This window comes from Pseudomonas sp. p99-361 (assembly GCF_003935475.1).
GTDB lineage: Bacteria > Pseudomonadota > Gammaproteobacteria > Pseudomonadales > Pseudomonadaceae > Aquipseudomonas > Aquipseudomonas juntendi.
The window spans coordinates 1-179,738 of the sequence record NZ_RHQO01000002.1 but is presented as its reverse complement, the minus strand read 5'-3'; the positions used below and the strand labels follow the sequence as shown (position 1 = coordinate 179,738).

At 63.3% G+C, this 179,738-nt stretch carries 165 protein-coding genes and 8 pseudogenes; 79 read left to right on the top strand and 94 right to left on the bottom strand.

Annotated elements, in window-relative coordinates; all coding sequences use genetic code 11:
- The first annotated feature begins 206 nt into the window (after nt 1-206).
- Nucleotides 207-587: a hypothetical protein gene (locus EGJ22_RS02170; RefSeq protein WP_064314497.1), complete on the top strand. Its 381-nt coding sequence runs from the start codon at nt 207-209 to the stop codon at nt 585-587.
- Between the two features lie 40 nt (nt 588-627).
- Here the strand turns inward: EGJ22_RS02170 and EGJ22_RS02165 are convergent, their stop codons facing one another.
- Nucleotides 628-861, bottom strand: coding sequence for a hypothetical protein (locus EGJ22_RS02165; RefSeq protein ID WP_009682142.1), 234 nt, complete (start codon nt 859-861; stop codon nt 628-630).
- Between the two features lie 258 nt (nt 862-1,119).
- On the opposite strand from EGJ22_RS02165, the gene EGJ22_RS02160 reads away from it, so the two are divergent.
- Complete coding sequence (locus tag EGJ22_RS02160; protein ID WP_029887711.1) at nt 1,120-2,346, top strand: MFS transporter; 1,227 nt, start codon at nt 1,120-1,122, stop codon at nt 2,344-2,346.
- A 57-nt stretch (nt 2,347-2,403) separates the two neighbouring features.
- On the opposite strand, the gene EGJ22_RS02155 is transcribed toward EGJ22_RS02160, so the two are convergent.
- The 3 genes from EGJ22_RS02155 to EGJ22_RS02145 form a co-directional block, all read right to left on the bottom strand.
- Nucleotides 2,404-3,375, bottom strand: a complete 972-nt coding sequence (locus EGJ22_RS02155; protein WP_029887710.1) for a biotin-dependent carboxyltransferase family protein — start codon at nt 3,373-3,375, stop codon at nt 2,404-2,406.
- Nucleotides 3,372-4,259, bottom strand: a complete 888-nt coding sequence (locus EGJ22_RS02150) for an allophanate hydrolase subunit 1 (protein ID WP_029887709.1) — start codon at nt 4,257-4,259, stop codon at nt 3,372-3,374. The genes EGJ22_RS02155 and EGJ22_RS02150 overlap by 4 nt, the downstream gene beginning before the upstream one ends.
- Nucleotides 4,260-4,345: 86 nt before the next feature.
- Complete coding sequence (locus tag EGJ22_RS02145; RefSeq protein WP_029887708.1) at nt 4,346-5,104, bottom strand: 5-oxoprolinase subunit PxpA; 759 nt, start codon at nt 5,102-5,104, stop codon at nt 4,346-4,348.
- A gap of 121 nt (nt 5,105-5,225) precedes the next feature.
- Here EGJ22_RS02145 and EGJ22_RS02140 point away from each other — a divergent pair, with 121 nt between their 5' ends.
- The 4 genes from EGJ22_RS02140 (at nt 5,226) to EGJ22_RS02125 (ending at nt 9,782) form a co-directional block, all read left to right on the top strand.
- Nucleotides 5,226-6,143 carry a LysR family transcriptional regulator gene (locus EGJ22_RS02140; protein ID WP_009682147.1) on the top strand — a complete coding sequence of 306 codons (918 nt, stop codon included), beginning with the start codon at nt 5,226-5,228 and terminating at the stop codon, nt 6,141-6,143.
- 106 nt (nt 6,144-6,249) lie between these two features.
- Nucleotides 6,250-8,316 (top strand): maltose alpha-D-glucosyltransferase, encoded by a 2,067-nt coding sequence (gene treS / locus EGJ22_RS02135; RefSeq protein WP_029887707.1) that lies wholly within the window; start codon nt 6,250-6,252, stop codon nt 8,314-8,316.
- Between the two features lie 125 nt (nt 8,317-8,441).
- Nucleotides 8,442-9,071 carry a riboflavin synthase gene (locus tag EGJ22_RS02130; RefSeq protein WP_029887706.1) on the top strand — a complete coding sequence of 210 codons (630 nt, stop codon included), beginning with the start codon at nt 8,442-8,444 and terminating at the stop codon, nt 9,069-9,071.
- Between the two features lie 9 nt (nt 9,072-9,080).
- The gene (locus tag EGJ22_RS02125; RefSeq protein WP_029887705.1) at nt 9,081-9,782 is read left to right on the top strand and encodes a YoaK family protein; all 702 of its coding nucleotides are present in this window, start codon (nt 9,081-9,083) and stop codon (nt 9,780-9,782) included.
- On the opposite strand, the gene proP is transcribed toward EGJ22_RS02125, so the two are convergent.
- From proP to EGJ22_RS02110, 3 genes are all read right to left on the bottom strand, one after another.
- Nucleotides 9,783-11,285: a glycine betaine/L-proline transporter ProP gene (gene proP / locus EGJ22_RS02120; RefSeq protein WP_029887704.1), complete on the bottom strand. Its 1,503-nt coding sequence runs from the start codon at nt 11,283-11,285 to the stop codon at nt 9,783-9,785.
- A gap of 140 nt (nt 11,286-11,425) precedes the next feature.
- Nucleotides 11,426-12,400 carry a porphobilinogen synthase gene (gene hemB, locus EGJ22_RS02115; RefSeq protein ID WP_029887703.1) on the bottom strand — a complete coding sequence of 325 codons (975 nt, stop codon included), beginning with the start codon at nt 12,398-12,400 and terminating at the stop codon, nt 11,426-11,428.
- Nucleotides 12,401-12,574: 174 nt separating this feature from the next.
- Nucleotides 12,575-13,468: a PA4780 family RIO1-like protein kinase gene (locus EGJ22_RS02110; RefSeq protein ID WP_029887702.1), complete on the bottom strand. Its 894-nt coding sequence runs from the start codon at nt 13,466-13,468 to the stop codon at nt 12,575-12,577.
- 181 nt (nt 13,469-13,649) lie between these two features.
- Here EGJ22_RS02110 and EGJ22_RS02105 point away from each other — a divergent pair, with 181 nt between their 5' ends.
- Both EGJ22_RS02105 and EGJ22_RS02100 read left to right on the top strand, forming a co-directional pair.
- The gene (locus EGJ22_RS02105; protein ID WP_003248078.1) at nt 13,650-14,330 is read left to right on the top strand and encodes a response regulator transcription factor; all 681 of its coding nucleotides are present in this window, start codon (nt 13,650-13,652) and stop codon (nt 14,328-14,330) included.
- Entirely contained in the window at nt 14,308-15,699 is a 1,392-nt protein-coding gene (locus EGJ22_RS02100) for a HAMP domain-containing sensor histidine kinase (RefSeq protein WP_029887701.1), read from the top strand. Before EGJ22_RS02105 ends, EGJ22_RS02100 begins: the two co-directional genes overlap by 23 nt.
- Nucleotides 15,700-15,953: 254 nt before the next feature.
- Here EGJ22_RS02100 and cysS read toward each other — a convergent pair whose 3' ends face one another.
- Both cysS and EGJ22_RS02085 read right to left on the bottom strand, forming a co-directional pair.
- Nucleotides 15,954-17,336 (bottom strand): cysteine--tRNA ligase, encoded by a 1,383-nt coding sequence (gene cysS / locus EGJ22_RS02090; protein WP_009682157.1) that lies wholly within the window; start codon nt 17,334-17,336, stop codon nt 15,954-15,956.
- Nucleotides 17,337-17,345: 9 nt separating this feature from the next.
- On the bottom strand, nt 17,346-19,049 hold the full coding sequence (locus EGJ22_RS02085) for a glutamine--tRNA ligase/YqeY domain fusion protein (protein WP_009682158.1): 1,704 nt from the start codon (nt 19,047-19,049) through the stop codon (nt 17,346-17,348).
- 248 nt (nt 19,050-19,297) lie between these two features.
- Here EGJ22_RS02085 and EGJ22_RS02080 point away from each other — a divergent pair, with 248 nt between their 5' ends.
- Together EGJ22_RS02080 and EGJ22_RS02075 are read left to right on the top strand one after the other, a co-directional pair.
- Nucleotides 19,298-19,798, top strand: coding sequence for a peptidylprolyl isomerase (locus EGJ22_RS02080; protein ID WP_009682159.1), 501 nt, complete (start codon nt 19,298-19,300; stop codon nt 19,796-19,798).
- Nucleotides 19,795-20,517, top strand: a complete 723-nt coding sequence (locus tag EGJ22_RS02075; protein ID WP_029887700.1) for a UDP-2,3-diacylglucosamine diphosphatase — start codon at nt 19,795-19,797, stop codon at nt 20,515-20,517. The genes EGJ22_RS02080 and EGJ22_RS02075 overlap by 4 nt, the downstream gene beginning before the upstream one ends.
- Nucleotides 20,518-20,617: 100 nt before the next feature.
- Here EGJ22_RS02075 and EGJ22_RS02070 read toward each other — a convergent pair whose 3' ends face one another.
- Nucleotides 20,618-22,927, bottom strand: a complete 2,310-nt coding sequence (locus tag EGJ22_RS02070; RefSeq protein ID WP_064314496.1) for an acylase — start codon at nt 22,925-22,927, stop codon at nt 20,618-20,620.
- Nucleotides 22,928-23,123: 196 nt separating this feature from the next.
- Here EGJ22_RS02070 and EGJ22_RS02065 point away from each other — a divergent pair, with 196 nt between their 5' ends.
- Nucleotides 23,124-23,498 (top strand): hypothetical protein, encoded by a 375-nt coding sequence (locus EGJ22_RS02065; RefSeq protein WP_009682163.1) that lies wholly within the window; start codon nt 23,124-23,126, stop codon nt 23,496-23,498.
- Nucleotides 23,499-23,534: 36 nt separating this feature from the next.
- Here the strand turns inward: EGJ22_RS02065 and EGJ22_RS02060 are convergent, their stop codons facing one another.
- Nucleotides 23,535-23,723 (bottom strand): hypothetical protein, encoded by a 189-nt coding sequence (locus tag EGJ22_RS02060; RefSeq protein ID WP_003248064.1) that lies wholly within the window; start codon nt 23,721-23,723, stop codon nt 23,535-23,537.
- Nucleotides 23,724-23,874: 151 nt separating this feature from the next.
- Between EGJ22_RS02060 and EGJ22_RS02055 the strand changes: the two genes are divergently transcribed.
- The 4 genes from EGJ22_RS02055 to EGJ22_RS02040 all read left to right on the top strand — a co-directional run bounded on the left by EGJ22_RS02055 (nt 23,875) and on the right by EGJ22_RS02040 (nt 26,369).
- Nucleotides 23,875-24,333, top strand: coding sequence for a hypothetical protein (locus tag EGJ22_RS02055; protein WP_029884846.1), 459 nt, complete (start codon nt 23,875-23,877; stop codon nt 24,331-24,333).
- 249 nt (nt 24,334-24,582) lie between these two features.
- Nucleotides 24,583-24,963 (top strand): Mor transcription activator family protein, encoded by a 381-nt coding sequence (locus tag EGJ22_RS02050; protein ID WP_029884845.1) that lies wholly within the window; start codon nt 24,583-24,585, stop codon nt 24,961-24,963.
- A 59-nt stretch (nt 24,964-25,022) separates the two neighbouring features.
- Entirely contained in the window at nt 25,023-25,730 is a 708-nt protein-coding gene (locus EGJ22_RS02045; RefSeq protein ID WP_029884844.1) for a DUF2589 domain-containing protein, read from the top strand.
- Nucleotides 25,731-25,814: 84 nt separating this feature from the next.
- Complete coding sequence (locus EGJ22_RS02040) at nt 25,815-26,369, top strand: DUF2589 domain-containing protein (RefSeq protein ID WP_029884843.1); 555 nt, start codon at nt 25,815-25,817, stop codon at nt 26,367-26,369.
- Between the two features lie 19 nt (nt 26,370-26,388).
- Here EGJ22_RS02040 and EGJ22_RS02035 read toward each other — a convergent pair whose 3' ends face one another.
- The 3 genes from EGJ22_RS02035 to EGJ22_RS02025 are packed head-to-tail and all read right to left on the bottom strand — an operon-like array spanning nt 26,389 to nt 32,505.
- Nucleotides 26,389-30,063: a translocation/assembly module TamB domain-containing protein gene (locus EGJ22_RS02035; protein WP_029884842.1), complete on the bottom strand. Its 3,675-nt coding sequence runs from the start codon at nt 30,061-30,063 to the stop codon at nt 26,389-26,391.
- Nucleotides 30,060-31,802 carry an autotransporter assembly complex family protein gene (locus EGJ22_RS02030; protein ID WP_029884841.1) on the bottom strand — a complete coding sequence of 581 codons (1,743 nt, stop codon included), beginning with the start codon at nt 31,800-31,802 and terminating at the stop codon, nt 30,060-30,062. The genes EGJ22_RS02035 and EGJ22_RS02030 overlap by 4 nt, the downstream gene beginning before the upstream one ends.
- A gap of 52 nt (nt 31,803-31,854) precedes the next feature.
- Entirely contained in the window at nt 31,855-32,505 is a 651-nt protein-coding gene (locus tag EGJ22_RS02025) for an N-acetyltransferase (RefSeq protein WP_029884840.1), read from the bottom strand.
- Between the two features lie 162 nt (nt 32,506-32,667).
- On the opposite strand from EGJ22_RS02025, the gene xthA reads away from it, so the two are divergent.
- Nucleotides 32,668-33,480, top strand: coding sequence for an exodeoxyribonuclease III (xthA, locus tag EGJ22_RS02020; RefSeq protein ID WP_029884839.1), 813 nt, complete (start codon nt 32,668-32,670; stop codon nt 33,478-33,480).
- A gap of 69 nt (nt 33,481-33,549) precedes the next feature.
- On the opposite strand, the gene EGJ22_RS02015 is transcribed toward xthA, so the two are convergent.
- Together EGJ22_RS02015 and EGJ22_RS02010 are read right to left on the bottom strand one after the other, a co-directional pair.
- A complete protein-coding gene (locus EGJ22_RS02015; protein ID WP_029884838.1) occupies nt 33,550-34,302 on the bottom strand; it encodes an anti-sigma factor in 753 nt (250 codons plus the stop codon).
- Nucleotides 34,299-34,820: a sigma-70 family RNA polymerase sigma factor gene (locus EGJ22_RS02010; protein WP_029884837.1), complete on the bottom strand. Its 522-nt coding sequence runs from the start codon at nt 34,818-34,820 to the stop codon at nt 34,299-34,301. Before EGJ22_RS02010 ends, EGJ22_RS02015 begins: the two co-directional genes overlap by 4 nt.
- Before the next feature lie 128 nt (nt 34,821-34,948).
- Here EGJ22_RS02010 and EGJ22_RS02005 point away from each other — a divergent pair, with 128 nt between their 5' ends.
- From EGJ22_RS02005 to EGJ22_RS01985, 5 genes are all read left to right on the top strand, one after another.
- Entirely contained in the window at nt 34,949-35,995 is a 1,047-nt protein-coding gene (locus tag EGJ22_RS02005) for a catalase family peroxidase (protein ID WP_029884836.1), read from the top strand.
- The gene (locus tag EGJ22_RS02000; RefSeq protein WP_009685430.1) at nt 35,992-36,525 is read left to right on the top strand and encodes a cytochrome b; all 534 of its coding nucleotides are present in this window, start codon (nt 35,992-35,994) and stop codon (nt 36,523-36,525) included. Before EGJ22_RS02005 ends, EGJ22_RS02000 begins: the two co-directional genes overlap by 4 nt.
- A gap of 72 nt (nt 36,526-36,597) precedes the next feature.
- Nucleotides 36,598-37,839: an MFS transporter gene (locus EGJ22_RS01995; protein WP_050492163.1), complete on the top strand. Its 1,242-nt coding sequence runs from the start codon at nt 36,598-36,600 to the stop codon at nt 37,837-37,839.
- 45 nt (nt 37,840-37,884) lie between these two features.
- A complete protein-coding gene (locus EGJ22_RS01990) occupies nt 37,885-38,430 on the top strand; it encodes a cupin domain-containing protein (RefSeq protein WP_003248033.1) in 546 nt (181 codons plus the stop codon).
- Nucleotides 38,431-38,434: 4 nt separating this feature from the next.
- On the top strand, nt 38,435-38,752 hold the full coding sequence (locus tag EGJ22_RS01985) for a hypothetical protein (protein WP_080709147.1): 318 nt from the start codon (nt 38,435-38,437) through the stop codon (nt 38,750-38,752).
- Here the strand turns inward: EGJ22_RS01985 and EGJ22_RS01980 are convergent.
- A complete protein-coding gene (locus tag EGJ22_RS01980) occupies nt 38,689-39,303 on the bottom strand; it encodes a 2-hydroxychromene-2-carboxylate isomerase (protein WP_029884834.1) in 615 nt (204 codons plus the stop codon). The genes EGJ22_RS01985 and EGJ22_RS01980 overlap by 64 nt on opposite strands.
- Nucleotides 39,304-39,329: 26 nt before the next feature.
- Entirely contained in the window at nt 39,330-40,061 is a 732-nt protein-coding gene (locus tag EGJ22_RS01975) for an SDR family NAD(P)-dependent oxidoreductase (RefSeq protein WP_029884833.1), read from the bottom strand.
- Nucleotides 40,062-40,150: 89 nt separating this feature from the next.
- Between EGJ22_RS01975 and EGJ22_RS01970 the strand changes: the two genes are divergently transcribed.
- Nucleotides 40,151-40,711 carry a TetR/AcrR family transcriptional regulator gene (locus EGJ22_RS01970; protein WP_029884832.1) on the top strand — a complete coding sequence of 187 codons (561 nt, stop codon included), beginning with the start codon at nt 40,151-40,153 and terminating at the stop codon, nt 40,709-40,711.
- Here EGJ22_RS01970 and EGJ22_RS01965 read toward each other — a convergent pair whose 3' ends face one another.
- Nucleotides 40,712-41,746, bottom strand: a complete 1,035-nt coding sequence (locus EGJ22_RS01965) for a bile acid:sodium symporter family protein (RefSeq protein WP_033744160.1) — start codon at nt 41,744-41,746, stop codon at nt 40,712-40,714. It abuts the gene before it with no gap.
- A gap of 119 nt (nt 41,747-41,865) precedes the next feature.
- Here EGJ22_RS01965 and ampC point away from each other — a divergent pair, with 119 nt between their 5' ends.
- Both ampC and EGJ22_RS01955 read left to right on the top strand, forming a co-directional pair.
- Nucleotides 41,866-43,008 (top strand): class C beta-lactamase, encoded by a 1,143-nt coding sequence (gene ampC, locus EGJ22_RS01960; protein WP_029884830.1) that lies wholly within the window; start codon nt 41,866-41,868, stop codon nt 43,006-43,008.
- 300 nt (nt 43,009-43,308) lie between these two features.
- Entirely contained in the window at nt 43,309-43,641 is a 333-nt protein-coding gene (locus EGJ22_RS01955) for a hypothetical protein (protein WP_029884829.1), read from the top strand.
- 46 nt (nt 43,642-43,687) lie between these two features.
- Here EGJ22_RS01955 and EGJ22_RS01950 read toward each other — a convergent pair whose 3' ends face one another.
- From EGJ22_RS01950 to EGJ22_RS01930, 5 genes are all read right to left on the bottom strand, one after another.
- Nucleotides 43,688-43,999 (bottom strand): hypothetical protein, encoded by a 312-nt coding sequence (locus EGJ22_RS01950; RefSeq protein WP_009685438.1) that lies wholly within the window; start codon nt 43,997-43,999, stop codon nt 43,688-43,690.
- Between the two features lie 129 nt (nt 44,000-44,128).
- Entirely contained in the window at nt 44,129-44,317 is a 189-nt protein-coding gene (locus tag EGJ22_RS01945; protein ID WP_003253897.1) for a hypothetical protein, read from the bottom strand.
- Nucleotides 44,318-44,454: 137 nt separating this feature from the next.
- Complete coding sequence (locus EGJ22_RS01940) at nt 44,455-44,775, bottom strand: YbjQ family protein (protein ID WP_009685439.1); 321 nt, start codon at nt 44,773-44,775, stop codon at nt 44,455-44,457.
- A 131-nt stretch (nt 44,776-44,906) separates the two neighbouring features.
- Nucleotides 44,907-45,791 (bottom strand): EamA family transporter, encoded by an 885-nt coding sequence (locus EGJ22_RS01935; RefSeq protein WP_029884828.1) that lies wholly within the window; start codon nt 45,789-45,791, stop codon nt 44,907-44,909.
- Between the two features lie 252 nt (nt 45,792-46,043).
- A complete protein-coding gene (locus EGJ22_RS01930; RefSeq protein ID WP_029884827.1) occupies nt 46,044-46,655 on the bottom strand; it encodes an FMN-dependent NADH-azoreductase in 612 nt (203 codons plus the stop codon).
- Nucleotides 46,656-46,788: 133 nt separating this feature from the next.
- Between EGJ22_RS01930 and EGJ22_RS01920 the strand changes: the two genes are divergently transcribed.
- A complete protein-coding gene (locus EGJ22_RS01920; protein ID WP_009685443.1) occupies nt 46,789-47,691 on the top strand; it encodes a LysR substrate-binding domain-containing protein in 903 nt (300 codons plus the stop codon).
- A gap of 8 nt (nt 47,692-47,699) precedes the next feature.
- Nucleotides 47,700-48,044 (top strand): MmcQ/YjbR family DNA-binding protein, encoded by a 345-nt coding sequence (locus EGJ22_RS01915; protein ID WP_029884826.1) that lies wholly within the window; start codon nt 47,700-47,702, stop codon nt 48,042-48,044.
- 36 nt (nt 48,045-48,080) lie between these two features.
- On the opposite strand, the gene EGJ22_RS01910 is transcribed toward EGJ22_RS01915, so the two are convergent.
- Nucleotides 48,081-48,494: a DUF1294 domain-containing protein gene (locus EGJ22_RS01910; protein WP_009685445.1), complete on the bottom strand. Its 414-nt coding sequence runs from the start codon at nt 48,492-48,494 to the stop codon at nt 48,081-48,083.
- On the bottom strand, nt 48,487-49,317 hold the full coding sequence (locus EGJ22_RS01905) for an undecaprenyl-diphosphate phosphatase (RefSeq protein ID WP_029884825.1): 831 nt from the start codon (nt 49,315-49,317) through the stop codon (nt 48,487-48,489). The genes EGJ22_RS01910 and EGJ22_RS01905 overlap by 8 nt, the downstream gene beginning before the upstream one ends.
- Nucleotides 49,318-49,615: 298 nt before the next feature.
- Here EGJ22_RS01905 and mcpP point away from each other — a divergent pair, with 298 nt between their 5' ends.
- From mcpP to EGJ22_RS01855, 10 genes are all read left to right on the top strand, one after another.
- Nucleotides 49,616-51,250, top strand: coding sequence for a methyl-accepting chemotaxis protein McpP (gene mcpP / locus EGJ22_RS01900; protein WP_029884824.1), 1,635 nt, complete (start codon nt 49,616-49,618; stop codon nt 51,248-51,250).
- An 86-nt stretch (nt 51,251-51,336) separates the two neighbouring features.
- The gene (gene pnuC, locus EGJ22_RS01895; protein ID WP_029884823.1) at nt 51,337-51,903 is read left to right on the top strand and encodes a nicotinamide riboside transporter PnuC; all 567 of its coding nucleotides are present in this window, start codon (nt 51,337-51,339) and stop codon (nt 51,901-51,903) included.
- A complete protein-coding gene (locus EGJ22_RS01890) occupies nt 51,900-52,469 on the top strand; it encodes an AAA family ATPase (RefSeq protein ID WP_009685449.1) in 570 nt (189 codons plus the stop codon). The genes pnuC and EGJ22_RS01890 overlap by 4 nt, the downstream gene beginning before the upstream one ends.
- A gap of 338 nt (nt 52,470-52,807) precedes the next feature.
- A complete protein-coding gene (locus tag EGJ22_RS01885; protein WP_104148483.1) occupies nt 52,808-53,209 on the top strand; it encodes a hypothetical protein in 402 nt (133 codons plus the stop codon).
- A gap of 1 nt (nt 53,210) precedes the next feature.
- Entirely contained in the window at nt 53,211-53,789 is a 579-nt protein-coding gene (locus tag EGJ22_RS01880; RefSeq protein ID WP_009685451.1) for a hypothetical protein, read from the top strand.
- Nucleotides 53,790-53,839: 50 nt separating this feature from the next.
- Complete coding sequence (locus EGJ22_RS01875; RefSeq protein ID WP_029884822.1) at nt 53,840-55,288, top strand: hypothetical protein; 1,449 nt, start codon at nt 53,840-53,842, stop codon at nt 55,286-55,288.
- Between the two features lie 61 nt (nt 55,289-55,349).
- Nucleotides 55,350-56,030 carry a C39 family peptidase gene (locus EGJ22_RS01870; protein WP_009685453.1) on the top strand — a complete coding sequence of 227 codons (681 nt, stop codon included), beginning with the start codon at nt 55,350-55,352 and terminating at the stop codon, nt 56,028-56,030.
- 45 nt (nt 56,031-56,075) lie between these two features.
- Nucleotides 56,076-56,828 (top strand): hypothetical protein, encoded by a 753-nt coding sequence (locus tag EGJ22_RS01865; RefSeq protein ID WP_029884821.1) that lies wholly within the window; start codon nt 56,076-56,078, stop codon nt 56,826-56,828.
- A gap of 46 nt (nt 56,829-56,874) precedes the next feature.
- The gene (locus tag EGJ22_RS01860; protein WP_029884820.1) at nt 56,875-58,155 is read left to right on the top strand and encodes a hypothetical protein; all 1,281 of its coding nucleotides are present in this window, start codon (nt 56,875-56,877) and stop codon (nt 58,153-58,155) included.
- Nucleotides 58,156-58,291: 136 nt separating this feature from the next.
- Nucleotides 58,292-60,493, top strand: coding sequence for an LTA synthase family protein (locus EGJ22_RS01855; RefSeq protein ID WP_029884819.1), 2,202 nt, complete (start codon nt 58,292-58,294; stop codon nt 60,491-60,493).
- Nucleotides 60,494-60,547: 54 nt separating this feature from the next.
- Here the strand turns inward: EGJ22_RS01855 and ureG are convergent, their stop codons facing one another.
- The 14 genes from ureG to EGJ22_RS01785 form a co-directional block, all read right to left on the bottom strand.
- Nucleotides 60,548-61,171, bottom strand: coding sequence for an urease accessory protein UreG (gene ureG, locus EGJ22_RS01850; protein ID WP_009685457.1), 624 nt, complete (start codon nt 61,169-61,171; stop codon nt 60,548-60,550).
- Between the two features lie 11 nt (nt 61,172-61,182).
- Nucleotides 61,183-61,857, bottom strand: coding sequence for an urease accessory protein UreF (locus EGJ22_RS01845; protein ID WP_029884818.1), 675 nt, complete (start codon nt 61,855-61,857; stop codon nt 61,183-61,185).
- Nucleotides 61,857-62,402 (bottom strand): HupE/UreJ family protein, encoded by a 546-nt coding sequence (locus EGJ22_RS01840; RefSeq protein WP_029884817.1) that lies wholly within the window; start codon nt 62,400-62,402, stop codon nt 61,857-61,859. The genes EGJ22_RS01845 and EGJ22_RS01840 overlap by 1 nt, the downstream gene beginning before the upstream one ends.
- 18 nt (nt 62,403-62,420) lie before the next feature.
- Complete coding sequence (ureE, locus tag EGJ22_RS01835) at nt 62,421-62,918, bottom strand: urease accessory protein UreE (protein ID WP_029884816.1); 498 nt, start codon at nt 62,916-62,918, stop codon at nt 62,421-62,423.
- A gap of 10 nt (nt 62,919-62,928) precedes the next feature.
- Nucleotides 62,929-64,632, bottom strand: coding sequence for an urease subunit alpha (gene ureC / locus EGJ22_RS01830; protein WP_009685461.1), 1,704 nt, complete (start codon nt 64,630-64,632; stop codon nt 62,929-62,931).
- Nucleotides 64,629-64,946 (bottom strand): urease subunit beta, encoded by a 318-nt coding sequence (locus EGJ22_RS01825; RefSeq protein ID WP_009685462.1) that lies wholly within the window; start codon nt 64,944-64,946, stop codon nt 64,629-64,631. Before EGJ22_RS01825 ends, ureC begins: the two co-directional genes overlap by 4 nt.
- A gap of 19 nt (nt 64,947-64,965) precedes the next feature.
- Complete coding sequence (locus tag EGJ22_RS01820; protein WP_009685463.1) at nt 64,966-65,268, bottom strand: urease subunit gamma; 303 nt, start codon at nt 65,266-65,268, stop codon at nt 64,966-64,968.
- Between the two features lie 9 nt (nt 65,269-65,277).
- Nucleotides 65,278-66,111 (bottom strand): urease accessory protein UreD, encoded by an 834-nt coding sequence (locus EGJ22_RS01815; protein WP_009685464.1) that lies wholly within the window; start codon nt 66,109-66,111, stop codon nt 65,278-65,280.
- A gap of 255 nt (nt 66,112-66,366) precedes the next feature.
- On the bottom strand, nt 66,367-67,281 hold the full coding sequence (xerC, locus tag EGJ22_RS01810; RefSeq protein ID WP_029884815.1) for a tyrosine recombinase XerC: 915 nt from the start codon (nt 67,279-67,281) through the stop codon (nt 66,367-66,369).
- A 242-nt stretch (nt 67,282-67,523) separates the two neighbouring features.
- Complete coding sequence (locus EGJ22_RS01805; protein ID WP_029884814.1) at nt 67,524-69,791, bottom strand: ATP-dependent DNA helicase; 2,268 nt, start codon at nt 69,789-69,791, stop codon at nt 67,524-67,526.
- Entirely contained in the window at nt 69,788-71,437 is a 1,650-nt protein-coding gene (locus EGJ22_RS01800) for a VRR-NUC domain-containing protein (protein WP_029884813.1), read from the bottom strand. Before EGJ22_RS01800 ends, EGJ22_RS01805 begins: the two co-directional genes overlap by 4 nt.
- A 125-nt stretch (nt 71,438-71,562) precedes the next feature.
- Entirely contained in the window at nt 71,563-72,924 is a 1,362-nt protein-coding gene (locus EGJ22_RS01795) for an aminotransferase class I/II-fold pyridoxal phosphate-dependent enzyme (RefSeq protein ID WP_029884812.1), read from the bottom strand.
- The gene (locus tag EGJ22_RS01790) at nt 72,924-74,312 is read right to left on the bottom strand and encodes a hypothetical protein (protein WP_029884811.1); all 1,389 of its coding nucleotides are present in this window, start codon (nt 74,310-74,312) and stop codon (nt 72,924-72,926) included. Before EGJ22_RS01790 ends, EGJ22_RS01795 begins: the two co-directional genes overlap by 1 nt.
- A gap of 483 nt (nt 74,313-74,795) precedes the next feature.
- The gene (locus EGJ22_RS01785) at nt 74,796-75,818 is read right to left on the bottom strand and encodes a zinc-dependent alcohol dehydrogenase family protein (RefSeq protein WP_029884810.1); all 1,023 of its coding nucleotides are present in this window, start codon (nt 75,816-75,818) and stop codon (nt 74,796-74,798) included.
- 206 nt (nt 75,819-76,024) lie between these two features.
- Here EGJ22_RS01785 and EGJ22_RS01780 point away from each other — a divergent pair, with 206 nt between their 5' ends.
- From EGJ22_RS01780 to EGJ22_RS01765, 3 genes and pseudogenes are all read left to right on the top strand, one after another.
- Complete coding sequence (locus EGJ22_RS01780) at nt 76,025-76,939, top strand: LysR family transcriptional regulator (RefSeq protein WP_029884809.1); 915 nt, start codon at nt 76,025-76,027, stop codon at nt 76,937-76,939.
- Between the two features lie 337 nt (nt 76,940-77,276).
- Nucleotides 77,277-77,527: pseudogene (locus EGJ22_RS01775) on the top strand (transposase); the annotation flags it as partial.
- Between the two features lie 836 nt (nt 77,528-78,363).
- Nucleotides 78,364-78,801, top strand: a complete 438-nt coding sequence (locus tag EGJ22_RS01765; RefSeq protein ID WP_029884807.1) for an acetyltransferase — start codon at nt 78,364-78,366, stop codon at nt 78,799-78,801.
- A gap of 54 nt (nt 78,802-78,855) precedes the next feature.
- Here EGJ22_RS01765 and EGJ22_RS01760 read toward each other — a convergent pair.
- The 3 genes and pseudogenes from EGJ22_RS01760 to EGJ22_RS26365 form a co-directional block, all read right to left on the bottom strand.
- A pseudogene (locus EGJ22_RS01760) lies at nt 78,856-79,074 on the bottom strand (transposase domain-containing protein); the annotation flags it as partial.
- Nucleotides 79,075-79,124: 50 nt separating this feature from the next.
- Nucleotides 79,125-80,255 (bottom strand): hypothetical protein, encoded by a 1,131-nt coding sequence (locus tag EGJ22_RS01755; RefSeq protein ID WP_104148375.1) that lies wholly within the window; start codon nt 80,253-80,255, stop codon nt 79,125-79,127.
- Between the two features lie 263 nt (nt 80,256-80,518).
- Entirely contained in the window at nt 80,519-81,571 is a 1,053-nt protein-coding gene (locus tag EGJ22_RS26365) for a hypothetical protein (RefSeq protein ID WP_256671582.1), read from the bottom strand.
- A gap of 443 nt (nt 81,572-82,014) precedes the next feature.
- Here EGJ22_RS26365 and EGJ22_RS01745 point away from each other — a divergent pair, with 443 nt between their 5' ends.
- The gene (locus EGJ22_RS01745; protein ID WP_029884804.1) at nt 82,015-82,671 is read left to right on the top strand and encodes a hypothetical protein; all 657 of its coding nucleotides are present in this window, start codon (nt 82,015-82,017) and stop codon (nt 82,669-82,671) included.
- On the top strand, nt 82,668-83,882 hold the full coding sequence (locus EGJ22_RS01740; protein ID WP_029884803.1) for an XRE family transcriptional regulator: 1,215 nt from the start codon (nt 82,668-82,670) through the stop codon (nt 83,880-83,882). The genes EGJ22_RS01745 and EGJ22_RS01740 overlap by 4 nt, the downstream gene beginning before the upstream one ends.
- A gap of 430 nt (nt 83,883-84,312) precedes the next feature.
- Here EGJ22_RS01740 and EGJ22_RS01735 read toward each other — a convergent pair.
- Nucleotides 84,313-84,567, bottom strand: a pseudogene (locus EGJ22_RS01735) (transposase); the annotation flags it as partial.
- A gap of 355 nt (nt 84,568-84,922) precedes the next feature.
- On the opposite strand from EGJ22_RS01735, the gene EGJ22_RS01730 reads away from it, so the two are divergent.
- Both EGJ22_RS01730 and EGJ22_RS01725 read left to right on the top strand, forming a co-directional pair.
- Nucleotides 84,923-85,240: a type II toxin-antitoxin system PrlF family antitoxin gene (locus EGJ22_RS01730; RefSeq protein WP_029884801.1), complete on the top strand. Its 318-nt coding sequence runs from the start codon at nt 84,923-84,925 to the stop codon at nt 85,238-85,240.
- Nucleotides 85,240-85,701 carry a type II toxin-antitoxin system YhaV family toxin gene (locus tag EGJ22_RS01725; protein WP_029884800.1) on the top strand — a complete coding sequence of 154 codons (462 nt, stop codon included), beginning with the start codon at nt 85,240-85,242 and terminating at the stop codon, nt 85,699-85,701. Before EGJ22_RS01730 ends, EGJ22_RS01725 begins: the two co-directional genes overlap by 1 nt.
- A 520-nt stretch (nt 85,702-86,221) precedes the next feature.
- Here the strand turns inward: EGJ22_RS01725 and EGJ22_RS01720 are convergent.
- The 9 genes from EGJ22_RS01720 to EGJ22_RS01680 form a co-directional block, all read right to left on the bottom strand.
- Nucleotides 86,222-86,806, bottom strand: coding sequence for a TetR/AcrR family transcriptional regulator (locus tag EGJ22_RS01720; protein WP_029884799.1), 585 nt, complete (start codon nt 86,804-86,806; stop codon nt 86,222-86,224).
- Between the two features lie 106 nt (nt 86,807-86,912).
- Nucleotides 86,913-87,923, bottom strand: a complete 1,011-nt coding sequence (locus tag EGJ22_RS01715) for an alpha/beta fold hydrolase (RefSeq protein ID WP_029884798.1) — start codon at nt 87,921-87,923, stop codon at nt 86,913-86,915.
- A 69-nt stretch (nt 87,924-87,992) separates the two neighbouring features.
- Nucleotides 87,993-90,332, bottom strand: coding sequence for a membrane-bound PQQ-dependent dehydrogenase, glucose/quinate/shikimate family (locus tag EGJ22_RS01710; protein WP_029884797.1), 2,340 nt, complete (start codon nt 90,330-90,332; stop codon nt 87,993-87,995).
- A 130-nt stretch (nt 90,333-90,462) separates the two neighbouring features.
- Complete coding sequence (locus EGJ22_RS01705; protein WP_033744156.1) at nt 90,463-91,677, bottom strand: MFS transporter; 1,215 nt, start codon at nt 91,675-91,677, stop codon at nt 90,463-90,465.
- 188 nt (nt 91,678-91,865) lie between these two features.
- On the bottom strand, nt 91,866-92,585 hold the full coding sequence (locus EGJ22_RS01700; protein WP_029884795.1) for a 4'-phosphopantetheinyl transferase: 720 nt from the start codon (nt 92,583-92,585) through the stop codon (nt 91,866-91,868).
- Nucleotides 92,585-94,279: an aldehyde dehydrogenase family protein gene (locus EGJ22_RS01695; protein WP_029884794.1), complete on the bottom strand. Its 1,695-nt coding sequence runs from the start codon at nt 94,277-94,279 to the stop codon at nt 92,585-92,587. Before EGJ22_RS01695 ends, EGJ22_RS01700 begins: the two co-directional genes overlap by 1 nt.
- A complete protein-coding gene (locus EGJ22_RS01690) occupies nt 94,276-95,157 on the bottom strand; it encodes an SDR family NAD(P)-dependent oxidoreductase (RefSeq protein ID WP_033744153.1) in 882 nt (293 codons plus the stop codon). Before EGJ22_RS01690 ends, EGJ22_RS01695 begins: the two co-directional genes overlap by 4 nt.
- Nucleotides 95,158-95,184: 27 nt before the next feature.
- Complete coding sequence (locus EGJ22_RS01685; RefSeq protein WP_029884792.1) at nt 95,185-96,360, bottom strand: FAD-dependent monooxygenase; 1,176 nt, start codon at nt 96,358-96,360, stop codon at nt 95,185-95,187.
- Nucleotides 96,357-103,526 (bottom strand): non-ribosomal peptide synthetase, encoded by a 7,170-nt coding sequence (locus EGJ22_RS01680; protein ID WP_125920110.1) that lies wholly within the window; start codon nt 103,524-103,526, stop codon nt 96,357-96,359. Before EGJ22_RS01680 ends, EGJ22_RS01685 begins: the two co-directional genes overlap by 4 nt.
- A gap of 248 nt (nt 103,527-103,774) precedes the next feature.
- On the opposite strand from EGJ22_RS01680, the gene EGJ22_RS01675 reads away from it, so the two are divergent.
- From EGJ22_RS01675 to EGJ22_RS26045, 4 genes and pseudogenes are all read left to right on the top strand, one after another.
- Nucleotides 103,775-104,512 (top strand): TetR family transcriptional regulator, encoded by a 738-nt coding sequence (locus EGJ22_RS01675; RefSeq protein WP_080709189.1) that lies wholly within the window; start codon nt 103,775-103,777, stop codon nt 104,510-104,512.
- Nucleotides 104,513-105,201: 689 nt separating this feature from the next.
- Nucleotides 105,202-105,387, top strand: a pseudogene (locus tag EGJ22_RS01670) (AbrB family transcriptional regulator); the annotation flags it as partial.
- A gap of 184 nt (nt 105,388-105,571) precedes the next feature.
- Nucleotides 105,572-106,150, top strand: a pseudogene (locus EGJ22_RS26050) (N-acetyltransferase family protein); the annotation flags it as partial.
- 27 nt (nt 106,151-106,177) lie between these two features.
- The gene (locus tag EGJ22_RS26045; RefSeq protein WP_050492186.1) at nt 106,178-106,537 is read left to right on the top strand and encodes a cupin domain-containing protein; all 360 of its coding nucleotides are present in this window, start codon (nt 106,178-106,180) and stop codon (nt 106,535-106,537) included.
- Between the two features lie 31 nt (nt 106,538-106,568).
- Here EGJ22_RS26045 and EGJ22_RS01660 read toward each other — a convergent pair whose 3' ends face one another.
- The 3 genes and pseudogenes from EGJ22_RS01660 to EGJ22_RS01650 all read right to left on the bottom strand — a co-directional run.
- The gene (locus EGJ22_RS01660; protein WP_009685506.1) at nt 106,569-106,985 is read right to left on the bottom strand and encodes a DUF6691 family protein; all 417 of its coding nucleotides are present in this window, start codon (nt 106,983-106,985) and stop codon (nt 106,569-106,571) included.
- Nucleotide 106,986: 1 nt separating this feature from the next.
- Nucleotides 106,987-107,412, bottom strand: a complete 426-nt coding sequence (locus tag EGJ22_RS01655; protein WP_029885617.1) for a YeeE/YedE family protein — start codon at nt 107,410-107,412, stop codon at nt 106,987-106,989.
- Between the two features lie 147 nt (nt 107,413-107,559).
- Nucleotides 107,560-108,036: pseudogene (locus EGJ22_RS01650) on the bottom strand (universal stress protein); the annotation flags it as partial.
- A gap of 309 nt (nt 108,037-108,345) precedes the next feature.
- Between EGJ22_RS01650 and EGJ22_RS01640 the strand changes: the two are divergent.
- Nucleotides 108,346-108,582: a hypothetical protein gene (locus EGJ22_RS01640; protein ID WP_009685509.1), complete on the top strand. Its 237-nt coding sequence runs from the start codon at nt 108,346-108,348 to the stop codon at nt 108,580-108,582.
- 338 nt (nt 108,583-108,920) lie between these two features.
- On the opposite strand, the gene EGJ22_RS01635 is transcribed toward EGJ22_RS01640, so the two are convergent.
- The gene (locus tag EGJ22_RS01635) at nt 108,921-110,468 is read right to left on the bottom strand and encodes a sensor histidine kinase (protein ID WP_029885619.1); all 1,548 of its coding nucleotides are present in this window, start codon (nt 110,466-110,468) and stop codon (nt 108,921-108,923) included.
- 248 nt (nt 110,469-110,716) lie between these two features.
- The gene (locus tag EGJ22_RS01630; protein WP_009685512.1) at nt 110,717-110,899 is read right to left on the bottom strand and encodes a hypothetical protein; all 183 of its coding nucleotides are present in this window, start codon (nt 110,897-110,899) and stop codon (nt 110,717-110,719) included.
- A gap of 368 nt (nt 110,900-111,267) precedes the next feature.
- On the opposite strand from EGJ22_RS01630, the gene EGJ22_RS01625 reads away from it, so the two are divergent.
- Both EGJ22_RS01625 and EGJ22_RS01620 read left to right on the top strand, forming a co-directional pair.
- Nucleotides 111,268-112,275, top strand: coding sequence for a zinc-binding alcohol dehydrogenase family protein (locus EGJ22_RS01625; RefSeq protein WP_009685513.1), 1,008 nt, complete (start codon nt 111,268-111,270; stop codon nt 112,273-112,275).
- Between the two features lie 139 nt (nt 112,276-112,414).
- Nucleotides 112,415-113,272: an SDR family oxidoreductase gene (locus EGJ22_RS01620; protein WP_009685514.1), complete on the top strand. Its 858-nt coding sequence runs from the start codon at nt 112,415-112,417 to the stop codon at nt 113,270-113,272.
- Between the two features lie 28 nt (nt 113,273-113,300).
- On the opposite strand, the gene EGJ22_RS01615 is transcribed toward EGJ22_RS01620, so the two are convergent.
- Together EGJ22_RS01615 and EGJ22_RS01610 are read right to left on the bottom strand one after the other, a co-directional pair.
- Complete coding sequence (locus tag EGJ22_RS01615) at nt 113,301-115,373, bottom strand: PAS domain-containing sensor histidine kinase (protein WP_033744429.1); 2,073 nt, start codon at nt 115,371-115,373, stop codon at nt 113,301-113,303.
- A gap of 206 nt (nt 115,374-115,579) precedes the next feature.
- On the bottom strand, nt 115,580-117,178 hold the full coding sequence (locus EGJ22_RS01610; RefSeq protein ID WP_029885621.1) for a histidine kinase famiy protein: 1,599 nt from the start codon (nt 117,176-117,178) through the stop codon (nt 115,580-115,582).
- 212 nt (nt 117,179-117,390) lie between these two features.
- Here EGJ22_RS01610 and EGJ22_RS01605 point away from each other — a divergent pair, with 212 nt between their 5' ends.
- Entirely contained in the window at nt 117,391-118,614 is a 1,224-nt protein-coding gene (locus EGJ22_RS01605) for a zinc-dependent alcohol dehydrogenase (protein ID WP_029885622.1), read from the top strand.
- A gap of 27 nt (nt 118,615-118,641) precedes the next feature.
- Here the strand turns inward: EGJ22_RS01605 and EGJ22_RS01600 are convergent, their stop codons facing one another.
- The 3 genes from EGJ22_RS01600 to EGJ22_RS01595 form a co-directional block, all read right to left on the bottom strand.
- Nucleotides 118,642-119,166 carry a hypothetical protein gene (locus EGJ22_RS01600; RefSeq protein ID WP_029885623.1) on the bottom strand — a complete coding sequence of 175 codons (525 nt, stop codon included), beginning with the start codon at nt 119,164-119,166 and terminating at the stop codon, nt 118,642-118,644.
- 59 nt (nt 119,167-119,225) lie between these two features.
- Nucleotides 119,226-119,384, bottom strand: coding sequence for a hypothetical protein (locus EGJ22_RS26040; protein ID WP_009685520.1), 159 nt, complete (start codon nt 119,382-119,384; stop codon nt 119,226-119,228).
- A 119-nt stretch (nt 119,385-119,503) separates the two neighbouring features.
- Nucleotides 119,504-119,800 (bottom strand): DUF6555 family protein, encoded by a 297-nt coding sequence (locus tag EGJ22_RS01595; RefSeq protein ID WP_009685521.1) that lies wholly within the window; start codon nt 119,798-119,800, stop codon nt 119,504-119,506.
- A gap of 188 nt (nt 119,801-119,988) precedes the next feature.
- On the opposite strand from EGJ22_RS01595, the gene EGJ22_RS01590 reads away from it, so the two are divergent.
- Nucleotides 119,989-120,453: a hemerythrin domain-containing protein gene (locus EGJ22_RS01590; protein ID WP_009685522.1), complete on the top strand. Its 465-nt coding sequence runs from the start codon at nt 119,989-119,991 to the stop codon at nt 120,451-120,453.
- A 41-nt stretch (nt 120,454-120,494) separates the two neighbouring features.
- On the opposite strand, the gene EGJ22_RS01585 is transcribed toward EGJ22_RS01590, so the two are convergent.
- Together EGJ22_RS01585 and EGJ22_RS01580 are read right to left on the bottom strand one after the other, a co-directional pair.
- Nucleotides 120,495-121,604: a Gfo/Idh/MocA family protein gene (locus EGJ22_RS01585; protein ID WP_029885624.1), complete on the bottom strand. Its 1,110-nt coding sequence runs from the start codon at nt 121,602-121,604 to the stop codon at nt 120,495-120,497.
- Between the two features lie 138 nt (nt 121,605-121,742).
- A complete protein-coding gene (locus EGJ22_RS01580) occupies nt 121,743-121,967 on the bottom strand; it encodes a hypothetical protein (protein WP_029885625.1) in 225 nt (74 codons plus the stop codon).
- 193 nt (nt 121,968-122,160) lie between these two features.
- On the opposite strand from EGJ22_RS01580, the gene EGJ22_RS25935 reads away from it, so the two are divergent.
- From EGJ22_RS25935 to EGJ22_RS01570, 3 genes are all read left to right on the top strand, one after another.
- Nucleotides 122,161-122,304: a hypothetical protein gene (locus tag EGJ22_RS25935; protein ID WP_155273742.1), complete on the top strand. Its 144-nt coding sequence runs from the start codon at nt 122,161-122,163 to the stop codon at nt 122,302-122,304.
- Between the two features lie 91 nt (nt 122,305-122,395).
- Entirely contained in the window at nt 122,396-122,737 is a 342-nt protein-coding gene (locus EGJ22_RS01575) for a hypothetical protein (RefSeq protein ID WP_064314493.1), read from the top strand.
- Nucleotides 122,738-122,853: 116 nt separating this feature from the next.
- Entirely contained in the window at nt 122,854-124,641 is a 1,788-nt protein-coding gene (locus EGJ22_RS01570) for a thiamine pyrophosphate-requiring protein (RefSeq protein WP_064314492.1), read from the top strand.
- Nucleotides 124,642-124,719: 78 nt separating this feature from the next.
- Here EGJ22_RS01570 and xth read toward each other — a convergent pair whose 3' ends face one another.
- From xth to EGJ22_RS01555, 3 genes are all read right to left on the bottom strand, one after another.
- Entirely contained in the window at nt 124,720-125,514 is a 795-nt protein-coding gene (gene xth, locus EGJ22_RS01565; protein WP_029887154.1) for an exodeoxyribonuclease III, read from the bottom strand.
- Nucleotides 125,511-125,753 (bottom strand): hypothetical protein, encoded by a 243-nt coding sequence (locus EGJ22_RS01560; protein ID WP_009685528.1) that lies wholly within the window; start codon nt 125,751-125,753, stop codon nt 125,511-125,513. Before EGJ22_RS01560 ends, xth begins: the two co-directional genes overlap by 4 nt.
- A 177-nt stretch (nt 125,754-125,930) precedes the next feature.
- Nucleotides 125,931-126,203, bottom strand: coding sequence for a PepSY domain-containing protein (locus EGJ22_RS01555; RefSeq protein WP_029887153.1), 273 nt, complete (start codon nt 126,201-126,203; stop codon nt 125,931-125,933).
- A gap of 178 nt (nt 126,204-126,381) precedes the next feature.
- Here EGJ22_RS01555 and EGJ22_RS01550 point away from each other — a divergent pair, with 178 nt between their 5' ends.
- On the top strand, nt 126,382-126,921 hold the full coding sequence (locus EGJ22_RS01550; RefSeq protein ID WP_029887152.1) for a type 1 glutamine amidotransferase domain-containing protein: 540 nt from the start codon (nt 126,382-126,384) through the stop codon (nt 126,919-126,921).
- 73 nt (nt 126,922-126,994) lie between these two features.
- On the opposite strand, the gene EGJ22_RS01545 is transcribed toward EGJ22_RS01550, so the two are convergent.
- The gene (locus EGJ22_RS01545) at nt 126,995-127,882 is read right to left on the bottom strand and encodes a MerR family transcriptional regulator (RefSeq protein WP_029887151.1); all 888 of its coding nucleotides are present in this window, start codon (nt 127,880-127,882) and stop codon (nt 126,995-126,997) included.
- Nucleotides 127,883-128,035: 153 nt separating this feature from the next.
- Here EGJ22_RS01545 and EGJ22_RS01540 point away from each other — a divergent pair, with 153 nt between their 5' ends.
- The 7 genes from EGJ22_RS01540 to EGJ22_RS01510 all read left to right on the top strand — a co-directional run bounded on the left by EGJ22_RS01540 (nt 128,036) and on the right by EGJ22_RS01510 (nt 133,536).
- Nucleotides 128,036-128,482 carry a PAS sensor domain-containing protein gene (locus EGJ22_RS01540; protein WP_029887150.1) on the top strand — a complete coding sequence of 149 codons (447 nt, stop codon included), beginning with the start codon at nt 128,036-128,038 and terminating at the stop codon, nt 128,480-128,482.
- A 100-nt stretch (nt 128,483-128,582) separates the two neighbouring features.
- The gene (locus EGJ22_RS01535) at nt 128,583-129,005 is read left to right on the top strand and encodes a nuclear transport factor 2 family protein (RefSeq protein ID WP_029887149.1); all 423 of its coding nucleotides are present in this window, start codon (nt 128,583-128,585) and stop codon (nt 129,003-129,005) included.
- Nucleotides 129,002-129,754 (top strand): SDR family NAD(P)-dependent oxidoreductase, encoded by a 753-nt coding sequence (locus tag EGJ22_RS01530; RefSeq protein WP_009685534.1) that lies wholly within the window; start codon nt 129,002-129,004, stop codon nt 129,752-129,754. The genes EGJ22_RS01535 and EGJ22_RS01530 overlap by 4 nt, the downstream gene beginning before the upstream one ends.
- Before the next feature lie 3 nt (nt 129,755-129,757).
- Entirely contained in the window at nt 129,758-131,005 is a 1,248-nt protein-coding gene (locus tag EGJ22_RS01525) for an NAD(P)/FAD-dependent oxidoreductase (protein WP_029887148.1), read from the top strand.
- The gene (locus EGJ22_RS01520; protein ID WP_029887147.1) at nt 131,002-131,811 is read left to right on the top strand and encodes a DUF1365 domain-containing protein; all 810 of its coding nucleotides are present in this window, start codon (nt 131,002-131,004) and stop codon (nt 131,809-131,811) included. Before EGJ22_RS01525 ends, EGJ22_RS01520 begins: the two co-directional genes overlap by 4 nt.
- On the top strand, nt 131,786-133,048 hold the full coding sequence (locus EGJ22_RS01515; protein WP_029887146.1) for a cyclopropane-fatty-acyl-phospholipid synthase family protein: 1,263 nt from the start codon (nt 131,786-131,788) through the stop codon (nt 133,046-133,048). Before EGJ22_RS01520 ends, EGJ22_RS01515 begins: the two co-directional genes overlap by 26 nt.
- On the top strand, nt 133,048-133,536 hold the full coding sequence (locus EGJ22_RS01510; RefSeq protein ID WP_029887145.1) for a DUF2878 domain-containing protein: 489 nt from the start codon (nt 133,048-133,050) through the stop codon (nt 133,534-133,536). The genes EGJ22_RS01515 and EGJ22_RS01510 overlap by 1 nt, the downstream gene beginning before the upstream one ends.
- Here EGJ22_RS01510 and EGJ22_RS01505 read toward each other — a convergent pair.
- The 12 genes from EGJ22_RS01505 to EGJ22_RS01450 all read right to left on the bottom strand — a co-directional run bounded on the left by EGJ22_RS01505 (nt 133,477) and on the right by EGJ22_RS01450 (nt 142,924).
- Nucleotides 133,477-133,656 carry a DUF2256 domain-containing protein gene (locus EGJ22_RS01505; RefSeq protein ID WP_080709259.1) on the bottom strand — a complete coding sequence of 60 codons (180 nt, stop codon included), beginning with the start codon at nt 133,654-133,656 and terminating at the stop codon, nt 133,477-133,479. The genes EGJ22_RS01510 and EGJ22_RS01505 overlap by 60 nt on opposite strands.
- Complete coding sequence (locus EGJ22_RS01500; RefSeq protein WP_064314498.1) at nt 133,653-135,179, bottom strand: cryptochrome/photolyase family protein; 1,527 nt, start codon at nt 135,177-135,179, stop codon at nt 133,653-133,655. Before EGJ22_RS01500 ends, EGJ22_RS01505 begins: the two co-directional genes overlap by 4 nt.
- A gap of 8 nt (nt 135,180-135,187) precedes the next feature.
- Entirely contained in the window at nt 135,188-135,493 is a 306-nt protein-coding gene (locus EGJ22_RS01495) for a DUF6482 family protein (RefSeq protein ID WP_009685542.1), read from the bottom strand.
- Nucleotides 135,490-136,032, bottom strand: coding sequence for a DUF3833 domain-containing protein (locus EGJ22_RS01490; RefSeq protein WP_125920109.1), 543 nt, complete (start codon nt 136,030-136,032; stop codon nt 135,490-135,492). Before EGJ22_RS01490 ends, EGJ22_RS01495 begins: the two co-directional genes overlap by 4 nt.
- A 1-nt stretch (nt 136,033) precedes the next feature.
- Nucleotides 136,034-136,576 (bottom strand): chalcone isomerase family protein, encoded by a 543-nt coding sequence (locus tag EGJ22_RS01485; RefSeq protein ID WP_029887142.1) that lies wholly within the window; start codon nt 136,574-136,576, stop codon nt 136,034-136,036.
- A gap of 83 nt (nt 136,577-136,659) precedes the next feature.
- A complete protein-coding gene (locus EGJ22_RS01480; protein ID WP_029887141.1) occupies nt 136,660-138,024 on the bottom strand; it encodes a sensor histidine kinase in 1,365 nt (454 codons plus the stop codon).
- Complete coding sequence (locus EGJ22_RS01475; RefSeq protein WP_009685546.1) at nt 138,021-138,683, bottom strand: response regulator; 663 nt, start codon at nt 138,681-138,683, stop codon at nt 138,021-138,023. Before EGJ22_RS01475 ends, EGJ22_RS01480 begins: the two co-directional genes overlap by 4 nt.
- A gap of 2 nt (nt 138,684-138,685) precedes the next feature.
- Entirely contained in the window at nt 138,686-139,327 is a 642-nt protein-coding gene (locus tag EGJ22_RS01470) for a hypothetical protein (RefSeq protein ID WP_029887140.1), read from the bottom strand.
- Nucleotides 139,324-140,130: an SDR family oxidoreductase gene (locus EGJ22_RS01465; RefSeq protein WP_029887139.1), complete on the bottom strand. Its 807-nt coding sequence runs from the start codon at nt 140,128-140,130 to the stop codon at nt 139,324-139,326. Before EGJ22_RS01465 ends, EGJ22_RS01470 begins: the two co-directional genes overlap by 4 nt.
- A complete protein-coding gene (locus EGJ22_RS01460) occupies nt 140,117-140,797 on the bottom strand; it encodes a TenA family transcriptional regulator (protein WP_029887138.1) in 681 nt (226 codons plus the stop codon). Before EGJ22_RS01460 ends, EGJ22_RS01465 begins: the two co-directional genes overlap by 14 nt.
- An 8-nt stretch (nt 140,798-140,805) precedes the next feature.
- On the bottom strand, nt 140,806-142,257 hold the full coding sequence (locus tag EGJ22_RS01455; protein WP_029887137.1) for an AMP-binding protein: 1,452 nt from the start codon (nt 142,255-142,257) through the stop codon (nt 140,806-140,808).
- The gene (locus EGJ22_RS01450) at nt 142,247-142,924 is read right to left on the bottom strand and encodes a thermostable hemolysin (RefSeq protein WP_029887136.1); all 678 of its coding nucleotides are present in this window, start codon (nt 142,922-142,924) and stop codon (nt 142,247-142,249) included. The genes EGJ22_RS01455 and EGJ22_RS01450 overlap by 11 nt, the downstream gene beginning before the upstream one ends.
- 168 nt (nt 142,925-143,092) lie before the next feature.
- On the opposite strand from EGJ22_RS01450, the gene EGJ22_RS01445 reads away from it, so the two are divergent.
- Both EGJ22_RS01445 and EGJ22_RS01440 read left to right on the top strand, forming a co-directional pair.
- Nucleotides 143,093-144,148, top strand: a complete 1,056-nt coding sequence (locus tag EGJ22_RS01445; RefSeq protein ID WP_029887135.1) for a HEAT repeat domain-containing protein — start codon at nt 143,093-143,095, stop codon at nt 144,146-144,148.
- A 78-nt stretch (nt 144,149-144,226) separates the two neighbouring features.
- Complete coding sequence (locus EGJ22_RS01440; RefSeq protein ID WP_029887134.1) at nt 144,227-145,843, top strand: ATP-binding protein; 1,617 nt, start codon at nt 144,227-144,229, stop codon at nt 145,841-145,843.
- Nucleotides 145,844-145,848: 5 nt separating this feature from the next.
- On the opposite strand, the gene EGJ22_RS01435 is transcribed toward EGJ22_RS01440, so the two are convergent.
- Nucleotides 145,849-147,921, bottom strand: a complete 2,073-nt coding sequence (locus EGJ22_RS01435; protein WP_050492237.1) for a PAS domain-containing sensor histidine kinase — start codon at nt 147,919-147,921, stop codon at nt 145,849-145,851.
- A gap of 240 nt (nt 147,922-148,161) precedes the next feature.
- On the opposite strand from EGJ22_RS01435, the gene EGJ22_RS01430 reads away from it, so the two are divergent.
- A complete protein-coding gene (locus EGJ22_RS01430; protein WP_029887132.1) occupies nt 148,162-148,968 on the top strand; it encodes a CSS-motif domain-containing protein in 807 nt (268 codons plus the stop codon).
- A 22-nt stretch (nt 148,969-148,990) separates the two neighbouring features.
- Here the strand turns inward: EGJ22_RS01430 and hppD are convergent, their stop codons facing one another.
- Nucleotides 148,991-150,067 (bottom strand): 4-hydroxyphenylpyruvate dioxygenase, encoded by a 1,077-nt coding sequence (gene hppD, locus EGJ22_RS01425; protein ID WP_029887131.1) that lies wholly within the window; start codon nt 150,065-150,067, stop codon nt 148,991-148,993.
- 310 nt (nt 150,068-150,377) lie between these two features.
- Here hppD and EGJ22_RS01420 point away from each other — a divergent pair, with 310 nt between their 5' ends.
- Nucleotides 150,378-151,964: an EAL domain-containing protein gene (locus EGJ22_RS01420; RefSeq protein ID WP_029887130.1), complete on the top strand. Its 1,587-nt coding sequence runs from the start codon at nt 150,378-150,380 to the stop codon at nt 151,962-151,964.
- 33 nt (nt 151,965-151,997) lie between these two features.
- On the top strand, nt 151,998-152,885 hold the full coding sequence (rarD, locus tag EGJ22_RS01415; protein ID WP_029887129.1) for an EamA family transporter RarD: 888 nt from the start codon (nt 151,998-152,000) through the stop codon (nt 152,883-152,885).
- Here rarD and EGJ22_RS01410 read toward each other — a convergent pair.
- Complete coding sequence (locus EGJ22_RS01410) at nt 152,848-154,419, bottom strand: TerC family protein (RefSeq protein WP_029887128.1); 1,572 nt, start codon at nt 154,417-154,419, stop codon at nt 152,848-152,850. The two genes, rarD and EGJ22_RS01410, sit on opposite strands and share 38 nt — an antisense overlap.
- 309 nt (nt 154,420-154,728) lie before the next feature.
- Here EGJ22_RS01410 and EGJ22_RS01405 point away from each other — a divergent pair, with 309 nt between their 5' ends.
- Nucleotides 154,729-155,310, top strand: a complete 582-nt coding sequence (locus EGJ22_RS01405; protein WP_029887127.1) for a LysE family translocator — start codon at nt 154,729-154,731, stop codon at nt 155,308-155,310.
- A gap of 63 nt (nt 155,311-155,373) precedes the next feature.
- On the opposite strand, the pseudogene EGJ22_RS01400 reads toward EGJ22_RS01405, so the two are convergent.
- The 3 genes and pseudogenes from EGJ22_RS01400 to EGJ22_RS01390 all read right to left on the bottom strand — a co-directional run.
- Nucleotides 155,374-156,147, bottom strand: a pseudogene (locus tag EGJ22_RS01400) (AraC family transcriptional regulator); the annotation flags it as partial.
- A gap of 38 nt (nt 156,148-156,185) precedes the next feature.
- The gene (locus EGJ22_RS01395) at nt 156,186-157,304 is read right to left on the bottom strand and encodes a glycosyltransferase 61 family protein (RefSeq protein WP_029887125.1); all 1,119 of its coding nucleotides are present in this window, start codon (nt 157,302-157,304) and stop codon (nt 156,186-156,188) included.
- A 71-nt stretch (nt 157,305-157,375) separates the two neighbouring features.
- On the bottom strand, nt 157,376-158,530 hold the full coding sequence (locus EGJ22_RS01390) for a hypothetical protein (protein ID WP_009685564.1): 1,155 nt from the start codon (nt 158,528-158,530) through the stop codon (nt 157,376-157,378).
- A 323-nt stretch (nt 158,531-158,853) separates the two neighbouring features.
- Between EGJ22_RS01390 and EGJ22_RS26840 the strand changes: the two are divergent.
- The 5 genes and pseudogenes from EGJ22_RS26840 to EGJ22_RS01370 form a co-directional block, all read left to right on the top strand.
- Nucleotides 158,854-159,243 (top strand): annotated as a pseudogene (locus tag EGJ22_RS26840) (leucine-rich repeat domain-containing protein); the annotation flags it as partial.
- Between the two features lie 22 nt (nt 159,244-159,265).
- Nucleotides 159,266-160,009 (top strand): leucine-rich repeat domain-containing protein, encoded by a 744-nt coding sequence (locus tag EGJ22_RS25930; RefSeq protein ID WP_155273754.1) that lies wholly within the window; start codon nt 159,266-159,268, stop codon nt 160,007-160,009.
- A 144-nt stretch (nt 160,010-160,153) separates the two neighbouring features.
- Complete coding sequence (locus EGJ22_RS01380) at nt 160,154-161,773, top strand: NADP-dependent glyceraldehyde-3-phosphate dehydrogenase (RefSeq protein WP_029887123.1); 1,620 nt, start codon at nt 160,154-160,156, stop codon at nt 161,771-161,773.
- Between the two features lie 214 nt (nt 161,774-161,987).
- Nucleotides 161,988-163,169 (top strand): hypothetical protein, encoded by a 1,182-nt coding sequence (locus tag EGJ22_RS01375; protein WP_064314490.1) that lies wholly within the window; start codon nt 161,988-161,990, stop codon nt 163,167-163,169.
- A gap of 99 nt (nt 163,170-163,268) precedes the next feature.
- Nucleotides 163,269-166,037: an amino acid adenylation domain-containing protein gene (locus EGJ22_RS01370; RefSeq protein WP_029885542.1), complete on the top strand. Its 2,769-nt coding sequence runs from the start codon at nt 163,269-163,271 to the stop codon at nt 166,035-166,037.
- Here the strand turns inward: EGJ22_RS01370 and EGJ22_RS01365 are convergent.
- The gene (locus tag EGJ22_RS01365; protein WP_009685570.1) at nt 166,034-166,513 is read right to left on the bottom strand and encodes an isochorismatase family protein; all 480 of its coding nucleotides are present in this window, start codon (nt 166,511-166,513) and stop codon (nt 166,034-166,036) included. The two genes, EGJ22_RS01370 and EGJ22_RS01365, sit on opposite strands and share 4 nt — an antisense overlap.
- A 178-nt stretch (nt 166,514-166,691) precedes the next feature.
- Here EGJ22_RS01365 and EGJ22_RS01360 point away from each other — a divergent pair, with 178 nt between their 5' ends.
- Together EGJ22_RS01360 and EGJ22_RS01355 are read left to right on the top strand one after the other, a co-directional pair.
- On the top strand, nt 166,692-167,555 hold the full coding sequence (locus EGJ22_RS01360) for a sensor domain-containing diguanylate cyclase (RefSeq protein ID WP_029885541.1): 864 nt from the start codon (nt 166,692-166,694) through the stop codon (nt 167,553-167,555).
- Between the two features lie 6 nt (nt 167,556-167,561).
- Entirely contained in the window at nt 167,562-168,236 is a 675-nt protein-coding gene (locus EGJ22_RS01355; RefSeq protein WP_029885540.1) for a bifunctional 2-polyprenyl-6-hydroxyphenol methylase/3-demethylubiquinol 3-O-methyltransferase UbiG, read from the top strand.
- A 63-nt stretch (nt 168,237-168,299) separates the two neighbouring features.
- On the opposite strand, the gene quiC is transcribed toward EGJ22_RS01355, so the two are convergent.
- The gene (gene quiC, locus EGJ22_RS01350) at nt 168,300-170,207 is read right to left on the bottom strand and encodes a 3-dehydroshikimate dehydratase QuiC (protein WP_029885539.1); all 1,908 of its coding nucleotides are present in this window, start codon (nt 170,205-170,207) and stop codon (nt 168,300-168,302) included.
- Nucleotides 170,208-170,498: 291 nt separating this feature from the next.
- On the opposite strand from quiC, the gene EGJ22_RS01340 reads away from it, so the two are divergent.
- A complete protein-coding gene (locus EGJ22_RS01340; protein WP_029885538.1) occupies nt 170,499-171,872 on the top strand; it encodes an MFS transporter in 1,374 nt (457 codons plus the stop codon).
- 33 nt (nt 171,873-171,905) lie between these two features.
- On the opposite strand, the gene EGJ22_RS01335 is transcribed toward EGJ22_RS01340, so the two are convergent.
- The 4 genes from EGJ22_RS01335 to tam form a co-directional block, all read right to left on the bottom strand.
- A complete protein-coding gene (locus EGJ22_RS01335) occupies nt 171,906-173,318 on the bottom strand; it encodes a DOPA decarboxylase (RefSeq protein ID WP_029885537.1) in 1,413 nt (470 codons plus the stop codon).
- A gap of 164 nt (nt 173,319-173,482) precedes the next feature.
- The gene (locus EGJ22_RS01330; protein ID WP_029885536.1) at nt 173,483-174,427 is read right to left on the bottom strand and encodes a LysR family transcriptional regulator; all 945 of its coding nucleotides are present in this window, start codon (nt 174,425-174,427) and stop codon (nt 173,483-173,485) included.
- A 115-nt stretch (nt 174,428-174,542) separates the two neighbouring features.
- A complete protein-coding gene (locus EGJ22_RS01325) occupies nt 174,543-175,253 on the bottom strand; it encodes a YebC/PmpR family DNA-binding transcriptional regulator (RefSeq protein ID WP_009685578.1) in 711 nt (236 codons plus the stop codon).
- A gap of 153 nt (nt 175,254-175,406) precedes the next feature.
- The gene (gene tam / locus EGJ22_RS01320; RefSeq protein ID WP_029885535.1) at nt 175,407-176,183 is read right to left on the bottom strand and encodes a trans-aconitate 2-methyltransferase; all 777 of its coding nucleotides are present in this window, start codon (nt 176,181-176,183) and stop codon (nt 175,407-175,409) included.
- Between the two features lie 111 nt (nt 176,184-176,294).
- On the opposite strand from tam, the gene EGJ22_RS01315 reads away from it, so the two are divergent.
- On the top strand, nt 176,295-176,474 hold the full coding sequence (locus tag EGJ22_RS01315; protein ID WP_029885534.1) for a hypothetical protein: 180 nt from the start codon (nt 176,295-176,297) through the stop codon (nt 176,472-176,474).
- Between the two features lie 3 nt (nt 176,475-176,477).
- On the opposite strand, the gene EGJ22_RS01310 is transcribed toward EGJ22_RS01315, so the two are convergent.
- Nucleotides 176,478-177,890: an amino acid permease gene (locus EGJ22_RS01310; RefSeq protein WP_009685581.1), complete on the bottom strand. Its 1,413-nt coding sequence runs from the start codon at nt 177,888-177,890 to the stop codon at nt 176,478-176,480.
- Nucleotides 177,891-178,215: 325 nt separating this feature from the next.
- Here EGJ22_RS01310 and EGJ22_RS01305 point away from each other — a divergent pair, with 325 nt between their 5' ends.
- A complete protein-coding gene (locus EGJ22_RS01305) occupies nt 178,216-179,640 on the top strand; it encodes a PLP-dependent aminotransferase family protein (RefSeq protein WP_029888035.1) in 1,425 nt (474 codons plus the stop codon).
- Nucleotides 179,641-179,738: the final 98 nt, after the last annotated feature.

Sequence of the window (179,738 nt, the reverse complement as noted above, 5' to 3'; positions counted from 1 at the left end):
GCGAGCGCAGCTCGCGATGCGCCGCGCGGGCGGCGCTCGATCTCACAGGCGCTGAAGATACTGCGGCTACCCTTGCCCGAAACCAGAGAATCTCCCACAGGGGCTGTTGTCGTCGATGCGCCCCCGCGGTGCCGCTCGTCCAGTGACCGGCACTCTCTGGCGGGGAGCGTTTCCACCGTTCAGGTACAACTGCAGGAGTGAACACCATGCCACGCGGCGACAAAGGCAAGTACACCGAAAAACAGAAGCGCAAGGCCGAGCACATCGAGCACGCCTATGAGGATAAAGGCCTGGCCAAAGAGGAAGCCGAAGCGCGCGCCTGGGCCACGGTCAACAAGCAATCCGGCGGCGGTGAAAAGCAAGGCGGCTCGGGGAGCAGCACCTCTGCCAGCGAGAAGAAAACCGCCCGCGCCGATTCGGCTAGGCGGGCAGCACACACCCGCCACGGGCACGCGCGCGCATCCGGCAGCTCACTGGAAAGCCAGACAAAGGAAAGCCTGCTGAAGGAAGCCCGCAGCAAAGCCATAAAAGGCCGCTCCAGCATGACCAAGGCCGAACTGGTCGCCGCCCTGCGCAAGCACGGCTGATCGCTACCCTCACCCCTTGGTGAGGGCCCACCGTACGTGACTAGACCATGCCGGCGATCTCCGCAGCGTCGGCATCCGGGCAGCGGTTGCGACAGTCACACTCGAATTCCGCCTGGGCTCGGGTGGCAAAGTTCAGGCTCAAACGCACCTTGTCTTGCGTATCGTAGAGGTCGTAACCCTCGCCCAATGCAGCGGGAAAGCCAAGCCGCCGAGGCTGAACCTCTTTTTTCAGCGGCACTGCGGGAACCACAACGAAGCGTGTTTGCATGATCATCCCTCTGCGGCCGTGATTTAGTATTAGTACCGCTAGGTGAAACCATCAAGAAGGCTCATGCAATATTTTGGGTCAGCGGTCTGCACGCCGAGGCGTCATTCGCCAGCAACCGCTCTGCACCCGGCGTTTCATCGATGGCACTGATGTTCACTATCACGCCGTTCGCCTGTCGGCCGCCCACACCCACCCCTATAATCCCCGGCCAATCCCCCCTCCCGCGCCTGCTACAGGCGTCATCCCTCCTTGGAAGTCACCACCATGCCAAGTGCCAGCCAGGCCTCACGGGGCCGTCCTGAACATAATCAACAGAGCGTGACCCAGCAGTGGCTGGCGATCCTCTCGGTCGCCATTGGCGCCTTCGCCCTGGTCACCAGCGAATTTCTGCCAGTGGGCGTTCTCAACGATGTCGCCAGCGACCTGGGTATCAGTGCAGGCTTCGCCGGCCTGATGGTCACCCTGCCCGGCATCATGGCCGCGCTGGCCGCGCCGGCCATTTCCGTGGGCGTTGGCGCGCTGGACCGGCGCTACCTGCTGATCGGCCTGACGCTGATCATGATCATCGCCAACAGCATCGTCGCCTATGCGGGCGACTTCAGCCTGCTACTGCTCGGCCGGGTGCTGCTGGGTGTCAGCATCGGCGGCTTCTGGGCCACTGCCATCGCCCTCAGCGGGCGCCTGGCCCCTGAGGGCGTTGGCGTGGCCAAGGCCAACTCGATCATCATGGCCGGGGTGACCCTGGCGACGGTGGTGGGCGTGCCGGTAGGCACTTGGCTAAGTGGCCTGATGGGCTGGCGAATGACCTTCCTGGTGACTGCATTGGTGGGCGTGCCTGTGCTCCTGGCGCAGGTGTTGCTGCTGCCGCGGCTGTTGCCCGAAAAAGCCATTGGTGTGCGCGACCTGCCGGCGCTGTTCATCAACCCGCAAGCGCGTGTTGGCCTGATCGCCGTGCTGTTGATTGGCCTGGCGCATTTTGCCGCCTACACCTATGTAGCGCCGTTCTTCAAACAGAACGCCGGCTTCGACGGCCCGACCATCGGCTCGTTGTTGCTGCTGTATGGCGTGGCCGGGTTCATGGGCAATATCTTCGCCGGCTTCGCCGCCAACCGCAGTGTGCGCCATTCGCTGATGCTGGTGGCACTGCTGATCGCCGCCAGCACAGCGCTGTTTCCGTACTTCGCCACCGGCCTGACCGGCGCGGCGATGCTGATTGCGCTGTGGGGATTCGCCTTCGGCGCGTTCCCGGCCTGCGCCAATATCTGGATGTTCGTGGTCGCGCCCAAGGATGTCGAGCGGGGCATGCCGCTGTTCGTGGCCTTGTTCCAGGTGATCATTGCCGTAGGCTCGTTCTTTGGCGGCCAAGTGGTGGACCACATGGGCACCGCAGTGCTCTTGAGCCTGGCCACGGCCCTGGTGGGCTGTGGCTTCGTCACCGTGCTGGTGCTGGGGCGCAACGTCAGTAACGGTTTGGCCCAGCAACCCGCGTAAATGGCCGGGCGGGGTTGGCGACCCTTGCCCCCCCCGCATCGGCAAGTTGTCCTCCGTTCAGCTGAACAACCGGGCCAGGCACGCCAGCTTCTTCTTGTAAGAGCGGCGTGCCTCCAGTGCCTGCTCCAGGCTGACTTTCAGAAAGCGTGCCTGCTGATTCGGCTGCATCTGCCCGATAAGGTCGAGGTCGGCGCTGATCACAGTGCCAATCATGGCGTAGCCGCCGCCCGATACGGCATCCCGGTGCAGGATGATAGGCTCCAGCCCGGCCGGTACCTGGATCGAGCCGATGGGGTAGCAGCTGTCGACGATGTTGGAAGGGTCAGAACCAGCACCGAACGGTTGCTCCCGTGGCTGGAAACTCAAGGCACTGCCGCCTTTGTAGCGGTAACCGATGCGATCCGCCTCGGAGCCTACCGTCCAGGCTTCGGTGAAGAAGCTTTGCGCAGCAGCTTCGGTCAGCCGGTGAAAATACAACCCCGGCACCACCCGCAGCACCACTTCGCCGCCCAGGGCCTGGCGCAGTGCCATCGGCAGGCTTGCGCCGGCGCGGCCGGTGCCGGTGGGCGTGCCGACCGGCAACAGGTCACCGGCCAACAATTTGCGCCCCTGGAAGCCACCCAAGGCCCCAAGCGCGTAGGTCGATCGGCTACCCAGCACCTCGGCCACATCAATACCCCCCGCCACTGCCAGGTAGGCCCGCGCCCCCGCCGTCGGGAAGCTGAAACGCAGCACCTGCCCGGCGCGCACGGCAAATGCCGTGTCGGGCCGCTGCTCGCGGCCATCGAGCAAGGCGGGCATCTGCGCACCACACACTGCCACCAGCGCATCTGCCTGAAACTCAAGTTCAGGGCCGACCAGCGCATATTCCAGGCCGGCAGCGCCCGGCGGGTTGCCCACCAGGTAATTGGCTGCGCTCAGGGCATACTGGTCGAGCGCGCCAGATGGCGGAATGCCCAGGTGGTAATAGCCTTCGCGGCCCAGGTCCTGCACGGAGGTCGCCAGGCCCGGTTTGAGTACCTTGATCATGCCAGCACCTCCTGCAGCGATTTGGGGTAGCCGACCGGGTCGGCAAGGAATGCGTCCAGGGAAAACACCACCGGGCGAATGCGCAGGTCGAAACGGCCCTCCTCCACCTCAGCCACTGCCTGGTCATACGCGCGGCGGTCGATGGGTTTGAATTGCACGATGTCACCTGGGCGGAAGAACACCATGTGCTCCTTCAGGTAGCTCAAGGTCTGTTGCGGGTCGTAGATCGGTGCCGGGGTGACGCCGAACATCTGATAACCGCCCGCGCCGCGCACCGAATAGATGCAACCGAAACAACCGCCATGGCCCAGGGTCAGGCGGGGCGTGTCGGTACGCGGCCGCAGGTACTTGGGCACCTGCAACTGGCGCTGGCGCTCGACCATCTGGAACATGAACGGCAGGCCGGCGACGAAGCCGACCATGGAAACGAACCACGGTGCACCGCTGTGCGCGGCAATGAACGCGTCGACATCGGCCAGGCCATTGATGCGGGCCGCGTACTCCAGGTCGGTGCTGGCCGGGTCCTGGTGGCGGTCCCGGAAGCGCATCAAGGTTTCGTGGGTCCAGGGGTCGTTGTACAGCACCGGAATCTCGATGATGCGGGTATGCAACGAACGCTCGGCCACCGCCTGCGCTTCGGCACCGCGCACCGCTGCCAGCAGGGCATCGGGGGCGATGCGGTCGGGGTCGAAACGCACCTGGAACGACGCATTGGCCAGGCACACATCCAGCACCCCGTCCAGCGCCAGGCGCTCTATCGCACGGGTGACGGCCATACCTTTGAAGAAGGCTTCCAGCGACATGCTCTCGCTGACCTCGGCAAACAGGTGCTCGTCGGCGCCGAAGCTGTAGCGGATAGGCGTTGTAGCAAGCGATTCGGCCATGACTGTTCCTTTTCTTGAAATCTTTATAGAAAGGCAGGCGAAAACAACATGATCAGGCTCCGGCCTGTGGCTGCCGGATGCCAGCGTCAGCGCGGTGCACGCACCACGATGCCAGCCTGGTCCAGCGCATTGCGCGTGGCCTCGACCAGGTCGAGGGCGCCCGGCGTGTCACTGTGCAGGCAAATGGAATCGAACTCGATGGCCAGGTCCTGGCCCTCGACGGTGCGCACCACACCTTGCCGGCAAGCCCGCAGTACACGCTCGGCGACCGCCAAAGGCTGGTAGCCCCTTACGTTACGGGTGAACACGATCGAGCCGCTCAGGTCGTACTCGCGGTCGGCATAGAACTCGCGCACCACCGGCTGGCCAAGCTCCTGGGCAATGCGGCAGATCACCGAGCCGGGCATGCAGAACAGCAATAACTGGGGTTCGATCAGCCGCAGGTTTTCCACCAGCAAGCGTGCAGCTTGCTCGTCACGGGCCAGGTGCATGTAAAGCGCCCCGTGGGGTTTGATGTGCTGCAGGCTCACGCCCTGGGCCCGGGCGATTTCACGCAGCGCCCCGAGCTGGTAAAGCATGTCGTCGACCAGTTCCTGCGCCGATGCGTTGATGTGCCGGCGACCGAAACCGACCAGGTCGCGGAACCCCGGGTGTGCCCCCACGGCAACCCCCAGGGCCTTGGCCCGCTCCACCGTACGGCGCATGGTGCCGGGGTCGCCGGCATGAAAACCGGTGGCGATATTGGCGCTGCTGATGTAACCCATCAGCTCGTTATCCACGCCGTCGCCAATGGTCCACGGGCCAAAGCCCTCGCCCATGTCCGAGTTGAAATCCACTGCTTGCATGACCGTATCTCCCTGGCGCTTGTGGCTGCATGCAAGCCACGTTAGATTCTCCCCTACCCCTTGGGAAGATCTATAAACAGAATGGGTGTCTTCGGAAAAAAAGATACCCCTGGAGCCTGCCGTGTCACTTACCTTGCGCCAGGTGCGCTACTTTGTCGCCACTGCCGAAATCGGCCAGATCTCCCAGGCCGCCATCCACCTCAATATTTCCCAGTCGGCGGTCACCACGGCAATCAAAGAGCTGGAGGCCATGCTCGGCGTGCTGCTGTTCCAGCGCTCCGCCCAGGGCATGAACCTGACCGAAGCCGGCCGGCACTTCCTCAACCGCGCCTACGTCATCCTGCGCAGCGTCGACGATGCGCTGAACAGCCCGTTGCCGGACATACGCGCCAGCGGCCTGTTGCGCCTGGCAGCCAGCTACACGGTAATCGGCTACTTCCTGCCGCACCACTTGCAGCGCCTCGAGCACTGGCACCCCGACGTGACCCTGGAACTTTACGAACAGGAGCGCAGTGCCATCGAGCAAGGGCTGCTGGAGGGGCGCTTCGACATGGCGGTGGTGCTGACCGCCAACCTGACCCACCCGGCTATCGTTTCAGAAACGCTGTTCAACTCCGAGCGCCGCCTATGGCTGCCCGCGCACCACCCCCTGTGCGAACGCTCGGCCGTGAGCCTGGCCGATGTCGCCACAGAGCCGTTCATTTTGTTGACCGTGGACGAAGCCGAGCAAAGCGCCATGCGCTATTGGCAGCAGGCCGGGCAACGGCCCAGCGTGCGCGTGCGCACCAGTTCGGTGGAGGCGGTGCGCAGCATGGTCGCCAATGGCAGTGGCGTAGCGATCTTGTCAGACCTGGTGCACCGGCCATGGTCGCTGGAGGGCAAGCGCATCGAAACAGTGACCATCAGCGACCCGGTAGCGCCCATGAGCGTGGGGCTGGCCTGGCACCGCGAGCGGGCGTTCAGCCCGGCGATGCAGGCTTTGCGCAATTACTTCCACGGCGCCTTCCTGGCACCGCAGCAGTGGGCTGCACGGCGCTGAGCACGCTGTGCCAGGCATTTCGTGCAGGCCCTGGCTCCCAGCCGAACGATCCGACCGCTCTGCCGTCATAACCTGAGCCGGTGCCGACACGCAAAGAGGACGCGAAATGACCCAGCCCGACCCTGCATACGTGAAATGGCTCGAAGCGCGCGCCATGCTCAAGGCTTCCCAGGAGCGCGCCAGCCTGTACTCAGGCCAGTCGCGCCTGTGGCAACAACCCTACGCCGAGGCACAGCCCCGCCGGGCCACGGAAATCGCCTCGGTCTGGCTGACCGTTTACCCCGATGCCATCATCGCCCCACAGGGCTGCTCGGTGCTCGGTGCCCTGGCCCATGAAGCCTTGTGGAAGCGCCTGTCGGAAATCGGCATTCAAGGCCTGCACACCGGGCCGATCAAGCTGTCTGGCGGTATTCGCGACCGCGAGCTCACGCCCAGCGTAGACGGCAACTTCGACCGCATCAGCTTCGATATCGACCCGCTCTATGGCAGCGAGCCGGAGCTGATCCAGATGAGCCGCATGGCCGCCGCGCACAATGCGGTGACCATCGACGACCTGATTCCTTCGCACACCGGCAAGGGCGCCGACTTCCGCCTGGCGGAAATGGCCTACGGCGCCTACCCGGGCCTGTACCATATGGTGGAGATACGCGAGGAAGACTGGCACTTGCTGCCCGAGGTGCCACCCGGACGTGACTCGGCCAACCTGCTGCCCGCACAGTGCGACGAGCTCAAGGCACGCCATTACATCGTCGGGCAGTTGCAGCGGGTAATTTTCTTCGAGCCGGGGGTCAAGGAAACCGACTGGAGCGCCACCCCACCGGTCACCGGTGTCGACGGCAAGACCCGGCGTTGGGTTTACCTGCACTACTTCAAGGAAGGCCAGCCGTCGCTGAACTGGCTGGACCCCACCTTTGCCGCCCAGCAGATGATCATCGGCGACGCCCTGCATGCCCTGGATTGCCTGGGTGCCCGTGGCCTGCGCCTGGATGCCAACGGTTTTCTCGGGGTGGAAACCCGTGCCAGCGGCACCGCCTGGTCGGAAAGCCACCCGCTGTCGCTGGTCGGCAACCAATTGATCGGTGGCATGATCCGCAAGGCCGGCGGTTTCAGTTTCCAGGAGCTGAACCTGACCCTCGATGACATTGCGCAAATGTCCAAGGGCGGTGCCGACCTGTCCTACGACTTCATCACCCGGCCCGCCTACCAACATGCCTTGCTGACCGGCGACACCGAGTTCCTGCGCCTGATGCTCAAGGAAATGCACGCCTTCGGCATCGACCCGGCCTCGTTGATCCATGCCCTGCAGAACCACGACGAACTGACCGTGGAGCTGGTGCACTTCTGGACCCTGCATGCCCATGACATGTACCTGTACAAGGGCCAGACATTACCCGGCAACATCTTGCGCGAGCACATCCGCGAAGAAATCTATGAACGGCTGTCGGGCGAGCATGCGCCCTACAACCTGCGCTTCGTCACCAATGGCATCGCCTGCACCACCGCCAGCCTCATCACTGCGGCACTGGGCATCCGCGACCTCGACCAGATAGGCCCGGCGGACATCGAGCAGATACAGAAACTGCACCTGCTGCTGGTCATGTACAACGCCATGCAGCCAGGTGTGGTGGCGCTGTCGGGCTGGGACATGGTCGGCGCCCTGCCCTTGCCAGGCGAAGCCGTGGCCGAGCGCATGCTCGACGGCGATACCCGCTGGATTCACCGCGGCGGCTACGACCTGGCCGGGCTCGACCCGCAAGCGGACACGTCAGTGCGCGGCATGCCGCGGGCGCGGGCGCTGTATGGCAGCCTCGACAGCCAACTGGACAACCCTGACTCGTTCGCCTGCAAGGTGAAAAAACTGCTCGCGGTGCGCCAGGCCTACGGCATTGCCACCAGCCGCCAGGTGCTGGTGCCGGAGGTCAGCAGCCCTGGGTTGCTGGTCATGGTGCATGAGCTACCGGCGGGGCGCGGCATCCAGATCAGTGCGTTGAACTTCAGCCAGGAGGTGATCGCCGAGGAGCTACTGCTCACGGGCTTCACACCAGGGCCGGTGGTGGACATGATCAACGAAACGGTAGAAGGCGACCTGACCGAGGATGGCCGTTTGCTGGTGAACCTGGACCCGTACGAAGCGCTGTGCCTGCGGATCGTCAACAGCACCGGGCATGTGTGAGCCGGCCAGCGCCCTGGGTGTGCCCGGCCGCATGCCTGGGCAGCACCAGGGCGCTGGCGCCTTGCTTTTGAGGCCGTACAGGCATAGCGTTCGGGTGTTTTCTTTTCGCGCCCAGGAGCAACACCATGTACACCGGCATCGTCCAGGCCGTCCGCCCACTGCTTGATGTGACCAGCTACCCGGGCCACAACCAGTTCACCATCGACCTCACCCCGGAACTGCTCGATGAGTTGAAGATCGGCGCCAGCGTCAGCGTCGAGGGCACGTGCTTGTCTGTCACCGAGATCGACGGCAGCCACGTCAGGTTCGATGCAATGACCGCCACCCTGGAACGCACCAACCTGCGCAATTTCAGGGCCGGCCAAGGGGTCAACATCGAGCGTTCGGCGAAGATGAACGCCGAAGTCGGCGGCCACCTCATGGCTGGCCACATTGCCACGACCGCGGAAATAGTCGAACTGTCGATCGAGCAGACCGGCGCCTTCATCCGTTTCCGCATGCCGCCGCCATGGGGCAAGTACGTGTTCCCGCGGGGCTTCATCGGGGTCAACGGCTGCAGCCTGACCGTGGCCGACGTGGAAGACAACCTGGTCACCATCAACCTGATCCCGGAAACCCTGCGCCAGACCACGTTCGCCAGCTACGCTGCCGGCGATTTGCTGAACATCGAGGTCGATCACCAGACCATGGTGCTGGTGGATGTGGTCGAGCGCACCATCAAAGGCACCCTTGCCCGCGAAAACCTGTTGCCCTGAGGCCTGCCCGTGCTACCCCATCCCCTTACCACCCGTACGGCCAGGCGCTTGCGCCTGCAGGTGCTGCGTGGCCGCGTCGGCCTTGGCCTGGTGGCCGGGCTGTCGGTGCTGGCAGGCATGACCGACGCCATTGGCCTGCTGGCCCTGGGCGACTTCGTATCGTTCATGAGCGGTAATACCACGCGCCTGGCGGTGGCGATCAGCCAGGCTGACCTGGCCCTGGTGCTGCGCCTGAGCGGCGCTTTGCTGGGCTTTGTCGCGGGTAACACGTTGGGGGTAGTGCTGGCGCGCGGCTTCCGTCGCCGGGCCTGGCCCGTGCTGGTGGTCGTGGCGGCGTTGCTGGCCTGCGCTGCAGCGTGGCCACGGGCGGCCACCTTCCCGGCATTGCTGGCCGCGACCCTGGCCATGGGCATGATCAACGCAGTCGTCGAGCAAGTGAACGGCCTGCCCATCGGCCTGACCTACGTCACCGGTGCACTGTCACGCTTCGGCCGTGGCCTTGGGCGCTGGTTGCTGGGCGAGCGGCGCCACGGCTGGCGGGTGCAACTGGTGCCGTGGGCAGGGATGCTGCTGGGCGCCGCGCTGGGCGCCTGGCTGCAACACCACCTGGGCCTGCAGGCACTGGCCGGCAGTTGCGTGCTGGCGTGCCTGCTGGCCCTGGTGTCGCGGTTCATTCCCCGTGCCTGGCAGCGTGGCTACATGCCGCGCTGATCAATCGATGCGCGGGTGCTGCTGGACCAACAACTTGCGCTTGGCCTCGAGCTCGGCGATCTGCTCGTCGATGTCCTCGATCTTCTGCTCGATGTTGTCGTGGTGTTCCTGCAGCAGCTCGCGCGCCTCGTCGATGTCCGATGCCGCCGGTGCGGCACCGCGCAGCGGTTTGTTGGCGGTTTCCTTCATGGTCAGGCCGGTCACCAGGCCCACCGCGGCGATCACCATCAGGTAGTAGGCGGGCATATACAGGTTGCCGCTGCTTTCCACCAGCCAGGCGGCAATGGTGGGGGTCAGGCCGGCGATCAGCACGGAAATGTTGAAGGCACTGGCCAGTGCGCTGTAGCGGATGTGAGTGGGGAACATCGCCGGCAACGTCGAAGCCATCACACCGATGAAGAAGTTCAGCAGCACGGCAATGATCAGCAGCCCCGAGAAGATCAACCCCAGCACACCACTGTTGATCAGCATGAATGCCGGAATGGCCAGGGCGAACAGCCCGACACTGCCGACCACGATAAACGGGCGACGGCCGAACTTGTCGCTCAGCAGGCCGATGATGGGCTGCACGAACAGCATGCCGACCATGATCGCGATGATGATCAGTACGCCATGGTCCTCGCTGTAGTGCAGGTTGTGCGAGAGGTAGCTGGGCATGTAGGTCAACAGCATGTAGTAGGTGACGTTGGTGGCGATCACCACGCCAATGCAGGTCACCAGGCTACGCCAGTGCTTGGTCGCCACTTCCTTGAACGACACCTTGGGCCCCGACGCCAGGCCCTCGCGGTCACCCTGCTCCATCTTGTCGACGTGCTGCTGGAACGCGGGGGTTTCCTCCAGGGCGTTACGCAGGTAGAGGCCGATGATGCCCAGCGGCAAGGCCAGGAAGAACGGCAGGCGCCAGCCCCACTCAAGGAACCTTTCTTCACCAAGCACCGTGGAAATCAGCACCACTACCCCGGCGCCCAGCACGAAGCCGGCGATCGAGCCGAAGTCCAGCCAGCTGCCAAGGAAGCCGCGCTTGCGGTCAGGCGCATACTCGGCCACGAAGATCGACGCGCCGGTGTACTCGCCGCCCACCGAGAAGCCCTGGGCCATTTTCGCCAGCAACAGCAGTATCGGCGCCCATATGCCGATACTGGCATAGGACGGTATCAAGCCAATGGCAAAGGTGCTGAGGGACATGATGACGATGGTGGCGGCAAGGATTTTCTGCCGGCCGAACTTGTCGCCGAGGGCGCCGAAGAACAGCCCGCCCAGGGGGCGAATGAGGAATGGCACCGAAAAGGTGGCCAACGCCGCGATCATTTGCACACTGGGGTCGGCGTTGGGGAAGAACACCTTGCCCAATGCATAGGCGACGAAGCCATAGACCCCGAAGTCGAACCACTCCATGGCGTTACCCAGTGCAGCGGCGGTGATCGCCTTCTTCATCTTGGCATCGTCGACGATCGTGATGTCCTTGAGGCCAATAGGTTTGACGCTTTTCCTGCGAGATTTCATGCCTGTATCCCTGTCGATCAATGCTCTATGGCATCTGATACAACGGGACACAAAATAATTCAGCGCTTAATGAATTTTTGTAGGGAATTGCGCTGGGGGCGGGTAAGCCCGCCCCCAGGCCAGGGGAGCTGCTTTGCTGCTCAAATGCCTTCGCGGGCCAGGTCCATGGCGAAGTAGGTCAGGATCAGGTCGGCACCTGCGCGCTTGATAGCGCCAATGCTTTCGCGCACCACGCGGCCTTCGTCGATGGCACCGGCCAGGCCACCGAACTTGATCATCGCGTACTCACCGCTGACCTGGTACGCCGCCAGCGGCAGGCGCGAGGCCGCACGAATGTCGGCGATCACGTCAAGGTAGGCACCGGCCGGCTTGACCATCAGCACGTCTGCACCTTCCTGCTCGTCAAGCAGCGATTCACGCACGGCCTCGCGGCGGTTCATCGGGTTCATCTGGTAGCTCTTGCGGTCACCTTTGAGCGCAGTGCCGCCTGCTTCGCGGAACGGGCCGTACAGCGACGAGGCGAACTTGGTCGAATAGGCCATGATCGCAGTGTCGTGGAAGCCTGCACCGTCCAGCGCGCTACGAATGGCCTGGACCTGGCCGTCCATCGCCGCCGAAGGTGCGATGAAGTCGGCACCGGCAGCGGCGGCGATCACCGCCTGCTTGCCCAGGTTGACCAAGGTGGCGTCGTTGTCCACGCCGTGGTCATGCAGTACGCCGCAGTGCCCGTGGCTGGTGTATTCGCAGAAACAGGTATCCGACATCACCACCATTTCCGGCACGGTGTCCTTGCAGATACGCGACATGCGCGCCACCAGGCCGTTTTCGTTCCAGGTGTCGCTGCCAACGGCATCCAGGTGGTGAGACACACCGAAGGTCATCACCGATTTGATACCGGCGCGGGCATAGCGCTCGATTTCCTGGGCCAGCCGCTTCTCAGGGATGCGGTTCACGCCGGGCATGCTGCTGATGGGCACGAAGTCGTCGATGCCTTCTTCCACGAAGATCGGCAGGATCAGGTCTTCAAGGCGGAATTCGGTTTCCTGGAATACGGTGCGCAGGGACTCGTTCTGGCGCAGGCGGCGAGGACGAACAGAGGGGAATTGGTTGGACATGACTGCTCCAGGGAATTTGAACGGCGTATACCTTATGCCTGTCAGGGGCCAGTGAAAAGGCCGGATGACGAGATATTGTCCTGCATCAAAGGTAATGGCCGCGCAGGGCACTGGCTGAGCCGGTGTTGCCCGCTTCGGAGGGGAACCTGCGAAGCGGGCTGCACCAGCAGCACATCATTGCAGCCAGGGCGGTGTCGGCTCCTCGGCCTTCGCCGGGCCGTTTTCCGCCTCGGCACGCGCTGCCCGGCGCCGGGCCTCGTCCAAGCGGGCGGCGTCGATTTCCCGCATCACCCCGCCAACGTCGGCCTCATGCTCGTCGTCCTGGAATACCCCGGTCAACACGGTATCAGGCAGCAACTTGCCAGCCTCGTACAACGCCCACATTTCCTGGGCATAGCGCGTGCTCTTCAGCTCTGGGGCAAAGCGCCCGAAGTAGTGGGCCATGTTGTCCACGTCACGCTGCAGCATGCTGAATGCGTGGTTGTTGGCGGCGGCGTCCACTGCCTGCGGCAGGTCGATGATCACCGGCCCGTCCGGGCCGAGCAGCACATTGAATTCGGACAGGTCGCCATGGACCAGGCCGGCACACAGCATCAGCACGATCTGGCGAATGACGAAGGCATGGAACACCCGCGCCTCCTCGGCCTCCAGGTGCACGTCGTTGAGCCGGGGTGCGGCATCGCCATCGGCGTCGGTCACCAGCTCCATCAGCAACACGCCGTCCTGGAAGTCATAGGGCTTGGGCACCCGGACCCCGGCGCCGGCCAGGCGGAACAGTGCCGCCACTTCGGCGTTCTGCCAGGCGTCCTCGGCCTCTTTGCGGCCGTACTTGCTGCCCTTGGCCATGGCCCGGGCCTGGCGGCTATTGCGCACCTTGCGGCCTTCCTGGTATTCGGCGGCCTGGCGGAAACTGCGCTTGTTGGCTTCTTTATAGACCTTGGCGCAGCGCACCTGGCTACCGCAACGCACCACGTACACGGCGGCTTCCTTGCCACTCATCAACGGCCGCAGTACTTCGTCGACGAGGCCGTCTTCGATCAGGGGTTCGATTCTTTTGGGTGTCTTCATCAGGCTGCGTTCGGGGTCCTGGCTGTGTTGACGGACATCCTCTCACAGCCTGCTGCGACATGCTCGTCTGTCTTCACAATGGGTGAACCCAGGTGGGTTGTGGCAAGATGAATTTTTCTTAAATCGCCGGTTGTCTATTCTTTGGCACAATCGAGTCTCCATTAGATGCCCAGGAACCAGCATGCCTCGCGTACTGACCATCGAAGACGACGCCGTCACCGGCCAGGAAATCGTCGCCGAACTTACCAGCCATGGCCTTGAGGTGGACTGGGCCGACAATGGTCGTGAAGGCCTGGCCAAGGCCATTGCCGGCGGTTATGACCTGATCACCCTGGACCGCATGCTGCCCGAGGTCGATGGCCTGACCATCGTCACGACCCTGCGCAACCTCAAGATCGCCACGCCGATCCTGATGATCAGCGCCCTCTCCGACGTCGATGAGCGGGTGCGCGGCCTGCGCGCCGGCGGTGACGACTACCTGACCAAGCCGTTCGCCTCCGACGAAATGGCCGCCCGGGTCGAAGTGCTGCTGCGCCGCAACAGCGTGCCGATGACCCAGACCCGCTTGCAGGTCGCCGACCTGCAACTGGACCTGATCAGCCACGAAGCGCGCCGCGGCGACAACACCCTTAACCTGCTGCCCACCGAGTACAAACTGCTGGAGTACCTGATGCGCCACAGCGGCCAGGTCATTACGCGGATGATGATTTTCGAGGAAGTGTGGGGCTACCACTTCGACCCGGGCACCAACCTGATCGACGTGCATATCGGCCGCCTGCGCAAGAAAATCGACTCACCCGGCCAGTCGCCGCTGATCCGTACGGTGCGGGGCTCCGGCTATGCCATTGCTGAACCCGTCTAAAGGCTGGAGTTCGTCCACCAGCCGGCTGCTGGCACTGTACAGTTTTCTGTTCGTAGCCTGGAGCAGCATCCTCATGGGGGTGCTGTACTTCGAGGTTTCCAGCTACCTGAACAAGCTCACCCGCCATTCCATGCTGCAGCGTCAGCACCTGTTCGCGCACATGAGCGGCAAGCAGCTGGACGACGCCCTGATTGCCAGCCAGGCTTTCGAGGAACGCAGCTTCGATGCCTATGGCCTGTTCGATGCACAACTCAACCCGCTGGGCGGCAGTGTTCGTGCCCTGCCCCCTGGGCTGCGGCTGGACGGCAAGATCCATGAGCTGAAGCGTTGCCTGGACGCCGATGATCCGCGCATGCCCCGCGACAGCTGCGATGCCGTGGCCATCAAGGTGCAGGATGGGCGCTGGCTGGTGCTGTTCCGCGATAACGGCTCATTGTTCGTCGTAACACGGATCATTCTCGATGCCTTGCTCTGGGGTATCTCCTTCACCCTGATCCCCGGGTTCGCCGGCTGGTACCTGCTGCGCCGCCGCCCCCTGAAACGCATCCGGGCCATTCAGGCCCAGGCCGAGCTGATTGTCGCCGGCGACCTCACGCACCGCCTGCCGCTGTCGGCCCGGCGCGACGAACTGGACATGCTGGCCGCCATCGTCAATGCCATGCTTGACCGCATCGAGCGGCTGATGCACGAGGTCAAGGGCGTGTGCGACAACATTGCCCACGACCTGCGCACCCCACTGACCCGCCTGCGCGCCCAGCTGTACCGCATACGCCAGCAAAGCGACAACGATTCCGCGCAAGCCGAGGCACTGGACCAGGCCATCGGCGAAACCGACACCCTCATGGCGCGTTTTCGTGGGTTGCTGCGCATCAGCGAACTGGAAGACCGCCAACGCCGGGCCGGCTTCGTGCAGCTTGACCCGCATGATTTGCTGGTAGAGCTGCACGACTTCTACCTGCCGTTGGCCGAAGATGGCGGCATTCACCTGGAGCTGCACCAACCTGGGCACTTGCCGGCACTGCACGGCGACCGCGAGCTGTTGTTCGAGGCGCTGGCCAACCTGGTAGGTAACGCGATCAAGTTCACCCCGGAAGGTGGGCAGGTGCGCGTGGCCGCCACCCAGGACGACGCTGGCGTGCACGTGGCCATTGAAGACAGCGGGCCGGGTATTCCGGAAGAAGAACGCACGGCCGTACTGAAGCGGTTCTACCGCAGTGATGAAGGCCACCGCCACGCCGGGTTCGGCCTGGGGCTGTCGATCGTTGCGGCGATCGTCGACCTGCATGGGTTCGGCCTGGAAATTGGCGAGAGCCCTTTGGGTGGGGCCAAGCTGGTACTGCATTGCCCATTGGCCGGGCTGGCCAAATAACCATCGGGGCTGCTTTGCAGCCCATCGCGACACAAGGCCGCGCTGTAAGAGCAACTGTCTTTCTCAAAAATTTGAAAAGCCTGCGCGATTCACCTGTGGGAGCGGGCATGCCCGCGAAGCAGGCGACGCGGTGTATGGCACCGGCTTTGCCGGTGTTCGCGGGCATGCCCGCTCCCACAGAACCGTGTGATCTTCGAGTTCTGCATTGCGGCCTTGTGTCGCAATGGGCCGCAGAGCGGCCCCAGTTGCACCGATCAGTCAGCCAGACGCCAGGTAGTGGCACCCTTGCTGTCTTCCAACACCACGCCCATGGCGGTCAGCTGGTCGCGAATGCGGTCGGACTCGGCCCAGTTCTTGTCTGCCCGCGCCTGCAGGCGCGCCTGGATCAAGCCCTCGACCTCGGCCGCATCGACCTTGCCTTCGGCGCCCGCACGCAGGAAGTCATCGGCGTCCAGCTGCAGCACACCCAGCACATCACCCAGCTCCCGCAAGCGACCGGCCAGGCCGGCAGCAGCGTCTACATCACTGTCGCGCAGGCGGTTGATCTCACGCACCAGGTCGAACAGCACAGCGCAGGCCTCGGGGGTGCCAAAGTCGTCATTCATCGCCACGCTGAAGCGCTCGACAAAGGCCTCGCCGCCCTTGGCCGCCACGCGCGGCAGGCCGCGCAAGGCGTGGTAGAAGCGCTCCAGGGCACCCTTGGCGTCGCGCAGGCTGTCTTCCGAGTAGTTGATGGCACTGCGGTAGTGGCTGGCCACCAGCAGGTAGCGAACCACCTCCGGGTGGTACTTTTCGAGCACATCACGGATGGTGAAGAAGTTGTTCAACGACTTCGACATCTTCTCGCCATTGATACGGATCATGCCGCAGTGCATCCAGGCGTTGGCGTACTGCTTGCCGGTGGCCGCCTCGCTCTGGGCAATCTCGTTCTCGTGGTGCGGGAACTCCAGGTCGCTGCCGCCACCATGAATGTCGAAGCTCTCACCCAGGCAGCAGGTGGACATCACCGAGCACTCGATGTGCCAGCCCGGACGGCCCGGGCCCCATGGCGACTCCCAGCTTGGCTCGCCCGGCTTGACGCCCTTCCACAGCACGAAATCGAGCGGGTCTTGCTTGGCCTCGTCGACCTCGATGCGGGCGCCGATGCGCAGGTCTTCGATCTTCTTGCGCGACAGCTTGCCGTAGCCCACGAACTTGCCGACGCGGTAGTACACGTCGCCATTGCCCGGCGCGTAGGCATACCCCTTGTCGATCAGGGTCTGGATCATCGCGTGCATGCCGGCGATATGGTCGGTGGCACGCGGTTCCTGGTCTGGCGGCAGGATGTTCAGGCGGCGCTCGTCTTCGTGCATCGCGTCGATCATGCGCGCCGTGAGGGCGTCGAAGCTTTCGCCGTTCTCGTTGGCCCGGTTGATGATCTTGTCATCGATGTCGGTGATATTGCGCACGTAGGTCAGCTCGTAACCGCTCTTGCGCAGCCAGCGGGTGACCAGGTCGAACGCCACCATGCTGCGGCCGTGGCCCAGGTGGCAGTAGTCGTACACGGTCATGCCGCAAACGTACATGCGCACCTTGTTGCCATCCAACGGCTTGAAGGTTTCCTTGGCTTTGGTCAGGGTGTTGTAGATGGTTAGCACGGCGGTTCCTCAGCTGCCCCAGGAGTCACGCAGGGTGACGGTGCGGTTGAACACCGGACGGCCCGGCTGGCTGTCTTTCAGGTCGGCGCAGAAGTAGCCTTCGCGCTCGAACTGGAAGCGGTCCTCGGGCTGCGCCTGGGCCAACGACGGCTCGGCACGGCAACCGCTGAGCACTTGCAGCGAGTCGGGGTTGATGTTGTCGAGGAAGCTGCCGCCCTCTTCGGTCTTTTCCGGGTTGGCCGAGCGGAACAGGCGATCGTACAGGCGCACTTCGCACTCGACGCTGCCTTCGGCCGGCACCCAGTGGATCACGCCTTTGACCTTGCGGCCTTCCGGGTTCTTGCCCAGGGTGTCCGGGTCGTACGAGCAATGCAGTTCGACGATGTTGCCGTCGGCGTCCTTGATGGCTTCGTCGGCACGGATCACGTAGCTGCCCCGCAGGCGCACCTCACCGGCTGGCTCGAGGCGCTTGTAGCCCTTGGGCGGGGTTTCCATGAAGTCGTCGCGGTCGATGTACAGCTCGCGGGAGAACGGCAGCACACGCACGCCCATGTCTTCCTTCGGGTGGCGTGGCAGCTCCAGTTGCTCGACCTGGCCCTGCGGGTAGTTGGTAATGACCACCTTCAGCGGGCGCAGCACGCACATGGCACGCGGTGCGGTGCGGTCCAGGTCGTCACGGATGCTGAACTCGAGCATCGACATGTCGACCACGCCATCGGACCGGTTGGTGCCGATCATTTCGCAGAAGTTGCGGATCGAGGCCGGGGTGTAGCCACGGCGGCGGAAGCCGGACAAGGTCGACATGCGCGGGTCGTCCCAGGCGTCGACGTGCTTTTCGTCCACCAACTGCTTGAGCTTGCGCTTGGAGGTGATGGTGTAGTTGAGGTTCAGCCGGCTGAACTCGTACTGGCGCGGGTGTGCCGGCACGGGCAGGTTATCGAGGAACCAGTCGTACAGCGGGCGGTGGCCTTCGAATTCCAGGGTGCAAATCGAGTGGGTGATGCCCTCGATGGCGTCCGACTGGCCATGGGTGAAATCGTAGTTGGGGTAGATGCACCACTTGTCACCGGTCTGGTGGTGGTGGGCATGGCGGATGCGGTACAGGATCGGGTCGCGCAGGTTCATGTTCGGCGAGGCCATGTCGATCTTGGCCCGCAGCACGCGCTCGCCGTCCTGGAATTCACCGGCTTTCATACGGGCGAACAGGTCGAGGTTTTCTTCCACGCTGCGGTCGCGGAACGGGCTGTTCTTGCCTGGCTCCTTGAGGTTGCCGCGGTATTCCTTGGCCTGCTCGGGGGTGAGGTCGCAGACATAGGCCTTGCCCCGCTTGATCAGCTCGACCGCCCAGTCGTGCAACTGGTCGAAGTAGTCGGAGGCATAGCGCACATCACCGGCCCAGTCGAAACCCAGCCATTTCACGTCGCGCTGGATGGCGTCGATGTACTCCTGGTCTTCCTTGGCCGGGTTGGTGTCGTCGAAACGCAAGTGACAGGCGCCACCGAATTCCTTGGCCAGGCCAAAGTTGACGCAGATCGACTTAGCGTGACCGATGTGCAGGTAGCCATTGGGCTCCGGCGGGAAGCGGGTGACGATGCTGCTGTGCTTGCCCGAATCCAGGTCGGCCTGGATGATCGGCCGCAGGAAGTTCGCAGGGACAGCGGGGGCGCCTTTGGCAGCGGCGTTGGGCGCGTTGTCGGCAGTGGGCTTGCTCATAGGATCCTTGAATGCACGTGTCCGGCCTGGGTAGGCCGATTGAATCAAAGGGCCTATCATAGCCGAAGCAGTCAAGCTGCCGACAGTCGGGCCCGGATAAACTGGCGTGATTTATCACGGCTTTTTGCCGCGGCGTGGCAAAATGGCCAATGCGCGCCATGTGTCGCGAGCGCCCGAGCCTGCGTCAGGTGTAAGCACGCGCCCTGCGCGCCCTCATTCCCGTATGCCTTGAAAGAGCGAATTTCAGCATGTCCAAAGTCAAACTGAGCACCAACCACGGCGATATCGTCCTGCAACTGAACGCCGAAAAAGCTCCGCAAACTGTTGAGAACTTCGTTCAATACGTCAAAGACGGCCATTTCGACAACACCGTGTTCCACCGTGTGATCAAAGGTTTCATGATCCAGGGCGGTGGCTTCGAGCCTGGCATGAGCCAGAAGAAAACCCGCGCCAGCATCCAGAACGAAGCTGACAACGGCCTGAAGAACACCAAGTACAGCATCGCCATGGCCCGTACCATGGAGCCGCACTCTGCCTCGGCCCAGTTCTTCATCAACGCCGCCGACAACGACTTCCTCAACCACAGCGGCAAGAACGTGCAGGGCTGGGGCTACGCGGTGTTCGGTGAAGTGATCGAAGGCCGTGAAGTGGTCGATGCCATCGAGAAAGTCGCCACCGGTTCCAAAGCCGGCCACCAGGACGTGCCGAAAGACGACGTGGTCATCGAGAAAGCCGAGATCATTGAGTGATTCTGCTGATCTCTGATCTGCACCTGCAAGAAGAACGCCCGGACATTACCCGGGCGTTTCTTGATCTGCTCGATGGCCGCGCGCGCCACGCCCAGGCGCTGTACATTCTTGGCGATTTCTTCGAGGCCTGGATAGGCGACGATGCCATGACGCCGTTCCAGCAGTCGATCTGCCGTGCCCTGCGGCAGGTGGGCGACAGCGGCACGGCCATCTACCTGATGCATGGCAACCGTGACTTCCTGCTTGGCCAGCGCTTCTGCGAGGCGGCCGGCTGCACGTTGCTCGACGACCCCTGCGTGATCGAGCTGGGCGGTGAGCAGGTATTGCTGATGCACGGCGACACCTTGTGCACCCGCGACGTGGGCTACATGAAAATGCGCCGCCTGCTGCGCAACCCGCTGAGCCTGTGGGTTCTGCGCCACCTGCCGCTGTCGGCTCGCTACAGACTGGCACGCAAGCTGCGCAGCGAAAGCCGCAACCAGGGGCGGATGAAATCCACTGAAATCGTCGACGTCACGCCAGAAGAAGTGCCCAAGGTAATGGCGGCGCATGGCGTGCGTACCCTGGTGCATGGCCATACCCATCGGCCAGCGATTCACAAGCTGGTCGTGGACGGCCAACCGGCCCGGCGCATCGTGCTGGGCGACTGGGACCGCCGGGGCTGGGCCTTGCAGGTTGACGAGCAAGGGTTTCAGCTGGCGCCGTTCGACTTTTCCTGAAGGCAACGTCGCCGGCAAGCCGGCCCCCAATTCCCACCAGGCCTTCAATACGGTGGGGAGCTTGTGGGCGCTGGCTCGCCGGCGATCGGGCCAAACGCCCTTAATGCTGTGCCACTGCGCCCTTGTCGGCTTCACTGATCACCACTTCGCGGTACTGCGGGTCAGCCTTGATCTGCGCCTCGGTAAAGGGAATTACCGCCAGCTGCTTGGCCGCAAAGGCCTTGGTCTGGTCACTGGCGTGTGCCGATGCCGACTCGCTGGACTGCGAAAACGCCAGTAACCCGCGGGCCTCTGGCCCCTTGTCGGTGAAACTGACCAGTTGCAGATAGCTGGTACCACTGACCACCAGGCGCTTGCCCTGCCCGTGCGGCACACTGTACATCGCGTTGTACACCCCCAGGGCCTGCGGGCCGCCCGGCACCGGTGTGCCATCGACTGCCTGCTGCACCTGCCCCCACTTCACCTGTGGCGCCATACCGCTCTCGGCCACCTGCTGCAGTGAGGCCAGTGCCGCCTCGTGCACCCGCTTGCGCACGGCCGCCTGCTCCACGGCCAGCCCGCGCGGGGTGTGTTGCGGGTCGGCCGGGTCGAACGCAACCCGCCAGCTGTCCGGGTGCTCAGCCAAGGCGGTGAGCAGGTTGTGGAAATGCACCAGGCCCACGCCGCTCTCGAGGTCGGCCTTGCCATCCCAGTTCGCCAGGCTGGTGCATAGGGCCTGCACGTCTGCACTGGCGCCCTGGCACCATTGCAGCAAGTCGGGCAGCACCAGGCTGGCCAGGTAGACTTCGTCGTCGGTGACCATACGCTGCAGGTCATCGACGCCCAACCGCGCTTTGCCCTGCAAGCGCTGCAGGGCAAAGCGGCCGCGCATGCCCAACGGCTGGTCACTGCGGCTGACCAGCGGCGAAAACCCGGTCAGGGGCTGCGCCGGGTTAGCCAGCCAGGCCGGGTCGTTGGAGTTTTGCACGTAATCGTCGCGCTCGAGGCTTGGCAGCAGCCTTGCCGGGAAAATACCCGGTTGTGCCGCCTGCGCATCGACCTTCCACTGGCAGGCGCTGCGTGAGCCGTCCAGCACCACCAGGCTGCCCGGCGCTTGCGGATTGCTGCAAGTGTCGAGCATCTGCTGGTCCACATAAGGCACCACTGACTGGTTCAGGTACAAGGCCCTGCCCGCCTGGTCCACCGCAATGGTGTTGACCCACGGGATACCCTGCAATTGCTCGACCGAGCCGCGCAGGGCCGCCAGGCTTTCAGCGCGGTTGATCTGGTTCCACTGCTGCAGCACGCGGGTATTGTCCAGGTTGGCGTCACGCAGGCTGTAGGCCGCATGCGTGTCCCAGTCCAGGCGGCCAGGCCATTGCACCACCGGACCGAACTGCGAGCTGTACACCTCACGCTGTACCTGGCTCAGTCGCCCATCCTCACCTTTGACTGCCACGCTGACGGTTTGCCGGGCCAGCGGCAATGACTTGCCGTCGAGCAGGTAACGGGTCGGGTCCTTGGGATCGAGCTGCAGGCGATAGAGGGTGAAGTGCGTGGAGGTATCGACGGTATGGGTCCACGCCAGGTGCTGGTTGAAACCGATATTGATCAGCGGCAGGCCTGGCAGCGCCGCGCCCATGACATTCAGCTGGCCGGGGATGGTCAAGTGCATCTGGTAGAAGCGCATGCCACCCATCCACGGGAAATGCGGGTTGGCCAGCAACAGGCCATGGCCATTGGCCGAGCGCTGGGCACCCACCGCCACGGCATTGCTGCCACGCTCCGTGGCAAACCGCGCCTGCCGGGCCAGGGCGGTGGCATAGCCAGCGGCCGCGAGCTGGCTGCCGGCCCCTGGCGGTTGCGCCCCCGCCAGTGCCTCCACGAACTGCCCAACCCCGCCTTCGGCCAGCAAGCGGCGGGTCAGCTTGACCAGGTCCTGGCTGCTGATCGGCCGCACCCACTCACCCGTTCCGCACTCGGCAGGCAAGCCCTGGCGGCGGCGCTCGGCCAGCGCGCGGTTGTAGCCACTGGCATAACCGGCCAGCAGTGCCTGTACCGGCGCCGGCTGCGCCTGGAGGAACGCGTCGACAGCGGCCTGGCTGTTGAGCCAGGTGAAGAACAGGTCGCTGCTGAGGTTGTCGCGTTGCTCCAAGGTCTTGCCCGTGGCGCCGAAGTGCCGGGAGCGCTCGCCATTGACGGTCAACACTTCGTTGGCCAGCAGGCACAAGTTGTCCTGGGCATAGGCATAGCCGACACCGTAGCCCAGGCCGCGCTCGTCCCTGGCCACGATGTGCGGCACGCCGAAGCTGGTGCGGCGGATCTGGGCGCTGGCGTCGGCTGCAGCAGGTTGCGCCAGCGCAGTGGCACTCCAGGCCACCAGGGCGGCCGCCAGGCTGGCGCAGGTCATGGGACGGGACAGTGAAAACACGGGCATTCCTCGGGTTCGCGGGTTATCCCGTTCAGACGAATGGCCAGATGAAAATTTTACGTTTTACAGGGCGATGGAACGTCTTGATGAAAAACAGCCATTTTTTTAACGCGTGCGTTGCAGTTTTTGCGATCTCATTCGTCCTAGTAAGTGAGGCAACCACATTTCGGGTTCGTCCACGAAAAGGAGCATTCACATGTACAACCCGCAACCCTCATTACTGGCTGGGCGCGCCCCAGGCAAGGCGCCCAAGGGACAGGACGCATTTGCTGACGAGCGCACCGGCAACGAGCAGATCCGCGAATTGCTGCGCACCTTCGGCCTGCGCACCAGCCTGATCCGCCTGAAGGTGATCGACGCCCTGCACGCCGCCGACCGCAATGGCCGCAGCATTGGCGTGCGTGGCGTGCACGCGCAACTGGAGCAACTGGATATTCCGCTGTCGTTCCTCAGCGTGCGCGAAGTGCTCAAGCGCCTGTGCAGCGAGGGGGTGATCCAGCTGGGCAGCGACAAGTGCTACAGCCTTGCCCCCCAGGCGCGCGCCATACTGGAACAAGCGCCCGCGCGCTGAGTGCCTGGCCGGCCAGGCTTGGCCGGCCCGCGCAGGTCAAGGCTTGACCTTGCGCCGCAGGATGCCATTGATCACCACCACCACCACGGCAATGGCGATGGCCAGCATCTGGAACGTCTGTTCACTGATAGTGCCCTGCTTCTGCAGGTGGGACAGGCCCAGCATCAGGCCCAGTACGACCAGTATGATCAGAAGTGAATATTTGAGGCGCTGCACGTGTGTCATCGAAGGTTCCTTGCAACATCAGGGGCAAATGGCTCGCAATGAGCCGCGGCAATGATACAACGGGCACCGGCCCCGGCGCTGCATTTCCTGCTGGGTCAGGCGGTGACAGCCTGAAAGCATGAAACCTCCAAGCACCCATGCCGGAGGCACCGTGTACAAACCCTTGCTCCTCACTTCGCTGTTTTTTTCCCCCGTCTACGTTCACGCCCTGGATACCCAGCAGGTACCCGCCGAGCACCTGCTGGAGCTGGGCCGCGAGCTGGCGACCCACGCCGGCACCAGCCAGTGGCAGCAACTGTGGCAACGGGTACGCCAGGCCGGCTACCTGGGCGGGGACAACAGGCCGCTGAACTTCACCGTGCCCACCACCCGCCTCCCCCACCTGGCCCGGGAAACCCTGGCCCAGGCCGACCAGGTGCAAGCCGTACGCCAGACCCAGGCCCTGTACCGGCGCAGCTTTGACGGGCAGGTGATCGGCCAGCGCGATGGGCAGCCACTGTACACCCTGTGCCTGCTGGTGGATTGGCGAACGTTGCCTGCAAGCATGCGAACGGCGCCCCAAGCCTACCTGCACAGCGCCAGCTTGCTGAGCAGTTTCCCCTGCGACTAAGGGTTCAGCACCCTTTCGTTGAGAACGGCAGTGAGCGAGCGGGAAATCACCCTATGCAGCCTACCAGCAACGCCATTTCCTACATGCGCGGATATTGCTGCCTGCAAAACCTGTTCACCGAAGCTACAGCCGCCAACCCATATGCCGCCTAGCGACACGCCTCGGCTGTCGAACAGAATTTGCTCACACCCTCCGACATAACGCCACGGGTGATCGGGTCGCAAATCCCTTATCCCGAAGGAGCGCCACATGCAAACGCCAGACTTGAGCCAGATCGATATCAGCCAATTGCCCCACTCGTTGCAGGCACTGATCACCTGCATCGGCATCGACAACGCCTACCAGCTGACCTGCGCGTTCGGCGGCAGGCCCAAATACATCCCCAAGCACCGCGAGCGCACCAAGCTCGCCGACGTCCTCCCGCCCGAAGCGCTCGATGCGCTGATCAAGCGCTTTGCCGGGGTAGCCCTGGAGATCCCCAAGGCGGACCACTTCCTGCGCCAACTGCGTAACCAGCAAATCCAGAAAGAAAGCGCCAATGGCCTGTCCCGCAGCCTGCTGGCCAACAAGTACGGCCTGAGCCTGCGCCAAATCGGCAACATCCGCCGCCAGGAGGCGTGCGCCCGCTGACCCCCCTGCCGCCCAGAGCACCCTCGGCGGCCCCAACCCACTAGAAAGAGCATCCCACTATGTCGATAGACAACAGCCTCATTGGCTCGGTCATCAATGCCCTGCCCATGGATCGCATGATCGCCGGCCCCCTGCAAGCCATGGTCCAGGCGCAGGTTACCGCGAGTAAATCGTACGCCGACTTCCTGATGCAGGTCTGCATCCAGAACGGCAAGGCCGTAGCCATCCAGTTCGACTATGACGAAACCATCGTCGACGAACAGGGCGAATACAAAGGTGTGGTCAGCAAGACCATGAAGGTGCCGCTGCTGGCGGCCATTACCCACCCAAACATTACCATCGAGGAGGGTAATGTCGAGTTCGAGCTGGTCATCAACCAGATGTCGGAGGACGTGACCAGCAAGGACATGAACGCCACCGCCAGCGGCTCGCTCGGCTGGGGGCCGTTCAAGCTCAACGTCAGGGGCAGCGTCAGCCACAAATCCACGCAAACCCGCAAGACCGATACCCGCGCCCGCTATGCATTCAATACCACACTCAAACGCCAGGAGCCGCCGGAAGCGGTCATGCGCTTGATCGAGTTCCTCACCGACGCTGCGACCAAACCTACGGTGGTCAAAAACGCCGCCCTGGAAAGCCCCGACCAGATCTCGCAGCGCGATACCCTCAAGAACCCGGCAGCCGACACACCGGGGCTCAAGATGGAAAACGACAAAGCACCCGGCGCTGCAAACAAACCCACGGACAAAGCTGACAAAAAAGGTTGAACCAAACCTTGATGTTTTTCGCTCACTTCCGCCTGGCCCCTTGATGAGCAACAAGGGGCCATTCTGGCCTGAGGAACCCACGCAATGGACAAGGCCCCCGCGCCCATGACTTCAATCGACTTGCGCGAGATCACTCGCGGCCTGCAAGAAGCCGCCAGTGCCACCAACAGCCTGATCGCGCAGCAGTACATCAACCTGTTCGACCAGTTCTTCGAGTGTGACAGCGAAGCGTTGGGCGGCCCCATGAAAGCCAAGATGGTGGAAGTGGCCATGGACGGCCAGCACATCATGCGTGTACCGCTGTTCGCCCTGGTGTCGCCCAAAGGCCTGGCGCTGGAGCGCATGCAGGTTGACCTGTCGGTGCGTGTCAAAGGCACCGAGGCACAGCCGGCTTTACTACCCACCAGCGAGAACAAGGCTGCCAGCTTCAAGGTCACCATCGGTGGCCAGGGTCGCCAAGGCGACAGCCGAGACCCTGACGAAGTGCAGATCCGCATGCAGTTCCAGGCCAGTGAGCCGCCTGAAGCGCTGAACCGGCTGATCGAGGAGTACACCAGCCTGATCACCCCGGTACGCGCCCCCACCCCGCCACCCTCACCCGACAGCAATGAGTTCATCGACGCGGCCACCGTCCGTTGACGGCGCCGCCGCGTTCAACCTAGAAGTCGCGCTTGTAGAAGATATCCAGGGAGCTGGCCAAACCGCTGGCCGCCTCCAGGTAGACCTTCTTGCTCAACTTGTAACGCAAAGCGATGGTGTTCGCTGGCTCGAACACCCCTACCCCGTAACGAAGGCTCAGCTTCTCGGTGAGGTTGCCACTGGCGACCACGCTGGTGGTATTGCCCGAGCCTTCGGTATCCAGCTGGAAGTCGTCGATGCCCAGGCTGGAGGCCAGGCTACCGGTGATACCGGCGCTGCCTGCCAGGCCGAGGCCCAGTGCCGCTTCGGCGAGCATGTTGTTGTCCTCGCCGGAGGTGCCCAATGGCCGCCCCAGCACCAGATAGGACAAGGCCTGCTCCTGGCTCATGGCCGGCTCCGAAAACACCTGGCTGGTCGGCTGTTCGGCACTGCCACTCAAGCGAATACCGGCAATCACATCGTCTACCTTGCGGATGGCTTCGATGTCCAGGTAAGGCTGGTCGATCGGCCCGGCGAACAGCAGGCGCGCGCGGCGGATGGTCAGGCGCTGGCCGTAGGCGCGGTAGCGACCGTCTGCCAGGCTCAACTCACCGCGGGTGTCGAGGTTGTCACCGATGTGCACATGGCCAAGCAGGTTGGCGGTAAGGCCAAAGCCGGTGAACGACAGCTTGTCCTGGCCCACTTCGACGTCAATGTCCATGGCCATCGCCATGGGTGGCTTGCCCTCCTCGGTCTGGCGGCCAACGATGACCGTATCGTCCGAGACCTTGACGGTAGAAGGCGGTAATTCGCGCACAGTGATCTTGCCTTTGGGCACCAGTACTTTGCCGGTGACCGCCAGTTTGTCGTCGATCAGGCGCAAGGTCAGGTCCGGGGCGACCTCCAGCGTGGCGTAGGGCTCCACCGTGATCGGCAGTTGCTGGCCTTGCAAGCGCACGTCCATGCCCAGCGCCTGGCCCCAGGTGAGGTTGCCGCTCAACTGCCCGCGCCCTGCTTCGCCACTGCGCCAATTGCCTTCCAGGCGCACCTGCTCACCGGCGATCTGCGCCTGCACAGACAGTGCCTGCAGGCTGGCTGGCAGCTCCGCGCCGCTGACTTCGCCGCCACTGAGCGCCAGGTTGCCGTTGACCTGCGGTGCCAGCAAGGTACCCGAGAGCTGGCCGCTGCCGTTGAGCTGGCCGGCCAACCGCTCGACCATCGGCACGAAGGGCCGGGCCACCGAGAGGTCCAGGCCCGACAGGCGGAAATCACCCGACAGCGGCTTGTTCTTGCCCAGCGGGTCGAGCCGGGTGTTGACGTTCAGCTCACCCAGCCGCTCGCCACGGAATACCAGGCGCGTGTCGATACGCCGCGGTGCCAGGGTACTGTCCAGGCGCAGGGCCTGATACGGGAAGTCGATCCAGCGGCCTTTGTCGCGCACGCGCAGGGTGCCGCCACTGGCATCGACCACCACGCTACCCTTGGGGCCACTGGCCGGTATATCCAGGCTGATGTCGGCGTTGAGCAGCCCCTGCCAGGCGAAGTCCTTGGGCAGCCACTGCGCCAGGCTGCCCAGCGGGAACTGCTTGAGGTGGTAGCGCAAGCGTGGCTCCGGCGCCAGGCGTTGGTCATCGCCACACAGGCTGGCCTGGCCAGAGCGCCAGCAGTGGGCACCGAAATCGAGCTGGCCGTTGGCCAGCCGCTGCAACCGCGCCGGGGCCTGCAACTGCCAGTCCTGGCCACCGGCCTGGACTCGCCCGCTGGCCAGTCGCCCGCGCCAGTCGCCCTTGTTCAACTGGCCATCCAGACCCAGGTCGAGCTTGAGCTGCGGGCCGTTCAGGGCCAGGTTCAGGGCCTGCTGGCGAATGTCACCCTTGCCGCTGGCCTGCAACGTGCCCAGTGCCGTGTCACCCAGGTGAATGCCGGTGGCCTTGAGCTCGACCACCCCACGCTGGGCGCTGTCGAGCTTGGCATCCAGGTTCAGTTGTTGCAGGCGGTTCTCAGCCTGCGCCAGGCGCTGGCCCTGCAACGTCAGGGTGCCTTGCGGCGCCTGCAGCGTGCCGGCGACATCCACGCGCCCCTTGACCTGGCCTTGCAGCCGAGGCCACAGCTGGCCCAGGCGGGGCAAGTCGAGGTCGATGCGCCCGGCCAGGCGCTGCTGCAGGCTGCCACTGCCATTGATCCGGTTGTCCCCCAGCTGGATCGCCAGCGCACCCAGTGTCCAGCGCTGCCCGGCCCCTTGTGCCTCGGCCTTGAACACAGCCGGCTGGCCGCGCAAGCGCCCCTTGAGGTCAAGCTGGGCATCCAGGCTCAACACGTCATCCTTCAGCTCGCCTTTGGTACGCAATGGCCCCGCCAGGGTGCCAGGCAGCTCGGCCAGCCAGTAGGCCGGGTCGAGTGCAGACAGTTGCAAGTCGACATCCCACGCCAGGGTATCGGCAAAGCGCACTGCAACACTGCCGGCAGCCTTGCCCTGGCCGGCGGTGAGCGCCAGTTGTGGCAGCCTGACCTGATCCAGGTCGCCTTCGAAAGGGCCGGCCAGGGTGAACGCCCCCGCCGGGCCGTCAAGATCACCGGCGAAGGTCCCCTGATACTTGCCATCACGGTAATGCACACGGGTATTGAAGCGCTTGAGGGTAACCTGTGGCGGCGTTTCCAGCGGATACAGGCGCAGCCAGGGAAAATCCTGCCAGTCCAGCTGAGCATCGGCGGTCAGGCCTTGCTGCCAGTCTGCCGTGGCTTGCAGCTTGACGCGCTGGGTGTCGCTGGCGGTAAGGTCGAGGGCATCGAGCCTGGCCCCCTTGCTGTCGACCAGGCCGGACAACGCCAGGGCGATCGGCGTTTGTTCTGCGGGCAGGTTGGCGGTACCCGACAGCTGGTAGCCCTTGAGCAGGTCGCCCTTGGCTGCCAGGTCGAGCTGGTTCAACTGCAAGGTGTCAGGCAAGGAAGCGGTCGGCTTGAACGCTTCGGAACGGATCTGCAGCGTCGCAGGCAGGTGCTCGGCCAGGGCCTGCAGCGTGCCGCTCAACGTGGCGTCCAGGTAGCCGCTGCTGGCTCCCGTGAGGTTCAAGGTCTTTTGCAGTTCACCCTCGGCGTTCAGCGCCAGCTGCCAAGGTTTGCCCCCTACAGCCGGCAGCTGCAGTTGCGCCTGCAGCGTTGTCGGCCAGTCGCCTTCGGGCTGGATATGGCCTTGCAGGTTCAGCAGCAGGTCGTCGCGCTGCAGGTGCAGGCTGTCGATCTGCATCCCGCCGCGGGTCCAGTGCGCTGCAAGCTGCACGTCGCCCAGCAGGTCACTGCCGTCCAGGCGCAGCTGCCCGACCTTCACCTCGCCCAGTTCGATGGCCACCGGCAGGCGCAGTGCCGGCAATTGCAGTGGGCCGCTGTCGGCCGGCTCGGTGCCTGGGGCAAAGGCCATGTCGATGCGCTGGGCCTGCAAGCGGTCGATGCACAAGGTGGCGCGCAGCAGGCAGGCAGGCGACCAGGCCAACTGCGGGGCCTGCAGCTCGACCTTGCTGCCGGCGTCGGCCCAGCTTAACCGGCTTGCTTGCCAGCTGCCCCCCAGGCGGCCCTGGAAGTCGGTGACCTGCAAACCGGGAACCTTGCTCAGCGCCCAGCGGCTGCCGGCCTCGGTACCCAGCAGCAAGCCGAGGGCCAGGCCCAGACCCGCCAGCAGTCCAGCCAGACCCAGCAGGGTATATCTGATTACGCGTTTCACAACTCGGGCCCCATGGAAAAGTGCAGGCGAATGCCACCGTCGTCATCCAGCGCCTTGGCCAGGTCCAGGCGCAGCGGCCCGACCGGCGACACCCAGCGCACACCAAAACCGACCCCGGTTTTCAGGCTGGGCAATTCCAGGTCGTTGAACGAGTTGCCTTGGTCGACGAATGTGGCAAGCCGCCACTTCTCGGTCAGCGAGTACTGGTACTCGACACTGCCGGCCACCAGGTAACGCCCGCCAATACGGTCACCGTCACTGTTTTCGGGCGACAGGGTCTGGTAGTCGTAACCGCGCACGCTCTGGTCGCCGCCGGCGAAGAAGCGCAGCGACGGCGGGATATTGTTCTTGAAACCGTTGGTTGCGCTGCCGCCGAACTGCACGCGGCCAAGCAAGCGGTGGTTGTGGCCCAGGGTGGTCAGGCCCTTGAGCAGCACGTTGCCGTGCAGCAGGTTGGTGTCCGACACCAGCCCTTCCTTGGCCACCTGCACATCGAATTGCAGGCGGTAGCCATTGTGCGGGTCGATGCGGTTGTCACTGCGCAGGAACGAGTAGCTAACGCCGGGCATCAGCAGATTACTCAACCCGCTGTCGTCGCCCAGGCGGTACTCTTCGCGTTGGTATTTCAGCGAGATCACCCGTTGCCAACCGCTGGGCAGCTTGCTGTGCCACTCGGGGCCCACCGTCAGCAGCTTGCTGAGGGTGTCGGTACCGGCAAGCTCTTCATTCTGATAGCCGCCGGCAAAGCGCAATTTGTCGGTCAACGGCGGATCGAGGGGAATGTCGTACCACAACCCCACGTTCTGCCGCGGCGCCGACAGCTCGGTTTCCCAGCCATAGCTGTGGCCTTGGGGGTTGACCCAGTGGCGGGTCCAGTTGGCCTTGCCGCGCGGCCCGACGTCGGTGGAGTAACCCAGGCCCAGCCCCATGGTGCGGGGTTTGCGGGTTTCCAGGCGCACGTCCACCGGTATGTCTTCACCCACCGCGGCGGTGGGCGCCGCATCCACCCGTACCCCTTCGAAATAACCGCTCGACTGCAGGTCGTTGTTCAGTTCGGCGATCAGCTCCGAGTCGTACGGGGTACCTGGCTTGAACGGCACCATGCGCTGCAGCAGGTCTTCGTCCAGCGGCGTGTCGCCGCCAAAGGTGACTGCGCCAAGGCGGTAGCGCGGGCCACTCTGGTAGACCAGTTCGATATCGGCCACCCCGGCCTGCGGGTCCACCGCCAGGCGCTGGCGGCTGAAGCGCCCGCTGAAGAAGCCGTAACGCGACGCCTGGTTCTGGATCAGGCGCTTGGCATCCTCGTAGGTACCGTGGTTGAGCTGTTCACCCGGGCGCAGCGCCCGGCTGTCGGGTACCCGAAAGGCCTTCATGTCACTGGCCGGGCCCTCGATGCGCACCGTGACGTTGCGCAGCCGAATCGGCTCGCCCGGGTTGATGCTGAGGATCAACTGCGGGGAATGGTCGGCATCGCTGGCAGGCTTGACCTCGCTGTCGATCTGCGCCTGATAGTAGCCAAGTGCCTGCGCGGCTTTGCGCGCCTGCTCCTCTGCACCACGACTGAAGCGCAACAGTGCTTCTTCATCGCGGTCACCCAGTGAGCCTATATAGCCTTCGACATTGGCCTTGAGCGCCTTGTTGGCCGGTTTCACCTGCACCAGCAACTCGCTCTGGCCCCATGCTGCAAAACTGGCGGCCCAGATAACCAAGCCCCAGGTCAATCTTCCTGAATACGTCATGCGGCGAATGCTACCAGACCCGAACGCTCAAGGGAGCCGCCTTGCGGCCTGTTCAGGCCAAAGCGGATGTCGAAGCCACCGGGTTTGGGTGAAAGAATACCCGTTCCCGGATCGGCCCTATGGCCACCTCACCGATTTCCTCGTAGCCCTGGCGCTGGTAAAACGCCAGATAGTGCTCATTGCCCGTGTCCAGCACCACGCCTTGGGTGCCGGGGTCTTCGGCGCACCAGTCATGCACAGCTTGTAACAATTGTTCGCCGTACTGCTTGCCTTGAAACTGCGGGTGCACCCCCAGCAGTGGCAGCACATGCACCTGATCACTGGGCAGGCAGGTCGACAAAGCGGCCTGGTAGTCCATGTAGCGCCGCGTGCAGCGCAGGCCGGTGCCGAGCATCATGCGCAGGCGCCAGGCCCAACTGTCCGCCACACCCAAGCGGCGCAGCGGCGGCACGATCAGGGCCACGGCCACCAGGCGATCGTCCACCAGCAAGCCGATCGCAGGCAGTTGCAGGTAGAAGTGCTGGCGTACCCATTCACGCACCATCACCCGCAGGCGCCGTTCATAGCCTGGGCGCTGGGCTTCGAAGATATAGGCAAAAGTGGGTTCGTGCCGGTAGGCGTTGTACAGCAGGGAACGTACCTCGCGGCTGTAACCATCATCGAGCAGGCAGACACGGGCCGGAGCGGCTATGGTTTCGGGCATTGCGGGCAGACCTCCTGGAATGGGCGTTCAGAGCCTTGGAGGTTGCGCTCCGCGCTTCGTTCCACCCTTACAGCACGTTAGCAGCAGGCCTTTGGCCCCGCCACGCTGGTGATCGCCGGCGATGTCCGCTAGCATCGCGGCTTTTACCGGGATTGTCTTTCCATGAAGATCGTCTGTTTCAACATCAACGGCCTTCGAGCCCGCCCGCACCAGCTGGCAGCGCTGATCGAAAAGCACCAACCAGACGTGATCGGCCTGCAGGAAACCAAGGTCAGCGACGAGCAGTTCCCGTTGGCCGACGTACAGGCGCTGGGTTACCACGTGCACTACCACGGGCAGAAGGGCCACTACGGCGTCGCCCTGCTCTCGCGCCAGGCGCCGCTCAGCCTGCACAAAGGCTTTGCCGGCGATGAAGAAGACGCCCAGCGCCGCTTCATCTGGGGCACCTTCGCCGACGCCCAGGGCAACCCGATCACCATCATGAACGGCTACTTCCCCCAAGGCGAAAGCCGCGACCACCCCACCAAGTTCCCGGCCAAGCAGCGCTTCTACAGCGACCTGCAGGCACTGCTGGAAAGCCAGTTCCGCAACGACCAGCCAGTGCTGGTGATGGGCGACATGAACATCTCGCCGCAGGACTGCGACATCGGCATTGGCCCGGACAATGCCAAGCGCTGGCTGAAGACCGGCAAGTGCAGTTTCCTGCCGGAAGAGCGCGAATGGATGGAGCGTTTGAAAGGCTGGGGCCTGGTAGACAGTTTCCGCCACCTGTACCCGGACGTGAACGACCGCTTCAGCTGGTTCGACTACCGCAGCCGCGGCTTTGAAGACGAGCCCAAGCGCGGCCTGCGCATCGACCTGATCATGGCCTCGCACGCGCTGGTGCCGCGGATCAAGGCAGCAGGCGTGGATTATGAACTGCGCGGGATGGAAAAGCCGTCCGATCATGCACCGATCTGGCTTGAGTTGAGCTGACCGTGTGAGCGCAACATGCCTGCCGGGGCGGCTCGATCGCGACACAAGGGCGCGCCGGCAAAGCCTGGGTTACAAGCCCAGGCGCAGCACCTCGCCTACCCCCGCCCCACGCACATCGTCCGCCGCGCTGACCAAGGCAAAGTTGTACGCCCCATGCGACCAGTACCGCGCCTCCAGCTGGCCATCGACCCGTTGCCCGTTCGGCATGCGCCGAAAGCCTTCGCTGGGGGAACGCATGAACAGGCTGATACGCTGGCCCTTGCCGTCCTCGAACACCAACAAGGCTGCGGGCCCTTGCTCGTTGCTGAGCAACCGCGCCCCCACCGGCCTGAAGCCATAGCCCGCCAGGTCTGGCAACTGCCCGACACGGTTGAAGTGCCGGCCCAGCCAATCGCGCAACTGGGCCGGGTCGCTGGCCTGAATATCCAGCGCCTGGCTGGCGGCGAACAACTTGTGCGCCTGCACGGCATCGGCCATCGGCAGCTCGGCATTGGCCAGGGTGGCATCGCGGGCCTGCCAGCCGCCCAAGCCCCCTACACCCAGGGCCAGCACCATGGCCGCTGCCACCGCCCAGCGCCGCTGCCGGCGTTGGCGCAGTTGCCGCCGCAGCTGGCCCAGCTCAAGCGCGGGGCCACCGGCTGGCTCGCCAAGCCCGGCCAGCGCCGTGCGCAGCCGCCGGGCATCGGCGCGCCAGCCTTCCACACGTGCCGCCGCCTGCGGGTTGGCCGCCAGCCAGGCCTGCACCTCGGCGCGCCGCGCCGGCTCCAGGCGCTCGTCGACGTAAGCGTGCAGTTCATCTTCGGTCGGGATAAGGCGCGTCATTTCAATCTCCGCAAGGCCGGTGGCTGGGGTGAGCCTTCGGTCAGTTCACGCAAGGTATTGCGCGCCCGCGACAGGCGCGACATTACCGTGCCGATAGGAATGCCCAAGGCCTGGGCGGCCTCCTTGTAGCTCAGGCCCTCGACGCTGACCAGCAGCAGCAAGGCACGCTGCTCGGCACTCAGCCGGGAAAACGCTTGCAAGTCGGCCTGGGCCAGGATGATCGCTTCAAGGTTGTCACCAACGGGTTCGTCATCGCGCTCGGCACGGCCGAACCAGGACAGCCAGCGCGCATGCAGGCGCTCGCGGCGTTTACCGTCCAGGTACAAGCGATAAAGGATGGTGAACAGCCAGGCACGCAGCGCCTGCGCGTCGCGTTGCTGGTCTCGTCGGCTCAGCGCGCGCTCGACGGTAGCCTGCACCAGGTCGTCGGCGCTGCCCGGTTCACGGGTCAGCCATACGGCAAAGCGGCGCAAGCGGGCGAGCAGTTCGCGCCACTGCTGGTTGTCCAGGTCGTGCATGGTCAGGTCCGGCCTATGGGGCAGTCAGTGTAAGGGGCAGACGCGTGCAGGCCTATTTTATTCCCCCGTGGGAATAAATAGCGCGCTACCCCGTCGTACTGGCACCTTCACTGAACCGGACGCACACCATGAACTCACCTTTGCACGGCCCGGCCAAGGCCCTGCGCCTGGCCGCCATCGGCGCCGTGATGCTGGCCGCAGGTGCCGGCTTCGCGTATGCCGCTGGCTGGCTGGGCCAACCGCAGTTGACCCCGCAACGCATCATCGACACCTTCGAAGCCCAAGCCGGGCACTACCCCGGCTACCGCAAGAACCACGCCAAGGGGCTTTGCGTCAGTGGTTACTTCCAGCCCAGCGGCCAGGCAGCCAGCCTGTCCACGGCACGCGCATTCAGCCAGCCACGGGTGCCGGTCATTGGCCGTTTCGCCATCGGCGGGGCCAACCCGTTCGCCCCGGACACCAGCATACCGGTCCGCAGCCTGGCAATTGAGTTGAGCACCGATGACGGCCAGGTCTGGCGCACCGGCATGAACAACCCGCCGGTGCTTGCCGTCAGCAACCCCCAAGGGTTCTACGAGCAGGTGCTGGCCAGCGCACCGGTCAAGGCCACCGGCAAACCCGACCCGGCCAAGCTGCAGGCGTTCTTCGCCGCACACCCGGAAAGCGCAGCGTTTCGTCAATGGGCCGCCAGTTACAAACCCAGTGACAGCTTCGCCAGCACGCAGTACCACAGCATCAATGCCTTCCGCCTGATCGACGCAGCCGGCGCGGCCCACCCGGTACGCTGGCAGCTGGAGCCACAGGCGCCGTTCGCCGCGTTGCCTGGGCAGGTCGACGACAAGTTGTTCCTCCAGCACGATTTGCAGCAGCGCCTGGCCCAAGGCCCGTTGCGCTGGACCCTGCGCCTGGTGCTGGCGGAACCGGGCGATGCGGTGGATGACCCGGCCCGCCCCTGGCCTTTCGAGCGGCGCAGCGTAGACGCCGGCACCTTGGTGCTGGAGCAGGTCGATGGGCCCGAACAAGGGGCCTGCCGCGACATCAACTTCGACCCCCTGATCCTGCCGCAAGGTATCGAAGCCTCCAACGACCCGATCCTCGCCGCCCGTTCCGCCGCCTATTCGGAATCTTTCAACCGCCGCAGCCGTGAATCGCTCGGCACCGGAGCCCGCCCATGAAGCCCGAAGCCTTCCACCCCCTTGCCCGCGCGCTGCATTGGTTGATGGCCGTGCTGATCCTGGCCATGCTGTTCATCGGCGTGACCATGGTTGCCGACCTGTCGTTGCGCCACCCTGTACTGATCAGCCTGCACAAGGCCACCGGCCTGGCGTTGCTGGTGCTGGTCGTGCTGCGTATTGGCGTGCGCCTGGCCGTACCCCACCCGCCGCTGCCTGCAGACCTGCCAACCGTGCAGCGCTGGGCTGCCGGCGCATCGCACCTGGCGCTTTATGGCCTGATGCTGGCGATGCCGCTGCTGGGCTGGGCCATGCTGTCTGCCGGCGACTACCCGCGCCCGCTGGGCCTGCCCGCGATCGCGCCGCACAACCTGCAGCTGTATGCCGTGCTGCGCCAGGCCCATGGTTGGGCGGGCTACTTGCTGTTCGCCACCGTATTGGTGCATGTCGGTGCGGCGCTGATGCATGCCTGGGTGCGCCGCGACGGCGTGTTGCGTAGCATGTGGCCTGGCCCCCTGCGCCGCAATCAATGACCTGAGGCAGCCCAGGGCGGTCGACCTCCATCAATGACCGGCTGTCACCGGCCCTACTGCCCTGGAAACCCCATGACCCTCGCAAAGGATCCTGCAACGCTCAGCCCAGCCAGCACCCTCGATCTACGCCCGCTGCTGCTGGCCAACATGGCCTGTACGATGTCGATGATGGCCTTCGTCGCCTTGATCGGCCCGATCGCCCGCCAGTTGGGCATGGCCACCTGGCAAGCCGGCGCCGCCATTACCGTGGCCGGCGTGGTCTGGGTATTGCTGGCCCGCCCTTGGGGCCGCGCAGCTGACCGCCTTGGCCGTCGGCGCGTATTGCTGCTGGGTAGCGCGGGTTTCACCTTGGCCTACTGGCTGTTGTGCCTGTTTGTAGAAGGTGCACTGCGCTGGATGCCAGGTGCAACAATGGGCTTCATCGGCCTGATGGTCGCCCGCGGTTGCATCGGTGCCTTCTATGCCGCCATTCCGGTCGGCTGCAACGCCCTGATCGCCGACCATGTCGGGCCGCAGCAGCGGGCACGTGCCATGGCTTCGCTGGGGGCGGCCAACGCCGTGGGCCTGGTGGTCGGCCCAGCCCTGGCAGCGCTGCTGGCGCGGCATAGCCTGAGCCTGCCGTTTCTGGTCATGTCGCTGCTCCCTGCCAGTGCCTTCGTGGTGCTGCTGTTGGCCCTGAAGCCACAGGCGCTTGCACACAGCCACGCGCCCACCCCGGTCAGGCTCAACGACCCCCGCCTGCGCCGGCCGTTGCTGGTGGCATTCAGCGCCATGCTGAGTGTGACCGTGTCGCAGATCACCGTCGGCTTCTTCGCCCTTGACCGCCTGCACCTGGGGCCAGCCCAGGCCGCCCAGGCTGCCGGCATTGCCCTCACCACCGTGGGTGTGGCGCTGATGCTGGCCCAGGTCCTGCTGCGCCAGCTGCAGTGGCCACCGCTGAAGATGATCCGGGTCGGTGCCACGGTTTCGGCGCTGGGCTTTGCCAGCGGCGCGCTGGCGACCACGGCCCCTTGGCTATGCGCCTGCTACTTTGTGGCGGCGGCGGGCATGGGTTTTGTATTCCCGGCGTTTTCGGCCCTGGCCGCCAATGCCATGCAGGCCGGCGAGCAAGGCGCCACGGCCGGCTCCATAGGTGCAGCCCAGGGCATGGGCGCGGTCATCGGCCCGCTGGCCGGGACCTTGGTCTATGCCGTGGACCCGCGCTTGCCATTCCTGGCCGTGGCAACGCTGTTGTTGCTGGTCGGGCTGTGGCCAATCCCGCGTGAACAAAGGCGTGGAGAAGCACAGCGCGCAACGCGGCAGAGTATGTTTTAATGCGCATCGCTCGTTATTTTAAACACCTCTGATTACAAGGCGGCTATGGACACGGGGACGCGACTCAAACTGGTGCGGGAACGCAACAACCTCTCCCAACGGGAATTGGCCCGTCGTAGCGGGCTGACCAACTCGACGATCTCGCAGATCGAACAGAACCGCGTGAGCCCTTCGGTCAGCTCCTTGAAAAAGCTCCTCGAAGGCATTCCCATGAGCCTGGCGGAGTTTTTCAGCTTCGACGAGCCGGTACGTGAAGAGCGCTATGTGTTCCGCGGCGGCGAACAGCCAGACCTGGGCCGTAACGGCCTGCGCATGCTGTTGGTCGGTGCCAGTGTCGAAGGCCGGCAGATGCGCATGTTGCGTGAGCTGTACGCGCCGGGCGCAGACTCCGGCGAACCGATCGTGCATGCCGAAGGCGAAGAATGCGGGCTGGTCACGCGGGGGACCGTGGAGCTGTGGGTCGACGGCCAGGTCAGCGTGCTCAACTCGGGTGATGGCTACTACATCCCCACCACCCTGCCGCACAGCTTCAAGAACATCGGCCCGGACGAGGCCGAGATCATCAGCGCCAATACCCCGGCGAACTTCTGACGGCATGAACAGCCGGGTGGTCTATCAACGCCTGCGTGACGCAGCGCTCGGTGTCCATACCCTGTCGATAGCCCAGCGCCATGACCACGCCCTGGTGGACGTGATCATCGACGGCTGGCAACTGACCCTCGCGCTGGACAGCGAGGGCCTTGCCCAGTGCATCCACTGCACGGCCCCGTGCGGGGCGCAGGCCGGGCTCGATGCCTGGCAACGGTATGGCAGCAACCCCTGCGATCTGCTCAGCCAGTGGGAACGCACTCAGCTGGAAAGGCTGCTCGCCCCCTGCTGCAGCGCTGCCTCAACGAAGTCCAGGCGGTCCTGACCGAAGAACATGTCTTCGCCGACAAAGCACGTCGGCGCACCAAATACCCCCCGCTGCACCGCCACCTCGGTCGCCTGCCGCAGTGCTGCCTTGATTTCGTCATCTGCTGCCAGTGCGTGAAACGCGTGTGGGTCAAAGCCGCCTTCAGCCAGGGTGGCGTCCAGTACCGCCACATCGCTCAGGTTGTGCTGCTGGGCAAACAAACCCTTGAACAACACCGCCAGCAGCCCCTCGAAACGCTCCGGCGCGCGTAACTGCGTACCCATGACGCCTCGCATCAAGTGCAGCGTATTGACCGGAAAAGCCGGCGGCAGCCCAAACGGCACCCCGTAGCGGGCGGCAAAGCGCGCCAGGTCGTTGAACATATAGCGCCCTTTGGCGGGGATCATCGCTGGCGAAGCGTTGCCCGTGGCCTGGAATACGCCGCCCAGGAGCATTGGCCGGTAGTGCAGCGTTGCCCCGTGGCAGGCGCATAGCGCCGGCAGCTGGGTCCAGGCCAGGTAACTGGCTGGGCTACCCAGGTCAAAGTAGAAATCGACGTGCTTGTGCATGGTCATGTCCTTGCAGGGAAAAGGGTTTACCAGCCTTCCATCCAGGGCCGCAGGTCCAGCTCGAAGGTCCACGCGTCGCGGGGCTGGGCGTGCAGGAACCAATAGCTGTCGGCGATGTGTGCAGGGTTCAGGATGCCACCCTCACCCTTGAGGGCGTAGCGCTCGGGGAAGCTGTCGCGAATGAAGGCAGTGTCGATGGCCCCGTCCACCACCACATGGGCGACATGAATATTGCGCGGCCCCAACTCGCGGGCCATGCTCTGGGCCAATGCGCGCAAGCCATGCTTGGCGCCGGCGAAGGCGGCAAAACCGGCCGCACCACGGGTTGCGGCGGTGGCGCCAGTGAACAGCAGCGTGCCGCGCTCGCGCCGGACCATGCGCCGCGCTACCGCTTGGGCAGTCAGAAAGCCGGCGAAGCAAGCCATTTCCCAGATCTTGAAATACTTGCGTGGGGTTTCGTCCAGAATGCTGCATGGCACATTGGCGCCAATGTTGAACACAAAGGCTTCGATCGGGCCGATATCGCGCTCGATGGTTTCGACCAGTTCCGCCACGTCGTCTTCCTTGCGTGCATCGGAGCCGAACCCGTAGGCCTGGCCACCGGCAGCGCGTATTTCTTCCAGCAACGGCTGCAGCTTGTCAGCCTGGCGCCGGGTGACACAGGCGATATAGCCCTCGCGGGCAAAACGCTTGGCAATCTCGCCGCCGGTGGCATCCCCCGCACCAATCACCAGCACGACTTTTTGTTGTTCCGACATGCCTGCACCCATTGGTAAATGATCGTTTAGTAAACGAACGCTATGCTACGATGCCGGCTTTCGTCAAGCCGGCTTGCAGAGGCACGCCCATGCGCTACTCCAACGAACACAAGCAGCAAACCCGTGAACGCTTGCTCGCCAGCAGCGGTGCGCTGGCCAAGCGCGGGGGCTTTGCCAGCACGGGCGTTGCCGGCTTGATGAAAGCCATTGGCCTGACCGGGGGGGCGTTCTACAACCACTTTCCGTCCAAGGATGACCTGTTCACCGAGGTGGTCCGGCAGGAACTCTGCAACAGCCCACTCGCCCGGCTGGCCAACCAAGGTGCCAGCCGCGAGCGCCTGGCCCGCTGCCTGCAGCAATACCTTAGCCTGGCGCACCTGCACAATGCCGAGCAGGGTTGCCCGTTGCCGCCGCTAGGGGTGGAGATAGCCCGCGCTGACGCCCCTGTGCGGGAAGTGGCCGAGCACTGGTTACTGCAGCTGCACCAGGCCTGGAGCGCCACCCTGGAGGATGAGCAGTTGGCCTGGGTATTGATCAGTCAGTGCGTGGGCGCGCTGCTGGTTGGCCGCATGCTGGTCAGCGAAAGCGTGCAAGGCCAGGTGCTTGGCGCCAGCCGCGCGTTTGTCGAACGCGCGCTGGAGGTCGACTGATCACGGGTTGGCTGGGGGTTGGCGAGTGCCCGCCGCAGCACGTTCAGCGCCTGCCAGAGCCTCTGGCAAACCCTGCTCACGGCTGGCGTATCGCTGCGCCAGCACCGCGCACACCATCAACTGGATCTGGTGGAACAGCATCAGCGGCAGGATCATCGCGCCAATGCCACTGCCCACGAACAGCACCTGCGCCATGGGTACACCGGTGGCCAGGCTTTTCTTCGAGCCGGCGAACAGGATGGTGATACGGTCCTCGAGGTCGAAGCCCAGCGCCTTGCCCAACAAGCGGGTAGCGAACAACACCACCGCCAGCAGAATGCCGCATACCGCGAACAACCCGGCCAGGTGCTGCGACGAAACCGTGTGCCACAGGCCGGTCACCACTGCCTCGCTGAAGGCGGTATACACCACCAGCAGAATCGACCCCTGGTCGACCACCTTGAGCCAGCGGGCATTGCGCTTGACCCAGGCGCCAATCCAGCGCCGCGCGATCTGCCCGGCCACGAATGGCACCAGCAGTTGCAAGGTGATCTTGAGGACCGCATCCAGGCCGGAGCCAGTATCGCCACTGGCGCCCAGCAACATCACCACCAGCAATGGGGTGAGGAAGATACCCAGCAGGCTGGACGCCGCCGCACTGCAGATGGCCGCCGGCACGTTGCCGCGGGCCAGCGAAGTGAAGGCGATGGCCGACTGCACGGTTGCGGGCAAGGCGCACAGGTACAGCACACCCAGGTACAGCTCATTGCCTACAAGTGGCACGAACAGCGGCTTGAACGCCAACCCCAGCAGCGGGAACAGCACGAACGTGCAGGAGAACACCAGCAGGTGCAGGCGCCAATGCCCGGCGCCTGCGATGATCGCCTCACGCGACAGCTTGGCACCGTGCAGGAAGAACAGCAGGCCGATGGCAAGGTTGGTCAGCCAGCCGAAGTACACCGCGCCGTCCCCCGAACAAGGCAATACGGTGGCAATGCAGACCACCCCGAGCAAGGCCAGGGTGAAATTGTCGAACAGCATGCGCAAATACTTCATCACGGCTCCCGTCTTGTCATTGTGCAAGGGCAGACGATAAGGTTTCCGGCTTTTCAGCGCTAACGCCGGAACCCCCTGGGGTATCGCTCAACGGACACCATGCATACAAGGAACCGCCCATGCCGCGCTTGCGCAAGGCTTTGATTGCCACCACCATCACGCTTGCCTTGGGCCATACCACCGCCCAGGCTCACGACCCGTTGCAGGCCAAGGTCGACCAGGTCGTCCGCCCGCTGATGCAGGAGCAAGGCATCAGCGGCATGGCGGTGGCCATTTATGCCCACGGCCATGCGCACTATTTCAGTTACGGCGTGGCCAGCAAGGCCGACAACGTGCCGGTAAGCCGCGACACGCTGTTCGAAATCGGCTCGTTGAGCAAGACCTATACCGCCACCTTGGCCGCGCTGGCCAGCGCGCAGGGCAAGCTGGACCTGTCGGCGCCGGCCAAGCGTTACCACCCGGCGTTGGCAGGCGCCCCTATTGGCGAGGCGTCCGTTCGCGACCTCGGTGCCTACAGCGCGGACTGCCTGCCGCTGCAGTTCCCGGATGACGTCCAGACGCCGCAGCAGGTCGTCGATTTCTTCCGGCACTGGCAACCACGCGCCAAACCCGGCACCCAGCGCTGCTACTCCAACCCTAGCCTGGGCCTGTTCGGCGACCTGGCCGCCCGCGCACAACAGCAATCGTTTTCGACACTGATGAGCGAAGGGCTGTTGGCACCGATGGGCCTGCGCGCCACCTATCTGCAGGTGCCCGCCAGCGCCCAAGGCCTGTACGCACAAGGTTACGATGCCGCCGACAAGCCGGTACGCGTCGGCCCCGGCCCCTATGCCGACGAAGCCTACGGGATCAAGACCAGCGCCCGCGACCTGCTGCGCTACGTGCGCCTGCACCTGCAACCGCAGGGCCTGCCACCAACGCTGCAGCAAGCCTTGAGCATTACCCGCCAAGGCTACTTTCAGGTCGGCGCCATGACCCAGGGCCTGGGTTGGGAGCGCTACCCCTACCCGGTCGCACTGGACACGCTGGTCGATGGCAACAGCCCAAGGCTGATCCGTGAACCACAGCCAGTCACGCGCTTGCAGCCAGCCCAGCCGGCGCTGCCTGCGGCCTGGTACAACAAGACCGGCTCCACCAATGGCTTTGGTGCCTACGCTGCGTTCGTGCCCGCCGAACAGCTGGCGGTGGTGTTGCTGGCCAACCGCAATTACCCCAATGAGGCCCGGGTCCGTGCCGCCTTTGCGATCCTTTCCGGCCTGTAGAAAAGCTGCGGATTGTCGAACAAATCGACACCATGTAGTGAAAAAAAATATTCACTACAAAATGGTTGACGCCGTTCATCGCCCTTGTGCATGATGAAGCCGTCCCCCTGATCGGGGGCGGTGGCAAGGGTATTCCAGACGGTCTGCGCGGTAACGCGGGCCGTTCGTGGAGCGGGAAACTGTCCAAAAGGCAGCGTGAGAAAGCCCCTGTTGCGATGCTGCTGTAGCAGCGTTGGTAGTGCGCTACACCGTGGTAGCGCCAACTGTGAAAATCACCTACGAATGGGTAATGGGGGCTTTATGATGAACTTGAACAACAATCCGACCATCGACCAATTGGCCCAGCTGTTCGCCGGCCGCAAAGACAGCCTCGACGACCACCTGCTGTGGGTCAGCCAAACCGGTGAAGTGCGCCTCGATCGCCTGCCACCGAATACCGTCGAAGCTGAATTTGAAGAGCACCTGCCCAGCATGCGTGCCCGCTTCAAGGTCTACCGTCGTGGCCAAGGCTACGTTGGCAAGAAGGCCGCCGCCGACACCGAGTTCGTTGGCCGTGTGCTGCAGACCCTGCAACAGGAATGGCCCGCTGCCCGTGAGCAGCAGGCAGTCAAGGTGATCGAACCGCTCAATTGAGGTTGCCACCGTTAGCAAAGCCCGGCCTGAACAGGCCGGGCTTTTTTCATGCCTGGCGCCGCTGGCGGCGGGCTGGCGGCAACGGCAATGCCCCTGTCGCCATGGCCCTGGCGCGGTCGACACCCCAAACCATGGCACGGGTCATGGTCTCGCCCGGCCGCGCGGGGTAGTACTCTTCCACCAGCGCCCGCCCATCCCCGGCATACAACCCCAGGAACAATTGCGTTGCGCCCAGGCGCGACAAGCGCACCTGCACATCCAGTGTGGTGCCATCGCTGAGCGCTTCGTCGTGGCTGCGGCTGTGTAGTTGGGCGTCCGCCCAGTGCCAATAAGTCTCTTCCCTGACGCGCATGTGCATCCAGTCCTCCGTTGCTCGAATGTGGCGTCAGCAAAGCACAGGCTTGGCGATCCGGCGAGTGTTACCCAATCATTTCATGAGGCGGGTCAACGAATGACCATAAAAAGTCCGCCGTCGGACAGTGTGGGGTTACTTCTTCAGCGGCACCCGCGGCATGAAGCGGCCCTTTTTGCTGCGCTGCAGATGGGCAGGCTGAAGCTGCTCGGAATCATCCAGGGTCATGTGGGCGAACCCCAGCCGGAATGCCGCCTGGCCGCAACGCACCTGGCTGTTGATCGGAAACGCATCGTTAAGGTCTTCGAAAAAAGATTCGCTCATGCCCTGTCTCCCTCAGCGGCAACGCGCCGGCAACCAGAAAAGTTGCCAAGTGACGCGGCCTGTAAAAGTGAGACTAGCCGGTCATTTACAGACCAGTCGGGCAAAACCCAGGCAGCCGACCAGTGGCAAACCGGCCTTCAGCGCAGGCGCACTGCGGTGCCGGTGACAAACACGACGACCATGCCGCCTTGTACCGAAGGCATGCTGATCTCGTAATCCACACCGACTACCGCGTCGGCTCGCAACTGCTGGGCGCGCGCCTTCAGCTCTTCGGTGGCCTGCTCGCGGGCCTCGCGCAGTGCGCTTTCCAGGGTCTGCGAGCGACCACCCAGCACGTCGCGAACACGGGTAAAGAAATCGCGGACGAAATTGATGCCCTGGACCGATTCGGCGCTGACCACGCCGAGGTATTCGGCAATCGGGCGGCCTTCAAGTTGACTGGTAGTGGAAATGATCATGCAAACGCTCCGTTGGCCTGGTCTCGAACAATGAGGCCGAGTCTAACAGAGCCGCACCTGAGCAACCGGCAATGGGGCCTTACCACCCGGTCAACGCTTCAGCCGTCACCACGCCCCCCACTAACCTCCTGTCAGGCGCTGGCCGCACGCAAGCGCTGGCCGATCCGCGCGCCGAATACGTTCACCAGCAGCCCGGCCATCACCAACACGGCGCCCCAGCCCTGAATTGCGGTCAGTCGTTCGCCCAGCAGCAATGCCGACGAACTCAAGCCGATCACCGGCACCAGCAGCGAAAAAGGCGCGACCTTACCGGCCGGGTGTCGCGACAACAGCTTGCTCCACAGGCTGTAGCCGATCATGGTGGCGACAAAAGCCAGGTACGCCAGCGCCAGCACCGAGCTGAGGCTGATGTTGGCAAGCGCATGGCCAATACGCTCTGGGCCTTCCAGCCACCAGGACAACGCCAGGAACGGCAACGGCGGGATCAACCCACCCCAGATCACCAGCGCCACCAGGTCAACCGAGCCAAAGCGCCGGGTAATAATGTTGCCCAGCCCCCACATGGCCCCGCCACACAATGTCAGCAGCAGCGCCACCATCGGCACGTGGCCACCGTCTTCGCTGCCGATCAGGGCCAGGCCACTGGCCGCCACCAGTAGCCCCAGCACACTGGCCAGGCGCAGCCGTTCACCGAGGAACAGCGCGGCGAAGCCGAGCGTGAAGAATGCCTGCGATTGCAGAACCAGCGAAGCCAGCCCTGGTGGCATGCCGCTGTACATGGCCTGGAAGAGAAAGGCGAACTGGCCCAGAGAAATGGTTGCGCCGTAGGCGATGAGCCAGCGCCAGGGCAATTTGGGGCGCCTGACCAGCAACACCGCGGGAAACGCCACCAGCAAAAAGCGCAGTGCCCCCAACAGCATCGGCGGCAAGCCGTCGAGGCCAACCTTGATGACTACAAAGTTGACTCCCCAGGCAACAATCACCACCAGGGCGATGAGTAGGTCCTTGAGCGGCACGGCAGCTTCCTTCTTCAGGCGTTCTAGACATATTTCGTTACAGCATAAGGCTATAACTCTGAAGAGGACCAGCACAGTTGTGGCCTAGGCTGGCGCAACAGTCCGACTGTTGCGTCAACCTGTAACGTTGATGCATAACGCAGAAAACCCGCGAACACTGCGTATTCGCGGGTTTCCAGTGCCCTTGAGCAGGGCACGATCAGCAGCGCGGACTTGCCGGCACCTGAGCCTTGCAAGCCTTATCGCTGTGCATCAAGCCGCTGCAAACAGCTCATTGGCGATCTGCGCCTGCGCGGCATCAAGCGCCTGTGTACGTTGCTCCGGGCCGTAGGCCAAGCCGTGAGCGCGCACGATTTCCAGGTCCGTGACACCAATGAAGCCCAGGAACACCTTGAGGAAGTCTTCATGCCCAGCACCCGTTGGCTGGCCAGCGTGCAGACCACCCGCGGTGGAAACCAGCACTACCTTCTTGTTACCGCAAAGCCCCTCGGGGCCCGCCTCGGTGTAGCGGAAGGTCTTGCCGGCCACGGCAACGCGGTCGATCCAGGCCTTGAGCTGGGTCGGCACGCTGAAGTTGTACATCGGCGCGCCTATCACCACGGCATCGGCGGCCAGGAATTCCTCCAGGGTCTCGGCACTGAGCTTGGCCTCGAATGCCTGGGCGGCGTCGCGTACGTCTTCCGGGGTGCCAGCGGCTACCAGCGTGGCAGCAGAGAAGTGTGCAATGGCATCGGCAGCCAGGTCGCGGTACACCACTTCAACGCTCGGGTCTGCGGCTTCCCAGGCTTCGACCACCTCGCGGCTCAACTGGCGGGATGCGGAATTGTCACCCAGGATGCTCGAATCGATGTGCAACAGTTTCATGGGACTCTCCTGTGAATGAAGACCGCATCTCTTGGCGATCACGATGGGCAGAATCCTACCGGAGTGATTAATGACTGATAAGCCGCAGAAAATGCGTTAGTTTGTCTCATGAGTGGAACAATGAGACCTGTTCATGCAAGACCTCAATGACCTTTTCTATTTCGCCCGCGTAGTGGAAGCCGGCGGTTTTGCTGCAGCGGGGCGCCAGCTGGGCATTCCCAAGTCACGCTTGTCCCGGCGCATCGCCGAGCTCGAAGAGCGCCTGGGCACCCGCCTGCTGCAGCGCACCACCCGGCAGTTGAAACTCACCGCAGTGGGCGAGCGCTACCTGCATCACTGCCAGGCCATGCTGCTGGAGGCGGAAGCCGCCGATGAAACGGTGGCCAGCATGAGCAGCGAACCACGCGGGCGCTTGCGTGTGTCCTGCCCCGTGGCGCTGGCCCACGCGTTTCTGCCGCAGGTGATCAGCCGCTTTCTCGAGCAGTATCCGCTGGTGCAGTTGGACATGGTACTGCTCAACCGCCGGGTGGACCTGATTTCCGAAGGTATCGACGTTGCCCTGCGCGTGCGCGACCTGGGCGATGAAGACCCGGCCTTGGTCACCCGCCGCCTGCGCCAGGCGCAAATGCAGCTGGTTGCCGCCCCAGGCTTCGCCGACCACATCCGCGACCCTGCCGAACTGGCGACGTTGCCGGTACTGGGCGCCGCCGAGGCAGACCGGCTGGTGCACTTTCGCCTGCTGGGCCCCAACGGCAAGCAACAGGACCTGGCCCTGGAGCCACGCCTGGCGATCGACGATTTCGTAGTACGTAATGCCGCTGTACGGGCTGGCTTGGGCTTTACTGCATTACCCAGCATGTTTTGCGAGGCGGAGCTGGAACGCGGCGAGCTGGTACGCCTGCTGCCTGAGTGGTCGCTGCCAGGTGGCTACCTGCAGGCGGTGTACCCGCACCGGCGCGGCCTGTTGCCGGCTGTACGGGTGTGGATCGACCATCTGGCGGCATCATTCGAGGCGTGTGGGGAGCGATACGTATGAACGCGAACATGAGCGAAGCCGAAGTAGCGGCATTCTGCCTGGAGCTGCCGGGTGCCCAGGAAGACTACAAGTGGGGCGGTATCCGGGTTTTCTCGGTGGCCGGCAACAAGATGTTCGCGGTACTCGACCTGGCCGGCGCAGGGCTGTCGTTCAAGGTGGCCGACGATTTGTTTCTCGTCTATTGCGACCGCCCTGGAGTGCGACCTGCGCCTTACCTGGCACGGGCACGCTGGATCAGCATGGCGCCGCCCTACCCCATGGGCCGGGACGAATTGCGTGACTTGCTGCAGCGTTCGCACCAGCTGGTGGTGCGACGGTTACCGAAGCGGTTACAGGTGGGTTTGCTGCTGTAATACCGCCTGCCCCCCCCCCCGCTTCGGGACCGCACTTCACCCTAAAGGCAGAAAGCGCCCACCGAAAAACAGCCAGTCGGCCCAGAACACCTGGTGCAACAGCACAATCGCCCAGAACAGCAGCTGGTACGAAAGCTTGCGCGTCTTATGCCGGAACAGCTGCTGCGCCAGCAACGCACCCGGCCAGCCACCCAGCAGCTCGCTGGCATGCAGCACTTTCTCGGGCGTGCGCCAGGCCTGCTGACGTGCCTGGTGTTTGTCCTGCCAGTACAGCATGACGCTGACCAGGCTCATCGCCGGGTACAGCGCCAATGGCCACCACGCCTGGTCGAGCCAGGCCATGCGAGCCGCGCCCAGCCCTGGCAGCACGCACAACACGGCCAGAACCAGCAGTTTCAGGCGCAGGTTGCGTACCCCGTCCAGCGGCGCGGCACGCCGTAGCTCAGCCATGAACCGAGGTCCAGTTGACCCAGCCGAACTGCCAGGTAGCCAGGATGAACAGGCCGAACACGATGCGATACCAGGCAAACGCGGCATAGCTGTGGTTGGCAATGAACTTGAGCAGCGCACGCACGGCGATCATGGCGAAAATGAACGACGTGACGAAACCGATGGCGAACACCGGCAAGTCATCCGGTTGGAACAGGTGGCGGTACTTGTAGCCCGAATACACGGCCGCGCCGATCATGGTCGGCATGGCGAGAAAGAACGAGAACTCGGTGGCCGCTTTGCGCGACAGACCGAACAGCAGCCCGCCGATGATGGTCGAGCCCGAACGCGATGTGCCGGGGATCATCGCCAGGCACTGCACGAAGCCTATTTTCAGCGCATGGCTCCAACGCATGTCGTCGACATGGTCAACTTCTACCCGATGCGTGCGCCGCTCGGCCCACAACATGATCACCCCACCCACCACCAGCGCTGCCGCCACGGTGACCGGGTTGAACAGGTACTCGTGGATCAGGTCGGCGAACAGTACGCCCAGTACGACCGCAGGCAGGAATGCCAACAACAGGTTACCGGTAAAGCGCCGTGCCTTGGGTTGGCTGCGCAAGCCGAAAACCACTTCGCAGATCCTGCTGCGAAACTCCCACATCACGGCCAGGATCGCAGCCAGCTGGATGATGATGTTGAAAGCCATGGCCCGTTCACCGCCAAAACCGATCACGTCGGCGACGATGATCTGGTGGCCGGTACTGGAAATCGGCAGAAACTCCGTCAGCCCCTCTACTACGCCCAAGATGATTGCCTGGAAGGCAGTCCAAAAATCCATCATTCCCCCGGTGGAGCGCTGCTCGCAGCAGGCTCCTTGTTCTTGATCTATTGACGATTGCCGCACGCGGACCGGCTTTTTACAGCGACTGTTGGGACCAGCGCCAGTGGAAAAGTTCACGGCGGCTAAAGGTTTCATCTTGCACGGCCGAAATCCTGTCAGAGCACCTTTGCAAATCAGTTACGCAACCTTCTGCAGACTGTGACAAAGATAGCACTTAGCCATTAGTCGAGTGGGGCATGGCTGCAAACCGTGCTTGGATGCAGCTGAATAAAAAGAACAATGGGGGAGCGGCTGGATGAACACTTTGAGATCAATGTCGATCAGCCAACGCCTGTGGCTGATCCTGGTGGTGGCGGTGGCCATGCTGGTGGTGCTGGGGCTGCTGATGCTGCGCCAGATCCACGGCGACCTGTACCAGGCCAAGGCCGAAAAGACCCGCCATGTGGTGGAAACCGCTGCAGGGGTACTGGCCTATTACCAAGGGCTGGAGGCAGCCGGCACGCTCAGCCGTGAAGCCGCCCAGCAGCAAGCGCTGCAAGTTGTCCGGGGGCTGCGCTACGACCACGACGATTATTTCTGGATCAACGACTTGGGGCCGAAGATGATCATGCATCCGACCAACCCCAAGCTCGACGGCCAGGACCTGTCAGCCATCCGCGACCCCGACGGCTTTGCCGTGTTCAATGAGATGGTCGCCCTGGCGCGCCAGCACGACGCGGGCCCGGTCAACTACCGCTGGCCCAAGCCCGGGGCGAGCGAGCCGGTGGCCAAGACCTCCTACATACAGCTGTTCAAACCATGGGGCTGGATCATCGGGTCGGGCGTGTACGTCGATGACGTGCAGGCCGAATTCGCCCGCCAGTTGCGCGATGCCTCGCTGGTTGGCCTGGGCATTGCCCTGCTGATGGCGCTGGTGGTGATGCTGATCGCCCGCAGCATTGCCCGCCCCCTTCAGGAAGCGGTGCAGGCCATGGGCAACATCGCCAGTGGCGAAAGTGACCTGACCCGGCGCCTGGACACCCATGGTCGCGACGAAATCACCCGCCTTGGTGAACACTTCAACCGCTTCAATGGCAAGCTGCAGGGCGTGGTCGGCCAATTGCAAGGGGCCGCCCATGCGCTGGCCCAGTCGGCCGGGCATGTGGGTGACAATGCCGGGGCCGCCGAGCAGCGCAGTGCCCAGCAGTCGTTGCAGATGGACCAGGTGGCTACCGCCGTGAACGAAGTGACCTACGCCGTGCAGGACGTGGCCAAGACGGCCGAACAGGCTGCCGGGGAAATGCACAGCGCCCAACTGCAGGTCACGCAGGGCCAGCAAGCCATCCACGGCAGCCTGGCGCAGATCGACCGGCTGTCGCTGACCATCGACCAGGCTGTGCAAGTGATCCGCGACCTGGCCGGGCACAGCACGCGCATCGGCGGCGTGCTCGACGTGATCCGTTCGATTGCCGAGCAAACCAACCTGCTGGCGCTGAACGCCGCCATCGAGGCGGCCCGGGCCGGGGAGCAAGGCCGCGGCTTTGCCGTGGTCGCCGACGAGGTGCGCCTGCTGGCACAGCGCACCGCGCAGTCCACGGCCGAGATCCATACCATGATCGAGCACCTGCAAAGCCAGTCGGACGCCGCTGTGCGGGCAATCGACACCAGCAGCGAGGCCTCGCGCCAGACCGTCGAACAGGCCCGCGAGGCCGGCGCCAGCCTGGACGCCATCAACCAGGCGCTGAACAACCTCACCGCCTTGAATGCGTCCATTGCCAGTGCCACCCTGCAGCAGGCGCATGTGGTCGAAGAGATCAACCGCAACGTACTGGACACTGCTGGGCTGTCCCAGCAAACCGCCGATGCGGCGCGCCAGTCCAGCGATGCGGGGGTGGCCTTGGGCCAGTTGAGCGAAGAACTGGAGCAGTTACTGCGCCAGTTCCGCGTGTAGTACGGGCTGCCGGCGGGCGCGGCTACACCTTCGCCCGCCGAACAGCTACAATCGCGCCCCTTCCCCGCAGCCTCCAAGGATCGCCGATGTCCGGCCTTGAACTCATCGCCGCCGTCCTCGGCGTCATCGCTGTCTGGCTCACGGTCAAGCAGAACGCCTGGTGCTGGCCGATCGGCCTGGTCATGGTGCTGATCTATGGCTGGCTGTTCTATGAGGTGAAGCTGTATTCGGGCATGTTGCTGCAACTGGCCTACGCCCTCCTGCAACTGTACGGCTGGTGGCAATGGCAACGCCCCGACCGCGCTGAAGACGCCCGCCAGGTCTCGCGCTTGCAAGGCCCGGCGCTATTTGCCGGCCTGGCCGTCGGGGTGCTGCTGAGTGCCGCCCTGGGCGCGGCCATGGCCCACTGGACCGACGCCGCCATGCCGTGGCTGGACGCGACCCTGACCGGCTTCAGCCTGGTGGCACAACTGTGGATGGCGCAAAAGCGCCTGCAATGCTGGGCCCTCTGGGTTGTGGTCGACACCCTGTATGTCGGCCTGTACCTGCACCAGCAGCTGTATTTCACGGCAGGCTTGTTCGCCGTTTTGACCCTCATAGCCGTACGCGGCTGGCTGGAATGGCGGCGAGACCCGGCATTGGTGCAGCCATGAGCACGGTGCAGGCGACGAAAGTACTGGTGCTGTGCGGCCCCGAGTCCAGCGGCAAAAGCTGGCTCAGCGGGGTGATCCAGGCGCATTTTGGCGGTTTGGTGGTGGCCGAATACGTGCGTCACTTCATCGAGCAGGAGCGCCGCGATACCTGCTACGCCGATATCCCCAGCATTGCCCGTGGCCAACTGGCATGGGAAGACCAGGCCCGCGAGCAGGCGCCCCCCTTGCTGATCCTCGACACCCACCTGCTCAGCAACATGCTCTGGAGCCATGCCCTGTTCGGCGACTGCCCGGCCTGGCTGGAACAGGCCCTGCTCGCCCGGCATTACGACCTGCATCTTTTGCTAAGCCCACAAGGCGTGGAATGGGTCGCCGACGGCCAGCGCAGCCAGCCGGACGTGCGCGATCGGCAACGCTTTTTCGAAGACAGCCGGGCCTGGTTGCAGCAGCATGGCCAGCCCCACCAGATAATTGAAGGGAGTTGGCCACAGCGCCAGTTGTTGGCCCTGGAAGCGGTGGCTAGGCTCCTTGATAGCGATAAGCCAGCCTACCCTGCCGAGTGTTAAGCCACTGACACAGCCCCCTGCGGTACAACCCCCGAAACCAGGCGGCTGCTCCCACTAGCAGGGTGAGTGTCAAGCGGGTGAAACACCGCTGCGAAATCTCCCTTCAGGCGACGCCACAGCAGGCCCGCCCGGCCATGCCGGTGTGCAACTGTTTCACGGCTGACACACCACACACCACCTGCGTCTTAGCTGTCATCGCCAAGCGCCTGATTTTCATACCAATTCAAAAAGCGGCACACCTTCTGCTCTGTCCTTCGCATCGCTGATCAGGCCCAGCGCTCAAAGAAGGAAGTGCCGTCGTGAGGAAAACAGCCAACCACCTTTATCACGCCTTGCTGATGGGCTGCGTACTGGGGTCACTGAGCCTGACGGCGCAGGCCGACAAGGGGATCATCACCATCACCCGCGACGTGCAGGTGCGCAACGCAACCGTTCCCCCCCTGCGGCCCGATCCCAATCCGACCACGGTCAACGCCAACCCCTCTGCCTATGTGCTCAAGCAGACCAACGAGCTGAGCGACGGCGACTTCGCCGCCATCAGCAGCGGCGCTGGCATCAGCAACATGATCACCCAGCAGACCAACAACCTGGGCGGCAACCTCGGCAACCAGAACCAGTTGCCCAACCTGGCCGGCGGCCGCGGTACCGGTGGTTCCGGTAACGGCATCGCCAACATGGTCAACTCCAGCGTGCAACGTGGCCTGGCGCCGCTGCAAATCCTGACCGGCGGGGGCAAGTGAGATGAAGTACATGCTGCTGATGCTGGCTGCGGTGTGCAGTGCGCCCGCCTTCGCCCAGTCCCCCGTTCCGGTCATCAACAACGCTGACATCGACAGTTCCGGCAGCCGCTACCAAGGCAACCTCAGCGTCAACCAGGCCGCCGGGGACCAGCAGCAGCAGGCCAATGCCCGCGCCATCGCCGTTGGCCCCGAGGCCAACGCCAGTACCCAGATCCGCCAACAGCTCAACACCCCCGCCGACCCGAGGATGGACGCCCGCGCGACCATTCAGGGCAACGCGTTCAGTAACGGCAGCGGCGCCCTGGGGGTGAACCAGAGTGCAGGCGCCAACACCCAGCAAGCCAATGCCATGCGCATCAGCATTGGCGCACAACCGCAAAGCATCGACGACAGCGTCCTCATGCAACAGAACGTGACGCTGCACAACAACTCCGGAGCAACGGATATCCCAGCCGGCTATCGCCAGGTCACCACCAGTGACCAGGCCTTCACCGGTAGCCGTGGGGTGATCCAGTTGAACCAGAGTGCCGGGGTGGGAAACCGCATGGCCAACACCTTGAGCATCCGGGTCGCGGACTGACCCTTTCAGTTAAGAACGACACTTAACCTACTAGAGTACGGAGAATCACCATGAAACCCTCGATGGCAATCAAGCCTCTGGTTTTCGCAATTGCTGCGGTCATGGCTGTTGCTGTACAAGCTGGGCAAAACGACCGGCGCGGTGACTACCATAATGGCAACAACAATGGCCAGCACACGCCTCCTGCCACCAAGATCCCGGTGTATGCAACCGCCAATGCCTGGGACACTCAAACCAGTACCAACAACCGCATCACCAACCAAGGCACCATCAACGAAGCCGAGATGAGCGACTCGGGCACCGGCTCCAGCGGCAACGTCGGCATCAACGTCGCGGCCGGTAACGGCAACCAGCAGGACAACGCTGCAGCCATCGCCAACGCCGGCTCCGAATCGAGCCTGGACAACAGCTTCGTGTTCGGCATGGCCAACGCCACGGCCGACGTGGTGCAAACCAGCCGCAGCAACCGGGTAGACAACTACTCGACGCAATCGTCGGCGCTGATGAGCGGCTCGGCCAGCGGGGCTGAAGGCAACATCGGCATCAACGTGGCCGGTGGCGACCTCAACCAGCAGAAAAACACCATGGCCATCGCCAACACCGGCGCCCCATTGGGCAACGCCACGGCGACCGCCTCCGCCAACCAGTCCGGCCCAGGCCTGACGGTGAACAACAGCGCCGACCGCACCTACCGGGTAGACACGCTGACCTTCACCACTTCGGCCAGCGGCTCGAGCTCGCGTGACGGCACCTTCAACTCGAGCGATGACCGCAGCGCGTCGTCGAGCTTCAGCGTGGCCGGCTCGCAAAGCGCCAGCAACAGCGGCTCCAGCGGCTGGAACTCCAGCGGTTCGAGCAGCGCCAACGCCAGTGGCTCCAACAGTGCCAGCGCCAGCGGTTCCAACAGCTGGGGCATGAACGGTTCGGCCAGCGGTTCCAACAGCTCGTCCAGCAGTGCCAGCCTGAACGCCAGCCTGGCTGCAGCAGCCGACGCGACCCGCACGGTCACCACCGACGACGGCCGCCGCGAACGCTCGCGCACCAGCAGCTTCGATGGTTCGCTGAACGCCTCGCTGAACGCCTCGATCGACAAGTCGCACGAAAGTGCCTATGACTCGTCCTTCGAGAAGGCATTCGACTCGAACTACGACAAGTCGCACCAGTCCTCCTACGACAAGTCGCGCGATTCTTCGTACACCAAGTCTCATGAGTCCTCGTACGAAAACGCTTCCGCCTCTGACTTCTCCAAGTCTGGCGAGCAATCGCATCAGTCCTCCAACGACGTCGCCAAGAGCTACAGCGAAAGCAGTGCTTACGACTTGAGCAATACCGTGTCCTTCCAAGTGCTGACCCCGACCGGCTGGGCCAACCCTGTTACCAACACTGCAACCCTTAGCGGTTCGGTCAACGGTGGCAGCGGCAACCTGGGCGTGAACGTGGCCGCCGGTGTAGGCAACCAGCAGAGCAACTCGCTGGCCATCTCCAACACCTCGTTCTAACGCTGCAATCAAGGCCCCCTTCGGGGGGCCTTTCTTCAACAGAACAAGAAGGCATCCGATCATGCGCATTATCGCCTTGGCGTTTTTACTGTGCCTGGCCAGCGTGAGCGAAGCTGCACAAATGCCGCTGGCGGTATTGCCGGGCGGCGCCGTGGTGTTCAAACCCCTGCAAAGCGTGCGCGAGCGCAAGTTCGCCGACCTGGTGCAACAGAAAACCGACTTCAGCTGCGGTGCTGCTGCCCTGGCGACCATCCTGCGCCAGGCCTACTGGCTGGATGTGGACGAACACCAGATCATCGAAGGCATGCTGGCCCACGCCGACCAGGACCTGGTGCGCACCCAGGGCTTTTCGATGCTCGACATGAAGCGCTACGTGGAAAGCCTGGGCATGCGTGCCCGCGGCTACCGTGTAGCGCCCGATACCCTGCACAGCGTGCGCATTCCGGTGGTGGTGTTGATGGATGTGCGTGGCTACAAGCACTTCGTGGTCATGCAGAAAGTCGACAAGGGCTGGGTGTATGTCGGTGACCCAGTGCTGGGCCACAGGCGCTACAAGGTAGACGACTTCCTCAAGGGCTGGAACGGCATCATCTTCGCCGTGATCGGCCAGGGTTATGACAAGAACAATGTCTTGCTCGACCCGCCTCTGCCGCTGACCGCCAAGGGTCGAGTGAACAACTTCACCCCGGTGCAGGACGCAGAGCTGCTGGACTTTGGCTTCATCAAAAGCGACTTCTTCTAACGATACGTCCAATGATAAGGAGCATGACGCTCCCGGGAGCCCGCCATGAACAACCCCTTCCTGCTGGCATTGGCCTGCCTGGCTGCCAGCCTGCCGGTTCATGCAGAAACGTTCAAACCCATCGAACTGAAGGACCAGGAACTGGCAACTTTGCGTGGTCGCTACGTGATGCCGGGGCGCATCGTGAGCTTCGGCATCGTCATGAGCAGCACCTGGCAAAATGCCAAAGGCGACGTGATTGGCGCCAGCAGCAGCCTGCAGGTGCAAGCGTCGACAATCAAGCCACAATTCTACGTGTCGACGATCAATGAAAAAGGCACCGGCAGCGCGGCTGGGGCGGCCGCTGCGTCCGGGACCGGCAGCGTGACCGGCGGTGCCGGGCTGGCCACCAGCGAGGGCGTCACCCAGGTAGTGCGCGCCGCCGGTGATAACAACGGCGCATACAACAACGTCGACATCAACGTCACCAAGGCCAACCAGGCACCGGTGGTGCAACAGCAGGGCCAGGCGCTGGCCGCAGGCCAGACCCTGAACGCAGAAAACGGCGCCGGTTCGCTGAGCGTATCGGCCAGCGGCGTGGGCGTGCAGCTGAACATCAACGCCAGCAACAACCAGGGCAGCAGCATGCAACGCCTGGCCCAGGGCGGCCTGATGCAGAACACCACGCTGCTGGGCAACGGCAACCTGGTCAGCAATGTCACCTCCCTCAATGTGGTCATGCGCGAGAGCGTGCCGACAGCGGCTTCGCTCAATGGCAGCCTCGATCAGCTCAAAGGCCTTCGCACTTTCGGATACTGATCTACGCTCAGTCTCATCAAAAGTAGTTGGAAGGGACGGCAACTCCATGCACCGATCTTTTACGCTCAAGGCTTTTGTTTGTCTGACTACCCTGGCTCCGGCCACATTGCTGTATGCCGCTGCCGACCCGCAGGTCGAGGCACTGAAGCAGGAACTGACCGAACTCAAGCGCCGGTATGAGGCCCAGCAGCAAGCGTTGATGGTGCTGGAACAACGCGTGCGCCAGGTTGAAGAAGCCCCGGCGGCGGCCCCACCCAAACGCCTGGTCAAGTCGCCTGCCGAAGGCGTGAAGGGTGGCCAGACGGTAGCGTCCGGCGCCCCTGGCACCACCGGCAGTTCCTATGGCCAGGCCCTGGCTGCCGACTCGGAGCCGGCGCAGAGCGTGTCCAACCTGTATGACGAGGCCAGCGGCTTCTTCGGTGGCGGCAAGTTCAGCTTCGAGACCGGCCTGACCTATACCCACTACGACACCCGTGCACTGACCCTCAACGGGTTCCTGGCGCTGGACTCGATTTTCCTGGGCAGCATCAACCTCGACCGCATCAAGGCCGACAACTGGACCTTGGACATGACCGCGCGCTACAACCTGGCGCAACGTTGGCAGTTCGACATCAACGTGCCGGTGGTGTACCGCGAATCCACCTACTCGTCCGGCGGTGCTGGCGGCTCGGGCGCGGCCACCTCCGATGCCACCGTCACGCGTGACCCGGAAATCGGCGATATCAACGTTGGCGTGGCCTACAAGTTCCTCGACGAAGACGAAACCTGGCCAGATGCCGTGGCCACCCTGCGGGTCAAGGCGCCGACCGGCAAGGACCCCTATGGCATCAAGCTGCGCGAGGTGGACGGCAACAACAACCTGGCGGTACCGGACAGCCTGCCGACGGGCAACGGCGTGTGGTCGATCACCCCAGGCATCTCGCTGGTCAAGACCTTTGACCCGGCCGTGCTGTTCGGCAGCCTGTCCTACACCTACAACATGCAGGACTCGTTCAGCGACATCAGCCCGCAGGTCAACAGCAAGGTGCCGGGCGACGTCAAGCTTGGCGACTCCTGGCAAATCGGCGGGGGCATCGCGTTCGCGCTCAACGAGAAGATGAGCATGTCGTTCTCGGTGTCGGACCAGTTTGCCCGCAAGAGCAAGATCAAACCGGATGGCGGTGACTGGCAGTCGATTTCCAACAGTGACTACAACGCCGCCAACTTCAACATCGGCCTGACCTTCGCCGCCAGCAACAACCTGACCATCGTGCCCAACTTGTCCATTGGACTCACCGACGACGCCCCGGACTTTTCCTTCAGCCTGAAATTCCCCTACTACTTCTGAACCTCGCCATCCGCCGGGCCCGCGACTACGGGCCCGGCTTTTGGTAACCACCCTTGTAGCGCCCGCCTTCCCGCCCGCCCGCCTGTTATCATTCAGCACAGTTTCATGACGATTCAATGGCAAAAAGGAAGTTTTTGTGAAGAACCTGTCCGACCACCCACAGGCCCGGCTTGCCGCTCTGGCAGGCCTGCTGTTGGTGATCCCACTGGGTGCGCGCGCCATGCTGGGTTGGTCCAACCCACTGGGCTACCTGTCAGACCTCGCCCTTGGCAGCCTGCTGCTGTTACTGCTGCAGCGCCGCCCGTGGTGGCTGGCGCTGCCGGTGTTGCTGGCCTGGGCGGCCCTGTGGGTCGCCTCGGCCGAACTGGTCAGCGCGGTGGGCCGCTTGCCCACCAGCGCCGACCTGGCCTACCTGGCCGACCCGCAGTTCATGGAAAACTCCACCGGCGGCGGCCTGGCCCATGCCTGGCTGCCCTGGCTGATGGGCGGCGGCCTGCTGGCCTGGCTGGTTCTCGCCTGGCGCAGCCGTGCACAGCGCGGCCGGGCGCTGCCGCGCAAGGCCTGGGCCATCCCGGTCGTGCTGTTCGGCGCCCACTGGGGCAGCCAGCAACTGGCCCCTTCCGATGCCGACCAATGGCGGCAATACAACCTGGGCCATCAGTTGCTGTCTGCCGGGGTGGGCCAGGTACAGCGCCAGGCCGATGAGTGGCTGGGCACTTCCATGCCCTTCACCCCCCTGCCCAGCACCGGCCTGACGCAATCCGACCTGCACGGGCAACGCCTGCTGGACGGCCCGGGCCGTGCGCGCAATTTGCTGGTGATCACCCTGGAAGGCATCCCCGGCGCTTACCTGCGGCCCAACCGTCAGGCGTTGAACAGCCCCTTCGACGAAGAGCTCATGCCCAAGCTCAGCAGGTGGGCCGAGCGCGGCATGAATACCCCGGACTACGTACTGCACACCCACCAGACCATTCGTGGGCTGTACGCCATGCTGTGTGGCGACTACGACAAGCTGGCCAACGGCACCCCCAAGGGGGTTGAGCTGCTGACCCAGAACGAACGTAACCAGGCCTGCCTGCCGGCGCAGTTGCGCCAGGCCGGGTTCACCACCCATTACCTCCAAGGTGCGGGCCTGCGCTTCATGGCCAAGGACCGCATCATGCCGCATGTCGGTTTCGAGGCTGTACATGGCCTGGAGTGGTTTGCCAACAAGAACTACCTGGACTTCCCCTGGGGCAAGGACGACCGCGCGTTCTTCGAGGGCGCATTGAGCTACGTGGGCCATTTGCAGCAGCAGGACAAACCCTGGATGCTTACGTTGCTGACCGTCGGTACCCACCAGCCCTATTCCGCGCCGGCGGAGTACCTCGAACGGTTCGACACGCCGAAACAGGCGGCAGTGGCCTACCTGGACGACGCGGTTGCGGCGTTCCTCGACAGCCTCGAACGCCAGGGGGTACTCAAGGACACGCTGGTGGTGCTGACCTCCGACGAGTCGCATGGTATCGACGGTGTGCGCCTGGCGTCCTCCTGGGGCTTCAACCTGACCCTGGCCCCGGAGCAGGCCCAATTGCCACGGCTCAAGCAAGGGACTTATGGCCACATCGACCTTGCCGCTTCACTGCTCGACTACTTCTCGCTGCCGATCCCCATGGCCCTGGGCGGTCGCTCGCTGTACCGCGACTACGACACCGGCCGCGAAATGATCGCCTACACCAACGGCATGCTGCGCTACCACAACGGCCAAGGGGTGTTTACCGAGTGCGATTTTCAACAACGGTGCCGGCGTTACGCCAGTGAGGGCTTCATCGCCGGGCAGGCCCGCTACCTTGGCAGCGGTGATAACCTGCTCGGGCAGCAGATCGGTGCCCTGGCCGGCGTGCTCGACCAGTCGCTGCTGCAGACGCCGCTGAACCTGCGCTACCAGTTTGGCGGCCCTGCGCCGATCAGGCTGCGCAAGCACATTCAGGATGATTGGGCCGACAACCTGATCGGTGCCCAGTACCTGGAAATGCCAGGGGGCTCGCGTACCCGGGTACGCATCAAGGTCCGCTCGCTGGACCCAAGGCACGTGGCCTATATCCAGCTCAAGGCCAAGCAACTGGAACAGGACGTACCGCTGGGTCTGCCTGCCGAGGTGCAAGTCACCACCGATCAGCCACTGGAGATGGACTTCCGCTTTGACAACCCGACCGATCGCAAGGCGTTTTCCTTCCACTTGCTGGGTTATGGCGGCGGGCAGGTGGAAGTCAGCGACTTCAGCGTGATAACCGCGCTTCCTGGCGATGAAGAGGCAGCCGAGGAACTGGGTGACGAGCCTATCGCCCATTCTGGCTGAACAGGCGACAGCTCTGCGGTGCGTGGCACCGCCTACGCCGGTGTGCGCGGCGGTTTAACCGCGCACACCCAGCATTCCGCGTTCGACAATGAAATCGATCACTGCCTGCAGCCCCTCACCTTTCTTCAGGTTGCTGAAGGTCCATGGGCGCTGTGGGCGCATGCGCTGGGTATCGCGCTCCATCACCTCCAGCGAAGCCCCCACATACGGTGCCAGGTCGGTCTTGTTGATCACCAGGAAGTCGGACTTGGTGATGCCCGGGCCACCCTTGCGCGGAATCTTCTCGCCCTCGGCTACGTCGATCACGTAGATGGTCAGGTCGGCCAGCTCCGGGCTGAATGTGGCGCTGAGGTTGTCACCGCCACTTTCCACGAAAATGACTTCGAGGTTGCCGAACTTGCGCGCCAGCGCCTCGACCGCCGCCAGGTTCATGGAGGCGTCTTCGCGAATCGCCGTGTGCGGGCAGCCGCCGGTTTCCACCCCGACGATGCGCTCCGGCTCCAGCGCGCCGGCTTCGGTGAGGATGCGCTGGTCTTCCTTGGTGTAGATGTCGTTGGTGACCACGGCAATCTGGTAGTGATCGCGCATGGCTTTGCACAGGGCTTCGAGCAGTGCGGTCTTGCCGGAGCCGACCGGGCCGCCGACACCGACGCGCAGGGGTTGTTGATAGCTATGCATGCAGGCAGTCCTCAGGAACGGAACAAACGGGTGTATTGGGTTTCGTGACGCGATGAGGCAATGGCCAGCAACGGCAGGCCACCGCCGAGCTGGTCGTCGCCCAGGGTCAGGGCCTGGTCGATGGCTGCGGGCAAATCGGTGGCCAGGTCACGCAGCAGGGTCTGGGCCGCCTGCTGGCCGAACGGCACCAACTTGACGCCGGCCATGACCGCGCCCTCCAGCCAGGCAAAGCCATGCCCCAGGGCCAGTTGGCGCAAGGGGATGGCCCAGTGCACAGCCAACCAGGCCATGCCGCCCAACTGGGTCAGCTCGAGGCTGGTACGCCACGCCGGCGCCTGGCCCAGCTGCCAGCCGTCGAGTAGCCGTGCCAGGGCCGCCCCGCGCTGCTGTTCTTCCAGGCGCAACTCGGCGGTTTCACGGTTGGCCAGCAAAAAGCGGCTCCAATGAGCGAAGGTCTGCGCATCCTCGGCCTGGCAGGCCTGGTACAAGCGGGCGAGCACCGGCCAGTCCAGGCCGACCAGGGTGTCGTGCAACTGCTCACGCTGCCACGCAGTGAACCCGTGCACATCCCTTACCCAGCCCGCCTCCACGGCCCACTCCAGGCCCTGTGAATAGGTGAAGCCACCTACCGGCAGGCCTGGGCTGGCCAGTTGCAGCAGGCGCAGCAACGCCAGATCGCTGTTCATCAGCCGGCCAGTACCAGCACGGCGCCGGCCAGCAGGCCACCGCCGAAAGCTTTTTGCAGGCCAGCATGGCGGCGCAGCAGGCAACCGACCGCAAAGCCGGCGGCCAGCAACAGCCCGCTGACCGTGACAAAGCCGGCGCTGAACTGCCAGAACGCGCTTGGCGTGGCCTCGACGCCATGCGCCCAGCCATGGAACAGCGCGAACACCGGCATCGCCAAGGCCAGCAGCTGTTGCCGGCCAGGCAGCAGCACGGCACCCGCGGCCACCAGCAGCGACACAGCGATCAGCGTTTCCATGCCCAGCACGTCCCCGAACAGATGCCCACATACCGCCCCGCCGAACATCGCGGCCAGGGTCGCCAGTGGCAAGGTCAGGTTGCGCCGGGTCAGCGCCGCCAGTACGCCGGTGCCCAGCAGCATCAGCAGGTGGTCGAGCCCGGTCAGCGGGTGCAGAAGGCCGTCATGCAAGGGGTTGCTGTCATGCCCGGGGTGGGCGAAAGCCGGCACGGCCAGCATCAGCAGAAACAGGGCGAAAGTCTTTTTCATCGGTTGCTCCAGGGCAGTTCAGGAATGGGCAGGCAAGCGCACGAACGGGTGATCGTGGCCGTGAGCGTGGCTGTGGCTGTGTGGCGCACTTTGGTAAGCGCCCGCTTCGGGCTCGAACGGGGCCTGCTCGGCCTCGACAGTCAGGCCCAGGCCACGCAGCATCTCGTCCAGCACATGGTCGTGCTGGAAGCGCAACAGGCCGGGCTCGATCTGCAGCGGGACATGGCGGTTGCCCAGGTGGTAGGCCGCGCGCGCCAGCAGGTGCGGGTCGGCACAGCGCACGGTGGACACCGCCTCGGGCGCTGCCAGCACGCGGATCAGCTGGGTGCCCTCGGCATCAGCCAACAGCTCGCCGCCACGCAGCAGGTGGCCACGCTCCAGCATCAGGCCGGCTTCGCGACCATCGTCCAGCGTCACCCGCAGGCGGCTCTTGATGCGGCTGTCCACATCGAGGGTGACGGTACCCGTGACAGCACGTGCGCCGGGTTCGGTAATCCGCTGGGTCAAGACAATCATCGGTGCTCCTTCAGAACAGGAAATAGCGCTGGGCCAGCGGCAGTTCACTGGCCGGTTCGCAGACCAGCAGCTCGCCATCGGCACGCACCTGGTAGGTTTGCGCGTCGACCTCGATCAGCGGTTGCAGGGTGTTGTGGACCATGTCCGGCTTGCGCACCCGGCGGCACCCGTCCACCACGCCGATCAGGCTGCGCAGGTTCAATTGCTCGACCAGGCCACGGTCCATGGCGGCCTTGGGCAGGAAGGTCATGCGCGTGGCATGGCGGGCTGCGCCCAACGCGCCGAACATCGGGCGGTAATGCACCGGCTGGGGCGTAGGGATGGACCCGTTGATATCGCCCATGGGCGCGGTGACGATCATGCCGCCCTTCAGTACCAAGGCGGGCTTGACCGCGAAAAATGCCGGCGACCACAGCACCAGGTCTGCCAGCTTGCCCACTTCGACCGAGCCCACCTCGTGGCCGATGCCATGGGTGAGCGCCGGGTTGATGGTGTATTTGGCGATGTAGCGCTTGACCCGGAAGTTGTCGCTGTAGTGGGTATCCGGTGCCAGTGGGCCACGGCGCAGCTTCATCTGGTGCGCCACCTGCCAGGTGCGCAGCACCACCTCGCCCACCCGGCCCATGGCCTGGGAGTCGGACGAGGTCATGGCGAAAGCGCCCATGTCGTGGAGGATGTCCTCGGCAGCGATGGTCTCACGGCGGATGCGCGACTCGGCAAACGCCACGTCCTCGGCAATGCTTGGGTCCAGGTGGTGGCAGACCATGAGCATGTCCAGGTGCTCGTCCACCGTGTTGATGGTGTACGGCAGTGTCGGGTTGGTCGAGGACGGCAGCACGTTTGCCTGCCCGGCCGCACGGATGATGTCGGGGGCATGGCCGCCACCGGCACCTTCGGTGTGGAAGGTGTGGATGGTGCGGTCACCGATCGCCGCCAGCGTGTCTTCGATACAGCCCGATTCGTTGAGTGTGTCGGTATGGATCGCCACCTGGATATCCATTTCTTCGGCTACGCCCAGGCAACAGTCGATGGCCGCCGGTGTCGAGCCCCAGTCCTCGTGCAGCTTGAGCCCGACCGCCCCGGCAGCGATCTGCTCGCGCAACGCTTCAGGGCGCGAGGCGTTGCCCTTGCCCAGCAAACCGATGTTGATCGGCAGGCTGTCGGCAGCCTGCAGCATGCGCGCCAGGTACCACGGGCCCGGGGTGCAGGTGGTGGCGTTGGTTCCGGTAGCCGGGCCAGTGCCGCCACCGATGAAGGTGGTTACACCGCTGTTGAGCGCCTCGTCCACCTGCTGCGGGCAGATGAAATGGATGTGCGAGTCGACCCCCCCGGCAGTGACGATCTTGCCCTCGGCGGCGATCACTTCGGTCCCTGGCCCTACGGGTATGTTGACGCCTGGTTGCACGTCGGGGTTGCCGGCCTTGCCGATCACGGCAATACGCCCGTGCTTGATGCCGATATCGGCCTTGACGATACCCCAGTGGTCGATGATCAACGCGTTGGTCAACACCAGGTCCATGGCCTCGGCGGCCAGCATCTGGCCCTGCCCCATGCCATCGCGGATGACCTTGCCGCCGCCGAACTTCACTTCTTCGCCGTAAACGGTGTAGTCCTTCTCTACTTCGACCCACAATGCCGTGTCGGCCAAGCGCACACGGTCACCCACGGTAGGACCGAACATGTCGGCATAGGCTTGGCGGGAAATTCGGCTCATGCCCTGCCCTCCAGTGCGCCCATGACCTTGCCCTGAAAGCCGTAGACTTCGCGCTTGCCAGCGTAGGCCACCAGTTGCACCGTACGGGCCTGGCCCGGCTCGAAGCGCACGGCAGTGCCGGCCGGGATATCCAGGCGAAAGCCCAGGGTTGGCCCGCGCTCGAACACCAGCGCCTCGTTGACTTCGTAGAAGTGGTAATGCGAGCCGACCTGCACCGGGCGGTCGCCATGGTTGGCTACGCTGACACTGACCGTGGCGCGGCCACTGTTCAATTCGATGTCGCCAGCGGCGACCTGGATTTCACCTGGGATCATGCGGCGTTCCTCGGCAGGTTCAGACGATCGGGTCATGCACGGTCACCAACTTGGTGCCATCCGGAAAGGTCGCTTCGACCTGTACGTCGTGAAGCATCTCGGCGATGCCAGGCATGACCTGGTCACGGCTCAACACCTCGCGGCCCATGCTCATCAGCTCAGCGACGGTGCGCCCATCACGGGCCCCTTCCAGCACGGCGGCGCTGATCAGCGCTACGGCCTCCGGGTAGTTGAGTTTCAGGCCACGGGCCAGGCGCCGTTCTGCCAACAAGGCGGCAGTGAACAGCAGCAATTTGTCTTTCTCTCTTGGGGTCAGCTCCATGGCGCTCTCTCAGGTGGCCCAGATACGTGGCGGGCAGGCAGGCAGGCCGAGAACGGCCGGGCGCAGCACATGCCACAGGCGTTGCAGGGTGCGTTGCAATTGTTGGTTGTCATGGTCGAGCAGGCGGATCACCAGCAGCGAACCGAGCAGCGTCGCGCCGGCAGGGGTGCCCAGCTCATCGAGCATGGGCCTTACCTGCTCCAGCAATGCCTGATCGGCCGGCGCGGCACAGAAGGTGGCTAGCAGTGGGTGGCCACCGAGCTTGCCCAGCTGGCCGCCTTCGATACGCAGGCGCTCATGCAGGCCCGTTTCGCCGGCCAGGGTGATGTGCAACAGGCTGTCGAGTGCACCCTGGTCGAACCGTTCGAGCATCACCGGGCGGCCCAGGCACAGCGTTTCCCAGGCCAGCAACCGGGCGCCGGGCTCAAGGGTGAAGTGGCTGGCGAGCCGGGCACGGGCACCGGAGAAGAAAATGCTGTCTTGGGGCAACCATTCCAGGGTGCTGCCAGCGGCCAGGTGGAAGCGCTGGGTCAGCCGTGCGGTCGGGCCGATGCTGCGGTAAAACTTGCTGGCACCGGGCATGGTCAGCAGGGCGTGGCTGCCAGCTTCCAGCTGAATGTCGAGCTCCAGACGATCGCCGGCAACGATGCCACCCGGCGGGTGCAGTACATACACATGGCAGGGTGCACCTTCCGGATAGAACGGGCGCTGCACCAAAAGAGGTCCGAAATGTTTCCATGCACCAAGGCGGGTCGTGCCCGCACGCTGGACAAAGCGCAATTGCAGGTGGGCGCTCCAGCCTGCATCGTCTTGGTGGTGTTCGATCTGCTCCGCGAGCGACATCCTGCGGCCCCTGAAATTCGTGGCCTGCTGGCCGGTAAGAGGGTCAGCGGCGGGCGCCGGTTAGTGCGCACGGCCTGACCACTCGATCAAATTCGCAGGCTGGATATAGCAGGTTGCGGGCCAACTCCGCAGGTGAAGGCAGATGAATTATTTTTACCGCTCGCTCCGCCATCGGGCACCGCCGCGGGAGCCGCACAAAGCAGGGGCGTACCCAGGCCCTGTTTCGGTGCTGGCGAAGCCTACGCTGGTCGGCGCTCAGTAGTCGAAACGGTCTACCGCACGGCGGCGTTCGTTGTCGTCACGCCGGTCGTAGACGGCCGTGGTCTGGATGTTGGCATGGTGTGCCAGCTTCTGTGCAATCGACAGGTCGTGCTCCTCGATCACCCGGGTGATGAAAGCGCGGCGGAAGTCGTGCGGCATGATCTTGACCCCCACCTGCGCGCCGCGCTGGCGGGCGATGTAGTAGATGGCATGCTTGGTGATACGCGCCCGGGTGATGTGGTTGCCGCGGCGGATGCGGTTGAACAGGAACGGGTCATCTTCGGCACCGGCCGGCAGGGCCTGGCGACGCAGGTCGAGCCACGCCTGCAGCTTCTCGAACGCCCAGGGCGGCGCGTACTTGATCAACTGGTGGTTGCCCTTGCCCACCACTTGCAGGCTGCGCGCGGCGAAGTCAACCTGGGCAAGGTCGATGTCGACCGATTCCGACTTGCGCATGCCTGTGCCATACAGCAAGGCAATGATCGCCGCGTCGCGCACCCCTTGCGGCCGCGGGTCGGCAGCGCACACGTCCATCAGTTCGCGAATCAGGCTACGCCGCAGGTTGCGCCCGGGCGGCAGGCGGGTGCCGGTTGCCGGCTTGACCTCGCGGATGCGTAGCAACTGCTCGTGGTCGATCAGGCCCTGGCGCCAGGCCTCGTTCATCACCCCACGGATGGCGTTGACGTACAGCGAAGAGCTGTTGGGCGCGTAACCATCGGCCCGCAGGGCGGCCACCAGAGCGATCACATGGCCGGGCTCGAGCCGATGCCAGGGAACGTCGACGATATTGCAGTCGACGAACCCCAAGCGGTCGGCGGCGTCCTGAAGGATGTAGCGCATGGTTTGCTGGCTGGATGGGGCCAGGCGGGCCATGTACTGCAGCAGCGGATTTTTCGAGAGGTCGGACAAAACGTGAATCCTGTAGCGGGGCGTTGGCCGGCAGCACAGCGGGCCGACGCTGGAGCAGATCAAAACGGCATGCCGGCGAGTCTGCATGACAAACTAACGGTCGGGCCATTCTGGCCCAAGACAGTGCCATCACATTGATATACAAGGACTTTGCATCAGGCATGGAAGGTGATCTTACCCCAATCGAGCCCCCTGAACGACCTTGGGCCTGCCTGCGCAGTGCCAGGTGCTCAACGCAGCGGTCAGGTACACTGCTCGCCTTGCGGCCACCAGCCCGGGAACATCTGCTGCACCCTCGGCTCGGCGAAACGCTCATCGATCAATACCAGTACGCCACGGTCCTGGTCCCCCCGGATCACCCTCCCCGCTGCCTGGATCACTTTGCGCACCCCGGGGTAGAGATAGGCATAATCGAAACCCGCGCCAAATTGCCGACCCAGGCGCTGCTTGAACTGCTCGTTGACCGGGTTGACCTGGGGCAGCCCGAGCGTGGCGACGAAGGCGCCGATCAGGCGGGTGCCCGGCAAGTCCACCCCTTCACCGAACGCACCACCCAGCACGGCAAAGCCGATGCCTTGGCCGTCGGCGACAAAGCGGTCGAGGAACGCCTGCCGCGCCGCTTCGTCCATGCCCGGGGCCTGGGCCCACAATGGGATCTGCGCGTAGCGCTCGGCCAGCAGCCCGGCGACCTGCTGCAGGTACTCGAAACTGCTGAAGAACGCCAGGTAATTACCCGGCTGGCGCTCATACTGCCGGGCAATCAACTCTACGATCGGTGCCAGCGAAGCCTGGCGCTGCTGGTACCGGGTAGACACCTGGCTGGCAATGCGCACCTGCAGTTGTTCGGCACGAAACGGCGCTGCCACTTCCAGCCACGCCGTATCGGCCGGCATGCCCAGCAGGTCGCTGTAGAACTGCCGCGGGCTCAGCGTGGCAGAGAACAGGGTGACACTGCGCGCCGCGCGCATGCGCGGTGCCAGCAGCCGTGCCGGGGTGACATTGCGCAGGCACAAGGTCGCCAGCCGGCGCTTGCGCTGCCCTTGGCGCTGGCTGATATCGAACAGGAAATGCTCGTCGAACAGTTCGGCTACCCGGCTGAACTGCAAGGCCTGGTAGAAGAACTGCAGCACCTGCGGGTCGATGTGCGTGGGCGCCTGGTTCATCTGCTCCTGGATCAGCCCGATACACTGCTGCAGGGCGCGCAACAGGTCATGCGGCAGCGCTTCGCTGGCCTGGTACGGTGCCCGTTGCTCTTTGTACAGGGCGTTCCACTGGCGGTTCAGGCGGTCCAGCGCACTGCCCAGCCCATGGGGTTTGCTTTGGCGCAACGCCAGCAACTGCCCCTGATCGAGGCTGGCGCTGTACATGCCCCGCCCGCGCTCGACCAGGTTGTGAGCCTCGTCGACCAGAACCGCGACCCGCCACTGGTTGAGCTGTGTCAGCCCGAACAGCAAGGCGTGGGCGTCGAAGTAATAGTTGTAATCGGCAACCAGAACGTCGGCCCAGCGGGCCATCTCCTGGCCCAGGTAGTACGGGCACACCTGATGCGCCAAGGCCACTTCGCGCAGCTGGGTACGGTCCAGCATCGGCACGGCCGCAGCGGCCGTGCGCGCGGCCGGCAAGCGGTCGTAGAAGCCGGCCGCCAGCGGGCAGGACTCGCCATGGCAGGCTTTGTCCGGGTACTCGCAGGCTTTGTCGCGAGCGATCAGTTCCAGGGTGCGTAGCCCGGGCTGATTATCGCCCGTGGTGATCTGCCGCATGGCATCCAGGGCCAGCGCCCGGCCCGGGGTCTTGGCCGTGAGGAAGAACAGTTTGTCCAGTTGCTGGGGCACCATGGCTTTGAGCAACGGAAACAAGGTGCCCAGGGTCTTGCCGATGCCGGTGCTGGCCTGGGCCATCAGGCAACGGCCAGTGCTCACCGCCTTGTACAGGGTTTCTGCCAGTTGCCGTTGGCCTTGGCGGAACGCTGGGTAGGGAAAGCGCAGCGCCTGAAGGCCGTGATCACGTTCGGAAAGGCGCTGCTGCTGGAACTGGGCCCAGCCCAGAAAGCGCTGGCACTGAACCTGGAAGAATGCCTGCAACTCAGCGGCCGTGCAGTGCTCACTGAACAGGGTCTGACTATCGCTGTCGACGTCCAGGTACACCAAAGCCACCTCGATGCTCGCCAGTTGCCGGGCCTGGCACATCAGCCAGCCGTAGACCTTGGCCTGCGCCCAGTGCAGTTGGCGGTGGTTGGCCGGTTGCCGGACCAGGTCGCCACGGTGGGTCTTGATCTCTTCCAGCCGGTTGCAGGCAGGGTCGTAACCGTCAGCACGCCCCCGCACCCGAAGGCCTTCGAACTGGCCCTCCAGGGTAATTTCCGACTCGTAGCCGGCCGCACGCCGGGCCACTACCCGCTGGTGGCCCTCGATGCCCTCCTGGGCGGTGGGCGACGGCGTGAAGCGCAGGTCGAGGTCGCCGACCTTGGCACTGAACTCGCACAAGGCACGCACCGCCACGCTATAGCTCAAGCGGCGTCACTCCAGCGCACATGGCAGACCGCGACGGGCAGGCCGTGCTCCTGGCAGAACGCCAGCCAGCGCAACTGGTTGTCCTGCAGGCGGTCACCGGGGCCTTTGACCTCGACCATGCGATAACGCCCCTGCTCGGGCCAGAACTGGATAAGGTCGGGCATGCCCGCACGGTTGCTGCGAATGTCCTGCAGCAGGCGCACGAAGCAGTGCTTCAACTGCGCAGCCGGCAGGCAGGCCAGGGCCTGCTGCAGCAGCGCCTCGCTGAGCATCGACCAGAACACGAACGGTGACTGCAGCCCGTGTTTGGCTGCATAGCAATCCAGGATCGCCTGGTGGTGGCTACCATCGTCGAGCCGCGCCAGGCATTGCTCGAACAGGGCACTACGGCGCTGCTGGAAGTCGCTGTCGTGCAGGTCCTGCGGCGCGGCCTGGAACGGGTTGAAGAACGCGCCAGGCACAGGGGCGAAGATCGCCTCCCAGCACAGCAGGCCAAACAGGCTGTTGAACAGCGTGTTCTCCACATAATGGGCTTGCCCGCCCTCGGCGGCCAGGTGCTGGCGCACGGCCTCTTCAACGCCTAGCGCGGCGTGCTCACGGGGCAATTCCAGTTCGATCAGTGCCAGCGGCGCCACGCGCTGGCGGCGCTGTGGCGGGCCACCGAGCTTGCGCGCCAGGCGTGGCAACATACGCTCCAGCGCCTGGACCTCCAGTGCATTGGCCGGTGCCGCTGCCAGTTGCAACGCCAGGGCATGGGCCTGCGGCCAACGTTCGCTGCGCTCCAGCACCCGCACCTGGCGAATACGCGCCTGGACATGGCTGCACTGCGCATAAACCGCCATGGCCTGGTCCCAGTCACCCAGGCGCTCGCATTGCTGGCCCAGGGCGAACTGCAACCGCGCACGGCGCCGGGCCAGCCAAGGGTTGTCGCAGTGCAGGTGCTGTATTGCCGTGATTACCGACTGAGGGTGTTCGCCCTGCTCCAGGCGCTCGGCACACTCATGCAGCACCATGGCCAGGTCGATATCGGCGCGTTGCTGCAGGGCACGCGAATCGGCGCTGAAGGGCACCTGCTCGTAGCGCAGCAGCCCCAGGTCGGCAAGCACGAACTCTGACCAGTCCTGGTAGAGGTTGCCGAAGAACAGCAGCCGCATGCGGTCGCAGAGCGGTTGCAGGCACCACTGCAAGATGCGCAACTCACTGCCCGGGTACCACTCGGCCAAAGACCGGGCGGCCAGTTGCAGCGGCTGCAGCTGGGCCAGCAAGTCATGCTTGGCGGCACGCGGGCGGCTCAATTGGGCGGCGAAACAGCACGCCAGTTCGTCTTTGCGCAGCAAGGCGAACAGTTGCTCCAAGTGCAGTTGCTCGGGCTCGCGGACCCAGCCAAGGGCCTTGAGTGGCTGCAGGGCGAGTTCGGTGTCGCCTATTTCCTCATAGACGAGGCGGTCGCTGCGAAACAGTTCGCCCTTGCGCATCACCATGCGCACCATCAAGGCCTGGGCTGGCGCGCTCAGTTGGCCGAAGGCATGGATGAACGCCAGTTCCTGTTCATCGAGCAGGTCCTGGTAGCGCTGTTCGACCCACAGCAGTACCTGGCGGAAGTTGTGCAGGTAATAGAACGGGTCGTCGACGGAGTGGGCAATCACGGGCTGGGTCAGGTAGCGGGAACAAGGCACTGGTTATACATACAGACCCAGGGGCCTGGCAAGTGCCGTGGGTCAGCTCGCCCCTGCAAGAACGGCCGCCAACGCACCCTTGGGCATGCAGTGCCCTATGATTCAGCGGGGAACCGCCGCACCCGCCTGCGACGAAGTTCCAGGGCCTGGGCCAGGCGCTGCACGGCTTGTTGCAGGTCGCCTGGGCAGTCGCCCAGCCACATCAGCGCCAGGTGCTGCCGGTAGCGGCCGTGCAAGCTGAACTGTTCCCCCGGCAATGCATGCAATGCGCAACCTGCCAAGGCCGTGGCAATGGCATCCCAGGCCAGCGGCTGCTCGAAGCGCACCCACAGCATGCGCCCGCCTTGCGGGGGCTCCAGCACCACCCGCTGGGCAAACTGCGCGGTCAGCGCACAGGCGAGGTTTTGCGTGCGCTGCTGCAGGTTGCTGCGCAACGCCACCAGTTGCGCTTCGATATCGCCCTTGGCCAACAGGTGGGCCAGCGCCAGCAGCCGCAGCGGCGCAAGGCGGAACGCCCGCTCGCAGAACGCCTTGGCCAGGGCGGTATCCACGCTCAGTACGTAGGCATACGGCGCTTCGGGCCCTACTGCAGCCTCGAACGCCCCCATGATCATCAACCTGCGCGGATCGACCCAATCGCGCAGGCGGGTCGCGGGTGGGCCGCTGTAGCAAAGCTCGCTGTCCAGGTCGTTCTCCAGTAGCCACACGCTGTGCTGGCTCAACAGCAGGCCAAGCTGCTGCTGGTAATGCAGGGAGACCAGCCGCCCTTGCGGCAGGCCAAGGCAGGACGGCATCACCAGCAGGCGGACCGGCTCGCAGCCCAACAGCCTGGCCACGGCCTGCAGGTCCGGGTTGCCACGTGAATCGGGTGGCACCTCCAACACCCGCATGCCAGCGCGCGCCAAAGCACGCAGCACGTGCCCGCAACAGGGCGACTGTACCAGCACCGTGGTGCCCCTTTGCAGGGCCAGCGCTGCAAGCAGCGTTTCCAGCAACGCCGGCACATCCGGGGCCAACTGAACGTCATCGGCCCGCCAGTACTGGCGCGAGCAACGGGTGTAACGCTCCGCCAGCGCGTCACGCAGGCGCGCACTGCCCTGCACTTCCCAAGGGCCAGCGCCGCGCTCGCGCTGGCGGGCCAGGCGCCGCTCGTGGGTGAACAAGGCGCGCTCCAGCAACGGTTGTGCGGGCAGGGGCGCCTGCCGCGGCATGCCACCTTGCGGCAGGTCAGCCAGGCGAACGTAATAGCCGGAGCGTGGCAGGCAGTGCACGCGGCCCTCCTCCTCCAGCAGGCTGTAAGCGCTCTGCACCGTTGCCAGCGATACCCGCAGCCGCCGCGACAGCTCACGCAAGGACGGCAGCCGGTTCGGACCACCAGCCGTCGCCTGGCCAATCAACGCTTCCAGGTAGCGGTAGACCCGCCGATAAGCGAACTCGCCGGCCGCTGTTCGCGCCATCAAGGTTGCCTCGCGGGGCTGTGCCGCCGTTCAGCGGCGTGGCGCGGTAACAGCCGCAAGTGCGCGTCGCGGCGCGCCAACGCACTGAGCAGGCGCCACGCAGGTAGCGGCATCTTACCGCCGTAGACTGCCCGCAGTTGCGCCAGTGATAGCCCACTGGTGTTCACCAGCCAGGCTTTGACCGCCGCGGGGCAAGGTTTGCCTTGCATGGCCCGGTGCAGGTAAGGCAACGCCACCAGCATGTCGGCATGGCGAGCGCGCAGAAAACGCTCGAGGTTCTTGCCCTGCCTGGCGAACGGCTTGCAGAGCAGGCATTCCAGTTGGGCCTGGCTGAGGCCATAGGCCTTGCCAAACTGCAGCACAGGTTCGTCGACAGGCTTGCTGTCGCCCGGCGCCCCCGCCAGCCTCAAGGGCGGCCGGGTGGCTTGAGGCTCCAGGCTGCGGGCCCGCAGTTCCTGCAACTGGGCCAAGGCCAATGGGTCGACGAACGCGGCCAACGGCGAGCAGGCCGTCTCGGCCGCCGCGAAGTGCCAGCCCAGCATGGCATCCAACTGCTGCCCGCCCAGCAACGGCGGCAGCAGGTCATCAATGGCTATCAACCGCACCGGCCCCCCCTTGAGCGCGGCCCCCGCAGGCTGATCCGCCGGGTTGCCGGGCGCCAGCCCCGTGGCCCCTTGCAAGCGCGCCAGGCCCTCGGCCAGCGTCGACAGGCAATGGTGCGCCAGGTAAGGGCCACGTTGCCCCGCCAGGCGCTGGCTACGCAGCGCCCACGCCAGGTAGCGGCGGCGCTGCCCTGCGGGCAAGGCGGTGACCATTGCGTCGGCGGGCGCCTGAGCCTGCAGCGCGAAGCTTACAGCCGCCGCCAGTTCCAGGTGCAGGCGGCTACCCAGCAACGCTTCTGGCCTGGCATCGATCAGGTGGCCAAACATCAGCAGCGCTTCCCTGGTCGGCAACCAGCGCTCGGACGCCACACGGGGGCGGCAACTGAACGGCACCACTTCGCGCCCCTCGATCATTTGCAGTTGCACCCGCGGGTCATCCTGCATGAACAGCGCACTGAAGCCTTGATCGAGCCCTTGCAGCGTAGGGCTGCCGGCCACCGGCAAGCTCACCACCAGCACGCGCAGTTGAAAAGTAACCGGTGCACGCATGGCGATGCTCAGCTGCGCAGCACGCAACATCGCCAGCAGCCGCGCACCCTGGCGGTCACTGCCTTGCAATACCTGCAGGCGAAAGGTGCCGATATATTCAGGCCCGCCTGCGGCTACCAATAAACGTTGTATCAACAACTGCAAGGAGGCCCGTTGCGCCTGTGACATATGGGCGAGCAAGCGTTCGAGTACTTGCTGGTAGATATAATGCATTGCCTGGTCGTGAATAGCAGTCACGGATCACCTCACCACTTCAAATCGCCGGCGCACGCCCAAGCAAGTTGTTCAGGCTTACACTGCGCCAGGCTTTTACAGAAGAAACTTCCTACAATTGAATAAAGTGACGTGAGCCTTCACTGTCGCCAGGCCATGGAGAAGAATTCACCCCTGCAATGCTCTGATTCAGGCCTAGCCGTACGCATCCCTTACTCCTTGCACAAAGTATCATTGCGCCATTATCGAGTGATGCGAAGCGAATTGAAGATACAGATCACGGTAAAAAAACCATTCAGCAAAGCGCCAAATTCACCTTGACCCTCTAACCACGCACATGCAACCGCAAATGATTGGCGGCATGTTTCCATTGGCATTTAATTAATGAATTATATGTAGTCCGCTTCGTCTTTTATTGTAGGAATATTCCCACTTTAACGATGACGTTACTTTATTCCGCGCACAAAAAACCCGGGGCTGGCCCGGGTTCACGGTGAACTGCAGTGGTCAATGCTGCGCCATATCCAACACCACGCGCCCACCACAGGGGCACTGGTCCATGTAGCGATGCGCCTCCACCACCTGCTCGAACGGGTACACCTTGATGATCTGCGGGGTCAGCAACTGGTCGGCGGTGAACTGGTTGATGTCACGCAAGGCACGCTGCAGCGCCACCTGGTCCTGGCTGATACCCAGTTCCGGCTTGCCAGTGAAGTTACCGATGCAGTGCACGTAGAACTGGATGTTCTTCTGGAAGGCCGCGCAGGCTGGGAACGGCGTCTGGTTGCCGCCTTGCAGGCCATACAGTACCAGGCTGCCCCGCGGTGCCAGCACATCGCCCAGCAACGACATCTGCGGCCCGCCCATGCCGTCCAGAACCATGTCAACGCCGCGCCCATCGGTGTACTTGCCGACCTGCATCAACAGGTCCTGCTCTTCGGTGACGATCACCTTGTCGGCGCCCAGGCCCAGCAGGTAGTCAAGCTGCTCGGCATCCTTGGTGGCGGCGAACACTTTAAGCCCCAGCGCCTTGCCCAGCTGCACGAAAGCGGGGCCGGCGCAGTGGCTGGCGTCGGTAACCAGGGCAGTCTGCCCGGCCTTGGCCCGTGCCAGGTCCACGTAGGCGAAATAGGCAATCAGCAGCGGCGTATAGTGCACGCTGGCCTCGATCGGGGTAAGCACCTGCGGATAGCGTGTGATCGCGGTCCGTGGCAGCACGATGACATCCCCGTATACCGGGTGGTCATTGGCGCTGGTAGCGGGAAAACTGGCGACCCGGTCACCCACGGTAATGTCTTCGATCCCTTCACCGACCGCCGTCACCACACCGGCCATCTCATGGCCGATACCGGCCGGCAGGCGTGCCTGCGAGGGCGCCAGGTTCTGCCGCCAGAGCACGTCATACCAGCTGACGCCAACCGCCTCGACGCGAATTTGCACTTCGTCGGCAGCGGGAGACGGTTCGGCCTGCTCCTCGCAACGGAGCACATCGGCAGCGCCGAACTTGTGGAAACGGATCATGCGGGACATCGCAAACCTCGCCTTTGTGAACCTCTAATTACCACTGACTCTATCCGGGCTTTTGCTGTTAGACCACCAGTGGTCATTAATAGTCGACATGCCTGTCATCGATTGGGCACCTGACATTCCCTGCAATTGGCTCCCGTAAAGCCGTGCAGGGTAACAGCCTTTGGCCTTAAGATTCACCCCTGCCCCCCTTCAGGCGAAGCGCACCGATGAATCGAAACGACCTGCGTCGTGTAGACCTCAACTTGCTGATTGTGTTCGAAACGCTGATGCACGAGCGCAGCGTGACCCGTGCAGCGGAAAAACTTTTCCTCGGCCAGCCGGCCATCAGCGCGGCCTTGTCGCGCCTGCGCAACCTGTTCGACGACCCGTTGTTCGTACGCACTGGCCGCAGCATGGAGCCCTCGGCACGGGCTCACGAGATCTTCGCGCTGTTGTCGCCCGCACTGGATTCGATTTCCACCGCGGTCAGCCGCGCAGCCGAATTCGACCCTGCCACCAGCAATGCCGTATTCCGCATCGGCCTGTCGGACGACGCCGAATTCGCCCTGCTGCCGCAACTGCTCAAGCGCATTCGCGCCGAGGCCCCTGGCATCGTGCTGGTGGTGCGCCGGGTGAACTACCTGCTGATGCCGACCCTGCTGGCCTCAGGGGAAATCTCGGTGGGCGTCAGCTACACCAGCGAACTGCCCGCCAACGCCAAGCGCAAGGTGCTGCGCCGCAGCGCGCCGAAACTGCTGCGCGCCGACAGCGTGCCTGGCAGCATCACCCTGGACGACTTCTGCGCGCGGCCACATGCATTGGTGTCGTTTGCCGGGGACTTGTCTGGCTTTATCGACGAGGCGCTTGACGAGCTGGGTCGCAAGCGCCATGTCGTGCTGGCGGTACCGCAATTCAACGGGTTGGGGAGCTTGCTGGCGGGGACCGATATCGTGGCGACGGTACCGGACTACACCGCCGATGCGCTGACGGCTGCCGGCGGGTTGCGGGCGGAGGACTTGCCGATACCGGTACGTAGTTTCGAGCTGCACATGGCCTGGCGTGGCGCGCAGGATAACGACCCGGCGGAGCGCTGGCTGCGGTCACGGATACAGATGTTCTTCGGCGACCCTGACAGTCTTTAGGGGCTTCGCGCATGCTTGATTAGTTGATCATTTCTGCCTTTTTCTAGCCTCGAATAGCCATTTGCTTCCAGTTAATTGCTAAATTTGGGGCATATTTGAGGGCATGCTTTGGATGGTTTGAAAAGGATGCCCCCAACCGAAAACGCTCAGCGCTCTCGGTAATCTGCCGACCACGCTGTTCTCTTGGGTGCCAAAACTGTCTTCGCGGTGATTTTTCGCTTTCCAGAGTGCTCCCGAGAGTAAGACCGCCGCTTAAGCTCACCACCTTCGAAAACCAAGCTGCTCCAACAGACGTGGCACGGAGGATTATGGGCACTGACCAACGGCTAGAGGTTACCGCGCCATGAAACGCAAGCCGAAACCCGGCCTCCCACGGCTATTGGACAAACCAAGTACCGGGAGCGGGATGTCATCGAGCGTCTATTTGGCTGGCTGAAAGAGCACCGCCGGCTGGCCACGCGTTACTGCAAGCTCACAATAAGTTATCTCACCATGGTCACGTTGGCCTGCTGCCGGATCTCTCTTCGTACAGTGCCTAGAAAAAAGCTACAACAGTATCGATGGCGCTCGTTCGCTTGGACTGGTTGAGTCAACCTTGCGCTGGGTGGTCACCCAGCTCAAGGGCGTCACGTTCCGGTACAAGCGCCGCCCTACCCCGTCAGCGTGGAAGCGACAGTTGATTAGACAAAGAAGACCCCGCCCTTCAAGATCTCATCGGACGCTTCCTGCGTGCTGTTCCGCTGAAGTATCCGAACTTGCCAGAGATAGAATGACCGAACCACTTGGCCTTCAGAGGCAGGGACTTCGCGGTAGGCCGTTCCGCGCGACACTAAGGCTGCACCACAGGCCCCACTCAGCTGCGTCGGCCGCACCGGCCCCCAGCCCGAGTTCCAATGGGAATAATCCGCCACCACTTGTTCACCCTCTAGGACCTCAAGCATACCGCCTTCTTGGCGCACCTCGATTTGATCAGTATGCACGAGAGTAGGCACAAATAATCTAGATGGATAGAGGTGCAGCTTTGGATGGTTTGAAAATGATGCCCCCAATATAAGGTCCAACTGTAAAGGGCCGGCGCCATATCCACGGGAATACGCGCAGACGCGCAATCTTGGAATGCCCGGCGTAAGCGTCAGGGTAAGCCACCGTAAGCTCCTGACATCATCCGGTACTAGCGTCCGGCGTGAGATCCCTACCGGCCCGGCCACCATTTGTCAGGTATGCTTCCACCATTCCCTTGCGTAATTTTTTATTGACACCCCCGAAGCCTCTCAGTATCGTCCTCCCTCCCTCCTTTCCGGCTACCTCTGCCGTGAACCGCCCAGGCGTTAACTCGCGAAGCGGTCATACAAGTTGCCGACACTTATACGGTCGCTATCCACTAGCGCGCCTCATTTCCGATATCAAGTGTAAAGGATGATTCTATGATCATTCGTCAGGCTACTAACGCCGACCATCCGCAACTGCTCAACATTTGGCTGCGCTCCGTTCGCGCCACACATCACTTCCTGCAAGAATCCGATATCGAGGCATTGCTTCCTCAGCTCCACGATATTTACCTACCCGCTGTTGGATTATGGGTTGCGGTAGATGCCGAGGACTGCCCGCTAGGGTTCATCGGGCTCAATGAAAACCACGTAGAGATGCTCTTCATCGAACCAGATCTGCGAGGGAAAGGGATTGGCCGCGCACTGCTGGATCATGCCCGCAGTTCGCGCAGTCAGATGAGTGTTGATGTGAATGAACAGAACCCTGAAGCGGTAGGGTTCTATTTACATTACGGGTTTGTTCAAACAGGTCGTTCTCCGCTAGATGGCGAGGGCCGCCCCTTCCCCTTGTTGCACCTGAGTCTGCCCGGCTAGGGTTGTAATCGTGAATCGCTCCTAAGCTTCTGCTTCGGGGCGACTCATTATTCATCAGGCCGGCATCCATTGATTGGGTAGCAATTGCCCGATATCACTGGCTCGCTGCGTCGGCAGCCGGGTCAGCACATCTCTGATATAGGCATACGGATCATGCCCATTCATACGCGCCGATTGGATCAGGCTCATGATTGCAGCCGCCCGTTTACCACTGCGCAGCGACCCGGCAGACAGCCAGTTCGAGCGCCCGAGTGCCCATGGCCGTATCTGCGATCATGGCAGTGACTACTCTAAACTGTTCGACCACTCTAGAATGAGTACACCTATGTCTGCTTCGAAGGCATCCGCTTAACCATCTTGCTGTTCATCGTCAAACAGGCTCCCGACTCGGAAGCCCATCTAGACAGATCTGTGCCCTCTAAAGATTTTGGGCACAGCAACGTAACACCACCCAAAGTAAAAAGCACAAGCCCTTCTACTACCGGATAATTCCTTTTCGTAACAACCTTCCCCCAGCTCCTATCAAAATCTTCTGCAGCATAGGTTTCCTTCAACATATAAGGAAACACCCGCACATCCTTAATACCTGCTAGAACTGCCGCCTGATCGACCGCAGCGGGCACAGCTGACGGCACAATAACGAGCGTACCAATTATCAGAGCCACAACACCAAAAAATGCGTTGCGCACCCGAACAAAGGTCTCACCCCTTGACACATAGAATGCGATAGCGGGAACAAAACCAAGGATGGTAATAAATATCGAAATAAAAACAGCCTTACTCACACCGCCTTGACTGTAAAACAACGAAGGCGTGCTCAAAACAGCTAGCATTGGAAAAGTGGCAGCGATCGCTGCTACCCAGGTAGCCATAGCCAAAGCAGACATGTGCTTCAGGTGGATAACCCCAAAGCAATGGACAGCCTTATCACCTGAAATAGCCTTATCGAGCAGAACAGTGAACTTGGGAATGAAAAACAATACAAGCATACCTATCACCACCCATACAGCGGAGTCGACAAACACAGGGACTACACTTGTATTATGAGTCAGCAAGGTCGAGCAAACTGTCGCGACAACGCCAGCAAGCGTGGGGAGAAGCAGATAGCCCGCCATTGCACGCTGGACGTCCGGTGTTTTTTTGAACAGATTGACGGCAACTGCGTATGAAGCCGTAGTTAAGAGAAGAAGCAGCAGATAAAAAATCAGCAACAGACTTGACACAACGACCCAAGGCCATACCTCCGAAGGTGCCGCCAAAGCCTTACCTATCAATTCGGGCGATCCAATTTCATGCAAATAGGCAAAAATAACGACGAAAGCTGCAAGCGCCCCCACAGCTGTCACTGTAGCGCTTGCTGACACCAGACTCCCCAACGCCCTCCAAACATTAATACCTTGAAGACTCGCGGGAACTCCGCTTTTTAAATCCGACATTACTAAATTCACCTCCATTCAATTAATTTCCACCACGCGCCCAAAAAATCAATGAAAACCATCTCTCACAAGTTCATTGGGCGCACGGTAAAGAGACCGATCCGATACGACGGATTGACATGGGTAGCTACGCCCTATCCCTTAGATGGAAATAACTTTGTAACAGTCCGAACACAAATGTACTCCTCACTGCTAGCCAACTGCGACGCTCACAAATTCTCGATATTCCCCGAACCGCTCAAGACCTGCACACCACGCTAGAATGAGATCGCTTCCCCACCTCACGTGGTGATGAGTACCCGTTCGCCCTGCACCGTGACTAACCCCACCTCCGTGCGGATATCAAGATACTCATAGATCGCACGGACTTTGCTCACGAAAGCTGCGTCGCCACTGAGCCGAACATTGGTGAATATCGCCGTAGACGCATGCGCCGCATCGGTGATTGACGCGATGTGACGGTTTTCCTTGTCTAGCCGGCTATCAGGGTTGTACCCAATGACGTTGAGGACGTTATAGATGCTAGTCACTTTATCGAACCGGTAGAGCTCGCGACCATGGATCGGACTGGCTGAAATGCCGAGGAAGTTTTCGATCGTGAACCCTCTGTCCTTGTAGCCGTCAAGGTTCTGGTAACGTGCCCAGATTTTCTTGATGACATTGGGCGCTTCAATGTTGTTCAGTTGCACGGGCCCCGCCCCAACTGCTTCACGGTACCCCTGGATACCAGATTTCGCACCCGATTCATCGATGTGCTTGGTCATCTCCTGCGCCGACAGTTGCGTGGCCTTTTCGTACGCCCTCTGGGTGATCTCAATATACTGATCGGCTGCAGCGACCAGTTCCGGATGTGTGTCCGCCAAGGCTGCCGCTCCGTCAGCGACCATCTTCATCAACCCTTTGAATGCCTCCGTTTGTTCGGCGGCGATGTCCTCAAAACTGTTGTCTTGGCGTCCACCGAACATCTTCAGAGTGGTCTGATGAGCTGAGGCAAGCATCTGATCGAAGAATGGTGCAGTAGCGACGTACTGCTCAAAGGCAGCCACGGGAGGCGTTGAGGCGAGAAACATCTGCCCTGTCGGCTGGAACGCGCTATCAACGTCATGCTTGAGGATCATGGCATTGAACCTGGACAGAACCTCCAAGAACTTGTCAGGCTGCCGACTGCGTTTTATCTCCCGCAGGGTATGGTCGGAATATACGATCTGAAAGTCTTTGGAGAACTGGGTGAAAAACGCCGGATCTCTCTGCTTAACGGCCAGATCGATTACATTTTGATCAAAGTAGACCGTGGGTCTACCTTTGTACATAGGCCATTCTTGCTGCTCATCCATACCCTTACCCCTCATCCTTTATTAGCGCGTCTGCCGCGCAACCCTAGCCGTAGACCTCATTGGGAGGAAGACCAAGCCTTCCAGTCAGTCATTCATATCATGAAAAACCGTCGTGGTTATGGATGACGCGGAGGGTCGTTAGACACCTCATAAATAAAGCGATTGCAAATGGTCACCGGCAAGCCGCACAGCGGGCCAGCGCACAAAGCCCAGCGCACGTCCTTCATAACCCACCCGCAAACCACTCGACGAGCGCTCAATTTCGCATCAGCAACATACCCACAATGACGATTGTGGACGCGACAACGCTAAAACTACTGCCCCACGCCCTTTCTTGGAGCTCTGAATCAGCCTCTAAAATTCACAAATATCGATTCCTCACTGTTCAAGCGAAATTTTTTAGAGGTATAATCCCGTAATTCGAAACCCGAGAACCTCCATTCATGACCAAAACCTGCCAACCCACCATTCCCGAGCTGTTGATTCACCATGTCCCTCGCAACCTTGCCATGGGTATCGAGGACGCATTTGAAGCAGGTGCGCTCCGCGCGTACCTGGATACGAAAGACATGGACGACAACCACCGGAAGAATGCGCTGGGACAGATGCGGGCCTTCCGCATGAACGAGTCCTTTGAAGAGACGTTGCGTGCCGCCGACGCAGTCCATACGCCCCTCAAGGGTAACGGAGTCGTCTTGGGCCACGCCGGCATCTTCAAGTTCGGTCGGGTGAACATGTGCTCCACGTTGTGGAACAACATCCGACGGGGTGCTATCCGACGGCAGCTTGCAGAGGCAAACCAGGCCATGACACAGCTGGTTCAGCCATCACTTTTTGCGCCGGAACCTATCACCTCCGGTACGTTCTTTTTTGTAGCGTGCTTCAGCGGCTCACTGACCCAACTGCCCGAAGCGCCTCTGGAAATTCACATCGCGGTGCCAGATGCGAAAATGAAGGGTTGGCTTTTCCGAGAGCCTTTGAGTAAGTTCCTCGCTCGTTACGATGAAGCATCTGAGCAAATCGACAAGGCGAAGCCGAAACTCAAAACAGGCGTGCTCGAAACGGGCCTACCCGAAACAGGAAAACATACAGAATCATGAGTCGTGGAATCACAGGGTTTGAGTCGGGGCGGCTGGTACAAGCTCTCGCGGCTCGCGGCCTTTCTCAAGTCGCACTTGCAAGCATGGTGGGGGTCTCCCCTGCCACGATTAGCAAGTGGAAAAGCGGGCAGCAGTGTCCCGAGGCCGAAGCCTTGGCCAATCTCTCCAAAGTCATCAATGTTACCCCGGAGTGGTTCACCCGCCCTTTACCTGAGAAGTGCTCCCTTCCTTTGTTCCGAAGCAATGCCTCGGCGCATGCCAGCGCACGAACAATGCTTGAAGCACGCCTTGAATGGGCGCAGGACATCGCAATTGCGCTGGGTGAGTTCGTGGACTTTCCCGATGTGAACCTGCCCAAGCGTACCTTCAAGGATCCTGAGCAGATCACCAATGCCGATATCGAAGAAGCTGCCGATGAATGTCGCGAGCTTTGGGGCCTGGGTCGACGTGCAATACCTGACCTGGCAATGGCGGTTGAAGGCGCCGGCGTTATCTTGGTGCGCGAGGAAACCGGCGTTGCAACCATCGAGGGGCTGTCGGCATGGAGTGAGGTGTTGAACCGCCCACTCGTGCTGCTTTCCGCTGACAAGCAAAACGGCTTCCGCAGTCGCTTCGACTTAGCTCATGAGCTCGGCCATCTGATCTTGCACAAAGGAATTGAGCGGTCGACTGACCCTGTTCGTCACAAAATGATGGAAGACCAGGCGCACCGTTTTGCGGGTGCTTTCCTGCTGCCTGCAGAGACGTTCGCCGCCGAAGTCAGGAGCCCAGTTACCCTCGACAGCCTATTGTTGCTCAAGCAACGCTGGGGCGTTTCTGTGGCTGCCATGGTCATGCGCCTCTGGGCATTGAAGGTGATCGATGATAATGCAAAGGGTCTGCTTTTCAAGCGTCGCTCAGCTCGCTGGGGCGTCAAAGCGGAACCAGGTGATGAAGGTCGCGCACCTGAACAACCTCGCCTCCTCAAACGCACCATCGAGCTGCTGGCCTCCTCAGGCGTTTTGCCTGTGAACGGCGTCGCTGCCTACATCGGGTTAGCAGCAACGGATATCGAGATGCTGACAGGCTTGCCCAACCGCTACCTCAGTGGCATTGCTGAAGTGGTGCACTTGGCCAAGCTTAAGAGTAACAGTACCTCCGTGACTCCCGTGACTGTTGTTCACAACGCACCAGACGCAGGGATAGTGGTTCCGTTCAATCGCGGCAAATGATTGCTCACGGAGGCCAGTCTTGGCCTCCGCTGTTCAACCCCCTCAGGCGCTGATGTGGCATGTAGCTTGGCAAATACTGCCCAAGCGCCGCTGGCCTCATCTCATGCACTCCTGCCGGTCTGACTAACCCAGAGCCATCTGTTCGGCTTGGCATATCATCCCCTAGCCCCAAGCCAATGCCGCGATTATCCAGAACCTCGTAACCTACATTGATCAGATAGGGTAAACAGAAATGGGACGCAAGTGGCTCACTCAAGTGCGACGGACTAGATAACAGCATCTCTTCTTTGCGAGAAAATGGAGGGCTGCTGCTGGTGGACTGGCCTGTGATCCCATCCAGCACAGCGATCTAACTTCATTCTACGCCTCCATCGGTCGCCGCATTTCTCAGTCCGGCCTATGCAGCCCACATGGGGGTTGCGATAACCTCCAAAGTGATCTCGTACAGCGCCTCTTCCATGGCTGGGTCGCTCAACGAGAACCAGCTTTGCAGCAGGTAGATGCACAGCACGATTTCCAGTGGATACGGCTTGCGACCACCGCCGGCCTTTGGGTAATGCGGCTCGATCAATGCCAGCAAACCGCTCCACGGTACCACCTGCTCCATCTCGGCCAGGAAACGCTCGCGACGGGTTTGCTTGCGCTGACCGGCGTACTCGCAATCGGAAAAGCTCATCTGACTCATGGGATGGGGAGCTTGTAGAGGGCTGTTGGACGGAGGGCTATTTCAGCACAGGTCAGACGGCCTGTGCTGACCTGATCGGAGAATCCCTTGCGGGAGAACAGGTGAGCCCATCCAGTTCATGTCCTTCAAGTTCCCTGAACCTTATCACCTGGGACTTCTCTTGGTTGCGCTACAGCGCAATACTGCTGGCCATCTGTCTTGAGCCAATGGAAGCATCGTGTCCCTGGAAGTGGTGTAACTCATCTTGCGGCGCTATTGAGCGTCCTCCCCGCCTATGCTTGATCAGCAGAAAACCAAGATTGACCGAGTAAGGATTATTCCTTACCATCCGATCAATACATCCGGGAGAACACTCATGCCTGCCATCCACGAAATCGCCACGTTGACCTCGAAGGGGCAGGTCACACTGCCCAAATCCATTCGCCAGCTACTAGGCATTGACACGGGTGGCAAAATTGCATTCGACGTACGCGGCGGTGAAATCGTGGTCAGCCGCGTAGAAATCACCCACGAAGACCCTGCCATCGGTGCATTCCTGGGTTTGCTGGAAGCTGATATTCGAAACGGCCGCAACCTCACCACTCTGCCGGAAGACTTGGCGCAAACCATGCTCGCCAACGCAAACCACTGCGTAAACCTGGACGAAGATATCGATGGTGAGGTCGCGATCTGATGCTGCAACATGGCTGGACACTGTTGTTCCATGAAGGTGTGACGTTACAGCTACGCAAATTGCAAGAAGCCGCCGCCCGGGCCGAGCAGAACGACCCGCAAGGTTTTGAAAGCAATGCCAACGTCAAGCTGTTTCGGGCGCTGAGCCATCTGATCATGGAGGCTGTGCCTACCGATCCGGGCCGTGATGAGTTCCGACAAGGCAATACGCTGGGCACCGCCTACCGCCATTGGCGGCGGGCGAAAATCGGCAGGCGATTTCGGCTGTTCTTTCGCTACGACTCAAGGTCCAAGGTCATCGTCTATGCATGGGTCAACGACGAAAATACCTTACGGTCTGTAGGCAGCAAATCTGATCCCTACGCCGTATTTGAGAAGATGCTGGGCCGCGGCAACCCGCCTGATGACTGGGATGCGCTGACTGCTGCGACGCGTAGCGACTGGGACGAGCCCAAAGCATAATTACGCGAGTGGGTGAGGGATTGCACCTTTGAAACCGATCCCTCCTTGTTACGTCCACTGCAACCCACTCGTAGCTGCTGTTGAAAGGGGTACATCTGCGGGTACAAATCCAATTTCCCATTCATAACCATTGGATTTATATAAATGTCCAAACGTTATTTGGGGATCCCAATAGTTTGGGAATGGCTTCCACTGAGATCCAGAAATTACAATAAATTCATTAGCTTAACTTAAAATCAAGCCCAATGCCGCCCGTCGTATTCCGCCCATTTCCAACGCGTCTGCGGGTTTTTGGGTACTTTTTCTGTTTCGAAAAAAAGTACCTGCACATGACGACTTCCCTCCTACGCCCGGACTGCGGCGAAAACTCAGCGATGCTTTCCTGCGCGCCATTGCCGAACCCGGCAAGTACGCTGATGGCGGGGGCGCTGTCGACTGGCCACTAGGTACCACAGAACAAAAAACGATTGCAGCCCGGAACAAAGATGGGGATGTCTACCTGGCCGTAGCTTTGAACGAGTCACCTTACCAGCAAGCCATCCAGTAACAAATTCAACGCCACTCCACCCTCGGCCAGGCGTGCCTGGCCCTCTTCGGCCTCGGCGATCCAAAACGCAGCCTCGGCCAGGCTGCCGTAGATCAGTGACGCCAGGGCATGCGGGTTGACAGGCACGACAATGCCCTGCTCTATCAGGTTGGCGATCAGGTGTTGCAGCGAGTCCACGCAATGGCGTTGCGCATCCGGCGACGCACCGCCCAGCACCGCCCGGGCGTCACGCAGGACGATGCGCTGGATCGGTGGTTCGACGGCCATTTCGAGGTAGGCGTGGCAGCGCCGGCAGAAACCCTCCCAGGCATCTTCGGCGCTGTCGGTGATCGCTCGCAAGCGTGCGTCCATTTCAGCGTCGAGTTCCGCCACCACGGCCGCCAGCAAGCCTTGCTTGTCGCCAAAGTGGTGATAGAGCGCCCCCCGCGTGAGCTGAACCTGGGCAGTCAGGTCATCCATCGAGGTCTGCGCATAGCCGCGCTCGCCGAACAGCTGGCGCGCGGTGGCCAGCAAGGTGGCACGGGTTGCTTCCATTTCGGCACGGGTACGGCGAGCCATCCGGCGGTTTCCTTGTTCTGCGGCATGACGGGAGCATCGTCGTCGATGCGATCCCGGCATTCTCACGGCCTGCTGGCGCCGTGACAAGCGCGCCAGCACCGCGGGCTCAACGTGCGAGCAGCTCGCTGATCGCGCGCTCGATCACCTGGGTATCGGCATCGTTCAGGCCCTCACCGGCCACATGGCCCCAGTCGGACTCAAGCACGCGCAACTCGGCACGGGCGATGCCGCGAGCCTCCTGCTCGGCATCCAGCACCGGGAAATACAGGTCGCTGGACGACGGCATGATCACCGTGTCGGCCTTGATCGCCGCCAGTGCCTGGTCGATGTTGCCGCGATAGCGCGGGTTGGCACTGATGTCCGCATGCTGCCCCATCCACAGCTGGGCGAGCAGGTCGTTGGCATCACGCTTAAGGAACCAGCCCTCCCAGAAGTCGATCAGGAAGTCCTCGAGCGAGGCATAACCCAGCACCCGCTGGTCCAGGCGTTCACGGTAGAACGCCTGGGAGAAGCCCCAGCCGGCATAGATACGCGCCGCGACCCGCAGGCCACGGTGCGGCGGCTGGTCATAGAAGCCCTGGTCGAAGGCCGGGTCGAGTTCGATCGCGGCCCGCACGCTGTCGAAGAATACCTGGAAGTGCCGCGACGTCCGTGCAGCGCTCTGGAAGGTGAACAGCCGTTCGACCTGGTCAGGATAGGCCGCCGCCCACTCGAACGCCTGGGAACCGCCCAGCGACCAACCGATGGCCAGGCGGATCTTGCCGATGCCGAAGCGTTCGCTCAGCAAGCGCTGCTGCTGGATCACGTTGTCATGCACGGTGATGCGCGGGAAGCGATTGCCGTTGTGCGGCGCCGGCGTGTTGCTGGGGGAACTGGACACACCATTGCCGAACGCGTCAGGCACGACGATGAAGTACTTGTTCGGGTCCAGAGCCCGGCCTTCGCCGATCAGCCACGCGGTGTCGTCATGGGTGGCGGCGAACGACGTCGGGTAGACGATGACATTGTCCTTTGCGGCATTGAGTTCACCGTAGGTCTGGTAGGCCAGCCTGGCTTGGCGCAGGCACCGGCCGGACTGCAGCTGGATGTCACCCAGTTCGAAAATTTCTGCGTTCATGAATCGCGCTCCCTCGGCCAGGCCGAGTGCAAGGGTCGAATGGGGCCGACTGCCGGCCCCGGTTATCGGTCAGGGCAGGCGGTAGGCGATGACGTAGTCGCCACGCGCCTTGCCGGGGCCTTGGGCGCCGCCAGCGGTCACCACCACATACTGGCGCCCGCTGCGGTTGCCCTGGTAGCTGATCGGGGTAGCCTGGCTGCCGACGGGCAGTCGGCCCTTCCACAACACATGACCGGTGCGGCTGTCCATGGCCCGCAGGTAGTGGTCCATGGAGCCTGAGAAGAACACCAGCCCCCCCTGGGTGACCAGCGGCCCGCCCATGGTGGGCATGCCGATGGGCATCGCCAGCCCCGGCAGCCCTCCAGGAAGCGGCGTATCCTCGGTGCTGCCCATGGGCACCTGCCAAGCGATCTGCCCTGAGTTCAGGTCGATCGCGGTCAGGGTCCCGTAGGGCGGGGCGATGCAAGGCACGCCCAACGGCGAGGTGAACATGCCGTGGATGACGCCATAGGGTGCGCCGCGCTGCTCGGCATAGTTGCCCGATGCGCCGGTGGGGTTGTAGCCGGCCGCCAGGGCCTTCTCGTGTTCGATGAACTGTGCCCAATGGGCGATGCGGATGTCATTGACCAGCAACAGGCCAGAGGCTTCGTCGACCGCGCCACCGCTCCAGTTGATGCCACCGTAGTAGCCGGGGTACATCAGGCTCTTGCGGGTGCTCAGCGGGGTAAAGTCACCGACGTAGTGCATCCGCTTGAACTGGATGCGGCAGTACAACTGGTCGAGGGCGGTCATGCCCCACATGCGTTGTTCGGTCAGGGGCGCATATCCCAGCGACACACTAGAGTACGGCTGTTGTGGCGCCGGCCGCTGGCCAGCGGGCGCGCCCTCGGCACTGACCGTGCGCGACTCGACCGGGAAGACTGGCCGGCCATCGCGCCGGTCGAGCACGAAGACCTGGCCGGTCTTGGTCAGCACGATGACAACGGGGGTGGTATCGCCATTGCCGGTGGGCAAGTCGTGGAGGATGGGCTGAGCGGCCACGTCGTAGTCGTGCAGGTCATGATTAACCGTCCTGAAGTGCCAGCGGTCGATCCCGGTGCGCACGTCGATAGCGACCACCGAGGCATTGTAGGTTTCGGCCGCCAGGGAACGGTCCGCGCCCCAGAAGTCAGGGGTCTGGTTACCCGTAGGCACATAGATCAGGCCGAGCGCCGGGTCGTAGGACGCAGTCCCCCAGAAGTTGGGCGTCTCATCCGGGTAGACTTGCCCCGCCGGCAGCGGTTTCCCGCGCTTCGGTGCGGCGGGGTCCCAGGCCCAGACCAGCTTGCCTGTGCGCACATCCCAGCCGCGCACCACACCTGAAGGTTCACCACGAGCGGCCCAGTCCTGCATACGTGCGCCGGTGACGATCACGTCGCCTGCCACTAGGGGTGCCGATGTCGGGTAATAGGAAGCCTTGGCCCGTTCGCTCAGCCCCGTGAGCAGGTTGACCTGGCCATTCTCGCCAAACCCAGGGCACACCGCGCCGCTGTGTGCGTCCAGCGTGATCAAGCGGGCGTCGAGGGTGGTCAGCACGATGCGCGTGCGGCACAGGGCCTCGCTTTTTTCCACCTCGCCGGCGGGCGCTTGCCAGGACGCCAGGCCACGGCAACGCTGCCATTCCTTCGACTGGGCCTGGGGGTCGTAGGCCCATTTCTGCTCACCGCTCTCGGCGTCGACCGCTACCACCTTGCTGTAGGGCGTGCAGACATACAGCAGCTCGCCGAGCTTGATCGGCGTACCCTGGAACGCGGCCTCGCCAACGGGCAGGTCACCGGTGCGGTATTGCCAGGCCACTTCCAGGCCGGCGACGTTCGAGGTATCGATCTCGCTCAGCGCGGAATAGCGGCTGCCACGCGTGTTCTGGCCGTATTGTGGCCAGTCGGGGTCGCCCGCCTCAAGGGAGGGTTCGCCCGGCGCCGCCTGCGCCACTTCCACGCCAGGCAGCGCAGCGCTCCCCGGATGCGGCTGGAAAGCGCCCAGCCCACCGACCAGCAGCACACCGAGCAACACCGGCAGCAGCCGGTTGCGCACGGCGCGCGCCCCAGCCAAGCCTGCGGTGTCGCGAAGTTGCGGGTAACAGGCGGTGACGATGCACGCCACCACCAGGAACATCGCCACCCGCGGCACCCATTGCCAGTAATCGAGGCCTACTTCCCACCAGGCCCATGCCACGCTTACGGCCAGCAGCGCCAGGCTGACACCCAGCGCGTAGCGGCGCTGCCGCCACAGCCCCAGGGCGACGGCGCCCAGCATCAGCCCAGCCAAGGCATAGAACCCGCTGCCGCCCAGCATCAGCAACCATACGCCGCCAACCAGCAGCGTCACGCCGATCAGCGCCACGCCGCCCGACAGTGTGCGGGTGAACATCCGTGTACCCCTCATGCCCTCTCCCCAATTCTGTAAAGACCTTCCAGGCGCGAGCACGCCTCTCCTGCGACGGGAGACGTGCACGTACATGGTGTGGAACGCCCGGGCGTGACGCCGCCCGGGCCGTGCGTCATTTTGCGGCGTTGGCCCGGGCGGCCAGCGCTTCGGGCTTGTGCCCGCCCATGCCCAGCGCCAGCAGCAACCCCAGTGCGGCCAGGCCGGCCGCCAGCCACAGGTTGGTGGTCAGGCCCAGGCCATCGACGGTCTGCCCGCCTGCCCAGGACCCCAGCGAAATGCCGACGTTGAATACGCCGACGTACAGTGCCGTGGCAATTTCCACCGCGGCGGGCGCCGCCTTCATCATCCAGGTCATCAGACCCACCGACACCCCGCCGTAGGCAAGCCCCCAGGCCAACAGCACCAGGCTGCCACCGAACTGACTGGCACCGATGCCGAGAAACAGCAGCGGGGTCAGCAGCAGCCCAACGGCGATGGCCACCAGGGTGAGCGTGGTGCGTCGCGCAGCGATGATGCCGGCCAGGAAATTGCCGATGATGCCGGCGATGCCATAGGCGAACAGCAAGGCGCCGATCCACTGCGGGTCGAAACCAGATACCGAGAGCAGTAATGGGCGCACGAACGTGAACGCCATGAAGTGCCCGGCCACCAGCAACAGGGTCAGTGCCAGGCCCGCCTGAAGCTTGCGATTGCCCAGTTGCTCGGCGAACTGGCGCAGTGTCACCGAGCCGTGCACCGGCAATGACGGGATGACCGCCAGGTGAATCAGCAACACCAGGGCACTGAGTATCGCCATGCTGCCGAACGCCCAACGCCAGCCGGCGAAGTCACCGATCAGCGCCCCCAGCGGCACGCCCAGCACCGAGGCGGCCGCCACCCCACCGAAAATGATCGAAGTGGCCAGGCCGATCGATTGCCCAGGTACCAGGCGTGCGGCCAAGCCGCCGGCAATGGCCCAGATCCCGCCCATGCAGAACCCGACCAGCACCCGCGCGGCCAACATCCAGGCCATGCTCGACGCCAACGCCGAGGCGACATTGGCGACCACCAGCAAGCCCAGCAGGCCGCAGAGAATCCAGCGGCGGTCCAGATTGCCCGCGGCCATCACCACCAGCGGTGCGAAGAAGGCCGCCAGCAAGGCTGGCAAGGTGATCATCAGGCCAGCGGTGCCCGTCGTGGTACCCAGCGTTTCGGCGATGGTGGTCAGCAGGCCGACCGGCAGCATTTCAGTGGTGACCACGGAGAACGTGGCGAGCCCGACGGCCGCGACCGCCAGCCAGGGGTGGCGGACGTTCGGTGCACTGGCGGTGTTTGCAGATGCGCTCATGATTGCAGATCCCTTGAATGAAAATCAGGCGTCGCCGATGACACGAGGCCCGGTGGCGCCCACGGATGATTCGAACTTCCCTGCGACAAGGCGTAGGTGCCCTGCCGGCACCATACATACAGAATGTATGTAAAAAGACACTACCACGCCTCCCAGGCCCCTACAACAGCCCACCCGTCGAGCGTTGCTCAGCCGGCGCGCGGTCGCGTCGACGCCGCGTGGTCGATGGTCAGCAGCACGTACAGCGTCTCGCCCTGCACGGCCCAGCTACCGTGAAACACATGGCCATCGGAAAACCTTTCGCCCAGGCGCTGCGAACGCAGCGCCAGCTCGAAACGCCCTTGGTCGTCCCAGTCGGTCAATTGCGCTTCGTCCATTTCCAGCTCCACGTGGCAAAGCGGAAATACTGCCTTGTAGAAGGCTTCCTTGGCACTGAAGCACAGGTAGAAGAACCGCAGCGCCTCGTCACCCCGCATCCGCTGGAAACGCTCGCGTTCCTCCGGGTGCATGGCATGCTCGGCCATCTCGGACAATTCCGGGTAGCCGACCATGTCCTCGATATCGATGCCCAGGCCAAGACACAGCCCGGCATCGGCCACGCACGCCAGCGCCAGCTTCCGGGTGTGCGATATCGACCCCACGGTGCCCAGCGGAAAACGCGCGTAACGATAAGGCCGGGCAATCGGCAACCAACCCTGCTCATGGCCCAGCGCCCCCAGCGCCGCCGCCGCACACACCCTGCCACCGGCGAACTCGCGCCGACGGGGCGCCAGTGCCGGGCCCAGCCAGCGAGCGTCATGCAACACCGCGTCACACGGCGTGCGGTAGCCCTCCAGGTCCAGGGCGAACAGCGCCAGCCCCGCCGGGGGCGGCCCCCGGAATGGCCAGACCGGCTGCGCCTCACGCATCACAACAGCTTCCTCTGCTCGGTCATGCGCAATCGGGCGTGGTAGTAGCCCGGCGCGCCATAGGTGACATTGGCCGCGGCCCCTGTGCCGCCACCATGGATATCGGTGAACACTGCGCACTGGCTGATGTAGAAGTTCTTGCAGAAGTTGATCGACAGCAACGCCCCCATCTCCTGCGAAACCTGGCGCAGCGCATGCTCCACCCCGGCATCGACGGTATACAGGCCAAGGCCCAATGCGCCATGGTGCTGACCAATGACGCGCAGTTCCGCAAGCAGGGCCCGCAGGTCAGGCGGCTGGACCAGGAACGACACCGGCCCGCGGATTTCCCGGCCATAGTGTTCGACGCTGCTGGCAAAGCCGTGGCGCACGGCAATCAGTGAAGGCGTGACGATGCAGGCGTGTGGGTAATCGGGGTCCTGTACAGCTTCGGCGCGGCGCAGCACACGGGCGAAACGGGCGCCTTCACAGGTGCGGATCTCGGCCAGGCTCTGCGCGTCCAGCAATGCCCCGAGCAGCTCGCGGGCACTGGGGAAGCGCGCCAGCACCTGCTCCACCCGCTCGACCAGGTCATGTTCGAACTGCGCCACCGACACCACGCCGTCCGCCAGGCGTATGCCTTCAGGCAGCACGTACAAGGTCTGTGGCGAGGTGCACAGCTGCGCCGAAAACGAGCACAAGCCAAAGGCCAGATTCTCGAGCATGCCGTCGTAGTCGTGGGTCGAATGCAGGAACACCGGCGTCTGGGCGCTTTGCTGGGTCATCACCCGCGCCTGCCAGGCATGCTGGCGCAGCCAGCTGCCGAACTCCGCCGCGCCCATGTAGTCGATCAGTCGCACGTCGGGGTGCAGCGCCGCCTGCCGATAGGCGGCCGGGTCGTCGCTGTGGAACAGGTTGACGATGTCATGGGGCACACCGACCTGCGCACAGGCCGCCTTCAGTGCCTTGACCGTCAGGGCCATCGGCAACACCGCCTGGTCATGGCCGACGACCACCACCGGGCAACCCGCCGCGAGCGAAGCGAACAACCCGGGATAAGCGCCCCAGGTCGGCACCACCCGTCCGGCGTAGACCAGCGACAGGCCCACCGGCATGGTCGCGAACTGGCGTGACAGGCGTTGGCTGGCGCCCTGCCCCACCACCAGCTCTGCCTCGAACCCGCCACTCAGTTCGCGAGCAGCCGCCAGCACCTGGGCCACCGACTCCAGCGCACGTGCCTGGGCGTGCACCGCATTGGCGTGAAACCCCATGAACAGGCCATGCCCACTGGTGTGCATGCCAACATGGGCAAACAGGAAGGTATCCTCGTGCAGGCGGGTGATGACCTCGCACAGCAAGGCACAACGCAGGCCGATATCGAGCTGCTGCCACTTGCGCTTGGCCGCCTCGGCCCGGCACGCCAGCAGCGGGAATGCTTCGACCCGGTAGCGGATACCCAGCTCGAAGCCGTAGGGCGAGCGTTCGCCACCTGCCCAGCGCGGGTCCACGTCGGCCGGCACCTGCGGGGTGACGTGGAACGGCGCGTCGAGCAGGCGCCTGAAACGGCTCTCGCCTTGCTCTATCTGTGCACTGTCGTAGTCGCCCAGCTCATCGGAAAACGGGCTGAACGGCTGCCGTGTGCGCACGGCCTCGATGGCCGCCTCCAGCAGTGGCCCATGTTGCGCCTGCCAGGCCTTGAGCTTGCGCGCGTTCATGCGGCGCCGTCCGTTTCCACGGCAGTGGCAAAGGCTTTGCGGCCCGGCATCTGCGCACTGAACAAGGCATCCAGCTCGCGTGCGCCCTGGGTGCGCGCCATGCGCACGAACTCGGCGGCGTCCGCGCCGACGCAGTAGTGCGTTTCAGGCGCCGCGCAGCTCAAGACTTCGAGGATGACCTGGGCGAAATCTTCCTCGCTTGTGGTCGCCTGACTTGCCAGCGCCTCGCTGGCTTCGAGAAACGCACCGAACGACGGCCCGTAGATGGCGCGGCCCTCGCCCTCGGCCTGGGCCAGTACCTGCTGGCCGGTGCTGGCGAACTTGCCCCAGATCGGCGTGTGAATGGCGCCGGGCTGGACCACGCTGACACTCACGCCCGAGTGCTCCAGCTCGCGGCGCAGGGCATCGGTGAACGCCATCTTGGCGAACTGGGCGATGGAATAGGCGCCCAGGTACGGCACGGCAATACTGCCCAGGCCGGACGTGACGTTGACCACTCGCCCTGCGCAGCGGCGCAATTGCGGCAACGCCGCCTGGGTCACCCGCAGCTGGCCCACCACATTGGTCTCGAGCTGGCGGCGCAGTTCGTCCGGGCTCAACAGCTCCAGCGGGCTGGGCACGCAGATCCCGGCATTGTTCACCAGCCCCCACAGCGGTCGGCCATCGCTGAGCTCGGCGATGCGCGCGAAGGCGTCCGCGACCGAATCGCTGCAGCCCACATCCAGGCGGATTGGCTCTACGCCCGGGACCGCGTCGAACACCCCGTGGACAGTGCGCGCGGCGGCGAATACCTGGAAGCCCTGTTGCGCGAGCAACAATGCAGCGGCGTGGCCCAGCCCGGAAGAGGCGCCGGTGACGAGTACGGATTTCTTGTGCATGACAGTTCCTTGTCGGGTCGTGGTGGCTTATTGGCTGAGTACTGCGCGGTCATCGAACAGCAGCGATGCCTGCAGGCGTTCGCGCATGCTCCTGGCCGGGGCCAGGAGCATGCCCATGTCGCGCTTCAGGCGCGGGATGAAACGGTCGTACTGCTCGACCTCGCTGAGCGCCCGCGAAGCATCGACGATCGCCCGGGCGCGCGGTTGGCGCAGTGTCTCGTAGCGGCGCAGGGCCGCCACCGGGTCACTGCCGTCGACCAGCACATGGCCCAGCACCGCGGCGTCCTCGATCGACAGCCCGGCCCCCTGGCCAAGGCTGGTGAGCATCGGGTGCGCCGCATCGCCCAGCAAGGTCACCCGCCCCTGGGACCAGGTGGCCGGGAACGAGCGGTCCTTGGCATCGACGCTGGTCACCGACTCGCTGGGGGTGCTGCGCATGATGTCGCCGACGATCGCCGGCCAGCCGGCATACACCTGCGCCACATCGGCACTGGACCCTTGCCACTGCTGGGCCTGCCGGTTGGGCATGTTGGCTGTGCCCCACCAGTACACCCAGCCATCGCCGATATCGATGATGCCGACCCGCTTGCCCTTGCCCCAGTAATGCACCACATAGCCCGGTGTGATCTGCGGGTGGCTGTATCGGACCAGCGCCAGCCAGCAGATATAGCCGGCCTCCTGCACCACGCTGCGCACGCCCATGGCCTCGCGCACCGCCGAGTGGTAGCCGTCGGCACCCACCAGGATGTCGCCGGCCGCCACGCTGCCATCCTCGAAACGCACCTGCACACCGGACGCGTCCTGTTCGAAACCGGCGAAGCGTTTGCCCAACTCGATCGGTGCCTCGCCCAGGGTGTCCAGCAATGCCCGCTGCAGGTTTTCACGCGAGATACAGACGCTGGGCGCCCCTTGCGCCTCGGCGATTTCCTGGAACGGCAGGCGTTTGAGCAACAGCCCCGAACGGTGGCGAATCTCGAAGTCGAGGATCGGAGCGCCGTAGCGCTCCAGCCCCAGGTCGACACCGAGTAATTTCTGCATCGCCGCACTGGCGTTGGACATCACCGACAGGCCCGACCCCGAGGCCCGCAGGGACGGCGACTTCTCGTACAGACGTACACCCCATCCCGCCTTTTTCAAGGCAATGGCGGCGGACAGCCCGCCAATGCCGGTACCAATGATCAGTGCCACAGGTTTACTGCTCATGACGCGCTCCCTCGTTGAATTTCATCCATGATTGCCGCGACCAGAGGGCCGACGAAGGGCTCCTCCATGATGGTCAGGTGATCGCCCTCGACCTCCACCAGGCGCACCTGCCCCGAGGTCTTCGCCGCCCAGCCGTTGAGCGGGTCGTTGTATTCGCTGCGGATGGTGTCGTGCATTTCCCGCAGGATCCGCGGCAACGGCTTGCGCGCACGCACCAGGGTGATGTCCAGGGGTGGACGCTTGGCCTGGTAGTTGTATTCGGTGGCGGCATCCCAGTTGTTGCGGTAGACCTCGAACAGGCGCTGCATCACGGCCTTGGTGCTGCCCTCGGGAATGGCACCGATGGCAATGGCGTGGTCGGTGATGTAGTCGAAGCGCGCCTGCAGGCTTTCGATATGCGCAGGTACCAGTTGCACCGGCAATTCGCTGCCGCGCGAGGTCCACAGCAGCTCCCAGAAGAACCAGCTGAGCAGGCCGTCGTCGCTGGCCTTGCCACGGGCCTGGTCGCTCAAGGCCATGGTGTCGAGCACCAGCACATTGTCGACCCGCTCGCCGGCGGCGATCAGTTGGTTGGCGATCTCGAATGCGACGAACCCCCCATACGACCAGCCGCCGATCAGGTACGGGCCGTGTGGCTGGACCTTGCGCAGCGCTTCGATGTAGAACGCCGCCTGCGCTTCGACGCTGGCGATCGGCTGCGAGCCCAGATCCACGCCGGAGGCCTGCAGGGCGTACAGCGGCTGGTCTTGCGGCAGGTGCGGCAGCATGCGCAGGTACGACAGGATGTTGCCGCCCATCGGGTGCACCAGGAACAATGGCGTGCGCTGCCCTGTGCGGCGCAGCGGCACCAGCGGGTCGAACTTGAGCTGCCCGCCGTCGCGCTCGATCAGTTGCGCGAGCTTTTCCATGGTCGGCGCACTGACGAACGCCGATAACGGCACGTTGATGCCATACAGCTTCTCCACCAGCACCACCAGGCGCATGGCCGTCAGCGAGGTGGCACCGCAATCGAAGATGCTCTGTTCAGGGGCCAACTGCGGGATCTTCAGCAGCTCGGAGGCCAGCTGGCACAGGCGCGTCTCATACTCGCCACGCGGCTCACGCAGGCCCTGACGGGCCCCCAGGTGCAGCTCCCGCGCGCGCAAGGCGGCATCGTCGCGTTTACCGCTGGGGGTGGTGGGCATGCGGTCGATGTTCACGATGTGGGTCGGCACCATGTACGCCGGCAGCTGTTCGGCCAGTGCTGCGCGCAGCGCATCGAGCTGCTCGTCGTGCCCGCCGGCACTCACCAGGTAGGCCACCAGGTAAGCATCGAGCTGGTCGCGCGGGCGGGCGATCACGGCCACTTCGACCGGTTCGCCCAAGGCCTGGAAGAAGCTCAGGATCTTCAGTTCGATTTCCGAAGGCTCCACCCGATAACCGCGCACCTTCACCTGGCTGTCGTTGCGCCCGAGGCTGATCACTTCGCCCTGCAACGCGCGGATACCGATGTCGCCGGTCCGGTAGTAGACGCGGCCCGGTACATGGGGGTTGGCCACGAACTTCTCGGCGCTCAGCTCTGCGGCACGGTAGTAACCACTGGCCAGCGCCTGGCCGTAGATGCACAGCTCGCCTGGCACGCCATCGGGCACCAACTGCCCGTGCTCATCGAGGATCAGTACCCCGACACCATCGATCGGCCGCCCGATCGGCGGTAATGCCGGGAAACGCCGAGGGTCGCCGCTCATGGTGTGGCTGGTCACCACGTGGGTTTCGGTCGGCCCGTACTGGTTCTCCAGCAGGCTGGCCGGCAGGTGCTGCATCAGCGTGCGGATTTCCGGGGTGACGCGCAGTTGCTCACCGGACGACCCGACCACCCGCAGGGAGCGGGGGTACAGGTCCAGGGTGGCGGCAGTCTCGGCCAGCTGCTGCAACGCGACGTAAGGCAGGAACACGCGCTGCACGGCGTGTTCGTCGAGGTGGCGCAACAGCGCGGCCGGGTCGCGTCGCTCGGCTTCGCCGATCACGTGCAAGGTAGAACCGGCCGCCAGGCTGGCGAAGATTTCCTGGAACGACACGTCGAAACTCAACGGCGCGTACTGCAGGGTGGATGCCACCGCGCCGCTGCCGACGCGGTTCTGCCAGGCCACGAGATTGGCCAGCCCACGGTGGGGCATGGTCACGCCTTTGGGCGTGCCGGTGGAACCCGAGGTGAACAGGATATAGGCCGGGTCGTCCGCCTCGATCAACGCGACCTGCGCCAAGCCTTTCAGGCCGGAAGGCGCGGCGGCGTCGAGCACCAGCTGTGGCACCTGGCCCGGCAGGCCATCGACCTCGGCACGGGTGACTACCAGCTTCGGCGTGGCCATGCCGAGGATCAGTTCGATGCGGCTGGCCGGATAGGCCAGATCGATCGGCAGGCACACCGCGCCCAGGGCGGCGATGGCCACCACCGTGGCGATTTGCTCGAACGACCTGGGCAACGCCACGCCGACCACATCGCCCTGGGCCGCCCCGGCATCTGCCAGGCGTGCCGCCAGCGTGGACACTTCACGCCACAGCCTGGCGTAGTCCCACTGGCCCTGGGCACCGACCAGCGCCGCGGCCTGGGGCCGCCGACGCGCCATTTCGGCTATCTGCCTGGGCAGCGGAACAAAGCCATCATCCTTGCCAGGCAGCAGCCATTGGCCGGCTTCGGCGATTGAGCGGCCAATCGCCACCGGCGCCTGAGGCGCATGAGCCATGCCGGCCAGCGCCTGGTTGAACAGGCTGGCATAGACCCGTGCCTGTTCGCGGGCATAGCGCGATGCGTCCATGTCGACCCGCACGCTTACACCGTCGCCGGAGACGTCGCGCATCACGTTCGCAAGAATGGCGAAGCTGGTCTCTTCCAGCGGCTCGAACGCACGAATGCCGATGCCGGCCCGGGTCGAGACATCTTCCAGGACGTGGAAGTGGATGTAGTTGAACGCCGTCGCCAGCGTCAACCCCGGGCAACTTTCCTGAATGGCGCTCAACGGCAGGCGACGATGCCTGTGGCTGTGCTTGTCGAGCCGGTTCAGGCGCTCGACCAGCCCCTGCCAGTGGCCGTCGAGTTCGACGCGCAGCGGCAAGGTATTGAGGAACAGCCCAAGGATATGCTCGGAATGTGCGATTTCCGGCCGGGCATGGGTGACCACCCCGGTGGTCACCTCACGCACGCCGCTCATGGCACCGATCGCCAGGCAGTGGGCAGCCTGGTAATACAACTTGATCGGCAGGTGCGCCGCCCTTGCCGCCCGGCCAAGGGCGGCATCCAGCAGCCGGTCGATTTCGAAGCGGTAGCAGAACACCCCTTGCGTCGGTGCATCCAGGTAACCTGCCAGGCCGGCCGGCAGTGTATTGGCAGCGCCTTCCAGGTAGGCCTGCCAGTAGCTGCGGTGCGCCTGCTCGGCCAGCGCCGTCCGTTCGTCCTGGATGAACAGAGATGGGTTCGGCAAGGCCTGCGGCGAATACTGCAGGTCGGGCTGGCCACCGTTGGCGTAGGCCAGCAGCAGTTCGCGCATCAGGTTGGCGACACTGCCGCCATCGAGGATCGCGTGGTGGAAGCTCAGGATCAGGTCGATGCCGCCGTCGGCTGCGCCGGGGAACACGGTGACGTTGAACAGCGGCCCCTCGGCGAAGCGATAATCGTGCCGCGCCCACGCCTGCATGTGCCGTTCGATGTCACGCTCGCGCCTGCCCGCCTCGGGGTTGGCCACTGCCAGCACGTCATCGACGGCCAGGTACTTGCCGATCAACTGCAAGGGCCTGCCGTAATCGTTAAGGTTGAAGCGCGTGCGCAGCGCAGGGTGGCGCTCGATCACACCGGCCAGCGTATGCCGCAGCGCAGGCTCATCCAAATCACAGTCCAGGGTGTAGCGGAACACGTCCTTGTAGGCCCGCGCCTGGCGAGTTTCGCGGCTGTGGAACAGCAAGCCCAGCTGCAACTGCGAGACCGGGTAGGCATCGACACAGGTTTCACCCAGGCGCTTGCGCTCCACATCGCTGACCAGGGCGAACGGCGGCAAGGCTTCGCGAGCCTGCGCGGTGCCCTGGCCCTGCTCCCCCAGCCAGTGGGCCAGGGCACTCAGGCGGGTATGCTCGCCCAACGCCGAGAGGTCGGCCTCGTAGCCATGATGCTCCAGCTCCGAACGAACCTTGAGCATCAGGATCGAATCGCCGCCCAGCGAATAGAAGTCGTCGTCGCAGGCAATTGCCTGCTGGCCCAGGACCTTGCACCAGATGCCGGCAACCAGCGACTGCAGTTCGCCTTCGGGCAGCGCCAACCTCGCCACCGTCTCGCCCGAGGCCGCCTGCAGCGCCCGGGCGCGATCGAACTTGCCGTTGGGTGTGAGAGGCATCTGTGCCAGCGCGACAAACCGCGCGGGGACCATGAACGCCGGCAGGCGGGTTGCCAGTTGCCGCCGCAGGCTGCGCTCATCAAGGGGCTCGCGGCTGACGTACACGGCCACCAGGTGTTTGCCGCGAACTTCGTCCTCCTCCACCAGCACTTCGGCATTGAGCACCTGTGCCTGGGCCAGCATAGCGCTCTTGATTTCACCCAGTTCGATACGGTTACCACGGATCTTGACCTGGCCATCCATGCGCCCCAGGTACAAGATCGAACCGTCCTCGGCCCAGCAAGCCAGGTCACCGGAGCGGTACCAGCGGCGGTTGTCGTGGGTGTCGGTAATAAACCGTTCGGCTGTCAGTTCTGCGCGATTGAGATAACCGCGGGCCAGTTGCACACCGCCGATCTGCAACTCGCCGGGAATGCCGATGGGCTGGCGCACACCGTGCTGCGAGACGATGCGGATCGAGGTGTTGTGAATCGGAAAACCGATTGGTACAACATCGATGTCGGCCGGGCCGTCCAGCGCCAGCTCGTAGTAGGTGACATCGACGGTCGCCTCGGTCGGCCCGTACAGGTTGACCAGCCGTGGCGCACGCCGGCCCTCGCCGAACAGCTGGCGATAGCGGTTGACCACAGCCGGGCTCAAGGCCTCGCCGCTGGTGAACAGGCAGCGCAGGCTGGCCACCGAATCCGCCAGCTGATGGTCATCGACCAAGGCCTGGACGTAGGGTTCGAGCATCGAAGGCACGAAGTGCGCCACCGTGACCCCCTGGGTGCGAATAGCGTCGATCAGCGCCCGCGGGTCGCGCTGGGCGCCAGGAGCCAGCAGCGCCACGCTGGCGCCGGTCATGCTCCACCAGAACAGCTCCCAGACCGAGACGTCGAAAGACACCGGGGTCTTCTGCAGGATCACGTCGGTGGCGTCCAGCGGGTGGAGCGCCTGCATCCACTCCAGGCGATTGACCACACTGTGATGCTCGACCACCACGCCTTTCGGGCGCCCGGTGGAGCCTGAGGTGTAGATGACATATGCCGGGTCGCGGGCACGGGCCTTGCTGCTGCCCTGCCCCGCAGCGATGCGCCCGCTGGCCACGGCGTCGATGTCGAACCAGCGCGGGTCGTCCTGGGCGATGACCTGGGGCAGGTCGGAAATCACCCGCTTCGCCTGGCTGTCTTCGAGCATGTACTGGATGCGGTCCTGGGGGTACTCGCTGTCGATCGGCAGGTAGGCGGCCCCGGTCTTGAGCACGCCGAAAATGGCCGCGAGCATGCGTGGTGAGCGCGCCAGCGATACCGCGACGATGTCGCCCCGGCCCACGCCACCCTGCTCCAGCGCCACGGCCACCGCCGCGGCCCAGGCATCGAGCTGGGCATAGCTGAGCTCAGTACCGTCGTCGCACAGCACCGCGCGCTGCTGCGGGTTGCGCCCCGCGCAGGCCTCGAACAATGACATCACGGTCTCGTGTTCGCTGTAAGGAACGCAGGGGCCGTCCTCGAAGCCTTCGAGGGTGTTGGCCTGCTCTGCGGTCAGCAGGTTCATCGCCGAGACCGGCTGGTCGAGGTGGTCCTGGAAGCATTCGACCAGTTGCACGAAGGTGTCGAGGAACTCGGCCGCGCAACGCTCGTTGGCGAACGCACTGCTGTTCAGGCAGACCTCGCCGCGTACGGCGGCGCAATCGCCATAGCTGTGCAGGTGGATGGCCACGGCGTCCTGGCTGTGCACATGGGCGACGCTGCGCAGGTCATCCACCCCCAGGCCGTCGAGGTGATGGGCCGGATAACGCAGGTAGGAAATGCTTGCATCGAACAGCTGGCGCGGGTGGCCCGCGCGCGCCAACGTCGACACCAGGCGGCCGAACGGCAGCGACTGGCGGCCTTTGAGAAACGCCACCTCCTGCTTGATTGCCGTGGCGATCTCGCGGAAGGTCTGCTGCTCGTTGACCGACACGGCGACGGGCAGCGTGTTGGCGCGTTGGCCGACCTCGACCAGGTTATCGGCATCGCGGTTGAGGAACGGCACCCCCATGAAGAAACGTTCGCTGCCATATTGGCAGGACAGCAGCACGGCCAGTGCCGCCGATACGCTCATGAACGGTGTGATGCCGCCCTCCAGTGCCTGCTGCACGTCATCGGCCGCCAGGCGGAAGCTGCGCCGGTAGGCAGGCGCACTGGAGCAGGCGGCGACCCCGGACTTGCCGAACAGCATCGGCACCGCCTCGCCGTAACGCCCCGCCACCTCGTCGATGGCCTGCGCGTAGTCACCGGGTGCCAGCGCTGCGGCAAGCGCACGCCCTGACTGCGAGGCCTGGCGCAAACGCACGCTGCCACCGTCATGGGCGTCGAGAATCTTGCGGGCCAGCACATCCAGCGCCCAACTGTCGGCAACCAGGTGGTGGGCACGAATTATCAGCCAGGTGCGGCTCGCGCACTGCCCCACCGCCACGTTGAGCAACGGCTCGCCCGTCAGGTCCCAGACCTTGTGTGCCCATTGCTCGAAAAACGCCTCGGCATCGGCCTCATCGACGAAGGTGCAGCTCTGCACGGCACTCGGTGCCCCTGCGTTCACGGCCTGGGCGATCCCTTGACGCTCACCATGCACGCGGGTGCAGGCCGGTTCGCCCTGCATCACACGCCCGGCGGCCTCATGCAGCGCTTGCGGGCCGATGGTCGAAGGCAGGCGCAGGCTCAGCGCCACGGTGAACTGGTGAGTCTGCAGGCCACGCTGTGCCTCCACCCAGACATCCAGGGCAAAGGCGCTCAGGGCCTGCGTTTGATGGGGGGCCGGTTGACCGGCATTGATCGCGACGTTCATGGCTTATCTAACTCCATTTAGATGGTGGATTCCTGTTCAGGACCGCACCGTGCAGCTCCCTTGTTCAGGAGCCATGCCAAGGTGACGACACCCTGCTTCCTGAGACCGCGCGAATAATGTCTCTCGGTGACAATTTATGTCAAGAGACATGTTTACTACTGTGAATTTTAATAAAATTGCGCAAATGGCAGATAAGAACCATAATTCCCCATTTGCCCATTGATGGGGCCAAATAGAGGAGCGCTGGAGTGACAGAAAAACAAGAAGTGGGGCGCCGCGAGCGCAAGAAGCTCATGCTGCGTGAGGCCCTGATCACAGCCGCCTACGAACTGTTCGCCGTGAAAGGTTTCGATGAGACCCGCGTAGAGGACATCACCGAGCAGGTCGATGTCTCCACCCGGACCTTCTTCCGCTACTTCGCGTCGAAGGAGGATGTGGTGCTCGACTACCAGGAAGCCGAGCATGAGGATTTCATGGCCGCGCTCAACCGTAGGCCCACCGGCGAGCCCGCGCTGAGTGCGATTCACCATGCGGCGGTGGAGGTGGTCAGGGGTTGCGAGAGCGGCTCTTACGGTTTCGATGCCGACCGTTTCATGACCTTACAGGAGTTGCTGCGCAGTCACCCGCTCGTCAGGGCCAAGAACTTGCAAAACTCTGTAGAACGCAGGGATTCAATCGTCAAAATGATCGCCCTACGTATGGGCACCGACTCCGTCCAGGATATTCGCCCAACAGTGCTGGTGTGGGCACTAGATTATGCGCATCTCGCTGCACACGATCTGTGGAAGAAGAATCCAGGCATCCCGTATTCAGACGTCCTCGACAAAATCTTTGGAGTAATTGAACAAGGTCTGAATTTCCAAGCGTATCCACTGCTTCAGCCAGACCTTCAGCAGCAGAAATTCAATAACCCGGTTTGTGACGATGCACAGTATCAAGGTTCCATTCACCATTCAAAAAATGTTATCGGGCAGAATACCAAGTGACGATAAATCCTCGCAGGTAATTGTGGGAGGGCGTTCTGCGACTTCTACCTGTGTCTCTTCATCTTCACCGACAGGAAGGTAACACCTGAAGGGGTTGCTCGACTCGCTCAGTTGTGTACACCTCACGCTCACCTTTCGCTGATCTTTTTCAGAAAACTACAGGTACACCCCCTTGAGAGGCTGCTTGTTGCGGATGTGCGTCATCGCCTAGTGATCCATTTCGGGCGGAATTTAATTAAACCCTTAACTATTTTGTAAGCGATGCAGTTTAATAAGCACCCTGCAAAGCGCTGATTAGTGTACAAATCCAATTTTCCGTTCATAACCTTTTGATTTATATGAATGCCCAAATGTTTTTTGGGGATCCGGACAGTCTTTAGGGGCGATGAATCCGGTTAATGGCTGAGCTTCAATACAAGAATCGACACATCGCTTGCACAGCTCTCACTTCCTGGGCGATCACACAGCCCTACGGGTTGCGCTGTCGCGCAGAGTTCCCAATTCGCAAGCGACTCGCGGGCTGTATGGGAGCGGGCGTGTCGAGGCGTCCAACCGCCGCGAAGAATCCAACGCGGTGGCTGGCACCGGCTACGCCGGTATTCGCGGCGGTTCGACGCCTCGACATGCCCGCTCCCACAAGCCCCCCGCTAAATCGATAAGTTGTGGATTGTTACATGAGAGAGCGCCGAATCCGCCGCGTTGAAACCACCCATGAAGACCCTGCCATCAGTGTGTTCCTGGGTTTGCTGGAGGCTGATATCCGAAGCGGACGCAACCTCACCACCCTGCCGGAAGACTTGGCGCAAACCATGCTCGCCAACGCAAATCACCCGGTAAACCTGAACGAAGATAGCGAGGGTGAGGTCGCGATCTGATGCTGCAGCTGTCTCGGGCATTGATGACTGGGAGAACGTCCTGGCTGGCAGATGCACCCAAATGCATGTTCGTACCGTCGCGCATTGTGCCGACAGTGTTCGCCTGGAGCATCATGCCCGCCCTGCAAAGCACCTACCCTCCCCCGGTCAACGGTGTAAACCCGCCACCCCGCCACCCGATCCCATGGAAGCCCTGGACATGCTTACCCACTTCAGACCTGCCGAGGCCTCGGACGCGCCCGATATCGCGCGCTTCTTTCAACTGACATCAGAAGGCATGGCCGATTACATATGGAGCAAGCTGGCCGCGCCGGGAGAAGCATTGCTGAGTGTGGGTGCGGCTCGCTATGCCAGGGAACAGGGCGATTTTTCATACAAGAACTGCCTGATGGCCACCTGCGAAGGTCGCGTCATCGGCATGATGCACAGCTATGCACTGCATGCGGCCCCTGACCGGCAGGTCGAGACAGACCCGGTACTCGCGCCTTACGCCGACATGGAAATACCCGACACCCTGTACATCTCCAGCCTGGCCCTGGATGAGGCCTGGCGCAGCCAGGGCCTGGGCGTGCAGTTCCTTCGCCACGCCCAGCAACGCGCCGAGGACCTCGGCTTGCAGGGCCTGTGCCTGATCGACTACGCGGAAAACCACGGTGCACGGCGCTTCTACGAACGCCATGGCTTCAAGATCGTGAAAACCTGCCAGATCGTGCCGCACCCGATGCTCGCCGTCACCGGCGAAGCCTATTTGATGTATCGCCCTAACCCCCAACCCGCTCGAGAAATAACCATGACCCAGAAACTGACCGTGTTCCGCGAAAGGGATATCCAACCGGTGCGCGACCTGCCCTTCTTCGAAGAGGTGGTGGAAGGCGACCCGCACACGCTGACGTCCAAGTACTACCACGATGAACAGCAGGGTCGTATTTCCGGCGAATGGGAGGCCAGTACCGGAGCGTGGCGTATCGACTACAAAGTCTGGGAATTCTGCCATGTGTTGAGCGGGCGCTGCGTGATCGAGCTCGACGGCTGTGCGCCGGTCACCCTCGCCGCAGGCGACACGTTCATCATCGAGCCCGGCGCCAAAGGCAAGTGGACTGTGCTGGAGGACATGAAAAAGAACTTCGTGATCCTCGTGCCCGCAAACTAGTCGGCGCAGGCGCGTGGGCGCGCCTTTCAATTCAGCGGCGTGACGCTTCCACGGCGCTGAATACCAGCATGCCCACGAGCATGGCCGCCACGAACAGCCAGGCTTGCCAGTATCCGCCTACCAGCAGCACCAGTGCCGGGCCCGGGCAGATGCCAGCGATCCCCCAACCGACCCCAAACATGAGGCTGCCGCCCACCAGCCGCCGGTCGATGTCGCGCCGCGTCGGCAACTGCATCCGGCCACCCAGCAACGCCACGCTGTGCCGCCGCGCCCAGGTCATGGGCAGCAACGCGATGCCGATGGCGCCAACCATGACCAGCGCCAGGGAGGCATCCCAGCGCCCTGCCAGGTCGAGAAACCCGAGCACTTTCGCGGGGTTTGCCATGCCGGAGAGCAACAACCCCAGGCCGAACAACACGCCAGCCAGAAAACCACTGAGCCGCTGCATGTCAGTTACCTGCCAGCACATGACGAAGGATAGAGACGGTGGCAAACCCGGCCACCATGAAACTCAGCGTTGCTACTGCCGAGCGCGGCGACAATCGGGAAAGGCCACACACACCATGGCCGCTGGTGCAGCCTGCGGCGTAACGGGTGCCGAGGCCGACCAGCAGCCCGGCGGCGACCAGCCACCCGGGCGAAACCGTAAAGTGCGCAGGCGGCAGGGCCGTAAACAGTTGCCACAGCAACGGCGCGGCGAGGATGCCAAGCAGGAATGACGCTTTCTCGCCACGCCCCTCTCCGCCACGTTGCAGCAACGACCCGAGCAGGCCGCTGATACCCGCGATACGCCCATTGGCCACGGCAAACAGCGCAGCAGCCAGGCCGATCAAGGCGCCGCCTGCCAGCGCCGTCCAAGGGGTGAAATCGTTCATGCACAGCGCCTCGAAGAATGCCACGTAAGGGAAACACCGACGTCGACATTATGGCATTGCTGGCAGGCAGCCTCCATTGACGGTCGCGAACAGTGTCTGTGCCAACGCACCGCAGGTGCTGTCGTGCAGCCCATCACAACTGCCAAGTCAACCTTGAGAACGCTCGGGCGAGATCACCAGCACACTGGACGACAAGCGATGCAGTACCCGTTCGGCCGTACTGCCAATGAACCAGCCAATACCGCGGTGGTGATAGCTGCCCATCACCAGCACGTCGGTGTCATGGTTGTCCATGAACAGGGCCAGCGCCTTGGCCGGGTCACCGATGCGCATATGGCGGTGCTCGGCCGCTATGCCGTTGCGCTCAGCCAGCGCCTGGAAGGCATCGCTCTGGGCTTCATGAAGTGTGTGCGCCAAGTTGGAGTCGAACAGGAAGGCGTGTTCCCGACTACCGTCGGCGTCCAGGTACATCGAGCCCAGGTCGTAGGCATAGAGCAACTCGATTTGCGCATTGCACTGCAAGGCCAGTTTCAGCGCCTCGCTGATGATCTGGTCATTGAAACCCTCGATCTGATCCTCTGGCCTGGACAAGTCCACCGCCGCCAGGATGGTGCGGGGCCATGCTCGGCAGACTTGACGTTTGTCAACTGACGCGCTCACGACAACGGCATTCATCCCAACGCGGGTATTTGACGCAGATCAACCGGTTGCCGGACGCCAGGCACAACCTGACCCCATCGCAACGCCCTCACCCGTCAGGCAAGGTATCGTCAACCTGCGCGGCAGCCTGGTGGAAACACTCGACATGCCGGCTCTGCTGGCCCTGGAGAAAGGCGAGCCTGCCAATGGAAGACTGCAAGCCCTGACCGTGCCATGCTAGATACGCTGATGGCAGTAGCGCCGCTGCTGCGCAATCGATAGAGGTTCACTAGCATGGACGACCCACTCGCCAAACTCGACCACTACATCGAAACCCTCGGCCCCATCGCCGATGCCCTCGAGCAGCAGGTTGGCCCCTGCCCCGGTACGCGCCCAGCGCTGATCGCGTGGCTGATGGAATGGAAGGGCAGCCACCCGGCACACAGTAAAATCGAGGGTGATCCGCCCTGCTTGCCTGCCAGCCTGAAAGCGGCCTACCGCCAATGGGCGAAACTGCAGGCCAGCGAATAAAGGTAAACAGCCCGCTTAGCGATTGCCGCAGGCCGCTGCGCACGGAGCATTGCGAGGTTACCTGCGGTCGAACGCTGCTGGAGACCGCTGGCGAGCTCAGCCAGTATCTGTACCCTGCCGAGGACACCCGCCCGGGCTTGTCAGTACTGCCCGCCGAACACCGGCCCGAATACAGCTCGCCGCCTGCGGCCGGGCTATACAGCTGCGTAGGCTGGGGCTTTGCGACCTACCATGAGGCTGAAGATACGCGCTGCTGCGAACGTTGTGGCCATGGCGTCTGGTCGCCGGCCCTGGACGCCTTGCCCAGCCGATAACGCAGGCTGCCAAAGCCGGCAAGGCTAGAGCTTGAAGCGGACATGAATACAGCTCTTGCTGGCCTGGCGGTCGATGGTCACCGCGGCGCTACCATACCCGGAATAGCTTTTGACCAAGCGCATACCCAGGCCGGTGCCCGTCGGCTTGGGGTAGTTGTCCGGGAAGCCATCGCCTTCATCGCGAACGGTGAGCAATGCATGGTCGCCTGCATGCTTGACCAGCACCTCAATGGTGCCTTTGCCGTACTTGAGCGCGTTGGTGATCAGCTCGGAGATGACCAGGCCCAGGGGCGCCATACGTTCAGGCGGCAGCACGAAATCATCTGCCTCCAGAACGATCTTGCGGTCTGCCAAGGCCTTGCCCAGATCGCCGAGCAATGCATTCAGATATTCTTCAGCATGCACGCCTTGGTCTTCAGCGGTCTGGTACAGCCGCTCGTGAACACTGGCAATGGTGACTACCCGGCCAGCCGCGGTTTCAAGCTGCAGCTTGACCGCCGCGTCGGCTGCCAGGTTTGCCTGCAGCAGCAGCAGTGTGTTCACCAGGTGCAAACTGTTCTTGACCCGATGATGAATCTCCTCCAGATAGAGGTCGCTGCGGTCTTGCCTGGTGTTCTGCGCCTCGATCAGGGACAGCAGTTGGGCCTCGTACTGATGCCGTGCGGTGATGTCGCGCGAAACGGCGATCACTCGCTCAACCTGGCCATTCACGCCCATGATCGGCGCCACCGTCACATCCCACCATTTCGGCTCAGTAGCCGATAACGGGCAATACGCTTCGAACCGAATGGTCTCGCCAGCGCCGACTTTACACAGCGCCTCCCACACAATCGACCTCGATTCCTCTGGCCACAGCTCATGCCAGCGCTGGCCTGTGACTTCGGCAGCGCTGGTGTTCATGAAGGTCAGGCCAGCTTCGTTCATGAATTCGATGTGCCCGTCGGCAGACATGATCTCCACCCAGTCAGGGCTGGCATTGAGGATCGTCTCGGAATAGGGGTCGGGGTGAGGCGCCTCGACCCCTGCGGCAATCCGTTCGGCAGCCAGTGAAATGACGGTAGCGATCCCTTCCAGGAACACCAGGTCGCTTTCCACGAAATCCTCACCATTGCTGCTGTCGGCCTCAAGCACGCCGAATGGGCCGAGTACACCGCGAATCGGTACATTGATCGCGCGCTCGATACCGTATTTTTTCAGCAGCTCAGGGGTGCGGAACCTATTTTCCATGCCCAGATGGTTCGACAGTACCGGCCTGTAGGTGGCCAGCGCATACCCTGCCGGGCTGGCTTCATCTGCACCCACGGTAGCCCTGCCGATGTCTGCAGCATCCCAGCCAACCCCATGGGACAGGACGAAACCGTCGCCGTCCAATTCAGGCTGGAGCACCTTGGCGTAGCGCGTATTCATGCCCTCGGCAACCACTTCACAGGCGCGCGTCAGCAGCAGGTCGAGTTCTGTGACCTGCAACGACACCACGCCAAACTCGACCACCAGCTCATGTTGTCGGTGAAGGCGTGCATGGGTTCGATTCAAGGCTGCACGGATCGTTTCGTCCGTAGGTAGCTGCTGCATAGGGTTCCCTTTGTAGTGTGCAGGAACGCGTCCAGCCTCCATACGCGGCGAAGGCGGTTCGCTTACCGCCCTCCTACAATAGCCGCTAATCGATGTACGCGCGCCAGTGCTCGCCCCGCTGCGCCAGCGTAGGGCTGGACTTCAATGGTCACTTTACGCGGTAAATTCAGGGGGCGGTGCATATTATGACGAGGCGTGCAGCAGCGCTGTGCCTGTTCAGCCGGTGGGTGGCGCCCCCTGCAGCGTTGCTACAGCTCATACGGGGTGGCCATGGGCCGCGTAGCACGCTGGCTCAAACCTTCTACTGCGGTAACCCGGGCAATTTCAATACCATTGCGCACGATGACAACCACCGTGCCATAGATGACTTGTTCGAGGATGTACTCAAGGCTGGTCTGGGCTTCGGACAGGTCATATTTGACGTGGTGCACGATGGCGTTCCTTTTGGGAGGTTCGATTGGGGTGAGATTCACCCCGCAGGCAAGCGGCCCGTGTAAGGCCACATGCTGGTCAATATGATGATGCGCCCGCCGGGGAATGTGCTGCCTAAAAACGCCTCCGCCGAAAAGATTTTCGATTGTTTATTCTGATTCTCCAGAATTTGCACATTATCTATTCATGTAAGTGAATGCCTGATCACTTCACAGCCCCATCAGGGCAAGCGCAAACCGGGGCCGGGTCGCGAGGCCCTCAATGCATTTTCACGCCTGCAGAGAAAGTCTTGCTTCATGCAGGCTGTTTTTCCAATCAATTGAAATGCTTAGCCTGCACCCACTTTCCCAGCCTCTGGATACAACCCATGAAAGCCGTCGTCTATACCCAACCCGGTTTGCCCATTCAGGACCCACAGTCGCTCTACGACACAGAATTGCCCGCGCCCCAGGCGGGTGCCAGGGATCTACTGGTCGAGGTCAAGGCCATTGCGGTAAACCCGGTCGATACGAAAATACGGGCAAGCCGTGGCGGCCAACAGCCACAGGTGCTTGGCTGGGACGCTGTCGGGGTTGTGCGCGAGGTGGGCCCTGAAGTGACGTTGTTCAGGCCCGGCGACGAAGTGTTCTACGCCGGCGCCATCGACCGCCCGGGCAGCTACAGCGAGCTGCATGTAGTTGACGAGCGTATCGTCGGGCACAAGCCCCGTAGTTTGAATAACGCTGATGCTGCGGCGTTGCCGTTGACCTCCATCACCGCTTGGGAGTTGCTGTTCGACCGCCTGGGCATTGCAGAGCAGGCTGGCCAAGGGCAAAGCCTGCTGGTGGTCGGCGCTGCCGGCGGGGTGGGTTCCATCCTGATCCAGCTTGCCAGCAAGCTTACCCAATTGACGGTGATCGGTACCGCCTCCAGGGCTGAAAGCCAACAGTGGATCGAGGAACTGGGTGCGGATCATGTCATCGACCACACCCGGCCGATCGCCGCTCAGCTTGCAGCGCATGAACTCGAGTGCGTGGATTATGTGATCAGCCTGACGCACACCGATACCTACCTGGACCAGTTGGTAGAAGTGCTTCGCCCACAAGGCAAGCTGGCGCTGATCGACGATCCGGCGCAGCTGGATGTGGTGCCCCTCAAGCGCAAGTCACTGTCGCTGCACTGGGAGCTCATGTTCACCCGCTCGCTGTACCAGACCGACGACATGATCAAGCAACATCATCTGCTCGAACGCGTCTCCAGCCTGGTCGACAAGGGCGTGCTGCGGACAACCCTGGGTGAGCACTTCGGTGCAATCAATGCCGAGAACCTCCGGCGTGCGCACGCCGTCATCGAGAGCGGCAAGGCCCGGGGCAAGATCGTGCTGGAAAGCTTCTGACCGGAGCGCGAAGCAATCGCGCCTTGGTTCACGAGCAGGGGTGGCACCGCTCGTCGCTTCCTCGGCGCATTGGAACCAACGCGCAGGTACCAGCCTGCTCGAACCGGTGTGAGCATTCTCAACTGCAGGAGCTTTTACCATGCGCGACTACCCTACCCCGCCGTTCCCGTCTCAACCGCAGAGCGTTCCTGGTACGCAGCGCAAGATGGAGCCATACCCGGATTGCGGCGAGCAGTCCTATACCGGCCATGGCCGGCTTGCAGGCAAGATCGCCCTGATTACAGGGGCCGACAGTGGCATCGGCCGGGCGGTGGCCATCGCTTATGCCCGGGAAGGTGCAGATGTTGCCATCAGCTACCTCGACGAGCATGAGGATGCGCAGGAAACCGCACGCTGGGTCGAGGCGGCAGGCCGCCAATGCCTGCTGCTGCCTGGTGACCTGGCGCACAAGCAACACTGCCAGGCCATCGTGGCCAAGACCGTCGAGCGGTTTGGCCGCATCGATGTACTGGTGAACAATGCCGCGTTCCAGATGGCCCACGAAACCCTGGAGGAAATTGACGATGATGAATGGGTGAAAACCTTCGATATCAACATCACCGCCATTTTCCGCATTTGCAAGGCGGCGTTGCCTTCCATGCCCAAGGGCAGCTCGATCATCAATACCAGTTCGGTGAACTCCGACGACCCCTCCCCCAGCTTGCTGCCGTATGCGGCGACCAAAGGTGCCATCGCCAACTTCACGGCCGGCCTGGCGCAGTTGCTGGGCAAAAAGGGCATTCGCGTGAACAGCGTAGCCCCGGGGCCCATCTGGACCCCGTTGATTCCGGCGACCATGCCCGATGAGGCGGTCCGGAACTTCGGCTCCGGCTACCCCATGGGGCGCCCTGGGCAACCCGTCGAGGTTGCGCCGATCTACGTGCTGCTGGCATCTGACGAAGCCAGCTACATCAGCGGGTCGCGCTATGCCGTGACAGGTGGTAAACCGATTCTTTGAGGGCAGAGCTGCCCTGCCAACCCCGGGATTACCGTTCGGGCTGCGCGCCCAGCATGGCATGTACCCTGGCCACCAGTTCGTCTACGGCGAAAGGCTTGGTCAGTAAAGCCGATGGGTCGCGCAGAAGCTCGTGCTCGAACAATGCCGGGTTGGTGAAACCCGTCATGAAGATAACGGGCAGCGCCTTGCGAATCTGGCGGCTGGACGACGCCATCTGAAGACCGTCAATCCCGCCAGGCAGCCCGACATCCGTTACCAGCAAATCGATGCGTGTGTCGGAAGACAACAGCTGCAAGCCAGCCTGGCTATCCGCCGCCTCGATGACCGTACACCCCAAACCGCCGAGCACATCACTGACGAACAGGCGCACGGAGGGTTCATCGTCAACGACCAGTACAGTACGGTCAGACCACCGGCCACACAGGCCATGCTCGAGTGCTGTACGGCCCGCCAGCTGCGGCTGGCCCCTCTCTGCCGGCAGGGACAATTCAACCCGCGTCCCTACCCCCTCCTCAGAACTGATCCTTACCTGGCCACCCGATTGCTTGGCAAAACCGTAGACCATCGACAAGCCCAGCCCAGTGCCTTCGCCTATCGACTTGGTGGTGAAGAACGGCTCGCACGCCTTGGCGAGCGTATCTGCACACATGCCCATGCCGTTGTCGGTGACGCTGATGGTCAGGTACTCGCCTGGCTGCAGTTCGGCATCCAGCCCAGGGCCTGCCTCCAAGGTATGGTTGGCCGTGGCGATCGTGATCGTGCCAGGCTTCTGCGCCAGGGCATCGCGGGCATTGATGCAAAGGTTCAACAGGGAGTTTTCGACCTGTACCGGGTCAACCAGGCACGTGGCCAACTGCGCGTTCAGATTGACCTTGAGGGCAATCGACGGTCCGACCGTGCGGCTGATAAGGTCCTTCAAACCCTCGACCAGCTCATTGACATCGGTGCGCACGGGCAGCAACGGCTGCCGACGGGAAAACGCCAGTAACCGGTGGGTCAACGCTGCGGCCTTCTGCGCTGCCCGGTGCGCGACTTCGAGGTAGCGCTCAACGTCTGCAGTGCGCCCAGCCTTGCCGCGCATCCGGGCAAGGTCAAGGCTGCCAATGATGCCTGCCAGCAGGTTGTTGAAATCGTGGGCGATGCCACCAGTGAGCTGACCGATGGCTTCCATTTTTTGCGCCTGGCGCAGTGCCTCCTGCGCCGCCTCACGCTCGGCAATCGCTTCGCAGACCCGCTTTTCCAGCGTGCGGTTCAGTTCCAGCAGTTCAGCTTCCGCCTGCTTGCGCCCGGAAACGTCAATCGATGAGCCGATCAGGCCGATGATCTGCCCGGCTTCATCGACCAGCGGGGCCTTGACTGATAACCAAGTGGTTGCCGAGCCATCGGGCATGTCGACCCGCTCTTCAACCTGCACGGTCTTGCCGCTGCCCATCACCAGCCGATCCGTTTCCATCACCTGGCGCGCCTGGTCCTTGTCTTCCAGGAACTCCAGGTCGGTCTTGCCCAGGTAGAATTCGGGCGGTTTGCCAATCAGCTGCGTCGCGCCGTGGTTGGCAATCAGCATCCTGCCGTCGAGATCCTTGGCGTAGACCACGCCCGGCACGGCGGCCGTAAATGTGCGCAACAGCGCCGAGACCCGATCGCGTTCCGCTTCGGCGGCCCTGCGCGCTTCGATGTCCATGAGCACACCCGGGAACCGCACGGCTCGCCCGCTATGGTCCAGCTCGGCATGGCCGTTGGCTTCGATCCAGTGGTAGACACCGTCCTCGTTACGCACGCGGTATTCACAGCGAAACGCTCCGCCGTTGGCCACTGCCCGCTGGATATCCTGATGCACCCGCTCACGGTCATCGGGGTAAATCGCCGAAAACGCTTCAGCCAAGGGGATGCCGGCCTGACACTGCTGCGCAGGAATGCCGAACGAACGGGAGAAACGTTCGTCTGCAGTGACCCGATCGTTGGGAATATCCCAGACCCAGGTACCGACGATAGCGGCTGCCTCCAGCACAAGTCGCAATTTTTCCGAGGAATCATCTGCAATAGAGAGTAATTCAGAACGGGTATTCAATGCCGACGGTGCGGCAACCCCCTCTTTATTCATGATCCACCTCTGTGGGAGCGTCATAATCCTGGCAATGTCGGCAGCCGCTGCTCACCGACATGTGACGCTGGTACAGGTCACGGACCAAGCTGTAGACGAAGGTGTACAGAGCCTATGACCCTAGCGCAAGTGTTGGACCACAAGCAGGTGCAAACAATTCAATAACTTGCAAGGGCTTGCTCAGTCGTGCAGCCGCTGGCCGCGGCTCAGGTGACGCCGGTAGGCCCATCCAGCACCTGCCTGACCCGCCGTGCCAGGTCATGGGGCTGGCAAGGCTTGGATATCACCTCGAACTCCGAGCCGCCGATGTCGGTGCGCTCGATCGAATTTTCAGCATAGCCAGTCGTGAGCAATACCTTGATCTGCGGTTGCAGCCTGCGCACCTCCCGGGCAAGCATGACGCCGTTCATGCCGCCTGGCATGATCAGGTCGGTGAACAACAGGTCGTAGCGCTCGCCAGCCTGGATAAGCTTTAACGCTTCCCGCGCATTGAGCACCATGTCGGCTGCGTAGCCGTAGTCCTCGAGCACCATTTTTGCCAGCTCTGCCACATCCGGCCGGTCTTCCACGATGAGGATACGCTCTGAGCCGCCACTGCGTTCGGCGGTCTTCACGGCGGGCTGCTGGACGACCTTGGCGTCGTCGACGGGGAAGTACAGGCGCAGGGTCGTGCCTTCCCCCTCTTCGGTGTAGATGCGCGCAGCACCCCCGGATTGCCTGGCGAAGCCGTAGACCATCGACAGGCCCAGCCCCGAGCCCTTGCCCTCTTCCTTGGTGGTGAAAAACGGGTCCATGACGCGGTCACGGATGCTGGCCGGCATGCCTATACCATTGTCGGTCACGGACAGGCTGACATAGTTGCCGGGCAAAAGGCCGTCGAAGGAATGGTTGATGTCGGTGACCAGCACATTGCGGGTTTCAATGAACACGTGCGGGCGCTTGCGCCCTATCAGCGCGTCGCGCGCGTTCATGAAGATATTGAGCAGTGCCACTTCGGCCTGCGTGGGGTCGATGCGGCAATTGCGCAGGTCGGCCTCGAAGTCGAACTCCACCAGAACATCGGCGCCGAAGGTCCGCTCCATCATGGGCCGCAGGTCCTCGACCAGGTGGTTGAGGTTGAGCACGCGCCCATGCAGTTTCTGCTTGCGGGCGAAGGCCAGCAACTGCTTGGTCAGCGTGCTGGCGCGCTCCACCGCCGTCTGCGCGTGCCCCACACTGCGGCGGATGCGATTGAGGTCGACCTGAGTCTTGTCAGCCTCATTGGCGATCAGCCCCAGGTACCCACCCATCACCTGCAACAGGTTGTTGAAATCGTGGGCGATGCCGCCGGTAAGTTGGCCCAGCGCCTCCATTTTCTGGGCCTGGCGCAAGGCGTCCTCGGCATCGCGACGGCGGCTGACGTCCAGTTGCGAGGCAAAGTGATAAATCAGGTCGCCGCGCTCATTGAAGATCGGCGAGATGAACAGCGCGTTCCAGAAGCTGGAGCCATCCTTGCGGTAATTGAGAATTTCCGTGGCGATATCCACACGCTGTTCGATGCTCTCACGCAAGGTTGCGACCACCTCGGTATCGGTTTCCGGGCCTTGCAGGAACCGGCAATTGCGCCCGAGGTTCTCTGCCAGCTCATAGCCGGTCATGTCGAGGAACGCCCGGTTGGCGAAAATGATGGGGTTATCGTCACGGTTGGGATCGGTGACGATCATGGGCATCCGCGTGGTTTCCACGGCCGCGAAGAACATGTCGTGGGGCAGCTCGGAAATATCCCCTGAAGCCTGGTTACTGACGCGGGCCTTTTTACTGCTCACGGAAAACTCCTCGATCATTACCGATGCAGGTCCAATCTGGACAACGACAGCGGGCAGATTGCTCAATGCAGACAGCAGCGCTGCCGGGCCTGCGCTGCCGGCGCATGTGGCCCACCGAATTTGCCAATAAATTGCCGTTTCTGAACATTGCCGACTTGCCGAGTTCCCCGGCATGGACCATCTTGAAAGCAGCCACCGCAGGAGTCGTATCCATGAGAGCACTGACTTACCACGGGCCACAGGACGTTCGCGTCGACAATGTTCCGGATCCCATCCTCGAGCACGACGACGACGTCATCTTGCGAGTCACCGCCACAGCCATTTGCGGTTCTGACTTGCACCTGTACCACGGCAGGATTCCGGAGACCGAAGCTGGCGACATTTTCGGCCACGAATTCATGGGCATCGTCGAAGAAACCGGGCGCGGGGTTACCCACTTGCAGGTCGGTGACCGCGTTGTGATCCCGTTCGTGATCGCCTGTGGTAGCTGCTTCTTCTGCCAGCTCGACCAGTTCGCCGCCTGCGAAACTACCAACCGAGGCCGCGGCGCCATCGTCAACAAGAAAAGCATCCCACCCGGCGCCGCCCTGTTCGGTTACAGCCACCTCTACGGTGGCGTGCCCGGCGGCCAGGCCGAGTATGTGCGCGTGCCGAAGGCCAATGTCGGCCCGTTCAAGGTGCCGACGGCACTGTCCGACGACAAGGTGTTGTTCCTCTCCGATATCCTGCCCACCGCCTGGCAGGCGGTTACCAACGCCCAGGTGGGCCAGGGTTCGACGCTGGCGATCTACGGTGCCGGGCCGGTCGGGCTGCTGAGTGCCGCCTGTGCGCGGATGCTGGGCGCCCAGACCATCTTCATGGTCGATGCCAACCAGCACCGCCTGGCCTTCGCCCACGACACCTATGGCGTAGTGCCGATCAATATCGAGGACGACGACGACCCGGCCGACAGCATCATCCGCCTCACCCCGGGTATGCGTGGGGTAGATGCCGTGATTGACGCGGTGGGTTTCGAAGCCAAAGGCAGTACCGCCGAAGCGGTGTTGACCGCGCTGAAAATCGAGGGCAGTAACGGCAAGGCGCTGCGCCAGAGCATTGCCGCCGTACGCCGCGGGGGCATCGTCAGTGTGCCGGGGGTATACGCCGGGTACGTACACGGGTTCATGTTCGGCGATGCCTTCGACAAAGGCCTGACCTTCAAGATGGGCCAGACCCATGTGCAGAAGTTCCTGCCCGAACTGCTCACCTGTATCGAGAACGGGCGCCTGCAACCCGAACTCATCGTGACCCATCGCATGGCCCTGGAGGAGGCGGCCTTCGCCTACAAGATGTTCGATCAGAAGAGCCACGACTGCCGCAAGGTCATACTGGTTCCAGGTGCTGCGCCAAGTAACCTGGCCGCGAGCGTTGGCACAGGGTTACCACGCCATCGTTGAGGCGAGGTCTGCTACCGGCGGCGTTGCTCAGGCCAGCTGGATGAACACCGCATAGGCACCCAGGATCAGCCAGAACACCAGGAATATCCACGGTGTACGCAGCGAGAACAACAGCGACTTACGGTGCCCGGCCTGTGATGTTTCCGTCTCACTGAACAGAGGCGACTCGTCATAGGCCAGGCCCATCAACGGCTCGCTGCGCAGCAAATGGCTCTGTTTGAGTTGCCAGTGCTCGATGATGCGATAGGCCGCGCGGATACCGGGCCAGGCATTGAGCGAGCTGAGTATGCCAAGCAGGGCCAGAAACGGCGGCACCACCAGGGTGAACATTTCGCCCCAGCTCTGGTTGAGGTTACCCATCGATGACACGAACGCGATGACCAGAAATGACTGTGCGGCCAGGTAGGCGTCGGTGCGGTTGGCAAGAATACTGGTCTCATACTGGATTTCACCGCGATAGAAATCCAGCCGCTCCTTGGGTGAGCCGAACATATGGGCGTTGTGCGCGCTGACCTCATGCTCCGGCGTGGTGGGGGTTATGATGCGCGGCACAGGTCGGCTCCTGATGGGTGAGATCTAATGAACCCTGGCGGTTGCAAGCACGCCCAGCCTCAGGCGCCGTGCTCACCCTTCTCGCGCGCTTCCTTCTGGGCGGTGGAGTCATGCGAAGTGCCCCCGGAGCCATCCGGGCGCTGGGCATCGTTGTCGCGCTCCTGTTCGCCGGTGGTTTCGGCCTGCTCGGTGGCTTTGTCCTTCTCTGACGCTGTCATGGTGCTTATCCTCTGCTGTGTGGTGGTAATGAGGGCCGGTAACATGAATCTGTAGCCCCCGACGAAGTTCAGCGAGTCTTGCCAAAGCAGGATCAACGGCAGGCGGCGTGCAGGCGGTATCAGCTTTTGCCCGGCCCGCCATTCGAGAACTTCTTCACATCAATGGGCTGGGCAACGAACTCCGGGCCATCCCCCGAGGCGCGCCAGCGCACATTACCGATGCCATAGCGCTCAGCCATGGGGCGGCTGACCTTCTTAATCGTGTGCTGGCCAAAGCGGGGAATGATTCCTACGCCTGCATCACAGCTCGCCCAGTGCCAGGCCTCGGCGTTGTCCATACGCCCCAGGCGGATGATGAAGGTGCGAAATTCACCGTGAAGCTCATACTCGATCACATACAACTGCTGCCCTGCCATTGGACTCTCCTCCATCGATTCAGACTAATGGAGTGAACCGACGCTAGAAAATTCAGAAATTTTTGACCACTTGGTCATTCCCCTGCTCAGTACGCAGGTTCGCTGATCAACCGCATTGAACCTTGCCGCTTGGCGCTGGCTCAACACTTCGCGACCGTGACCTTTTTCCCGCCTATGAGGGGTACCACATGAACGCAATCGAACTGTTGATCCAGGACCACCAATTGGTGAAGAAACTGCTCGAAGAACTGTCCTCGACTACCGAGCGCGCGGTAAAGAAGCGTGCCGAGCTGCTTGCACGGATCAAGCAGGAAGTCGACATCCACACGGCCCTGGAAGAAGAGATCCTGTACCCGGCGATCAAGCAGGCCGGTGGCAAGGAAGAGGCCAAGATGTATTACGAGGCCAAAGAGGAACACCGCACTGTCGACTCGCTGGTCATCCCGGACTTGCTGCACACCGAAACCGGCACTGTAGAGTTCGCCGGCAGGGTCAAAGTGATGAAGGAGCTGCTCGAACACCATATTGAGGAGGAAGAAAGCGAGCTGTTCCCCACTGCCCGTAAGCTGTTGGGCAAGCAGGAGCTGGAGGAAATGGGGCTGGCCATGGAGGCGCAGAAGAAATTGCTCAAGGAAGAGCAGCGAGCGGCATGACCTTGGCCTGCGCGCCCTCCCCGGGCGCGCAGCCACCGGCTTTATTCAGTAGGCGATTCAGTGTTGATCATCGGTGCCGCCTCTGCCAGCGCAAAGGCCCGGCGCTGCTGACGCCGACGGGCAAACGCACGCGCAGGCAACGGCTCCAGGCGTTGTGGCTGGCCAGTCAGCAAGGCGCGCTCGATTGCCGCCACTACCCGCACGTCGCGCCAGCCTTCCTCACCGTCAGGTTCCGGCATTTCGTTGCGCAGAATGCAGTCGGAGAAATAAGCGGTCTCCCCGGCAAACTGGTCGACAATCGGGTTGACGTGCACACGCGTTTCGCCACCGATCGTGGCACGGTAACTGATAGCGACCCCTTCCCCGTAGCCGAAGCAAGGCGAAGCTTCGATCTCGCCTTCTGTACCCAACAGCTGGAAGCGTTCGGTGTCTGGCAACGTGTAGCTGACGGTGAACTGCGCCAGCCGCTCTTCGGGAAAGCGCAGGCTCACAGTGACCGTGTCCCAGGTTTGCAGGGTGCTGCCCGGCGAGTGGACCCCCACCGCGCTGACCTCGATCGGTTCGGCATTGAACAACTGGCGGACCATGTTCAGCGGATAAGGGCCCATGTCGGGCACCGGCCCGGCAGCAAAACCGTTCTGTGCCCGGTGGTTGCCAGGTTTAACCCGTTGGGTGAAGGTCGAGGTAAACAACCGCGGGTCGCCGAAATGGCCTGCATGCACACGCTCGATCATGTCCAGCGTGCCAGGCTCGCAGTGCAAGCGGTAGGCGATCATCAGCTTTGCCCCCGAGCGGTTCGCCGCCTCGATCATCGCTTTGCAATCCGCCTCGCTGGTGCCCATCGGCTTTTCCAGCAGCACGTGGATACCGGCCTCCAGTGCGGGGATCACAAACTCGCGATGGCGGAAATTAGGTGTAGCAACATACACCGCGTCCACCTCACCGGCGCTTAACAGCGTCGCATACTCCTCGTAGGCATAGGCTTTGAGCCCATATTGGGCGGCCAGGTGAGTAGCCTTCTGCGCATCGCCGGTGACCAGTGCAGTGATTACCGAGTTGTCGGTCTGGCCGATGCCGGGCATGAACGCGCCTTGGGAAATCGAACCACCGGCCACTACGCCATAGCGGATCTTGCCTGCTGCGGTAGGCATTGAGCTGTTCCTTTTCATCGGGATGGTTGAGCGCTTGAGTCATCAATTCGGGCGAGCCGATGGGTGGAGAAAATCCAGATATCGGCCTGCCCCAGGGCTGGATACGTGGTCCTGATCAGAACCGTGACGTGCGTTTGATCATTCGCGCAGCTTTCCATCGGCCTGCGCCAACTGCCGCTTGATGGCCTCGGTTTCTGCTTCCTGCTCTTTGATGGACGTGGGCGTAATCACCTTGTCTACCGCTTCGGTCTTGGGGTCGGGTTTCTCGAGCACAGGCCCAGGCACCTGCTCGCCACGCTGTGCTTCTTCCGAGGAAACGGGGCGTGGAACCTTGTCGCCGGTCTTGCCATCGGTGTGTTTCATGAGTTTCTCCTCAGCTACGTCAGGTGTATTCAGAAGAGCATGCAGGCTGGCAAAAGTTTGATTTGCCTTCCCTCAAGGCCCAGCGCCGGCGTTGCCGAATGGTCAGTTCGTGTACCCATGGGCAGATTGAATGGAACGGTCAACGCGGCCACACCGCCTAACGCCGTACCCACTCACCCACAGGAGAACCACCATGATCGACGCTTCTCATCCCGACCCCTATGTTGACGAGATACCCCACAACCCCGGCGAGCCGGTACCCGAACCCGAGCCACCGAGGCAGGCGCCCGATTGGCCGGAAGACCAGGTTCCGCCTGAGGAACAGTCCGACGGTTGAATCCAGCGTTGCGCCATCCGTCGGCAGCAACGCACGGGAGGTGCGCTGACCAGGACCAAATAAAGGTGATCAACCTCGATGGAGACTCACCATGAAGACTCACAAGCCCCACACGCTGTTTTTGGCGCTATGCCTTGGAGCCAGTGCGCCGCTGGCCCTGGCCGCCACCGACATGAATAACCAGCGTGCCCCTGCTACCCACACGGATGACAGCGGCCACATGAACGGCAACGGCGGCGCTACCGGGTCCGGCACACCAAGCGATGGCATGGGTACCGGCGCCGGCGGTACCGACAGCAATGACACGGATAAAACAGGTGGAGATGGCACCACCCAGGGCTCGGGTAGTGGCGGGACAGGGAACGGCACCGGAATGGGTCAGGGTGGCGGATCTGGCACAGGTGGCAGCGGCGGGAATGGCGCCGGTGGTTGAGCCAGCCAGCCGTAGCGCGGTATGTGCCCACTCGGGTGGCCCGCGCGCACTCACTTGAAACTTTACCGCCAGCTGCTCAGTCCAGACCCCTATCGATCACGCCTAGGGGGAACATGATGAGCAGCACAGTAGGTGACTTTCTGGTGGAGCGTCTGCACCAATGGGGTGTGCGGCGTATTTTTGGCTACCCTGGCGACGGTATCAACGGGGTGTTCGGTGCCTTGCGGCGGGCTGAGGGCAAGATCCAGTTCGTGCAGGCACGGCATGAGGAAATGGCCGCATTCATGGCCAGTGCACACGCCAAGTTCACCGGTGAACTTGGCGTGTGCATCGCAACTTCCGGCCCAGGCGCTTCGCACCTGCTGACGGGCTTGTATGACGCGCGCATGGATCACCAGCCGGTTCTGGCGATTGTCGGCCAGCAGGCGCGCGCCGCGCTCGGCGGGCACTATCAGCAGGAGCTCGACCTGGTGTCGATGTTCAAGGACGTTGCCGGGGCCTTCGTGCAGCAGGCGTCAACGCCAGCGCAAGTGCGGCACCTGCTTGACCGCGCGGTACGCACTGCCGTCGGCGAGCGCCGGGTTACCGCTGTCATTCTCCCCAACGACTTGCAGGACCTGCCCTATGAGGACCCACCGCGTGCCCACGGCACCGTGCACTCCGGCGTTGGCTACAGCAAGCCCAAGGTGGTGCCGTTCGCAGCCGACCTGCAGCGCGCCGCAGAGGTGCTGAACGCGGGGCGCAAGGTGGCGATACTGGTGGGAGCAGGCGCGCTGCAGGCCAGCGAACAGGTGATGGCGGTGGCTGAAGCACTGGGTGCTGGCGTGGCCAAGGCGCTGTTGGGCAAGGCGGTATTGCCCGACGACCTGCCGTGGGTGACCGGGGCGATAGGCCTGCTAGGCACCGAGCCCAGTGCGCACCTGATGAACGAATGCGACACTTTGCTGATGATCGGTTCCGGCTTCCCCTACGCCGAATTCATGCCCAAGGAAGGCCAGGCCCGTGGCGTGCAGATCGACCTGCAGCCGGACATGCTCAGCTTGCGCTACCCGATGGAAGTCAACTTGGTGGGGGATGCCAGCGAAACACTGCAGGCCCTGCTGCCGCTACTGGAGCACAAGACCGATCGGCGCTGGCGGGCCAAGGTCGAAGGCTGGCGCGGCAAGTGGGACAAGACCTTGGCCAAGCGGGCCATGGCCAAGGCAGACCCCATCAACCCGCAGCGGGTCGTTCACGAACTCTCCCCGCGCCTGCCCGACCATGCCATTGTCACCAGCGACTCGGGTTCCTGCGCCAACTGGTATGCCCGCGACCTCATGGTGCGCCAAGGCATGCAGTGTTCGTTGTCAGGGGGCCTGGCGAGCATGGGCGCGGCGGTACCTTATGCCATCGCCGCCAAGTTCGCCCACCCGCAGCGTGGCGTGGTCGCGCTGGTAGGTGACGGCGCGATGCAGATGAGCAACCTGGCCGAGCTGATTACCGTTGCCAAGTACTGGCAGCAATGGGACAACCCCCAGTGGATCTGCGCGGTGTTCAACAACGAAGACCTCAACCAGGTCACCTGGGAACAACGGGTCATGGAAGGCGACCCGAAGTTCGAGGCTTCACAGTCAATTCCTGATGTGCCTTATCACCTGTTCGCCATCTCCATCGGCCTGCAGGGTATCTACGTGGAGCGGGAGGAGGATATCGCCGACGCGTGGGAGCGGGCGCTGGCGGCTGACCGGCCTGTGCTGATCGAGTTCAAGACCGACCCGAATGTGCCTCCCCTGCCCCCACACATCAAGTTGGAGCAGGCCAAGAACTTCGCCAGCAGCCTGCTCAAGGGCGACCCTGACCAGGCCGGGGTCATCGTGCAGGCCGCCAAACAGGTGCTCAGCTCGGTGCTGCCGGGCAAGAAGTAACGCACCACGTGACTGCGCTACCGGAATGGGCCTCGGCTGTTCCGGTAGCCACCGAGGCAGAGCGCTTTGCCCGATGCCTCAGTTGCGGCGGCGGCCGCCCAATTCCACCCACACAGGGGCGTGATCGCTGGCCTTGGCCTCATTGCGCACCCAGGCATCTACCCCCGCCCCTTTCAGGTAAGGGGCGAGCTCGCGGTTGAGCAGCAGGTGGTCGATGCGCAGCCCGGCGTTACGCGCCCAGTGGTTGCGGAAGTAATCCCAGAAGGTGTACACGCGCTCGTCCGGGTACAGGTGGCGAACGGCATCCGTCCAACCTTGCGTCAGCAGATGCTCGAAACAGGCACGGGACTCTGGCTGCAACAAGGCATCCTTGAGCCAGGAACGTGTGTCGTAAATGTCCAGGTCCGTGGGCACCACGTTGAAATCACCCGCCAGGAGCGCTGGGTGCCCATTGGCATAGAGCGTTTGCGCATGCTGGATCAGGCATTCGAACCAGCGCAACTTGTAATCGAATTTCGGCCCAGGCTGCGGATTACCGTTGGGCAGATACAAGCACCCGACCAGCACCCCATGCGCCGCTGCTTCCAGGTAACGGCTCTGGGTGTCGTCCTCCATGCCTGGCAGGCCACGGCGCACCTCCAGCGGCTCGCTGTCACGCGCCAGAATGGCCACGCCGTTCCAGGCGGGCTGGCCCTGATAAACACAGCCGTAACCTGCCGCTTCAATTTCCTGGCGCGGAAACTTGTTATCGGCGGCCTTCAACTCCTGCAGACAGGCGATGTCGGGCCGTTCGCGCTTCAACCACTCCAGCAACGCAGGCAAGCGACTGCTGATGCCATTGATGTTGAACGTGGCGATGCGGAGGTTTTTCATGCGTCAGGGTCATTCACGTGGGCCTGAACTGCGTCTTCCAGCGCTCGCACATGGGCTTCGTCGGCCAGTGCCTTGAGCGCCAGCCAGTCGTCCCAGTCGAGGGTGCCATCGTCGCGCAGGGCCTCGGCGGTGCGCAGCAGTTCATGGTGGTAGGCGTCTGGCGATTCGCTGCGGTAACTGACGTCGTCGTACTGCGCGTACCACGCTGCCAGCTCGGGAATGCTGCGTTCGATGCTCATGGCGCTGCCCTCGCTCAATCATTAAGGGTGAGAGCACCTCGAGCGCGCGATGTTCAGTCCGGGTGCATCGGCGGTCGAGCGCGGCCGGCCACTGCGCAACAGAACGGCGCAGGAACCGGCCCCAAAAAAACCCGTGCTCCTGGCACGGGCCGCTCAGTGAGCAACACCCGCTCTGGATCAGTTATCCAGTTCGTCCTTGACGACCTTGCCGTCGCGCGGATCGACCTTGAACTCGTACTGCTTGCCATCGGCTTTGATGCCCTCACCTTCCCAATGGCCGTCATCGGCCTCGATCTTGGTGATTTGCGTGTAGCCAGCGCCCTTCAGCGTCGCTTCCGCCTGGTCTTTGCTCACCTTCCAGTCAGCACCAGGCTGGTCCGCCCACGCCGCCGTACTGCCCAGCGCGGTCGCCAGCGCCAGGCCAGTGAACAGTCGAGTGATCGTCTTCATCGCCAACATCCTTTTTCATGAAAGTTAGCGGTACGACTGGCCGCCGCACCTCAGCGTTCAGTTTTGTTTCGGGGGCATGGATGCGATGTCATCAGCCAGCACCGCCGGTGAATCGCGTTGGAACTTCACGGCGGGACGATGGCCTCCTTCTCAGGCCTATCGAAAACGGAGAATCACGATGTACAACAAACTGAATGGCAAACGCGTGGCATTCCTGGTGACTGACGGTTTTGAACAGGTCGAGTTGACCGGCCCACGTGAAGCCCTGGAACAAACAGGCGCGGTGGTCGATATCCTGAGCGAAAAGGACGGCACGGTACGCGGCTGGAACCATGACAAACCGGCTGACGAGTTTACCGTGGATGCCACCTTCGACAGCGCGCAGGTGGACCTGTACGACGCCATTGTGTTGCCGGGCGGGGTGCAGAACTCCGATACCATCCGCCTGATCGAAGGCGCGCAAGCGCTGGTGAAAAGCCACGCTGCGGCAAACAAGCCACTGGCAGTGATCTGCCACGGGGCCTGGCTGCTGATATCGGCGGGCCTGGTAAAGGGCAAGCGGATGACCAGCTACCAGACCTTGCAGGACGATATTCGCAACGCCGGGGGCGAGTGGGTGGATGAGAAGGTGGTGGTAGACGGCCACCTGATCAGCAGCCGCAAGCCGGACGATATCCCGGCCTTCAACGATCAGCTGATCAAAGCACTGAGCGAATGAACCGCGTCAGCCAAGGCAGGCTGAGGTAGCGTTGATGCTGTGAGTTTTGCGCACCCGGTCATGCAGCGGGTGCTCAAAGCTCCAACTGGCCTGCCAGCAAGGCACTCAGCACCCCGGCAAGGTCATCGCCCTGTTCATCCAGCAGCCGCAAGGGTATGCCTTGCAAGATCGATTGTGACCCGGCAAGGTCCGCACCGACCAACGCCAGCGGGCACGCGACATCCATCTGCAAGGCGCGCAGCTGGCGGGCCAGTGTTGCGCTCACCGAGCCCTGTACGGCAATCACCAACGCTGCAGGCTGCACGGCGGCGCAGACCAGCGCCAGCTCTTCCAGTGGCTGATCACAGCCAAGCACATCAATGCGCTGTTGCTCACTGCTCAGCAAAAAACCAGTGCACAGCAACTGTGCTTCAGCATGCCCTTCAGTGCCCGCCATTATCACGCGCGGCGCATTAGCCTGGTTCATCTGCAGGCGCATCAGTAGGCGCGCACGCAAGAAATTATCGAAGAACACCCATTGGCTGCGTTGGCCGAAGGCTCGCCCGGCGGCCAGTTGCTGCCAGACCGGCATCAGCACTTCGCGCAGCACCGGCGCCTTGGGCAACAACGTGAACAACTGGCCATGCAGCGCATCCAGCGCTTGTGCATCGAACGCCTGGGTAGCACGCAGCAGCGCTGCGCGCCATTCGGCAAAGGCCGAATCCGACTGCATGGCGGCTTTCGGCTGGGCGGCGAGGCGCTCACCGACCTTGCTGATCGGCAGCCCATGGTTGGTCCAGTGCAGAATGTCGCGGATACGCTGCACGTCCTCGGCCGTGTACAGCCGGTGACCACCGTCGGTGCGCTGCGGGCGGAGCAAGCCATGGCGCCGCTCCCAGGCGCGCAGGGTCACCGGGTTGATGCCCGTCAGGGTGACCACATCGCGCATGGGCAGCAGGTCGGCTTGAGTAGTATCAGTCATTGCACGGGTCGTCCGGGAAGTGCCCCATTCTAAACCGATACACACCTTCTGCGCAGTGCCGAACTGGGTCATCATGCAGCAAACTGCGCGCGAAGCCCTGCACAGAGGCTACGCTGCGCTTACTGAACATGACAATTGCGTAGGTAGCGCTACATGATCACTGCAAAACTCCTGCAACTGATGGTCGAGCAATCCAACGACGGCATCGTCGTAGCCGAGCAGGAAGGCGAAGACAGCATCCTCATCTATGCCAACACAGCTTTCGAGCGGCTGACGGGCTACCAGGCCAGGGACATCCTGTACCAGGACTGCCGCTTCTTGCAGGGCGCCGACCATGACCAGGAAGCAGTAAAGCGCATCCGCGCGGCGATTTGTGACGGGAAGCCGTGCCGGGAAGTCCTGCGCAACTACCGCAAGGATGGCAGCCCGTTCTGGAACGAATTGTCCATCAGCCCAGTGTTCAACCAGGCGGATCAACTAACCTACTACATCGGCATTCAGCACGATGTTTCCCGGCAGGTAGAGGCCGAGGCGCGGATCAAGGCGCTGGAAGCCGAGGTCGCTGAACTGCGGCAACAGTTGGCGCAACGCGAAAGCTGAAATAGCTATACAAAAACTTTGACTTGTACAATTTTTGTCGTAGGCTTTGAGTATACCTGTACAACAATCGGGTGTTGTACAGGATTGTCCGGAGCCGAGCATGTCCGCTTACCTGCAGCAGTTCGCCGAACGCTTTGCCCACCTTGACGTGGACAGCCTCGATTCACTGAACACCCTGTACAGCGAAGACGTTGTCTTCCGCGACCCCCTGCATCAAATTCACGGGCTCGATGCCCTGCAGGCCTATTTCGCCCAGTTGTACGCCAATGCCCGCGATATCCGCTATGCCTTCGCCGCGGCGGACGAGGTGCTACCTGGCCAGGGTTACCTGCGCTGGACCCTCGAGTTTCGTCACCCACGGCTGGCACGGGGGGCACCGATAACGGTGCAAGGCTGCAGTTTTCTGCAGTGGCGTGACCGCGTCCATTTTCACCAGGATTTCTTCGACGCCGGCGCCCTGTTGTATGAGCACGTTCCACTGATGGGCGGGGCCATTCGCTGGCTCAAAGGCAGGCTGGCATGAGCCGCTGCTGGTTGACAGGCGCTAGCAGCGGCCTTGGCGCAGCCCTTGCGCAAGCGCTGCTGGAACAAGGGCACCAGGTCGCGTTGGGTGGCCGTCGCAGCCAGGCACTGCTGCCGTTGGCCGAGCGGTATCCGGGGCAGGTGCTGTTGGCCGAGGGCGACATTGCCGACGCTGCACAAGTGGCACAGATGGCCGCCCGCATCGAGCAAGCCTGGGGTGGGCTGGACATGGCGGTCTTCAATGCAGGCACTTGTGAATACCTGGAGCCCGGCCACTTCGACCCGGCGCTTGTCGAACGCGTGGTACGCACCAACCTGCTGGGCGTGAGCAACTGCCTGGCCGCCGCCCTGCCCTTGTTGCGGGCAGGCGTGCGCCCGCACCTGGTGGTGGTCGGCAGTTCGGTAACCTGGCTGGCCTTGCCCCGTGCCGGAGCCTACGGGGCGTCCAAGGCAGCCGTGCGTTACCTGGTGGAGTCGCAGCGGATCGACTTGGCACGCGAGGGTATCGACGTGACGTTGGTCAGCCCGGGCTTTGTCGATACGCCGTTGACCCGCCGCAACGACTTCCCCATGCCGCAACTGTGGTCTGCCGAGCGCGCGGCACAACATATTGCCAAGCGCTTGCCCCGGCGCCCGCTTGAAATCAACTTCCCGAGCCTTTTCACCTGGGGCCTGCGCGTGCTCGGGGCCCTGCCCCCGCGTCTGCGCCTGGCCCTGGGCCTGCGCTTGGCCCGCCACGAACAGGACTGACCCATGCGCATCGCCATTATTGGAAGCGGCATTGCCGGCCTCACCTGTGCCTACCTGCTCTCCCGTCGCCACGCGGTCACGGTGTTCGAAGCCGCGAGCTGGGTCGGCGGCCACACCCACACCGTGGACGTGGACTGGGCAGGCGAGCGCTATGCCATCGATACTGGCTTCATCGTGTTCAACGACTGGACCTACCCGAACTTCATTCGTTTGCTCGATCAACTGGATGTGGGCTCACAACCCACGCAGATGAGCTTCTCCGTAAACGACCCACTCAGCGGCCTGGAATACAACGGTCACAGCCTCGACACCCTGTTCGCACAACGCAGCAACCTGCTGTCACCGGGTTTCTGGGGGATGCTGCGCGAAATCCTGCGCTTCAACCGGCAGGCTATCGCCGACCTGGATGCAGGGCGAATAGACGATCACACCACGCTGGGCAGCTATCTTCAGGCGCAAGGCTACGGGCAACGTTTTGTCGATCACTACGTGGTGCCCATGGGCTCGGCGATCTGGTCGATGTCCCGGGCCGACATGCTGGCTTTTCCGTTGCAGTTCTTCGTGCGCTTTTGCCGCAACCACGGCCTGCTGTCGGTCAATCAGCGGCCGCAATGGCGGGTGATAGAAGGTGGTTCACGCAGCTATATCGGCCCGCTGAGCCGGCGGTTTGCCGAACAGGTACGGCTTGACTGCAAGGTTCACCGGGTCGACCGAGACCAGGATGGGGTGACCCTGTACAGCGCTGCCGGCACCGAGCGCTTCGACAAAGTGGTATTCGCCTGTCACAGCGACCAGGCCCTTGCCCTGCTGCAGGCACCGAGTACAGAGGAGCAGGCAGTACTGGGCGCCATCGGCTACGCCGACAATGATGTGGTGCTGCACACCGACACCCTCCTGCTGCCCCGCCGGCGCAAAGCCTGGGCCAGTTGGAACTACCGCCTGGCCGCCGACGGTCAGGCACCGGCCGCGCTGACCTACAACATGAATATCCTGCAAGGCCTGCAGGCGCCGGTGACGTTCTGCGTGAGCCTGAACCAGACCGCCCTGATCGACCCCGCCCAGATCATCGCCCGCTTCAGTTACGCCCACCCGCAATACAGCCTGGCGGCGCTGGCCGCACAGGCCCGGCATGCGCAGCTGCAAGGCGGTCAGCACAGCTATTTCTGCGGGGCCTACTGGGGCAACGGCTTTCACGAGGACGGCGTCACCAGCGCGCTGCAGGTGGCCAGCCATTTCGGGGAACAGCTATGAACAGCGGTCTGTGCCTGGGCTGGCTCAGCCACCGGCGCCTGAGCCCGCGGCCGCACGCCTTCCGCTACCGGGTCGGCATGTTCTACCTGGACCTAGACGAGCAAGCCTGGCTGATGACCCTGTCGCGCTGGCTACGGCGCTCGCGCGTGGCGCCGCTGAGCTTCCGTGAAACCGATTACCTGCCGGCCTTTACCGGCCAAGGGCAATCGCTGGCCGGCGCCGCGCGGCGGTTAGTGGGCCGGGCCACGGGCCAGGTGCCGGAAGGGCCGGTACGCCTGCTGACCCAGCTGCGCTGCTGGGGACTGGCGTTCAACCCGGTGAGTTTCTACTTCTGCCACGACCGCGATGGGCACCTGGCGGCAATCCTGCTGGAAGTACGCAACACCCCTTGGCGAGAGCGCTTTCACTATGTGCTGCCCGTACAGGGCGGGCTGGCGCAGCCGTTCGCGGTGAACAAGGCCTTTCACGTGTCGCCGTTCATGCCGCTGGACATGGACTACCGCTTGCGCTTCCACCTCGACGAGAGCCGGGTGCGCATCCACATGGAAAACTGGCAAAGCGGCCACAAGGTCTTCGAAGCCGACCTGGCACTACGGCGCCAACCCTTGGACCGCCCCGCCTTGCGCCGCTACATCCTGGCCTTCCCCTGGATGAGCCTGCGCACCCTGACGGGCATCTACTGGCAAGCCCTGCGCCTGTTCTGCAAGCGCACGCCTATTCACGACCACACCGCCAGCCAGGGCGACCTGGCACTTGGCCAACCTTGCGAGGACTCCGATCATGTCCAATCCCACCCTGAGCGTTAGCAAGTCAGCAGGCATCGCCCCTTGGTTGGGCGCGCTGGCGCGCAACGCTGTGCTGGCACAGCTGGGCAAGTTGCGCCATGGCCACCTGCGTGTGCTCTGCCATGGGCAACAATGGGCCTTCGGTGATGCCGCCAGTGCCCTGCAGGCGGAGGTGGAAATTCTCGATGATGCTGCCTGGAACCTGCTGGCGAGCAATGGTTCGATCGGTGCCGGTGAGGGCTATATCCATGGTTACTGGCGCAGCCCGGACCTAGCCCTGGTCACGCGGTTGTTCGTTGCCAACCTCGAGGTGCTCGACGCCCTGGAAGGGGGCCTGGCGCGGTTGGGCCGGCCCGCCCTGCGCCTGCTGCACCGGCTCAACCGCAACAGCAAGCGCGGTGCGCGACGCAACATACTGGCCCACTATGACTTGGGCAACGCACTGTTCGAACAGCTGCTGGACCCGACCATGATGTACTCGGCTGCCCAGTTCGAGCACCCCGACCAACCCCTTGAACAGGCCCAGCTTCGCAAGCTGCAACGCATCTGCGAAAAGCTTGAACTGGGCCCGGAAGACCACCTGCTGGAGATTGGCACTGGCTGGGGCAGCCTTGCCATCCATGCGGCCAGCCATCATGGTTGCCGGGTCACCACCACCACCCTGTCACAGGCCCAGTACAGCCATACCCTGCAACGGGTCAAAGACCTGGGGCTGGAGCGGCAGATCACCGTGCTGCAGGAGGACTATCGCGACCTGCGCGGGACATTCGACAAACTGGTGTCGATCGAGATGATCGAGGCTGTAGGCCACCGCTACCTGCCCACGTACTTCCGCCAGTGTGGAGCGTTGCTCAAGCCCGATGGCCTGATGCTGATCCAGGCGATCACCATTCGCGACCAGCGCTATGCTCAGGCACGGCGCTCGGTGGACTTCATCCAGCGCTATATTTTCCCCGGCGGCGCCCTCCCCTCGCTCAGCGTGCTGGTCGATACGGCCAGCCGCCAGACAGCGCTCAACCTGGTTCACATGGAGGATTTCGGTGTCGACTACGCCCTGACGCTGCGGCACTGGCACGACAACCTGAAGCAGTCGCGCGCCGCGCTCGCGGCGTTGGGTTATGACGAGACGTTCCAGCGCCTGTGGGAGTTTTATCTGTGCTACTGCCAGGGTGGCTTCGAAGAGCGTGCCATTGGCGTGGCGCAGCTGTTGTGGGCGGCGCCGAACGCGCGTCGCGCGCCACTGCCTGTACCAGCGTGATGGTTACCCGCGGCCAGGTTGCCAATGCGCTGTGGCTGCAATTGGGCTGGTGGTTGTGCATATGGGGTGCCAGCACACCTTGGGTGCTGGTGCTGGTACCTATGGGCCTGGCGCTACACCTGTGGACATGCACACAGCCGCGGGCAGAAGCGTGGGCGCTGTTACGCGTAACCGTGGCTGGCTGCCTGCTGGACAGCCTGCTTGGCATTTTTGGCGTATTTGATTTTGATGCCTGGCCGTTACCCTTGTGGCTGGCATCGATGTGGTTGGTGCTGGCCAGCGGTTTGCGCCATAGCCTGGCCTGGGCTGGTCGGCCGTTTTTGCGCGGTGCCGTGGTCGGCGCGGTTGCCGGCCCCCTGGCGTATCTGGGCGGCGCCAGGCTGGCCGATGTCGCGCTGCCCCTGGGGCCTTTGGCAACCACCCTGGTTCTAGTGCCGATCTGGGCCTTGGCCCTGCCCTTGCTGGTGCGCCTGGCTGCGTGGCGCTGAGCGGCGACAGCGCTCGGAACAATAACGCACCTCGTCCCAGCAACGCGCCCAGCGCTTGCGCCAGGTGAATGGCCGGCCACACACCACGCACACCTTGCTTGGCAGGTTTTGCTTCTTCACAGCGGCCTGCCTGCATCCAGCTCGGCAAGCAACTGCTCGCCACGTTGCCACACACCATCACGGCGCGCGACAGCCATGCGGTCGAGGTTGCGGTACACCATTGCCAGGCGCGGGTTGGCTGACAGGCGTTGACGGTGGCGGATAAGAAAATGCCAGTACAGCGCATTGAACGGGCAGGCATCGGCTTCCACCACCTTGTCTACCCGATAGCTGCAGGCCTTGCAGTGGTCGGACATCCGCTGGATGTAGCGCCCACTGGCGCAATACGGTTTGGAGCCCAGGTAGCCACCGTCGGCATGCATCACCATGCCAAGCGTGTTGGGCAGTTCGACCCAGTCGAATGCGTCGATGTAAACCGCCAGGTACCATTCACAGATGGCGGCAGGCGCGATGCCTGCCAACAGCGCAAAGTTGCCGGTCACCATCAGCCGCTGCACGTGGTGCGCGTACCCAAGCCGCAGCGTTTGCCCTATCGCTTGCGCCATGCAGCGCATGCGGGTGTTGCCGGTCCAGTAGAACTCGGGCAAGGCGCGGGCGTTGCCGAAGTGGTTCAATGTGGCGTAGTCGGGCATGCGCAGCCAATACACACCGCGGACATATTCACGCCAACCGATCAGTTGGCGGATGAAGCCTTCGGCGGCGTTGAGCGGCACCCTGCCTTCGCGCCAGGCCTGTTGCACGTCTTCGCACAACTGCCGCACATCGAGCAAGCCTATGTTCAGGGCCGCGCTGATGCGTGAATGGAAAAGATACGGCTCACCTTCGGCCATGGCGTCCTGGTAGTCACCGAATGCCGCCAGACCGAAGTCGAGAAAATGCTGCCACAGCTCACCCGCCTGCTGCTGGGTGACGGGGTACTCGAACCCGTCTATCTCGCCATAATGGTCGCCGAAGCGCTGGCGTACCAGCGCCATCACCGCCAGGGTAATGGCATCGGGCGTGAAGCGCGCCGCGAACGGAGCGCCCAGGTTGCGAGGCAGTGGTTTACGGTTTTCACTGTCGAAGTTCCAGGTGCCCCCGGCAGGGCTGCCGTCGGGCTCCAGCAGCAGGCCGCACCGCTTGCGCATACCGCGATAGAAATGCTCCATGCGCAACTGCCGGCGACCCTCTGCCCAGCGCGCGAACGCCTCACGCGAGCACAGAAAGCGGGTGTCGCGGTGCCATGTCAAGGGCAGCCCGGACTCGCGCAACCCGTGCTCGAGCCGCCACTCGCCACATTCGGTGAGGTCGATCTGCGCCGCGCCAAGCCGTTCGCGCCAGCGGCGCAGCTCACCGACGATGGTGCCGCTGTTGTCGCTGTCATCGATCGGTACGTAGTGCACTTGCCAGCCGCGCTCGCGCAGCGCCTGGGCAAAGTGGCGCATGGCGCTGAAAATGAGCACGATCTTTTGCGGGTGATGGGGCACATAGCGCGCCTCGCCCTCCACCTCTGCCATCAGGATAGCGTCGTGGGCAGGGTCCAGTGCCTTGAGGCTTGGCAGCTCCAGCGATAACTGGTCACCCAGCACCAGGCCCAGGCGCACGGGGCGGCCTACCACTGGCTGGCCAGTGTAATCGGCACGCGCAACGGTGCAATGGGGCCGTCGCGTTGCCCGCACATCTCATCATGCACCAACTGCTGCACCAGCACGCATGGCACCTCGGCCATGTCAGCCAGCAAATCGCGCAGTTCGGTAGTGGAGCGCAGGCGCACAGGCTGCCCCTGCGCATCGCTCAAGGTAACCGGGCCGGTTGCGGTCATGGCACGCAATACGTAGAAGCCGCCTTCCAGCGACAGCACTTCAAGCTCTTCGATTTCGCCAGCATCCACGTGCTGGGCCAATGCATTCAGGTTCATGGCGTAGCCTCCGGCAGGCGGCGGAAGAACAGCGTGATCTGGCCGATCTCCACACCTAGTTTGCTCATGCTCGAGCGGTTGATCAGCGTGTCGTCATCCATCAGGTACATCCAGTCGTCCAGGTCCACCTCCCAGTGCTTGCCGTCCACCGGCAAGTCCAGCCGGTAGCGCCAGCGCAGCGCATTGCCCGCCACTTCGCCACGGGCCTCGCCGATCACGTCGCCGGCCGTGCCCCGCCAGCGCCCAGGCCCGTCCGGCACCAAGGTCCAAGTGCGCTGTTGGCGCGTGCCGTCGCTGTACACGAAGTGCTCGTCGAGAATCAGCCGCTCACCTTCCCGGCGGCTGTCGATGCGCACATGAAACCGCTTGACCACCTCGCCGGAACGCTTCTGGAACATGCCCCAGGCCTGAACCGGCCGGGAGAAGAACGCCGCAAGGTCGAGCTTGGGTTGCTCACCGGCATAATGCTCGACCCCCACGTTGCCGCAACTGCCCAACAGCAGGCAGCCAACCAGTAACCGCGCTTTGCCAACGTTCATGTCACGGCTCTCCATCGGTGCCGGCCAGCCCAAGCAAGCGCTGCCGTAATTGTGGGTCCCTGGCATTCGGGCCGAGCCAGATGGCGAAGAATGCCCGGGCAAAGACAGGGTCGGTGATTTCGCGGCTGAGTTTGCCGTCAACGTAAAAACGGCAGCCTTGGCCCGGCAGGTAAACACCTGTTATGCGCATGCCAGGGCGTACGTCGACGAATGCCTGTTGCAGCAGCGCGGTCAGTTGCGCGCTGCGTTGCGCCGTCATGCTGCCCCCGTCGAGCCTGCGCATTTCTGCAAGGCTGGCTTCGACCAAGGTGTCTCTGGACAGCGAGCGGTGGTAACGCAGCTCCAGCGCGAACGGCTCATCCCAGCGCTGCACGGGGCCGGCCGCCCACAACCGCGCACTGTACAAACGCAGGCCCCACCAGCTGAAATCGCCTTCACCCAGCCGTTGTGCGGCCGGCACATCCGAGCGCCAGTCCGCCACAGCCGCCGTGGCCAGAGCGGTCAGCAACAGACACAGGGATGTGAATCGGGCTGGGACTGCCATGCTGGCCTCGGCTGCCATGACTAATATTGTACAAACATAGCACCTTGTACAGGTTTGTCACCCTCAATGTACAGCTTTTTGCATCAGTTAAAAGGCAGCCGCAGGGTTGCTGCCAAGCCCCCGCCCGGTCGGTTCTCAAGGTGAACATGCCCGCCCAGGCGGTCAATGATGGTGGCGACAATGGACAGCCCCAGCCCGGCACCGTTAGGGCTGTTACGGCTGTAGAAGCGCTCGAACACGCGCGCTATGTCAGCCGGCTCGATACCTGGCCCTTCATCCTCCACGATCAGCTCGAAACGGTTTTCCAGGCGCCTGAGCAGTACGCTGATGCGCCCTCCCGGGGGCGAGTGCTCGACGGCGTTGGAAACCAGGTTCTGGAACGCGATGGTCAACGCCCCGGCGTCGATGCCCAGGTGGTGATCACCCTCACCAATATCCAGCGATGGCTCCAGGCCGCGGTCGAGTATCCAGGGAGTCAGCTCGGCCATGGTGTCGGTGACCACCTCACCCAGGTCGACCTTGACCGCGGCGTGCTGGCCCAGGCGCGGCTCGACACGGGCCAGGGTCAGCAACTGGTTGACCACCCGGGTCAGCCGGTCCACACCGCCAATCAGAAAGCCCAGCGCCTTGCGCCGTTCGGCCTCGCTCGCGGCCTCGAGTGCGTTCTGGGCATGCAGGCGCAACACCGCCAGCGGCGTGCGCATTTCATGGGCCGCGTCGGCAATGAAGCGGTGCTCGCGCCGCAGCATGTCTTCGATCTGCGCCAGCAGGCGGTTGATGGCCGCTTGCATGGGTTCCAGCTCCGAGGGCAATGGCGCCAGGCGCAAGGGTTCGAGTGAATCGGCGTGGCGTGCGCGAATGACCGTGGCCATGTTCTGCAAGGGGCGCAGCCCCCAGCCGATCGCGACCCAGACCAGCAACACCAGGGCCAGGCTGCCGAGCAGGAAGGGGAACAAGGTATGGCGCACGATCCGGTCGATCAGGTCGTAGCGCACATCATCACGTTCACCCACCCAGATGACCCAGTGCTTTTCCGGCACCGGTAACACGAAGCCGCGCCATTGCCGGTCACCACTGGAAAAGTCGTAGAACCCAGGTTCGGACGGCGGCAGCGACAGCTGCGGGGCACTGGGTGTATGCACCAGCAATACGCCCCCCTCACCCCATACCTGGAATGCCAGCTTGCTTTCGTAGGGGTGGCCAACCCGGTGGTGGCCGGCCTGGGCCAAGGCGTCGTTGAACGCCTGGTACATGGCCTCGCGCGAGCCGCCCTGGACCGGCAGGCTCATGACCCCCTGCAGCAGGCGGGCATTCTGCGCCAGGTGGGCGTCGTACACTTCGTTGATCTCATGGCGACTGTCATGATAGTTGTACAGCGTCAGCAGGCCTGTCCCCAGCAGCAACAGCAGCATGACCCGCCACAACGTCCTTCGCCGCAACGAGGTCATGCCTTGCCCTCGACCAGGTAGCCAATGCCCCGCACCGTGCGGATCAGGCCGTTATTGAGCTTTTTGCGCAGGTGGTAGATGTGCACTTCCAGGGTATTGCTCTCGGGCTCTTCATCCCAGCCATACAGCAGCTGTGTCAGGCGTTCGCGGGTGAACACCTTTCCCGGCTGGGCCAGCAATTCATGCAGCAAGCGGTACTCCTTGGGGGTCAATATCACTTCCAGCCCTTGGTAATGTACCTGCTGGGTAGCGGGGTCGAGCATGACCCCGGCATGCTCGATCAATACCTTGGCACGCCCGGCGCTGCGCCTGAGCAAAGCCCGCAAGCGGGCCTTCAGCTCGTTGAGGTCGAACGGCTTGACCAGGTAGTCGTCAGCGCCAGCATCCAGCCCGGCGATGCGATCATCCAGGGCGTCCCGCGCGGTGAGGATCAGTACCGGCAAGCTATTGCCAGCGCCTCTCACGCGCCGCAGTACCTCGATGCCATCCAGGCGCGGCAAGCCCAGGTCCAGGATGGCCAGGTCGAATGTTTCATGCAGCAGTGCGTGCACGCCATTCTGGCCGTCGCGCAACCAGTCGAGCGTATAACCCTCCTGGCGCAAGCCATCGCAGATCCCCTCCCCCAGTGCGGTATCGTCCTCAACCAGCAGTAGCCGCATGTTCAGTCCTGTTTGTCCTTGATTGCCTTGAGTAAAGCCGCGATATCCGCCCGCCGGCCTTGGTCCGCCAGCTCACGCCCCGGCCGCGGCGGCGCCTGCATGGCCTTGTGCAAGGCAGCAGTGGCTTCAGCGTAGCGCTTTTGCCGGTACAAGTGGTCGGCCCAGAAATAGTTGCTGTCGATGCCGTTGGGGTTGATCTTGAGGGCTTCGCGCAACAGCTGGTCCGCCTTGTCGCCGTCACCGAACCCTATCGGCCAGCCCGGCACCTGGTCGTAAAGCGTGCCAAGGCTGGTATAGGCCGAGCCCTGCAGGGCATCAGGGTCCAGCTTCATGGCCTGCTCCAGGCTGGCCTTGGCTGACTTGACCTTACCCAGCGCACCAAGCCCGCCCACGGCGCCAGCCCAGCTGCTGTTGATGATGCCTTCCCAGATCAGCGGCTCGGGGGTGCCGGGGTGCTGCCTGACGAATGCCGCCGCCTCACCGGACAACTTCTCGAAAGCATCGGCACGCTGGGCCTTGGGCGTCTGATACTGGATTTGTGCCCAACGCTGTTGCAGCGCGCTGAGCTGCTGGTTTCCGGCTGGGTCCAGTGCCCAGGTGAACGGGGTGAACGCCAGCAGGCTGACGAAGGCCAGTCGCTTCATTTGCTCGACTCCTTGATATGGCCGCCAATGTAGCGGCGAATGACAGGCAATTGCTTGCGCAGGGCACGGTCGACCACCCCTGGCAACATGCCGTTGATGCGTACGAAGAGCTTTTCCGGCCACCCCAGGTACAGCTCGCTGCGCTCCGACTGGACGGCTACGAGCACGGCGCGGGCGACATCGGCCGGGTCGTCCATGCCGACCTTCAGCGCCTGGTTTAGCGCGGTGGCGGCGCTGCTGTTCATGGTGGTGCGGGTGGCACGCGGGGCGGCATACAGCACATTCACCGTGGTATCGGCCAACTCACGGCGCAACGCCTCGGAAAAACCGCGCAGGGCGAACTTGCTGGCACAGTAGGTGGCGTAGCCGGGGTAGCCGATCGAGCCGTAAGTGGAACCGACATTCACCACCAGCGCCTTGGGTTGCTCGCGCAGCAGGGGCAGGCAGGCACGGGTCAGCTGCAGGGGCGCCTTGATGTTGATGTCGAGCAATTCATCCAGCGCGTACTCGTCCAACTGGTCCAGCAAAGCAAAACGGTTTACACCGGCGGCATTGATCAGCACATTGACCCCGCCCATTTCACGGGCGCGGCTGACCACCTGTTCACGCCCGGTCGGCGTACGCAGGTCGGCCGTTTGCCAACGCAGGCGCCCAGGGTAGCGGTTCATCAGCCCCGCCAGCTTGCCCATGTGCCGGCTTACCGCCAGGACCCGGGCACCGGCTGCACACAATTGCTCGGCCAGTTCCAGGCCGATGCCGCCACTGGCCCCGGTCAGCACCACCACCGACTCATGCAAGCGCATGCTGCACCTCGGCATGCTCAGTGCGTGGCAAACCTTCGAACATGGCGGTATACAGCTGGTACACCACCTTAGCGGCGTGCAGCACCGCCTGCTGGTCGGCCACGTCGTCCAGCCGGTCCATCAGGCTTTTGTAGGTGACCATGTGGTCCTGGTCCAGCGCGCCGTGGGAACTGAGGTAGCTGAAGGCCTGGTTGGGCAACCCGAGGGTGCTCTGGATCGCCCCGGCAGCATGGGTGGCCAGGGCGATGCTGGTGCCCTCCAGCACGTTGACCATGCCGAACAACCCCACCGGGTTGCCCCGTGCGATAAGGTCGTACAGATAGGCAACCATCAACTCGATGGGCAAGGCAGGCCGGCCGTCGCGTACCGCCTCCCAGTCACCGCCACAGGCCTTGATATCGTTGAGGATCCACTGCTCGTGGCCGTACTCCTCCTGGATGTACTCGCACACCGCGCCGCGCAACCACTCCAGCCGCGCCGGCAGCCGAGCGCCGCACGCCATCATCAGCGGCACGGTATGGCGCACGTGGTAATAGGCCTGGGTGAGGAAGGCGATGTAGCTGGCCCGGCTGACCTGGCCGGCCAGCGCCTCGCGAATGACCGGCACCGCGAACAAAGCCTGACGTTCGTGGCTGGTTTGCAGCTGCAGGGTGTCGAAAAATGACATGGTAGACCTCATGACGGAATGTCGGACAACAAGGATTGATAACGCTGCAGGATCGCCTCACGGCGTGGGCGGCCATTAGCGGTCAGGGTGTGCTCGGCGACCGAGAATGGCGCTGGCAAACGCCGCCAGGCATGCACCCTGGCGTAGTCGGGCAAACTGGCATTACTGTGCTGCACGGCCTGCTCGATAGCCGCGTCCGTGGTGCCCGGGCCGAGCGGCCAGAGCAAGGCCACGTTGCGCGGCATGCCCTCGCCATGAACGAACGCCTGGGCGATCACCCCGCTCTGGGTCAGCTCGGCTTCTACCCATTCAGGGTTGACGTTGCGCCCGAAGCTGGTGATGAACTGGTGTTTCTTGCGCCCGTTCAGGTGCAGGTAGCCTTCATCATCGAAAAAGCCCAGGTCGCCGGTAGCCCACCACGCGGTTTGGCTGGGCGTGTCGCCCAGATAGCCAAGCAGCAGGGTCCCGGCAACCAGCACCTCACCGTCTTCGGCGATACGCACCTGCACATGCGGCAATGGCCGGCCGACACTGCCCGGGCGCACCGCACCGGGGCGGTTCAGCGCCACCACAGAGGCACATTCCGACAGCCCGTAGCCCTCGAAGACCGGCAAGCCTACGGCCTCGGCCCGCGCCAGCAGGCTGGGCGCCACACGGGCGCCACCCACCGCAACGAAACGCAGCACGCCAACCCCCATCAGCCCGCGCTCGATTGCCGTGACCAGCCCCAGCAGCAGTTGCGGAACCAGAATCAGGCTTTGTGCGCCGCTCAAGGCGATGGCCCCGAGCAGCCGCTTGAAATCGACCTGGCTGGCCCCCCCCATGCCCAACTGGGCCTGTGGGTACAGCATGACACTGGCCCCTGCCAGCAAGGCGGCGTAAACGCCCAGGTTCTCCAGCAACACGCCCAGCGGAAGCACAGCGAGGTAGCGCCGAGGCTGCGTAGGCCCGCTGGCCTGTTCCAGTTCGTGTGCGACCCGCAACATGGCCTGCGCGCTCAGGCACACGCCTTTGGGGTTGCCGGTACTGCCAGAGGTGTAGGTGACCTTGGCGGTGCCTTCAGGCAGGGCCACCGCAGGCAGCGCTGGCCGCGACCAGAAGCCTTGCTGGTCGACGAAACCCAACCGCCCGAGCAAGCTCTCCCAGGCGGGCGGGCCGAGCACCAGGCTGGCGCCGCTCTGTTGCAGGCAGTGCTCCAACTGGGTTGGGCTGAAGAAGGTGGGCACCGTCACGCAGGCGCGCCCCGAGACCAACGCGGCCAGGTCCCACAACAGCAGTTCGGGACCGTTATCCAGCCCCAGCACCAGCACACCGGCCTGACGCTGGCGCAGGGTCTCGGCACGCTGTAGCACCTCGGCAAGCAGCTGCTTGTAGGTGTAGCGTGCACTGGCCCCTTCCAGAGCGGGCGCGTCACCATGGGCCAGCAATGCCTGCCAGAAACGTTCAAGTTCAAGCGGCATGGCCGGTCTCCTCGTCCAGCACCGGAAAGCCCAGGCGGCGAAACACACCAGCGCTACGCAGCAAGTCGAAGCCTTGGCCGATTTCGCCCGCGTACACCTGCGGATGCTGCGCGTAATAGCTGCCCCATTGCGCAACGGGCTCGTCCAGGCGTGCCGGGTCGGCCTGCGCCAGCACGGTAGGTGCCAGGCCCAGGCGCTGGAAACTGTTGATCAAGGTGGAGGCACCGGTGAACGCCACCCATTTCAGCCCACGGGTGGCAAGCAGCCAGGTCACGGCGGTGATCATGATGCGTGCGCTGCCAGCGCTCAGCGACGCCAGGTTGCCGACCTCGACCATGCACTCGCGGGCAACGGGCAGGCTGGTCAGGCGCGAAACCGCGGTTTCCAGGGGCACGTCCAGGTAACGCTCGAGAAACAGCGGCCCAGTGCTGGCCGGGCGCAGACCCGCCGCCGCGATCAAGTGCCCGTGGCTATCACGCAAGGCCAGCAACTCGGGCAGGTAATGGTGTACATCGGCGTGGTGAACTTGAGCGAAACAGCGATGAATGAACTGCTCGAGCGCCTCCCGGTCAGGGTCGTCCGGCAGGTGCAGGGACAAACAGCCGTGATGCGCTGCATGGGTGCCTATCGGCAATGGGAGCAGGTGGCTCCAAAGGGTATGGGTCATGGGACTCCCCCCTGATTAATGGGTTGGGCGAAGTATCAGTGACGAATCTGAAGGGAATCTGAAGCCGGCTGAACAAACGCCCGGAAACCGAACGGTCGATAGCCAAGCCGTTGCTTTTATCTACCGCCTGGCCCAAGCTCAGCCCTTCTTGCCGCCATGGACCCCCCGATGCCCAGACGCAACCGCTACCTGATCGCCGTGCTGCTGTTGATCCTGGTATCGGCCCTGTTCGGGTACCTGTGGCGCGATACTCCGTCAGCCCAGCCGACCTTGCCGGCGCATAGCTATGCCAAGGCCCTGCGCCAGGCCCACGACGGTCGGCCTGGCGCTGCCAGGGTGCTTTACCAGCAGTTGCAACGCACCGACTTGCCCGCGATCCGGCGCGCAGCCCTGTACGCCGAGCTGCCCAACTACCCTTCGCCACTGGCCTTGAAAATCGCCCGGCAAGACCTGGAACACGCCGAGCCACTGGTGCGCCGTGCCGCCATCGCAGGTATCCGCCTGCTGCTGCCTGCGGCGCAGCGCAGCCTGGTGCTAGGCCCGCTGCTGGACGATGACGACCAAAGCGTGCGCTTCGCTGCCGTGGACGCCTTGCTTGGCCTTTCCCCGGATGACATAGGCCTGTATTTCGGCCCGCTGCAGGCGGCCCTGGAGCAATACCAGCAAGCGCTGGCGCAACAACCCGAGGAAGCAGACGCGCAAGTGCACCTGGCGCGCTTGTACATGCACGAAAATGACTACACCCAAGCTGCGGTAGCCCTGCAACGTGCATTGACCGTCGCCCCAGGCAACCTCGATGCGCTGGCCACCCAGGTGCGCCTGCTGGAACGTCAAGGCCAGCACGATGCCTCACGCCAGGTGCTCGGCAAGGCATTGGCCCTGAGCCCGGACTCGGCCTTCCTGCAATATCAACTGGGGCGCTGGCTGATCCGCCACCAGCAACGTGAGTACGCCTTGCTGGCACTGTCCCGCGCGGTTGAACTGGACCCGGACAACGTCGATTACCGCTATACCCTGGCGGTGACCCTGCATGCGCTGGAGCAACTTGATGCGGCGCAGAAGCAGCTGGAAACCGTGCTCAGCCAGCAACCGGCCAACCGTCGCGCGCGGGTGTTGCTGATCCAGTACTGGAAAGAATCCGGCCAACTTCAGAACGTGCAGGTGCTGCTGGCCGAGCTGGAGCAGCAAAACCCGGATGACCCCGCCCTGCAGCAAGGCCTCTAGGCCTGCCTGAAACCTGTTGAACCCTGAGCCTGTGCCCAGGGTCCAGTGGTTATCAGGCCACTCTGCAGGAGAATTGCCTTGGCCAGTTCATTGGCGCTGGATGAACGTGCGTTGATCCTCGCCCCACCACCGTTGGCGGCGCAAACCTCGCACCTGCTGTCGGCGGCCGGCATCGATTGCCTGTGTGCCACCGACCTGGCGCACCTGCATGCGCGCCTGGCAGAAGGCGCCGGCCTGGCGATCATCGCCGAGCAGGTGTTCAACGCAGGCCCTAGTACCCTGCTGCAGGCCTTTATCGACCAGCAACCGCACTGGTCGGATCTGCCCATCGTGCTGGTGACCCAGGGTGCATGGTCGGCCAGCCGCGTGCACAATCACCCGGTCGGCAACCTTACCCTGCTGGTGCCCCCTTTCGGCGACGACCAACTGCTGCACATGACCCAGTCCGCGCTGCGCCACAGGCGTCGGCAATACCTGACCCGCGACCAGCTTAAAAACCTGCAGCAGCGGCTGGATAACGGGCTCGCCCAGCCTGATGAGCCGGCGGAGCGCTACGCCCAGGCCCGCTTCCAGGCGCGCAAGATGGAAGCTATCGGCCAACTCGCTGGCGGCGTGGCCCACGATTTCAACAACCTGCTCACCAGTATTGGCGGCAGTTTCGAGCTGATCGACCGGCGCCTCAAGCAAGGCCGCGCCGACGGCCTGGACAGCGTGTTGCGCCTGGGCCGCGAAGCGGTGTCACGCGCCGCCCGCCTCACCCATCGTCTGCTGGCCTTCTCATGCAGGCAGTCGTTGCACAGCCGATGCGTCAACCTGCACACCCTGTTGCAGACCAAGCAGCTGAAGGCTCAACTCAAGCCTGCGATAAAGTTGCAGGTGAGCATCGCCAAAGGCCTGTGGAACGCGGAAGCTGACGACCAGCAATTGCGCGAGGCCCTCGACAATCTGATCCTCAATGCCTGTGAAGCCATGCCCAGCGGTGGCCTGCTGCGGATCGAGGCAACCAATCAGCCTATCTACAGCAGCCCCATGGCCGACGGCCCCCTGACCGCCGGCGATTACCTGCGCCTGAGCGTGATCGATAACGGCCAGGGCATGGCGCCAAGTACACTGGAGCACGCATTCGAACCCTTCTTCAGCACCAAAGCGACCAGCCAAGGCATCGGCCTGGGCTTGTCGATGGTGTACGGGTTCAGCAAGCAATCCCATGGCCATGTCACCCTGCACAGCCAAATTGGCAAGGGCACGCGGGTAGACCTGTACCTGCCGCGTCACATCGACCAGGCACCCTCGCCCGCCCAACCGTTGGTACCTGCGCAAGCCACACACGGCCACCGGGTGCTCTTGGTCGAGGACGACCTGCATGTTCGCGAACTGCTGTGCCAGGCCCTGCGTGACAATGGCTTCACGTGCCTGAGTGCGGCCAACGCCGAGGAGGGGCTTGAAGTGCTACGCGCCTCGCAACCCATCGACCTGCTGATCAGCGACGTAGGTTTACCCGGCATGAACGGTCGGCAACTGGCGGAGATTGCACGTAGCTTGCGCCCCCGGTTACCGGTGCTGTTCATTACCGGCTACGCGGAAACCGCGATGGCGCGCGAGGGCTTTCTGGGGTGCGATATGCACCTGATCTGCAAGCCATTCGAACTGCGACAGCTGCAGGAACAGGTGGCCATGATCCTTGGCCAACCTTGAGTGGCTCACTGTTCAAGCATGCGCAACGCCTGGTCTGCCAGGTCTGCCAGCGAAAACGGCTTGTTCATCAACGCTGTGCCAGGCTGTTCGAGCAACTGGGGCTCCACCGGTTGCCCCGCATAGCCCGTGATGAACAGGATGTTCTGCTGCGGCAGTTGCATGCGCATGGCCTTGGCCACCTGGCGCCCGCTGAAGCCGCCCGGCAAACCGATATCGGTGATCACCAGGTCGAACGGACCGTCATGGCGAAACCGCTCCAATGCGGTATTGGCGTCGCTTGCGTCAACCACCTGGAAACCGCGCTCAACCAGGTATTCACGCATCACCGCGCGCAGATTGAGTTCGTCATCCACCAGCAGCAGCCGCTCACCCTGGGCCATGCGTTGCGTCCTTTGCACCGGTTTGCACTCATCAGGAAGCGGCTCGAACGTTCTGGGGAACAACATCGACACCTTGGTCCCCTGGTTCGGCGCAGACTCGATCCACGCATAGCCCCCCGACTGGCCGACAAAACCGTAGACCATCGACAACCCCAGGCCGGAGCCACGGCCGATGGGCTTGGTGGTGAAAAAAGGCTCGAACGCCTTGGCGATTTCCGCAGCCGCCATGCCGTGGCCATCGTCCTCCACATGCAAGGCCACATAGTCACCCGGCGGCAGCCCGTTCTCGTCCGGGAACGCCGCGATCAAGCGTTCGTTGACGCTGCGGATCGTGACATTGCCCCGCTCCAGGCACGCCTCGCGGGCGTTGGTACACAGGTTGATCAATGCATTTTCGAGCTGGGTGACATCCAGGTTGACCACCCACGGGGCGACGTCCAGTTGCCAGTGCAAGCACAACTCCGGACCCAAGGTCCTGCGCAACAACGGCTCGCACAGGCGCAACTGCCGGTTGAAATCCAGCGGCTTTGGCGCCAAGGGTTGGTGGCGGGAAAAGGCCAGCAAACGGTGGGTCAGCTCCATGGCCCGCATCACCGAATCGCGGGCAACATCCACATAAGCACCGATCCGCTCCGGGCGCCCCTCCTGGAGACGGCGCTGGAGCAGCTCAAGGCTACCGCCGATACCAGAAAGCAGGTTATTCAACTCATGGCCCATGCCCCCGGCCAGTTGCCCCACGACTTCCATCCGTTCAGTGTTGCGCATCAGCGCTTCGGACTGGCGCGCCGCCTCTTCGCGGTCCTCGCTGATATCCTGGCCGACTACGGTGAGCAAGCGCCCATCGAAGCGCGCGCTCCAGCGGAAGGTATGGTAATGCCCATCGCGGTGCCGCAAGCGGGTCTCGATCGGGTCTGCGCTGCTGGCTTGCAGTAACGCCGACACCACCACCTGCACCTCGGTCCGATCTGCCGGGTGCACCAGTTCCAGTACCGACACCCCCTGGATCTGCTGTTCGTCCCAACCCAGAACCCGGTGCCAGGCGGGGTTGGCGGCATGCACCTTCAGCTCCGGGGTAACCCTCATCATCGCATCGCGTGACATCTGCCAGATCTGCTCGCGCTCCAGCACATGCAGCTCGATCTGCTGCTCGAAGCCTTGCGCCTGCTCGCGCCAATGCCGGTGTGCCTCGACGCTGGCAGTGGTCTCGATCACCGTGTGCAGAAAGCCCGCGACATTGCCTTGCTCATCGTGCAGGGGCGCGTAACCGAATGCGCACCACAGTGGCTCGCCGCACGGGTCACTGCCGATGCGCAAGGGAGGGTCCTCGACAAAGCTCGACTGCCCTTCCAGGGCCTTGAAAACCCACGGCCCCACTGTCGGCCAGATTTCGCGCCACAGTGTATCGAACGCCTGGCCGAGCCCATCCACAGCGCCGCCGCGCAATGCATGGTAGGCATCATTGTGCACCACCGTCAGGTCTGGCCCCCAGACCACGGCACAGGGGAACGGCGACAGGTGCATCATATCCACCGCGATGCGCAACGAAGCCGGCCAGCGCGGCAGCGGCCCTAGCGAGGTGCGGCTCCAGTCCAGCTGCACGATCCGGTCGTCAACCGGCCTGCGGGCTGCGGCAACAGGCGGGTGAAGGCGGATCTGTGGCTCAAGGCCAAGTGATGATTTTTTGGCGACCAATGTCATGGCTCCAGCATGGCCAAGGGGGCTGCGGGTAATGCTATTGAAGTTAGCACAGCACGTTCGGCCCACCATGGCGGAGTTCAAGGTACTGGCCCGGCCGGCAGGCCGATAGGGCTTACGCAGGTTTGCGCAATTACTGTCACGCGCGCTTTCTTCGGCCTACAGCCGAACGACCATCGAAGACCTAGGCTTTGGGCTCGGCTGTTCAACTGGAACAGCGTTGCAGCGGAGCGCAATAGGTCTATGTCGTACATCGTCAACGCCGGGCGTAGCATGCTGGAGTTGCTGTTGCTCATCGTGGTGGGGCTGGTACCCGTGGTATCCGGGTTGCTGGTGATGATCCTGCAACTGCAAACGAAACTTGCGGAGAATGCGGCTGTTTCCGTGAAGGAAGCGGTTTACAGTGTCGATCAGGCATTCAACCGCATGCAGGAAACCGCGTTGCGTTCACTGCCGCTGGCCGGGCAGCCTTGTGCCAGCGCCCTGAACACCTTGCAGGATCATGTCACCAGCCTGTCCATGCTCAGGTCCCTCACGCTGGTAGAGGACGAGCAGGCCTATTGCAGTACCACGCCGGACCCGCTGGAGGATTTGACCGCATTTGCCACGTCTGGCCGCCAGGTCGAGATTTCCTATGGGCTCGCCGATACCCGCCGCAAGCTGCTGGTGAACCTGTATACGGCCGACAATAACCAGGGTGTCATTGTCACGGCGTATGCCTCGCAGCTTCGCAGCGAGCTGGACGCTTTCCAGGACGGGTTGACGCTGCTGCTGGAATTCGACGACCGCTACCTGTGGAGTGGCGGTGACAGCCGCGCCGGCGCCCGCCCCTCGCAGGACGAGTTTTCGACCAGCATGCTTTCACAGAAATACGGCTACCGGGTCGTAGGCGGCTATGCCGAAGGTTTCACCGCGCGGGAGATTCGCCAGTCGATGCGCCAGACCCTGCCCTCCTTGCTACTGGTGGGGGTTCTGACCGCCTCGGTGGTTTTCCTGGCGCTGATGAAAGGGCGCGCGAACAGGCGTAGCCGCGCCGCCGAAGGGACATGACGGCGGCGCCACTACCAGCGTGTCAGTCGGTGCTCAGCACGCCGCGACGCACCTGGTCACGCTCGATGGATTCGAACAGGGCCTTGAAGTTGCCTTCACCAAACCCGTCGTCGCCTTTACGCTGGATGAACTCGAAGAACACCGGCCCGAGCAGGGTTTCCGAGAAGATCTGCAGCAGCAGGCGCTTGTCTTCCGGCTGCGAGGCACCATCGAGCAGGATACCCCGCGCCTGCAACTGATCGACCGGCTCGCCATGGCCGGGCAGGCGCTCTTCGAGCATTTCGTAATAGGTTTGCGGCGGCGCCGTCATGAAGCGCATGCCGAACCCCTTCAGCGCGTCCCAGGTCTTGAGCAGGTCATCGGTCAGGAAGGCAACGTGCTGGATGCCCTCACCGTTGAACTGCATCAGGAACTCCTCGATCTGCCCGGCGCCCTTGGATGACTCTTCGTTGAGCGGAATGCGGATCATGCCATCCGGGGCGGTCATCGCCTTGGAGGTCAGGCCGGTGTACTCACCCTTGATGTCGAAGTAGCGGATTTCACGGAAGTTGAACAGCTTCTCGTAGAAGCCCGCCCAGTAGGCCATGCGCCCACGGTAAACGTTGTGGGTGAGGTGGTCGATGACCTTGAGGCCGGCACCGACCGGGTGGCGGTCGACACCCTCGATGAAGTTGAAGTCGATGTCGTAGATCGAGCTGCCTTCCTCGAAACGGTCGATCAGGTACAGCGGCGCACCGCCAATGCCCTTGATCGCCGGCAGGCGCAGTTCCATCGGGCCGGTTTCGATTTCTACCGGCTGCGCGCCCAGCTCCAGCGCACGGGCATAGGCCTCATGGGCATTGCGCACACGGAAGGCCATGCCACATACCGATGGGCCATGCTCCGCGGCAAAATACGACGCGATGCTTCTGGGTTCGTTGTTCAGAATCAGGTTGATGCCACCCTGCCGATACAGGTGCACATTCTTGGAACGGTGGGTCGCGACCTTGGTGAAGCCCAGCATCTGGAATACCGGCTCCAGTACGCCAGGGGCCGGGGCCGCCAGTTCGATGAACTCGAAGCCCATCAGGCCCATTGGATTTTCGAAGATATCAGCCATGTTCGTGTCCTCATCTGCAGCTAAAAATTAATCATTGCGTGGGATGCGGAACAGAAATGGCGGGGCGCACGGGATACCTCGCACGCTGCGGGCGAGGAAATCACCAATGATCAGCTTGAACCCATGGTATGTCATACGGACCCATTCTCGGCGGGCTTGATCCTTCGGCACTGAAGGACCTTATTGTTTTATTCGTAAACCGATTCTACATTGCGTAAATACCTTTGTCGCGTTTTTGTTAAGGCCCCTGCCCGACTAACGGCTATGCTCTGTTAACCTTCAGCGTAGCCTTTCAACGTAGCCACCCAGCATGCCCCTTACAGCCAAACACCGCAGCGTCTTCAGTTGGCGCACCCTGTTGCCGCTGGTGGTCGGTATGGTGCCGGTAGTGAGCGGCCTGGCGATCATGCACTGGCAGATCGAACGGGAAATGAAGGCGAGCAGCCACACCACCACGCAGCAGGTGCTCGGCCATATCGAACATATCCTCGACAACCTGTCGAGCGCCGCCGACAGCTTGCTGGCGCACACCGATGTCCCCTGCGAGCAAGCCCAGTTGCTGTTGCGCACCCAGGTCACGCGCAACGCCTTCGTGCGCTCCACCAACCTGTTCAGGCACAACAGCATTTATTGCACGTCGCTGTTCGGCGCATTCGATGAGCCAGTCAACCCCGCCGACTATGTCGATGGCGAACTGTGGCTGATGGATGGCAACTCGGTCACCCCCGGCCACCCACTGCTGGTGTACAGGGCCAGCCAAGGGGACCACGGTGCGATCAGCACGGTCGACGGCGATCACCTGCTGACGGCGCTGCGCCTGATAGGCGCCGACGAAGCACTGTATATCCGCGTCGGCGACGCCTGGATGGGCAAGGACGGCATCGTGCACCATGGCCAGCCGCCGGTCGCTGATCACGCCAATGTGCTGCTGGCCTCCACGCGTTATCCGCTGAGCGTACAGGGCGGGTACAGCGCCGCCGAGCAAAGCCGCCTGTGGCGCAGCCATTACCCTGCCCTGCTCGGCATGCTGCTGGTGCTGGGCGTGATCGCCGGCCTGGTATGCCACTGGCAGGTGCGCCGCGCCAACTCACCCCGCGCCGAGCTGAGGCGGGCGCTGGAGGCCGACGAATTCCTGCCGTACTTCCAGCCGGTGGTGCGCAAGGGTGATTACCGCTGGGCCGGCGTCGAAGTGTTGATGCGCTGGAACCACCCTCAAGAGGGGCTGGTACGCCCAGACCTGTTCATCCCCTACGCAGAGCACAGCGGGCAGATCGTGGCCATGACCCGGGCACTGATGATGCACACTGCGCAAGCCCTGGCGCCCTATGCAACGCTGCTGGAGGACGGCTTCCACGTCGGCATCAACATCACGGCCGACCACTGCCGCGACCTGACTTTGCTGGAGGACTGCCGCACGTTCCTGCAGCACTTTCCCCCAGGCCGGGTGGTGCTGACCCTGGAGCTGACCGAGCGCAAGCTCATCGAACCCACGCCCGTGGCGCTCGAGCTGTTCGAAAAGCTCGATGTCATGGGGGTGAAGATCGCACTGGACGACTTTGGTACCGGCCAGTCCAGCCTCAACTACCTGCTTCAGTTCAAGGTCGATTACCTGAAGATCGACCAGCGCTTCGTGGCCATGATCGGTGCCGATGCGCTGTCGGTGCATATCCTGGAAACCATCATCGAATTGTCAGCCAAACTGGGCCTGGGCATTGTCGCCGAAGGCGTGGAAACCGAAACGCAGCGCGATTACCTGGCTAGCCATGGCGTGGACTATCAGCAAGGCTACCTGTTCGCCAGGCCCATGCCTGCACAGCAGTTTCTCGAAGCGCTGGCCACCCGCCCCGGCGCCTCGCGGTTGCCGCAAGCCGCGCCCCCTGAGATCATTGGCGGCTGACCTAACCGCTCCACTCCTGTATTCGAGGCATTCGTGTCAAAAGGCATTGTTTCATCCGTCGTGGCGTCCTGCATGTTCGCCGTGATGTACTTCTATACCTCGTTGCTCAGGCCACTCGATGGCGAAGAGATATTCGGCTGGCGCACGCTGCTGACCCTGCCCTGCCTGACCTTGTTCATGCTGGTTTCAAAAGACTGGAAACGCGTCGGCCAATTGCTGGGGCGCGTGCGCCGCACGCCGGTGCTACTGCTCGGCATGCTCGGCACTTCGTGGCTGATGGGGGTGCAATTGTGGCTGTTCCTGTGGGCGCCCCTGCACGGGCGCAGCCTGGAAGTGTCGATGGGCTACTTCCTGCTGCCACTGGCCATGGTCCTGACCGGGCGGCTGGTGTACGGTGAGCGCCTGTCACGCCTGCAGGCAGTAGCCGTGGCCTGCGCCGCACTGGGTGTGGGCCACGAACTCTACCAGCATGGCAGTTTCGCCTGGGAAACCCTGGTGGTGGTGACCGGCTACCCCGTCTACTTCGTACTGCGCCGGCGCTGCGGCACCGACCACCTCGGTGGCCTGTGGTGCGACATGTGCCTGCTGCTGCCCTGGGCGCTGTATTTCGTGATGCAGGGGCCGCTTTCCAGCGCTGACCTGCAGGCGCACCCAGGGCTGTATGCGCTGATTCCGCTGCTGGGGGCGATCAGCGCCTGCGCCCTGATCGCCTACGTGCTGGCCAGCCGCTTGTTGCCATTCAGCCTGTTCGGCCTGCTCAGCTACGTCGAGCCCGTGCTGCTGGTGGGCGTGGCGTTGCTGCTGGGCGAAACCATCGGCCCAGACCAGTGGTTGACATACCTGCCGATCTGGGCCGCCGTGCTGGTGCTGGTGCTCGAAGGCTTCAAGCACCTGCTGCGTCAGCGTCGCCGTTCGGTGTAAGGCGCACCTGCCTTACCCGCCGTTCTTCGATCGCCTCCACGGTCAGCGTCCAGCCATTGCAACACAGCTGATCACCCACCATTGGCAGGCGGTCGAGCAGGCTCATCACCAGCCCGGCGAGGGTCTGATAGTCCTCGGTGGCCCGGGCGCTGAAGCCGGTACGCGCCTGCACCTGGCTGAGGTTCAAGGCACCACTGACCACGAAACCCTCACCTTCCTGCACGATGCCAGGGCCGTCAACCTCGCTGGCATCCGGCAGTTCGCCAGCAATCGACTCCAGGATGTCGGTCATGGTCAGCAGGCCGGTGAAGTCACCGAACTCGTTGACCACGAAGGCAATGTGCGTGGACTGGGCGCGCATCTGCTCCAGGGCGTTGAGGATACTGAAGCTTTCCAGCAGGTTCAGCGGTACCCGGGCCATGCCTTCCAGGTCGGGCTGGTTACCCGACAGCAGCTCCTTGAGCAGCTCTTTCTTGTGCACGAAGCCCAAAGGCTCGTCGATTCGGCCGCCGCGTATCAGCGGCAGGCGCGAATACGGCGAGTTGGCCAGGGCCTGGGCAATGGCCTCGGGCGGCTGCGCCAGGTCAATCACGTCGACCTTGGTACGCGCGGTCATCACCGTGCGAATCGGCCGCTCGGCCAGGTTCAGCACGCCGCTGATCATCACCCGCTCACGGCGGTCGAACAGCACCTGTTCTTCGCCACCCTCGACCAAGTCGGCGATTTCCTCACCCACCTCGTCAGCTTCGACGCGGCGGCCGCCCAGCAGGCGCAGCACGGCATGCGCAGTGCGCTCACGCAGCGGCTTGTGCTGCTGCAGGCTGCGCTTGCGCCGGGCACGCGCCAGCTGGTTGAACAGCTCGATCAGGATCGAGAAGCCAATGGCCGCGTACAGATAGCCTTTGGGTATGTGGAAGCCCAGGCCTTCGGCGGTCAGGCTGAAACCGATCATCATCAGGAAGCCCAGGCACAGCATGATTACCGTGGGGTGGGCGTTGACGAAGCGGGTCAGCGGCTTGCTGGCAACGATCATGATGCCGATCGAGAAAATCACCGCGATCATCATCACCGACAGGTGCTCGACCATACCCACCGCAGTGATCACGGCGTCCAGCGAGAACACCGCATCCAGCACCACGATTTGCGCGACGATTGGCCAGAACGCAGCATGACGCAAGGTGCCGCTGGCTTGGGTCACATGCCCTTCCAGGCGTTCATGCAACTCCATGGTGGCCTTGAACAACAGGAACACACCACCGAACAGCATGATCAGGTCACGGCCAGAGAAGCTCTTGCCGAACACCTCGAACAGCGGTGCCGTGAGGGTGACCATCCAGGAAATGCTGGCCAGCAGGCCCAGACGCATGATCAGCGCCAGGCTCAGACCAATGACCCGGGCACGGTCGCGTTGATGCGGGGGCAGCTTGTCCGCCAGGATGGCGATGAACACCAGGTTGTCGATACCCAGCACCAGCTCGAGGACGATAAGCGTCAACAGGCCTAGCCAGGCCGTAGGATCGGCTAGCCATTCCATTAGCGGGTACTCACGAGGGCAGCGTCACGAGGACGGGGAAGGTTTGGCCAGAACGGCCACGAACTGGGGGGCTCCGCGAAGGTGCTCATATAGACCTTGATAACAATTAGGGAGAATGATGCTACAAGGACATCAGGATTGTCCGACAGCGTAAAACTATTACAAAACCTGTAACAGGCCGGCGGGCGGAATGAGGCCGGCCGCTGGGCGCGCATTTCGACGGGTCGCCTGGTGCGGGTACTTTTGTTCAATACACCCCACCCCGTGACCGGCCAGCATAGCCGCCTCACAACAAAATGGATCTCCTTCATGAGCTTGTCCCTCTCCATGGCCGCCTTCGCACTGGCGGCCTCCATCTCCCCCGGCCCGGTCAACATCGTCGCGCTCGGCAGCGGTGCCCGCCATGGCCTGCGGGCCAGCCTGGGCCATGTGACCGGCGCCACGCTGGGCTTCTGTGTGTTGCTGGTGCTGGTCGGCCTGGGCCTGCACCAACTGCTGGTGCGCTGGCCGGTGCTGGGGCTGCTGTTGCACTGGGGCGGTGTGGCGTTCCTGCTGTACATGGCATGGAAACTGGCCAGTGACAGCGGCGAGCTGGGCAGCACGCACCCCGAGCAGGCACCGTCGGCCTGGCACGGCGCCGCCATGCAGTGGCTCAACCCCAAGGCCTGGTTGGCAGCGGTGGCCGGGGTTGGCGCCTACACGGGCGGCGAGCAGCAGCTGCTGTGGCTGTTCACCTGGATCTACGGGCCTATCTGTTTCGTTTCAGTAGCGTGCTGGGCCTGGGCCGGCAGCGTTATCCGCCAGTACCTGGGCAACGCGCGGCATATGCGCCTGCTCAACCGAGCGTTGGCCGTGCTGCTGGTCGGCAGTGCGCTTTACCTGGTGATCTGAAGCCGGCCCGCCGCCGCCTTTGGCGGCAGACGCTGCCTGGGCAGGCGTGCACGCGCGGGCGCCAGCATTGCGGTAATGCCCCGGTGTTGCCGCCAGGTGCTGCTTGAAGGCGCGCTGCAGGTGCGCCTGGTCGGCGAAACCGGCTGCTTGTGCCACCTCGGCGATAGCCCGCCCTTGGCGCAGCTGCGCCCGCGCCAGTTGCACGCGCTGATCGAGCAGATAGCCGTGGGGGGTCAGCCCGAAGTGTCGGCCAAACGCGCGGATCAGGTAGGAACGCGAAAGGCCACAGGCAGCACAGATATCCTCAAGCCGCAGTGCATCGCAGCGATGGGCACGGATGAACGCGGCTGCGGCCTCCAGCCGTGGGTTACGCACTTCGGCGGCCTGCGCACTGCCCTGCAGCAGGGCGGGCAATTCGCGGAACAGCGCGGCCAGGCGCGCCTCGCGGTCCGGCACACTGGCATCGAACAGCTCGGCAAAAGCCTGCAACAGCCGCTGGTACAGCACGGCAGAGGTGCTGAGTGTCTGCACCGGCAAGGTGAACCCCAGCGCTTGTAGCCACGGCCAGTCGACGAACAGCATCAGATAGGACCACGGCTCCCCTGCGATCGGGTTGCAGGTATGCACGACCCCAGGGTTCATCAGGACGGTAGTGCCCGCCGCAACCTCATGGCGCTGATCGCCATTGAGGTAAGTGCTACGCCCACCGGTGATCACCCCGATGGAAAAACTTTCGTGGGAGTGCGCGGCGTAGCAAACCTGGCGCCCGTCACCAACCTTGCGGGCCTCGACAAAGGGTAGCGCAGGGTCGCGCCAGAACCGTGATACCTCGATCATTGCCATCCCCAGTTGCCGTGTGCCTGGATACTACACAGTTATTGCGGGAACAGGTCCAGGGTGCGTTCCACTTCACCGATATCGACCCTGAACCCGTCGCCCTCCGGCAGGCCGACCACGAAGCCGAAGTGCTGCTGATCACGGTCGGTCAGGTACTTGTAGTAGCTGACGAAGCGGTTCGGCGGCTGCAGCGTCAGCAGGCAGCCACCGGGCTGCAGCACATTCACGCCATGCACCAGTTGGCTACCCTCCACCCCAATCACCACCTTGGCCCCGGCACAGGCGGCGATGATGCTCGGCACATCCGACTTGAGCGGGTTGACGATGCGAAAACCCCGTGTAACCCGCAGGTGCTCGGCAAGCGCCAGCTCGTTGCGCAGCAGGCGCAGGTCACCATCACCGCCGCGCAGCAGGAACACCCCCGGGTGCGGCGCATGGGCGACATGCGCCAACAGCTTTTCGCCCATGGCACGGTAGCGGGCATGCCGGCTGCGGTTGTTGCTCTGATCGTCGAACAGCACCAGCTCCCGGAAAAACGCACTGCGCAGGCGCAGCGGCTGCATATCCAACCAGTCTTCGTAGGCCGGTGCCTGGGTGAACAAGGGGTACCTGGCCGACGGTGCCGTGGTCACCGGCACGCCCTCGTTGCAGGCCAGCGCATACGTGGGGCAATCCTCCATCAGCCAGGTGCCGAACCATGAATTGCCATTCTGCGTGCAGTAAATGGCAGCGCGGTCGATTTCATGGTCCACCGCAATGCGCGGAAAGGTGTTCGGCTTCTGCGACAGCCAGTGGCTGGCCTTACCCTTGTACAACGCCCCGTCGACCAGCCATACATCCTTGATCAGGTAGCCACGGGTCGGCCCTTGCAGCGCACTGATGCCACCCTCCATGGTGCGCGCCGGGTGCACGTAGGGGTAGAACCGCTTGCCTTCCCATCCGGTGACCCGCTCCAACTGCCCCGGCAGGTAAATGGCCGGTGGCGACACCGTGGTCTCGCCCGGGGCGATGTCCCAACTTTTGCTGGCAAGGCTTTTGACGTCGATTGGCGGGGTTCTGCCCAACCGTTTGCGGGCGATGTAACGGTAGGCAGCGAGGGTCCAGCTGCGTTGCGCAGCGGCCGGCGAAGCATTGAACTGCGAGATGTCGCTTCTCATGAAGCGTCCCCCTTGATGGCGAGGTTCAGCGCATGGCGCAATATGATGACTCAATGCATCCGTGCGCCCCTTCAACTGCACATGACGCGCTGCATGATGGGGGGTGACTGCTGGTTGGCGTAGCGGTTGCGCAGGGCTTGCACGAAGGTTTCGCCAGTGGCGTTGTCGCCGTAGAGGTAGATCTTGTGCAGGCCGCCGAACACCATCTCATGGTAGCGGCTGGCAACTTCGTCATCGCTGGGGCCTGCTGGCAGGCCCAGGTGCAAGGTCAGTTTGTCGCCTTCCATTGCAAACATGGGCGTGTCCCACAGAAACTTCGCCGTACCGGTCTTTGGCAGCCGCACGAACAGGTAAGCATGGTTGCCCAACGAATCGATGTCGCCCCCACGCCGCCGCTTCCACTTCAGCAAGCCGTCGTCCGGGCGCGCCAGGCACAGGCCGATGTCGTAATAATCGAAGCCATGTTCTAGCGCCCATTCCAGGGCCATGAAGGTGGTGATCGAGTTCACTTCGCGCAACTTCCTGGCGTCTGAAAACACCGCTTCGCAATAGCCGAAGCGCAAGGTGCTCCAGTAACGCTTGCCATCACGCACCACCTCGCAGCCGAGGTGGCAGCCGATAACCTCATCGCCGCAGGTAATCAGGTCGAGCCGCCCGACACTCTGGGCAATGCGGAACACTTCGTCGGTGGGAAACTGCGCCGCATGGATGCCCTGCCTGGCAGTCGCGTACGGCCGCAACAGCTCACGGTCGGCCATGGCGATTTCGTCATCGGCAAGTGCCTGGCGCATCTGGTAAAGCGGGCGGTTCTTGCGAATACTGCGCCGCAGTTCACTGTCGTAGCGCGCGGTGATGTCTTCCAGGGGGCGCCCCAGTGGCACCACGGCGCTTAGATAGTGCGGCACCGAAAGCGCGCCGGTAGTGGGCATTTCGCTGATCAGCACCACATGGTCGGCAGGTGCGCTGGCACTGGCGCTTTCCACGATCGCCGCACTGCCCTGTCCCTTGCCGCCAATCAGCAGCTTGGCCATTTCCCGTTGGTGCTTGCGGCCGATGTAAAGGATCTCGTAAGGGCTTTCCTGTTGCAGCCGAAACCTGGCAACTTCCCAGCGCCACAAACAGGCGCGCGCCATTACCTCACGCACTTGGCTGCCCAACTGTCTGATTTCGTAACGGGTGGAGGGCGATATGAATTTTCGCGCCGCTGCGGTCAAGGTCGCTTTCATTTCTTCTTCCACGTCCTTTGAAGTGCCAGGGTGTATCGGAACAAGACAGATAAACAGCGGAAAAATACCTAACGCATTGATATTAAAAGGTTAGGCCGCACATTAACTTCACATTCAGTAACAATTTAAGGTGGGCGAAATCACTTTGGCAAGTGGCACTTGGCTGGTATTTGTCTGAATTATTCTGGCGTCAAATTTCCTGCCGCCACTGCGTTTAGTTGCGACAGATTGCTATAAGCGTGCCGACATCACGATAACCGGTTACCACTTCGCTATCGATAACTGGCGTTTGATGCCTTCTTTGCATAAAGAGGGGCATCATCATGATAGGCAACAATCCACACCACGCCCTGCTCGCGGCACAACTGCCGCATTGGGCACGCCGCGCCAACCCCGGGCAATGGGGCGCTTTACAGGCCAGTCAACATGCCCCGTGGCAGTTGCAGGACTGGTTCGACAATGCCGCACCCGACCTGCGCGAGGCGGTTTGCGCCAGCCACAACCAGTTGCTGCATGCGCAAGCGGCCTTGGCAAAGGCGCTTAAAGGGCTCAAGCAGATCAGTGAGTTTGCCGAGCCACTGCTAAGAGGCCGCCTGGCAGAACATGGGCTCGACACGCCCTTGCTCGATACCCAACTACTGCGGGTCGAGCATGATTGGCATTGGCTGGGGCTGCGTCATCTTTACAGCCATCGTCGCGATAGCCTGCTGCAGGCTGCCCTGCAGAACTTCGCCGATGATGAAACCTTCACACCCGAAAGTGCCATTGCCCTGGGGCTTCCCCAACCTCAGGCGCCTGATGCTGTCGGATTGCCGCTTCGACCGTGTACCGCGCCTGCCCCAGCCGTGGCAATTGCACTGGCTGGACCTGGACAGCAACCGCATTACCTGGGATGCCAGCGCCCAGCGAACACTGGACCGCTACACGCGGCTGGTGCAACTGGACCTGTCGGACAACCCGCTGATCAGCGCACCGGACCTGCGCAATCTCGCGCAACTGAAAACCTTGTTCCTGTCCGGTTGCAGCCTCGTCGAGTTGCCGCAAGGCCTGGACCAGATCAGCGAACCGTTCGTGCTGGACCTGGCTTCCAACCAGTTCCAGCACCTGCCTGCAAACTTCGCGGTCACCCGGCCTGTCGCCAATGCCTTGCGCCTTGAAAGCGAGTGGCTGGGCGCGCCCATGCGGGCTCAGATCGATGCCTACAACGCCGCGCACCAGGTCGATCTGCTGGTCAGCGAAAGCGACTACCTGGATTTCTTCGACGAACCAGGCCCCGACGACGCGGCGCTGTGGCAGCGCCTGCCGCTGCCGTACCGCCGTGACCTCAGAGCATTGCTGGACATGGAGCCATTCCAGTCTCAACCGCAGCATGCACGCGTGGAGTTCTGGCGACGGCTGGCCGTGCTCGACGCCGATCCGGCGCTGCGCCAGCAAGGCCTGATGCGCCCGGTCCAGGCACTGTTCACCCTGGCGCTCTGAGCAATCCGCAGCGCCTGGTCGAACAACCAGGCGCTGCGCTCACGGGTGTACCACACTGGTGTTTTTCCCGGCGCCGGTGCATGCTCAGTGCTGAAGCGATTCACCTGGCTTGAAATCCGCCCTGTAACGTGAGGTGCAGTAACCATGGACCGTCTGCTCGATTCACTCTTCCCCACCGCTGATAGCATCCCGGAAACCTGGCGCCTGGGGGGCCCACTGGAACAACGCGAATACCTGGTCAACGGGCAACTGCGACGCTGGGAAGGCCCCCTGGCCACGGTGCGCAGCCCCGTGTGGCTCAAGCAGGGTGACGAGGAACAGCAGGTCATACTGGGCAGCGCACCCTTGCTCGATGCCGATACCGCCCTCACCGCCCTCGATGCCGCCGTGCAGGCCTACGACAAGGGCCGTGGCGCCTGGCCGAACATGCGGGTGGCCGAGCGTATCCAGCACGTGGAGACCTTCCTCGCCCGTATGCGCGAACAGCGCCAGGCGGTGGTCAAGTTGCTGATGTGGGAGATCGGCAAGAACCTCAAGGACTCGGAAAAGGAATTCGACCGTACCTGCGACTACATCGTCGATACCATCAACGCCCTCAAAGACCTCGACCGCCGCTCCAGCCGCTTCGAACTGGAACAAGGCACGCTGGGCCAGATCCGCCGGGCCCCGCTTGGCGTGGCGCTGTGCATGGGCCCCTACAACTACCCGCTGAACGAAACCTTCACCACGCTGATCCCGGCGCTGATCATGGGTAACACCGTGGTGTTCAAACCGGCCAAGTTCGGCGTGCTGCTGATCCGCCCGCTGCTCGAAGCGTTCCGCGACAGCTTCCCGCCTGGGGTGATCAACGTCATCTACGGGCGCGGCCGCGAAACGGTCAGCGCACTGATGGCCAGTGGCAAGGTCGACGTGTTCGCCTTCATCGGCACGCACAAGGCTGCCAGCGACCTGAAAAAACTGCACCCACGCCCGCACCGCCTGCGCGCGGCCCTGGGCCTGGATGCCAAGAACCCGGGCATCGTGCTGCCGCAGGTCGACCTCGACAACGCGGTCGAAGAAGCGGTGACCGGTGCGCTGTCGTTCAACGGCCAGCGCTGCACGGCCCTGAAGATCCTGTTTGTGCACGAGGACGTGGTCGAGGCCTTCCTCGACAAGTTCCAGCGCAAGCTGGCCGCGCTCAAGCCCGGCATGCCGTGGGAACCTGGGGTGGCCCTGACACCTCTGCCCGAACCCGGCAAGGTCGACTACCTCGATGGCCTGGTCGCCGATGCCAGGGCCAAGGGCGCCCAGGTACTCAACGAAGGCGGCGGCCACAGCCGCGGCTCGTTCTTCTTCCCGGCGCTGTTGTACCCGGTCAACCACAGCATGCGGGTGTACCACGAAGAACAGTTCGGCCCGCTGGTACCGGTGGTGCCCTACCGCGACCTGCAAACGGTGATCGACTATGTGCTGGACTCTGACTACGGCCAACAACTGAGCCTGTTCGGCAACGACCCGCAGACCATCGGCAGCCTGGTCGATATATTCGCCAACCAGGTCGGGCGCATCAACATCAACGCGCAATGCCAGCGTGGCCCTGACACCTACCCGTTCAACGGCCGCAAGAACAGCGCCGAAGGCACGTTGTCGGTGGATGATGCCTTGCGGGTATTCTCGATCCGTACCTTGGTCGCCACACGCTTCCAGGACGCCAACAAGGAACTGATCAGCGACATCATTCGCAATCGCCAGTCCAGCTTCCTGACCACGGACTACATCTTCTGACCGCTCGCTTTTGCGCCTGCATGACCGATTCCAGGCAACAGGGCACCGCACCGGTGCCCATTGCCCAGGAGCATCGACATGGCAGCTCAAACCAAGACTGAGCGCCGACGAAATCCGCGCCCGCCCCAGGAACATGTTCGGCGGTAACCGAGCGGCCAGTTGAAAGCGGCAGCGCTTTGCTTGAAGCTTGAGGCTCGTAGCTTGGAGCTGCTTCATGCGAATCATCGACAAAACCGCGACCCAGGTGCGCAGCCTGACCCCCGCCGAAGAAGAGCTGCTGGTCGGCTTTGCCACCGGCACCCTGGGCGGCCCGCGCCTGCTGCAGGCCAATCAGCTACTGATGAAGGTGCGCAATGCCAACCAGTGGCTGGCCTGCGATTGCCGTAACGACGCCTTGCCGGTGCTCAATGTCACGCTCAATGGCAACACCGGCACGCTTTTCCTGAAGAACAACCCGGGGACCGCCGAGCATGCGCCCGGTTGCCCCTTCAGCAAAGACGAGCGCGAAGCCGCCGAGCGCGAAAACGACCCCGCGCCACCCGCCGCCTGGCTGCCACCCGACACGCCCCTGCGCCTGATTGGCGACTTCCGTGCCGGCGGCCCTGGCGAGGGTGGCGAAGGCAGCGAGCGACGCGCACAGCAGCGCCTGCTGGCGCTGTTGCTGACCTGGATCGAGACCAGTGGCCTGAACCTGTATGCCACGCACCTGAAGAAGGACCTGACCGGGCAGTTTGCCGAACTGCGCAGCGTGGCAAGCCGCTACCCGCTGCTGGAGCGGGTGCCGGCCAGCAACTACCTGGAAACCCGCCTGGACATGAAGCACATGATGATGCTCAAGGCGCGGTTGCGCGAAGCCAAGGTGTTCGGCAACCACCGCCGGCACGGCCTGTTGCTTGACTGCGTCGATCAGATCAAGGGTCGCAAGCTGTTCAACAACCGCAACGAAGACGGGTTCGATTTCCAGGGGCATCACTTGTACTGGGGCGGCAGCCGCACCAGCGGACCGCTGCTGGCACTGATGCTGTATTCGCCGACCAGTGCCGGCAGCCACTACTACGAGCTGATCCATGTGGCCAGCGTACCCGTGCTGTCACGCGCCCACCTGTTCCCCGTGTACCGCGACGAGGAGCGCGAGCCGCTCAAGGCGTTGGTGTCGCTGGTCGACTGGATGGCCAGCAAGGGTGTGAAAGTGCAGATGCGCCGGCCGGTGATCGGCGGCGCGCTGGCAGACGAGTTGGTGATGACCTCGGATCAGGACCGGGTATTGTCGATATCGCTCCTGGAGCAACCGCTGGGCCCCGAGCCGGACGCGGAGAACTTCAAGCGCTACGCCGATTTCAAGAGCCCGGAAACCTTCCGCAAGTTCGTTGCCGGGTTCTTCATGCGCGAACGCTGAACATCGCCTGTTGTTCGCACCCATTGGCGCCATGGGCCAGCCTGCACTAGCGTTGTGCTACCAGCCAGGCAAAACGTTCATGCGGAGCCCCAACCCATCATGCCGGACCTGCGCCCGAACCCGACGCTGTGCCTGCAGTACCGCGCCGAGCAGCCTATTCACCAAGCCTTCCTGCAACAGGCAGAGCGCTGCCCCGAAGCCCCTGCAATCATCACCGCGCACAGGCTTTGCACGTACGCCCAGCTGGCGCAGATCAGCCAAGGTATCGCTGCGTATCTGCTGGAAATAACCGTCAATAGCGACGATCGTGTGCTGATTGTTGCCGAGCGGGGCGCGGCGCTGGTCTACGCGATGCTTGGCTGCCTGCGCGCCGGGCGGGCGTTCAGCGTGGCCGATGCGGCCTACCCTCCCGCCCGCCTGCAGCAGCTCGCCAGCAGCTTGGCACCTCGGGTAGTCCTGCGCTGTGGCCAGGCACACGTCGAAGCCGCAGACGCCTGTGTGGTAACTGTGCCTCAGGACCCGGTCGAGGCACTGCATGCGTTTGACCGGCCAACGGCGCAACTGCCCGCGGTCAGCGCAGGGCAACCGGCCTACATCACCTTCACCTCGGGCAGCACCGGCGAGCCCAAGGCGATCGTTACCCATCACGCGCCGCTGGTGCACTTCATCGACTGGCATGTGCACCAGCACGGGCTGACCCAGGCGGATACGTTCTCGCTACTGTCCGGCCTCGGCCACGACCCGGTTTACCGCGATGTATTCACGCCACTGTCGCTGGGCGCCAGCATTGCCTGCCCGGCCCAGGCCAGCCTTACCGACCCTGCACAGCTGGCCAGCTGGATTGCGTTGCACCGCGTCAGCGTCATTCACCTCACCCCACCGCTGGGCAAGCTGATCGAGACCGGCGCGCAGCTGCAGGGCCAGCTGTTCAGGCAACTGCGTTACCTGTTCTGGGGCGGCGATGCACTCAGCCCGGCGCTGTACCAGCAAATGCGTGCCGTGGCGCCGAATGCCGTCAACGTTAATTTCTATGGCACCACCGAAACCCCGCAAGCCATGGCGTACCACACGCTCGACCCGACCGCGGAACAGGCCCGGGTGCCCTTGGGCAAAGGCATCGCCGATGCGCAACTGCTGGTCGTGAACGCGGCCGGGCAACTGGTGGGCGAAGGTGAAACCGGCGAAATCCTGATCCGCAGCCCCTATCTGTCCCTTGGCTATTGGGGCGACCCGGCGCTGACCGAAGCCAGGTTCATCACCAACCCGTTCACCGGGCTGGCCAGCGACCGCTGCTACCGCACTGGCGACCTGGGCACTTACCTGGCCGATGGCAGTGCCTGTTTCCTCGGCCGGGCTGACGGCCAGGTGAAAGTGCGGGGGCACCGCGTGGAACTGGCGGAGATAGAAAACACCATCAGCCGCCTGCCTGCCGTCCGGCAGTGCGTAGTACTGGCCAACCATGACCACCCACTGCCCCGCCTGATTGCCTACTGCGTGTTGCATCAGCCAGGCAGCGCCGACGACCTGCGCCTGGCTGTCGCCCGCCAGTTGCCGGACTACATGGTGCCGGCACTGTTCATCTTCGTGCAGGCCATACCGCTCACCCCGAACGGCAAGGTCGACAAACGCGCCCTGCCCGCCCCGGTTCAAGCGCCGACCAGCCAACCCTCGTCAGCGCTGGCCGAGAAGCTGTGCAGCGAGTGGGCACGAATACTGCGGGTGCCGCGCCTGGACCCACGCTTGAGCTTTGTCGAGCTGGGCGGTGACTCGCTTTCATTCGTACAGGCCTCGAGGGTGCTCGAGCGGTTGATCGGCCACCTGCCAGACCGTTGGGAAAGCCTGTCGGTCAACCGGCTGGCCGAGCTCAGCGCACCGCATGAAGGCGGCTGGCGGGTCATGGAGATGCCTGTGTTCGTGCGTATGCTCGCCATCATCCTGATCGTGGTCGGCCACCTCAGCGGCATGACCCCTTGGCCGATCGTCGGCGAAACGTCGGTACTGTTCCTGGTCTCTGGCATCAGCCTGGCGCGTTTCCAGCTCAAGGCCATTGAAACCCGGGGGGATGCACGCACACTGCTGCCGTCCCTGGCCGCCATCGTGGTGCCGACCGTGCTGTATACCGCGCTACTGCAACTGGTGTTCGACCGGGTGCACTGGCAATCGCTGCTGTTGGTGTCCAACTGGTTTGCGACCGGCGAGGTTGGCCTGTTCAACTACTGGTATATCGAAGTGCTGGTGCAGATGATCGTGATCATTGGCCTGGTGCTGTCGAGCAAGCGGGTACGCCAGGCCGTCAACGCCGCCCCGTTCCGCTGGCTGATCCTGGCTGCCTGTACGCTGGTAGCGGTGGATGTGTTACTCGACCGCTGGGTGTTCGACGCCAGTGGCCTGCTGCACCGGGTGCCGCAACACTTCCTGGCGGTGATGGTGCTGGGCATGGCCGTGCACCATGCCGATACCCCCGCACGCAAAGCGTTGGCCAGCGCGGTAGCGGTGCTGGTGGTTGCAGAACTGGACCTGATGGCGGTGGCCGGTATTGGCTGGCAGGCCGTCACCCACTACGTCGATATTGCCTTGCCGGCGATGCTGGCGCTGATCTGGCTACGCGCAGTCCCCGTACCGGCCTGGCTGGCACGTGCGGGTGCGGTGATTGCTTCGGCCACCCTGTTCATCTACCTGACGCACTTCCAGTTCCAGTCGGTGGCGGACCGTATCGCCCCCTACCTGCTGTTCGAGGTTGCCTTGGCCATCGCCGGGGGCGTGGCCGTCAGTGTCGCGTGGAATACCAGCACGCGCTGGCTGCTCAGCCGCTGGCGGGCTGGCCGAAAAACGCGCGGGGACGATGACGGGGTGCAACGCGTGACCTAGCCCGCCAGTTCAGCCAGGACTTCAGCCGACGTGGTGACCTGGCGGAAGTGATGCTGCCATAGCTCGATGCCAAGCTTGCCGGAACGGTCCAGCGAGGAGCCGACTGTCATGTCGGTGACCAGGGTAGGCATCAGCCCAGCATCGAACAGGGCAAAGCCGGCGGCCAGCACACAGGTTTCGGTCTGCAGGCCACACACCAGCACGCGCTCCACGCCCATTTGCCGGATGTACGCGATCGCTTCGGCGCTTTGCCCGTAACCATGCTTGACGAACACCTGGTCAGCCTCCACCAGGCTTTCGTCCTCTGCCGCCGGGTGCCAGCCAAGCTGGCGTGCAAACGGCGTGACCCGCTCGTCGTGCAGTTCGACCGAGGCTACGGTAGGAATATTGGCTGACAACCGACGCAGCCCATCGACCAGCCACTCGGGTGGGCTGAAGGTGGACTGGACATCGACGATTAACAACACCTGGCGCATGGGCGAATTCCGGCACGGGCAAAAGCGCGCAGTATACCGCGCCTGCACGGCCGCGGTGGCTGCCCACGCCTGGCTGGCGCTCAGGCACGGCCAAACCACCCTGCAGAGGCTTGCCCCCCGGTCACATCCGGCGCTGTTTCAGCTATGATCGGGCATCCCGCCGAGGACGCCGTGAACCATGCCCGTAGACCTGCACGCGTTGTACCCCAGGCTGATCCACCTGATGCTCGACACGGTCTTCGTGGTCGACCGGGACAACCAGATCATCTTTGTCAGCGATGCCTGCGAAGCGCTGCTGGGCTACCGGGCATGCGAGCTGGTCGGTACCGCAATTACCGACTACATGCACCCCGAAGACCTGGCAACCACTCGCGCTTCGATCCTGCGGGTCATGAATGGCCAACCGCATTACGACTTCCACAACCGTTACATCCGCAAGGACGGTGGCGTGGTGCATATACTCTGGGCAGCCTGCTGGTCAGATGAGGCTCAGGCCCGCATCGGCGTGGCGCGTGACATTACCGCCCAGCACCAGGCCGAAGCCGAGCTGCGCTTTCTGGCGCATCACGACCCGCTGACCCGGCTGGCCAACCGGGCCATGTTCAACCAACGGCTGGACGCCGCCCTGGCCAGCGCCCGGCGCCATGACCGCCCATTGGCATTGCTGTTTATCGATATCAACGATTTCAAGCAGATCAACGATAACCACGGCCACAGCGTGGGCGACCGGGTACTGTGCACACTGGCCCGGCGCCTGGAAAGCTGCGTAGCGGGCAGCGCGACGGTGGCGCGGATGGGCGGTGACGAGTTCACCGTGCTGTTGCCCGATTGCCCGTCAGCCGAGGTCGTGGCCGCACAGGTGCAGCATATCCTGGCCGTCATGGCCGAGCCGCTGGATGCCGAGTTGGCCGGGCTCCAGGCACCTTCCTGCAGCATCGGCATCGCGCGCTTCCCCGAAGACGGCGCCGATGCCGACATGCTGCTGCGCCATGCTGACGGCCACATGTACCGGGTCAAACGGCAACGCACCGCGGCAGGCTGAACACAGATGAACAGGCGCGACCCTGAAGACGCTTTGCTCGTCAGCTGGCAGCACAATGCCCAGGCCTGGATTGACGCGGTACGCAGCGGCGCCATCGAGAGCCGCCGCGAGGTGACTGACGCCGCCATCCTACTGGCGATATTAGGCCGCCAGCCCAGCCGCGTACTCGACCTTGGCTGCGGAGAAGGCTGGTTGCTGCGCGCGCTGCATGCCCGGGGTATCGAGGCGGTGGGTGTCGATGGTGATCCGGCGCTGGTGGCGGCTGCGCGGGCTGAAGGCGCCGCGCAGGTGCACGTGGCCAGTTATGCGCAGCTGGCTGCTGCACAGGTGCAGGTGGGCAAGGACTATGACCTGGTCTGCGCCAACTTCGCCTTGCTGCACCAGGACATCATCCCGTTGCTGGCCGCGATGGGTGAGTTGCTGGTGCCGGGTGGTGCACTGGTGATGCAGACCCTGCACCCCTGGAGCGTCGCTGAGGGCGACTATCAGGACGGCTGGCGTGAGGAATCGTTTGCCGGGTTCGCCGGGCACTGGCAGGCGATGCCATGGTATTTCCGCACCCTTGGCAGTTGGCTGAACGCGCTGGAGATGGCCGGGTTGCGCCTGGTTGGCCTGCAGGAACCGCAGCACCCGCAACGCGCGGTGCCGCAGTCGCTGCTCCTGGTAGCCGAGCGCCGTTGAAACTGGCGCGGCCTGGTGTCGCCATGGGGCGCATGACGCCCCAGGCTCCAGGCCACCGTGTAGTCAGAGCACCGGCTTGCGCACCGCGCCGCTCCGCGCTTTGGCCATGGCCGCCAGGCGCACCGCGACGTTAGCCGCACCGTAGCCGCTATAACCCCCTTTGCGCTGGATGATCTCGAAGAAAAAGCGCTCTTCGAAGGGCTCTGTGTACACATGGAACAGCTCGCCACCCTGGGCGTCGCGGTCATAAAGCACGTTGTAGTAAGCCAACTCGCTGAGGAACTCGTCGTCGAAATCGAAGCGGGCCGCCAGGTCGTCATAGTAGTTCAGCGGAATTTCCAGCAACGGCACCCCGGCCAGCTTGGCGCGCGCCACTTCGCTGAAGATGTCGTCGCAATCAAAGGCAATATGGTGCACCCCGGAACCGCGGTAACTGGACAGCGCATGGGCAATGGCGGTGTTGCGGTTTTCCGAAATGTTCAGCGGCAGGCGCAAGGTGCCGCACTGGCTGCGCAGGGCGCGGCTCTTGACCAGGCCGTACGGGTCGGGCAGCACCACCTCGTCGTCGGCGGCGAAATCGAACAGGCTCTTGTAGAACAACACCCAGCTGTCCAGCGACTCGGCTGGCAGCGCCAGGGCCATATGGTCGATGCGGCGTAGGCCGCCGGTGGCGGTTGCGCTCGGGTCCAGGCTGAAGTCGGTGTCATACAGGGTATGTCCGGCGGTGCCCTGCTCTACCAGGTACAACAAGCTGCCATCGGGTGCGCGTACCGCCGGCACCTCGCACTCGTTGGGGCCGACCAGGCCGCGGAACGGCTGGCCACGGTAGGCAGTGGCACGCTTGAGCGCAGCCTGCTGGTCCTTGACCCGCAGCGCGGTGGCGCACAATGACGGGCCATGGGCTTCGAAGAAGTTGTGGCCAAAGGAGTAAGGCTCTGCGTTCAGCACGATGTTGATATCGCCCTGGCGCAGCAGTTGCACTTCCTTGCTGCGGTGCTTGCCCGCTTCGGCAAAGCCCAGCCGTTTCAGCCAACTGCCCAGGCGCGCGCCGACGGCCTCGTCGACCGCAAATTCCAGGAACTCGACGCCGTCATAGCCACTGGCCGCGGGCGGGGTGAACAGTACGCCAGGCTCGATCGGGGTATTTTCCTGTTCCAGGCGCAGCCGGGTTTGCTCTTCCAGGTACAACAACGAGCGCAGGCCGTCGGCGGCATTCTGCCGGGTGGGCGCTGCACGGAAGCCGTCATTGAAGATTTCCAGCGACAGCGGGCCACGGTAGCCGGTGGCCAGGATCGGCGCGAGGAAGCCGGCCATGTCCATTTCGCCTTGCCCCGGGAAGCAGCGGAAGTGGCGGCTCCACTCCAGCACGTCCATCGCCAGGATCGGTGCGTCAGCCATCTGTACGAAGAAAATCTTGTCGCCAGGGATGTCGCGGATCGCGCGCGGGTCGCCCTTCAGCGACAAGGTATGGAAACTGTCGAGGATCACCCCGAGGGCCGGGTGGTCAGCCTGGCGCACCAGGTTCCAGACCTGCTGGTAGGTGTTGACGTGGCGGCCCCAGGCCAGCGCTTCGTAACCGATACGCAGGCCACGCTTGCCAGCATGTTCGGCAAGCAGGCGCAGGTCGTCGACCAGCACCTGTTCATCGCCCAGGGCATCGGCCTGGACGTTGCTGCACACCAGCACCAGGTCAGTACCCAGCTCCTGCATCAGGTCGAACTTGCGCTCGGCGCGGTCCAGGTTTTTCTGCAGGCGGTCGCGGCGGCAGCCTTCGAAATCACGAAACGGCTGGAACAAGGTAATGGCAATACCCAGGTCGGCGCACATCTGCCGCACCTGGCGGGGGCTGCCGGCATAGTAGAGCAAGTCATTTTCGAAGATCTCGACGCCGTCGAAACCGGCGGCGGCGATGGCTTCGAGCTTTTCCGGCAGGGTGCCGCTCAAGGACACGGTAGCGATCGAACGCTGCATGGCGGGAGTTCCTTGTTGTTTGGAAGGTATACAGTGCCAGACAGGCAGAAAGACCTGTCACAGTTTATGGCACGATCGATTATTCGCAGGTAGAGTCGCTGCTTCAATCTCTTTGTACGGAATGGTTAGTTTTGCGTTCGATTATCGCACAAAACCCGTTTTAGCGAATTGCCAGTCAACTGGCCCGTGGTCAACATGATCCACAGACGCAGGCACACCGACCGCTGCCTCCTGCCTTGGCAAACACCCCTGGCGGAACCTGCGCAAACAACAATAACAACGGAGACAACGATGGCTCACTCCAGCTCGCAAGCAAAAAAAGCGACCGCCAGTGGATGGATAGGCTCGGCACTCGAGTACTACGACTTTTTCATCTATGCCCAGGCCGCTGCACTGATTTTCCCGCAGATCTTCTTCCCCAATACCGACCCGAAAATGGCCATCATCGCTTCGCTGGCCACCTATGGCGTGGGTTACCTGGCCCGCCCGGTGGGCGCCTTCGTGCTGGGCCACTGGGGTGATACCCGTGGCCGCAAGAACGTGTTGCTGCTGTGCATGTTCCTGATGGGCCTGTCGACCATGGCCGTGGGCCTGCTGCCCACCTACCACGACATCGGCTTCCTGGCACCGGCCTTGCTGGTGGTGCTGCGCCTGATCCAGGGCTTCGCCGTGGCCGGGGAAATCTCCGGCGCCAGTTCGATGATCATGGAGCACGCGCCCTTCGGCCGAAGGGGCTACTACGCCAGCTTCACCCTGCAGGGGGTACAGGCGGGCCAGGTCATGGCAGCGGCGGTCTTCCTGCCACTGGCGTACTTCATGCCCAGCGAGGCCTTCAATGACTGGGGCTGGCGTATTCCCTTCCTGATGAGCGCCATCGTGCTGATCGCCGGTTTCATCATCCGCAAGGAAGTGCACGAAACCCCGGCATTCGTGAAGGAAGAGAAACAGGACAAAGTGGCCAAGTCGCCGATCAGCGAAGCGTTCCGCCACAGCTGGAAGCACATGGTGCTGGTGATGTTCATGGCCCTGATGAACGTGATTCCGGTAGTCGCCACCATCTTCGGTGCGGCCTACGCGGTGCAGCCGGCCTATGGCATCGGCTTCGACAAGAGCGTTTACCTGTGGATCCCCGTGGTCGGCAACATCGTCGCGGTGCTGGTGATTCCGTTCGTCGGCAACCTGTCGGACAAGATCGGCCGCCGCCCGACCATGATTGCCGGCTGCCTGGGATCGGGCCTACTGGCGTTCGTCTACCTGTATGCGATCAGCATTCAGAACGTGCCACTGGCATTCATCACCTCGATCGTCATGTGGGGCATGGTCTACCAGGGTTACAACGCGGTATTCCCAAGCTTCTACCCTGAGTTGTTCCAAACCCGCTACCGCGTTTCGGCCATGGCCATTGCGCAGAACATCGGCACCATGCTGACTGCCATGTTGCCGGCGCTGTTCGCCCTGGTTGCGCCACCCGGCTCGGACAACATCCCGCTGGTGGTCGGTGGGCTGGCGTTCTTCATCACTTGCGTGTGTGCCCTGGCGGCCTACATTGCCCCGGAAACCCATCGCCTGGCGATGGAAGACCTGGGTAACCCGCAGGCCAAGCCGATGGAAAAGGAAGCCTATGAAGCCAGCCGCAAAGGCAGCGTCCAGGCGGTAAGCCACTGACAGGCACGGGGCCGCAAAGCGGCCCCAGCCATTTCAGCCCTGAACCACGCCCTGCAAGCGCGCCCACAGCCGCTCCACATCGCCCCGCTCGGTCGGCAAGGCGCCGATCGACACCCGTACCATCCAGCGGCCATCCAGCGTCGCCGGGGTCACGTAGGCATCACCGCTGGCGTTGAGCCGCTGCGCCCAAGCCTGGGTGTACGTGTCCAACGCCTCGCCCTCCAGCCCCTGCGGCCGATGACGAATGCACAAGGTCTGCAACTGCACGGGCGCCAACAGCTCCCAACCTTGCGCAGCGCTGACCTGCCCTGCCAGCCAGCGGGCATTGTCCAGGTCGCGTCGCAGCCGCGCCTGCAACGCTTCCACGCCCTCGCTGCGCAACATGAACCACAGTTTCAACGCACGGAACCGGCGCCCCAGCGGGATGCCCCAGTCACGCAGGTTCTTCACCTCGCCATCCACTGCCGACTGCAGGTAGCTGGGGTTGGTGCTCATCACCCGGATCAGGTGCTGCGGGTCGCGCACGTAATAGATCGAGCAATCAAACGCCACGCCCAGCCACTTGTGCGCATTGACCACCACCGAGTCGGCCAGCTCGATGCCGTCCCACATCCAGCGGCATTCCGGCAGGATCATCGCCGAACCGGCCATGGCCGAGTCGACGTGCAGCCACAGGCCGTGGGCCTGGGCAATTTCGCCGATCGGGCGCAGCGGGTCCACGGCTGTGGTGGTGGTGGTGCCGGTGGTGGCCACGACAGCGCAGGGCTGGTTGCCGGCAGCCAGGTCCTGCTCGATGGCTGCCTGCAAGGCCTGCGGGCGCAGCGCGTAGTGTTCGTCGGTGGGGATCAGGCGAATGTTGTCACGCCCGAAGCCGGCCAGCAGCGCGGCCTTGTCCACCGAGCTGTGGGCGTGGGCACTGACATACACGATCAATGGCTTGGCTTCGGCCTGCAGGCCACCCCGCACCAAAGCGTAATCGGTGGCGCGTTCGCGCGCGCTGATCAACGCCACCAGGGTGCTGGTCGAGGCGGTGTCCTGGATGACCCCGCTCCATTGGCTGGACAAACCCAGCAACTGGCGCAGCCAGTCGAGGGTGGTTTCTTCCAGTTCGCTCAGGGCCGGGCTGGACTGCCATGACAGGCCCAGCACACCCAGGCCAGTACTGAGGAAGTCACCCAGTACCGAGGACAAGGTGCCATTGGAGGGGAAGTAGCCATAGAAGTCAGGGTGCTGCCAGTGGGACAGGCCAGGCATGAGCAGTGCGTTGACGTCGTCGAGAATGGCCTCGAAGGGTTCACCTTGCTGGGGGGCTTTCCCTGGCAAGGCGGCCTTGAGGTAACCGGGTTCGACCTGGGCCATGACCGGGCGCTCGCCCACGGTCTGGCGGTAGTCGGCGATCAGGTCGATCAGCTGGTGGCCGTATTGGCGGAATTGTTCGGGGGTCACGCGGGCTCTCCTTTGGGTCATCCGTAGCCTGTTATGGCCCCATCGCAGGCAAGCCAGCGCCCACAGAACAGGACGCTGGCTTGGACAGGGCCAGCGCAGGCAACACAATGCCCCCAGTCTAGGCGCCTATGCCCAGACGAATAACCCCATGTCACGCATAGTTGCTATGGCAAACGCGCATGCCCACCCTGCACGCCGAACTGCGACTGGCGCCACAACTCGAATACCCGGTTGCGTAACCAGCGGTGCTCGGCCGAGGCCTGCAAACGCTGGTGCCACACCACCCAGTAGCGCTGGCTATGGTCGATAAAGCCCAGCGGCCGCCAAGCCAGGCCATGCAAGCGGCTCAGTTGCCGGGCGATGTGCTCGGGGACGGTGGCCACGGCCTGGCTGCCGGCAACCACCTTGACCGTGGCACAGAAGAACGGCACCTCCAGGCTGACCCGCCGCTGCAGGCCCTGGGCGCGCAGGTGGCGGTCGATGAAGCTGTCCTTGTCGCCGCCACCGGAAATCCGCACGTGCTTGTGCGCCAGGTAGTCCTCCTGGCTGAGGGTGGCTTGCGCCGTCAGCGGATGGTCGCGGCGCATCAGGCACACCGCGCGGTCCTCACCCAGCAGGCGCCCGTGCAGGTTGGGTGGCGACTCGTCGAACAGCGTGGTCGCCAGGTCGATCTCGCCGCTGGCCAGCAAGGCGTACTGGCCGGCCTGCCAGGTGCGGTATTCCAGGGAAACCCCCGGCGCTTCCTGTTCCAGCGCAGCCACCAGCAACGGCAGCATGTGTTCGGCCACATAGTCCGAGGCAGCCAGGCAGAAGCGCCGTTCGCAGCGGGCCGGGTCGAAGACTGCGGGCTGACGCAGGGCCTGCAGCTCTTCAAGCACTTGCCGCAGGGGCTCGACCAAGGTTTCGGCGTGTTCGCTGAGCACGTAGCCGCGGCCTTGGCGGACCAGCAAGGGGTCGCCGAACGCTTCGCGCAGCAGGGCCAGCTGACGGCTGAGGGCCGGCTGGCTGACGCCGAGGCGCTCGGCAGCGTGGCTGAGGTTCTTCAGCTGCAGCAGGTGGTCAAGGGTGCGCAGGTGGGCGAGGCTGAGGGAGGCGAAGGTGGGGTTCATCGGGTTCGGCTCCGGACCGCTGCGAGGGCTTCGCCCTCGTTTCGCGACACAAGGCCGCGCCTACAGAAGCGGCCTTGCGACGCGATGGGCCGCAAAGCGGCCCCAATTGCACAGATCAGTCGGTCAGACCAACGTAAACATTCTGCACATCATCGTTCTCGTCGATCGCTTCGAGGAACGCTTCAACCTCAGCCAGCGCTTCGGCGCTCAGGCTGGCCGCGCTCACCGGGTTTTTCGGGGTATAGCCGATTTTCGCCGAGGTCACGGTGAAGCCATGCTCGGGCAGGGCCTTCTGCACCGCGTCCAGGTCGGTAGTGTCGGTAATGAATAGGGTCGAGCCCTCTTCTTCACCTTCTTCGAAGTCCTGGGCGCCGGCTTCGATCGCGGCCATTTCCGGGTCGGCATCGCCTTCGGGGGTGGCTTCGATCAGGCCGACATGGTTGAAGTCCCAGGTCACCGAACCGCTGGCGCCCAGCTGGCCCTTGCGGAACAGCACGCGGATCTGCGCAACGGTGCGGTTGACGTTGTCGGTGAGGCACTCGACGATCAGCGGCACCTGGTGCGGGGCAAACCCTTCGTAGCTGACGGCATGGTACTGCACGGCCTCGCCGTCCAGGCCAGCGCCTTTCTTGATGGCGCGTTCCAGGGTTTCACGGGTCATCGAGGCTTTCTTGGCCTGGACGATGGCCAGACGCAAGCGCGGGTTCATGTCCGGGTCGGCGCCAGATTTGGCCGCAATCTGAATTTCCTTGGCCAGCTTGCCCATGATCTTGCCCTTGGCATTGGCAGCTGTTTCTCTATGCTTGGCTTTCCACTGTGCGCCCATGTCGACTCTCTTTGTTTCAGCGGCCGGTTCAGGAAGCGACCGGCCAAAAGTGGGTGCAGTTTATACGCCCTCGCGCATGGGTTCGACAAGAAATCTCATCAGCCTCGATCCGCTTGCCTGCCGCCCTGGCAGCCGCCTGGCACTGAACTGCCCCTAGCGGGTAGCGATCACGAACAGCCTCGGGAACGGCAAAAGCACCTTGCCATCGGTGGCCGGCGGATAGTCGCGCTGCATGGCCTGCAGGTACATCCGCAGGAAATCACCCTGCGCGCGCTCATCGAGCCTGGCCAGGTAAGGGCGCAAAGCCGAACCTTTGAACCACTCCACCACCGCCTCGGCGCCGCCCACCAGCGGGTGGTGATAGGTGGTGCGCCACACATCGACCCGCGCGCACAGCGGGCTGAGCAGGTCGTAGTAAAAGGCCGCCCCGTGCCGGGGCGGCAGTTGCAGGTCGGCGAACTTCGCGGCCCACGGGCCCTGGCTGGCAATCTCGCGCAATTGCCGGTGGGCCGGTTCATCGAGGTTGTCCGGGGTCTGCACCGCCAGGCTGGCGCCTTCGCTCAACTGGCGCACCAGGTGCGGGTATAGCTTGGCATGCTCGGGCACCCACTGCAGCGAGGCATTGGCAAGGATCAGGTCCTGCGGCTCCGGGGCCGACCAGCCGCTGATGTCGTCAACCACTGTGCGCACCCGGGGGATGCACAAGCGTTTGCGTTCCCGGGCCTTGGCAATCATGTCCGGGTCGCTGTCCAGCGCCATTACCTGGGCATCGGGGTAACGTTGCAGCAGTACCTCGGTGGAGTTGCCAGGGCCGCAACCCAGGTCGGTGGCGTGGCGTACCGGGCGTGACGGCACGGCGGCCAGCAGGTCGCGCACGGCGCGGGTACGTTCGTCTTCGAACAGCGAATACTGGGTGGCGGACCAGGCCATGTGCAGCTCCTCCAGGCGGGTGATAAGTGGAGCATACGCCATGTGGCGGCCGGCGCGTTCGTTGCGGCACACGCAATGAACTGTCTGGCTGGGTGCAGGGTCATCTGCTGTATGCGCAGCCACCTGAAAACCTATATCGCCATTGCCATCCTGGCCCTGATCGCGGCCGCCGCCCTGCTCGGCTCACCGTGGATGAACCAGGGCTTTCACTTGCCCGCCGAAAAAACCCAGGCCCAACAACGCGAAACGGCCGGGTCCCCACGGGAGCCGGCCGTTTCCAAGCGCGAGTGACGCTTAGTGCTGCTTGCTGCCAGAGCGGATCTGGTGCACCACACCCATGGCCACCACGATGGCCGCCGCCACACCGGTGGAGATCACCAGGATCTGGTAGTCAGGCATGAAGGCCATGGTGACCAGTGCCGCCACGATGAAGGCGATGACCAGGTAGGTCAGCCAAGGGAACAGCCACATCTTCAGGCGCACTTCCTTGCCCTCGGCGATCAGCTTGCGGCGCATGCGCAGCTGCGAGAAAGCGATCACCAGGTACACCAGCAGGGCAATCATGCCAGTGGTGTTCATCAGGGTTTCCAGCACGTCTTTGGGGCGCAGGGTCTCGCTGAAGTTGATCAACGCGCAGACCACAGCCACGGCGCACGAACCCATGATCGCGTACACCGGTACACCGGTGCCGGCGCGGGTGATCTTGAAGAACGACGGTGCATCGCCCCGCTGGGCCAGCGAGAACAGCATGCGCGAAGCCGTGTAGTGGCCCGAGATCAGGCAACTGCTGACCGAGGTCAGTACCACGAAGTTCATCAGCAGCTCGGCGTACGGCACGCCCAGCAGCTCCAAGGTACGGCGGTAGGCGCCATAGCCGGAAACCCCCAGGTGCGGGTCGTTCCACGGTACCAGGCAGACGATCAGGAAGATCGAACCGACGTAGAACAGGCACACCCGCCACACCACCGAGTTGGTCGCCTTGACGATCTGAGCGGCCGGGTCTTTGGCTTCGGAAGCGGCAATGGTGACGATTTCTGCGCCGAGGAAGGCGAACATCACCCCCAGCAAGGCGCCGATGACCGTGGTAATGCCGTTGGGCATGAACCCTTCGGCGGTGAGGTGGCTGATGCCACGCACTTCACCGAATTGCCAGACATTGGTTACCGCAGCGGTACACACGATCAGGAAGCAGACGATCGCGATCACCTTGATCAGGGCGAACCAGAACTCGAACTCACCGTAGTGCTTGACGTTGAAGAAGTTGACGGTGATCAGCAACAGGGTCGTGGCCAGCACGAACACGTTGACGCTCACATCCGGGAAGAACCCATGCAGGATCTTGCCGGCTACGTAAGCTTCCCAGGCCATGAGAATGACCCAGTACCACCAGTACAGCCAGCCAATGGTGAAGCCGGCCCAGCGGCCGATGGCGCGGTCTGCGTAAGTGGAGAACGAGCCGGTATCAGGCGAGGAAGTCGCCATTTCACCCAGCATGCGCATGATCAGCACCACCAGGATGCCGCCTGCCAGATAGGCCAGGACAGCGGCTGGGCCGGCGCTGTGGATCACGCTTCCGGAACCGACGAACAAGGCGCCGCCAATAACCCCGGCGATCGACATCATCGTCAGGTGGCGCGACTTCAGCGAGGCACTGAGCTTGCTCTCGTGCCCGCTTTTCGCGGTGGTGGTAGTGGATGTTGCGTCCATCAGTTGTGTACCCCGTGCTTCTTTTTATCCAAGGAAAACCGTGAAACCCCGATGGCTGGCGGTTTCACCTGTACATCAGTGCTAATGCGGGCAGGATGGTGTGCGCGAACACACGCAGGCCTTCCATGGCGGCCTGCTGACGCGCCCCAGGGCTGGCGCCTGGCGCGAACTGAACATGCTATTGGTGGCGATATCTGACACCTAATGTAAAAATGTCCGACGCAGAGAGCCATGCACAGTGGCATCAAACTCGCACTGCACTGTACAGGTCGCCTATGCAGTACACCCTGCAATTGCCTGGCGATACGCACCCTGAAGGCCCCGAATGCTCGAACTACATCCAGACTCCTCGACCCCGTTGGTGAACCAGATCATCGACGCGCTGCGCGAGCTGATCGATAACCAGACCCTCAAGCCTGGCGCCAAGGTGCCCTCGATTCGCGCCTTTGCCGCGAGCTACTCGGTGAGTACCTTCACCGTGGTCGAGGCATACGATCGCCTGGTGGCCCAGGGGTTGCTGGTGAGCCGGGGCAATGCAGGTTTTTTCGTCAACCGCGCGGCAGCCGAGCTGCTGGAGCAGCACAACGCCGAGGCCGACACCAGTCGACCAACGTTCAACTCAGAGTGGTACCTGCAACAGATCTTCGAGATCCGTCAGTTGCCCTACAAACCCGGATGTGGCTGGCTGCCCAACGACTGGATGTACGAAGAGGGCCTGCGCCGTGGCCTGCGCCAGGTGGCCGGCAGCCCGCTGGAACTGTCGGGGTACGGCGACCCCATGGGCCTGCCGGAGTTGCGTGCACTGACCGCGCAGAACCTGCAGCAGGAATTGTCGATCGTCGCCAACCCGGCGCAGCTGATGCTGACCCACGGCGCCAGCCAGGCGCTGGACCTGGCTGCACGCACGCTGGTCCGGCCGGGGGACGTGGTACTGGTGGACGACCCGGGCTACCCGAACCTGATGAGCATCTTGCGTACCCAGGGGGCGACGCTGGTCGGCGTCCCGCGTACCCCGGCGGGCTACGACCTGAACCAGTTGGAGCAGTTGCTCGCCCATCACCGCCCGACGGCGTTCTTCACCCAGCCGCATTTGCACAGCCCGACCTGCTCGCGCACCCCGCTGCCGCAGCTGCACCGGCTGTTGCAGCTGGCCAGCCAGCACGGCTTCCGCCTGGTCGAGAACAACCTGTACGCCGACATGGTCGCCGAGCCGCAGCCCTGCCTGGCCAGCCTCGACCACCTGCAGCAAGTGGTGTACGTGGGCAGCTACTCGAAGAGCATTTCGCCCAATGTGCGCGTCGGCTACATGCTGGCCAACCCCGAGCTGATGCAGAAGCTGCTGCAGCTGAAAATGCGTTCGGGCCTGACCACATCGCAGGTGATGGAGCGTGTGGTCTATGCCGCGGTCATCGACGGCCGCTGGCGCAAGCACCTCAAGCGTCTGCGCCAGCGCCTGGCCGAGGCGCATCAGGAAGTTGGTCGGCATCTGCATCGATTGGGCTTCGAATTGTTCATCGAATCCGACGAAGGCATGTACATCTGGACCCGCCATCCGGCGCTCCCGGACAGCGCGGCATTGCTGGACGACGCGCTGGAGAAAGGCATCATGCTCGGGCCTGGGCAGTTGTTCATGGTCGATGCCAAAGCCACCGGCTGGATGCGCTTCAACGTGGCGTTCAGCACCGACCCGGCGATGTGGGAGTTGCTGGAGAAAGTGTTGGTCAAGCATGTGCGTCGGGCTGGGCTTTAAGCCATACCGGTCGTGTGAACTTGAGATCGAGCGCCGCCCGCGCGGCGCATCGCGAGCTGCGCTCGCTCCTACGTTTGTTTCGGGCCAATTATGCCTGT

Coding starts and splice junctions, on each gene's coding strand:
- EGJ22_RS02170 (WP_064314497.1), top strand. CDS start 207: ATGCCACGCGGCGACAAAGGCAAGTACACCGAAAAACAGAAGCGCAAG.
- EGJ22_RS02165 (WP_009682142.1), bottom strand. CDS start 861: ATGATCATGCAAACACGCTTCGTTGTGGTTCCCGCAGTGCCGCTGAAA.
- EGJ22_RS02160 (WP_029887711.1), top strand. CDS start 1,120: ATGCCAAGTGCCAGCCAGGCCTCACGGGGCCGTCCTGAACATAATCAA.
- EGJ22_RS02155 (WP_029887710.1), bottom strand. CDS start 3,375: ATGATCAAGGTACTCAAACCGGGCCTGGCGACCTCCGTGCAGGACCTG.
- EGJ22_RS02150 (WP_029887709.1), bottom strand. CDS start 4,259: ATGGCCGAATCGCTTGCTACAACGCCTATCCGCTACAGCTTCGGCGCC.
- EGJ22_RS02145 (WP_029887708.1), bottom strand. CDS start 5,104: ATGCAAGCAGTGGATTTCAACTCGGACATGGGCGAGGGCTTTGGCCCG.
- treS (WP_029887707.1), top strand. CDS start 6,250: ATGACCCAGCCCGACCCTGCATACGTGAAATGGCTCGAAGCGCGCGCC.
- EGJ22_RS02130 (WP_029887706.1), top strand. CDS start 8,442: ATGTACACCGGCATCGTCCAGGCCGTCCGCCCACTGCTTGATGTGACC.
- proP (WP_029887704.1), bottom strand. CDS start 11,285: ATGAAATCTCGCAGGAAAAGCGTCAAACCTATTGGCCTCAAGGACATC.
- hemB (WP_029887703.1), bottom strand. CDS start 12,400: ATGTCCAACCAATTCCCCTCTGTTCGTCCTCGCCGCCTGCGCCAGAAC.
- EGJ22_RS02110 (WP_029887702.1), bottom strand. CDS start 13,468: ATGAAGACACCCAAAAGAATCGAACCCCTGATCGAAGACGGCCTCGTC.
- EGJ22_RS02105 (WP_003248078.1), top strand. CDS start 13,650: ATGCCTCGCGTACTGACCATCGAAGACGACGCCGTCACCGGCCAGGAA.
- EGJ22_RS02100 (WP_029887701.1), top strand. CDS start 14,308: ATGCCATTGCTGAACCCGTCTAAAGGCTGGAGTTCGTCCACCAGCCGG.
- EGJ22_RS02085 (WP_009682158.1), bottom strand. CDS start 19,049: ATGAGCAAGCCCACTGCCGACAACGCGCCCAACGCCGCTGCCAAAGGC.
- EGJ22_RS02080 (WP_009682159.1), top strand. CDS start 19,298: ATGTCCAAAGTCAAACTGAGCACCAACCACGGCGATATCGTCCTGCAA.
- EGJ22_RS02065 (WP_009682163.1), top strand. CDS start 23,124: ATGTACAACCCGCAACCCTCATTACTGGCTGGGCGCGCCCCAGGCAAG.
- EGJ22_RS02060 (WP_003248064.1), bottom strand. CDS start 23,723: ATGACACACGTGCAGCGCCTCAAATATTCACTTCTGATCATACTGGTC.
- EGJ22_RS02050 (WP_029884845.1), top strand. CDS start 24,583: ATGCAAACGCCAGACTTGAGCCAGATCGATATCAGCCAATTGCCCCAC.
- EGJ22_RS02045 (WP_029884844.1), top strand. CDS start 25,023: ATGTCGATAGACAACAGCCTCATTGGCTCGGTCATCAATGCCCTGCCC.
- EGJ22_RS02040 (WP_029884843.1), top strand. CDS start 25,815: ATGGACAAGGCCCCCGCGCCCATGACTTCAATCGACTTGCGCGAGATC.
- EGJ22_RS02030 (WP_029884841.1), bottom strand. CDS start 31,802: ATGACGTATTCAGGAAGATTGACCTGGGGCTTGGTTATCTGGGCCGCC.
- EGJ22_RS02025 (WP_029884840.1), bottom strand. CDS start 32,505: ATGCCCGAAACCATAGCCGCTCCGGCCCGTGTCTGCCTGCTCGATGAT.
- xthA (WP_029884839.1), top strand. CDS start 32,668: ATGAAGATCGTCTGTTTCAACATCAACGGCCTTCGAGCCCGCCCGCAC.
- EGJ22_RS02015 (WP_029884838.1), bottom strand. CDS start 34,302: ATGACGCGCCTTATCCCGACCGAAGATGAACTGCACGCTTACGTCGAC.
- EGJ22_RS02010 (WP_029884837.1), bottom strand. CDS start 34,820: ATGCACGACCTGGACAACCAGCAGTGGCGCGAACTGCTCGCCCGCTTG.
- EGJ22_RS02005 (WP_029884836.1), top strand. CDS start 34,949: ATGAACTCACCTTTGCACGGCCCGGCCAAGGCCCTGCGCCTGGCCGCC.
- EGJ22_RS02000 (WP_009685430.1), top strand. CDS start 35,992: ATGAAGCCCGAAGCCTTCCACCCCCTTGCCCGCGCGCTGCATTGGTTG.
- EGJ22_RS01995 (WP_050492163.1), top strand. CDS start 36,598: ATGACCCTCGCAAAGGATCCTGCAACGCTCAGCCCAGCCAGCACCCTC.
- EGJ22_RS01990 (WP_003248033.1), top strand. CDS start 37,885: ATGGACACGGGGACGCGACTCAAACTGGTGCGGGAACGCAACAACCTC.
- EGJ22_RS01985 (WP_080709147.1), top strand. CDS start 38,435: ATGAACAGCCGGGTGGTCTATCAACGCCTGCGTGACGCAGCGCTCGGT.
- EGJ22_RS01980 (WP_029884834.1), bottom strand. CDS start 39,303: ATGCACAAGCACGTCGATTTCTACTTTGACCTGGGTAGCCCAGCCAGT.
- EGJ22_RS01975 (WP_029884833.1), bottom strand. CDS start 40,061: ATGTCGGAACAACAAAAAGTCGTGCTGGTGATTGGTGCGGGGGATGCC.
- EGJ22_RS01970 (WP_029884832.1), top strand. CDS start 40,151: ATGCGCTACTCCAACGAACACAAGCAGCAAACCCGTGAACGCTTGCTC.
- EGJ22_RS01965 (WP_033744160.1), bottom strand. CDS start 41,746: ATGAAGTATTTGCGCATGCTGTTCGACAATTTCACCCTGGCCTTGCTC.
- ampC (WP_029884830.1), top strand. CDS start 41,866: ATGCCGCGCTTGCGCAAGGCTTTGATTGCCACCACCATCACGCTTGCC.
- EGJ22_RS01955 (WP_029884829.1), top strand. CDS start 43,309: ATGATGAACTTGAACAACAATCCGACCATCGACCAATTGGCCCAGCTG.
- EGJ22_RS01950 (WP_009685438.1), bottom strand. CDS start 43,999: ATGCACATGCGCGTCAGGGAAGAGACTTATTGGCACTGGGCGGACGCC.
- EGJ22_RS01945 (WP_003253897.1), bottom strand. CDS start 44,317: ATGAGCGAATCTTTTTTCGAAGACCTTAACGATGCGTTTCCGATCAAC.
- EGJ22_RS01940 (WP_009685439.1), bottom strand. CDS start 44,775: ATGATCATTTCCACTACCAGTCAACTTGAAGGCCGCCCGATTGCCGAA.
- EGJ22_RS01930 (WP_029884827.1), bottom strand. CDS start 46,655: ATGAAACTGTTGCACATCGATTCGAGCATCCTGGGTGACAATTCCGCA.
- EGJ22_RS01920 (WP_009685443.1), top strand. CDS start 46,789: ATGCAAGACCTCAATGACCTTTTCTATTTCGCCCGCGTAGTGGAAGCC.
- EGJ22_RS01915 (WP_029884826.1), top strand. CDS start 47,700: ATGAGCGAAGCCGAAGTAGCGGCATTCTGCCTGGAGCTGCCGGGTGCC.
- EGJ22_RS01910 (WP_009685445.1), bottom strand. CDS start 48,494: ATGGCTGAGCTACGGCGTGCCGCGCCGCTGGACGGGGTACGCAACCTG.
- EGJ22_RS01905 (WP_029884825.1), bottom strand. CDS start 49,317: ATGGATTTTTGGACTGCCTTCCAGGCAATCATCTTGGGCGTAGTAGAG.
- mcpP (WP_029884824.1), top strand. CDS start 49,616: ATGAACACTTTGAGATCAATGTCGATCAGCCAACGCCTGTGGCTGATC.
- pnuC (WP_029884823.1), top strand. CDS start 51,337: ATGTCCGGCCTTGAACTCATCGCCGCCGTCCTCGGCGTCATCGCTGTC.
- EGJ22_RS01890 (WP_009685449.1), top strand. CDS start 51,900: ATGAGCACGGTGCAGGCGACGAAAGTACTGGTGCTGTGCGGCCCCGAG.
- EGJ22_RS01885 (WP_104148483.1), top strand. CDS start 52,808: ATGGGCTGCGTACTGGGGTCACTGAGCCTGACGGCGCAGGCCGACAAG.
- EGJ22_RS01880 (WP_009685451.1), top strand. CDS start 53,211: ATGAAGTACATGCTGCTGATGCTGGCTGCGGTGTGCAGTGCGCCCGCC.
- EGJ22_RS01875 (WP_029884822.1), top strand. CDS start 53,840: ATGAAACCCTCGATGGCAATCAAGCCTCTGGTTTTCGCAATTGCTGCG.
- EGJ22_RS01870 (WP_009685453.1), top strand. CDS start 55,350: ATGCGCATTATCGCCTTGGCGTTTTTACTGTGCCTGGCCAGCGTGAGC.
- EGJ22_RS01865 (WP_029884821.1), top strand. CDS start 56,076: ATGAACAACCCCTTCCTGCTGGCATTGGCCTGCCTGGCTGCCAGCCTG.
- EGJ22_RS01860 (WP_029884820.1), top strand. CDS start 56,875: ATGCACCGATCTTTTACGCTCAAGGCTTTTGTTTGTCTGACTACCCTG.
- ureG (WP_009685457.1), bottom strand. CDS start 61,171: ATGCATAGCTATCAACAACCCCTGCGCGTCGGTGTCGGCGGCCCGGTC.
- EGJ22_RS01845 (WP_029884818.1), bottom strand. CDS start 61,857: ATGAACAGCGATCTGGCGTTGCTGCGCCTGCTGCAACTGGCCAGCCCA.
- EGJ22_RS01840 (WP_029884817.1), bottom strand. CDS start 62,402: ATGAAAAAGACTTTCGCCCTGTTTCTGCTGATGCTGGCCGTGCCGGCT.
- ureE (WP_029884816.1), bottom strand. CDS start 62,918: ATGATTGTCTTGACCCAGCGGATTACCGAACCCGGCGCACGTGCTGTC.
- ureC (WP_009685461.1), bottom strand. CDS start 64,632: ATGAGCCGAATTTCCCGCCAAGCCTATGCCGACATGTTCGGTCCTACC.
- EGJ22_RS01825 (WP_009685462.1), bottom strand. CDS start 64,946: ATGATCCCAGGTGAAATCCAGGTCGCCGCTGGCGACATCGAATTGAAC.
- EGJ22_RS01820 (WP_009685463.1), bottom strand. CDS start 65,268: ATGGAGCTGACCCCAAGAGAGAAAGACAAATTGCTGCTGTTCACTGCC.
- EGJ22_RS01815 (WP_009685464.1), bottom strand. CDS start 66,111: ATGTCGCTCGCGGAGCAGATCGAACACCACCAAGACGATGCAGGCTGG.
- EGJ22_RS01795 (WP_029884812.1), bottom strand. CDS start 72,924: ATGGCGCGAACAGCGGCCGGCGAGTTCGCTTATCGGCGGGTCTACCGC.
- EGJ22_RS01785 (WP_029884810.1), bottom strand. CDS start 75,818: ATGTCCCGCATGATCCGTTTCCACAAGTTCGGCGCTGCCGATGTGCTC.
- EGJ22_RS01780 (WP_029884809.1), top strand. CDS start 76,025: ATGAATCGAAACGACCTGCGTCGTGTAGACCTCAACTTGCTGATTGTG.
- EGJ22_RS01765 (WP_029884807.1), top strand. CDS start 78,364: ATGATCATTCGTCAGGCTACTAACGCCGACCATCCGCAACTGCTCAAC.
- EGJ22_RS01755 (WP_104148375.1), bottom strand. CDS start 80,255: ATGGAGGTGAATTTAGTAATGTCGGATTTAAAAAGCGGAGTTCCCGCG.
- EGJ22_RS26365 (WP_256671582.1), bottom strand. CDS start 81,571: ATGGATGAGCAGCAAGAATGGCCTATGTACAAAGGTAGACCCACGGTC.
- EGJ22_RS01745 (WP_029884804.1), top strand. CDS start 82,015: ATGACCAAAACCTGCCAACCCACCATTCCCGAGCTGTTGATTCACCAT.
- EGJ22_RS01740 (WP_029884803.1), top strand. CDS start 82,668: ATGAGTCGTGGAATCACAGGGTTTGAGTCGGGGCGGCTGGTACAAGCT.
- EGJ22_RS01730 (WP_029884801.1), top strand. CDS start 84,923: ATGCCTGCCATCCACGAAATCGCCACGTTGACCTCGAAGGGGCAGGTC.
- EGJ22_RS01725 (WP_029884800.1), top strand. CDS start 85,240: ATGCTGCAACATGGCTGGACACTGTTGTTCCATGAAGGTGTGACGTTA.
- EGJ22_RS01720 (WP_029884799.1), bottom strand. CDS start 86,806: ATGGCTCGCCGTACCCGTGCCGAAATGGAAGCAACCCGTGCCACCTTG.
- EGJ22_RS01715 (WP_029884798.1), bottom strand. CDS start 87,923: ATGAACGCAGAAATTTTCGAACTGGGTGACATCCAGCTGCAGTCCGGC.
- EGJ22_RS01710 (WP_029884797.1), bottom strand. CDS start 90,332: ATGTTCACCCGCACACTGTCGGGCGGCGTGGCGCTGATCGGCGTGACG.
- EGJ22_RS01705 (WP_033744156.1), bottom strand. CDS start 91,677: ATGAGCGCATCTGCAAACACCGCCAGTGCACCGAACGTCCGCCACCCC.
- EGJ22_RS01700 (WP_029884795.1), bottom strand. CDS start 92,585: ATGCGTGAGGCGCAGCCGGTCTGGCCATTCCGGGGGCCGCCCCCGGCG.
- EGJ22_RS01695 (WP_029884794.1), bottom strand. CDS start 94,279: ATGAACGCGCGCAAGCTCAAGGCCTGGCAGGCGCAACATGGGCCACTG.
- EGJ22_RS01690 (WP_033744153.1), bottom strand. CDS start 95,157: ATGCACAAGAAATCCGTACTCGTCACCGGCGCCTCTTCCGGGCTGGGC.
- EGJ22_RS01685 (WP_029884792.1), bottom strand. CDS start 96,360: ATGAGCAGTAAACCTGTGGCACTGATCATTGGTACCGGCATTGGCGGG.
- EGJ22_RS01680 (WP_125920110.1), bottom strand. CDS start 103,526: ATGAACGTCGCGATCAATGCCGGTCAACCGGCCCCCCATCAAACGCAG.
- EGJ22_RS26045 (WP_050492186.1), top strand. CDS start 106,178: ATGACCCAGAAACTGACCGTGTTCCGCGAAAGGGATATCCAACCGGTG.
- EGJ22_RS01660 (WP_009685506.1), bottom strand. CDS start 106,985: ATGCAGCGGCTCAGTGGTTTTCTGGCTGGCGTGTTGTTCGGCCTGGGG.
- EGJ22_RS01655 (WP_029885617.1), bottom strand. CDS start 107,412: ATGAACGATTTCACCCCTTGGACGGCGCTGGCAGGCGGCGCCTTGATC.
- EGJ22_RS01640 (WP_009685509.1), top strand. CDS start 108,346: ATGGACGACCCACTCGCCAAACTCGACCACTACATCGAAACCCTCGGC.
- EGJ22_RS01635 (WP_029885619.1), bottom strand. CDS start 110,468: ATGCAGCAGCTACCTACGGACGAAACGATCCGTGCAGCCTTGAATCGA.
- EGJ22_RS01625 (WP_009685513.1), top strand. CDS start 111,268: ATGAAAGCCGTCGTCTATACCCAACCCGGTTTGCCCATTCAGGACCCA.
- EGJ22_RS01620 (WP_009685514.1), top strand. CDS start 112,415: ATGCGCGACTACCCTACCCCGCCGTTCCCGTCTCAACCGCAGAGCGTT.
- EGJ22_RS01615 (WP_033744429.1), bottom strand. CDS start 115,373: ATGAATAAAGAGGGGGTTGCCGCACCGTCGGCATTGAATACCCGTTCT.
- EGJ22_RS01605 (WP_029885622.1), top strand. CDS start 117,391: ATGAGAGCACTGACTTACCACGGGCCACAGGACGTTCGCGTCGACAAT.
- EGJ22_RS26040 (WP_009685520.1), bottom strand. CDS start 119,384: ATGACAGCGTCAGAGAAGGACAAAGCCACCGAGCAGGCCGAAACCACC.
- EGJ22_RS01595 (WP_009685521.1), bottom strand. CDS start 119,800: ATGGCAGGGCAGCAGTTGTATGTGATCGAGTATGAGCTTCACGGTGAA.
- EGJ22_RS01590 (WP_009685522.1), top strand. CDS start 119,989: ATGAACGCAATCGAACTGTTGATCCAGGACCACCAATTGGTGAAGAAA.
- EGJ22_RS01585 (WP_029885624.1), bottom strand. CDS start 121,604: ATGCCTACCGCAGCAGGCAAGATCCGCTATGGCGTAGTGGCCGGTGGT.
- EGJ22_RS01580 (WP_029885625.1), bottom strand. CDS start 121,967: ATGAAACACACCGATGGCAAGACCGGCGACAAGGTTCCACGCCCCGTT.
- EGJ22_RS25935 (WP_155273742.1), top strand. CDS start 122,161: ATGATCGACGCTTCTCATCCCGACCCCTATGTTGACGAGATACCCCAC.
- EGJ22_RS01575 (WP_064314493.1), top strand. CDS start 122,396: ATGAAGACTCACAAGCCCCACACGCTGTTTTTGGCGCTATGCCTTGGA.
- EGJ22_RS01570 (WP_064314492.1), top strand. CDS start 122,854: ATGAGCAGCACAGTAGGTGACTTTCTGGTGGAGCGTCTGCACCAATGG.
- xth (WP_029887154.1), bottom strand. CDS start 125,514: ATGAAAAACCTCCGCATCGCCACGTTCAACATCAATGGCATCAGCAGT.
- EGJ22_RS01560 (WP_009685528.1), bottom strand. CDS start 125,753: ATGAGCATCGAACGCAGCATTCCCGAGCTGGCAGCGTGGTACGCGCAG.
- EGJ22_RS01555 (WP_029887153.1), bottom strand. CDS start 126,203: ATGAAGACGATCACTCGACTGTTCACTGGCCTGGCGCTGGCGACCGCG.
- EGJ22_RS01550 (WP_029887152.1), top strand. CDS start 126,382: ATGTACAACAAACTGAATGGCAAACGCGTGGCATTCCTGGTGACTGAC.
- EGJ22_RS01545 (WP_029887151.1), bottom strand. CDS start 127,882: ATGACTGATACTACTCAAGCCGACCTGCTGCCCATGCGCGATGTGGTC.
- EGJ22_RS01540 (WP_029887150.1), top strand. CDS start 128,036: ATGATCACTGCAAAACTCCTGCAACTGATGGTCGAGCAATCCAACGAC.
- EGJ22_RS01535 (WP_029887149.1), top strand. CDS start 128,583: ATGTCCGCTTACCTGCAGCAGTTCGCCGAACGCTTTGCCCACCTTGAC.
- EGJ22_RS01530 (WP_009685534.1), top strand. CDS start 129,002: ATGAGCCGCTGCTGGTTGACAGGCGCTAGCAGCGGCCTTGGCGCAGCC.
- EGJ22_RS01525 (WP_029887148.1), top strand. CDS start 129,758: ATGCGCATCGCCATTATTGGAAGCGGCATTGCCGGCCTCACCTGTGCC.
- EGJ22_RS01520 (WP_029887147.1), top strand. CDS start 131,002: ATGAACAGCGGTCTGTGCCTGGGCTGGCTCAGCCACCGGCGCCTGAGC.
- EGJ22_RS01515 (WP_029887146.1), top strand. CDS start 131,786: ATGTCCAATCCCACCCTGAGCGTTAGCAAGTCAGCAGGCATCGCCCCT.
- EGJ22_RS01510 (WP_029887145.1), top strand. CDS start 133,048: ATGGTTACCCGCGGCCAGGTTGCCAATGCGCTGTGGCTGCAATTGGGC.
- EGJ22_RS01495 (WP_009685542.1), bottom strand. CDS start 135,493: ATGAACCTGAATGCATTGGCCCAGCACGTGGATGCTGGCGAAATCGAA.
- EGJ22_RS01490 (WP_125920109.1), bottom strand. CDS start 136,032: ATGAACGTTGGCAAAGCGCGGTTACTGGTTGGCTGCCTGCTGTTGGGC.
- EGJ22_RS01485 (WP_029887142.1), bottom strand. CDS start 136,576: ATGGCAGTCCCAGCCCGATTCACATCCCTGTGTCTGTTGCTGACCGCT.
- EGJ22_RS01480 (WP_029887141.1), bottom strand. CDS start 138,024: ATGACCTCGTTGCGGCGAAGGACGTTGTGGCGGGTCATGCTGCTGTTG.
- EGJ22_RS01475 (WP_009685546.1), bottom strand. CDS start 138,683: ATGCGGCTACTGCTGGTTGAGGACGATACCGCACTGGGGGAGGGGATC.
- EGJ22_RS01470 (WP_029887140.1), bottom strand. CDS start 139,327: ATGAAGCGACTGGCCTTCGTCAGCCTGCTGGCGTTCACCCCGTTCACC.
- EGJ22_RS01465 (WP_029887139.1), bottom strand. CDS start 140,130: ATGCGCTTGCATGAGTCGGTGGTGGTGCTGACCGGGGCCAGTGGCGGC.
- EGJ22_RS01460 (WP_029887138.1), bottom strand. CDS start 140,797: ATGTCATTTTTCGACACCCTGCAGCTGCAAACCAGCCACGAACGTCAG.
- EGJ22_RS01455 (WP_029887137.1), bottom strand. CDS start 142,257: ATGCCGCTTGAACTTGAACGTTTCTGGCAGGCATTGCTGGCCCATGGT.
- EGJ22_RS01450 (WP_029887136.1), bottom strand. CDS start 142,924: ATGACCCATACCCTTTGGAGCCACCTGCTCCCATTGCCGATAGGCACC.
- EGJ22_RS01445 (WP_029887135.1), top strand. CDS start 143,093: ATGCCCAGACGCAACCGCTACCTGATCGCCGTGCTGCTGTTGATCCTG.
- EGJ22_RS01435 (WP_050492237.1), bottom strand. CDS start 147,921: ATGACATTGGTCGCCAAAAAATCATCACTTGGCCTTGAGCCACAGATC.
- EGJ22_RS01430 (WP_029887132.1), top strand. CDS start 148,162: ATGTCGTACATCGTCAACGCCGGGCGTAGCATGCTGGAGTTGCTGTTG.
- hppD (WP_029887131.1), bottom strand. CDS start 150,067: ATGGCTGATATCTTCGAAAATCCAATGGGCCTGATGGGCTTCGAGTTC.
- EGJ22_RS01420 (WP_029887130.1), top strand. CDS start 150,378: ATGCCCCTTACAGCCAAACACCGCAGCGTCTTCAGTTGGCGCACCCTG.
- EGJ22_RS01410 (WP_029887128.1), bottom strand. CDS start 154,419: ATGGAATGGCTAGCCGATCCTACGGCCTGGCTAGGCCTGTTGACGCTT.
- EGJ22_RS01405 (WP_029887127.1), top strand. CDS start 154,729: ATGAGCTTGTCCCTCTCCATGGCCGCCTTCGCACTGGCGGCCTCCATC.
- EGJ22_RS01395 (WP_029887125.1), bottom strand. CDS start 157,304: ATGAGAAGCGACATCTCGCAGTTCAATGCTTCGCCGGCCGCTGCGCAA.
- EGJ22_RS01390 (WP_009685564.1), bottom strand. CDS start 158,530: ATGAAAGCGACCTTGACCGCAGCGGCGCGAAAATTCATATCGCCCTCC.
- EGJ22_RS25930 (WP_155273754.1), top strand. CDS start 159,266: ATGATGAAACCTTCACACCCGAAAGTGCCATTGCCCTGGGGCTTCCCC.
- EGJ22_RS01380 (WP_029887123.1), top strand. CDS start 160,154: ATGGACCGTCTGCTCGATTCACTCTTCCCCACCGCTGATAGCATCCCG.
- EGJ22_RS01375 (WP_064314490.1), top strand. CDS start 161,988: ATGCGAATCATCGACAAAACCGCGACCCAGGTGCGCAGCCTGACCCCC.
- EGJ22_RS01370 (WP_029885542.1), top strand. CDS start 163,269: ATGCCGGACCTGCGCCCGAACCCGACGCTGTGCCTGCAGTACCGCGCC.
- EGJ22_RS01365 (WP_009685570.1), bottom strand. CDS start 166,513: ATGCGCCAGGTGTTGTTAATCGTCGATGTCCAGTCCACCTTCAGCCCA.
- EGJ22_RS01360 (WP_029885541.1), top strand. CDS start 166,692: ATGCCCGTAGACCTGCACGCGTTGTACCCCAGGCTGATCCACCTGATG.
- EGJ22_RS01355 (WP_029885540.1), top strand. CDS start 167,562: ATGAACAGGCGCGACCCTGAAGACGCTTTGCTCGTCAGCTGGCAGCAC.
- quiC (WP_029885539.1), bottom strand. CDS start 170,207: ATGCAGCGTTCGATCGCTACCGTGTCCTTGAGCGGCACCCTGCCGGAA.
- EGJ22_RS01340 (WP_029885538.1), top strand. CDS start 170,499: ATGGCTCACTCCAGCTCGCAAGCAAAAAAAGCGACCGCCAGTGGATGG.
- EGJ22_RS01330 (WP_029885536.1), bottom strand. CDS start 174,427: ATGAACCCCACCTTCGCCTCCCTCAGCCTCGCCCACCTGCGCACCCTT.
- EGJ22_RS01325 (WP_009685578.1), bottom strand. CDS start 175,253: ATGGGCGCACAGTGGAAAGCCAAGCATAGAGAAACAGCTGCCAATGCC.
- tam (WP_029885535.1), bottom strand. CDS start 176,183: ATGGCCTGGTCCGCCACCCAGTATTCGCTGTTCGAAGACGAACGTACC.
- EGJ22_RS01315 (WP_029885534.1), top strand. CDS start 176,295: ATGCGCAGCCACCTGAAAACCTATATCGCCATTGCCATCCTGGCCCTG.
- EGJ22_RS01310 (WP_009685581.1), bottom strand. CDS start 177,890: ATGGACGCAACATCCACTACCACCACCGCGAAAAGCGGGCACGAGAGC.
- EGJ22_RS01305 (WP_029888035.1), top strand. CDS start 178,216: ATGCTCGAACTACATCCAGACTCCTCGACCCCGTTGGTGAACCAGATC.